This is a genomic window from Acinetobacter amyesii (assembly GCF_002018365.1).
GTDB lineage: Bacteria > Pseudomonadota > Gammaproteobacteria > Pseudomonadales > Moraxellaceae > Acinetobacter > Acinetobacter amyesii.
Genome location: NZ_MVKX01000008.1, coordinates 1 through 193,975 on the forward strand (window position 1 = coordinate 1; position 193,975 = coordinate 193,975).

The following is a 193,975-nucleotide window of genomic DNA, read 5'->3' on the forward strand; positions in this document are numbered from 1 at the left end:
CCCCGCCATTAGCGGGGCATAAACAGGAGGAGGTGTTTGCAAGAAGAGATCAGGCGCCTGATAAAGATTCGTCCAAACAAATTTTGGCGTATATTCAAAGCTCTGATGTGCAATAAAAAGAATCGCTTGTTGATTTTGTACAATCAAATGCGTCATAGACGGCAAATGGTCTTGATGATCTTCACCGAGTTGCAGATCGCTAGCAATATTTTTGACTGGTTTGCTACTAGATTCAGATGCTTGATGCAACGAATGCTGTGGATTGGTTTCACTGCTGACGCATAAGGTATTTTGATGATGACCAAAATGATAGCTTTGAACAACTTGAGTTTGCTCTTCATGCACACAGAAAGCGGCTGCCACGTTCCAAAGGCTTTGGAACATGAACAATCCAACTAAGACTGTTATCCATGTCGCAGAACGCATATTGCATCAATCAAGAAAATTTTAACGATTATAAAGCTTGAAGTCGGTCGAAGGTCAAGTGAATCTTTGAATTTGTCTTAAAAATGGATTGCCATAGAGATATAACGTAACGCATTCGCTTTAATCCCCTGACACGGCACATGCTAAAGACAATCCATTGGTTCATGATTACGATTTTTATCGGTGAAACCTCTTTTAATTTAGTTCTGAATCATTCTTCAACTTAGCTTTTCTTGTCACAACTAAGCCGCAGAGAACTACCAATGTCGTGACACCTAAAGATAATGAAGTCTCATAACTGTAGGCTGGAGATAAAAACATATAGATCAGCACACTTAAGATCACCAGAATGACTGCCCATGTCAGCCATGGAAATAGCCACATTTTAAACGCAACCTCAGTTCCATTTTTTTCGATTTGTGTTCTCAATTTAAGCTGTGAAAATGCAATCACTAAATAAACCAATAAGGCAATTGAACCTGTTGTAGACAGTAAAAATCCAAATACTTGGCCTGGAAATAAATAATTGACTGCACAGCAAATTAAGCCCACTACAGACGATGCAAATACAGCAATTGCAGGGACACCAGAGGCATTAATAGATGTGACCCATTGAGGTGCTTCTTTACGTGTCCCCAATGAAAATAGCATCCTTGATGAACTATAAAGTGCGGCATTCATACAACTTGCAACTGCAATAAAGACTACACTATCAATAATCAATTTTGATTGAGGGACATTTAAACTGACCAAGACATATTGGAAGGTGCCTAATTGTTGTAATTGTGGTGAACGCCAATCGACCAGTGCAACCGTTATAAAAATTGAAACCACAAAAAATAAGATGACCCGATACAACACTAAATTGGTTGCACGTTTAATTTTTTGTTCAGGATCTTTTGATTCTGCTGCAGCGATCGATAGTATTTCTACACCAAAGAATGAAAATGCTGAAATCAATATTGCTGAAAGTACGCCACCCAGGCCATTTGGCATAAATCCATCATTTTTGAACAGATTTTCTACACCACTCACATCAGGTGCTAACGGCCAAAATCCAAATATTGCGGTGAGTCCAATGGCGATAAAAATCACAATTGCCAAGACTTTTATCAGAGAAAACCAAAATTCAAACTCACCAAAACTTCGAGTACTAAAAAAGTTGGCTAAACTGAGAAGCACAATGAAGAATGTTGCAAATACAGCACTGGATATTGATGGAAACCATGCATGCAAAATTTCTGCACCGGCAATTGCTTCAATAGGAATCACCAAAACCCAAAACCACCAATATAACCATCCGATGGTAAAGCCAGCCCATGGTCCAATGGCTTTTCTTGCATAGGTTGAAAATGAGCCGGTGTCAGGTTGAGCGACTGCCATCTCCCCCAACATTCGCATGACTAAAAAAACCAATATACTGGTAATAATATAAGCAAGAACGGCGGCAGGACCTGCTTTTGCGATAGCAGCAGATGATCCAACAAACAGTCCAGCACCAATTACACCGCCGATACTGATCATCGTGATATGCCGATTAGATAGCCCTGCACCCAGTTTTGCAGTTGAATTATGTGTGGCTAAGCTATCATCATGCATCGATTAGATTCCCTATCTGCACGGTCAGTCGTACAAATCATTATTTCCAAGATCATTAGGAATAAAAAAGGGAAAACGCTGTGTTCTCCCTTGTTTTGTAACAATTTAATCTAGAAAATGAGTTTTTCATAGTTCTAATCAAAACTTTAAGATGCTGCTTAATGCCATTTTTTCATCTAATTCACTGTTATTACTTATATAATTTATATTTATTTAAAAACTTATTTGACCATTTTCTAGATGCAAAATATGGGCTTTTAAATAATCTAACTCATCGCCATGATGCGTGACATATATCATCGGCAGTGTAGATTGTTCTTTAACAGTGTTTAAAAATGGCAATATTTGATCTTTCAGCCTGCGGTCTAGCCCGGTCAGAGGTTCATCTAACAGCAGCAAATCAGGCTGTGACAGCAATGCCCGGCCTATGGAAACGCGCTGCGCCTCGCCTCCGGAAAGTTCATGTGCCCGCCGTTTGAGCAGCGGCTTCAGCTCAAGCAGATTAGTCACTTGCTCAAATTGAAATTTCACATTTTCCTGAGCGCCTAGGTTCTCTGCATATTGCAGATTTTGCTGCACATTCATATGTGGGAAAAGCCATGCTTTTTGAAAAATCAGCGCAATACGGCGTTTATGCATCGGCACATTAATCTTCTGCGCTATGTTGAACACTTCACGCTGATTCAGCGATATATAACCTTGCTGCGGCTGCAGCAGACCGGCCAAACTTTTCAGCAGCGTAGATTTCCCACTACCTGATGGCCCCATAATGCCCAGCAGCTGTTCTTGCATCTGCAGCCGAGCCTGCAATTGAAAATCGGTGTATTGAAACTGAAAATCACACTGAAGCATGGCCGGCTCCGAGTTTTCGCTGATAGCGCTGTAAAATATAATAATTGGCAATCAATGCGCCAAAAGCCGCCAGCAGTGAAAGAATCACTAAACGCATTGCGGATTCTTCGCCATTGGGCTGCTGTATCAGCGAATAGATAGCAATTGGAATGGTTCGGGTTTCATCAGGAATATTACCCACAAAGGTAATGGTTGCGCCAAATTCGCCTAGACTGCGGCTAAACCCTAAAATGCTCCCGATTAAAATCCCCGGTAACGCCAGCGGCAGACTGATTGAGGCAAATACCCGTAATGGATGCGCGCCCAGTGAGCCTGCAACCTGCTCCAGCTGCTGATTAATCATTTGAAAAGACAAACGGATCGGCTGCACAATCAGCGGAAATGACACAATCATCGATGCTAAAACGGCGCCTTTCCAATTAAAGGCCAGCTGAATGCCCCATTCATTGAGCAGCTTGCCGATCCAGCCATTTGAACCAAACAGCACCAATAACAGATAACCCAAAACCACCGGCGGCAGCACCATCGGCATTTGTAACAGCGCTTCGACTAAAAATTTCAAATGAAACTCATAGCGCGCCAGCACCCAAGCCAGCCCAATAGCAAATGGCAAGCAAAATACAGTGGCGCAAACGGCAACTTTAGCCGACAGATACAATGCGCTCCACTCTTCAGGGCTGAGCATGCTTTAGCCTTTCACACCAAAGCCATAATGCTTAAACAGCATTTTACTTTGCGTATGGTCTTTAAGATAACGGTAAAACTTCACGGCCTCGGGTTTAACGGTGCCTTGCTGTGTTAAAGCCAATGGGTAAATGATCGGTTGATGAGTATGATTTGGAAAAATCCCGGCTATTTTAACTTTAGAACTGATCAGCGCATCGGTACGGTAAACAATCCCCGCTTGGCACTCACCGCGTTCGACAAAAGCCAGTGCTGAACGTACATCATCTGTCCCGACAATCCTTCCATTCAAACTTGATAGCCAGCCCAGCTTGGTTAGGCTTTGTTTTGCATATTTTCCAGCAGGTACAGATTCCATTTGCCCTGTACATAAGTGACCTTGAAATGCCTTGGCAAAATTAAACTGCGGCACGGCCTTAAATTGCATATTCACCGCTTTAGGCGTAATCAGTACCAAATCATTGCTCAGCATATTGAACACTTGCTTTGCAGGTATTTTCTGTTTTTGCACCAAATAATTCATCCAGTCCACATCTGCTGAAAAATACAAATCACTTGGCGCACCGGCTTCAATCTGCTTGGCTAAAGCAGATGACGCGCCAAATACCGGTACAATTTTGATGTCTGGATTCTGTGCCTGATATTGCTGGGCAATGGCTGTCAGCGCATTGTTTAAGCTGGCTGCAGCATAAATTTTTACCGTTTCCGCCTGTGATGCGCCAGCAATGAAGCTTAGTCCTGCTGCTAAGATGTATTTGAAATGCATAGCAAACTCCTAATCCTGAATAAATAAGCCTTGAAGGACTTGTCCTGCTTGCACTGGTCGCCCTGCAGGAATCCGAACAATGCAATTGGCTTGCATTAAATTGCTTAGCATATGTGACTGCTGTTTAGATAGGCTGGTTAGTTGAAGTTTGCCTTGCTTATCAAACTGAGCCGACATTCTTAAAAACCGCTCACGTGCATCTGCTTTTAAATCATGTGTAATGACTGCGCTGAACCAGTCCAGCGGAGGTGTTTGACCTTGTAAAGCTTTCAATAATGTATCTGTATAAATTTGCATGCCGACATAAACAGCAGCGGGATTGCCTGGCAGTCCGAGTAAATAACAGGAGGTGCTGTCTGGACGTCGATATTGTGCAAACAGCATCGGTTTGCCGGGTTTTTGCTTCACTTTCCAGAAAATTTGCTGAAAACCGATGTCCAAGGCTGCCGGCCGAACAAAATCATAATCACCGACAGATACGCCGCCCGTGGTTAAAATTAAATCAAAGCTATCTTTTAAACAGTTGAATAAATCTAAAACCGCCTGTTTTTCATCTGCAATATGAATCACTTCAACTTGGACGTGCTGCGACTGAAACCATGCTGAAATCAGCGGCGCATTGGCATCAAAAATTTTACCTGCACGGTAATCTTCTATATTTTGCGCAACTTCATCCCCTGTAATTACGACCGCAATTTTCGGATAGGCAAAAACTTCGCAGTGTGAAATACCAGCCATACTGAGCGCTGCAATTGATCCAACCGTCAGCTTTTGACCACGCACTGCTAAAGATTGTCCAACTGAAATTTCCTCACCTGCATCTCGAATATCTGCATGCGGGTTTAAAGCTGCCGTCAGTTCAATCTGCTGTCTATCCGCCTTTACAATTTCTTGCCGCGCCACAGTTGCTGTGCCTTCAGGAATCGGCGCGCCGGTAAATATGCGGACAGCTTGGCCTGCTTTTAAGCTTATTTCAGCCCTTTGCCCTGCGCGGATTTCTCCAATGAGCTCAAATTGCGCGCCGGCTTTAATTTCACCCGCTGTGCAAATGGCATAGCCATCCACTGCGCTTTGCGCAAATAAAGGCAGCTGAATTGGTGAATGCACATCTGCTGCCAAATAACGGCCTAAAACCTGCTGAAGCGCCAAAGTTTCATACGCTAAACTTTGCGTATGTGTCTGAATCAGCGCAAGCGCTTCATCCACTGAAATCAGTCCTGCCTCGGCCCCGCAGCCTGTATGCAATACGGCTTGGTTCATTGATAGCCTCCTGCATGCGGAATATTTTTCTGCACATCAAAGAGATGCACCAAGGCAGGTAAAATGGCAACCAGTGATTCTTTTGCGCCTTGTCTGCTGCCCGGCAGTGTAATTACTAAACTCTCATCAATATAGCCGGCAACACCGCGGCTGAGGGCTGCATAAGGCGTACGTTTCTGCCCATAACTGCGGGATGCTTCCATTAGCCCAGGAATTTCCCGTTTTAACAGCGGCTGAATGGTTTCAACGGTTAAATCTTTAGGGCCAAGACCTGTACCGCCGACAGTCAAAATCAGCGGATATTGCGCCTTATGCTGTTCAACAAGAGCCAAAAGCTGTTCAGGACTGTCTGGTATCACTTGATAGCTGATGTTGCTGAAGTTTGCTTCTTCTAAAATTTCGAGGACATTTTGCCCCGCAGTATCTAGTTTTTTACCGGCAGCAACTGTATCTGAAAGCACAATAATCGAAGCCGATAAGCTTTCTTTTAATACACGGGTAAAATGTGATTTACCGCCTTTTTTCTTTTGCAGTTTCACCTGATCTAGGCATAAATCTTCAGGCTCACAGTGCGGTTTCAGCATGTCATACAGCGTTAAACCGGCAAGACTGACCGCAGTTAATGCTTCCATTTCCACACCCGTTGGGCCAATAGTTTCAACCACTGCACTGATTTCGACATGCGCCTCAAATAGTTCATATTCGACATCTGCACGGTAGATCGGCAGCGGATGACACAGCGGAATGAGTTCATCTGTACGTTTTGCGCCTAATATGCCTGCAATCCGCGCGGTTTTCAGCGCATCGCCTTTTTCCGTATTGCCGTTACGCAGCAGTTCAATGCAATGTGGCGGCGCATGCAGTATTCCAGTCGCAATGGCTGTACGGTAACTTTCTGCTTTCATGCCCACATTTTTCATTGCTTTGTCCTTATCTTATTCATTTGCATTTGCAGTATTAAATTTGGGGTTTTATAGGTGCCATTGGTAAATATTGGCGTTCAAATGCATGGTCTGATGGCTGTTTTGATGTGCATGTTCACATGACTCGCTATGAACATGAGCATGCTGCGCTGCATGACTTGTCGCCTTGGGCACATGATCTTTACGAATACAGCAGCCTTCTACATATTGGCTGCTGCCGTCCATATAAAACTCTTCTTTCCACACCGGAACTTCATGCTTAACCCGCTCAACCGCTTCTTCGCAGGCAGCAAAAGCCTCACGTCGGTGCGGCGCATAGGCCATGGCGATAATGGCGGTATCACCGACCTGCAGCGCGCCAATACGGTGTACAACCCGTACATATGACACGCCGTATTTGGCTTGAATTTCCTGTTCAATTTGCCGGATCATTTTTTCCGCCACAGGCGCATAAGCTGTATATTTCAAAGCTTTTACCGCTTTGCCTTCATGGTGATTACGCACAGCGCCTATAAATACGCCGATACCGCCGCATTCAGGAAATGCCTCAATGCTGTCAAAATTGGCTTGGCTGAATACCGTATCTTGTATGCGTGAAATATGCTTGAGCTCCATATTCATCCTCCCGCCACAGGTGACAGCAGCACAACGGTACTATCCTGAATCAATGCGGTTTGTCTTGGTACAATGTCTTCTCCAATGGCGCAGGCGCAGCGTTGAAGCATGCTGAACGACTCCGGAAATTGATCTGTAACCTGCTGCAAAACCTCGGCAATCGACTGCTGTACGAAGCAAGTCAGGCTCAAATTCGCTGGCAGCAGGCGTTCAATGGCGCCAAAAGATTCTATTTTGATGGTGATCTGACTCATCATTAGCCTCCAATCATATGCATGCTGATTTTTCTAGATGGACTGGATTGAGCTGTTATGGCATGAAAGCCTTGCTCCTTCTGCCAAATATAACTGCCTAATTTTTGCTGCAAAGCCATTGCATCGTGCGGCATTAACTCTGTTGTTTTACTGCTTTTCAGCTGCTGAATCTCATGGCTGAGATTTAAACCTTTTCGGGCAAACAGGCAGTTAAAAAACTCGCCTTGCGCATTCAGTCTTAGACGGTCGCAGCTGCCGCAAAAAGAATTGCTGATGGTTGAAATAATGCCTATAGGCAAGCCGTTGATTAAGTATGATCTGGCTGGTGACGCACCTTGACCGTGCAGTGTTTGCACTTCAAAAACAGTCTTTAGTTTATCCAGTATGTTTTGTTCGGTAACGACCGCAGCTTTAGACCAGTTTTGATCGCCATCCAGCGGCATAAACTCGATAAACCGCAGTTCGAAACCTTTTTGCAGCGCCCATTTTGTTAGTGGAATGATTTGCTGTTCATTCAAGCCTTTGATTAACACGGAATTGATTTTGATTTCAAAGCCCGCTTGCTGAGCTGCTTCAATCCCGTCTAATACAGGCTGTAATTGTTTTTGTGTCAGCTGGAAAAATTGCGCTTCATCCAAACTGTCTAAGCTGATATTTATGCCGTCTAGTCCGGCTTGTTTTAGGGCGTGTGCATATTGCTTCAGGTAATGCGCATTGGTGGTCATGGAAATACGTTTAAGCCCCAGCTTTCTCAGCTGTTGCAGCTGTTGAATAAAATGCACAACACCTTGACGCATAAGAGGTTCGCCGCCCGTGATCCGGATCTGATCAATTCCGCGCAGCACCATAAATTCACAAAAATTGTAAAGTGATTCAAAACTAAGAAGATTATGTTTTTTCATCCATTCAGGATGTTCAGGCATGCAATAGACACATTTAAAATTACAGCGGTCTGTCACTGAAATGCGCAACTTGCGTTTTTCACGGCCAAACTGATCCTTAAAAATGGTCACTGGCTGTAATTGTGTCATGCTGTTCATGTTTATCTTCCATGACGCTGTCATTTGCCCTGTCTTAGCTCAGTACAAATTTTGCGCCCTCTTTTCTTGCATTAAAAATTGCAATAAGTGTTCCAACTTTGCGCTTTTTTTGAATAATTTTTAAGATGATTTGCTTTTAATATTTTAACCAATAATATCAATTATTTATACGCATTTAAGTAAGAGTGTTAAACACAAATTGACGTTAAGATGCTTATCTATAGGATATAAGCAGGCAGCTTTATTGCTGAATAACGCGGTTGAAGTCTTTAAATGGGACATCATGTCTCGTCATGGGCTCAAAACTGCACTTGAACATCATCCATTCACATAAAAGCGCATAGCAAATTAAAACTTTTAGAGGAAATTCAGCTGACGGTGCTGCTGTAGCTCATCTAGAGAGTTAATGCTGTGAAAAAAGAGTGCATGGTTCTGAAAACGTGCGACTTGCATGTGCATTTCGGCAAAACAGCCTTTTAAACTGCGCTGTTTTTGATCAAGATGCACCTGCAGCATTGTGAGACTGCTTCGTTTCAGCAAACAAAATGGATACAGCGCTTTGCCATTAATTTCCACTACAGCTACTTCACACAAGGGATCCCGCTGCATGGCCTGATGCAATCTCGAAAGCACTTTCTTCGGGATATAGGTCACATCGCACGGGACAAACAAAACATAATCAGACTCAACATGTGACCACGCGCTTTTCATCCCCATCAATGGCCCTAAAAATCCGGCTTCATCATCTTGATAAAAGCGGATCGAGGGAATGAGCCGTTTATAAATCGAATGATCGCGATGGCTGTTGATCCAGACATTTTCAGCCCGTGATTTCAACTGCTGATGGATCTTAATCAGCTGAATTTCATTATCAAATTTTTGCAGCACTTTATTCATGCCGTTCATTCTGCGGGCCTGACCGCCCGCCAAAATAACCAAGTCTGTTTCTGGATAGCCTATTGATTTGGTGATTTTCTTCATCATTCTGCGTACTCCGTCTGACAGGCTTTAATTAAGCCTCGAATTTCTGATAAGCACGAACCGCAATTGCCGCCAGCCTTTAAACATGCAGTAACTTGTTTTTCATGGGTAATATTCTTTTCTTTAATGGTTTCGATAATGGTATTTTTACCGACTTTAAAGCAGCTGCACACCAGCGGACCTGCACTGTTGGTCATGTTCATCGGCTGACCTGCCAGCAGCGCTTTGCGGTGCATTGCGCTTAGTCGTTCACGCTTAAACATGCCAGCAATCCAATCACGGTCTGGCAGCATAGAGCGTTGCGCAATATATAGACTGGCAATTAAATGCCCATCTTGCAGCACCACGGTATGACTCAAATCGGCAGTTTGATCTTCCAAATTCAGCCATTCAAAGCTTTCATCGGTAAATGGCAGTAATGTTTTCAGCTGCTGAACCGTGTTTCTAAATTTTTTACGATCTGCCAACTCAAAACGTGTCGCTTTCGCTGTTTTAATTTTGGTCCACCACACCGTGTTTTGAATGGTGTTTTGCACCATTTGCTCAAAGCCGTCACGTACATACAGTACACCTTGCCACTGTGTATAAAACGGCTGTACAAATACAGGTGTATGTTTAAATTCAGGCTCACCAGATAGTGCATCGACCACAGGATTCACCACTTTGCCAATACGCGCATCCGATGCGACTTGGTCATTCCAATGAATTGGCGCAAAAATTTGACCGCGTCGAATTTTACTGCTGACCTGTGCACGTAAAATACATAAGCCCCAGTTAGATTTCACCTCAACCAGTTCACCATCTTTAACACCAAACTTCAGTGCATCTTGCGGGTGTATTTCACAAAATGGTTCGGCGATATGTGTACTCAAGTTTGCAGATAAACCCGTACGGCTCATGGTGTGCCATTGATCACGGATACGGCCAGTATTTAAAACCAGCGGATATTCGCCGCAAATTTTGTTCAAAGGGTCAATAGCGGTTGTTGCTACAAACTTAGCTTTGGCATCGGCATGGCTGAATTGGCCTGCTGCAAACAAACGGCTGACTGCATCAGCGCTCTGATCTAACTGCCAAACTGGCCATTGCACGGGCTTTAATTCAGCATAATCTTGTGCAGATAACTTACTTAAACCCTGCAAGTTAAAGTAGCGAAAAGACTCAGTGGTATCGCGTTGATCTAAAGACGCATTTTGATAAGCAGATAATTTTGCATGTTCAATAAATATGTCATAGCTGCTGCTGTAGTCAAAACCGCTATAACCCATCTTTTTCGCAACTTGTGCAATAGACCACCAGTCCGCTTTGGCTTCACCCGGTGCATCTAAAAATGCAGTTTGACGAGAAATACGGCGCTCTGAATTGGTAACGGTTCCGTCTTTTTCACCCCAGCCTAGAGCAGGTAAAAGCACATCTGCATATATTGCTGTGTCAGTGTCCTTGCAAATATCAGACACGACCACGAACTCGCATTGCTCTAGAGCACGTTTGACTTGATCTGCATCTGGCAAACTCACAACAGGATTGGTAGCCATAATCCAAATGGCTTTTATTTTGCTACTTTCAACCGCCTGAAACAGATCAACCGCTTTTAATCCCGCTTTATTGGCAATAAATGGACTTTGCCAAAACTCTTGCAAAAGTGTCTGATGCGCAGTGTTATCGACATCTAAGTGCGCAGCCAGCATATTGGCTAAGCCGCCAACCTCGCGGCCGCCCATTGCATTGGGCTGACCTGTCATAGAAAATGGCGCTGCGCCTAATTTTCCGATTTTGCCAGTCAGCAGATGGCAGTTAATAATACTGTTGGCTTTGTCCACACCGCGCGAAGACTGATTCACCCCCATCGAAAATAGCGTCATGACTTTGTCAGTTTGCGAAAATTTTTCAAAAAACAGCTGTAATTTTTCTAAAGAAATACCTGTACGCTCAGCAACTGCAGTCATAGAGGCTTCTGTTTCACTTTGCTCCAGCGCTTGCGCCAAACCTTGAGTATGTTTGGCAATAAAATCTACATCACTATGATTATTTTGTACTAAATACTGCAGCAGGCCGTTGAACAGTGCGACATCTTGCCCCGGTAAAATAGGCAAATGCAAATCTGCAGCCTCACAAGTACTGGTAAAGCGCGGATCAATGACCACCACGAACAAATTACGTTCTTCTTTGGCTTTCATAATACGCTGATACAGTACAGGATGGCACCAAGCAGTATTAGAACCCACCAAAACAACCATGTCCGTGTGTTCAAAGTCTTCATAGCTAGCTGGTACAAGGTCTTCACCAAATGCACGCTTATGTGCCGCTACAGCCGATGACATGCAAAGCCGTGAATTGGTGTCAATATTTGCCGTACCTAAATAGCCTTTGACAAATTTGTTAACGGCATAGTAATCCTCCGTCAGCAATTGGCCCGACACATAAAAAGCGATGCTTTCACGACCATACTTATCTATGCATTGCTGAAATTTTTCGGCAATCAGTGCTGTTGCCGTGTTCCAATCTATAGCCTGACGAGTATGGAATGGCGATGTTTGACGCCCAAGCATCGGCTGTAAAACCCGTGTTTCTAATCCAATCGTATCGGCTAAGTTGCTGCCTTTAATGCACAGCTTGCCATAGTTTGAAGGATGGTTCACATCGCCAGTCACACTGACTTTTTGCCCTAAAGCAGTCTGTTCAACTGTTGCGCTCACGCCGCAGCCGACACCGCAATATGGACAAGTGGTTTGCGTTGTTTTAATTTTATTTTCTGTGGAGCTATGCAGTTCCACGATCGGGATGCTATTCACTTCTGCTGGCTCCTTTTCCATACTTTTTTAAACACTTAACACGCTCAAATCGGTGTCTTTTCATTCATGTTTATATTTAAAGATTAACCTTCGGTTCGACCTACTTTTCTTTTGGGAAAAGTAGGCAAAACCATTGTCATCCGCTGAACTCGTCCACTGCCGTCTTTTATCAGATGTATTGCAAATACATGACTATTCATATGCAATCCTGCCTCAGACAACAGCGGATGACGTTAACGCGTATCCAATGACAATTTAAATCTTGTATCTTTTTTATCAGGGCGATTCCGTTACCCTGCTTTCTTTAATGCAAAATCCTTACCAAACAGCAATTTGTTTCGGATACTTGAAATTGGCGTTTGATCTGAAATCAATTCGGCATACCATGCACCGTCTTCAGTATCGCCAAACAGCACAGCGCCAATCACTCTATCTTTTTGAATAATAATGCGTTTATAGATTTGGCGTTTTTCATCATTCAAAATAATGTCTTCAAAATCATCCAACGGTTCAAAGTTACCTGCAGAAAAAACATCACATCCGCTGACTTTTAACTGCGTCGGAACCGTAGGCGCTTTAAAGGTTAAGCTGCCATGTTCGGCCAAATGCGATGCACAAATGAATGCCTGTCCCCAAAGCGGTTCAACTAATCCAAAGGTTTGGCTGCGGTGTTCTATGCATTCACCTACCGCATAAATACTCGGATCAAAGGTTTGCATGGTGTCATTCACCATGACACCGCGGCCGCAGCGCAGTCCTGCACTTTGCGCAAGTGCAATATTCGGACGAATACCCACCGCAAAAACCACAAGTTCTGCATCTAAAACAGTACCGTCCTGCAAACGCAGCTGCTTGACATGGCCATTTTCACCCATCAACTCTTGGGTATTGGCTGCAGTCATGATTTTTATGCCTTTTTGTTCAATAGCAGATTTCAGCATCAGGCTGGCTTTTTCATCCAACTGGCGGTCCATAATACGGTCCATCAAATGCAGCACGGTAACATTCATGCCACGCTGTTTCAGACCATACGCAGCCTCTAGGCCAAGTAAACCGCCGCCAATCACCACGGCATTTTGCTTAGATTTACAGTAATCCAGCATGCGGTTAACATCGTAAATATCACGGAAGCTTAGAACACCATTCAAGTCAGTTCCCGGTATTGGCGGAATAAACGGTTTAGAACCTGTCGCTAAAATCAGACGGTCATAATCGATGACTAAACCTTTTTCTGTATATACCTGCTTACGCGGACGGTCTATGCGTACCGCCGCATCACCTGCAACAAAACGTATGTTTTTACCTTCATACCATGCATGCGGATGCAGCATAATATCTTCAATCGTCTTATCACCGGATAGTACTGGCGAAAGCATAATACGGTTGTAGTTCCCCCATGGCTCTTCACCAATGACCGTAATTTCATAACGATCAGGTGCCATGTCCAGCAGATCTTCTAAGCAGCGCATACCAGCTAAACCATTACCAACCAAAACCAATTTCATCAGCTGGGACGATGGCGCGTTATTGGTAATATAGGTTTTTTGAGCAGTTGGGCTGATCAGCACACGGCCATTTTCAATTTTGCTTGGAAAAACCAAGAGTTTTTGGTCTTTGTCTTCTAAGCAGCGTCCAGTAGCAAGGCTGAAATGCTGTTTATAAATCGGTGATGCCACAACACGCTCACCCTGCAAGTCACCAAGAATACCGCGGGACATGACATAGGCTTGGCTAAACGGGTCTTGATTGCTTAGTGCATAAACCCGCTTTTCTTCACCGACACGGAATATCGCAATTTGCTGATTTTCAATCAGTGCGCCCACACCCGTATTTGGCGTAATATCATCTAATGCACAAATATCAAGCCAATCTAAATCATTCATTTCTTTTAAAATTGTCATCTATATGTTCCTCTTATCATTCTTTAGCTTTATTAGATCTCTTACTGCGGTTCTTTTTATCCATAAATTCATTACAGACCCAAGTTCCCTCTCCTCTTAGGAGAGGGTTAGGGAGAGGTATTTGTTAAAATCCCTCATCCTAGCCTTTTAGCTGAGCCATATATGGCGCAAGAAAAGCAACTTATACTTTGAAAATAATGGAAATTTTAATTTTAACTTTCGCAAGATCTCTATTGCTGTTATTAAGCTTCAACCACTGGAATGCGTGTCGAATCGCGTTCAGCTTCTGATTTTGGTCTGATTTGACCGCGTACAGATGCAAACTGAATATGCGGATCATTTTGCTGTTCTGCTTTTGCATTCACGAAAGTGACAAAGCGTTTACGTACTTCAGGATCTTCTACAGCGGTACGCCATTCATCTTGATACGTACCGACTACATGGCTCATACGGCGTTCAAGTTCAGCCGCGACGCCAAGTGAGTCATTCACAACGACATCTTTCAGGTAATCTAAACCGCCTTCCATGTTGTCACGCCATACAGAAGTACGCTGCAAACGGTCAGCTGTTTGAATGTAGAACATAAAGAAACGGTCAATGTATTTGATCAAAGTTTGCGTATCTAAGTCTGATGCTAAAAGCTCTGCGTGACGCGGCTTCATACCGCCGTTACCGCATACATAAAGGTTCCAGCCTTTTTCTGTCGCAATCACGCCAACATCTTTACTTTGCGCTTCGGCACATTCTCGGGTACAGCCCGACACTGCCATTTTCAATTTGTGCGGTGAGCGAAGGCCCTTGTAACGGTTCTCTAAAAAAATCGCCAAGCCGACTGAATCATCCACGCCATAACGGCACCAAGTACTGCCGACACAAGATTTCACCGTACGCAGTGATTTGCCGTAGGCATGGCCAGACTCAAAACCGGCAGCAATCAATTTTTCCCAGATTTCCGGCAATTGATGCACTTGCGCGCCAAACATATCGACACGCTGACCGCCTGTCAGTTTGGTATATAGACCATATTCTTTGGCAATTTGACCCACGGCAATTAATCCATCCGGAGTAACTTCACCGCCAGCCATACGAGGTACTACTGAATATGAACCATCTTTTTGAATATTGCCGAGGTAGTAGTCATTACTGTCTTGCAAGCCCGCATGGCTTGGTTTAAGTACAAAGTCATTCCAGCATGAAGCTAGGATATTGGCTGCCGTCGGTTTACAGATATCACAGCCTAAACCATGACCATGCTGCTGAATCAGGTCATCAAAGGTTTTGATTTCGTTCACACGTACCAAGTGATAGAGCTCTTGGCGTGAATAAGCGAAGTGTTCACATAAATGGTTATTTACCGTTACACCTTGACGCTGAAGCTCAGATTTGAGTACTTGAGTGACTAATGGCGCACAGCCGCCGCACGCTGTTGCTGCTTTGGTGCATTTTTTCAATGCGCCTAAAGAGGTCGAACCATCTGCAATGGCTGAGCAAAGGTCTGCTTTAGAGACGTTGTTACATGAACAAATCGTTGCACTGTCTGGCAGCAGATCGACACCGCTACCGCCCGATTTACCAGCAGTTTGTGCATAGCCCGGCATGATTAAGCTTTCAGGGCTTTCTTGAACTTCTAAGCCATTCAGCATCATTTGCAGCAGGTCATTGTATTCTTTAGCACAGCCCACCAATACCGCGCCAAGCAGCTTCGTTTTTTCTGCATTCACGACAATTTTTTTATAGACCTGAGCCGCTTCATCTGCATAAAAATAGCTTAAGGAATTTGGCGTCATTGCATGCGCATCGCCTACAGATGCAACATCAACACCCATCAGTTTCAGCTTTGTGCTCATATCTGCACCAGCGAAAAGCGTGCAGTTTTGTTCCATCACATGCTTTGCTGCAATACGCGCCATGTCATAGCCTGGCGCAACCAGGCCATAAATTTTATTTTGCCAAAGCGCACATTCCCCAATGGCATAAATGTCAGGGTTTGACGTTTGGCAATAGTCATTAATCGCAATGCCGCCGCGCTCACCAATGGCTAAACCGCTTTGGCGCGCTAATTCATCGCGCGGGCGGATACCTGCAGAGAATAAGATGATGTCGGTTTCCAGTTCAGAACCATCACCAAACTTCATCACGTGCTTCGCATTTGCACCATCTTCAATGCAAGATGTTGCTTTTTGCGTATGGACTTTAACACCTAGATTTTCAATTTTAGAACGTAAAACTTTACCGCCTAGATCATCAATCTGAACTGCCATTAAGCGCGGTGCAAATTCGACAACATGGGTTTCTAAGTTTAAATCACGCAGCGCTTTTGCTGCTTCTAAACCCAATAAACCGCCGCCGATCACCACACCCGTTTTAGCATTCAGGCTTGCAGCACGGATGGCATCCAAGTCTTCAATGGTGCGGTACACAAAGCAATTTTCACGTTCATTGCCTGGAATGGGCGGCACAAAAGCGTATGAACCTGTTGCGAGCACCAGCTTGTCAAAAGAAAGAATATCACCGTGATTCGTCGTGACCGTTTTATTGCGCTGATCAATTTCAACTGCTTTGGTGCTCAGGCGTAAATCAATACCGTATGCATCAGCAAAGTCACTGCGGCACAGGGTTAAGTCTTTAGCCGATTTACCGCTGAAATATTCAGTTAAATGCACACGGTCATAAGCTAAGCGCGGCTCTTCAGCCAAAATGGTTAATTCAACCTCGTCACCTGCGTGTTCCAGTACAGATTCGATAAACTTGTGGCCTACCATGCCATGACCAATCATGATGATTTTCATATTCTTTCTCCGCAATATTTTTTTGTTTGCCTCTAAAGCGCTATGTTCTGTTTAGAGGCAACTTTCAGTATTAGTTTTGAGCTTCAGCTAAATTTCGTTCATTTACAGCTTGTTCAAATAGGCGCTGTTCTTTTTCTTTATGCTCTACAGAGAAGCGGATCATCAGTACACAGCTGGCTGCAATCACCACCAAACCGCCAAGCACCATCAGCGTGGTTTGAATATCCAGCATGCCTTTAAGCAAGAAGCCTGCAGCCACTGCACCGACGTTGCCGCCTGCGCCGATAATGCCTGCCACACCGCCTAAAGCATCACGGTCAATGAATGGCACCAAGGCATAAGTAGCACCGCAGGCCATGTGGGTGAAGAGCGCAAAGACTGTCATGGCAAGAATGGCGAAGATTGGCGTGCTCATTTGCGAGAACAGAATTAAAAACAGCCCTTCGAGCAGAATCATCGCAAACAGAACTTTGGTACGGCCATCCAAGCCTTTGGTGGTCGCGACTTTGTCTGAAACAATGCCGCCCAGCGCGCGGGCAAACAGTGCCAACAAACCAAAGATCCCTGCTGCCATGCCGGCTTCTTTTAATCCGAATTGGAAATTGTCGACGTAATACAGCGCAATAATGTTGTGAATAAAGATTTCAATGCCAAAGCATGCTGCGTAAGCGCCAAATAAAATCCATACGCGATAGTTACGCGCAGCGTGCATGAGAATGGCCACACCGCCTTTTTTATCTGAACCGACCGCAACGCCTTGTTCACGCAGTTCTTTAAAGTTGCCTTGCGGGCAGTCTTGGGTAAATTTCCAATACAGCGCGCCTACGATCAGCATCATCACTCCCGGTACAATCAGCGCTATGCGCCAGCCCATCGCTTGCTCTACACCAAACATAACGAGTGCGCCAAGCAGTAAAGGCATGAGGGCTTGAGTTGCACCGCCGCCTGCATTGCCCCAGCCTGCTGTTGCCGCATTGGCTGTACCGACCACATTAGGCGCAAACATAATGCTGGTATGGTATTGCGTGATGACAAAGCTTGCGCCGATCGCACCGATCAGCAAGCGGAAAAAAAGAAAAGATTCATAGCTATTGGCAGAGGCCACACCAAAGACTGGGATACTGCCGACAATTAATAATGCTGTATAGGTTTTACGCGGGCCGTACTTATCACATAAAGGGCCAACGATCAGACGGACTAAAATGGTGATCGCAACCGCAGCAATATTAATATTGGCGATTTGATCTTTCGTGAGGTGAAATTCGCCTGCAATCACTGGCATTAAGGGTGCACAGGCAAACCATGCAAAGAAGCAAACAAAGAATGCGAGCCAACTCATGTGGAAGGCCCGCATTGCTGATGAAGAAAAATTAAATAGACTTATTTTTGTGGCTTTTTTGGCATTTAAATTTGAAGACATAACCTTCTCCTGACTGAACTGAACGCATGAATTACTCGGTTATGTCGCTAACACATAACAGAGTCGATCAGAACGGACGTCGTTGGCCGTCTAACAAATTTTTAGAGTCTTCTTTGACTCAATATGTATTAAGCACGAGACGTGCCAAGTTTCTATTTTCGACTTCAATTTCATCTATACATTCAGGCTTAGAGCGCCGAACTGTCAGAAATTAAGCAAATTAAGATAAATATGTAGTCAATGTGCCTATAGAGATGCGGCTGAATGTTCAAGCATGGTTCAGCCCTGCACAAGATCAGTGCATGGTAATGGTTCAATTTAAAAATGTGCATATAACTATGCTCAAACATAGAAGCAGATTTAAATTTTGTATTGCCTTTAGATTTGGCATTTAATTTGCTTGGCAAGCTCAATACATATTTGTTTGGCTCTGTCTGAGCGTTTGCATGCCAAAACTAAAAATAGCCCTGATTGATGATGATCAAGAACGCGCTGAATTTATTCAAGCCTCGTTAATTCAGCATGACTTTGATGTGGTCGCCAGTTTCATGATTGATCATTTGAATATGTCATATCTGCAAAATATTCAGGCAGATGTGATTTTATTGGATATGGATCATCCGCATCGCGATGTCATTGAAAGCTGTGTCAGCCAATTTGACCTACCGACTGTTCTATTCACTAAAAATTCGAGTCTCGAAATTATCCGAAGCGCGATTGATGCAGGTGTGACGGCTTATATTGTCGATGGTATTGACCCTGCACGTTTGAATAGCATTTTAGAAATTTCGATTGAACAATATAAAAAGCATAAAAAACTGCTGAATGATTTGGCTGAAACCAAGTGCAAACTGGCAGATCGAAAAGATATTGAAAAAGCCAAAGTACTTTTAATACAAATGCATGGTTTAACCGAAGATCAAGCATTTAATTTGCTGAGAAAAAATGCCATGAGTCACCGTATGACAATGGGTGAAATGGCGCGCCGACTGCTTGATGCGCAAGCGCTGTTACAGTCTCAATTTAAGGAATAGACCATGCAAAAGCTTGAAAAAACTGATATTCAATTGGGCTATATTCCTTTACTGGACTGTGTTGCTTTGCTCTGGGCAGAACATCAAGGATATTTTGCTGAACAAGGGTTGAATGTCACACTGACTCAAGAACCGTCTTGGGCAAGTTTACGCGACCGTCTGGCTTTTGGCTTTTTAGATGCGGCGCACTGTTTATCGGCCATGCTGCCAGCATCTGTGACGGGCAAAGACCATCTCGGCATTCCCTTACAAACCTCTCTTACACTCAGTACTAATTGTGCTTATATTAGTTTGAGTCAAAAGCTGTGCTATGAATTAAATATCCATGCATTAGATCTACCAAAAAATTCAGCAGAGAAAATTGCATCGGCGATAAAACAGAATCAAACGATTCAGTTGGCGCATGTTTTTCAGCATTCGATTCATCATTATATTTTAAGAGAATGGCTGGCACTTGCCGACACGGAACTCGCTCAAACGCAGACCTTTTCAACTCTTCCACCGCCTTATATGGTGGAAGCTATATCAACGCAACGAATTGATGGATTCTGTGTCGGAGAGCCGTGGAATACGCAAGCTGAAATACAAGGCTATAGTCGTATTATCGTCAATAGCCAAGATATTATTGATCATATTCCTGATAAGGTTTTGGCTTTTACCCATGATTGGGCAGAAAAACATCCCAATACCTTAAAGGCAATCAATTTTGCCATCCAAAAAGCCCAAAACGATCTGCTTCAACAAACCCATTTTTCTGAAATATTTTCTTTGTTAAAGCAATATCACATCATCCGTTTTGATTGTTCTGAGCAGATTCACGTCGAGGCTTTTCATCGGATCAAAAGCATCATTCAAAATTTTGGCAAGAACCAAGCACCACATACGTCAGATTTTGAATGGATGATTCAAAAAATGCAGCAATATGATCAATTAAATATTGAAGATGAAAAGGTTTTTGAAATAGCTCAGTCTTGTATTTATCAGGATGCTTTGGGCTGAAGTGATTGATATTCCATAAGACCCTATCATCTGAATAGTGGATCTTGTGTTACATCGACCATGAAACCTTGATTAGTTATGCATCTGCATCGATGGCGCGCAAATCGATATTTTCTTCAACGAAGACTTCACGAATGCAATCCAGTATCTTTGGAATGTAATTACTATGATCCATATTGCGCACCGACAAAGAAATTGGACTATAGGCTTCCAAATCTAATATTGGGATGTAGATCAAATTTTTCATGCCAATATCACTGGCACTTTCAGGAATCAGGGAAATGCCCTCTCCCGACGCCACTAAGCCCAAAGCCATATGAATTTCACGCACTTCGGTTAAATGTTTAGGTACAAGTCCTAATTCGGTAAATATCGATTGAATGAGAGTGGAAAAATTCGGTTTCGGTGTCGTTGGGTAAGCAAAAATTGATTCATCTAAAATTTGAGAAAGATAAATGCCTTTGTCTTTAAATTCAGCCAAATGATGGTTTTTATGAATAGCTAAACGTAGCGCTTCTTTTCTTAATAAAACACGTTTAATGGACGGATCGGTTAATCGAAGTCGTCCAAAACCAATATCAATTCGACCGGTTTTTAAGGCTTCAATCTGATCACGTGTGCCACATTCTATGAGTTCAACATGAATATCTGGGTTACGTTGTCGAAATAAATAGATAATTTGCGGCAATAATGCGTATAAAAGCGAACTGACATAACCAATGCGGACAGTTTTATCGACGGCATTAATTCGCTGTGCCATGGTTGTGGCCTGGGCGGTATGCGTCAATATTTGCACAGCATGCTCATAAAAGAACATACCGGCTTCTGTGGTTTTCACGGGTCTAGAACCACGCTCAAACAAGGTAATGCCCAGCTCTTCTTCAAGCTTTTGAATTTGGCGGCTCAAAGGCGGCTGAGCAATACATAATTTTTCTGCTGCCTTGGTAATACTTTGTTCTTCAACCACAGTGACAAAGTAACGTAAGTGCCTTAATTCCATTTATATACCTTTTAAGTATCTAAAAATACCAAAATCGCTCTAGTTAAAGATATTACATTAAATTAGGGTATATAAATAGTTGGATAGATAAGAAATACGCAAGATGTATAAGTCGATTGAAACCCTGCTCGTGGAAATCCCAACAATCCGTCCGCACAAGATGGCTGTTGCAACCATGCAAACGCAAACCCTTGTTTTGATTAAAATCACCACCGAAGATGGTTATATCGGTTGGGGTGAAGCGACAACGATTGGTGGTCTAGGCTATGGTGAAGAAAGCCCTGAAAGCATTCGTACCAATATTGAAACTTATTTTAGTCCTTTACTGAAAACTCTCACTGGTTTGAATGTTGCTCAAACCATGCAAGCCATTAAACGTAATATTAACGGCAACCGCTTTGCTAAATGTGCCATTCAAACGGCGCTACTCGATATTTTGGCGCAGCGTTTAAATCTGCCTTTAAGTGAAGTATTGGGCGGCCGTTTACGTGACAGCTTACCTGTTCTTTGGGTACTTGCGTCTGGCAATACGGAAAAAGACATTGCCGAAGCACAAAAAATGATTGCGACAAAACGACATAATATTTTCAAACTTAAAATCGGTTCACGTCCAGTTGAAGCTGATGTTGAGCATGTTTTAGCCATTAAAAAAGCATTAGGTTCAGACATTTCTATACGTGTGGATGTCAACCGTGCATGGTCTGAATTAGATGCCATTAAAGGCATTCAATTGTTACAAGATGGTGGTGTTGATCTGATTGAGCAGCCTTGTGCAATTGATAACATTGACGCGATGCGCCGTTTAACTCGTCGTTTTGATATAGCCATTATGGCAGATGAATCATTGATGGGTCCGCAAACGGCATATCAACTTGCGCGGCACAATTCTGCCTCTGTTTTTGCAGTCAAAGTTGCACAGTCTGGCGGTTTAATCGAAGGCTGTGAGGTTTCTAAAATCGCCAAACTTGCGGGTATCGATTTATATGGTGGGACCATGCTTGAAGGCCCTGTGGGCACTATTGCATCGGCACATGCATTTTCTACATTTGACAATTTAGCTTATGGCACAGAGCTTTTTGGTCCATTGCTGTTAACTGAAGAAATTTTAAAAACCCCACTTCAATATCAAGATTTCGAACTCAAGATTCCAACCACGGCAGGTTTAGGGATTGAAATTGATGAAAACAAAATTGATGACTTACGTCGCAAATAACATTTAGCTAGGAGTAAGAAATGCTTTTCCAAGTACGCATGGATGTCAATATTCCATTAGATATGCCAGTCGAAAAAGCCAATGAAATTAAAGCTGTAGAAAAGGCTTATTCACAAGATCTACAACGTCAAGGTAAATGGCGTCATATCTGGCGCATTACTGGTCAATATTCAAATATCAGTATTTTTGATGTTGAAAGTAATGAAGAGCTACACAACATTTTACAAGGGTTGCCCCTTTACCCGTATATGAATATTGAAGTTATGGCTTTAAATCGTCATCCCTCTTCTGTTCGTAGTGATGACAGCTGATGCGATTGGATTTCAATTGTGTAGCACATGATTGGAACCCATTTTCTGCATTTTTAAGTTTTTAAATATTTGAAATAGAAGATTATCTGCCTTGCATGACTAAAGTGGTTAGTCAGGTAAATAGTTTTATCGTTCTTGATGAAGGATCGTAGCATGATTGATAAAAGTACCGCTTCATTAACAGAAGCACTTTCTCAAATTAAGGATGGATCAACCATTATGATCGGCGGCTTCGGCACGGCTGGTCAGCCTGCTGAACTGATTGATGGCCTGATAGAACTTGGGATCAACGATCTAATCATCGTCAATAACAATGCAGGTAATGGTGACTATGGACTGGCTAAGTTACTCAAAGCCGGTGCTGTCCGTAAGATGATCTGTTCTTTCCCTCGCCAATCCGACTCTTGGGTGTTCGATGAATTATATCGTGCAGGAAAGATAGAACTTGAGCTTGTACCGCAAGGTAACTTGGCTTGCCGTATTCAAGCTGCAGGTATGGGTTTGGGTCCAATTTATACACCAACAGGTTTCGGTACATTGCTAGCAGAAGGTAAACCTACCCTCCATTATGAAGGCAAAGATTTTGTTCTCGAAAATCCAATTAAAGCCGATTTTGCTTTAATCAAAGCACATCAAGGCGACCGCTGGGGCAACTTGGTCTACAACAAATCAGCGCGTAATTTTGGCCCCATTATGGCCATGGCGGCAGATGTGACGATTGCTCAAGTCTCAGAAGTGGTTGAACTTGGTGCATTGGACCCAGAGCACATTATTACCCCTGGTATTTTTGTACAACATGTTGTGGCTGTTCAACCTGCACAGCTTGAGCAATCTGCATAAATCACGTGAGGAAAGAACCATGAGCTATACCAAATTAACCCGTGATCAAATTGCTGAACGTGTTGCACAAGATATTCCAGATGGTGCTTATGTCAATTTAGGCATTGGCTTACCCACTAAAATTTCAAATTATTTACCAACAGACAAAGATGTGTTTCTACATTCAGAAAATGGCCTTTTGGCTTTTGGTCCTCCTCCGGCTAAAGGTGAAGAAGACCCTGAATTAATTAATGCAGGAAAAGAGTTTGTCACTATGCAGACGGGTGGCTGCTTTTTTCACCATGGCGACTCTTTTGCCATGATGCGTGGCGGTCATTTAGATATTGCAGTACTAGGCGCTTTTCAGGTTGCCCAAAATGGTGACTTAGCAAATTGGCATACTGGTGCGCCTGATGCAATTCCAGCTGTAGGTGGTGCAATGGATTTGGCTGTTGGGGCGAAAAAAGTCTTTATTACTACAGACCATGTGACCAAAAAAGGTGAACCGAAAATTGTCGCTGAATTGTCATACCCTGCGACAGGCCTGCAATGTGTCGATCGTATTTACACAGATCTGTGCGTCATTGATGTGACGGTTGAAGGCATGAAAGTCATTGAAAAAGTTGAGGGCTTGAGCTTTGACGAATTACAGTCAATGACAGGTGCAAAGCTGATTGATGCGACAGCTTAAAGCAAAGAGTCCCTCCTTGATTAAAGGAGGGATTTAGGGAGGATTAATATTAAAAAATTAACTTCCTGTAAATCCCTCCCAACCTCCCATTAAAAGGGAGGAGCTGAGTTTTTAGGATTTATAAAATGAAAAATGCCTATATTATCGATGCAATCCGCACCCCTTTCGGTCGCTATGCTGGCGGTTTGGCAGCAGTGCGTACCGACGACCTCGGTGCCTTACCCATTAAGGCACTGATGCAGCGAAATCCAAGTATTGCTTGGGAGTCAGTTGATGACGTGATTTACGGCTGCGCGAACCAAGCCGGTGAAGATAACCGTAATGTTGCACGAATGTCGTCCCTACTTGCAGGTGTACCTTTTCAAGTTCCTGCTACAACTGTAAACCGACTTTGTGGTTCATCACTTGATGCCATTGCGATGGCAGCCCGTGCAATTAAGGCAAATGAAGCAGACTTAATTATTGCTGGCGGTGTTGAAAGTATGTCCCGTGCGCCCTTTGTGATGGGTAAATCGGAAAGTGCTTATGGACGCAGCCAAAAGATTGAAGACACCACCATGGGCTGGCGTTTTATCAATCCAATACTCAAGCAAATGTATGGCGTGGAAACCATGCCTCAAACCGCTGAAAATGTGGCAGAACAATTCAATATTAACCGTGCTGATCAAGATGCTTTTGCCTTAGAAAGTCAGCGCCGTACAGCTGCTGCACAAGCCAATGGTTTTTTTGAGAAAGAAATCATCCCTGTAGTCATTCCACAGCGTAAAGGCGACCTACTAATAGTCAATACAGATGAACATCCACGCGCATCGACGACAGCAGAAGGTTTGGCAAAACTCAAACCTGTGGTGAAAGCAGATGGGACGGTCACTGCGGGCAATGCTTCAGGAATCAATGATGGTGCAGCTGCTCTGCTGATTGCTTCAGATGATGCTATCAACAAATTTAAGTTAAAGCCACGGGCCAAAATTATTGCGGCAACGGTGGTGGGTGTTGAACCCAAAATCATGGGCTTTGGTCCTGCGCCTGCCATCAAAAAGCTGTTAGCTCAAACAGGTCTAAGCCTTGAACAAATGGATGTAATCGAGCTGAATGAAGCTTTTGCGGCTCAAGCCTTAGCGGTTACCCGTGAATTAGGTTTAGAAGATGGTGCTAAACATGTTAATCCAAACGGTGGTGCTATTGCTTTGGGTCATCCATTAGGTGCATCTGGAGCACGTTTAGTCACAACTGCATTAAATCAGCTTGAGGAAATTTCAGGTCAATATGCCCTCTGTTCGATGTGCATTGGTGTCGGTCAAGGCATAGCTTTGATTATTGAACGTGTTTAATCCTCAATAAAAGTCCACCTTATCAAAGGGGGGATTTAGGGGGATTTATAAAATTAAGGATTCAAAATATGCCTACATTCATATCCAATGATGCAACGATTAATTACGCAACTTTTGGTGACCACACACGACCAGCGATTGTCTTTTCTAATTCTTTAGGCACAAAGTTCAGCATGTGGCAGCCTCAGATAGAGGCACTACAGCAGGATTATTTTGTGATTTGTTATGATACACGTGGTCATGGTGCATCTTCTGCCCCTCAAGGGCCATATAGCCTTGATCAATTGGGTACAGATGTCATCCATTTATTGGATCATTTAAATATTCAACAAGCCACATTTTGTGGAATATCGATGGGTGGTTTAACAGGCCAGTGGCTTGCAATACATCATCCTGAACGCTTTAACCATGTCATTGTATGCAATACCGCTGCAAAAATTGGGCAAGAATCAGCTTGGAATGAACGTGCACAGTTAGTCCGTCAACAAGGTCTGAAACCAATTGCAGAAACGGCAGCATCACGATGGTTTACAGAACCCTTTATCCAAAGTAACACGGCAACTGTACAATCTTTGAGTAACGACCTCGGAGCTGGCAGCCCAGAAGGTTATGCAAGTTGTTGTGAAGCTTTGGCTAAAGCGGATTTACGCAATGAAATCTCGTCTATCCGCATACCGGTATTGATTATTGCAGGTCAACAAGACCCTGTAACTACAGTTGCAGATGGTCAATTCATGCAAGAACGCATTGCAAATAGCCAATTATTTGAAATTAATGCATCGCATATTTCAAACATTGAACAGCCTAATGCATTTAACCAAGCACTCATCTCTTTTATCAGTGCTTAAATCCTGCATGCTGTTCACAGTTTTTCGTTAAAATCGTTTTTTAAAATAAAGCCCAAATTGATTAGGGCTTTATGTTATATGTATTGAAAGTTTTAGGTCCTTTGCAACTCATTGACTGCTGCACCGCGTAAACTGAGCCAGTCAGAACGACGTTTAAATAATGCAGGTGCGGCAAAATTAATTTGGTCAATAAATTGTTGTAAGTCTGCATTAAGCAGTTGACCATTTTTGACCAAAACTTTTCCTGCAACCATCGTCATTACGACATCTTGGCCCTGAACAGCATGTACCAAGTTCGTATGTAAATTAAATAAACTGCCTTGGCTGATTAAAGGTGTCATGCGTGGTGTAGCGGTATTTACCACGATTAAATCTGCCTGCTTACCGACTTCAATTGAACCAATTTGCTGCTCAAGTCCCAAAGCACGCGCTCCATCACGAGTTGCCATTTGACAAACTGACCATGAATCTAAAGCGGCTGCATCTAGATTTGAAAACTTAGCCAATAACGAAGCTGTTTTCATTTCCTCAAATAAATCTAAATTGTTATTTTCCTTTTCACCATCTGTACCTAAACCCACTGCAACGCCTTGTTTGAGCATTTGAGTCACAGGTGCAGCGCCTGAGGCTAGTTTCATATTTGAAATCGGGTTATGTGCAACCCCAACGTCATAATGTTTAAGCAGCTGAATTTCGTCATCATCTAACCATACACAATGTGCCAGCAAGCATTTTGGCACATCGAGCATGCCTAATTTTTCAAGGGTTTGAACAGGCCGCATGCCGTAACGTTTCAGATTTTCCACGACATCAAATTTGCTTTCGTTACTATGGGTATGAAATCCAGTTTGATAGTCCTGACACATTTTTTGGATGCGACCTAAGGCCAGATCTTCTGCGTAGAATAAATGTTCTAGCCCCACCCAGACCTGAATACGACCTTCTGCTCGCATGTGCCATCGTTTAATGAGCGCTTCATTGCTATCTAGTGTTTCAAAATAATTATGGTCTGGATGTTCTGCGACATACGGAACCAATACAGCTCGGATCCCTAAGTCTTCGGCTGCTTCTGCGCTGCCATCCATATAGCGCCACATATCAACTATCGTAGTCGTCCCTGACAGTAGTGCTTCGGCATAGCATAAATAAGAAGCCAATTTTGCATCTTCGGGTAATAACACTCGGTGCATGGGATCAATAAATTGTTGTAACCAGTCCCAAACCGGTAAGCCTTCCGCGGTGCCGCGAAGTAAGCCCGAATGACAATGTGTATTGATTAAACCGGGCATCAACAAGCCATTGGGAAAATGCTCATGTATGGCATCTGGAAACTGCTTTAAAAGCTCTTCTCGCTTCCCAATTGCTTGAATCACTTGGCCTTTGACTAATACTGCCCCATCTTGAATATAGTCTAAGGACGAATTCATGGTTAATACATGGCCTGCACTCAGTAATTTCATTCTTTTGCTCCTTTAAAGATTGTGTTATTGGCCAAAATTAAGGGCTGAAGGTTTTCCCAAGTGAAGCTGGTAAATTCAGTTTTAGATGTTTTTTATTACGAGAAATCAGCACTAAAACCACAATTGTTGCCACATATGGAAGTGCAGAAAGCAATTCATTTGGCACATTTAAACCTAATGCTTGAGCATGGAACTGAAGGATCGTCACGCCACCAAATAGATAGGCTCCGAGCATTAAACGGGTCGGTTTCCATGTTGCAAAGACCACCAAGGCAATCGCAATCCAACCACGGCCTGCCACCATGTTCTCAATCCACATCGGGGTATAGACTGTCGATAAAAATGCGCCACCTACTCCAGCCATAGCACCACCAAAAAGAACCGCACAGTAGCGAATCGCTAAGACGTTATAGCCCATAGCATGCGCACTTTCTGGTGACTCGCCCACCGCTTTTAGTAACAGACCGAGGCGAGTTTTTGTGAGTACCCACCAAATAATCACAAACGCCAACATGGACAAATACACAACATAGTTATGCTGAAATAAAATAGGCCCTAAGACAGGTATTTCGCTTAAAAGCGGGATGTCTAAACCCTGTAAGCCGGGCAATGCCATGCTCACGTAGTTTTGTCCTATAAATGCTGAAATTCCGATACCGAAAATTGTGAGTGCTAAACCGCAAGCGGACTGGTTAGTACTTAAAGAGAGGGTAAAAAATGCAAAAATCAGTGCCATCAATGTGCCTGCAAGGCCACCGACCATTAAGGCACTTGCCACACTCGCATCGTACTGTGCAGCGAAGGCAAAGCCAGCGATAGCACCAACCAACATCATACCTTCTACACCGAGGTTTATGACTCCTGTCCGTTCTGCGACTAATTCACCAAGACCTGCAAAAATGAGTGGCGTTGCTGCGGCGATCGTGCCAGCTAAAATGGCTGTAATTTCAATGCTCATACATTTCTCCTCAATCTAAGCCGTAGTCGCTTGACGATCTGTCAGCGTTTTATTTTTTTTCGGTGCAAAACGATAGCGGTTTTCAATCAAGGCATCTGAAGCTAAAAGGAAAAATAACAATAAGCCTTGGAAGATACCTGTAATCGCAACCGGAAGTTGCAGCTGCATTTGTGCCATTTCCCCACCCAAATAAATCAGTGCCATCAATAAACCTGAAAGTACGATTCCAATTGGGTTTAAACGACCTAAATACGCCACAATAATGGCCGCATAACCATAGCCCGGAGAAATGTTTGGATTTAACTGTCCAATAGGCCCTGCAACTTCACAGATGCCAGCAATCCCCGCCATCAATCCAGATAAACCTAAACTGAGCCAAATGGCCTTTTTAGATGAAAACCCTGCATATTTCGCTGCCAATGGTGCTTGCCCACTAACTTCTAGTTTGTATGCAGTTAAACTTTTACGGATAAAAATCCAAAATATCACCACGGCAATGATCATGATGAAAATAGATGCATTGACTCGAGTCCCTTCCCAAATTAAGGGCAATGTCGCAGACTCACTGAACATGACCGATTGAGGAAAATTCATGCCATCAGGATCACGCCATGGTCCATTGACCAGATACAACAGAACGAATAAGGCCACATAATTCATCATGAGCGTGGTCAGGGTTTCTTCAGCATTAAAGTGCGTTTTGAGTAATGCAGGAATGAGTCCCCACAATGCGCCACCAATTGCTCCCATCAGCACCATGAGCGGCAATATCCACCAGCCCATTTGTTCGTGAAATAGAATCGCGATTCCGCCACCAAAAATAGCACCCATGGTCAGCTGACCTTCGGCCCCGATGTTGAATAATTTGGCACGAAAACCAATGGCTAAACCCAACGCAATTAAAATCAGGGGTGAAGCTTTAATCGCAAGTTCACTTAAGCTATAGATCGAGGTTAAAGGCTCGATAAAAAAGATGTACAGCGCATTGAGTGGATCAACACCTAAAGCTAAAAATAACAGACTGCCCACAACCAACATTGCCAAAAGCGCAATAATCGGAGACAGCCATTTCATCATTTGAGAGGGATGCTCTCTAGGTTCTAATAAATGCATGGATTTATCCTTTCATTGCTAGGCATGTGCTTGATTCAGAGAAATTTCTGTAGAGTTTGTAGTATTGGCAATACCCGACATCAACAGCCCGATTTGCTCGGCATTGGTATCCGTGGTTTTCATCGGTTTTGACAGTTGCCCTGCGGCAAGTACGCAAATTCTGTCGCTAATCTCAAACAGTTCTTCTAATTCTTCAGAGATCACCAATATTGCAACCCCTTGTCGTGATAGATCGATCAGGGTTTGTCGAATAAACATCGCTGCGCCTACATCAACGCCCCATGTTGGTTGCGATACAATCAGCACTTTGGGGTTTTGTAGAATTTCACGTCCGACAATGAATTTCTGTAAATTCCCGCCCGAAAGTGACCGAGCTTCAGCATCAGCACCTGAAGCTTTGACGCCGAACTTTTCAATACACTGCTCTGCAAAGGCGCGCATTTTTGTAAAATTGATTAGACCCCAATCGCTTAATTCTTTACGAAAAGCGGTTAATAAACCGTTTTGTGACAGCGTCATATTTGGAACAGCACCTCGTCCCAAACGCTCTTCTGGTACAAAGCCCAACCCTTGATCACGGCGCAGTCCTGCACTTTGCAGTGAAATATCGACACCTTGAAAAACAATGCTGCCTTTTGCGGAAACTTGCTCACCTGAAAGTAAAGACAGTAGTTCCGCTTGGCCATTGCCCGAAATACCTGCAATTCCTAAAATTTCACCGCCATACAAATCCAGTTGGATATGTTTAAGCGATACCCCAAATGGATCTTCCGATTCGTAATTCAAATCATCGACAGAGAAAAGCTGTTGTTTCTGACCTGAAAAATCCACATGTTGGTAGGTTGGCAAATCTCGACCAATCATTAAACGCGCTAAATCACTGGTTGATTGATCTTTTGGATAGACATGTCCTGTCACCAGACCGTTTCTTAAGATCGTCGCTTCATCACAAAGTTCTTTAATTTCATGTAATTTATGACTGATATATAAAATAGATACGCCCTGAGAAGCCAATAATTTCAAGGTTTTAAATAATTGCTTGACCGCCTGAGGTGTGAGTACCGATGTCGGCTCATCTAAAATGATTAAGGATGGATTTTGTAATAAACAGCGAATAATTTCGACGCGTTGACGCTCACCCACTGACAAAGAAAAGACTTCACGTCGTGGGTCTACACGTAATCCATATTGTTCAGACACGGCAACGATACGTTCATGCAATTGTTTTAAATCTACTTTTTCGTCGAGTCCCAACAGAATATTTTCAGCAACGGTTAAGGTTTCAAATAGTGAAAAATGTTGATAAACCATACCAATACCCAGCTTTCTTGCGGCTGATGGGCTATCAATATTGACCTCTTTGCCATTCCAAATGACTTGGCCTTCATCTGCACGTGTTGCGCCATAAATGATCTTCATCAGGGTACTTTTACCCGCACCGTTTTCTCCCAAAATGGCGTGGATTGCACCGGGCTGAACCGTTAAATGAATTTGATGATTGGCTTTGAGTGAGTTATAGCTCTTACAAATATTAATGAGCTCAAGACGAGGAATGACATTTTTATGCTCAGCTCGATCGAATGGGTTTGCAGGTTCTTGTTGAAATGCATTCATAACTTAAGCTCTCTTCAACGTAAATATATAGGACCAAAAGTGAGATGCACTTTTGGTCACAGCTTGAATGTTTCAAAATTATTTAGGTAAAACCCCTTCTACGCCTTTCACGTAATAATTCATTTTGTTGAGATCAGCATCAGTCATGTTTTTACCTTGAGCGAGCGCTAAACTGCCATCTTGTTTATATACAGGGCCTGCAAATGGATGTAATTTTCCAGTTTGAATTGCGGTTTGTACGCCTAAGGCTTTTTGCTTAACAGCAGGTGCTAAAAATGGTGCAAAGGCTTCAATTTTGACAGCGTTTTGTTTTACGCCATACCAGATTGCACTTGGTTTCCATGTTTTATTTGCGACTTGCTGCATGACTGGGGTATAGATTTTTTCCCAGTGCAACACTGAAGCCGCCAATTGAGCTTTAGGTCCAAACTTGCTCATATCTGAGTCCCAACCAAAGGCATATACGCCTTTTTGTTGTGCTGCTTGCACCACGGCTGGAGAATCCGTGTTTTGCATCAATACATCAGCTTTTTGAGAAATCAGCGCTAGAGCTGCATCACGTTCTTTGCCTGGGTTAAACCATGAATTGACCCAAATCACTTTGGTTTTAATTTTAGGATTGACGCTTTGTGCGCCACGGGTATAAGCATTGATATTGCGTATAACTTCTGGAATTGGAAATGAACCAACGACACCTAAGATGTTGCTTTTCGTTTGCTGTCCTGCGACAACGCCGAGCATGTATGCACCTTCATAAGTACGTACGTCATAAACCCCAAGATTTTTGCCTTGTTTATAACCTGTCGCATGCATAAAGACGGTATTTGGAAATTGTTTTGCCACTTTTTCCATTTGGTTCATATAACCAAAAGACGTCCCAAAAATAACTTTATTGCCCTGTTGCGCTAAATTTCGGATCACACGTTCGGCATCAGCGGTTTCAGGGACATTTTCAATATGTGTGGTTGTATATTTTCCAGCTAAGGCCTTTTGGGCTTTAATACGCCCCTGATCATGTGAATAGGTCCATCCATGATCACTGGTCGGGCCAATGTATACAAAGGCTGCTTTATCTGCGGCATGTAGCTGAGTCATCAAGCCTGCACCACAGAGACCTGCTGCGCTAAATATCAGTGCCATTTTTTTTAAACGGGTTACAAAGCTTTTCTGTTGCATCATTTCGTTCCACCTAAAACATTAAAAACTCGATCTAATTTATAAAAAACTAAAATTATTCTGCATAAATGCGATTTTCTATTTATAGTTAGCAAATATCGTTCCAATATTTATTTTAAAATAAAAATATATTTTAATTAAAATTACACGATTAAAATAAAGGTGAATTTATATATAAAATCGAATCCATGAATTTTATTTAAATGAATATTTTTTAATAACTAATCTTTTTTATATTGATCATAAAAAAAGCCCTATCGGGCTGAACCAAGGGCTATAAAAGGAAAGCAAGAAATTAGAATGAGAGATTAAGTGATTTTTTCCAGTACTGATTGTTCTTCTAGACTTAAGTCATAAGCTTGCTGATACATTTGTTCCATGTGTTCACCAGCCGTACAGGGTGCATAACGGTAAATTTCACCATCTTTCACCGTTCCTGGTAAGGCATTGATTGGCGTCATGTAATTCGGTCCATAAAAAAATGGAATCGAATACCGAGACTGACCTTTTGAAAATAAATTTCTAACACGATGGGGATTTGATTTGTACAGGTCATTACTCCAACGTGGGATCAGATCGCCTAAATTGACAATAAATGTATCTTTGATCGGTGGTGCTGCAACCCATGTCCCATCGGGTAAACAAACCTCCAGTCCGCCACATTCATCTTGCGCTAAAATCGTGATGGATCCCCAATCAGTATGCGCTCCAACGCCAAAGCTATATTCATCTGCACCGACAGGATGCGGTGGATAACAGAGCATTTTTAGGGTAATCATGGGGTCGATACAGCAATCATCAAAATAGCTTTCATCTAAAGACAAGGACAGTGCTAAGAGTTGCATAATGCGCTGTGCTAGGCCATTTAGCTGTGCAATATACTCCTGACAAAACTGTTCCATTTCAGGTACTTCAGCACTCGGCCATTGATTAATACCATAACCCTGATATTTGGCTAAAACATAGGGATGATCTGTAGGATAATTTTTAGCACAGTAGAAACCTTCCTTAATATCAGGCTTTGCGCTGTAGTCTGACTTTTGCGCTGCAAGCTGTTCAAAGCCCAGATGGCTATCATTCAAACTTTGATCATATTTAAGTTTGGTTCCCAATGGCAATGCAAAGATTTTAGCTGCCAATTCAAACTGACGTTGAATCAACGCAGATGATATTCCATGATTTTTTACATAGAAAAAACCTGAACTGGTTGCTGCCGCTCTTAACTTTTCTACTACATCCGAGATATTGGCTGAGGAAGGCTTCAATGCCTGCGCTAAATCAATTACGGGAATACTCATAATCACTCGACCTATGTAGAGCAAGTTGCCTCTCTTGCAACTTGCAATATTGTAAAATGTATTGTTTATCAAATTCTTATTTAGGTAGTGACCCATCTACACCTTTGACATAGTAGTTCATTTTAGACAAATCGATATCCGTCAATGTTTTGCCTTTTGCGACCAGTAGACTGCCATCTTGTTTATAAATCGGTCCTGTAAATGGATGTAATGCCCCAGTACGTAATGAATCACGAACTGCAATGGCTTTGGTTTTCATTGCAGCCGTCGTTTCTGGGCCAAAGTTTTCAATATTTACAGCACTTTGTTTTACGCCATATTTGATCGCCGAAGGCTTCCATGTATTTGCCGCGACTTGTTTCATCACAGGTTCATAGATTTTTTCCCAATGTAGCACTGCCGCTGCAAGGTGTGCTTTTGGTCCAAATTTACTCATATCTGAGTTCCAGCCAAATGCATACACCCCTTTTTGTTGTGCGGCTTGTACTACAGCAGGCGAATCGGTATTTTGCATCAACACATCTGCTTTTTGAGCGATTAATGCCAATGCTGCTTCACGTTCCTTACCCGGGTTAAACCAAGTATTGGCCCAAATTACTTTAGTTTTGACTTTCGGATTTACACTCTGCGCGCCCAAGGTATAAGCATTGATGTTTCGAACAACTTCAGGAATTGGAAATGACGCGACGACACCAATGGTATTGGTTTTGGTCTTTTGCCCCGCAACCACACCAAGCATATACGCCCCTTCATAAGTTCTAAGTTCGTACACACCTAAATTTTTTCCTTGTTTATAACCAGTTGCGTGCATAAAGACTGTTTTAGGAAATTGTTTCGCAACTTTTTCCATCGAGTTCATATAACCAAATGATGTACCGAAAATGACTTTGTTGCCTTGTTGTGCCAAGTTACGGATAACACGCTCTGCATCGGCAGTTTCAGGTACATTTTCGATATACGTTGTTTTATATTTTCCAGCTAAAGCTTTGTCTGCCTTGATACGCCCTTGTTCATGTGAATATGACCATCCATGGTCACTGGTTGGACCCAAATATACAAAAGCGGCCTTTTCCGCTGCATAAGATTGACTCAAACCCAGCATACCAACTGTTGAGAAGACTAAAATCGTTTTGACCAATGTTTTTAATTTAAAACTCATTCTATTTCCCCACAGTGTTTAAAATATATTTGATGCGATACAATTTAAAATGAAGGATATATTTTAAAATTTATTTTGGATGAAATTAAATCCAATCACATTTAAAATATTTTTTTGATTATAAATAGTATTATTTTTTAAAATAAATAATCACATATTTATAATGCAAAGGTCCTCATCACTTATCGATGTTCGCCATGCAATAAATAAGTTGCTTTAACTGTTTGGTCTATTGCTAAGTTTTTGAAGATTCTTTCTAAAAATTAGAACAGGAAAAACTATTATTAAGTAAATACATGTTTCTTATAATGAATTTATAGATATACATCCTAAATATTGCTGAAATCAGCTTTAAGTTGCATTTTTAAAAATTTCAGTGGTATGGAAATTGCTCAAAATCCATTATTTCTTTGATCTGGATTTTGTTATGACTATAGTATGGATAAAAAATCCGCTTGCGGTATTTACTGCCAATGATCAGGACGCTCGCGGTGGTGTGCTGATTTCTCAAGGAAAAATTATTGAGCTGGTTGGGCTAAATGCGCTGCCCCGTCAAGATTATGACGAAATATTTGATGCAAAAGATTTGGTCATGCTCCCAGGCCTGATCAATAGCCATCATCATTTTTACCAAACACTGACACGTGCGTGGGCACCCGTGGTCAATGCACCATTATTTCCATGGCTAAAAACTTTGTACCCCATTTGGGCCAAATTAAACCCAGAACAATTACACTTAGCGACTCAAGTGGCTTTAGCAGAATTATTGCTGTCGGGATGTACCTTTGCTGCGGATCATCATTATTTATTTCCAAATCAACTAAACCGTGCCATCGATGTACAAGTTAATGCAGCACAAGACCTAGGCATACGAGTGATGCTTACTCGTGGTTCCATGAGTTTAGGTGAAGATGCCGGTGGTCTCCCGCCACAGCATACAGTTCAGAACATGGACATCATCTTAAAAGACTCTGAACGTTTAGTATCGAAATATCATCAACGGCAGGAAGACGCCATGGTGAATATTGCCCTTGCGCCTTGCTCGCCTTTCTCAGTGACTCAAGACATCATGCGTGAAAGTGCCAAACTTGCAGTAGCACTGGATGTGCGTTTACACTCGCATTTGGCAGAAACCATAGATGAAGAAAATTTCTGCCTTCAAAACTTCGGCATGCGTACCGTCGATTATTTGGAAAGCGTGGGTTGTCTAAATGAGCGTACTTGGTTGGCACATGGCATTCATTTTAATGCCGATGAAATTCGACGTTTAGGACAAGCCAAAGTAGGCATTTGCCATTGCCCACATTCCAATATGCGCTTGGCTTCTGGTATCTGTCCAACACTCGATTTAACCCAAGCAGGAAGCAAAATTGGTTTAGGCGTAGATGGCTCAGCGTCGGGTGATGCATCAAACCTACTCCTTGAAGCGCGTCAAGCTATGTACTTACAGCGCTTAAAATATGGCGCAGAAAAAATCACACCTGAGCTTGCCTTGAGCTGGGCAACACATGGCTCTGCACAGCTGTTGGGGCGTGAGCAACACTTAGGTCAAATCGCTGAAGGCTTCCAAGCGGATTTTGCATTTTACCGTTTAGATGACATTCGTTTTTCAGGCTCGCATGATCCGATCGCGGCTTTGCTACTCTGTGGTGCAGATCGTGCTGAACATGTCATGGTCAAAGGCGATTGGGTCGTCAAAAATCAAAGCTTGGTTAATGTTGATATCGATGAACTTCAGGCCAAACACCGCGTAGCTGCAAAAGCCTTACTTGCGGCATGATCAAAAAGACCGAAGTATTGGAGTCCTTCGGTCTAAACTTTTAATTTTGGCGATACTTTTAATGCCCAAATATTAGTGCTTATTCAAAAAGCAAAAAATAATCATTAATCGGTACTTAAATTGTCAATAAAAGCCCCATCTCCGTTTGGGATGAGGAGCATGCTCTGTAAGATTGAGCATAAAACAACCTCTCCCTAACCCTCTCCTGAAAGGAGAGGGAATTTAAAACATGAATTTTAAAAGTTCAAAAATGATTTATGCACTAGGTCTATTCCAAAATTTAATTAGGGAATTTTAAGCTGCAGGATGACTGAGTTGATCAATAATACCTTGTGCGGCCAATTCATTTAATTCAGCTTCAGTTCTATATTGGGACAAAATTTCTGTCGTGTGCTGTCCTAACTGTGGTGGTGCGTGACGGTATTCCACTGGTGTATCAGATAATTTCATCGGTGATCCAATCACTTTAAAATCATGATTTAAAGCATGTGGAATATTCACCACCATTTGGCGGTGTTGAATTTGTGGTTCATTTAACGCGTCTTCTACAGAGTTGATTACACCGACTGGCACTTTTACCGCATGAATCGCATCGACCCAAACTTGAGCATCTTGAGTCAGAAAATATGCACTCAATAATGCAATTAATTCATCACGGTGCTTCACTCGATCTTGATTACGTAAATAGTTCGGCTGATCTAGCAGTTCGGTATAACCAATCGCAATACACAAATCTTTAAATTGCTTGTCATTACCACAGGCAATAATAAATTCCTTATCTTTGGCTTTAAAAGTTTGATACGGCACAATATTCGGGTGATTATTTCCCATACGCTTGGGTGCTTTACCCGAGGTCAAATAGTTCATGCCTTGATTGGCTAAAGCCGCCACCTGTACATCGAGTAATGACATATCGATATATTGACCGCGTCCAGTATGTTGCCGTGCCAACAATGCCGCCTGAATGGCAATCGTTGAGTATAATCCGGTCTGAATATCGACCACAGCGACCCCCACTTTTTGTGCGCCGCCACCGATTACATCATCAGATTCGCCAGTAATACTCATCAAGCCAGACATGCCTTGAATAATAAAGTCATAGCCTGGTTCTTCTGCACGTGGTCCATCCTGACCAAAACCTGTAATTGAGCAATATACGATATTTGGATTTAGCGCACTGAGCGATGCATAATCCAAACCATATTTGGCAAGTGAACCTGCTTTGTAGTTTTCAATCACGACATCTGCCGTTTGGGCAATTTCACGGACTAGGGCTTGCCCTTCTTCACTGGCAATATCAATGGCTACAGAATATTTATTGCGGTTCGCACATTGGTAATAGCCTGATTCTTTCGTCGCTTGACCTTGCTGATTAGGCATCCAAGGTGGTCCCCACATGCGGGTATCATCCCCGACTTTAGGACGCTCAATTTTGATTACCTCTGCACCTAAATCAGCCAATATTTGACCGCACCAAGGACCTGCCAAAACACGGCTTAAGTCCAATACACGAATTCCTTTTAATGCACCCATAGTTCACTCCAGATGTGCCATAGGATTTAGCTATGGCACAGATCTTTTTAATTATTTTACTGTTGCAGTTTTTGCAGCCGCTTTTTGCTCTGCATCAGCGACATGTGTATCTAAACTTGCCAGTTTTTCTTTTTCCGCATCTGAAGAAAGTGATGCTTGCTGTGGGTCATATTGACGTTCACGAATGAACAAGCCTGGAATTACACCTGCAATAAAGTACGCAGCACCCATTACAATAAAGGCCATGGTGAATGATCCGCCAGCGGCAATCATACCAATGGTTGCTGGTGCAATGGCTGCGCCTAAACGTCCCATATTGTAAGCACCGCCAATAGCCGTACCGCGTACATCCGTCGAGAAACTTTCTGCCATATAAGTTGCATTTACACCGTATGGAATACCGTATAAGAAACCGAAAGTTACGAGTAAATAGGCAATGTTGGTTGGTGTGTTATAGAAAATGATGATTGGTAAGAACGCTGCCGTGGCTACCGTACCAAACACAAAGGTAATACGACGTCCGAACTTGTCAGCGGCATAGCCGGCTAAAATTTTACCCAAAATCATGGCGGTATAAGCACCTACCATATAGCCTGTCATGGCTTTAAAATTCATGCTGAGTTCAGTTTCTAGATACGTTGGCATCCAGTTGTTGACACCGTAATAACCGAATTGTAGAAATGCAGCGGTCGACATCCAAAGGAAAAACATTTTGCGATGATTGGTGTGTCCAAAAATACGTTTATAAATACTTTCAGAAGGCGCATTTTGATTAACCGCAGCATGTTGCTGTACAGGCTCAAGTTTTAATTCACGGCGTTTTAGCTGCTCAATTTTTGCTTCCTGCCAAGATTTTGGTTCAGGAACAAAACGCATAAAGATCAGGGCAAATGCAGCTGGAATAATGGTGACATAAAATAGCATGCGCCAGCCGTGATCTGGAATAATGGCACCCGCCATCAGCGTTGCAACGATATACCCCACGGTTTGACCCGTTTGCAAAGTCCCAAGTACCGTTGTGCGGTATTTGGTTGGTACATATTCTGCCATCAGCGTATTACACGCCATATAAAGTGAGCCCAGACCAAATGCGCCAATAAAACGTAAAATTAAAAATTGTTCATAGCTTTGGGTAAAGCCTAAAATACAGGTCATGATTGAGAAAAATACTACCGACCAAGCAATAGTTTTCACACGACCGAATTTATCGCACGCCCATCCACCTGAAATACCTCCCAGCGCCATCCCTGCTAAAGAAGAGCTACCAAGCATTCCTGCTTGAAATGTACTTAAACCAAATTCAGCCTTTAAACTGGTCAGGCTGAATGACAGCAACATGATGTCTACACCATCAATCACCAAGGAAATAAAGGCAAAAATAAAGGCCATTTTCCAAGTGTTGCTGGTAATACGATGCATCGTGCCTACATTAGAAGGCAATTTGAGCGTTCCTGCTCCGTTTTGCATTTCGTTATTCATTTCCTTGCTCCTCATTTTCCCAAATGAGTCATCGGCATTCCTATGTCTGCACATTTGCCTTTATTATTCTTTTTATTTCATCACTGCTCAGGCTATTGCACAGAGTTACAAGAGTGTTTCACGATGAATCCTTTATTGATTAAGTTTATTTTTGCATAAAAAGTCTCTAAGGCACTCTATGTAGAGCACCTTATCGATATATAATTCAATTAGTTACCAAAAGCCGCGATGCCTGTTTGCGCACGACCTAAAATCAGTGCATGTACATCATGCGTTCCTTCATAAGTATTGACGACTTCGAGGTTGACCAAATGGCGGGCAACACCAAACTCATCAGAAATGCCGTTTCCGCCCATCATGTCACGAGCTACACGGGCAATATCTAAAGCCTTGCCACAGTTGTTACGTTTAATCAGTGATGTACCTTCTACAGCTGCAATACCTTCGTCTTTCATACGTCCAAAGCGAAGCGCAGCTTGTAAACCTAAGGCAATCTCAGTTTGCATATCCGCCAATTTCTTTTGTATTAACTGATTCGCCGCCAATGGTCGACCGAACTGTTTCCGGTCCATGGTGTATTGGTGCGCTGTGTGCCAGCAGAATTCAGCTGCGCCCATTGCGCCCCAAGCGATACCATAACGTGCACTGTTTAGACAGGTAAATGGACCTTTTAAACCACGTACTTCTGGAAAAGCGTTCTCTTCAGGGACAAAGACATTGTCCATGACAATTTCACCAGTAATCGAGGCACGTAAGCCAACTTTACCGTGAATCGCTGGTGCTGATAGCCCTTCCCAGCCTTTTTCCAAAATAAAACCACGAATGTCACCTACATTGCCTTCAGGCGATACTTCTTTCGCCCAAACCACAAAAACATCGGCAATTGGGCTGTTGGTAATCCACATTTTTGCGCCCGTTAGACGGTAACCACCATCCACTTTTTTGGCACGTGTAATCATGCTCCCAGGGTCAGAGCCATGATCAGGCTCTGTCAGGCCGAAACAGCCAATGTATTCACCCGTTGCCAGTTTTGGCAGGTATTTTTGTTTTTGCTCTTCCGAGCCAAATTCATTAATCGGCACCATCACCAAAGAACTTTGCACGCTGGCCATTGAACGATAGCCAGAATCAACATATTCAATTTCGCGTGCAACTAGTCCATAGCTAACATAGTTTAAACCTGCGCCGCCGTATTGCTCGGGAATGGTTGGGCCAAGTAAGCCCAGTTCACCCATTTCACGGAAAATTGAAGCGTCTGTTTTTTCATGACGAAATTGTTCGAGTACACGTGGTTGCAAACGCTCTTGGCAATAAGCATGTGCAGTATCACGGATCATGCGTTCTTCTTCTGTTAATTGCTGTTCCAAAAGAAATGGGTCTTGCCAGTTAAATCGTACTTTTGCTTTTTTTACATTGACCATTTGATTCATCGCATCCTCTGCTTTTTCAGGTTTTCGTTGTTTTATTTGATGCTATGTGTGAAAAGTGATTCATTCAAACGATTAATTTGCATGTAGATATGCGCTTTTCGCATACCTAAGCATAGCTCACAGCGTGTTAAGCACTTTAGCCACTGATTTGAACTGCGGTTTGCTTTATTTATAGACTATAGTGGTATATGAAAATCATTCTTATATGCCATTTTGTGATACCTATCGATAAAAAGGACTTTATCTATGCGGCGCAATATTCCGTCTTTGCAAAGCTTAATTTGCTTTGAATCTGCTGCGAAACACGCAAGTTATACGCATGCTTCTCAAGAGTTATTTATTACGCAAAGTGCCGTGTCGCGCCAAATTCAACAGCTTGAAGAATATTTAGGTGTCATGCTATTTAGCCGAACACGTCACGGTGTAGATCTCACAGAAGCAGGCAAGCAATATGCAAAAAGTATTAAACCATTTTTGCAAGGCATCGAAAAAAGCACCTCAGATATTATGACGCACAAAGGATTGGGCGGTACTTTAAAGCTGGGCGTTGTGCCAACCTTTGCCACACGTTGGCTGTTGCCAAAATTACATAAATTAAATGCGCAACATCCTGAAATTACCGTGCATTTGGAAACCAGTACTAAACCTTTTTTGTTTAATGAAAATGTCTTTGACGCGGCGATTTTTGCAGGAACTCAGCAGCAAATTGAGCATTGGCCGGGCATTCAAGCGCATTATTTAATGGATGAAGAAGTGGTTCCCGTTTGTTCCCCCCAATTAATAGAAAACAACTTCCCCCATGCGGAAATGACTGATGATCACAGTTTTAATTTAAGCGATGACGAGTTACTTCAATTGCCCTTATTACAGCAAACCACCCGTCCAAGTATTTGGCAAGAATGGTTTCAAGCCCATCAGCTTCAGCATCCAAAACCATTTGATGGTCAGCGACATGAACTATTTTCTATGCTTTCTGTGGCCGCCAGTCATGGCATGGGTATGGCACTCATTCCACAAATGCTGATTGAAGCAGAACTGAGAAAAAAAGAATTGGTCATTGCATCAAATAAAAAACTGCACGGTAGCCGAAAATATTATTTAGTCCATTCGAGCCAAGACAGTTCACCGCAAATACAAAAATTTGTCGATTGGGTGCTACAAGAATTGCATCAGCTAAGTTGAAGTAATCGCTATATTTTGAGTACAGTAAATTCGCTGAATTATTCGTTCAATACATGCAACCGTACGCAATGGACTTATCAATTAAAATATAAGGCTAAATATCTATGCAAAAAATTGTGGTGTTTTCAGGTGCCGGCATGAGCGCAGAAAGCGGCATCAATACCTTCCGTGACAGTGATGGTCTTTGGGAACAGCATCGTATTGAAGATGTTGCTACACCGGAAGCTTGGGCACGCGATCCTGCATTAGTTCAGCGATTTTATAATGAACGCCGTAAACATATTTTAGCCGCAGAGCCAAATGCAGCGCATAAATTAATTGCTGAACTCGATGATTTTTTTGATGTTCAAGTCATTACACAAAATATTGATGATCTACATGAACGTGCAGGCAGTCAAAATGTACTACATCTGCATGGCAATATTCGTTACGCAAAAAGCTCTGACCCTCAGGCCCAATATACGCAGGAATTGTTTCCCATTGAAGGTGCAGATTTAAACTTAGACACCGACAAATGCCCTGAAGGATATCCTTTACGGCCACATGTGGTCTGGTTTGGCGAAGCAGTTCCTGCATACGAAGATGCCATTGTAAGTGTACAAACGGCAGATATTTTTATTGTGATTGGCACGAGTCTGGCTGTCTATCCTGTGGCTGGATTGATTCACGAAATCCCAACAAACTGCCGTGCATTTTATATCGACCCGAAAGCAGACTATCAGCGTGTACCAGAGCAGTATCAATTGATTAAAGCTGGCGCGAGTGAAGGAATGAAAAAATTGTTTTTGCAATTGGTTGCGCCATAAAAGCACATTTTGGCATCAGTTTTGATCAAAAAAATGATATCGCCTGCTTCTGTTGCAGGCTTTTTGCTGTTTATAGCCTATATAACTTTACATAAGGCCAATAAATCACGCCATACACGCGTTTGGCATTCAAATTGCTTAACAGTATTACGTTTTATTAAAAAAGTAATATTGGGGCTTGGTCAGTATGGGTTATGTCGCAAGAGAGCTCAATCCAAAAAGTAAGCTTTTGCTTGGCTTAGGATCATTTTTAATTCCTGTGCTCATTTGGTGTGCAGTGAGTTATTTGCCATTTTTATGGCACCCGCAGGTACAAATTACGCAGTCTGGCAGTGTGCCGTATTTTCAGGTCGATAGCCGTGTCGACAAAGCGGTGTTTTATGCTGAAGCGCAATCTGCGGTCAATGCAGGTGCAGAACCACCGCAAGGTAAACTGGTCAATCCGATCTATCTACCTGCACCGCATGAAGTGGCAAAAGCGCTGGTTACAGCCTTTATTACCCCGCCTGCCCAACCTGATGCCCCATGGTTTCATCAAAGCTTATGGCACAGTATTAAAATTGTGTTCAGCGCTTTTTTTATTGCCTCTCTCATCGGTATTCCGCTCGGCATTCTTTGCGGTTTTTCTCAAAAAATATCACAACTGACCGAACCCTTTGTTGAGTTTTTCCGTTACTTGCCTGCACCTGCTTTTGGTGCCTTGGCCGTTGCGATTTTAGGCATTAATGATGCACCTAAAATTGCCATTATTGTGATTGGTACGCTGTTTCAGCAAATTCTAATTATTGCCAATACCACACGGATGGTTGACCGGGGCCTGATCGAAGCAGGTTTTACGCTGGGTACCAATAAATTGAAAAGCTTATTTCATGTGGTGATTCCAGCGGCACTGCCCGACATTTACCGTGACTTACGTGTATTGCTGGGTTGGGCTTGGACTTATCTAATCGTATCTGAACTGATTGGCACGACCTCTGGGATTACTTGGTTTATAACCCAACAAGCACGTTACCAAAACTTTGACAATGTCTATGCCGCGATCCTCATCATTGGTGTGATTGGTTTGGTGTGCGATGTGGTGCTGATGAAACTCGGTCAACGTCTATTTAAATGGAAAGCAGGAGCAAAATAATGAACAGCACAGAATTTAATGCCAGCACTTATTTCGATGCAATTTATGCACGCCCTGTCATTTTAGAAGCAAAAAAACTCACACAAAGTTTTAAGCACGGCAAAACTGAACGCACTATTTTAAATCAGTTGGACTTAAAGATTCATAAACGTGAATTTATCTGCGTGATTGGCCCATCGGGTTGCGGTAAATCGACCTTTAGCCGAATTGTGGCTGGGCTTGATCCTTACAGTAGCGGTGAATTGCTGGTCGATGGCCAAGCCATTGAAGGCCCAAGCCCTGAGCGTGGCATGGTGTTTCAAGGCTACACGCTTTTTCCATGGAAAACGGTCAAAGAAAATGTGATGTTCGGCCCTTTAATGAAAGGTGCCAGCAATGCTTCGGCTGAATCCAGCGCCCGCGAATGGATTGATATTATTGGTTTAGAAAAATACCAAGATCAGTACCCGCATCAGCTGTCTGGCGGGATGAAACAGCGCGTTGCTATTGCCCGCGCATTGGTCAATGAACCAAAAATATTATTGATGGATGAGCCGTTTGGCGCGCTTGACCCGCATACCCGTCAAAAAATGCAAAAACATTTAATGGATCTTTGGCAAAACATTGATATCACCATTATTTTTGTGACACACGATATGGATGAAGCCATTTTATTGGCGGATCGTATTGTAGCGCTCAAAGCCAATCCTGGTGAAATTAAAGAAATTATTGAGGTCGATTTACCCCGTCCTCGTAATCCTGAACTCATGCTGAGTCCTGAATTTAAACAACTGCGCGAACGGGTAGATTTCTTGGTGCATGCACAGGAAGACGAGCTCGACCCTGCGTTAGAGAACTTACCAAAAATTCCGCGTATGACCCAAGTCAGTACGCAAAAATAACTGGATTAATCCCTCTTCATCTTTAGGACGGCCTAAATGATGTACTACAGCGTTGGACGGCCAACATTATAGGAATTGAAGATGAATGAATCTTATGTTTTGCCACTTGTTGATATATCGAAAATGCAAAGCACGGAATTGTCAGAACGCTTAGAAGTAGCCTCTGCGTTGGATCAAGCCTGTAAAGATGTTGGTTTTCTATATTTAAAAGGTGATCAGTTCAATTTTGATTTTGCGACATCACTGATTCAGGTGGCAAAGCGCTATTTCCAACAAGATACTGCCAGTAAAATGCAACACTATATTGGGCTGTCGAAAAATCACAGTGGCTATGTGCCAATTGGTGAAGAACAGTTTGCAGGCAACAGCTATGACTTAAAAGAAGCCTATGACATCAATTATGATTACCACGGCGAAACGACGGCATTTCCCTTGCTGGGCCCTACGTTATGGCCAGATGATGCCACATTTAAAAGTACGGTCAGTGATTATTACCACCATTTACGCAGTATCAGCGAACAAATTTTTCAGGCCTTTGCTTTAGCATTGAATGTAGATGAGCATTTTTTTGATTGCAAAATTACCCATCCGACCAGCCAACTGCGTCTAATCCATTATCCCTATAACCCTGAAGTGAAAGATGCCGAAGGTATTGGCGCGCATACAGATTATGAGTGCTTTACACTGCTCTTACCGACTGCACCAGGTTTGCAGGTACTAAATAAACAAGGTGAATGGATGGATATTCCATTGATTGAAAATACCTTGGTGATGAATATTGGCGACATGATGGAAATTTTGTCGAATGGCAAATATTTGGCCACCAAACACCGTGTTAAAAAAGTCTCTGAAGAACGCTACTCTTTCCCCTTATTCTGCGCCTGCAATTACGACACGATCATTGAGCCAGTACATTCAACTGAAGCGCCTAAATATCAGCCCTTAATTGGTGGTGAACATTTATTTAATCAAACCGCGCAAACCTTTAGTTATCTCAAAAAACGTATCGCTTCAGGAGAGCTGAGTCTAAGAAATGCTGTGCCTTTGTCATCATTTGGTATGGATGAAAATACAGAAGTACAAGGAGCAAACGCATGAATCTATTTCAGGCTTTAGCACAGCTTCCAGCCAGCCAAGAGGTTTCAGGTCCTATTCCAGACTATTTATATGGTGCTTTTCGCCGTAAAAGCATTAGTTTTTCGAATGGATTAACGGATGAAAAAACCATTGTGTATTGGTTTCAGTCACGTAGTTTCACCATCGATCTACGTTTAAAATGCCAAGAAAATACGCCAGTGAATGAACGTCAAGGCTGGGTTGGCAACACTCTTTGGGATGCTGAACAGCAATTATTGTCTTGGGATGTTGAAGCACACTCAAATTATCAAAATCATGTGCAATGGCCAGAACCCGCCAAACTGCATGCGATTGGTAACTGCATTTTAGAATTTTCTCCAAGCAATGCGTATGTCGAAGACTGGCGTCAGCAAGTTCATGAAGGGCTATTTTTAGGCCTGCGGTTGATGTCAGCCCTCGATGTAGAAAGTCATCAACTATTACAGATAGATGGCGGTTTAATTATTTGTGATAAGCATGTGGCCTTTGCAATGAGTCGTTTACCCGTAGATCAGCAAACAATTGCCAGCATCAACATATCATCTGCACCAGCTGGGTATGAAACGTTGATTGAAAGCTTTGAAGTATCCATCGCTGTAGATGGTCTGCATAAGTACTATACAACGACTTCATCTCAGCAAGATCAAGCACTTAACTTTGATCATTTCGAAATTATTGATGAAACACATTTAATGCAAAACCTAATTATTAACGGTCAAGCAGTACAGCTGATGTTCGAGGTGGATATTTATGTTCCACATTATGCATTTCAGCATCGCACTGATACCACGACAGAAAGTGCAGATTGGTTGCGAAATGAAAAACAGCACCTCTTGCACCATGCCGTAGAATGCCTATAGGAAATCAATGTCGTTTATATATTTGCTCATTGCAATCATTGCCGAAGTGATTGCTACATCCGCCTTAAAAGCAAGCAATGGCTTTACTGAACTTGTGCCGATTATTTTTACCGTATTGGGCTATGCCATTGCGCTCTTCTTTTTAGGTCTGACCTTTAAATCGATTCCTATGGGATTGGCCTACGCCATGTGGTCCGCTGCAGGCATTGTGCTTATTTCATGTGTGGGCTGGATTGTGTTTAAACAAAATTTAGACCTGCCTGCCATGATTGGTTTGGGCTTTATTTTATTGGGCATTGTGATTATCAATGTTTTTTCTAAAAGCACAGAGCTTTGACTCAGCCTGTTATCAACAGCCTTACGCTTACAGCTCAATATTTCAAAATGATGCAATGGGTTTTAAAAACAGCACATTGCATCTATATCATCTTATCTCTGTACAAAATATCACTGATCACGCCATTTAACTCAGCCGATTTCTAAACAGCCAAGCCGCCAGCGGCAAAGTCAGTACAGCTAAAACTGCCATAGGGACAAAATTCCATTTCACTTGTGAAATCGTCGCGCCTTCCAAATACACGCGCTGAATCAGATCTAAGCCAAATCTTAAAGGATTGGCATTGGTCAACATTTCTAAAAGATGCGGCATGTTCTGTACAGGAGTCAGCAAACCCGACAGCAGCATCATGGGCATAATCAAGAAAAAGGTATATAGCATTGCCTGCTGCATATTTAAAGATACTGCAGATATCGACAGTCCAACGCCGACAACTGCAATATTGAAACACAATAAGCCAAAATACAGTAAAGCTAATGAACCGTTCATTGGGATCTGGAACCAAAACATGATGATTAATAGAATGATGGTCGACTGCATCAATCCAACAAAGATCGGCGGTAATGCCTTGCCAATCATAATGTGCAATGGCGTATACGGCGTAACCAAAAGCTGGTCAAATGTACCCTGTTCTCGCTCACGTGCCACGGATAAAGCAGACAGCAGTAAAGTTTGCATCATGCTTAAGGCAGCAATTAATGATGGCATTAAGCCCCAGCGCGACTCGGCATTGGGGTTATACCAAACACGTGTTTGAATATTGACGCTGGAAACAGCGCCAGTCCGCTCTTGATTGACTTGCGCCACCACACTGTTGATATATGAACCCGCCATACTGGCCGTTGAAGAGTTGCGTCCATCTAAAATAACCTGAATGGCTGAGCTTTGCCCTTGATTCAGCTTATCTTCAAAATCGCTAGGAATGGTGATAACAGCCAAAGCCTGCCGGTCATCAATGACTTGCTGAATCTGACTATTATTTTGCAAAGTCGCTGTACGTTTGAAGATGCCCGAACCATCCAAATGCTGCAGCAATTGCGCCGATGCCTGACCGTGACTTTGATCTAATACCGCATATTCCACATGATTGACATCGTAGCTGGCAGCATAGCCAAACAGTAAAGCCTGAATCAGTGCTGGCGCAAATAAAATGGTTCGATTGGCTGGATCACTGAAAATGGTTAAAAATTCTTTTTTAACCAGAACCATCAAGTAATTCAGCCATGCAAAAATAGATGTCATTTTGAATCACCTCAAGCGCTTTTTCAGTGAAATGCAGGATGCTGCTGTCAGAACTGCAATATAAATCATCAAAATACTGCATTCTTTAAACCAAAGCCGCCAGTCATCTCCGCCTAAAAACAGTGTTTTAATTAAAGTCATAAAATGTGTAGCCGGCAGTATTTGACTGATGATTTGCACAGCAAACGGAAGATTTCGGGTATCAAAGACAAAACCAGAAAGCATCATGGCAGGCATAAAACTGGCCAATAAAGCCATCTGACTGGCCTGAAACTGGCTTTGCGAAAAACCTGAAATGGTTAAACCCAGCAGTAAAGACACCAGTAAATATAGAAATGAAGCGCTAACGATGGACAGTAAAGAACCGCGGATGGGCACATCAAAAATCAGCGAGGCAGCCAAAAGGCACGCTGCAATATCAATAACACCAATAATGATATAGGGCGTGAGTTTGGCCAAGACCATTTCTAGAGGCCGAACTGGGGTAACAAATAATGCTTCCAACGTACCCCGCTCACGTTCACGCGCGATTAAAAGCCCTGTCAAAAATGCGCCAACTAAAGTCAAAATCAGTACAATTAAGCCTGGTACTAGAAACCAAGTACTATTTGCAGACTCATTAAACCAAATACGCTGTTCAACATTGATGGTTCCGACTGTACTGACAGCATTGCTGCGGTCTGCCTGAATAGCTTGCGCCGAGGCAAATGCGCCAGCAATATAACCCTGCAAAGCAGAAGCGATGCTGGTAGAGCGCCCATTGCTAATAATTTGGATATCTGCAGAGCCATTTTCACGCTGCGCAGCAAAATCTGACGGCACATTGACAATGGCATCAATCTCAGCGCGTCCCATGGCGTCTTGCGCATCATGAAAATTGTTGAAAGGCGTTACCGATAAATATTGACTGCCGTTTAAACCTGAAATCAGCTGATCACTTTGCGGCGTGCTGTTTTGTACCACAACGCCTACCCGGCCATTGCTTAAATCGAAAGATAAGCCATATCCAAACAGTAAAATCAAAATGATCGGCAAGATCAAACCAATTGCCAGACTGCTTTTATCACGCAGCAGCTGATTGCTTTCTTTACCAATTAAAGCTTTTAAACGGCGAAAAAAAGTATTAATACTCATGCCTAAGCCCTCCGCGCCTGCTCAACAATCGCAATAAAGGCGCTGTTCATATCATGCGCCTGCGCCAACCCAGCCTGCAATCGCACTTGCTTGGGTGTGCCTAAAGCCAATAGCTTTCCTGCATCTTGTATCGCAATTCGGTCGCAGTATTCCGCTTCTTCCATAAAGTGAGTGGTGATGATAATCGTGATGCCTTGATTGGCCAGCTCTCCAATGGTGTACCAAAATGACCGACGCGCTAGAGGATCAATCCCGCTGGTAGGTTCATCTAAAAAGACAATTTCAGGCTGATGAAGCAAAGCTGCCGCCATAGACAGCCGCTGTTTAAAACCGTTCGGTAAGTCGCCGCTTTTAGCATCAGGCTTCAGTTCAAACTGATGCAATGCATGATCTATTTGCTGTGTTAATTTTTTTCCGGACAAGCCATAGGCGCCGCCAAAAAACTTCAGGTTATCCATCACGGTCAGATTGCTGTATAAGGCAAATTTTTGCGACACATAACCAATCTTTTTTCGCGCTTCTGCTCGGGCATAACGCAAGTTCATGCCGGCAACTTCCAAAGTGCCGCTGCTGGCAGGCAAGAGTCCGCATAGCATTCGAAACGTAGTGGTTTTCCCGGCACCATTTGGCCCCAATAAACCAAAAATTTCTCCGCGCTGCACATCAAAAGACGTGCTGGCTACCGCGGTAAAATCGCCAAATTTACGCACTAAGTCTTTAACCCTAATGACGGGCGCTTGTTCTCTACCCAGCGTCATTGTTTCAGTTACTATGGTTTGCTCAGCTTGTATTGGCAGCTGATTTTTAGGACTGGCATCCGTTTCTGATAAGGAGGCGTTGCTTTGCTGCTGCGCCTGATGTAAAAAAAGCATAAATGCATCTTCAAGTTCAGGTTCGCGGGCTGTCACTTGTGTATACGCAGGCAGATATTCTGCTGGCAATTTTGGATGCTGTGCTGTGCTGATAAAACGCACCATGTCGCCCTTGGGCACAGCATCGGTAATATATTCAGGCAAATCTAAAAGGTGTGACTGTAAAATACGGGCTTTCATCCCATCGGGCGGCTGAGCCTGCCATGTCAGCCCGCGCACTTGTTCACTCAACTCATGCGGCTTGCCTTGTTTCAGCACTTGGCCTTCATACATGACATACACTTCGGCACAGCGTTCTGCTTCGTCCATATAGGCCGTACTGATCATCACACTCAGATTTTCTTCGGCAACCAGCTGCTGAATAATTTCCCATAGATCACGCCGTGATAACGGATCTACCCCAACACTGGGTTCATCCAGCAGCAATAATTCAGGCGAACGCACTAAAGTACAGGCTAAACCTAACTTTTGCTTCATGCCCCCTGATAATTTGCCCGCTGGACGCTGTGTAAATTGGCTTAAATCGGTAATCGCCAATAGCCGAGCAAAACGTTCTTTACGTACATCGGGCGGCACGCCATGCAAGTCGGCGTAGAGATTTAAATTTTCTTGAATACTGAGATCTTCATACAGCCCAAAGCGCTGAGGCATATAGCTGATGCGGTCTTGAATCTGCTGCGGGTGCTTGGCTACGTCAATGCCTAATACTTCCAGTGATCCTGCACTCGGTTTGTAGAGCCCAGCAATCAGACGCATTAACGTTGTTTTTCCTGCGCCGTCTGGGCCGACCAAAGCGGTTAATTGGCCAGATGGGATGGCGATATTCAAATCCTGAATGGCACAAATATCTGGGGTATTTTTGCCTGGTGCAGGAAAAACTTGGCGCAAATTCCTTGCAGTGACCACATGTGAAATAAATGCTTCATTCATGAGTTTTACTCTCCGCCTGCTCGACTGAATAAAGCGGTGTCAATGTACTGAAGCCGTCTGCGCAGAAGCACGCTGACTTTTGGCAATTTTGACAGTGACAGGCTGTCCCATTTTCAGCATATCTTTAGGGTCTTGCACATATACGCGCACCTCATAGACAAGGCTTGTGCGAATATCTTCTGTTTGCACAGTTTTTGGCGTAAATTCTGCAACCGAAGAGATATAACCAATTTTTCCTTGAATCGGCTGGTCTGGCTGCGCATCACGAATCACTTGCGCTGCAGCGCCCATATGTATTTCACTCAGGTCTTTTTCATTCGCATAGACGCGCACCCATTTCGGATCGCTCAGCGCCAGCGTGTACACAGGTTTCTGCGCAGTCGTCATATCGCCAGCTTCCTGCAGGCGCGCCCGTACAACTGCATTTACCGGTGCTGTTAATACGCTTTGCTGAATCTGGTAGTGAATTAAATCTAAATTTGCTTTAGAAACATCTACCTGTGCTTTAGCTGCTTCACGGTCTTCTTTTCGGGCGCCATTTTTCAGTAAGTTTAAATTGGCCGCTGCTTCTTTGACTGAAGCAGCAGCTGTAGCTTGGCCGCTTTTGGCTGAGTCCAGTTCTTGCCTGCTGATCGCTTGTCCTGCGGTATCTTGAAACAAAACCTGCATGCGTTTTAAATCTTTATCCGCTTTGTCCAATTGAGCCTGCGCTGAAACCAGCTGCGCTTCCGCTTGGCTAATCTGCTCAGGGCGCGTGCCAACATCTTGTTCAATGACGGCCTGCTCCTGCACTTTAAGCTGCGCTTCCGCCTGCTGCCGCTGAATATTCAGCGCGTCGGTATTCAATTGCGCCAGCACATCGCCTTTTTTGACATGGTCGCCTTCCTGCACATTCAGCTGCTGGATTCTGCCGCTTTGTTCAAAAGCCAAAGATACCTGACGGATATCAACATTGCCGTACAGGGTTAATTCATCAGAAGCTTCTTGATCTTTATTGATATACCAAACGGCTGCAGCAATGATGATCAGCGCTAAAACCGCTATGGCAACCAGCACACCCTTTTTCATAAGCCACCCGATCTGTCCGTCGTGATTATTAGTTTAAATTTAATTTAAACTAACATGAAAAATCTAAAAAAAGATATACTCCGGCTTATGAAATATCACTTAGTTTGCTGAAAATATGCATCGTTTAGGACGCAGTGACGGTGATGTCACCAAACAGAAAATTTTGCAAAGCGCTGCAGAGCTTATTGCTCAGCATGGTTTTGCCAAAACCAGCAATAAGGCCATCGCCCAAGCTGCCGAAGTTGATCTCGCCTCAATCAACTATCATTTTAAAGGCCGTGATGGCCTATATCATGCTGTCTTAGTCGAAGCGCATCGGCAATATGTAGATGAGCAGGATCTGATTCAGCTCGCTCAATCCAGTCTTAGCGCGGAAGATAAGCTGAGGGCATTTTTTGAAGCGCTGGTATCTAAATTATTATCGGGAAATACCTGCTACAGCCAAGTGCTGATACGTGAATTGCTCAGCTCTTCTGCGCATTTAAACCAATTTATTGAACAGGATGGAACACGTAAGTTTGTTTTGGTCAGACGAATTATCAGTGAAGCTTCGGGCTTGCCTATAGATCATCCGCAGCTTTTACCTTGTGTATTGAGTGTATTAGCGCCGTGTTTTATGCTGATTTTAGCCAGTTCAAATGCAGCCAGCCCTTTGCATGATGTATCGACAATGAATGCTCATGCCTTAGCCATGCATTTAAAGACTTTTTCTCTTGCGGGTTTAAAAGCCATTGCAGAACAAAACAGGCTGTAGTGCTCAGCTTATTTGCTATGACAACGGCTGCCAGCTGTAGATTCTGAGCTGTTTGAATAGTTTCAATATATATAGATCATTATTTTTTGAGATAAACACGTTTATTTGCGTACATATTAAATTTTTGTTTGCAATTTATTCTTAGAGTAATGCTGAAATGTCGCTTTTTTGTTTTTGTTGTGAGATAAAAAGCCCGCATGACGCGGGCTAAATATCACATTAAAATTTTATCAGTGCAATCCTTTATACAAGAAGAAGCATCCAACAATACATAACAGCACCGCAAAACATTTTTTCAGTACTGCTGGTGAAAGCGCATGCGCAGTTTTCGCGCCATATTTAGCCGTAAAGAAACTCATCACACTAATGCCCAAAAAGGCATAGATATGAATAAAGCCAATGGTATTTGGAATTTCAACTTGCTGTTGCATACCAAAAAACATAAAGCCTAATGCACCCGCAATGGCAATGGGTAAACCGCAAGCCGCAGACGTCCCGACCGCTTTTTGCATCACCACGCCATTTGCCGTTAAATACGGCACTGTAATACTGCCTCCGCCAATCCCGAAGATGGCCGATGCCACACCGATACCCGAACCTGCCGCAATTTGCTTAGCTGTAGATGGCAAAGTTTTGTTTGGATCGACTGGCTTTTTTGCTCCCATAAACATGGTATAAGCCACCCAAAGTAAAAACACACCGACAATCATTTGCAGATGCAAACCTGACAGCCAGCCTGCAATGCCCGCGCCTGCAAAACAGCCAATTGCCATTGGCGGAGCTAAATTTTTAAATACAGGCCAAATCACAGCGCCATTTTTATTGTGCGCCATCAATGAGCTGATCGATGTCACCACAATCGTAGCCAAAGACGTGCCGAGCGCCAAATGCATAATCACATCGGGGCTATAACCCATTTGGCTAAAAACAATATAGAGCAATGGCACAATGATAGTACCGCCGCCAACGCCAAACAGCCCTGCAGCAAAACCAGCAAATGCGCCAATAATTAAGAAAGTAATGAGTTCCACGAAATAGATACTTTTAAAAAGATGTATTGAAGAAGTCTGACTGGTTTAAGCCAACTCCACTTGACCCACAGCATGATAAGCACGGTTGAAATACACCAAACTTTCTTCCTGCTGACTTTGCTTAATTGCAACCACACGGCACATAAACACGCTGTGCGTACCCACTTCTTGAATCTGTTCAATCTGACAGTCAAAACTGACCAAAGCATCTTTTAATATTGGTGAACCTGTTTCTAATGCAGTCCAAGAGCCCAATTTAAACCGCTCTTCCGAATTAAATTTGCTTGAAGCAAAGGCATTGGAAATTTGCTCATGCTGTGCGCCCAAAACATTGACAGACAGAACTTTATTTTCAAGAAAATGCGCATGAGAACGAGATGATTGATTCATACAAACCAGCAAAGTTGGCGGTGTATCTGTCACACTGCATACTGCTGATGCTGTAAATCCATGCATGCCTGCTTCACCCTCAGTCGTAATCACGTTGACTGCAGTCGTCAATAAAGACATTGCATTTCTAAAATCAGTTGCTTCAATCATCTCTTCAATCTCAATGGTCTATATGGCTTATCTCTTTCTCATGTTTGGGCAATAGCAAATTTAATTTCCTTCTTGCCCTTACATGAAATTGAGTCAGCTCGAATTTATGCGGTCAATTCTTGGCGAATAATGGCAGCGCCTGCGCTTAGCGCATTTAGTTTGCCTTGCGCCACGTGGCGAGGTAAAGGCGCCATACCGCAGTTTGTTGAAGGATATAGCTTGTCGGCATCTACAAATTGCAATGCTTTGCGTAATGTATTTGCTACTTCTTCTGCTGTTTCAACCTGATTGGTTGCTACATCAATTGCGCCAACCATCACTTTTTTACCGCGGATGAGTTGAATCAAATCCATTGGTACACGAGAGTTTTGGCATTCAAGCGAGATAATATCGAGCTTCGATTGCTGAAGTTTTGGGAATGATTCTTCATATTGGCGCCATTCATTACCCAAAGTTTGTTTCCAATCGGTATTGGCTTTAATGCCATAACCATAGCAAATGTGAACAGCAGTTTCGCATTTCAAACCTTCAAGCGCGCGCTCTAAGGTCGCAATACCCCAGTCATTGACTTCATCAAAAAATACGTTAAACGCAGGCTCATCAAATTGAATGATATCTACGCCTGCCGCTTCAAGCTCTAAAGCTTCTTGGTTGAGGATTTTAGCAAATTCCCAAGCTAATTTTTCACGGCTTTTGTAGTGACCATCATACAAAGTATCAATCATCGTCATTGGGCCAGGCAAAGCCCATTTGATCGGCTGATTGGTTTGGCTGCGTAAGAATTTCGCATCATCCACAAACACTGCTTTCTTACGCGATACCTCACCTACAACTGAAGGTACACTTGCATCGTAACGATTACGAATACGCATCGTTTCACGCTTTTCGAAATCTACACCTTCAAGATGTTCAATAAACGTGGTTACAAAATGCTGACGGGTTTGTTCGCCATCGCTGACAATATCAATGCCTGCATGGATTTGTTCATGCAAAGATAATTTCAACGCATCACGTTTTGCATCTAATAATTCTTCGCCTTCAAGTTTCCATGCTGACCACAATTTTTCAGGTTCAGCCAGCCAAGATGGTTTAGGTAAGCTGCCAGCAGTTGAAGTTGGGAGTAAAATGGCCATATTCGATCTTCTATCTCTATTTTCTTTAAAACGGGTGGTTTACACCCGCGTTTTCATCTATTTACGTGATTTAAAATTAAGCTGCGTCTGCATTTTCAATGCTAAAATTAGCAGCCCACTCATTCAAAATGTCTTGATATGGCTGAATAAAATTCTCTTCCGTCCATTTGCCCTGTTTAACCGCCAACTGGCCACGTTCAACACGGTCGTACACAATACGGGTTAATGAGTAATCGCCAAAGCTTAAGCTTGGTTGATACACTAAACCTGCTGTCGCATTGGTATTGTAAATTTCAGGACGGTAGATTTTTTGGAAGCTTTCCATGGTGCTGATCGCGCTGATCAGTTCGAAATCTGTATAGTCGTTCAGCAAGTTATTTGCTGAATAGAATGCCAATGGCGCAGTCGCATTTTCAGGTTTGAAGTAACGAACACTTAAGCCCATTTTTGCAAAATAGTCATCGGTACGTGAATAGTCATCATTGGTGTATTCCACACCTAAGATCGGATGCACATTTGCAGTACGGTAATAGGTTTTTGTCGTTGAAACACTTAAGCAAATCACAGGTTGTTTTTTGAATTCAGCTTTGAATACGTCTGAATTGATTAAGTGTTGATATAGCTTGCCATGTAAATCACCAAAATCTTCAGGTTTTTCATTGAACTTGCAACCGAGTGCTGGCAATACTACGCTGAAGTCATAGTCACGTACATACGATGAAAAACTGTTGCCGATCATGCCTTCAATGCGTTCATTGGTCTTATGGTCGATGATGGTGCTTTTTAAAGTTTCAATAAACGGGAAAGTTTGACCATTGCCCTCTACATCGAGTTCAGCAGAAATAATGTCAATTTCTAGTGAATAACGATCCGCATTTGGGTTGTCACAGCTCGCCAAAGTGTTGAAGCGGTTATTAATCATTGCCAAGGTACGGCGCAAATTTTCTTCACGGTGCTCACCGCGCGCCAAGTTAGCAAAGTTCGTTGTTAGACGTGTATTGTCTGCTGGTTTATAGTTTTCATCAAAGCGGATACGTTTGATTGAACATGCAAATTTATTACTCATGGAGATTCACTACCCTAAAATTAAAATAATCAAAATTTCTGTATGGAGTAATTTATACGTGAATCTTAAGATGAATAAAAATGATTTAACCTCAACACAAAGTGAGTGAAATTCATGTTTGGTAATTTTATAGGATGAATATATTTCAACTTGGCTCGATGAGAGCATTTAAAAAATAATCTGGATATAAATAATTTTAAATTAAATATAAACAATACTTTATGATATTTTTTTAATAAGTATTTATATCTATATTCTACTGACTTTTTAGGATAAAATGAAAATCATCGATAAGTATGTCCGCTTTTAGAATATGATTATTTATCGTTCTAAGTGAATTAAACTCAGCTTAAACTGAGAAAAGATCAAATTATTAACTAGATTTTCATTTCTTATATTTAGGTCCAAGTACCCAAATTTATCATTTAGATACTTGCCCTATTTTTGTAAACTACTATGCAATCACTTTAAAAAATAAAAGATTTATGCGCGACAATCCCTGTCATTGCTCCATCACCTACGGATAAAGCAACTGAACCACCTGAACGTGTGACATCACCGCAAGCATAAATTCCTTTAACATTTGTTTCTTTTGCTGGCGAAGTTTTAATGGCCTCGCCATATTCATTGCAGTCTATCTCTAAACCTAACTGCTGAATCCAGTTCGATTGCAGACGAGTAACAGTAGAAACAAATAAGCCATCCAATTGAATTCGTTCACCATCTGCCATTACAACGTCACAATGACCTTCAATATGGTCAATTTTACGCGTTTCGATCTGAATTTGACGTTTAGAAAGCTTCGCTAATAACTCATCATCCAATTGATCTACAGCAATTGCATCATTTAAAAATAAAGTAGTATTTCCCCAATCTGGCAACATCAACGCCATGTGCAATGAGTGCATACCCGACACTAACATGCCAATTTCACCTAAGTTCAGTTCATAACCATCACAATATGGGCAGTGATAAATAGATTGCCCCCAACGTTCAGCCAAACCATTCACTTGAGGCAATTCGTCACGTACGCCAGTGGCAATAATCATTTTTTCAGCTTGAATGTGCTGATTACCTGCAACAATTAAATATTTTCCATCAAGCGCTTTTACATCAGTAACCGTTTCAGCAAGCCATGAAATCGTGGAATACTTTTCTAATTGTACTTTGGCTTCTGCTGCAATAGCACTAGGTGATCGGCCATCTTGCGTCAAAAAATTATGTGAATGTTCAGCAAAACGATTACGACGTTGCCCAGCATCAATAATTAAAATACGGCGGCGCGCACGTGCTAAAGGTAAAGCAGCAGAAAGTCCTGCATAACTACCACCAATAATCACAACTTCATAATTCATATTCATATTCATATTCATAATGCCTATATGTAACTTTAAAAGTTACTATATCATTTAACATGCTTATAAGAAACTTTTAATGTTACAATCTATCAATTGCCCTAATCACCTATTTCCTCATGCGTAAAGACAGTAAACTTTCAAGAATGCTACATGTTCTGTTGCACATGGCGCGTGAAAACAAGCCTTTTACTTCCGAGCAAATCGCTGAGATGCTGGAAACAAATCCAGTTGTAGTGCGTAGAACCATGTCGGGATTAAAAAAACATGGATTTGTTGATTCTGAGAAAGGCCCTGGTGGCGGCTGGAGTTTGATTAAACCTCTGCATGACATTTCGCTGTATGACATTTACCTTGCTGTTGGTGAACCTTCTATTTTTGCGATTGGCAATGAAAATATGCATCCAGATTGCTTAGTAGAACTAGTGGTCAATCGGGCACTTGATCATGCCTTTTTTGAAGCGCAAGAAGTGCTGATTAAAAACCTTAAAGCAACTCAATTAGACCAATTGGCACATGATTTTCAAATTGAATGGAATAAGCAAATGAACACGAAATAAAATAAATGCATCTTCATATCTGTTTCAATTTTAAGTCTCTGTACTGAATCAGTCTCAACTCAAAACTTAGAAAAAATCAGCATATTCAAAATTTGATATGTCCATAAATCGCTAAAATATAAAGTTTATATTTATAGCTTATGATTATGTCAAACAAACTTGAACGTCAGAAACTGACTCTCCCAACAGGTCATGACAAGCTTTTATTGCATTCTTGCTGTGCGCCCTGTTCTGGCGAAGTCATGGAAACTTTAATTGAATCTGGTATTGATTTTTCGATCTTTTTTTACAATCCTAATATTCATCCAGTTAAAGAATATGAAATCCGTAAAGAGGAAAATATCCGCTTTGCAGAAAAACACAACATTCCGTTTATCGACTGTGATTACGACACTGACAACTGGTTTGAACGTGCCAAAGGCATGGAAAATGAGCCTGAAAAAGGTATCCGCTGTACCATGTGTTTTGATATGCGCTTTGAACGTACAGCATTATATGCAGCAGAACATGGCTTTAGCCTGATCAGCAGTTCACTGGGAATTTCACGCTGGAAAAACATGCAGCAGATTAATGACTGCGGGCATCGTTCGGCTTCACATTATGACGGAATTACCTATTGGGACTATAACTGGCGTAAAAATGGTGGCGCTGTACGTATGCTGGAAATCAGTAAAAAAGAAGAATTTTATCAGCAGGAATACTGCGGCTGTGTCTATTCACTGCGCGATACCAACCGCTGGCGCATAAGCCAAGGCCGCGACCGAATCAAATTAGGGGTAAAGTTTTATTCCAATGCCATGGATGAAGAAGCTTAAGTTCTGCACTTTGCTATCTTTCATTGATATTAATTTAATATTGTTAAGCCCTGAAGTATTTACGCCATTCAGGGCCTTTTTAGTTATATTTCAACTTATTTTAGTTCTTCAACCAACGTTGGATAGATTGATCCATCGACATCCATTTCAGTTTTATAAATACCATTGGCAACATTAAATTTATTTACGTGGTAACTAGAGCCATAAATTGAGTCAAAACCTGTTCCTTTTTTAAAGACTTGTTTATTGGCAGCTAAATCCAGTAAATGTGTCCCTCCAATAAACTGTTCATATTGTGCAGGGTCAACACCAACTCGGGTTGACATGATTTTCACGGCATCGGCATGCGTTGCAGGGTCATTGATGTATTTAACCGTTTTATCCCAAACTTGAATGATTTTTTTCCATTCTTCTTTGTTGGCAGATAAATGCGTCATGTTGACGGTTAATGTGTCGTAAATCAGACCGGGTTTATCTTTCGATGTATAAATGATTTTTGATCCAGCAACAGCTTTCAGCGCTTGATTTGCGACCGGTTGCCACACGGCAATCGCTGCAATATCTGGACTCGCAAATACTTGTGGCAGCTCATTGGTCATAGTGTTGACCAACTTCACTTCAGAAGCTTGAATTTTTGCATCATCCAATGCTGTCGCCAAAAGTAAATGATCAACCAAGCCTTTTTCTGTCGCGACACTTTTACCTTTTAGATCGGCAAGGCTATTGATGCCATCTTTAGCAATGATGACATCATTTCCCGCAGAATAGTCCGTCGCCATAATCATGACGCCTTTCGTGCCGCCAGAACCCGTGACTAAGTTGTCACCATTGGTGACTAGAACGGCATCCAACTGATTTGCCGCAAATGCAGATAATGAAGCTGAATAATCAAACCATTTAAAGTCCACATTGACACCGGCTTCTTTCAACCAGCCTTTTTCAATAGCAACTTGCCATGCGACAAAACCAGGCCAGTCGCTATAGCCGATCGTAATGGCTTTTGTATTGACTGTGCCTTCTGCTTGCGCGTTTGGTTCAGGTGTTTTGGCTGTATTGTCACAACCACCTAGTAAGATAGCGGTCACAACGGAAGCAGATAAGCAGGCTTTTTTGATCATAGTGCGATTTCCCCGATGGCATTACAGTTAAATTTGGTATTGGTGTACAAAAACGATGGTGTTTTCGGATTGCTGACTGATTGAGCATTACACTTTCCACGATTTGGTCTATGGTCGGCTGCATTAGCATGTGGTTTATTTTGGTCTGTTACTTTGTCTTTAAACTGACCTTGTGATCGATATAATTGGCCCATTTTAAAACTCCTTAATTCTTTGCATTTTGCGGAATTGGCGGCATTACAGCGTCCATCAACTCCAAATGTCCTTTAATCACACCCTTAAGTGCTGAAAAATGCTGACTGATGACTTTGAGCTCTGAACTGACACCTTGCAGAATCATGACTTCTAAAATTTTGTGATCATCGAGTTGAATATGCAGCGAGCTCACCACTTGTTCTAAAAACTGCTGCTGTAAATCTAAAAGCTGAATACGTAGCGCCGTACTACTTGCGTCATAAAGTAAGGTAAATGTGCCGACCATCACTTCATTTCGTTGCTCCTGATCGGCAATCAGATGCTTATTGATCATGTCGACAATGGCCTGAGAACGGCTTTCATAATGCTGATCGACAATTTTTTGATCCAAAGCATCGACTGTTTTTTCAGGCACGGTAATACTGATACGCGCCAGCTTTTGTTTAGGCACTGTTTTTCCTTATTTTTTTTGATGAATATAGAAACCCGCGCGGGCGCTCAGTAGCTCAATGAAAAACTGCTTTAATTGATGCAGAAATGTTGCAGATTGATGGTGGTTCATATGCATCTCCTGTTTAAGTAATACAAAACATTTATTTCGTAATATCGATAGAAATGCAGAATCTGTGCCAAGTGAGGAATATGAAAATGGTCTATTATTTTGTTCTTTTAACTTTCTTTTAGATTTTATTGTTCATTATTTGTGCAATAAACGCACTCCTACCGCCCCATTTGCACTATTACTGCGATGTATTATTTGATGAAAGACTATTTCTTAAGGTCGTTGTTCTTAAACAAGAACATTGACCGACATGTAACAAACTCGAAGTTCAATTTATTTCATCAACATTGAACATCATTTATACTGATTGATCATTCTATTCATCACTCAACGCCTATGAAGTATTTCAGCTGCGCGGTATGTTCTAACCAAATCTTTTTTGCCAATTCACACTGTGTCAATTGTCAGACTGCGCTGGGTTATATTGCCTCTGAAAAGCAAATGGGCTGTTTTGAAAAGCACAGCACTACGCTGTGGCTTGCGTTAAATCCTGAAATAAAGGGAAAACGCTTTAAACCTTGTCATAATTATCAGCATCATCAGGTATGTAACTGGATGGTGCCTGCCGACAGTGAAGAAATTTACTGTGAGTCTTGCCTGCTCACTCACACCATTCCCAACTTAGATAACCCAGACCATATTGTGTACTGGGCACGATTGGAACATGCCAAACGGCGTTTTTTGTATTTAATGCAGCAACTGAATACCATGCCGCGTCCTAAACGCAGTCAAGATGACCGTTTTGGGCTGCGTTTTGATTTTCTCATGCCAACAGAAAATACACCTGTCATGACCGGTCATGCTAATGGCATTATTACCTTGAATGCCAGTGAAGCAGATGTGATTTACCGCGAAACAACGCGTATAAAAATGGGGGAAAACTACCGTACACTTCTTGGTCATTTTAGACATGAAAGTGGTCATTATTATTTTGATTTGATAAAACATTTACACCCTGAACTGATTGAGGAATTTCGGGAATTGTTTGGTGATGAACGACAAGATTATAGTGAAGCTTTGAAACGGCATTATAATGACGGTGCGCCGCAAAATTGGGCGGATTACTATGTCAGTTCCTATGCTAGTACGCATCCTTGGGAAGATTGGGCGGAAACATGGGCGCATTATTTGCACATGATGGACACCCTAGAAACAGCCTACTATGCAGGATTAGTGGTCAAAACCAATAAGTCGGATTTGAATAATTTAGAATTAAAAGAAAACCCGATTGGCGCTCAGGATTTTGACCTATTGCTGCAACACTGGATGACCTTGACCTTTAATTTAAATGCGTTGAACCGCAGCATGGGCTTAGATGATGCATATCCATTTACATTGTCGAATCCTGTATTGGATAAATTACGATTCATTCACCACAAACTGCTCAACATGACCTTAAAAAACCAGCAGCACAATTAGATTAAATTTAACACGTGACAGTGTTTGAATCTCAAATCAACTTTTCGGTATCACAATATTCGTACATTAGCTTAATTTGAAAAAATGTATACGTAGTAATTTTCTAAGATTAGGTGCTGTAATACCTGCCCTATTTTTACTATTTTATAAAGGTTAAAATAACAAAAAATAGATGCCTGTGACCTTTCCAATGATGCCTTTCACGCATTTACCCGCTCGTTTCATGTGTATCATCAGCCTGAGTTTGCTCAGTGGATGCCAATTGGTCAAATTACAAGAAAATCAACTCAGTGCGTCACTAAATAATAAAACAGACAGCATATTAACCCATCAAAAGCTCAGTACATTTAGCCATCAAATCCTGTTAATGGTGAATGAAAGCGACCAATCTTGTTTAAATGCGCTTGAAAGCTGTATTCACAAAATGCGTAATAATGAAACTTTAGATATTGCTCAAGTCTATGCAGCAGCAAGTGAGCTGTACATGGCACGTGCTTTAATAGCCGATCAAAATCCAAAATGCAAAAAAAGCTTAAAACAACACAGCGGAAAATTAGCTTCAAGCAAAATTAAAATGTGTATGGATCAGCAGCTTGCAGACTTTGATTTCAGTCTGCGCTACAGCTATGTCTATCTATTTAAATCCGCTCAAGCCCCTGAAGAACGCTTATTTGATTTGCGTCAGGGACAAGTCCGCACCTTTTATAATGTGGCTTTATCACGTTTAATCACCTCATCATTTACCCGTTTTGACTATCAGCAAATGCCTGAAAGTTTAATGCTGGGTTCATCGCTTTATCATTTTAATTATGAGCATTATCCTGAAATCAAAAGTGCGGACATTGATAAATTACTCTCGAGCTATAATTTTAATTTTTCAGGCTTAAAAACCATTAACCGTCAGGAAGGCATTGGTTCTGAATTTGTCTTAGTCAAAAAAGCCACGGATCTGTCTGCTGCGCAGTCTTTTATACTAGATCCTGAACAATATTATTCAAATCAACCCAACCCCAATATCCATACAGCACGGTATTTATCAGTTAGTGCGATCGCCGAGCCTGCCAAGACCAATAGCAGCATTAGTGAAATTTTGTCGCCGCAATCAAATTTTAAGGTTGAATTATTTAATCCCTATCAATTTAAAAAGGCAAAAATTGAATCTAAGTCCTACACGCTAACGGCCAATTATTCTGTGCCTTATGGACTTTGGTTAGCCGAAAATAAATTAGGACAATCTGGCTATTGGACACTTCTGAATAAGGAAGAACATTTGCGCATGCCACATGTGTTTATGTTAGAGCCGTATCAACCCAAGAAAAAGATTATTGTCATGGTTCACGGTTTAGCCAGCAGTCCTGAAACGTGGATCGGCCTGACCAATAACATTATGGGGGATCAAAAACTACGTGATCATTACCAAGTTTGGCAAGTGTTTTACTCAACCAATATGCCAATATTTGAGAGTCGTTTTCAAATCAATGCTTTACTCAAACAGGCATTTGCAACTGTTCAGTTCAATACGCCTTCGGCTCAAGATGCTGTCATTATCGGACATAGTATGGGCGGCATCATCAGTCGTTTATTGGTTAGTGATGCAGATATTTCCGCTCAAGCTATTCCACTCATGAACTATGAACAAAATACACAGTTACAACGTCATCCAATTATCCGCGATCGTTTTGTCTTTAAAGCATTGAAGCCAGTTAGTCGTGCAATTTTCATTGCCGCACCGCATCATGGTACTGACTATGCAGACCGCTGGTTTACCAATTTGGCGAAAAAAATCGTAGTATTGCCTTTAAGTTTTTTAAATGATGTCAATGTTGAACTCCCGAATGCAAAAAATTCAACTATGGGCCTGATTAAGTCTGGACCTGCAGATTTAAGTCAACAATCACGTTTTATGCTGCTGACTGCTGACATCATGCCAAATAAAGATATTCCTTATCATTCTATTATGGGAAATCAGACGCAAAGTACTGAACCGAGCAAAAAGTCGGATGGCATTGTTCCCTATACAAGTTCTCATTTAGATGGCGCGGTGTCTGAAAAGATATTCAATGGTGGACATTCCATCCATGAGTCTCCAGATGCAATTTTAGAATTGCGACGCATTTTGAGAGAGCATTTGGACAATGAAGCGTTGAATCAATAACGATAAAATTGCTTTATGTATTTATAAATTATCTTTTAAAAGCAGTATTTTATTGCTAAATTAGCTCCATATTTTGGGGGCTATATGACAGAAAAATTATATTATTGGGCTGAAAACTTAGAAAACTATAGCTCTGACAATGATGTTGAATTTGAAGAAGTAATAGAAATTAAACGACTTAATTTTTTCATTGGTAAAAATAATGCAGGAAAAAGTCGGTTTATTAGAAATCTTTTCTCAAGTACCTATCCATCGGGAATATATAAATATAAAAAACTGTTAAAAAATATCAATATTTTAAAAAATAAACTGCCACAGATTAATGAGATTCTAGGATACAGTACGACTAATTCAGAAATTAAATCTTTGTATAAAGATTTAATTAAAATGCTTTCTGAAACAAGAGTTGATCCATTAATTTACATTAACTCTGCTATAAAAGGACAACTTGAGAACAACCTTCATATTTACCAGTATCTCGAAAATTATAGTTTATTCGAACTAACTGATGATGATGTACAAAATATTTCAGGTTTTTTTGAAATAAAATTCTATATACCTATTCTACGTGGTATGCGTCCTGTCACAGAGCAACAAAATATACAGCCCTATATTGAACGTGCTCAAAAAGACTATTTTTCAGATAAAAATAAATTTGATTCTAAAAATATTATTACTGGAGAAACTCTTTACCATGAACTTCAAATTCATCTCTTTGGTAAGCCAGTACACCGCGAGCTCATAAAAAGTTATGAAGAAAAATTAAGCCAGTATTTTTTTGATAATGAACCTATCACTTTAATTCCATACATTGGTAAAGATGACAATGGTCATGACAATGATGTTGTTCATATTAAAATTGGAGAAGATGATCAATTTCCTATTCATAAACTTGGTGATGGTCTTCAGCAAGCAATCATTTTGACATACGAAGCATTCATTAAAAAAGATAGAACCCACGCATTCTTCATAGAAGAACCTGAATTGCACATGCATGCAGGTATGGTTCGTCAATTGATGAACTTTTATCTCAATGAAACACCTCATTATTATTTTTTTACTACTCACTCCAACCATTTACTAGATATGGCAGATGAATCAGACCAAGTCATGATTCAAAAGTTTGTAAAACAACCAAAAGAAAATAAGTCAGATGAATTTGATTTTAAAATTCATCGTTGTGACCGTGATCGGGATTTACTTGCTTCATTAGGTGTGCGTCCGTCTTCTGTCTATTTGGCTAACTGTACAATTTGGGTAGAGGGCATTACAGATCGGCTTTATATCACTAAATATATGGAAAAATATTTAGCTGAACTAGAGTCAGCTGATGTGGAGCTTTATAAAAAATACCGTAGATTTATGCCGAACTATCACTATACGTTTGTGGAATATGCTGGCAGTAATTTAGTACATTGGTCTTTTAGCGATGATTATGCTGACCAATTAGAAGATAAGGGATTAAGCGCTAAAGCTGTTGCAAGTGAAATGTTACTCATTGCTGATGGTGATATTCAAAGTAAGGCTGATCGTGTTCAAGTCTTAAAAAGTGAATTAAAGAAAGGCAATTATCTGATTTTAGAGTGTAAAGAAACAGAGAATACTCTACCTAAGGATTCCATTATTAGAGTCGCGACTCAAAGATTCAAGCGTATGAAATCTAAAACTAAAGATAGCTATGATATTTCTTTAACTAACAATATAACGAGTGAAAATTACTTTGATCACAAAGAATATGGTATTGGTAAACTCCTAGATATTAAATTAAAAAAACCTTCATCAAAAACCACACAATCTTTGTTTGCCGATGGTCAAGGTGTCGGTACTATTAAATACAAATTAGATTTTTGCCGTGAAATTATTAAAGATTTTGATGAAAATCCTGATTGGGAACTGACACCAAAAGCAAAGGATCTATGCATCCGAATTTTCAAACTTATTGAAAAGTGTAATTCAAATTAGAAAAAGACCGCCTAAGCGGTCTTTTTTAATTAAACATTAAATCCAATATGTTTACCTGTAGGTAATTCGACATCAATACGAAGTTTCCCACCCATTGCTTCTACATATTTTTTCATGGTTGATATTTTTAAATCATTACCACGGTTTTCGATTGCAGAAAGCGAAGGCTGTTTAATCCCTAAAGTTTCTGCTAATTCTTTTTGAGAAATTTCCAACTCTTCACGAATCATGTGAAGATGCTGTTCAAGCATCAGTTCTTCTGCCATTTGCTGAATACGAGCTTGGCTTTCAGCAGAGCGAGCTGCCAATAACTCTTGTAAACTTTTTGCCATGTTAGGAATCTCCTAAACTCTTTAAATGCAAAGTGTATTGCTCATCTGCAATTGCCAGCATTTCTGTATAAAAACGCTTTTTACCGCTTTTATCACCAATGTATAACACAATCGCTTGTCTTAACGGATCAAAAGCAAAGAAAGCTCGAATCGGTTTGCCACGGTGTTGCACACGAAGTTCTTTCATATTGGTATATTTAGAATCATATACAGTGTCCACCAAAGGTCGACCTAAGCTTGGTCCTTGTGATTGCAACACAACTAAAGCTGCCAAGACCTTTTCTTGTGTCGAATCGTCTTGCTGAGCAAGCCATTCATTAAATACATCTGTGGTCAATACTGTCCACATAGCACAACCAAAATATAGACTATAAGCTATATCATAATTTAATCGAGTAAACACTGCAAATAAAAAACCGCCCTCACGGACGGTCTTAAAATTGCCTCCTTTTTTAAAGGAGGGTTAGTGAGGATTTTTTATGCCACAGGCGACAACGTAAACAAAACTTGCCCTGTTTTCACTGTTTGCCCTTTTTCAATGGTAATTTCAGAAACCATCATCCGTTCAGGTGCAATAATCGGAATCTCAATTTTCATCGCTTCAATGACTGCAAGCGTTGCACCTTCTTCCACAATATCACCTGACTTGCATTCGATTTTCCAAATACTTCCCGGCATGTGCGATTCCACAGCACAACCACCTTCAGGTATTTGAACATCACTATCATCGGTCATCGCATCTAAACTTTCAGACACGTATTCTGCCAAGCCTGCTTCATGCCAGCGACGACGTTCTTCATCAAAATTGGCTTGTTGGATGGATTTAAATGCTGAGATTGATTCTGCATTTTCAGTGAGGAACTCGTTGTATTCTTTTAGGTTCAGTACACCTTCTTCTACACGCAGTTTTAAGCGACCTGCTTTGAAGTCCTCACGCATCTGCATCAGTTCAGCTTCTGAAACTTCATAAAACTTAATTTGGTCAAAGAAGCGTAATAACCACGGCATACCTTGCTCAAAGTCAGGGTTTTTACGGTAACGAGACCACATTTGCGTAGTACGACCCACAAACTGATAGCCTCCCGGACCTTCCATACCGTACACACACATATACGCACCGCCAATACCGACAGCATTTTCAGGTGTCCATGTCCGTGCAGGGTTGTATTTAGTCGTCACTAAACGCTGGCGAGGATCAAGTGGTGTTGCCACAGGTGCACCTAAATACACATCGCCCAACCCCATGACCAAATAACTCGCGTCATAAACCACATCTTTGACTGCTTGTTTATCTTTTAAACCATTAATACGACGGATAAACTCAATATTGTCAGGACACCATGGCGCATCTGGACGTACCGTTTGCATATAGCGCTCTGTCGCTAGCTGGGTTTGTGAATCCTCCCAAGCAAGTGGTAAATACACAGTCCGTGACGGTACTTGCATTTGGGTCACATCAGGCAGTTCAGCTTCAGCGACTTGTAGCAAACGTAATAAATCCAATTGATCAAGCTTGATCGAATCAAAATGGATTTGTAGCGAACGAATCCCCGGTGTGAGATCAATAATCCCTGTGATATTTTGCTTTTGAACCCATTGCATGAGTGCATGAATACGGAAACGTAAGTTCAGATCTAAAACTAACTCACCATATTCCACCAACATGTAGTTATTGCCCGCAGGACGATACACCACATCCGGTAAGCCATTCTGACCTTTTAAAGTATCAAGCACCGCATTTTTTAAGGTGGAAAGTTCAGGATAAAATGACTCATCAAATGCCACAGCCTGCGTATCACATGCTTCTAATTGCATATGATATTTTTCATTTAAAAGTTTCGCTTGATGATAACTCACAGGTATAAATCTGACTTTGTCTCCTGCTTTCAATTGACCGAGTTTCCAAAGCTCAGAATTAATCACCACGGCAGGACAAACAAAGCCTCCCAAACTTGGACCATCTGGACCTAGAATAATTGGCATATCGCCCGTGAAATCAATTGCACCAATCGCGTAAGCATTGTCATGAATATTTGATGGATGCAAACCGGCTTCACCACCATCCTCACGTGCCCATTCAGGTTTTGGACCAATCAAACGAATACCTGTACGGCTTGAGTTAAAGTGAATCTCAAAAGTATGGGCAAAGAAGGTATCAATGTCTTTTTTAGTGAAGAAGTCTGGTGCACCATGCGGGCCGTACATCACCGCAATTTCCCATTCATGACTAAACGTTGGCACTTGTTCAGGTGTAAGCGCTATCACTTCATCGCTTGTGAATGCCGTGATCGGCAACATATCTCCAATCAATAAATTACGCCCTGCATGACCGCCAAATTGACCTAAGGTAAAGGTCGCTTGTGAACCTAAATATTCAGGCACATTCAAACCGCCTTTAATCCCGATATAGGTGCGACAACCTGTGGCGATTTTTCCACATTTTAGAATCTGTCCTTTACGCACATTCACGGTTTGCCACATTGGCACAGCCACACCATCAAGCGTTGATGGCATATCACCACCCGCCAATACAATTTGGCTATCACAATGGAATTTTAAGCTTGGTCCTTGCAAAGTGCATTCAAGCCCTGCCGTGTTATATGCATTGCCTAACAATTGATTCGCAACATTAAGTGACAGCGGATCAATCGCACCTGAGGGCGGAACACCGACATCCCAATAGCCCAAACGACCTGTGACATCTTGCACAGAAGTTTGAATGCCTGATTGCAACACTTCAATTTTTTGGGTTTTCCATTCAAAAGTATTGAGGAAACGTGTGGTTTGCGTACCGGCTTTAAATACATCGCAGTCGATAATATTTTGTAGATATTCAAGATTGGTTTCGATGCCTGCAACCGATGTTTTCGCGAGTGTTGCGGTCATGGCTTGAATCGCTGACTCGCGGTCATCTGCCGTGACAATGATTTTGGCAATCATCGGGTCATAAAATGACGATACATTTGAACCCGTTTCAACCCAAGTTTCATTGCGTGCCTGCGGATCAAAATCAACGTATGTTAAAAGCCCTGCACTTGGTTGGAAGTTTTTAATTGGGTCTTCTGCATAGAGACGTACTTGAATCGAATGACCTTTAGACACAAGTTCCGCCGTTGGTGCAATCCAATCACCGCTGCCTAAGGTCACCATCCATTCCACAAGGTCTACACCAAACACTTGCTCCGTTACGCCATGTTCAACTTGCAGACGGGTATTCACTTCTAAGAAATAGAATTCCTGTGTGTCGGTATCCATGACAAATTCAACTGTGCCTGCCGAGCGGTAATTCACCGACTGCATCAACCCAATCGCAACTGATTGAATATAGGCACGTTGCTCATCATTGATATGTGGTGCTGGGGTTTCTTCCACCACTTTTTGGTTACGACGTTGTACCGAACAATCACGCTCACCAAGTGCTAAAACTAAGCCTTTCCCATCGCCAAAAATTTGCACTTCGATATGACGGGAATTCTGTACAAATTTCTCAAGGTACAAACCGGCATCTTTAAAGTTAGCTTGGGCAAGATATGACACTGTAGAATAAGCATCTTTCAGCTCTTCTTCATTCCACACCAAACGCATACCAATACCGCCACCGCCCGCGGTACTTTTCAGCATCACAGGATAACCAATACGATTTGCTTCAAGCAGTGCTTCAGCTTCATCAGCCAACAATTGACTGCCCGGAAGGAGAGGTACATTAGCTTGAATCGCAAGTTCACGCGCTGTATGTTTTAAGCCAAAGGATTTCATTTGCGCCGAATATGGCCCTAAAAATACTATGCCTTGCGCTTCACAGAGATCACAAAATTCCGCATTTTCAGACAAGAAACCATAGCCCGGATGTATCGCTTCAGCACCTGTTTGTTTCGCGACTTCTAACATTTTGTCGACATTTAAATAACTTTGGCTGGCAGGACTATCACCAATAAATACTGCTTCATCCGCTAAGGTCACATGTAGTGAGTCACGGTCTGCTTCGGAATAGACAGCAACCGATTGAATGCCTAATTTTTTGAGTGTACGAATCACACGGCAAGCAATTGCACCGCGGTTGGCAATGAGGACTTTATTAAACATGCTATTACTCCTCACCGTCACGGATGATCAATTGAATTTTTGTTGGGTTATAGGCATTACATGGATTATTCAGTTGCGGGCAATTGGAAATGAGGACGATTAAATCCATTTCGGCTTTAATTTCGACATATTTTCCCGGTGCAGAAATACCGTCATCAAATTTCAAATGACCCTCCGCAGTCACAGGCACATTCATAAAGAAATTAATGTTTGGGCCGATATGGCGTACATTTAAGCCATGTTTTTTCGCAATCGGATGCTGAGAAAGTGCAATCATGAAATTATTACGGCAACTGTGCATTGGGAATTTGTCATGTGCATAGCGAACGGTGTTGCTTTCACATGAACATGCACCGCCTAAAGTGTCGTGACGACCGCAGTTATCATCGTAAATCGTGGCAATTCTATTGCCAAAGTTGGTATAAAGGTCTGAACCTTTTTCTAAATAAATCTGTTGATTAATAGCCAAGGTATCCGTTGCGCTATAACGCTCTTCAGGGCTATTTGCAGAGATAAAAAGCGTATCCACAGCTTGATTACCTTCGAGGTCAACGATACGGAAATATTGCCCTTTTTTGACTTCGCACATCCAAGCTTCGCCAGCAGGACATACCTGATCTAATACTGTTTTTTCTAATGTATGAAATACAGACATTTTAATTCTCCCCAAAATTAAAGTGCGCTAAGTGCGTAGTAACGATTGTTGTTTTGGAACGCACGCTGATTTTGCGGGCAAGAATCACGGCAAACATCTGTATCACCAAGTGCTAAAGCTTTAAACAATGAAAGTTGAATCTCTGCAGGTGCATACACTGTGCTGTTATCCAAACCATGTGGTGCAGCGGATAAAAAGACCAAACAATCCATTTCAAAGCGCAGTTCAATCATTTGATCCATATTGTCTGTATCGATATAAGACAAATTGCCTGCATCATCAGGAGCAACTTTAGAGAATAAATTTAAGGTACTGCTGAGGTCGGTTGCAGATAAGCCAAATTTGGTCATTTCAAGCAGTAAGCTATCCTTACCACTGCGGTACATATCGTTACGGGCATCCTGGAAAGTTTTTGAACCAAATTGTTGTTCGATTTGTTGTGCTGTACTTGGCGCACAAAAAGCATCATTCCAAGCATGGTCATCTTTCACAATAGAAACCATAGCACGACCTAAATCTGATGCCAAAATATGACCCGTACTTAAATATGCCGTATGCTGCCCTTTAAGGCTGTCTGGCATGTTGTAGCGCTCAAGCTTATCTTCACTATTTACACAGTACAGCGCCACATTGGCATTTTGCCCTAGCGATTTAAGCTGTAATACTGCCCCACGCTGAATACGCGCTGACCAGTGGTGTCCACCCGGTAAAAGTTCAGTCCATAGTGCTTTATCGTCATGATAATGTGTTGTGCTCATTGCAGCCTCTGCCTAATTCTTAACTGTTTACCTCCCGGGCTTTTATCCCTCCGTGCAGCTTTGCTTTGAATTAAAACGAAGCCGTGAACTCTCGGTCGCGGTCATACATAGAAATGTATCGGAACCCTAGATCACTTTATGATGTAAGTAGAAAAGCAAAGGCTATGCCAATTTAGTATTACGGTTTTAAAAAATAGTAATACCAATCTTTTGACTGTATAGCGCTGCATGTAAATTCTTGGGCTAACACTTTTTTGCTCTATTATTGAACCTATGTGCATTTGAACGATGCATCATCCTTGTGCATTAACTGAATATTTTTGGGCTGTTTCTAAAAATTTATCTTTGAAAAAAGTAAAAGCCCAATATGGGCATTGGGCTTTTGCTGATTATTCAGGACTTTTTTATTGCATTAACTGACTGCTTTATAAAATGGTACCGAGCCATTCACAGTTGCACGATGCATAATGCGGTGCGCATCACCATAGTCAAACAGTGCTTTGTGCTGCGTGCAGCGGTTGTCCCAAATAGCGACATCACCTTCTTGCCATTTCCAGCGTAAGTGAAATTCTTCCTTCACAGCATGTTCAAACAAGAAAGTCAGCAACGCATCGCTCTCTTGTGCACTCAGTTCATTAATCTGCGTCGTAAAACCTTCATTCACAAACAACACTTCAGCACCAGTTTCAGGGTGTGTACGCACAACTGGATGCACTACTGGCGGGTTTTTACGGAAACTATTTTCAAGCCTTTCGCGGTCTGCTGCTGTTGCGCCAAAGCGCTCTAATGGAAAAGATTTACGAATATCATGTGTTGCTGTTAAACCGCGTAGTTGCTGTTTTAAATCTTCACTGAGCGCATTAAAAGCAGCTGTACCGCTGGCCCACAGCGTATCCCCACCAAATTCAGGGATTTTAATGGCTTGCAGCACACAGCCCAATGGCGGTGTCGGACTAAAAGTCACATCGGTATGCCAAAGGTCATTGTCTCTTAAATCTTGTCTATGGCTATCCAGTACAATCACTTCTGGCGCATCTTCCATCGCAGGGTAAATCGGATGAATATGCAAAGTACCAAATGTTTTTGCCAACGTCACTTGCGACTGTGCGCTAAGCGCCTGCTTTCTAAAAAAGATCACTTGATGCTGCAATAATGCCTGTTTTATTTCCTGCAGCAACGGTGTATCGGCATGGTTTAAATCGATACCTTCAATAACAGCGCCAATGTTTGGATTAATTTGCTTTGCTTGCAATGACATAATTAAATCTTCTTCAATCTCTAAATCTGTTTACAGCTGTTGGCCATACCAAGGCGCCAACTGCTTTTGCAGCCAACGTAAAAATAGCTCAAAACTTACCGCGACAATCGCGATCACAATAATTCCAAGAATCACAGTATCTGTAATTAAGAACTGAGCAGCTGACTGCACCATAAAACCAATCCCACGATCAGCAGCAACCAGCTCTGCAGCCACCAGTGTTGACCAGCCCACGCCCAAGCCAATACGCACACCCGTTAATATGTGCGGCAAAGCTGTAGGTAAAATCACATATTGCAAAACCTGCAAGCGCGTTGCGCCTAAAGATAATGCTGCGCGTTCACGGTTTCTTTGATGGCTGATCACACCATGTGCACTGCTGATAATAATTGGCGCCAAAATTGAAAAGAAAATCAGCAGCACTTTGGTGGTTTCACCAATACCAAACCAGATCACCAATAGCGGTAAATACGCAAGCGGTGGAATGGGACGGAGTAGCTCCACTAGTGGATCAAATACAGCACGTACCCATTTGTTGAGTCCCATCCATAGACCGAGCGGCACACCAATCACAATGGCAGCAATGAGTGCGCTAAACACACGGCCAATACTTTCAGCCAAATGCTGCCAAAGCGTGGCTTTCATAAAACCTTGCTGGCTGACTTCAATAAACTTCTGCCATACCGCTGCTGGGCTTGGTAAAAACAGGTCAGGAATAATTTTCAAAGTGGTTACGACAAACCAAAGCACCAGCAAGCTCAGCACGCTACCGATGCTCACAATAAGTGGCAAATTTTTTCTAAATATAGAAATAGAGGAACTTCTGTTTAATGTTGCTGTTTCTACACGATTTCCGCTTAGATGAGCCTTATTTAATTTTTGAATTTGCGTATTCATATTAAGACTCCACCGCATGTAATTTTTGCGCTTTTAAGCGTTCAAACAACATTTCACGCAACTGAATAAACTGCGGATCAGATTTAATCGCACGTATAGATTCGCCTTTACGGTAGCGCTCAGCAAAATCTAGCTTAAGCGTTTCAACAACCGTCCCTGGGCGTGCTGTCATCAGTACCAATTGATTGCTTAACAAAAGCGCCTCTTCAATATCATGAGTAATTAAAAAGAAACCTTTTTTCTCTTTAATCCATAAATTCAGCACAAACTCCTGCATGCTTTCTCGGGTAAATGCATCGAGTGCAGCAAAGGGTTCATCCAGCAAAATAAACGGTGCATGACTAATCAAGGCACGTGCAATACCGACTCGCTGTTTCATACCGCCTGAAAGTTCCCAGATATTGGCATTTGCTACATGCGACAGCCCGACGGTGTTTAAAATTGATGCAACTTGTGACTTAATCTCTGTACTTTTTAAGCCTTTTAATTTCAAGGAAAATGCCACGTTATCTGACACGTTAAGCCACGGCAGCAAAGCATGTTCTTGAAAGACCACTGCACGTCTTGCATCTGGGCCAGTTAGAACTTCATCATCAATTTTGACTTGGCCTGCGCTCACCTGCTGAAAACCCGCCAAAATATTTAAAAGCGTCGTTTTGCCGCAGCCAGACTCGCCAAGTACAACTGTTAAAGTCGATTCAGGCACGTCCAAATTGATATTTTTTAGTACAGCCACCTCTTTTTCTGGATAGGTCAGGCTAATATTTTCCGCTTTTAAGATACTCATTTTCACATCCTTAAGGCTGAACAAATAAGGCCGTTACATTGCCCTTATAATCGGCTTTGACTTTATCTACTTTGCCTTGGGCTTTTAAAAAGGTCGCTGTATCTAAAATATTCTTGGCAAAATCTGTGCTGAAGCTTTGCGCTTGCTGCTGCTGGTTCAAATAAATATTACCTGACAATAACAACGGAATATCTTTCGCTTCAGAACCAGTTAACTGCGCTATGCTATTGATATAAGCAGTATTCGCTTCAAATGCTTTCGGATCTTGATTGTATTCATCTATTTTCCTTAAAGATGTTTGAACGAAGGACTTTAAAAACTCTGGATTTTGCTCTGCAAAGTCTTTACGAACCACCCAAACATCAAAGGTTGGCGCACCCCATTCTGCAACTTGCTTAGAATCGGTCAGAACTTTACCTGTGGCACTCGCCTTGCTTAAAGCAGGTTCCCATACATAAGTCGCGTCTATATCGCCACGTTCCCACGCCGCAGAAATTTCAGGTGGGCGCAAATTAATAATTTTGACCTCAGCCTCAGATAAATTCCAATGCTTCAATGCAGAAAGTAGGCTGTAATGTGCTGTAGAAACAAAAGGCACAGCAATGGTTTTACCCTTTAAGTCTTCAGGTTTTTGAATGCCTGATTTATTGCTCACCACTAAGGCTTCTGAAGCACCCAGTTTTGCTGCGATAAAAAACACTTCAATAGGTAAATCACGGCTGGCAGCAGCAGCTAAAGGACTGGTACCAATATTGCCAATACTGACATCACCTGATGCCAAAGCATTTACAACGTCTGCGCCCGTATCAAATTTTTTCCATTCTATGGGCTGTTGGCTGTCTTTTTCATAATCGCCATTGGCCTGCGCCACTTTGCTCGGATCAACGCCTGTTTGATAGGCAATAACTACCGCTTTCTGATCTTTTTGCGCAATTGCAGCCGTTGAAGTGTCAGGAGTAGATTTTTTAGCTTGGAAATATACGAAAGCAGCGATCGCCACAATGACGATCGCCGTAATAATTAAAGATTTTGATTTTCCGCTCATATTTTTTTCATAAAAAGTGATAACTAATTCACATACTAATCAGTCAGCTTTATGATGAAAAATAAGTTAATTGACAATATTTATCACAAAATTGCATTTATCGATTAGTGGAATACTTATGCTTTTATTCACTAAACGTCTAGCAATCAATTTTCTGCATGAGATCTTTTAATGGTATTTTTTTACTTCACTAAGATTTCATGGAACATATGACGTAGCCATTGATGGCTAGTTTTATGATGGCAAGACATATGCCAATATTGCTTCACGCCATAGGTTGGAAATGCAATCGGTGCATCAAATATTTTTAAGTTACCGCGTGAAAGTAATACTTCACTCAAGTAGTACGGCACAGTAGCAATCGCATCAGTGTCTTGCACGACTAAGCCTACACCTAAATAACTAGGTAACCGCATTAAAATATCACGTTTTAAATCAAGGTTAAGCAGCTCATTTTCAATATGGTAGTGCCCCATCCCTGCATCAATATCAATATGCGACTCTGATAAATATTGCTCAGTTGTAATGGTGTCACCCGTTAATCGTGGATGGTCCTTGGCTGCAATCACCACATAATATTGCTCAAACAGTTTTTGCTGATAAAAGCCGCTTTCTAAATGCGGTAAAAACCCCAATGCTAAATCGATTTCACCATTCGCCATTTGATAACTGGTTTCAGTGGTAATGGGACGTACATTTAGACGTATTTGTGGTGCATGTTTTTTTAGATATTGGCTGATTTTAGGCAATAAAACCAAATGCGAAACATCGGTCATAGCCAAAGTAAATTGTTGATCTGAAATGGCTTGATCAAAATTAATCGTAAAATTATTAATGGCTTCGACTTTACTCAAGGCTTCACTGACTAAAGGAAATAATTGACGCGATAACTCCGTAGGCACCATTTCATTGCCGATACGTAAAAATAAGGGGTCGTTATAATGCTGTCGTATTTTATTTAAAATATTACTGACTGTAGGCTGACTCATCTGCAAGTGTTCAGCAGCTTGTGACACATTTTTGTACTTATAAACATGAAAAAAAATGCTAAGAAGTTTACAGTCCAATTCAAACACGAAAGATTTAGTCCCTAATTAAATATTGCAAGTTATGCTGTGCATCATCTGCTGTATTATACAAAAAGCCAATAACGAAATATTACTTTTATTGCAAATGAAACGCCAGTTTAGCCTGCTCAGTTGCATTCAGCTTTTCAACGCTCCAATCCATCCGCATAATAGACACAGCTCGAATTTGGATATCAACATGCTTCAAGGAAAAAAACTGGTTTGTTTTGATTTAGATGGCACACTTATTGACTCTGTTGGCGTGTGGAATCAGGTCGATGCAGATTTGATTCAACAGTTGACTGGACAAACCATCCAATTGGATTTCATTCAACGTGAACGTGACATTCAGCTGCAATTATTTAAAAACACCGCAGACCCTTACTTAATGTACTGTAACTATCTAAAAGATACTTATAAAATTGAACAACACACGGCAGATCAAATCAAACAGCAACGATATGCCATTTCACAGCATTTTTTAGAACATATCATCTTGCTTAAACCACATGCAGCGTTATTTGTTCAACAGCTCATTCAGCAAGGCATTCAAGTGGCAATTACCACCACGACCAGCCTGCAAAATATTTATCGATATCAAAAAAATATCAATATTTATCCAAAGCTGCATTTTGAAAATAGCTTTGATCTGATCCTGACCCGTGAAAATGTCAAAAATATTAAGCCGCATCCTGAAGTCTATTTACAGGCGATTCAACATTTTGCCGTTCAACCTGAAGAATGTTTAATTTTTGAAGATTCGCTCATTGGTGTAGAAGCTGCAAATGCAGCAGGCATTGAAGTGGTTGCGGTGTATGACGCATATTCAGAGCACGAAATTGAGCAAATCAAAAATAAAGCGGATTACTTTATCCATGATTTCTCTTCGGTTTTGAACTGAGTTAAAGCAAATATACATTCGCTTTAAAGTTAAAAAAGCAGCCCAATTTAGCGGCTGCTTTTGATATTTTTGCATCAATAGATAATTGATCTATTTTACTTTTTTATAAATGGATCCAGACCCGACTAAATTTCCAGTTTTTTCGTCAATCGCAAATTCAACAGCACCTGTCCCAGAGTTTACAGCGAGTAAACCAGATTCAGCGACAGATGCAGGTACAGGATTTTTCTTTTCAGATTTACCACTTTGTTTATCTTTTAAAGTATTGGTAATGAAATAGTTTTCACCATTTTTACTAATAATCAGCGCATTTTCAAGTTGCGGATCTACAGCGGTATTTTGCCATGTTCCTGCATAATCGGGCGCTGGACTTTGTTTACATGCCGTGAGGAGAACTGCGAGCAACATCGCAGAAAAAAATTGAATCTTTTTCAAAATACTGACCTTCTTTGTCAATGAATTTTGCATTATAGAAAGCCTTGAACAGAACTTAAGTCCGTTCGTGTTGTGCAAAAGTTGCAAACCAAGTGCTGCTGTTTTTCTTTTGTCATGTTTTGAAACATTTGTAGTATTTCATAAAAAATAAGCCCACTTGATCGTGAGCTTATTTAAAAAATTTCAATCTTTAAATTTATACGATTTGACGCATTGAACCGGTTTCTTCAAAAGTGGCATGCCAAGACAATGCTTCTTTTAAAATGTGCGGTGTCTGACCACCACGCTCACAAGCACGTTCAAAGTAGCTCAACAATGCTGCGCGATAATCTGGATGTGCACAGATTTCAATGACTTTACGTGCACGCTCACGTGGTGAAAGACCACGTAAATCTGCCAAGCCCTGCTCTGTAACCACGATGTCAACGTCGTGGTCAGTATGGTCGGTATGACTCACCATTGGCACCACAGATGAAATCGCACCGCCTTTTGCAATCGACTTGGTTACGAAAATGGCAATGTGCGCATGACGAGTAAAGTCTCCTGAGCCGCCGATACCATTCATCATTTTAGTACCCGTCACATGGGTCGAATTTACATTTCCGTAAATATCAAACTCAAGCGCCGTATTAATCGCGATAATACCTAAACGTCGAATGATTTCAGGATTATTGGATAGCTCTTGTGGACGTAACACAATTTTGTCTTTGTACTGATCAAAATTGTTCATCACGTGCTGTGCACAAGGCTCAGATAACGTCATTGAACAGCCCGAAGCAAAATTCATTTTTCCAGAATCAATCAGCTGGAAGGTACAGTCTTGTAATACTTCTGAATACATTTCCAAATCATGGAAATTAGAATGCTCAAAACCTGCAAATACAGCATTAGCAATCGACCCCACACCTGACTGTAGCGGGCCTAAATTTTCAGGCAAACGCCCTGCTGCCACTTCACCTTCAAAGAAATCAATCAAGTGCTGAGCAATCGCTAAGGTTTCAGCATCAGGTTCATCCATTTTAAACTGGGTATCTGGCAGATCATTCAGCACAATAGCTGAAATCTTATCGGGGCTGACATTGATCCCAATCGTACCAATACGCTCACCAACCTGAGTCAGTGGAATTGGCCCACGGTTTGGTCGCGCTTTCGGCACATAAATATCATGTACACCTTCAAGCACTGGGTTAATCGTATTATCAATTTCAATAATCACATGATCTGCCATTTCAATGAAATTGGCTGAGTTACCACATGAACCTGTCGGAATAATTTGACCATCTTCGGTAATTGCAGTCGCTGCAATAACTGCCACGTTAATGCGCGGTAAATTATGATGACGAATATTGTCGGCCATTTCAGACAAGTGTTGGTCAATATACATGACCTCGCCAGCGTTAATGGCTTTGCGTAAACCAGGATCTGCCTGATACGGATAACGACGTTCTATCGCATGCGCCGCATTGAGGCGACCATCGATACTATTTCCTAAACTAGCACCCGTTGCCAAAGTGATACGAAGAGGATGTGAAACTGCATGATCTGCAAGCGCCAAAGGAACCGTCTTTGCCTCACCTGCACCACCAAAACCACTTAAACCAACCACTGAACCATCTTGAATTAACTCAATCGCTTTTTCAGCAGACATTACTTTGTCGCGAAGGGAGAGTAAGCGAATGCGATCTAAACCATTCATAATTAAATCTCAAAAAATAAATATCTCAAAATAAACATCTTTTTTCGCCATCCCAGCGAACTGAGATAGCGTTTGTTATTGCTTATCTAAAAACGTACTTATCTAAAAGCTTACTTATATAAATTGAGGCAAATTAAATCAGTTCAACCGCAATTGCAGTTGCTTCACCGCCACCAATACACAGTGCTGCGACACCTTTTTTACCGCCAGTGCGTTTTAAGGCATGAATCAGCGTCACAATAATACGTGAACCTGATGAACCCAGTGGGTGACCAAGTGAGCAAGCACCACCATGAATGTTCACTTTTGCTCCATCTAAGTTAAATCCATCAATCGCCAGCATTGTAACCATGGCAAATGCTTCATTGACTTCCCACAGGTCAACCTCTTGTGCATCCCAACCGGCTTGTGCAAGCACTTTCTCAATAGCACCGACTGGAGCAATCGTGAACTCTGACGGATGCTGTGAATTTGTGGCATAAGCAACGACTTTTGCCAGTGGTGTTAAACCACGTGCTTGAGCCGTTTCTTCTGATGTAACCACCAAAGCTGAAGCACCGTCAGAAATTGAGCTGGCATTGGCAGCTGTGATCGTGCCGTCTTTTTTGAATGCAGGTCGTAGTGTTGGGATTTTTTCAGGCTTAGCACTTAAAGGCTGTTCATCTGTGTCAACAACGACGTCACCTTTACGGCTTTTAACAGTAACTGGCACGATTTCATTTTTAAAGAAACCACCTTGAATTGCGGCAACGGCTTTATTAAGTGAGTTGATGGCAAAAGCATCTTGCTGTTCACGGGTATAGCCTTTTTTATCTGCCATATCTTGTGCAAGGATGCCCATCGACAAACCTGTCTCAGCATCTTCTAAGCCTTCTTGGAACATGTGATCAGTGGTTTTACCATGACCCATACGATAGCCTGAACGCGCTTTTTCAAGTAAATATGGCGCATTTGACATCGACTCCATACCACCGGCAACAACAATATTGGCAGAACCAGCTTTAATCGCATCAGCTGCTTGCATCACCGCCTTCATGCCTGAACCACAGATTTTATTAATCGTGGTGGCACCCGTTGTATCTGGTAAGCCTGCTTGACGCATCGCTTGGCGTGCAGGACCTTGTTTAAGACCTGCTGGTAATACACAGCCAAAAATAACTTCGTCAATATCTGTAGGTTCTAAACCTGCACGTGCAACAACAGCTTGAATCGCTGCAGCACCTAAGTCTGGGGCTGTACAAGATGAAAGTGAACCCTGAAAACCACCCATCGCTGTACGTACGCCATCTACAATTACAATCATTTCTTATTTCATCCTGTTTTAAATCTTTTAACCCCAAGGAACCATGACTGGTTCCTCAGATTTTCCATCTTAATGTTTTTTACAGTGGTTTCGATGAAACCTTAAGATTGAGCGGTGAAGTATTCTTCAGATAGCTGCATGATAAGTTCAGAACCTGCTTTAATGCGTTGAGCACGAGCAGCAAGGTCAGGTAGAACTTTCTCAACATAGAAATCTGCGAGTACCAGTTTGTTTTGGAAGAAGCTCTCTGGTTTTGCAGCCGCAGCTTTGCTAATACGCGCAAACATATAAACAAAGCTGAGTAAACCAACAGCGTGCAGGTAATCGACTGCCACCGAACTGCTAAAGTCTGGGGTGGTCTTAGATTGTTCAACAATGAATTGCGTTAATGCTTCGACTTCGTCAGAAACTTGCAATGCTGCAGATTTAACTTTTGAATCAGCCATGGTTGCAGCAAAATCACGAATTTCAGTAATGTATTCTGCAATAAATGCACCATTACATTTCGTAGTTTTGCGTCCTATTAAATCAATCGCTTGTACGCCATTTGTGCCTTCGTAAATCTGCGAAATACGTAAGTCACGAATACATTGCTCCATACCCCATTCACGGATATAACCATGACCACCAAAGCACATTTGCGCTTCTAAAGTTGCTTGTAGGGCTGTATCTGTTAGGTAGGCTTTGGCAATAGGTGTCAATAAAGCCACGCGGTCATTGGCTTTTTTCACGGCAGCTTCGTCAGTTGAATATTTTGTAATATCCAGTTGCTGACCAACATACACAGCAAATGCACGCGATGCTTCATTGTTTGCACGTACATTCAACAACATACGACGTACATCACCATGTACCAAAATAGAGTCTGCTGGTTTTTCAGGAGATTTCACACCTGTCGCAGAACGACCTTGTAGACGATCAGTCGCATACTGTGCAGCATTTTGGTAGGCAAATTCTGCGGCGCCAATCCCTTGGATACCCATCGATAAACGTTCATAGTTCATCATGACAAACATCGCCGCAAGACCTTCGTTTTCTTTACCAACGATATAACCTTTGGCACCATCGAAGTTCATTACACACGTTGCCGAGCCTTTAATACCCATCTTGTGTTCGATTGAACCCGCTGATACGGCATTACGCTCACCGACTGAGCCATCGGCATTGACATGGAATTTTGGAACGATAAACAATGAAATACCACGTGAACCCGCAGGTGCATTTGGCGTTTTTGCTAACACAAGATGGATGATGTTTTCACACAGATCATGTTCACCACTGGTGATGAAAATTTTCGTGCCTGTAATGTTAAATGAACCATCTTCATTCGGCTCTGCTTTGGTTTTAATGATCCCCAAATCAGTCCCTGAATGTGGTTCAGTTAAACACATAGTGCCTGACCATTCACCCGTATAAAATTTTGGAAGATAGGTTTCTTTTTGCTCTTGCGAAGCACGGTCATTAATCGCCATACCTGCACCCACAGTCAGTAGTGGATACAACATAAATGATGGATTGGTACTCCAAATCATTTCGTCAGCAAGTACTGTCAACATTTTCGGCATGTTCTGGCCGCCCCATTCTTCAGAAGCGCCTAAACCAACCCAACCACCTTCAGAGAATTGTTTAAAAGCATCTTTAAACCCTGTAGGCGTAGTAACAACACCATTACTAAACTGCGCACCACCTTCTTCATCGGCTGTACGGTTCAAGTCTAGAATAACGTTTTTAGAAAACTTAGCCATTTCTTCTAAAATGGCATTTGCAGTCGCCATATCAATATGAGCTAAGTTTTCATTTGACTGCCAGAACTCATCTGCATTGAATACATCATTTAAGATGAAGTCCATGTCCTTTAACGGCGCATTGTAAATTGGCATTGTACTTTCCTTTTCTACAGGCTTTGTCAGCGTCTTTGACAAAGTACTTTTTTAAAGTTGCACGCTCCCGCACAAAATCATCAAATCAATTTTGTGTGGATTTTTTAAAGATCTGTTTTTTCAGATAGATATCTAAAATGAATATAGATAACGTGTTTTTACTGACAAGTGGAAAATAACCACTTGATAATTTGAGCAGCATTATTTTATTACACTTAAATAAATTTATTGGATTGACTAAATTTATAATTGGTAATTGATTAAAACCAAACATAATAGTACCCATAATCATGTTTAATTTAGGTTGTATTAATAACATAACAACCAAGACCGTTTTGTTAAATGCTGCTTTTGTTGTAAAAGCGAAAAGACAATAAATTAAAAAAAATAAAAATGGAATTTTATTTCAAAAAAATGACCTCAAGGGTTCAGTTTTATTGACATTAATTTTATGCTATGAATTCTATATGCTTTACGCACTCTACTAATGTGTTTATTTTTAAACCAATTTATGTAATATTTGAGACCATAGTGGAATGTAAGATTCACAAGATTTAGCTTAAGCTAGGCTTGTCCACCCTCAAGATGTTTATGGAACAGGTATCATGAGTTCAGTACGCCAACAAAATTTTATCCTTCGCAAGGAAAAAATTTTAGCCATGGCAGAAACCCTGCTATTAGATAATAATCAAGACATCACCTTAAGTGAGTTAGCTTGTGAACTAGATATTGCCAAAGGCACGATTTATAAACATTTTAAAAGCAAAAACCAATTATATTTAGAACTGATTATTTTAAATGAAAAACGATTATTAGAAATTTCAAAAAAATATAATCACGATATTAAAACTTATGTTTCACAATATATGCTTTATAATATGTTGAATTCTAATAGAACCATATTATTACATGTCATTGAAGAACGTCTAACCAATAATGAACGTAAATTAAAAGAGTTATTTGAAGAGCTCTATCGTGTTCGCGAAGAACGTATTATTGAAATTAAGGACATGACCAGTGATTATTTAAAATCACTTGAAAGCGCAATGTCGATTCGTGATTATTTATCCTATATTTGGACGGTCACTTATGGTGCGTCCCTACTCCTTAATTCGACACATTATCAAAAATCTATCGGTTCTCGTGAACGTTTAATCAAGCTATATATTAATCAGGCGCTGATGACGCCAGATAAAATTTCAGCCGTATAAAATGATTTATAAATAAAAAAAGCCGAACAATTGTTCGGTTTTTTTTATACATTAGACAATATCTAAGTTATGCAATCACAGGTGGGAAACCATCTTCGGTTAAAGCGCTAATCAATTGTTCTGCACTGGCACTAGATTCAACATCAACTAATTTAGTAGCTACATCAATAGTGACTGTTGCATTTTCGTCTAAGTCTTTAATCGTTGCTGTCACGCTACGGGCACAACCACCGCATGTCATATTATCAATACGAAATTTCATGATATTCATCCTTCTTTTCTAATAACAACACTATAAACCTTGCCACGATTGTAAGGTCAAGCAAGTTTAAATCTTCGATGTATGGCAGCACTCAGCCATGCCTGTTTCGATTTGATCTAAAATCGTACAATCGGCTTGATCATTACCGGCACAGCCATCGACAGACTGTTGCAAGATCTCAACCATGGCCTGTAAGTCTTCGATTTTTTGATTTAAGGTCTGGATATGTTTTAACGCCAATGCTTTAACTTCTACACTTTGCCGACTTTGATTTTTCCAAAGCCCAAGTAAATCTTTCATTTGTTCAGAAGAAAAACCTAAATCACGCGCATGTCTTAAGAAACTCAAGGTTTTAATATCGGTTTCTGAATAAATTCGATAACCTGCATCGGTGCGCTGTGCATTATTTAACAGCCCAATCGATTCATAATAACGGATCATTTTTGCAGAAATGCCCGAAGCTTTTGCTGCTTGTCCAATATTCATCTCAAGACTCCTGAAAAACTGGCCCTTTAAATGCTTTTAAACGTAAGGCATTCGACACAACAAACACCGATGAAAGTGCCATTGCACCTGCTGCGAACATAGGTGAAAGCAATATGCCAAAGAATGGATATAACACACCTGCAGCGACAGGAATCAATGCTGCATTGTAAATAAATGCCCAAAATAGGTTTTGGCGAATATTATTCATCGTCGCTGTGCTCAGTGCGATTGCTGTCGGCACCATTTGTAAATTACCCGACATAAGCACAACGTCCGCGGCCTCTATCGCCACATCTGTCCCTGTACCAATTGCCATGCCCACATCTGCTTGCGCAAGTGCAGGCGCATCATTAATACCATCGCCAACAAAACATACAACACCATGTTCTTTTTGCAATTGTTGTACAGATTGCACTTTTTGGTCTGGCATCACTTCAGCGATCACATGATCAATTTTCAACTGTCGTGCTATAGCAGAAGCAGTATGTCGGTTGTCGCCTGTAATCATGGCAACTTTCAGCCCTAAATCATGCAAAGCTTGAATGGCTGCGAAGGTTGTGGCTTTGATCGGGTCGGCAACAGCAACAATGGCAGCAAGCTGTTGATCAATCGATACATAGAGCGGGGTTTTCCCTTCATTGCCCATGCGCTCCGCCAGTGATGAAAAGATTTGTGTATCTAAACCAAGTTTATGCATCAAATGATCTGCACCGATATAAATGCTTTGTCCTTCAACAACCGCCTGAATCCCCGCACCAGTCACGGAATCAAACTGTTCAACCTCTAAAAGTTGCACTTGCATCTCTTTCGCAGCTTGTACGATGGCATAGGCAATCGGATGTTCAGATTTCTGCTCTACAGAGGCCAATAACCGAAATACGCGATCTTTATTAAATGCTTCAGTGACTTCAAAATCAGTCAGTTTCGGTTTACCTTCTGTCAATGTCCCAGTTTTATCAACTGCAACCACTTGTGTATTTTTGAGTTGTTGTAAAGCTTCACCTTTACGGAACAAAACTCCAAGTTCTGCACCTCGCCCTGTACCGACCATGATAGATGTAGGCGTTGCCAAACCCATTGCACATGGACATGCGATGATCAGTACTGCTACAGCATTGACTAAAGCATAGGTTAAACTCGGTTCAGGTCCTACAACATACCAAACTAAAAAGGTGATCAAGGCCAACGCCATCACCACCAGTACAAACCATAAAGTGACTTTATCCACCAAAGCTTGAATTGGTAATTTTGAACCCTGAGCCTGTTCGACCATATGGATAATTTGTGCCAAAACAGAATCTTGACCCACCGCAGTGGCTTGTATTTTCAATGCCCCATTTTGGTTAATCGTTCCACCGACAACTTGATCACCGGCTTTTTTCTCGACAGGAATCGGCTCTCCACTGATCATGGATTCATCAATATAACTGTTCCCAGACACTACAGCACCATCGACTGGGCAACGTTCACCAGGCCGTATTTCAATCAGCATGCCTGTTTCAACGTCACTAATCGGTAAATCTATAAAGGTACCAGATTGCTCTACACGTGCAGTTTTGGGTTGCATGCCGATTAAGTATTGAATAGCTTGCGATGTTTTACCTTTGGCTTTCGCCTCCATAAAACGCCCCAACAGTATTAACGCCACAATCACTGCAGCTGCTTCAAAGTACACATGAACGGTACCTTGTGGTAATAATTGCGGAGTAAACGTTGCAACACAAGAAAAACTATAAGCAGATAAAGTCCCGACTGCGACCAAAGAATTCATATCCGGGGCAAGTCGCGCAAGTGCAGGTATACCGTGCTGGTAAAAGCGTCTTCCGGGTAGAATTAAGACCAAAGTGGTTAATATAAACTGAATATACCAACTATTTTGTGTCCCTAAATTATGCGCAATAAAATGATGAAACGCTGGAATCATGTGTGATCCCATCTCCAAGATAAAAACAGGAACAGCAAGTACTAGTGCGATGATTAAATCACGCTTGAGTAACCGAGCTTCATCGGCTTTTTTTTCTGCCATTGTGGGTTGTTGCTGCGTAGCAACGGTCGCACTATATCCCGCTTTTTTAACTGCCGCGATCAATTCTTGTGTTTTTGAAGCGGGAGCCTGAACAAAGGCTTTTTCACTGGCTAAATTTACCGTTGCTTTATTGACACCTTCTACAGCGTTTAAGGCTTTTTCAACCCGTGCTACACATGAAGCACAGGTCATTCCATCAATATTTAATTCAATATTGGGCTGTGCAATATGAAAACCTGCTTTTTCTACGGACTTCGCCAATGCAGAATTTTCAACAGATGCCAATGCCGTAATCGTGGCTTTTTCAGTTGCCAAATTCACTTTTGCATCGATGACTTCTGGAACTATCTTTAATGCTTTTTCAACACGTGCAACACACGATGCGCAAGTCATCCCTTCAATTTCAAGTTCAAGCTGCTTCTGTGCAACGCCAAAGCCTGCCTTTTCAACAGCCTGAATTACAGCAGGATAATCCACACTTTTATCACTCTGAAAATGTGCTGTTTCAGTGGCTAAATTGACATGAGCCTCGGTGATGCCATCGACTTTTTTTAAGGCTTTTTCGACCCGTGCCACACAAGAAGCACAGGTCATCCCTTCAATAGCAAGTGTGCCGTCAAAAAGTTTGCGTTCTGTCGAATCTGTCATGGCAATATCCCAATTATATGTGCTTGTTTTGGCTTATAGCTTAAACTTTACCATAATGGGAAGGTCAAGTTTTTCTGGCTCACAGCAAGGCTTTTCTTTACGATATAAAAAATTGCGAATATTCAAAAATATAATCAATAATATTGAATAATGATTATTCAATTAGTTTATTTTTCTGATATTAAAACTACACATTTCCTCATTATTCAGTAAGATAGAGATTCGTGACCACCAAACGAATTACTCTCTTTCGCATGTACAAACTGTCGAACATTTGCTTTAACTGCGCATATTTGTGTGCTTTTTTATTTTTAATTTTAAGTTGGAGTCTAGATCATATTGATGTTTGGCTCACCCAAGTGGTTATCCCTGCTGTCACGATATGCATACTCTTGGGCTTCCTGCTTAAATACATTGCTCGAAAGTTAGGACATGAACCACCTAAACGAAAAATAAAACAACAAAATCCCAAAAACGATGATCAAGACGCGGCTTAAGACAGGTATAAATAGCAAAATCATCAATAAAAAAGCCCATTCAAATGAACGGGCTTTTTTTCATGTCAGAATTATTAGTCAGCACTAATATCTTCAAATAAAACGGAAGAAAGGTAACGTTCGCCACCATCCGGTAAAATGACCACAATGGTTTTGCCTGCATTCTCAGGACGTGCAGCAAGTTTTGCCGCCGCAGCCATTGCAGCACCACTAGAGATACCCACTAAAATACCGTCATGAGTAGCCGTTTTACGCGCCCACTCAATTGCTTCAGCACTTTCAATACCGATCACTTCATCAACAAGTTCTAGATCCAAGTTACCCGGAATAAAGTTAGCGCCAATTCCCTGAATTTTGTGTGGCCCAGGAGTCAGTGTTTCGCCTTTTTTCGCTTGGGCAATAATCGGAGATTCAGCCGGTTCAACCGCAACAGAATAAAGTGACTGATTTTTCACTTTTTCAAAATAACTTGAAATGCCAGAAATCGTACCACCTGTACCCACACCCGATACTAAAATATCCACTTTACCACCGGTCGCTTCCCAAATTTCTGGGCCTGTGGTCAATTCATGAATTTTAGGGTTTGCAGGGTTTTCAAACTGTTGTGGTAAATAATACGTTTCCGGATGTTCGGCAACGAGGCGCTGTGCTTCTTCTACCGCACCTCTCATGCCTTTAGCAGGTTCAGTCAATACGAGATTTGCACCAAAAGACTTCAACACCTTACGGCGTTCGATACTCATACTCGCTGGCATGGTTAATGTAATTGCATAACCTTTCGCTGCTGCAACAAATGCCAAAGCAATTCCTGTATTACCACTCGTTGGTTCTACAATATGCATACCCGGTTTTAATAAACCTTTTTCTTCTGCATCAGCAATGAGAGCTGCACCCACACGACATTTCACTGAAAATGCTGGGTTACGGCTTTCAACTTTAGCCAAGACCGTTGCATCTGACTGAATCGCACGATTAATACGAACTAAAGGTGTATTACCAATCGCTTCAGCATTATTACTATATACCGCGATACCTAAATTACTCGTTGCTGGAAAAGCTGAATCTGTTGTCATGACTATTTATCCCTTGTGTATTTATTGAATACGATCTTTAGATCATACAATTATTTTCAAAGTGTGCATGATTTTTTAAGCTAATGTCTTATATTTATGTGCATTTTGTGAAAGCTTGCACTAAAATCAAGCAATAAATTTAACTGATTAACTAAATTTAAACTTATAAAAATTAATGATATTTGATTTCATAAAAAACCATAGAAATTGTCTTATTTATTCAATGTATTAAGCCGTGATATCCGTATACTTGAGCTGTTGTTAATCGTATGGACATATCCAATGAATACCGATCTGGAAATCACTACTATGCGTGATTCTGCCGAATTAGTCGTGGGCGTTTTAAAGTCGCTGGCAAATACGGATCGTCTACTAATTTTATGTCATCTAGCACAGCAAGAATTGAATGTGTCTCAGATTGAAGAAATCACTGATATTAAACAGCCAACCCTCTCACAACAACTGATGATGTTACGTAAAAGTGATGTTGTGACCACGCGTCGTGATGGTAAGCAAATTTATTATTCAATTAAAGATGCAAATTTAATTCAAGTTCTCAATACTCTTTACCAATTGTATTGCAACCAATCTTATAAATAACACTCGGTTATTTTAAAATTTCAAGCCAGACATGCTGTTCTTGCACCACTATAGATGAATTATCGCAATGGGCAGCAATTCAATACCTTAATCAATCCACCACACTTCTTCAAGATTTCAATATCTATATCTATTTCGAATATCCAAAGCTTTAAATCAGCTCATACTTTTCATTAATTCATTTAGAATGATGGTTTCTTAAATTTCCCGTAAATAAACAGTTATATTGCATGGTCAAAATTTATTGCACAAGACTTCTTAGCACTTTTTGTGCATAATATATATGAAATTGTGATTTAGATAAGTTTATGTCAGATTTAAAACCTCATATCTTACAGAAATTTCCTGCTTGGCAGTGGTTACAGCACTACAGCCCCGTGAAATTTAAATCTGATGTACTTGCTTCGCTGATCGTGATTGCCATGTTAGTCCCTCAAGGGATGGCGTATTCCATGCTGGCAGGTTTACCTCCAATCATGGGTTTATATGCCAGTATTTTACCGATGATTGTCTACGCCCTCATTGGTGGAAGCTCAACCTTATCGATTGGCCCTGTGGCAATCATTTCGATGATGACTTTCGCCACGCTCAATCCGCTATTTGAAGTCGGTTCGCCTGTTTATATTGAAGCAGCTACACTTTTGGCCTTAATGGTCGGGCTAATTTCTCTACTTTTGGGTGTACTACGTTTCGGTTTTTTAATTCAGTTGATCAGTCATCCTGTCATTAAAAGCTTTATTATTGCCTCGGCTCTGCTCATTGCACTGGGTCAGTTTAAGTTTCTCGTCGATGTCCCGCTAAAAGCCAATAACATCCCTGAGTTTGTTTTAAGTTTGTGGGAATACCTGAGTTTGACTCACATTGCTTCACTCATCTTTGGTGTGCTGGCCATACTGTTTTTAATCTATGTGCCGAAAATATTGGCCACTCAATCGATTCAATCCAGATTTGGCTCTACAGCCTTTCTAAGTAAAGCACTGCCACTGATACTCGTGGTGATCTCGATTGCATCAGTGATGTTATTTGACCTGCAAAATGTCGGCATTAAAACCGTCGGTGAAATTCCTTCAGGTTTTCCACCCTTAAGCTTTCCACATTGGAACTGGGAACTGGTACAAACCTTATTACCCGGTGCAACAATGATTGCCATGATCAGTTTTGTTGAGTCACTGTCTATTGCCCAAGCTACTGCCTTACAACAACGAAGCCAACTCAACAGTAACCAAGAGTTGATCGCTCTAGGTTTAGCCAATCTAAGCGCTGGGGTTAGTTCTGCCTTTCCTGTGACAGGTAGTTTATCGCGTACAGTGGTTAATGCAGATGCTGGTGCAAAAACACCGATGGCTGGCGTGTTGTCGTCCTTGCTGATTATCATTGTCAGTCTCTACTTCACTGGTTTTTTCCAAGACTTACCTTTAGTGATCTTGGCGGCCACGATTATTGTTTCTATTTGGAAATTAGTCGACTTTAAACCTTTTGTGGATACATGGCGCTATTCAAAAGCTGATGGTATTGCGATGTGGGTGACCTTTTTCGGTGTGGTGTGTATCGACATTTCTACGGGTCTCATTATTGGTATTATTTCTACCTTTATTCTGTTGTTATGGCGCATTAGTCGTCCACATATTGCGGTCATCGGCTTGGTTGAGGGCACACAGCATTTCCGTAATGTACAGCGTCATCATGTCTATACGGCACCACATATACTCTCGCTCCGTATAGATGAAAATATCTCGTTTTTAAATGCCAATACGCTTAAAGGTTTCCTGATCAATGAAGTCAGTGAAAATATTGACCTAGAGCATGTTGTTATCAATTGCTCAAGCGTGAGTTCAATTGACCTCAGTGCCTTGGAAATGTTGGAAGATTTAAATGCTGAATTATCAAAATTAGATATTCGACTGCATTTTTCCGAGGTCAAAGGTCCTGTCATGGACAAATTGCAGCACTCAAAATTACTCACGCATTTGAGTGGTCAGATTTTTCTCACCCACTATCAAGCCATTACAGAGCTTGCGACAGCCAGTTCTGAGTACCAAATTTAAAGGTGTATTAGCTCACTGTTTAATCAAAGCTAAATTGATAAACAGTGAGTTTTGAAGGGTTTACATTTTAATACACAAAAATAGATTATAAAAAACAAAGGTTTATTTTTAAATTAAATTATTTTTTAAGCATTCCACATTTTCGTATAAAATACAGGGCTAATTTTCATCATTTTGTCATTGTAATTCTGACAAGGCTCTCCTATGTTTTCAGCATTTACACGCTTGAGTTTAGTAACCCGAATTATTATCGCCATTATTTTAGGTGTATTGGTTGCTGTTGTTGCTCCGGGCGTTGCACCCTATTTAAGTTTGCTTGGTGATTTATTCATTAAGGCATTGAAATCCGTAGCACCGATACTGGTCTTTGTACTTGTGCTGTCATCCATTGCAAATTTCAAAGTGGGTAGCAGTAATGCATACATTAAACCAATTATGTTGATGTACGCTTTGGGTATGTTCTTGGCAGCGCTTAGTGCCGTGATTGTCAGTATCGTATTCCCAAGTACATTAATTTTGGATGTTGCTGCAGAAAATCTTGTTCCGCCAGGCAGTCTTGCTGAAATCTTGAAAAACTTATTATTAAGTTTTGTCGCAAACCCTGTTACAGCTATTTCAGAAGCAAATTTCATTGGTATTTTGGCTTGGGCTGTTGCCTTGGGTATTGCATTTCGCCATGCATCAGATACCACCAAAGTTTTCTTATCCGATGCTGCTGATGCGGTGAATAAAGTGATCCGTCTAGTGATTAACTTTGCTCCTGTTGGTATCTTTGGCTTGGTTGCTGTTACATTTGCCGACTCAGGTTTAAAAACACTGATCAGCTATGCACACTTACTTGCAGTCTTAATCGGTACCATGTTCTTTGTTGCCTTGGTCATCAATCCACTAATGGTGGCATTTATGACCCGCTCAAATCCGTTCCCATTGGTTTTCCAATGTTTACGTGAAAGTGGTATCACTGCATTCTTTACGCGTAGTTCTGCTGCAAACATTCCTGTAAACCTTGACCTTGCGAAGCGTCTTGGTGTCCCAGAATCGACTGCAAGTGTTGCAATTCCACTTGGTGCTGCAATTAACATGGCAGGCGCATCAGTGACAATTACTGTGCTTACCTTAGCGACAGTGAATACTTTAGGTATTTCAGTTGATTTCACCACAATGTTGATTTTATCAGTCGTTGCTACCGTTTCTGCATGTGGTGCTTCTGGTGTTGCTGGTGGTTCGTTATTGCTTATTCCAGTGGCTTGTGGCCTGTTTGGTATTTCAAGCGATATCGCGATGCAAGTTGTTGCCATTGGTATGGTTATTAGCGTACTTCAAGATTCAACTGAAACCGCTTTAAACTCTTCGACTGATGTATTATTTACAGCTGCAGTAGACCGTGGTTTAAGATAATATCCTGATATTGGATACTTTTTAAGGCGAGGCCATGCCTTTTCAGACTTTACCGCTGTGGATACAACTGGGTGCTTTTTTCCTCGCAGTGAATGCAGGAATGATTAATGTACTTGGACTGGTGACCATCTTGCACCAGTCGGTATCTCACATGACGGGTAATGTCAGTATGTTAGCCATGGCCTTCATTGCATGGCAGCCGGCTACGATTATTTATTTGATTTTAGTCTTGCTCTGTTATGTGATTGGCTCATTTTATAGTGGGCTTATTCTTGGAAATAGTCACTTTAGCTTAACGCGACGTTATGGCGTCCCCTTAAGCTTGGTGGCTTTTTTTATTGTCCTGTGTTGGCTGCTATTGCCCTATTTTCCACGTTATGCTTTGCTTTGGGCATGTGTGGCGATGGGTGTACAAAATGCAATGGTCAGCCACTATAAAGGCACCATTATTCGTACCACACACCTCTCTGGTGTTTTGACGGACTTAGGTTTGGCTTTGGGTTATAAAGCTCGTGGACTTCCAGTTGAGTCTAAACGTGTGGTCTTACATTTATTAATTTTAGCGGGATTTATCGTCGGTGGCATACTTGCCAGTTGGCTTTATCCTTATTTAAAATTAAACGCATTCCTGATTCCTGCCGCACTCAGTTTAGTCATGAGCGCAGTTTATTGGATCATCTATTTTCATTATCGACATATACACGATTAGTTGGAACGTACTATGGTTAAAAATGCATTACAGGCGCAACTGCTTAAAGCAGGTCTGGTCGATAATAAAAAGGCAAAAAAATTGTCAAAACAAGCCGTACATGAAAAACGTACTGGTGAAAGTAAAGATGCTGAAATCAAGGCGAAAATTGAGCAAGATCAGCAGCAGAAAATGGCCAAAGATCATGCTTTAGAGCAAGATCGTAAAGCCGTTTTGCAAGAAAAAGAATTAAAAGCTGCCATCATGCAAATGATTAATCAGCATAAAATTCGTGATACCGATGGCGAATCGACCTATCAATTTATTGATGATGCGAAGATCAAAAAGCTTTATATCAATCAGCAAATTTATAATGCTCTGGTTGCTGGCAGTCTTGTTATTGCACGTGAAAATAGCAACTATGCTTTTTTACCAAAAGAATTAGCCGACCGTATTAATACGAAAATGGAAGGCTTTATTATTGTGAATAACTCTGAAGTGAATGAGCAAACCACGGATGAAGAAGATCCGTATGCAGCTTATGTGATTCCTGATGATTTAATGTGGTAAGCACTTCAAATCGCCAATGAAGCTCCCAATTTGGGGGCTTTTTTTAGCTCAACGTTCATCCATTTCAGTCCATGAAATTAGTCATACCTTCAAAAAATCATTCCTCAGCACCTACTAAGTAACATTATGGACTATACATGTCGTAACTCCGTAAAGTTTTCGAGTATAAAATTGCTTATATAATCATCACAATTACAATAGTTTGATCAGTAACCCTTTCATTTACATCAATAAGAGTAGAATGATTTTGGAAAAATTTCAGTTTATTAAAAATATTCAAGATTGGTCAGATCAATACCCTTGGTTAGAAATGCTGACTTCGCTCAGTCTTATTATTATTTTTGCCATTATTGCAAATTTTATCGCCAAGCAAATTGTGGTGCGTGGTATTCGTAAGCTCGTATCTAAAATGGCCTTTAGCCACAGTCAAATTTTGTCAGAACATAGTGTGATTAAACGCTTTGCCAACATTGTTCCAGCAATTGTAATCTTAAATGGCATAACCACCGTCCCGCATTTATCTGTGAAGTTTATCTCAATCGTGCAAATGGCTTGTCAGGCCTTTATCTTCCTGACCATTGCTTTGGCAATTTCTGAATTACTGAATATTTTTAATCTGATTTATCAACGTAATCCAAAGTCTAGAAACAAACCAATTAAAGGTTATTTGCAACTGGTTAAATTGATCATCTTTTTGGTTTGCGGCCTAATGATTTTAGGTACTTTCTTAAAAAAAGATGTATTTACATTACTCGCAGGTTTCGGTGCTATGGCGGCCGTGCTCATGTTGGTTTTTCAGAACACCATTTTGTCGCTGGTCGCTTCGGTACAAATTTCTTCTTATGACATGGTGCGAATTGGTGACTGGATTGAGATGCCTTCGCTGAATGCGGATGGCGATGTCATTGATATGTCATTACATACCATTACTGTGCAGAACTTTGATAAGACCTTTACCACGATTCCAACCAATAAACTGGTGACTGACACCTTTAAAAACTGGCGTGGTATGGCACAGTCTGGCGTGCGCCGCATCAAACGCTCGCTTTATATCGATCAAAGCTCTATTCATTTCATGACTCAGGATGAGCAAAACAAACTCAAAGAATTTTTATTATTAGATCAATATCTTGATCATAAGCATGAGGAGCTTGCCCAGTTTAATCAGCAACTTTCCAATCAGTCGCAATATAATCAGCGCCGTTTAACCAATCTTGGGACCTTTCGTGCCTATGTAGAATTCTACTTACAACAGCATTCAGGCATTGCCCAACACCAAACGATTTTGGTGCGTCAGTTACAACCCACGAGTGAAGGCATTCCTTTAGAAATTTATGCTTTTAGTAAAACCATTGCATGGAAAGATTATGAAGCGATTCAATCGGATATCTTTGATCATCTGATCGCAATCACACCTGAGTTTGGACTTAAAATTTATCAAGCCCCTTCTAGTGCCGATTTTAAAGCCCTCGTTCAACCAAATGCCGATAAAATCTAAGACCTAAACGTTCGTCTCCCTCATATTTATTCGAAGAAGGAATTCTGTAAGTTAAAGAAATCACAATAGCTTTTGAATATATTGGGGAGCGTTGTCTTTAAAAGCTATTTGACTTTCGCTAGGGCTTTTTGATCATGCATTGAACGAATGAGAGCGAATATTTCCTTAAAATATAATTCATCCGAAACAGCTAAAAATTATTAAAAAAACCAGAACAAATACTATACAAATGTAGACATTTTTAGATACTATTTGTTAACAGTTGCATAAAAACGCTTCTAAAATAGGAACTTGATCATGGAAGGCCCCAATCAACCTTCTCGGAAATCAGTTAAAAACGAATCACAATTACTCATAGAATCGATGAATCGCACTTCTGCCAAACATACACTCATACAGGCAGAAGCATGTGACTTAGAGAATCGTGTCCGTATTGAGCGTGCTTTATCCGACCCGATTGCACGTATCCCGGCACAGTTTAAAAATGCTTATTACAAATTTTTGTACTACAACCAGAAAGACTATTTAAAGCAGGTCAACTATTTCGCTCAATTGGCATTTTTAATCTATTTTTGGGCAGATCGCTATGTGCTGCCAGACGTAGAAATGCTTTCAGGTGTGATTCGTATCATTGCCATTATTGGTGCATTTAGCCTGAACTATGTTCTGTTTAAATATATCAAACAGATTAAATTGCTCGATTTGATTTTGCCACTCGCCACTTGCCTTTCAGCGATTCTCTGGTTTGAGATATTACTTCAGTCGAAAAATGAACTGGTTCATAGCTATCAATATGCCGCCATTATTTTGATTGTATTGGGTAATTTAAGTATTCATGTGCATTTTCGCCCGTCGATCATGACCTCAGCCATGATCTCGGCAGCAATACTTTTTGGCGCATGGCGCATTAATGATTTTGGTGATTTTACAATATTTTTATTGGTGTACATTCCTGTGCTGCTGTTCAGTATGTATATCTGCTGGAACTCAACGCTGAACTCTCGTAAAACGTTTCTAAGAGCGCTGCTAGATGACTGGAACTTTCATACCCTGCGCAAAATTGCCCATACGGATGAATTAACCCAGTTAAGTAATCGTCGCCAATTTGTACATGCCGCCAATAAAAAAATCCAAGAAACCCCGATGACGGTCTGCACCAGTCTATTGATTTTTGATGTCGATCATTTTAAAGCGATTAATGATCAATATGGACATGATGTCGGCGACCAAGTGCTATGCCAAATTGCTGAAATTGCGCGTAAAGAAATGCGATTTTACGATATGTTGGCGCGTTTCGGTGGTGAAGAATTTATTGTACTTTTACCTTTTACCGTCCCAGAAGATGCATTAAAAATTGCTGAACGGTTAAGACATAAAATGGAACAACATCAGTTTCATATGGATGGTCAATTGGTGAAATTTTCGATCTCCATTGGTGTTTCCAAAATTGACCCTGACCACGCCAAACTCGATCAGTTAATTAAACAGGCCGATATTGCTCTATATGAAGCAAAACGCCAAGGTCGTAATCGGGTTGTACATTTTAATTTTATGAACTTTTGCAGCCAAGCTTTTTAAGTAAATAAACAAATCAAAATGGAGAAAAACCAGCGAATCCATTACACTCAGCTCTGAAGAAAGAAAGATTAATTACAGTAAAATTCTCAGGTTATCTGCATGCTTAAATGGTTTGAAAATTTAGTTGACGCTTATCCTGAACAGGACTTGAATAAACCATTGCCGACAAAATTTTTCCCCTTTGTATGGCAAGCTGCAACAGGTGTAAAAAAATACCTATTGTTATTGGTACTCTGTACAGCAGGTGTAGCGAGTTTTGAAGCACTGCTTTATGCCAAAATTGGCGAATTAGTCAATTGGATCAGTAAGTCTCAACCTGAAACCTTTTTACAGCAGCACCAGACCAATCTGACCATTTTAAGCTTTATTTTATTGGCAAATATCTTCTTTTCTTGCCTTCAAACCATTATTAAACATCAGATTTTATATAGTACCTTTCCAATGCGCCTACGTTGGAGATTTCATAACTTATTACTGAAACAAAGTTTAGATTTCTTCCACAACGACTTTGCTGGTCGTTTATCTGCCAAAGTCATGCAAACTTCACTGGCTATACGTGAGTTTTGGATTATTCTTGGTGACATGTTGGCCTATGTCTTCATTTACCTGATTTCGATCACTGTCATTTTAGGTGCTATATCGCCACTGTTGATTATTCCTTTATTACTTTGGCTGGCTTTATTTATTGGTTCTGCATGCTATTTCATCCCAAAATTGAGCAAAATTTCAAAAGAACAAGCCAATGCACGCGCAGTAATGACTGGTCGTGTCACCGATGCTTACACTAATATTCAAACGGTAAAATTATTTGCCCATGCGGGCCGCGAAAGCCAATATGCCAAAGCCTCAATGAAAGAATTTATGGTGACGGTGTATAAGCAAATGCGACTTGCTGCAAAATACAACATCGCGACGAATTTGCTGATCATTGTTTTATATGGTGGCGTACTTGGAACAGCCGTTTGGCTCTGGATGGATGGTCAAGCTGAGCTTGGGGTCATTGCAGCAGCGACCGCCATGATTTTAAAACTCAGTAGTATTTCCGAGTTTATGATGTGGCAAACGTCTGCCCTTTTTGAAAATGTCGGGACTATTCAAGATGGGATGAAAACCATGGGCCGCCCCATTCATATTCAAGACAAAGCTGATGCAACCGACTTAAAGGTACCGCAAGGCGAAATTAAATTTGAGGACGTCAGTTTTGCTTATAATGATAAAAATGTCATCGATCAATTTAATTTAACCATTCGACCAGGTGAAAAAATCGGTATAGTCGGGCGTTCGGGTGCCGGAAAATCGACATTAATTCAACTTTTACTTCACTTTTACGATATCAACCATGGTCGTATTTCGATTGATGGCCAAAATATAGAAGATATTACTCAAGATAGCTTAAGAAAAAATATTGCATTGGTGACCCAAGACACCTCGTTATTGCATCGTACGGTCGAAGAAAATATTAAATATGGTCGCCCGAATGCAACCGATGAAGAAATGTATGATGCAGTGCGTAAAGCGAAAGCTGATGAATTCATTCCTCAATTGATCGATTTACGTGGTCAACGTGGCTATGACGCATTTGTCGGTGAACGTGGTGTTAAATTATCTGGCGGTCAGCGTCAACGTATTGCGATTGCTCGAGTATTTTTAAAAGACGCACCGATTTTAATTTTAGATGAAGCCACAAGTGCGCTCGATTCAGAAGTAGAAGCCGCGATTCAATCGAGTTTAGATGATTTGATGAAAGGCAAAACTGTGATTGCCATTGCGCATCGACTTTCAACCATTGCACAAATGGATCGCTTGATTGTCTTGGATCAAGGCCGTATTGCTGAGCAAGGTACCCACGAAGAGCTTGTTGCTTTGAATGGTATTTATGCACACTTGTGGCAGCGTCAAACCGGTGGATTTTTAATAGAACAACATAAAGTAGAATCAAAGGAAGATGAAAATGCTGTATCTGGAAGACCTTAAAGTTGGTGATCACTTTAGCAGTCGTGAATATGAAATGACTGTTGAAGAAATCAAGCAATTTGCCAACGCTTATGATCCTCAGGAATTTCATACAGATGAAGTCAAAGCCCAACAGCACCCGATCTTTCAAGGGCTTGCGGCAAGTGGTTGGCATACTGCTGCTGTAACGATGCGCTTATGGACTGAATGTTTCCCTGTGGCTTATGGCTTAATTGGCTCTGAATCAAGTCTGCGTTGGCCGCGCCCAACACGTCCGGGGGATAAAATTCGTGTAGAAGTTGAAATATCTGCAATTACTCCGTCGAAAAGTAAGACAGACCGCGGCATTGTGACCTATGTTACGCAAGCGCTTAATCAGCACAATGACGTTCTGTATATGTCTACGACCAAAATTGTGGTCTTTTCCAAAGATTTTAAACCGAATTAATCCTTAATGGCCTACTTTACAATGCTTAGGTAGGCCGCTATAAATAGTTGAGCCTAGTCAGTTTGTCCAACAATTTTTGTGGGATACAACACAGAATCATGCCAATATAACCTTGAACAGAAGAAAAACCCGCATTGCAACGGAACGCTATGAAAACAATTAATTCCCGTCAGGATCAGGGTATTCCCGGAGTGTATGGATTGCTCCTTTTAGATGTGGTCTCTCGATGGGGCTACACTGCAGAAACATTATTTAGTCCCTTCGGATTAAACAGCGAACAATTGGCTGAACCAGATTTCCGTATTCCAACACCAATCGCCAATCAATTGGTAGAGCACGCACTACGATTAACTGGTGAGCCAACTTTAGGTTTTCATTTAGGCAACCAAATGCGCATCTCTATTCATGGTTTTATTGGTTATGCCATCATGACGGCGAAGGACATAACCGATGCCTTAGTCTTGGCAAACCGTTTTATTCAGTTACGCATGCCCTTTTTACAGCTTTTTTTCTCGACATTTGGAACCAAAGCGACTGTTCAACTACAAACCGACGTTACGATTGAGCCTTTACGTACTGAGATTTCAATTGCCTTAATTTTTGGCATGATCAGCATGGGCAAAGCAATTACCGGTGTGGATTATTCTGCTGGTGAAATTGATTTTGATTTCCCTCAACCTGAAGGTTTTGAGCGGTTTATTGCAAAATATCCACGCCACCAATTTAGATTTGATCAGCCACATCTCTTACTTAGTTTTGATAAGCAATATTTAACCAATAAATTGGTCCATGCAGACCCGATTGCCAGTCAAATCGCGATTAATCAATGTGAAGCTGAACTCTCCGCTTTGGGCGAACGCCACCGTATTGCCATGCGCGTTCGTGACATTTTAACCAACTCCGAACAGCACTATTTAAGTATTGAGAGCGTTGCTGAACGGCTACACATGTCCGATCGAACTTTAAAACGCCAGCTTGCTGCCGAAGGGACTTCATTTTCAACATTGGTTGACGAAGTTCGCTACCGTCATGCTACTTCGCTCCTGTCACGAACTGATTTTACCTTAGAGCAAATTGCTGATGAATTGGGCTATAGCGATGTCGCCAATTTTAGCCGTGCTTTTAAGCGTTGGAGTGGTCGTAGCCCAAGCAATTGGCGTAAAGATCCGTACTTATAAGTCTTTTGTTTTACCTAAAAAGCATGTATAACTCATGCCAAAAATGAATTTAATGGATTTAAGGAGTTATCAATGAATCATCCTTCAGATTTAAAGTACGCAAGTACACATGAATGGGTGCGAATTGAAGGTAACCTTGTTGTTACAGGCATTTCTGATCATGCACAAGACGCATTGGGTGATTTAGTTTATGTTGAAGCACCAGATGTTGGTCAACATATCACTGCTGGCGAACAAGCGGGTGTGGTTGAGTCGGTAAAAACCGCTTCTGATATTCATGCTCCGGTTTCTGGTGTAGTCGTTGAAGTCAATCCAGATCTTGAAGATGATCCTGATTTTGTAAACGATGCGCCTTATAGCAAAGGCTGGATTTATAAAATTAAACCAGACAATATGGCTGATGTAGATAATTTATTGACCAACGAACAATACGAAGCTGGTCTGTAAATATTTCTAATATCTAAAAAAATCAGCCCTCAGGCTGATTTTTTTATTTAAATTTGATAGCTAAATTGGCTTATATACCATTTGCATGAATATACAGCTTATATTTCTTCCGAAGCTTCGGTACTTTCAGGTTCTTCTTTCTTTTCTTCAACCATACTAAAAGATTGTGCTGCCGCTGAAGTACCATTTGCACGTGAACTTTTCAGTTTAATTTGCAAACGTAATTCATTGGTTGAATCGGCATTTCTTAAGGCCTCTTCATAAGAAATTGCGCCGTCATTATATAAATCAAATAAAGCTTGGTCGAAAGTTTGCATCCCAAGTTCACGAGATTTTGCCATGATTGCTTTTAGTTCATGAAACTCACCTTTCAAAATCAAATCTGAAATAAGCGGAGTATTTAACATGATTTCAACGGCTGCACGGCGTCCTTTACCATCTTCAGTCCGGATTAATCGTTGCGAAACAATCGCTTTCATATTGCTCGATAAATCCATAAGCAATTGATTTCTTCGCTCTTCTGGGAAGAAGTTAATGATCCGATCTAGAGTCTGATTGGCGTTATTTGAATGTAGCGTGCCTAAACATAAATGTCCTGTTTCAGCAAAGGCAATTGCATGTTCCATAGTCTCAGTGTCACGAATTTCACCGATTAAAATCACATCTGGCGCTTGTCGTAGTGTATTTTTTAAGGCGTTATGCCACGAATGACTGTCTACACCGACTTCACGATGCGTAATCATTGATTTTTTATGCTTATGCACATATTCCACTGGGTCTTCAACAGTGATGATATGCCCTGCGCTGTTTTCATTTCGATAATCAATCAGCGCCGCTAAAGAGGTTGATTTTCCTGAACCTGTACCTCCAACCACTAAAACTAAACCACGTTTTTCCATAATCACGTGCTTAAGCGAAGCCGGTAATTTAAGCTTTTCAAAATTTGGAATTTCTGCCGTAATGGTACGAATGACCATACCCACATGTAACTGTTGCTGAAATACATTGACACGAAAACGCGAAACGTTTGGCACACTAATCGCAAAGTTACATTCTAATTCTGTTTCAAACTCTTTGCGCTGCTTCTCATTCATCAAACTATAGGCGAAAAGCTTTGTTTTCTCAGCATCAAGTTCTTGCTGCCCAAAGGGTTTCATCATGCCTTGATGTTTAATACTTGGTGGAAAATCTGCCGTAATAAATAGATCAGATCCACCATATTCAACCACTTTGGTTAACATGTGGAACATAAAACGGCGTGCTTCTTCCAACAATTCAGCAGTGTACATCAACTTCCCCAATATAAAATTTCAAACACCCACGTACAGATTGTCATTATTTCTGGCGCTGTCTTGGGCTTAGACATTATTGTGCATAAAAATTTTGATTCACTCAAACATAAAATACTGAATTATCAGTATATATTTTAGGAAATATGCCATTTTTCAATTTTTATATCGAAGTATAACAATAAAGTAAATTTCAAAATAAAAGCCTTAGAACAATCAATGTTCTAAGGCTTTGAGCTAAATCAATTCAGACTGAGTATGCTCTGGATTGTTAAGCACTACGTTTGATTTGTGCTGCACGAAGTTCATTCGTAACCTGTTGAATCAAATCAATGGTTTTGTCCCAACCTAAGCATCCATCTGTTACAGATTGACCATAAGTCATGTCACAACTAATTTTTTGATTACCATCCACTAAATGACTTTCCAACATCACACCACACACTTGGGTATGCTCACGCTCCGCTACAATTGTGCGTAATACTTCAGGTTGCTTCATTGGGTCTTTATGGCTATTGCCATGACTACAATCGATGACTAAAGCCGGTAAATCGCCTTTTACTTTACTGCGAATTTTGTCTATTTCAGCCAAACTATAATTTGGACCTGTATTGGAACCACGTAAAATCAAATGTGCTTGCGGGTTGCCAACGGATTCTAAAATACACGGTAAGCCGGCTTGGCTCATACCTAAGAACTGGTGTGGATGCGAAGCAGATTGAATGGCATCTAGTGCAATTTGGATTGAACCATCTGTTCCGTTTTTGAAACCGATGCTGTATGGCATATGACTTGAGATTTCACGATGAATTTGTGATTCGCTGGTACGCGCACCGATTGCACCCCACGCCAATAGGTCATCAAAATAACCTGTCGCCATTGGGCTTAAAATTTCAGAGGCAATTGGCAAACCCATTTCAATAATTTGTAAGTACAGCTCACGTGATTTTTCTAAGCCCAACTGCATATTAGATGATCCATCTAAACTTGGGTCATACATATAGCCTTTCCAGCCCACTGTAGTACGTGGTTTCTCAATATATGCGCGCATCACAAGAAAAATTTGATCTGAAACCTGTGCCTGTAATTGTTTTAATTTTTCAGCATATTCCAAAGCAGCAATTGGATCATGGATTGAACATGGACCTGTAATAATCATTAGACGCGGGTCTTGGCCCGTCAAAATATTTTGAATCGTTGCACGATGTGCAGCAATTTGTTCTGCAGCATGAACTGATAAAGGTAATTGTTGTTTCAGTTGATGTGGCAAGCTCAAAAGCGTTTCTTTTGGCTGTGTAGATATCTGAATTTCTGAATTTTGAGTTTGTTGTAAAGCTGTATTTAGCGCATTCATTGGTTCTATTCCTTTGGACTGTACGTATAAACAGTCCGATCTTTTATCTGAGCGTTATGGGACTTTGGGACTTCAAGGCTTTAGACATAGACTGACTAAAGTAAAACCAATAACCGTTGCTAAAATATGAATTATTTACTGTAAACATGAGATTTCTCCAAAAATATTATAAAAATCAAGACATAAAAAAACCTGATCAGGGTTGCCGATCAGGTATAAACTTGGTGGGCAACCTTTTTCATGCCCGAACGCGTTCAGGCAATTATCTAAACTGCCAGAAGTAATAATATGCGTTTGAGATTAAAGGTTGCTTTAACATCTTGATTTCATCAAAAAGTATCTGTCTGAAAATTAAAATACGCTGTATTCATCGGTTTGACAATAGTTTTTTGCTATTTTGTTGTATTAAATAACTCTGCTGTAAATAATTGTGACCTATTTTTAAAATTTGATGTATTGATTAATAAATAAACATTTATTAGACTGCACAACATTAGGCTGTCTTAAGATTTTTTCCATTTATTTTTAATTCGAGTATTTGCCAATGAAGTAAGCCCTGTTTTTTCATCATCAAATCCATTTTTTTGATGTGCAAACACATGGCTAATGACTTCGACTGCATTTTCTCAAATATTGTCTTTTTTATAGAATAAAATTAGTTATTTGTATTGCGCATCTTTGCTATCGCAAGGTGCATCTATGACTCAAACAGCTTGTACAATTTCCAAACTAAGCTTGGAATTTCCTTCTAAAACACTTTTTAAAAACCTGAAATTTAACCTCAATCAACAACAGCTTTCGGCATGTATTGGTCGCAATGGTTTAGGAAAGTCCTGCCTCCTTAAAATCTTACATGAGCAAAATCTGAAAGATCTCCCCTATGAAGGGGAAATTTCATGGAATGTACCACATGCCTATTTATCACAATTTTCTCGACTAGAAGCTGACACGATTGCTTCTGCACTCGGTGTTGAAGACTTATATGACGCATTTCAACGTATCGAAATAGGCAGCGCAAGTTTTGAAGACTTTGAGCTAACTGAAAACCAGTGGCACCGTCCTGTACTATGGCAGCAACAACTTAAGCAGGCGTCACTTCCGACAGATTTAAATTTCCCTGTCGCTCAGCTGAGTGAGGGGCAAAAAACCAAATTGGCATTGTGTGCATTATTTTTAAAAACCGACCACTATTTACTTTTGGATGAACCTAGTAACCATTTAGATGCATCTTCACGTATATGGCTCATCAATCGTTTAAAAAACCATCCTGCGGGTGCATTCGTCGTCAGTCATGATCGAGAATTGCTGCAACATGTAGAGCATATCTATGCTTTAAATGAGTTTGGACTCAGTCATGTTACTGGTAACTATGAAGACTACGTTCAACAAAATGATCTGCAAAATAAAGCCTTACAGCGTAATATTTTACAGCATCAGCGTGAGTTAAAACAACTCAAATCACAGCAACACGAAACACTGATGAAAGCGCAAAAACGAGAACAACAAGGTTATGCACTACGCAAGTCAGGCTCCCAAGCCAAAGTATTACTCGATTTTAAAAAAGAACAAGCTGGTCAAAGCCTCGCGACAGTTCAAACGCAACAGCAGAAGCAATTGGAAGAAAAGAAATCTCAACTGATTCAGTCACAGCAACAACTTGAGCATGTCAAAGAGCAGCAATTCGTTTTTCAACATCACGCTGAAAAAACTGGAGAAATCTTAAGAGTTAAACATTTTCATCACAAAACATCTCAGCACCAGCCATTCGACTTGGCCTTACAGGCAGGAGAAAAAATTCATTTAAAAGGAAAAAATGGTATTGGTAAATCTACATTTCTAAAGTATCTGAGTCAGACCACATCACAGTCTAGCCATGAATTATTTTTGTCTGTACATACCCTATATTTAGACCAAAACTTGAGTGATTTATCACCTGAATTGAGTGTTTTGGACAATCTAGCAAAGTTTAATCGTGAGGTTTCCTCAACGGAATGGCGTAATCAACTCGGTCAACTTAGAATCCGTGGTCAAAAAGCGGAACTACCATTTCACTGTTTAAGTGGTGGTGAACGTTTAAAAGTGACGTTGTTGGGCTTAAATTATTTAACACCGAATATTGAGCTTTTATTGTTAGATGAACCTGAAAACCACTTAGATATTGAGTCTAGAGCGTTATTGGCTCAAGCCATCCGGCATTATACAGGTGCGGTGATCCTCGTTTCACATGATGCTTATTTTGTAGAATCTTGTGGCATTCAGAGTAGCGTGCAATTAGTTGAATAGCTCTTATTTTTTAGAAAGATCTAAAAAAAGCCAAAGTAGATGAACGCTACTTTGGCTTTTTTACAGCTTTAAAAATCATCCATTGGAAGCATTAAGGACAATATTGCTTAACAATACTGTGTTTTAACGCCCGATTTTCTTCATGATTTTTTGTTTAACGCGCTGCTGAAGTGATGCTGAGCGTTCCTTGAGCTCGGCACGCCAGTCATTCGGCACTGAGCATTTCGCGAGGCGAACCCAAACGCTGGCAAACTGTTTGATAAAACTGGCTTCGTTATAGTGAATACCATATTCCTCACAAAGTGCTTTAATTTTAGGTGCAGCTTCTGCATAGCGGTTCGCAGGCATATCAGGGAATAAATGGTGTTCAATTTGGTGACTTAAATTACCACTGAGTATATGCAACCATTGTGTTCCACTAAAATTACTTGAGCCACGAATTTGACGAAGATACCACTCTGCTCGAGTTTCATTTTCGGTATTGTCCATCTCAAAGTTTTCCGCATCTTCAGTAAAATGGCCATTAAAGATGACAGCGGAAGCCCATAAGCTACGAATCACATTGGCTACTGCATTTCCTGCAAATACAGGAATCACATTGGGACCTGCAATAAGCGGGAAAAATACATAATCTTTAATCACTTGGCGCTTAATTTTCTGACGCACATCGGCTGCTTCATGCCATACATCTTTCCAAGTTTTGGTTTTATACGCAATAACATCTTCTAAATGTAAACGTTGAATGCCGACATACCACTCAAAGAAAACCATGAGTTGGGCAGCCAGTGGAATATTAAAAAGGAAACGTGGCTCCCACTTTTGCGATTCACTCACACGGATTAAGCCATAGCCAACATCATGGTCCATACCGACAATATTGGTATAGGTGTGATGCACATAGTTATGGGTATATTTCCAGTCTTGGCCCGTGGCAATGGTATCCCAATCATAATTAGCACCATTTAAGCTTGGGTCATTTAACCAATCAAACTGACCATGCATCACATTATGACCGAGTTCCATGTTCTCTACGATTTTAGAAATACCTAATAAACCAGTACCCATTAACCAAACTGGTGGAATCCAACCTGCAAACATCAACATGCCACGAGAAGCAATCTCGCTATAACGGACAAAATTGCGAATTTTATAAATATACGCTGCATCTTTTTCACCTACGTTCTGCATAATTTCACGTCGTATTTGCTCGACTTTTTCACCAAATTCAGCAGTTTGTTCGGGTGATAAATAACGTGACTTACTATTCGGACGAATATATATCGATTGATTCATGATGATGCCCCTGATTTGTTTTTATGCGGCTTGGGTTAGAGTTGAATACGTACAGGTGAAATTGCCTGAGAAACACATAATTTGATTTGTGTGTTATTCGCATGATCAATTTCGCCAGTGAGTAAGTTTTTCACTGAACCCTGTAATTTCGTACACGAACAGGTATTACAAATACCCATCCGACAGCCATGCGCAGGTTTTAAACCAGCTTTTTCAGCACTTTCCAGTAAATTTCCCTCTGCCAAAAAATCTTGCTGGGCTAAACTAAAAGTGACAGGTTGAGCAGGCACCGAATCATCTGCAATCATTTGAAAATATTCAGTATTTAAATACTCTGAAAGCTTGAACTCACTATACAGTTGTTCAATGCTTTGCATCATTGGCGCTGCACCACATGCATAGCAATCTCGCTGTTTAAAATCAGGAACCATATGGTTTAGCACCTCTGGTGAGATATGCAATTTGGTTTTCAGCGTATTAATCGCATGTAAGTGTGCATGGTTAGATTGCTTCGCTAGTTGAATCAATTCATCCAAGTAAGCATCATCTCGATTGAAGTAAATCAGGTCAACCGGACGTCCAAGCTGAATTGCTTGTTTAAACAAAGCCATGATTGAGGTAATGCCACTACCAGAAGCAAGCAGTAAAATTGGTCGATCCGAATTTAGCTTTAGGCCAAACTCACCTTGCGGTTGCGATAATTCAACAACCTCACCTGTTTTTAATTGCGTCAGGCAGTTGGACACTTTGCCTTGTTGTTTGACGGCAATCACCACATGACCAGATGTATTAATTTCGACGACGCTATAGCTACGTTGATGCCGTACACCATCTTTGACAACTGTCACCAGAACACATTGGCCTGGTCGATAATTTACTGCTTTAAAGTTGCGATTGGCTAAAAAACTCAGTTCATAAAATCCGATCCCCACACAACGTGATTTGACCAATTGCGCTTTAACACGTTTGTAGGCCCAAATTGCATCAAATTTTTCTGCAATAAAATCAATAAAATCTTCCCGAATCCACTCAGGCTTGTAACTTGTAGTTGTCATTTTTTGCCTCGGATAATGCATTAATATACATTTGTTTTTAAATTATGCTTACCTTATGTTTAGTGCTAATTTCCCACCATGTGAATTCGGGACAAAATCTATCATTTGGCATTTTTTATCATTTTATGTCTAACAATCTGTCACTTTTTGCAAATCCTAATTTGAAGTTTTGATTTGTTATAACGACACAAATAAAAAAACTAGGCCAAAGCCTAGTTTTTAAAACAATGAAAATTAACGCATTAATATTTAAATGATTAGTCGTTTAATCAAAAATATTTAAATCAATGTTTAATCTTCAAAATGTACAACAGAGCGAATTGATTTACCTTCATGCATTAAATCAAAAGCTTCATTGATTTTATCCAGCCCCATAGTATGGGTCACGAATGGTTCAAGTTTGATCTCACCTGACATGGCTTCTTCTACCATACCCGGTAATTGTGAACGACCTTTAACACCACCAAAAGCAGTACCTTTCCAAGTACGACCTGTAACCAATTGGAATGGGCGGGTTGAAATTTCTTGACCTGCACCTGCCACACCAATAATCACAGATTGCCCCCAACCACGGTGAGCACATTCCAAGGCAGAGCGCATCACATTGGTATTGCCAATACATTCAAATGAATGGTCGACGCCCCAGCCGGTCATTTCTACAATCACTTCTTGAACTGGACGATCATAATCTTTTGGATTAACAAAATCCGTCGCGCCAAATTCTTCAGCCAGTTTGAATTTGTCAGGATTGGTATCTACCGCAATGATACGACCTGCTTTGGCTTTTTTAGCACCTTGTACCACAGCCAAACCTATTCCACCTAAACCAAAGACTGCAACTGAGTCACCTTCCTGAACTTTAGCGGTATTTTTAACTGCACCAAGGCCTGTTGTTACGCCGCAACCCAACAAACACACATGCTCATGGTTCGCTTCAGGGTTAATTTTTGCCAAAGAAACTTCTGCAACCACTGTATATTCTGAGAATGTTGAACAGCCCATATAGTGATAAATCAGTTGACCATTATACGAAAAACGTGTTGTGCCATCTGGCATTAAACCTTTGCCTTGTGTTGCTCGTACAGATACACAAAGATTCGTTTTACCCGATTTACAGAATAAACATTCACCACATTCTGCAGTATAAAGTGGAATAACATGATCACCCGGTTGAACTGAGGTCACACCTTCACCGACTTCAACCACAACACCTGCACCTTCATGCCCTAAAATTGCTGGAAATACGCCTTCAGGATCATCACCTGACAATGTAAATGCATCTGTATGACACACACCTGTATGGCTAATTTTGACTAAAACCTCACCTGCTTTAGGTGGTGCCACATCAATTTCAACAATTTCTAAAGGCTGACCCGGTCCAAAAGCAACGGCTGCACGTGATTTCATGTCTAAAAACATCCTGTATGGCTTATATTAACAGATGAGTTACAGTAACCTCTTTTTAAGCCTAGATACAACCTTAAAACATGATGTTATGATGAATTTTTCAAGGAATGATTAATGCTATTCGAATGATACAATTACGTGAAATAAGTTGTACTGTCGGTTTAACTGTTTCGATCAGCCTATTAACTGGATGCAGCTTACCTAGCAATCAGTCAAAAAAAGATGTCCCTATACAATCGCATGCAGAAAAATGGATTACGTCTGCTACAGATTTAGAAAAATTAAAACAAAAACAAACGGCTTATTTAGCCTTAGATGATGCCTTTTTAAGTATTGCTTCTCGTCTACATTTGATTCGAAATGCAAAATACACCATCGATTTACAATATTACATTTGGGAAAATGATGCTATTGGGCATCTGATGTTTCAAGAATTACTGCATGCCGCTGACCGTGGGGTAAAAGTAAGGCTATTAATTGATGATCAAAACGGGACGAAACTCGATCCGACCTTACAATCCCTTTCAGCTCATCCCAATATTTCAATCAAACTGTTTAATCCCTATAAATTTAGAAAATTACGTGTCATTGATTATGCATTTCGCTTAAAGCACATTAACCATCGTATGCATAATAAATTAATTATTGCTGATGGTTTTATGGGCGTAACTGGTGGTCGTAACATCAGTAATGAATATTTTGATGCCAGTGAAAGTTTTCAATTTACAGATTTGGACATCCTTTTCTATGGCGAAGCCATTCAACAAGCCAATCAGGTATTTTTGAACTTTTGGAATGATGATTTAAGTTATTCTGTTCAGCAATGGATTGGTGCAGGTACAAAAGAAGAATTAAGTCAATTAAGACAAACATACCAAGAAAATTCTGCAACGTTGACTAAAGATCAGCAGCGTATTAACTATGCCCAGCAACAACTGGCGGCACAGCTTAAACTTAGACCGGTAAACTGGGCCGAAGCACATTTTATTGCGGATAGTCCGAATAAAATACGTGGTGAAGCCAAAGAGCAAGAATTGATTTATAACCAATTTTCTACTTTGATGGGACAGCCCAAGGAACGCATGGAATTGGTTTCAGCTTATTTTGTTCCCACGCAACAAGGAACTGACTTTCTGACGGGTCTTGCAGGTAAAAATGTAGAAGTCCGTGTCTTAACCAATTCATTTTTAGCCAATGACGTCGCTGTCGTTCATGCGTTTTATCAAAAATATCGCAAAGACTTACTCGAAAATGGCGTGAAATTATATGAATTTAAACCCTATATAGAACGCTCTAAACGCACATGGTATGAAGTCATGACTGGAAATATCATCCCTGCGAAAGGCAAAAATGCCTCTAGTTTGCATGCTAAATTTTTCGATATTGACGGTATGGTGTTTATTGGATCATTTAACTTTGATCCACGTTCCGCAAATTTAAATTCGGAAGTTGGTCTAGTCGTTAAATCTGATCGATTACAAAACGATATTTCGGCGGCTTTAAACCAATACTTACCGCAAATTGCATATGAATTAAAATTGGATAAAAACGGCGAAATCATTTGGTTAGAGCATCAAAAAAATGGAACAATCAAAACTTATACCCATGAACCCGAAACAACTCGATTCCAAAGATTTAGCATAAAAGCAGTGTCATACCTCCCCATTGAATGGATGATGTAATGACAATGTACTGCTAATTATTTGGATTTTTCTCATCAATACGATCTAATTGGAACGATTTAAGCATTTTCAAACAACTAGGTGATGTTCTTGGTCAGTCTCGATATTGTTAGTGCTGGCTTTTGAAAATAACCAAACCATTGACTTCACCAAGACATTCCACTTGGCCATAATTGGCTGCTTTCAGCGCATCTAAATGCTCCTCAACAGACATATACAACTCATGATTTTGCTGTGCATGTGGTGCATATAGATGATCACACACAAAATACACGCCTTGTGTATTTAACAACGTTTTTACAGTCCGATGAAACTCTGCTGCATACGCCTTATGCCTCAACTCATGTAAAGCTTGATGAATAATAATCACGTCAAAGGCGCTGTTCTGATTGAAGTGAAGAGCTTTTTCCCAAGCAGATTGTTTGAAATCCCCTGTTATAAAATTGCATTTTAAGCGTTGTTCTGCACTTAATTTTTCTTTTGCCAAGTCATGCATAGCTTCGGAGAAATCAAATGCGGTGTAATCTATATTTGGACAATGATTGATTAAAAAATCAGCCAAATAACCTGGACCTGAACCCAGTTCAAGTACACGGGCATTCGGGTTGAAAGCAAAAATAGAGTCAACATACATTTGAAAGATGTCATAACGCGACGGACGTTTAAGATTGACTTCAGCGGCCCATTGTTTAGCTTCGATTGGATCTTTTAAGTCTATGGGGCTGGGCACATCGTTTATGTGTATATTATTTTCGCAATTCATTTTTCTTAGACTTAATTTAGATAGATTGAATGCTATTTATACATAAAATATCTCAATAAAAGCAAAGGTTTTACTCACACTTGATGATGCTTTAACATCCACCGCTTATTTTGTTTTATCTCCCCCTAAAGTTTTCTAATGCAATTTTTTGATTTAAGCCGCCAATTTAATTTAAGTGATATTTTAACGCCTTTTACAACGCTCTCTGACCTTGGTCATCAAGAATGGTTTTTGTCGAAAGTTCGAGTTGAGCATGACTGCTTATCTGACAATGAAATGATTGAAGGTCAAGCTGTGCTTAAATCTAATCACAATATCCAAATTGAGTTGGAATGGTTAATTCAAGATACAGGTCATGAATTACAGCTTTTATTTAAAGGCATTGAAACTGCTGCTAGCGAAGAAACATTGGTGATCGTGAAAGGCGCGCAAATTGTAGATGATGCAAACAAAAAAGTTTCGTCTCAGACTCTGAGTTTATGGATCGATGGTACTTTACTGCCTATGCTGCCTCATATTCGCAAAGAAATTAAAGCGCGTTTAAACCTTTGGGATTATGTTGAATATGATGGCTAAGGAATTGGTGTTTATCCATTATTAAGATGCCACCTTTTAATCATTGAATGTTTGCCTGTTTAAATGAGACATATATTTCAAGGTATCTCACAATAACGTAAACTTCCCTAAAGTAAGCCTATATCTTTAAATAAGCTTTGATAGGCCTCAGCTTTTTTTCCCAGTGCCAATGGATAAGCTCTAGATGATGACGGCATACGGTATAAAGTCAAATCTCTGCCTGCAAATTCGGTACGAACAGCATGCCCAATGTGTGGTTTTTCGGTGTTTTCAGGCATAGAAAGCATTAATGTATCAGTCGCTTTGTCTCCCGTCGTCATAATACTGTGACAATTCGGCATTTTTTGAAGTAGCTTCGCAATATCGGTTGGCTGATGGATCTGTAAAAACTTGTCTGATGCATTGCCTTTCAAACGAATCACTTGATAGGCTGTATCAAAAATGCCTATACCTGTTTCATTTAAAAAATCTCGAATGAGCTGTTCTTTAAAAGTTTTGCTCTCTAGATTGAGAAAATGATTTTTATCCTGAAAAAAACATAGGCCAAAGATTTTCCACATGTCATTTTGAAAATTTGGATAATAAAAATCCATTTTCCAGCGTATTTTAGGTGGCGGAAAACTCCCTAGCATCAAGAGTTTCCCATTTGATGGCAAAAATGGCGCTAAAGGATGCGTTTCTATTTGCGGTTTCGCGTCGGAAATATCTTTGCTCATGTAGATTTAACTTCGCCCAGTGGTTGAATCATAAAATGTCTATGAAAATTGTTCAGTGATGTGTTTTGCTATTTTTTCAGCCCATAACTGATAAATTTCTTTACTCGGGTGAAAGCCATCTTGTGCCATTTGTAAATTTTTCTCACGATACTCGTGTAAATCGTATTCAATTAATCGCATATTCGCTTGAGTATTAACATAAATTTTTAACAGCGCATTCATCTGCTGTGAATACTGTCCAAACAGCCATGACAATGGAAATGGTAAAGCTGGAAACTCATCCATCGGTGGCACACCTGAAATGATCAATAGCTTTGGATGAAACTTTTCCTCGACAGCTTGATATAAGCGCTGCTGGAGCTTCAACCACTGGTCTGGTTGTTTTAATGCTGTGACATCATTGACACCAACAGAACTGATCACGACATCAAAGTTCTGCTTTGCGACATTACCCAAAGCATTGATGATTTGCTGGCTGTTATGCCCCGTTGTGGCTTCAAGGCAATAGTGAACTTGATAATCAGGCGATAAAATTTTAAGTAATTGTCCCAATAACGCATCCGACTGATGCTCGACGCCGACTCCTGCTGCCGCTGAGTCACCTAGTATTAATAGCGATAATGGTCGATTACCCTGACCACTCGTTCCACAACGTTCTCCAACCGGTTCTGCTAAACGTGGAGTATTTTTTTTCACACGGTAACCTTGGATCAGTAATGCAGGTAATAGCAGCAGTGTTGATACTTTGAGTAGCATAATATTCAGCAATGATTGAGAACTTGTCGTCTTTATTATTTTAAATGGTTTATAAAACAAAGCATTGTCTCTATTGTTATTTTTCTACATTTTCTTTTGTTAAAAGCGGCATATTGCTAGTTTTTTATATTAATAATGATTATCATTTATTAGTTTTCATCCTACCTATTTTATTATTTCAATGAAAAAACTTTCCCCACTTTTTTTAGCTTGCTCTATTAGCTTTGCTGTTTCTTCTGCTTTTGCCCAAACTCAAAATTCACCCACTTTAACCGATACAACAGAAAAAAAACATTTCCCCTATGCTGCTGCATGTGAAGATGTCAAAGCGCAAAGCCAAATATTATTAAACCTACAATATCAGTTAGATCATAATCCAAAACAACATGCTCAAATTCTTGAAGATTTTTGGAAGCGTGTAGAGCTTATGGGTACACCAATCATTGAAAACTATGATGAACAACATAGCCGCATAGTTTTCTTATGGAAAGGTGCGCAGCATAATGTTCGTCTGATTGGTGGCCCAAGTAATGACCATGAATGGTTGACGCGCCTACCGAATACCGATATTTGGTTTAAAGAATCGATTATTGATCATCGTTACATTGGAAGTTATAGCTTTGCTGTCGACTTACCGAATTTAGAAGGTTATCTGTCAAATTATTGTCCGCATCTGAATCCAAAACTTAAAGAATCAAGAATGCAGCGTCGTGCTGTGATACAGGTACAACGAATTGATCCTTTCAATAAAAACACTTATCTCGCAAGTGATGACACATCAGGCTTACGTAATGAAAATTTTGTGGCACTCAAAGATGCCCCGCCTTTTATTGATCCAAAACAATATCCAAATGTGAAACAGCCCCAATTACAAGAGTTTGTTCTAGATAGCAAAATTTTGAATAACTCACGTAAAATCCAAATTTACCAATCTAAAGCTAAGAAAAATCAAAGCTATATCACTGCAATATTTTTTGATGGTCAGCAATATAACGAATTGCTGAATGTCCCAAAGGCATTAGACATTTTAGTTGAGCAAGGTCAATTACCGCCAATTCAAGCCATATTTGTGTCTCCACCGAACGATCAGGAACGACCTAAAGAATTAACACCAAATGTAAAATTTTCAGCATTTTTTAGTGATGAACTGATGCCTTGGATTCAAAAAAATGCACCTGCAAAAGTCTATTCGAAAAAAACGGTATTGCTCGGGTCAAGCCTTGGTGGTTTAAGTTCAGCTTATTTAGCCTTAGAAAATCCAAATCTAATTAGTCATGTCGTACCTTTATCTGGATCATTTTGGTGGCAAAATGCAGCGACAGACCTCCCAAATGGCATGAGTAAAATCATTCGTGATAAAACCTCACAACCTAAACAGCATTGGTTTATTACCGCCAATAGTTATGAAAGCTCACGAAATAATAATGAACTGAGTATTTTAGAGACTTCGCCTATTGTTGCAGCCGACTTAAAAAATACAGGTCATGATGTGCATTACCAATCGTATATAGGCGGTCATTCCTACGCGGTATGGCAAGTTGCCTTACAAGATGCGCTCAAACATTTTTTTGCACACAAGTAATTTATAAAAGTTTTGCTCATAAAAAAGCCCTCAATTGAGGGCTTTTTTTGAAGTTGGTATTAATTTAATTCCAGCGGTTTATGCGTTTAAAGGTTCCAAAATCATTGAAACGTACACCAACCTCACGCATGACTTGGTGTGCAGTTTTTGCAGTTAGGTGACGAATATAAAACGGCTCTTTGACCACAAAATGGTGGATGGCATGGGTCGAACCGAAATTAAAGCAAAATACTTGCATTGGGAACAACCACCAAGGATTTAACACCTGAGTTTGTTTAATGACATCACGTGGGTCAATATCACCATAATAATGCATATTTGAGCTGATAAATTGTAAGCAGAAAGAGCGTATAAAGTTCGGAATAATCCAAACCACAGCTAGAAAATTAATCGTTGGAATTAACTTCACTAAATTGACTGACCAACTAATACTTTGTCCTAACATTGGAGCAATACCATTCACCACATGATAAATGACAAATACATACCAAATGCCGTAATAAACAAAACTCAAAGGAAAAAATCCAGTCAGTTGAGAGAACAATGCAGTTTTACGTTCTTTTTCAGGTTGTTTTTCAATGAATTTCCCAATCATTTTAAACATTTGAAATGGGCGCAAATACACCGTCATCAATTGATCGCTCATGACCAATATACGACGTAATCCCCACGGCATGCCATTACTGATGCCCCGTTCTTCCAAGTCGTATTCGGAACCTGAATACTTATGATGATTGAGGTGTAAACGACGACGTGCCCAAGGACTAATAGTATTGGGACGTGCTAACCAAACCAAGGCCAACATGAGATGATGAGCCCACGGCGTCTTTTTAAAATACATATAATGAATCAGGTCATGTTCTAATTCATGTGTCAGTGAAGCAAACATCGCCACCAAAATCACACAAGCCCATGTCGGTAAAATGCCAGCAGCAAATGCCCAAGCTGAACCCAACATTCCCAGTAGCGCAAAAATAAGGATGGCTGCGCCTATAAAGTTTTGATGTTTTAAAATGGGATATTGCTGACGTAAGTCTTCACCAGCTTTCGTTACGACAGTTCTGACTTTGTTAATTCGCTGTTGATCTGTCATATCGGAAGACATAGACATAGTACAAACCTAAAAATTAATGAACAGTTGTACATTAAAGCAAATTAAAAAAAAGGAAATCGCTATTTTGAGAACAAATCATCGTCTGTTCAAATATTCAACATTTTATTTATTTTCAATATCTTATTTATAAATAATCTGAGTAATTACTCCAATATTTCTTTGCAAAGTCGGCTGCTTTTAATGCCTTTTCATCACAGGTTTTCTGTATTCATTTTAACATTCAGAAGGTTGTGAATATCATTTGAGAATAAAAAAGCCCCAATATTGGAGCTTTATTATTACATAAAGGTTTAACCCAATTTATTCACGATCTTCAACGGCAATACTTTCATCGCAAGACCTAGAGGCAACCACGGCCATTGTGGTACATAGGCTTTAACCGGTGCTTTCTCAATGGCTTTTGCTAAAAGATGTGAACCAGTTTTTTCATCGACTTCAAATGGTAGTTTTTTCGCACCTTCATTGATCTCTGTACGAATATAACCAGGGAAAATAGTCGTCACTTTAATTGGGGTATCAATCAGCTCTGCACGAATACCTTCAGCTAGAGCAGCAACACCTGCTTTACTTGCACCATAAGCCGTTAAATGTTTAGGCATACCGCGCATAGCACTCATTGAAGAAATCACCACCAAATGCCCTGCATTTTGGCTACGGAAAATTTCAACCGCAGCTTCACATTGCGCTAATGCAGAGATAAAGTTAGTTTCAACTGTGGCACGGTTAATTTCAAAATTGCCTTTACCAATACGACGACCTTCACCGACACCTGCGTTGACAATAACACGGTCAATACTGCCAAAATCTGCTTTAAAGGCACGGAACACTTCAAACACTTGATCGTAATTTGTGACATCGAGGGTTTTCGCAATCACTTTGATGCCATATTGGCTTTCCAATTCCTGTTTTAGCGTTTCTAGACGCTCTAAACGACGTGCGCAAATGGCCAAGTTGTAGCCTTTTTGGGCAAACTCGCGTGCCATTCCTGCACCAATCCCTGAGCTTGCACCTGTAATTAAAATTGTTTTAGCCATGATAATTCCTTTGTTTATCTTAGATCCAAGTCAATAAATTTGGATCAACTGCTTTTATAAAATGGTGTTCATTTAAACTGAGTAATTGCGGTTCATTTCCAACTAAACGCAGTGTTGTCATACTGGTATTGGCAATGGCCCAATTGAGTGCAAATGTTTTTTCAGGACTCAGCCCTAAAATTTTACCGACTGCAACAGAGATCACACCACCTGAACTAAACACAACGGCATAGCGTGGTTTGGTTTCAGCCAGTTGATTGCATAATTTTTCTAGCGCTGTTTCGACTCGATTTTTAAAATGTGGCCAAGATTCATCGTATTCATGATGAAATTCTCCACCTGTCCAACGCTCTATGGCACCTTCAAAAATTTTGGATAAATAAGCACGCGGGTTTTCATGCTTAGATACATCTTCTTTTAATAAATGCGGCTGGTTAAATCGAGGTTCATATTGAGCAAAAACTTGCTGATGATTAAATTCATTCCACGCGTTATTTGTGTCAACTTGTGCTTCTGGAAAGCATTCAGCCAATGCAAGATTGGCTGTTTGTTGATGACGTTGCATGGAGCCCGCAACCACATAAGGACTTTCTTTTAAAATACGGTCGAAATACTGTCCCAACACTTTAGCCTGTAGCTCCCCGTTGGGAGAAAGCTTGTCATAGCTTTCTGCACCAAAAGAAGCCTGACCGTGCCGAATTAAATATATCGTGGTCATTTCCCTAAAATATCCTTCATTTTTTCAATATATTTTTGTGCCACATCATTGGCTTCAAGTTTTTGCAAACCGATGAGTTTTAAGGCACGAATATGTAAAGCATGGATCACAATCCAAAAATCTTTAAATGCCGGATTATTGGTTTGTTTATGGTAAAAGCGATAATAAATTTGCTGTGCGATCACAGCCAAACGGAAAATGCCGAACACTTCATAAAAGGTCCAATTATCCGTTTGAAGACCAGTTTTTTCTAAGTAATATTCAACGACTTCTTTACGGCTAAACATGCCTTTCAAGTTAGTCGGCTGACGGCGTGTCGCTTTAAAAATTGCGTTATCGCCACTTTCAACCCAATACGCCAAAGCCGAACCTAAGTCCATCAATGGATCACCCAGTGTTGCCATTTCCCAATCCAATACACCGATCACTTGGGTTGGGTCATTTGGATCTAAAATCACGTTGTCAAAACGCCAGTCGTTATGAATCACACAGGTTTTAGAGTCAGCAGGAATATTGTCTTTGAGCCAATTACGGACATATTTAAAAGAAGGAACATTTAAGGTTTTGGCTTTTTCATAGCGTGCGTCCCAACCTTCCACTTGACGACGACAGTACCCGTCGCCCTTGCCTATTTTTTCTAAAGCTGTGCCTTCATAAGGCACTTGATGCAGTTCAATTAACTTATCGATGACGTTGGTACACAACGCTCGAACTTGAGTTTCATCAAAATTGATTTCTTTGGGTAAGTTTGCACGTGGAATGATGCCTTCTACCCGTTTCATTACATAGAAATCACAGCCAATAATTGATTCGTCCTGACATAGCGCCACCATTTCAGGGAGTACAGGATAAAATTCAGATAATGCTTTCTGTACGTTAAATTCACGTGCCATATCATGTGCAGACTTGGCTTTGGTACCTTTCGGTGGACGACGTAAGATTAAATCAGCATTGTCGTATTTTAAGCGATAAGTCCAATTTGATGCGCCACCTGAATATTGAGTGACTTCAACAGGCCCTTCTATTTCAACGCCATGTTCAATCAACCAATTGCCTACGGCACGTACATCCAGTTCTTCACCCTCACGAACTGAACCGCCTACATCGATCACTGACATGCTTTTCTTCCTAAATTTGAATCTATCATGATGATAAAAATATAATTTTCTATAGTTTTATAGCATGGACAACTCGGGGTTGCCATGCCAAATATGTGACTACAACTTGTTTATTTTTTACGGCGGCTGCTGTAACCGCGCTTTGCCAATTCTAATTTAGCAATCATACCTTTATGCACTTCATCAGGGCCATCAGCTAGACGCAGTGAACGTGCTTGCGCAAAGAAACCTGTGAGCGGTGTATCTCGAGAAACCCCAGCACCACCGTGGATTTGAATCGCCATATCAACGACTTTTTCTAAGACACTCGGCGCGACCACTTTAATTGCAGAAATCTCGGTTAATGCAGCCATATTCCCTAGAGTATCCATTTTATATGCTGCATAAAGGGTCAGCAAACGTGCTTGATCAATCGCAACACGCGCTTCTGCAACACGCTCTAAATTGCCACCGAGTTTTAAAATTTCTTTACCAAAAGCTGTACGGCTCATACCGCGGTCAATCATCAGTTCTAGCGATTTTTCGGCAGCACCAATACAACGCATACAATGATGAATACGGCCTGGGCCTAAACGACCTTGTGCAATTTCAAAACCTTGACCTGCGCCTCCAATGAAGTTTGCAACAGGAACACGAACATTTGTGAAGCTAATTTCACCATGTCCATGTGGCGCATCATAGTCGCCAAACACAGGTAACATACGTTCGATTTTGACTCCAGCAGTTTCAACAGGTACTAAAACCATAGAATGCTGATGATGACGGTCTTTGCTTTCATCTGGTGTATGCGCCATAAAAATAATGATTTTGGCATTTGGATCACCTAAACCAGAAGACCACCATTTACGTCCATTCAACACAATTTCGTCGCCTTCAACGACAGCCGTAGCTTCCATATTGGTGGCATCACTTGAAGCAACAGCAGGTTCTGTCATACAAAACACCGAACGGATTTTGCCGTCTAGTAATGGTGTTAACCACTGCTGCTTTTGTTGTTCCGTGCCATAGCGCCAAATCACTTCCATATTGCCGCTGTCTGGTGCATTGCAATTGAATACCGTGGGTGCAAGTAAGCTACGGCCTGAAAGTTCTGCGATGTGTGCATATTCTTGTACAGATAAGCCTTGCCCAAGTTCAGGACATGGTAAAAACATATTCCATAAGCCTGCAGCTTTGGCTTTATCCTTTAAAACCTCTAACTGTGCCGGCCATTGCCATTTAGTCCAATCACCACCTTGGTTCAACTCATGAACTTCTGCCCAAAACTCAGTTTCTACAGGTTCAATTTCATCTTTAATAAATTTTTTTGTTCTTTCAATATAATCTTGTGCACGTGCTGAAAGTTCAAACATGACAACATCCTTTAAATATTCTGATCTTTACGCTTTACAACACCATAACCTGAAATCTAATATGAACAAAATGATTTAATTCAATAGATGAACATGAATAGTATTCATAAAAATACCGTCATCGATATGGGTGTTTTCCACCGTATGGATATCAATTTATATCCACTGTATATCGCAATTTATGAGCAAAAAAGCATTTCAAAAGCTGCACAAATTTTGTGTATTACTCAGTCTGCAGCGAGTCATGCGCTTCAACGTTTAAGACAACATTTACAAGATGACTTATTTGTACGTGCTGGGGCAAAAATGCTCCCAACACCATTTGCTGAACAGATCTATCCTGTAATTAAAAATGCGCTTATTGCAATTCAAAGCATTTCTATCCAAAAACAACAATTTACGCCGTCGATGGTGCAGAGCTTAAAAATTGCGGTACATGATGAAATTGAGCCGATCATTTTTCCCAAGTTAGTTGCACATTTTCAACAGCAGCAGTTTCAGATCCAATTTTCCAGTATTAAATTAGATCGTAAAACCATTGTGGCTGATCTAGCTGCACAGCAAATCGATTTTGCGATTGACCTTGAGCAAAACTTTGGTGAGAAAATAAATTTTCAAACCTTGGTTGAAGACCAATTCGTGGTTTGTAGTCAACATCCCAAGATGGATGAATCTATTTATCTTTCTGCTCCTCATATTGGGGTTTCTTCCCGACGTGCAGGTGTATTAGTTGAGGATATATATTTAAAGCGTAAAAAACACTCCAGAGAGATTTTTTTACGCTGCCAGCATTACTCTACTGCGCTACAAATTTTGGCACAGCAACCCAAGGCGATATTGACGATTCCACAAAATATTTTGACGCATTTACAGGTTGCTCCCGAACTGAATATTTTTGATGTACCTGTAGACTTGCCGAAAATTAAACTTGGGATGTATTGGCATAATGATTTGGAATTAAATTCACGGCATGTTTTTTTGCGAAGCGAAATTTCTAAAATTTTTGCTTAGGCTATTTTTATGATGATATATCAATTTGCTTAGGCTATTTACATGGGTTTATATTGAATTTTGCGTGATGAAACTTGCTGTATATTTATAGATCAAATGCTGATTATTTAAGGTATTTTTAACTGACCGTCGGTTTATTCGACAGCCATAAATCATGAGTTCTTATAAAATCTAAACTCCTGTTTTTATGCGATATGACCTCGTTCATATCATAGTGTATGCTTTCAAATCTCTCCGCGAATTGGCTCATGGCTTTAGGTGCTGTACTGTGCCTGATCACAGTCTATGTTCTTTATAAAGTCACCATTTTCTTAAAGGATTTTTTTCAACCCTTTAAGAAAGGAAAATCTTACCTCTGCCGTGTATCTGATATTAGTGATGGCGATACCCTCACCTGCTATCGGATGAATCTAAGACGTTCTAAAACCAAACTTCGCTTTGCTTATGTGGATGCACCAGAATCGACACAAGCCTACGGTAAAGAGTCCGCTCGACTGATCAAATCTATGGTATATAAGAAATTTGTTCGCGTAAAAATCACTGATGTAGACCGTTATGGCCGCTGCGTTGGGGTTATTTATCGCTATCGTAAATGCATGAATGAAGAAATGGTAAAACGTGGTGCTGCGTGGGTATACGAAGAATACATCCGTGACCAAAAGCATTTGAACTATATGATGAATTTACAAAGCAAAGCACGTAAGCAAAAGAAAGGTTTGTGGAAAGCCAGTCGTCCAATGCGCCCTAAAGAGTATCGTAAATTACATAAATAACAGACCACATTACAGCATCGCTAAGGAATATTTGATGACTTAGCCATGTCTAATATTTGACCTTTTTTTACTTCGCTATACAATAATGCTGCCCTTTTGGGTATAGAAAATAAATTAGATAATTAAAATTGGAATAATAATGACTGAACTTACTTCAAGCGAATTGAATCCGTTTCAACAAGATCAAAATATTCAGCCCCAAATTCAAAAAGCCGATCATCCTCTGTCTCCTGAGGGACGTTTTGGCCGCCTGTCCTATTTAGCGTGGTTATTTATCATTAGCATGATTTATACCTGTCTATTGGGCATCAGCGTCGCGCTGGGTCTTTTTGCATTTTTCAATTCAGCAGAACGTAGTATTGAAGCACTTTTTAATTCATTCTTAGGACTCAGTGCGATCGCTCTGATTGTCGTTTCTATCGTTGCAATGTTTGTCGCAATGATCTGCATTACGATTCGTCGTTTACATGATCTAAATAAAAGCGGTTGGCTCTGCTTAATTTTTCTCATCCCTCTGGTCGGTACCATCTTTAGCATTTATGTGATGGCTGCAAAAGGTACTGAAGGTGAAAATAAATATGGTATTAAGCGTCCAACGGAACAAACAGAGAAAGTTATTGGGTCATTGTATCTAATCCTGATGATTGTTTATTTGTTGGTCATGATCCCATTGATGTTCAATATGCAAAGTATGATGAGCAATTTAGAACAAGCCCAATTACAAGAACAAGCAATGATGTCTGAAGGTGAACCTGAAGAATTAACAGATGAACAACTTGCGGCTTATTTAGAGCAAGCTGAATCAGAAAGTGAAGAACTTGCTTATGCAGATGGTGAAAGTGTAGGAATTTCAGAAAATGCAGACAGCTCAGCGGAAGATGCAGCAATTGCAGCTGCAGAAGCTTCTGTAGAATAAACACGTATTGTTTAAGGTATCAATTCAACGATATGCATTGAACGATAAGCTTTAAATGAAATGTTATGCAAGAAAACCTGTGTGCGCACAGGTTTTTTTATACCTGTTTTTTATGCTTTGAGTTGTTCACTTGAATTCAAAATAAATTAGGCGTAAAGTTGCGATAATTTAGTTACCCTAGTTAACTATCATGAATTCCACATTAGGTTTCCGCTCTTCACTTCTACGCTGTGCGCGTCTAATGAGTGATGAAATCAACACGATTTTATTGCCCTATCAATTGAACTATTCACTTTGGCAAGTCATGTTTGTCATCCGTGAAAAAACCGCTTGTACATCTATTGAAATGGCGGAATATTTAAACGTATCCAAGCCATCCATCACTAAGCGTGTCAAAATTCTTGCGCAGATGGATATTTTGAGTCATGTACAAACTGACGATAAACGTCAAAAGAAAATGATGCTCAGCGAGACTGGACGTGAGTTATTTCAGCAATGTGCAAAAGACATAGATGCCTTTGAGCAGCGCTTGATCGCGCCATTAGCTAGCCAAGATATCCAACACTCTATTCATATTTTACACCGTGTCATGCAAGAACTTGAACAAAACACTGTAGGTGATGATCATGCAAGATAAAGCACCACTTTGGACTCGAAATTTTATTTTAGTCAGCGCCATTAACTTCCAATTGGTTTTAACCTTTTATCTCTTGGTTGTGGTGATCGTGGGCTATGCGGTGGCTGAATTTGGTGCGACAACTGCTCAAGCCGGTCTAGTTTCAGGCTTGTTCATTGTCGGCACATTGGTCGGGCGTTTATTGGTGGGTAAGTTCTTAGAACGTTTTGGTCGAAAAACAACACTGATCGTTGGTTTAATTGGCTTTTTAGTCTTTTCTGGTTTTTACTTCATTCAGTTTGGCGTCGGCATGTTGCTTTTCATACGCTTTATGCATGGCTTTATGATGGGTATTGCATCAACAGTGCTGGGTACCTTAATTGCCCAAATCTTACCAGCGACACGTCGCGGTGAAGGCATTGGCTACTACAGCATGAGTAGTACGTTAGGTACGGCTATTGGGCCATTTCTTGCCATTTGGATGATGTTACATATTGGTTATCATGCGATTTTTATTGTTTCAACAATTATCGCATTGAGCTGCCTATTGGTTGCCTTGCTGATTCAAGTGCCCGATTTACCCAAAATCAATAAACCCCTCGATACTGTTGAAGCCGTCAAAAAACCAAGTTGGATTGCTCAATTTGTAGAGCCTAAAGCATTACCGATATCATTCATCATGCTTTTCGCTTCAATCTGCTATTCAGGTGTTTTATCTTTCATTAACTTCTATGCCAAAGAAATCGATTTGGTTGAAACAGCCTCGTTTTTCTTTTTGATGTATGCCATTGCGATTTTAATTTCTCGCCCATTTACAGGCCCGTTGATGGACCGTAAAGGTGAAAATATTGTGATCTACCCTGCTTTTGTGATTATGGGCGTGGCATTGGTATTGCTCAGCATCACACAGAGTTCATGGATGCTTTTACTTTGTGCAGGCCTACTTGGACTCGGTTATGGCAATATTCAGTCGGTCTGCCAAACAGTTGCGGTAAAAAGTGCGCCACTTGAACGTATGGGTTTTGCCACTTCGACTTTCTTTATCTTTTTGGATGCCGGCTTAGGCTTTGGACCATACTTTATCGGTAAATTGCTCGACCATATTGGCTACTCACAATTGTATTTGTATAGCGCATTTGCTGCCTTTGCATGTATTGGTGCCTACTACATTTTACATGGTCGTTATACCGTTCGAACTGCTTAAACTGTATCTAAACATCAAATCGTCGGCTGAAACGTCGACGATATTCTAAGGGGCTCAGCCCCGTTTTTTTTTGAAATAACCGTCGAAATGAGCTTGGGTCACTATAGCCGACATCTCGCATAATCAGATCTAAAGCGTGTCCCGTTTCTTCTAAACGCTTTCGTGCAGCTTCAATCCGTATTGATTGTAAGTATTGATTGGGAGGAATATCCAAAGCCGTTTTAAAATGTCGAATCAATGTCCTTGTTGTCACATTAAACTGCGCCGCAAGTTCATCTAAGACAATATTTTCATGATAATGTTGTTCCAACCAATCTTGAACTTTTTGCACCAAACCATCCTGATGCGGTTTAGATATTTTCAATAATGAATAGGACAACTGACTATCACGACGATAATCCAATACAAATGATTTTGCCGTGTGGATTGCCGTTTCAAAACCATAAAAACGTTCTATTAGGTGCAGTCCCAAATCAAACCATGCTAAGCCGCCTCCAGCACAGTAAATATTTTGATCATGGCTAATGAGCTGATCTGCATTCAGTTTGACCAAAGGATAGCGTTCACGAAACATTTGCTGAAAGCCCCAATGTGTCGTTGCCTGTTTACCATCTAAAAGCCCTGCTTCTGCCAGAAAAAAATTACCCGTACAATTTCCTGCGATCAGTCCGCTCTGCAATTGCCGAGTTTTTAATAACTCGATCAGTGCTGAATTTTGCGCTAAAACATCTAAGATCAGCGCGCCTATCGTTGGGACAATGATGATATCTGCATCTGTTATTTCATAAAATGCTAGATCGGCATAAAGCTTGATGCCATTGATACATTGCACAGCTTGACCATGTTGTGAGGCAATTTTGACCTGAAATAGCCGCTGCACATTTTGTTTTTGAATCCGGTTCCAACTGACTCCCGCCATTGCAAAGAGATCAACAACTCCAGTAATCGCAGAAGCCAAAGCACCATCAAATGCTAAAATTATGATTTTCTTCATTTAAAGTTCAAATTATCAAAATGTCATTTTTGACTTATTAAGTGTCATTATTGACAATTTTATATCCAAAAATCAACTGCTAGTCTTGATGCATAAAATTCAACCCGATTAGAGATTGAGCAATGGCGCAGTTAATCAATGACAAAGATTTAAATTTTTTGCTATTTGACGTGTTTAAAGCGCAAGACTTAACGCATTACCCACGTTTTTACGAGCATGATGCTGAAACCTTCAAAAGCATCCTAGAAACTGCACAAGGTATTGCTCAAGACTTTTTTGCACCCCATAACGCAACAGCCGATCAAAACGAACCTACGTTTGATGGTCAACAGGTTAAAACCATTTCAGAAGTCAAAACGGCATGGAAACAATTTGCAGATGCCGGCCTGCTTTGTGCGCAGCATGATTATGATGCAGGCGGTATGCAACTTCCGACTTTGATCAATATGGCTGCTAATGCCTATTTCATGTCGGCAAATCCATCGTCAGTGGCTTATTCATTTCTAACCGCTGCAGCTGCAAATGTAATTCAAGCTTTCGGTACGACTGAACAAAAAGATAGGTTTGTACCGCATATGTTCAGTGGTCGCTTTGCTGGAACGATGGCCATGACTGAACCGGATGTGGGTTCATCTTTAGGTGATTTGACCACAAAAGCCATACCACAAGCCGATGGAACCTACCTCATCAAAGGCCAAAAGATGTTTATTTCAGGGGGTGACCAAGACATCACTGAAAATATCGTGCATTTGGTCCTTGCTCGGATACAAGATGCACCTCAGGGCGTGAAAGGTATATCGCTGTTTATTGTTCCGAAGTTTAAAACCCTAAGCGATGGTTCACTTGCAGGCGCCAATGACGTTCAACTGGCTGGCTTATTACATAAAATGGGCTACCGAGGTACTACATCGACAGTACTGAGCTTTGGTGAAAAAGACCAATGTACTGGCTATCTGATTGGTGAAGCAGGTGCTGGACTTAAATATATGTTTAAGATGATGAATGAAGCACGAGTCGGTGTCGGCTTAGGTGCAGCCATGATTGGATACCGTGGCTATTTAGAGTCACTCGAATATGCCAAGAATCGTCCACAAGGCCGCTTAGTATCAGATAAAAATCCTGCCGCTAAACCTGTCAATATCATTCAACATACAGATGTTAAACGGATGCTTTTGGCGCAAAAATCTTATGTGGAAGGCGCACTTGCGTTATGTTTATTTGCTGCACGATTAATTGATGAACATCAAGCCGCTAACAATGAAGACAGCGCGCTGTTATTAGATTTAATTATCCCTGTCGTCAAATCATTCCCTTCTGCCTATGGGCCAAAAGCCAATGATTTAGCCATCCAAGTTTTAGGTGGCGCTGGCTATACCCGTGAATATCCGCTTGAACAATGTTATCGCGACAACCGCTTAAATCCGATCCATGAAGGTACATTTGGGATTCAATCTTTGGATTTGTTGGGTCGTAAGCTTTGGCAGCACAACAGCAAAGGTTTAATGCTGTTATTACAACGTATGCAAAATACGATTGATCAAGCTCAACATCCAAAAACTCAAGCGCTTGCAGCGATTTTTTCAGCACATTTAAACACGGTGAAGAAAACCACACAAAGTTTGGGACAAGTCCTCGCCCAAGGTCGTGTCGATCAGGCACTGGGAAATTCTGCGTTGTATCTAGACATGATGGGCAAAGTCATCATTTCATGGCTATGGCTTGAAATGGCCAATCAAGCCCTTGTGAAATTTGAACATTCAGATTTAGCTGAAGATCAACAATTCTTAGCAGGTAAATTACAAGCCACGCAATATTTTATCCGCTGGGAATTACCTGAAATAGAGCACCAAGCCAAGTTATTGCTAGAACTTGATGATACTTGCCTCAACATGCAAGAAAGTTGGTTCTAGCCACCCGTTTAGCTCAGTCCTCAATGGGCTAATCTGGACAAGGTTTTCACGGATGAAAATCTTGTCCAACCCTATCTATTTCAATAAAAACTACAATAAAAAAGGAACTTAGTTTTCGTTCCTTTTTTATCGAAATTGTGTGTTATACGCTGCAATTATTGAAAGACTTTAAAACGAGCGGCATCATCCATATAGCCTTTTTCTTTCGCTTCACCTTCCACTGAACCAAAAACCAATTGAGCACGTAGTTTCCAATGCCCAGGAATGTCCCATTCAGCATGCACTTGTTCATCCACAATTGGGTTGTAATGCTGTAATGATGCGCCTAAACCTTCGGTGTGCAATGCGGTCCAAGTCGCAAATTGGGCAATGGCAGTTGAATGTTCAGCCCAAATCGGAAAGTTTTCTGCATAAGAAGGAAACTGTGCTTGTAGGCCACTGACCACATCTAAATCTTCAAAGAACAGAACTGTACCTAAACCTGCTGCAAAACTTGCCATTTTAGCCGTCGTCTTCACAGCACTTTCTTCATCTTTTGCATAAGATTTTAATTTGTCAGCGACTAAGCCCCAAAATTTTTCGCTTTCACCATTAAATAAAATAACAGCACGAGAAGATTGTGAGTTAAATGAAGACGGGCTTTGTTTAATCGCGGTTTGGATCAAATCAGTTAAATATTCTGTGCTTTGGCTTACATTGTCCCCAATAGCATAAATAGTGCGACGTTTGCTTATCAGGTCAATAAACTGATTTGACATATAAAATGGTCCTATAAAATAAAATGTGCAGATGAGTTAAATACGTTTGGAATGATAAAAATCGCTACTTTTCCAAATATTGGAATGCTTCACTTGCTTGATGGGTCACTATGAAACAGTCACTTGCCGAAGTAAATCTGAAGTTCTGCTGTACATATAAAAAATCCTCCTAAGCGGAGGATTTTTCGACTAAAACTCTATGAAGTTTAGAATTTTGCTTCTAGTACATTCGCTGACACTTGGTTTTTCCAAAGCTCACGTAAAGTCGGTAGATAGAATTTTTCACCTAGCTCAACCAATTCTGCATCAATCAAACCATGAACTTCATGCATGAATAGATAATCCAGTTCAACAGTTTGTAGTTTTGACTGTGCTTTTTTATATTCTTTACGCTTTTGCTGTGCTTTTTTTACCAAGTTATCTGCATAAGCACGGTCTTTATATTGTGCAATAGCATTCAAACGTAGTTCGATTACGCCCCAACAACTGAGTAGCAATTTAAATTTTTCAAAATCTGCCGTTGTTGATTCCCAGCTCATTTCTTCTAGATTTTCATTTTCAGGCAAAACTGGTAGCAAAAGCTCCATAACGCTTGGAAAAATCTTTTTAAAATTCAAAACAAATTTAACAGGATGCTCGCCTGGATAGTCTTTAAATTGAACGTTCTTTTGGACATCTGTCAAATAGATGGTGAGCATTGGGGGGAAATCCTTAAATAAAACACTGTCTTGCAAATATTTATTCAAACAAATGTCAAATAGCAACGAAAACAGAAAAAGAAAGGCATTTTAACAAGTGTGCCAATGAATTCAAAGCCCAATCCTATGAATTACTCGCTTCATACTCCGGCCTTGCTGCATTTTGTTCGTTGCCCTATTTTTAATAAACCGTCCTGTTTATATACATGCATTTCAAGATGACTATGATTCAAAAAAATATGTGTTAGCCAGTATTTAGCGATAAAAAAGAATTAAAAAGTTATCCAATAAAAAGAGAGGCTGAGTATGAGTCAGCCTCTCTTTTTATTTTCAAACACTCTAATTGAATGATCTCAAAACTATTTATTTGGTATTGGGTGAAACCATTTGCTCAGGACGAACCACTTCATCAAATTGCTCTGCAGTGACTAAACCGAGTTCTACCGCAACTTGTTTTAGAGTTTTGCCTTCTTTATATGCAGTTTTAGCAACTTTTGCAGCATTTTCATAACCAATTACTGGGTTGAGTGCCGTAACTAACATTAATGAATCATGTAAGAAATGATCGATTTTTTCACGGTTTGGCTCAATGCCTACTGCACAGTGGTCATTGAAGCTATTACATGCATCACCGAGGAGTTGAATAGATTGCAATAAGTTAAAGGCAATAACCGGCATAAACACGTTTAATTCAAAGTTACCCGATGCCCCCGCAACATTAATGGTTGTGTCATTCCCAAGTACTTGAGCAACCACCATCGTCATAGCTTCACTTTGAGTTGGATTGACCTTACCTGGCATGATGCTTGAGCCTGGCTCATTTTCTGGAATGCGTAGCTCACCAAAACCACAACGTGGACCACTGGCTAACCAGCGCACATCATTGGCGATTTTATTTAAACTTGCAGCAAGTGTTTTTAACGCACCCGAAGCAAATACAGCAGCATCACGTCCTGCAAGTGCTTCAAATTTATTTGGCGCAGTTACAAACGGCAGACCCGTTTGTTTCGCAAGTTCTGCTGCTGCTTTTACAGCATATTCAGGATGTACATTCAGACCTGTACCGACCGCTGTACCACCTAGTGGTAATTCATACAGTCCTTCTAAAGCTTGATTTAAACGCTTCAAACCATGATCGAGCTGTGAAACATAGCCGCTAAACTCTTGGCCTAATGTTAAAGGCGTTGCATCCTGTAAATGTGTACGGCCAATTTTAACAATATCTTTAAAATCGTTAGATTTAGCTTCTAAGGTATTACGCAGTTTTGTTACTGCAGGAATTAAAAGCTCATTGATTTGTAGGCTTGCAGCCACATGGATTGCAGTTGGGAAAGAATCGTTGGTCGATTGAGCACGATTGACATGATCATTGGGATGCACAGGCTTTTGTGAACCCAATGGATTACCCAGTTTTTGATTGGCAATATTGGCAATTACCTCATTACAGTTCATGTTACTTTGCGTACCTGAACCAGTTTGCCAAACTACCAGTGGAAATTGTGCATCCCACTGCCCTGAGATCACTTCTTCGGCTGCATTGACGATATAACCAGAAAGTTCTTGAGGGATTTGACCCAATGCTGCGTTAGTAATCGCTGCTGATTTTTTGACGAGACCCATTGCACGAATCATCGGACGTGGTAAACGTTCACCACCAATTTTAAAGTTTTGCAAACTACGCTGTGTTTGTGCACCCCACATCGCATCGCTAGGTACTTCAACATCGCCCATTGTGTCATGTTCAATACGTGTTTGCATAAATGACCTCATATCCTTATCTATAAACTTGAACGTCTGTGCAGAATCAAACTCTGCTGATAAATACAGTTTAGGTAACTTGCCTAGCTTTGTAAATAATAACCATTATCAATTATAAGTGGTTTATTTGATAATCTTTATCGTGATTTTATAAAGAAAATCATGCACGATGATTAAATTTACCGAAAACAAGACGAGTTAATTACCTCTTAATGTTTGTTGATAGAAACGCCATTCATCTTCTAGCATTTTCTTTAAATCTTGTTCAGGCTGCCAATCAAAAGTACTTTTCGCCTTCTGTGTGCTTGCCCCAAGCTGGTCATATTCATGGCTTGGGTAAAAAGTAGATTCGACCGTCTTAATCTCCGCCTGTGTCACTTCTGAAAGCGTATCCAACAGTTGCTGTATCGAAACCAACTCACCTGAAATATTAAAGGCCTCGCAAGTAAATTGTTGCTGCGACAACCATTGCAAACATTGCCACACCGCCTTACAGCAGTCGAGTACATGCAAGAAACTCCGTTCCACAGTACCATCTTCAGTTTTAGCTTGTTTGCGAAGTTCGATAAAGTCTCGTTGTAAAGCCCCGACTTGCATCGCAAGCGGCACGATATTTTTCGGCAATGGCGCGACAAATTCGCCTAATATGGCATGCTCGAAAGCACCTGCGACGTTTCCTAAACGCAAAATCGCAATTTTCCACTCATTATCGGTACGTGCCGTATCCCGTATAATTTCTTCCACCATTTGTTGAGATTTCACATAGGGATTTGGATAGGTAAAATTGATTTCTGTGTCTTCTGTTAAGTCTGCCGAAGACTGACCATATACCGCCAAACTTGATAAATGGATCAGTGTTCGTACACCTGTTCGCTGCATGGCACGCAGCAAACTCATGATACAGCTGACATTATCATTATAATATTCAAGTGGTTTGAGGACGGATTCTTCCAATGACTTAAAGCCTGCCGTATGAATGACAACATCGACGGTATATTGTTCAAATACTTTATTGAGAGCGGGAGTATTGCGAATATCGAGTTTAACAAAAGGCACATACATGCCTGAAATAAATTCTAATCGTTCAAGTGTTTGTAAATTTGCATTGGATAAATTATCCACAATAATGACTTCTTGACCTTGAGCCATTAAACTCAAGGCTATATGTGAGCCTATAAAGCCTAAACCACCAGTCACTAAAATCATTGTTTAGATACTCCTTATAGTTATCAAGCTTTTACAACTCTTTGGCATCATCTTGGTGTCGTCACCAACTTATCTACAGATCTAAATTTTGAAACTTCGCCTCAGCATTTTTTATGAGCCGAACAATCTGCAAGAGCATTCTAGTTTTATCTTACTGCTTTAGAATTTTGACTGTGTTGCAGTTATGGATATTAACTGTATTTGATTTACGACAAATGACCTAGCTAGCGATCAATTTTGAAGACATCACAAGTTTTCGTGGTAATTGAGCGAACAACTTTTAGAAGAAGATATTTAAAAATAATCACACTAGAAAGCATATTTCACAGCAAAAAAAGTATTAGAAGTAATCTACTCTAATGAGCAAATGGAATTGAGCAGTCTGACTATTTTTTGAGGTAGAGAATCTAGATGTGAACGCCAGATGAATCATTAGAATTATTCATCTGGCAAGATATTGGCAATGTAACTGCAACAACTGTAACCGTTTGAAATCGCAAAATCTAAGGAACTTAATTAATTTAGCGGATATAGCCTTTTTTGATCATGGCTGAAAATAGAAATTCGTAAATTTTTAAGATCAATCTCACCAAATGAGCCCCATATTTTCGCCATAAAGACAGTCCGACAAAATTAAGCAAAACCGCAATAATCAACGCGCCTGCCATATCCATTGGATAATGTACACCTAAATAAACTCTCGACCATGCCACAAGAAAAGCGAATGCGAGAAATACATAGCCGACAGCTTTTTGCTTTGAAAATAAATAAGAAAATGCAATCGTGCTAAAAAATAGCATGTGATCACTCGGGAAGGATCCATTCGGTGAATGTTCTATAAACGTGCGTCCAACGTCCAAGACAAAAGGCCTTGGATAGTAAAAGAAACTTGAAATCACTTGGCTGATTAGAAATGCGACGATAGTAAACACAGTGGCTTTAACGATTTGCTTTTTTGTATCAAAACTTCCTTTAAACCAAGCCAAAAACATCAAGAGAATCACGATATAAAATAGATCATTGGCAATAAATATGGCAAAAGAAATAGTGAAATCTAAAGCATTGTCCGAAGCATTGATTGAATTAAATAAACTTAAATTAAATTTCTCTATATTCATGAGATGGTTTAAAAAATGAAAAGATCATAGCATTCTACAAAATCAAAAATTGCGTTTTATTCATATAAAGATTTTTCAGTATGTAACTGGCCAGTTTATTTATGAAAAGTGATGGCTTGAGGCTGAATCCCAAATAAATCAAAAGTTATATTTGAAGAAAAATTGGCAATGACTTCGCTGCCTAAATAAGCAAAACTTTGCAAATATTCAGATCATTGAGTAAATCATTGTATACTAGCTTTTTCTTCTGAACTCAGAACAAACTGTCGATTTAGACCGTTTATTCATTTAGTGAATTTCGATGAGTACTCTATTACTAATTACCTCCTCACCCACTTCGATATTGGCTTGGCATGCTTTGGGTCTTGCCCAAGCGCTGAAGCAGAAAGGCGAAAACTTTCGGGTTTTTTTCTATCAAGATGGTGTAAATGTCGCAAATGCCCTGCAATGGGTGCCAGATGATCAACGCAAACTCAGTAGTGAATGGCAAAAACTCGGCATTCGTTTACCTGTTTGCGTAAGTGCAGCTCTCGCACGTGGGATCACAGATCAGGAAAATGCACAGCGTCACAATATTCAGCAACATAATCTAGCTGAGCAATTTGAACTTGTAGGCCTAGGCGAACTTGCCGATGCCGTACAAGCTGCCGACCGTTTATTGCAATTCTAAGTATTTTGATTGCCGCGCATTTGTAGTATTGAAAAGGAAAATTACGTGAAATCTGTACTGGTTGTTTTAACCCATGCAAATCTTGCAAGCTTACAAGTACATGAAAGTCTTTCTGCGACCATGGTTCTTGCAACCTTCGGTTGTGACGTTAAAGTGTTGCTCAAAGATGCTGCGCTAAGCTTACTTCAAGCCGAACAAGAGTTTAGTCAGCTCAAGCATGCATTTAAACTCGCATCCAACATGGTTGATAGCTTTGAGTTTTATGATCTCACCCCGATTTATATTGAACAAAAAAATTCACAGCACCCATTTGTGATCAACAGTGAGCAAGAGCTTGAGTTTATTCAATTCAATACCGAATTAATTCAACAATTTGATCATGTGTTGTATTGGTAAAAGAGGAATGATGATGTCAAATTCTACGCTGTATTTAGTCCAAGCCAGCTATGCCAATACCCTACAGCACATCCAGCAGTTAGCCAGTTTAATCAACCCTGAAGATGCGATCATCTTGATGGGTGAAGCAGTCTTACATATTGCAGATGAACAAATTCAGCAATTTGGCACATGTTATGTACTTGAAAATGATGCTGAAATTTTAGGTAAAAGTATGAATTATAGTCATATGAAAGTGATCGACTATGCCGCTTTTGCTGATCTATGTCTGAGATTTAAACGATGTATTTCACTCAAATAATTTGAGTAAAAGCGACCCATTTCTACAATCTTCTCTTTTGGAACGAATATGAATCTTGAATTAGACCAAGATGGCCATTTGGTGGATTACACTATTTGGAATGAAACTGTTGCCCAAGAACTGGCTAAGAGTTTAGAACTTGAGTTAAGCCCTTGGCATTTTGAAGTTTTACAAGCTGTTCGACAGTTTTATCAACAGTTTGGTCACTCGCCGGCAACTCGCCCACTCATTAAATTTTTAATGAAAACGGTGAGCGCTGATATTAATAATGCGGTGTTACAAGACAAATTTAACACGGGTTTGGTCGCTCGACATTTAAGTCGTTTAGCGGGAATCCCTAAGCCTGCAAATTGTTTGTAATTTTAAAGCAATCTAAATACAGCTTAGGCTATTTTAGCAAGATGGATGCAAATCAGCATTTTAAATAAAGCCATCAAACAGCTTAAGCAGGTTTTAATTGATTTAGAGCGATGTAATAGGCTTGGGTAAATATCGGTTTGACCTGTTTGGCTTGGATCGGTTCGGCACAACATGAGCACACTAAAACCGGTTTAAATTTTTGCCCACATGCCTGATGGACATATTCAACTGGTGATCCCAAGCCCTGATCCATATATTGATCGGCCCAATGGGTCATAGCTAGAAGGATGGGATACAAGTCTAAGCCTTTTTGCGTCAGTCGATATTCAAAACGTTCCTGACGTTCGACATACGCAACTTTGGTTAAAATACCCTCTTCAACCAAACGCTTTAATCGGTCGGATAACACATGACGCGTCACACCGAGATTTTGTTGAAAGTCATCAAAACGTCGAATGCCCATAAACGCATTACGGATAATCAACATGGTCCAACGGTCCCCTAGCACTGAAAGCGCACGAGCGATTGAACACGGTTGTTGACCTATATCATCCCATTTCATTTTATGAACCATCAAAAATAACGACCAACACCCAATTTAATTCATGCCTGTTGATTTTGCAAAATCCTTTTCAATAATCTTTGAGGTACAAATCGTAAAATCCACCTTCATTTCCAATCATTTATTTCATCGGTTTGATCTGTGAATGAACTAAAAATGTATTTTATCTTTATTGTCCTCAATTATTTCTAGCCATGCACGCGTTGCGGGACTCATGGCAACAGTGGTATTCCAGGCCATACTGAGCTTCCAGTCTAGGTTTGGATTTTCTAATTCAGCCATATGGTATTTTGCCGCATCAAGTTGTTCACAATAAATTTTAGGCAGAAGTGCAATCCCGACATTTGAATCCACCATTTTTGCGATGAAGTCCCACTGGCTACTTTTACACACCACATTGGGCTCAAATCCGACGTAATTTGCCGCCTGTATAATGATGTCATTGAGCGTAAAGGTATCGTCATACAATAAAAAAGATTCTTCTTTTAATTCAATCAACGAAACGGTTTTTCGCTTACGCCACTGTGAGTTTTTTTTGGATAATAAACACAAAGGTGACTCCATCACTGGAATACCGCTCAACACCGGTTTCAAGTGACCCAAAATAATCCCCACATCGACCTGTTTTTTTAAAATGGCACTTTCAATACCCGTCGCCCCAACCTCAAAAAAGCTCAGTTCAATATTGGGGTATTTTTTATGAAACAACGCGATTAACTGACTAAACAGCACCGATGCCAATGGCGGTAAACCTAGGGTCAATTTACCATGTTTTAAGGCACGAACTTGGGTGACAGTATCAAGCATCCGTTGTTGTTCATTCAATATCACCAAAGCATGCTGATAAATCTGCTCTCCCATATAGGTGAGCTGCGCTTCCCTTTTACGCCCTGCTTCACCTTTATGAAATAAAGGCACGCCGATCTCATCTTCTAACTGACGAATTAATTTACTAATTGTCGGCTGAGTGACAAAAAGCGCTTCTGCTGCATGACTAAAACTCTGTTTTTGTACGATGGTCACAAAGACTTTTAGGCTTTTAATGTCCATTATTATTCCATTCAAGCATAATTAATAATTAATTATTCATAATTATACAGATTATGCACTTTTAAAATAGCGTCATCTCCTATTCTGCTGTTGTCTCATGGATACGTTTCCACAATCTACTTCCAAATTTACCCAGTTTCTTAAGACTTTAGCGCAGCTAAGTTTATTGATATTGATCTGGTGGATCGGCTCTTGCATTCAATCATGGTTTAACTTGCCGATCTCTGCTGGCGTGATTGGTTTATTGCTCCTATTAGCTGCATTGTTGAGTGGTTTATTTAAAATGCAATGGGTCAAACAAGGCTCAGATTTTATTTTGGCTGAACTGGTTTTATTCTTTATCCCCTGTGTGGTTGGGTTAATTAAATATCAAAATTTATTACTTAGCTCTGGCTGGCAGTTAATTTTAGCCGTGGTACTGGGTACCATCTGTGTCATGGTGTTTACAGCATTTACGGTTTATTGGGGCTTTAAACTCGAGGCAAGACTTAAAGCGAAACACCAAACTGCGTCAGATCATAATGTCAACACAGCAGGTAAAACCTTATGAACGATTTTGGGTTGAACAGCATCTCTGTATTGTTTTTCGTCCTAACCCTTGTCGGTTATATTTTGGCGAAAAAGCTGCATCGTAAGTTACCGTATATGGTTCTTTCCCCTGCACTATTCGTCCCATTTGTGCTGATTATACTCATGCTTTGCTTTCATATTTCATATGACACTTATATGCAAGAAAGCCAATGGATTGTATGGATGCTCGGCCCTGCCACTGTGGCCTTTGCTATCCCCATCTATGAATATCGACAAATTATCCGTCAGCATGCACTGAGCATTAGTTTAGGCATCGTGATTGGTATGTTAGCAGGGATTATCAGTGCTTTTTATTTGGCACAGTTGTTTCAGTTTGACCAAGAAACGTCTTATAGCTTAATGGCACGTTCCATTTCTACCCCCTTTGCCATGGAACTTACCTCGAATATTGGGGGTTCAGTAGAATTGGTGATTCTATTTACCATGATTACTGGGATTGCTGGCGTGGCTTTGGCTGACCTAGTTTTGGCTGGGCTTAAATTGCATTCACGCTTTGCACAAGGTGCGGCTCTTGGCAATGCAGCACATGGATTTGGTACAAGTAAAGCATTATCACGTCATAAAGAAGAAGGTGTTGCAGCCTGCTTGAGCATGGTACTGGCTGGGGTCTTTATGGTATTGCTTGGGCCATCACTTATTCATTTGGTCATTTATCTATTAGGATAAAATAAAAAGCCCAGTGCAATAGCTGGGCTTTTTAAATGATGATTTAAACTGTTTCATCTGTAAAACTATGCAGCTAAATAATGTATTGCTATGACAAACGCTAAAAGACTCGTCACTTCTGTGATTTCAATCGCTGCACCAATTGTATCTCCAGTCACACCACCTATACGCTGAATAAATTTCCATCGCAAATACAGTAAAGTACAAATAAACGCGAATATACTCACCACTCCAAGCCAGCTAAAATACAAACATGCACTTAGGCAGAGTATAAAGACCAGGTATGCCGACTTTCGTGGAATAGTTGCTGCTATCGATGAGCCTAAGCCTTTTTCACGGACATACTGAGTTGTTAAAAACAAAAATAAAGGGGCTAAACGACCCAAGACTGGAAATACAATTAATGCCAAATACATTTGCTGTTGTAGCAAAACATAAAGTGCCGACCATTTGAGTAAGCAAATCACGAGGAGGCTCAACACACCAATCGGCCCACATGCAGGGTCTTTCATGATTTTAAGTGTACGCTCGGCATCACCAAAGCCACCGACCCACGCATCTGCCGTATCAGCTAAACCATCTAGATGTAATCCACCTGTGAGCCAAATCCAAACTACCAGCAAAATACTACTGAGTAAGATGATCGGCAGACTATGCAATATAAAGGCAAGCAAGGCAAGAATGCCACCGATCAACAATCCCACCATAGGATAAAACAACAAAGATTGTCCATTTTGCTGTTTCGATGGCATCGCTTTGAGTTGAATCGGGAAAGTCGTGAGAAACTGTAGAGCAATCCAAAAAGGTGTCATTCACTTTGCTCCAAAAGACGAATATTTGCACGATTTTGCACAATGAATGAATTTAATTGTCCCAATTCAGCCGTCATTTTTAGTAAATCATCTAAATGACTTTTCTGTGCCATACATTTTAATAATTTAATCACACCACCATGGGAAACCAATAAAACGCGGTGCCAATGATGCTGTTGAGCCTGCAAGACTAGCTCATCTAGACCGCTTAATATCCGTTGTTGAAATTGCTGAAGACTTTCTGCATTCGGTGGCGTAAATGTGCTGGGACTTTGCCAAAACTGTGCGAGTAACTCTGGGGTGTTTTCATAGATATGCTTGGTTGATACCGCTTCCCAGTCGCCAAAATGCATTTCTTGAAACATCGCATTTTCAAACATTGGACATTTAAGTTGTTGAGACAAATCTAAAGCAAATAAACGGCAGCGCTGTAAGTCAGAAGTGATGATGACATCCCAGCTCGCTAAACCGTGTGTATGTATCACGTTCAATACATCATCTATGGTCTGCTGCATCTGCTGCCAACCTTTTTGCGTCAAAGCATCATCTGTAGAACCACGTAAGGTATGGCTTAGTTCAGTCTCACCATGACGCAATATATCTAAACGGAAATGTTCCATTTAAACTTTTTCACCAATCACAGCAGCTTGCGCGAAAGTTGCCATATTGTTATGTAAACGACATGCCAAACGAATTAAACCCAATGCTGCACCGGCACCGCTGCCTTCACCTAAACGTAAATTCAACTTTAAGAGTGGTTTAGCTTCAAGGGCTTGAAGTAAAAGTTGGTGCCCATATTCAGCCGATTGATGACCAAAGAGCATCCATTCACGTACAGCAGGATTTAAACGAACAGCGACCAAGGCAGAAACCGTACTAATAAATCCATCCACCACCATTGCCAAACCCAATTGCGCACAGCGAATGTATGCTCCAACCATCGCGGCAATTTCCAAACCACCTACAGCACATAGAGCTTTAAAGACATCTTGGCCGACATAGTCCTGATGTAAAGCTAAAGCTTGATCAATCACTTGTTTCTTATGTGCCAATTGTTCCGCGCGAATGCCAGTACCGACACCTGTCAGTTTTTCGGCCGGCTCATTAAATAAAAAACATGCGACAGCAGAAGCCGAACAGGTATTGCCAATGCCCATTTCCCCTGCGACATAAATAGACGCACCTGCAGCGATAGCATCTTCAACACTTTTACGGCCGAGATTCATCGCTTCAATACATTGTGATTCGGTCAGCGCAACAGTTTTAGTAAAATTTGCCGTACCTGCTGCAATACAGTAGCGCTCAACCCCTGCATATTCATAGGCTTCACCCACCGAACCACAGTCAATCACTTGTAGTTTGGCTTGATACTCACGTGCAATCACACTAATACATGCTCCACCTGTCGTAAAGTTTTGTAGCATTTGGCGTGTGACGGCTTGTGGGTAGGCTGAAATATTTTCTTCCATCACACCATGATCACCGGCAAAAATGGTGATCCATGGAAAATCGATATTAGGCTGATCAGTGTTTTGTAATGATGCAAGTTGCACCGCAACATTTTCAAGTTCTGAAAGCGAGCCCGTAGGTTTGGTTAGCTGTAACTGGTGATTTGCCGCCTGTTGCTTTGCTTCGATACTCGGATTTTGACAGGGTTCTTGCCACCAGTTCATGCTTTATCTCCTTTTAAGATCATTGGAAAACCTGCAACACAAAACACCACATGGTCCGCAATTTGACCCATTTGTTGATGTAAGCGCCCAGATTCATCGACGAATTTTCGACTGATTTGCCCCATGGGTACAACGCCTAGTCCAGTTTCGTTACTGACTAAAATAATGTCTGATTTTAATGTCGGTAGCACCGCAAGTAATTTTTGGCATTGATGCTGTTGAAAGTCTGCTTGTTCATGCATCAATAAATTACTCATCCACAGCGTTAAACAATCGATAAGAATGGTTTGATGAGCTTGGTCTATTTCAACTAAGCGATCGGCTAAATACAAAGGCTCTTCAATCAGCCCCCAATGTTCAGGACGGTCCGCTTGATGATGCTGAATTCGCTCCTGCATTTCCTCATCATAGGCTTGTGCAGTAGCCACATAGATGACGGATTGAGCACTTTCTATGGCTTTTTGTTCTGCAAGTCGGCTCTTCCCTGAACGTGCCCCACCCAAAATGAAATGAATCATGACTGTGCCATCTCTATATTTAGTCTGAACTGATGTTGATAAAAAGGACTCAACGCCCCTTGTAATACTTGAGCCTGATAATGACCAAAAGTCAGCTGCTCGCTTTCAAAATCAAAGCTGTGCTGTTCAATTTGTTGGATTCTTTCAAAAATATCATCGCTATTCCATGCCTGTTTATACAAGCCCAATGTGATATGCGGACAATATTCGATTGGTGCAATTTCATTCGAACTTAAATTCAAAGCTTGACGTAGATGGTCTAACTTACGATCTACATCCACAATTTCAATAAACAGCGCGCTTTGAAAGCTATTGATCTGACCTGTACGTAACCGAATATTAGATAGCGATAACTGTCGAAGTTGTTGTTGGTGCAGTGCCAATTCATCTGCTGAGAAATTATCATTCCATCGTTGTTCAGAATGATCGATTAATTGGGTTTTATTCAGCTCTTGAAAAAAACCACAAATAAACACGGTGATATGAAATTGGCGCGTATTCGGCGTGTATAAAAGATCTGAAAACTGCGCTCGAAGTGCTGTGAGATATGCCAATAATTCAGGATCCTGTATTTCTAGATACCACAAAGCATAGTGCTGACGACCTTGATGCCAATCGGGATAATCCTGATTGAGCGTCGGTACGACTTGCGTTGAAGGTTTTAAAAACACAGATAAATCACTTTAAATTCAATCTGCTTTATTAAAGCATGAATCAAAACAGACTTTGCCCAATTTTGATTTAGTAATATTCATTTAAAGCTGAAATTCATTCATCTAAGAGCTTTCTTCAATAAAAAAATGCCGAGTTTTACTCAGCATTTGTGATTCAATATATATTGCATGCAGTTAAGCATTATATTTTAGGCAAATTTCGCTGCACCTTTCTGATCTTGCATTTCAGTATGGTTGACCCGTGGATCGTTTAACTGTTCAGCAAACTGCTGCAATTGCGTCATTACATTGGCCTCAATCTGTTCGATCCGTTGCAGTTGTTCAAGCTCGTTGGTCTTTTTCAGTTCTGAAAATTGCAACTGGATAAAGTTGATAACCTGATCCATCGAACATTGATTTACACTCACGGCATACATCAAACCATAGACAATACCTTGCTGTAGGTGCATTGTCTCCAGTCCATATTTTAAGTTGGTTGCCAACGAGCCCAACACTCGTTCATTAAATGCAAGTTTACGTAAAGGATCTCGTGCCACACGCGCACATGGGTCTTTGTACGCATGTTCACAGGAGTTTATAAAGCTCTCTGCCAGCCGTGTTAAATCAAAAGCACGCTTTGGTAAGCGTCGTGCTAAACCAGCCTGCACCTCGTCAATGAGTTCATGCATGAATTGATCAACGCGATTATCTGCAAGTGCCACACCTATGGTTTGATGATTTAACAGTGCAGATTGCCAAGCCAACATGGCATGCACGCCATTCCATAAGCGATTTTTGATTAACTGGATATCTTCAATATGATCGACCAAAATCATTTGACGCATTTTTTCTAACAAAGGACTGTTATTTTCTACATAGATCGGCATGTCAGATTCTGCATTAAATAAAATTAAATCCATGCTTTGCAATATATGACTTGGGTGAAAATTGCGTCGCATATCCTCAACATATAAAGTGGCTTGGCGTTCCTGATCAGGATTTAATTTCGTCGCATCTTCTAAGTCTAATTGAGCATCTGCTTCGACTTCATCCAGTTGAAATTGTTTAAAAATATTATATTTTATACGGAGCTGACGATATAAATTTTGGTCACTCAACTTAGATACCATGCGGTTGACCACGGTATCGCAAAAATAGTGTTGTTGCATGATTTTCTCAGCAACGACCGCTCCGGCAAGCTCAGTTAAAGCCTGTTTTAAATGTGACATTAATAATTGTTTTGCCCCGACTTTATTCAAAATGATGAGCATCGTTAGGGGTTCGATGGCCTTTTCATCATGTGCAATATGTCGTGCATACAGGCCTTGTGCAATGGTTTTGGCCTCTTCCGCAATCGCTTTTTCAGGCAAACAGATGGCAACCAAACTCGACTCTGTGTACATCTCTTGCATCTGCTGAATATTTTCAGCATCAATCACTGCCATGTTTTCAATGCGTTCGTCATAAGACAATTGACCATAACGAATACTATAGGTACCAAATGCATTGACCGCAGAACGATATAAAGGGTTACGTGTCGATGCATAAATTTTTTTCGGGCGAGTATAACCATCCCAATGCGACAAAATTTGTGCTAAATAACCACCACCAATTGCTCCAAAACCATGAATACCGACAGTGAGCTGATTAAGGGTTTGTGGAAAAGCCTCTTGCACATGCGGCATCTCTAAATGCGCGGTGAACGGGTCAAGTTCCGTCAAGCAGTCATACATACATTCATAATAATATTTGGCTTTGGACAGCATGTTTTCATTGGGCGATTTAATATCTTTAAACAGTACAGTAATACCGCCAGCGTCAAAGGCTGAAGTCACACCATTTTCCGAGTCTTCAAACATCAAACAATCAGCAGGACTTAAATTCAGCTTTGCGGCAGCACGTATAAATATTTCCGGATGCGGTTTACCATTTTCAACTTCATCACCACAGACTAAGACATCAAAGAACTTATACACATTGGCATTGATGAGATACTCTTCTGCGATTGCGCGGCGACTCGATGTTGCTACGGCCATTCGTAGTCCTGACTTGCGTAAGCGTTCTAAAACTTGAACCAAGCCTTTTTTGATCGGTACACCAAACTGACGAACATGCTCCAGCTCTAATTCATCTGCACGTTTGCGAATATCTGCGTATGGAATATTTTCATCATATTCGGCTTGGGCCAATCTATGCGCGCTTTGTGCACTTAGCCCCAAACAATTCATCAGATAAGATTCTGAAAACTCAACACCGGTCAATTCAAGAGATGCCTGTTTCAATGTTTGAAACCGTAAACGTTCAGTATCAAACATTGTTCCATCCATATCAAAAATGGCGCCCAGAACCAAATCATTATTAAATTTAAGCATTTAACCTCCGTTATTTTTTTATGTGAAAAGAATAACGGAGAAAACTATTGATTCAGTACTTTGAGAATTAATGAAACAATTGTGGTTATTTTCTAATCAACAGGCTTGCTTTAAACATCTATTTTGTAAGCTTAACCACTGATCAAGTAACATCATGTAATCAAAACCCACTGTTCTTAGGACGGTAGGGTCTATAGAAGTAAGTATGCGCCTCATGCATATTTCACTCAGTCACTCGCTTCACGGTTTGAGTTTTGGTTTGAAATAAAAAGAATACGATCAGACCGAGCATCACTAAAAATAAAAAATAATACGGAAATTCTTTGTGCCATTGATATAAACCCGTACTAATCAGTGGCCCGACAACAAAGCTCAAGGCCTGAGTGGCTGTGCACCAGCTTGCCACCTTGGTCTGTAACGCACTGGGTGCCGTTTGCGCTGCACCGGTAGTAAATGCAGGGATTAAACACGCAACCGAGATACCATATAACAGGTACGTGGCTTGAAATATCCGTAATTCAGTGGTGAAAACCGAAATTAGCAAGGCTGCAGCCATGCTAAACAGCCCAACCCACAGTAAGCGATATACGGACCAATTTAAATATTTAGAAATCAGGGTTTGCATAACTACCAAAGCGATACCCACGACGAGAGAACACTCTGCAAAATGCACTGCGCCTTCTGCAGCAGTCATATTAAAGCGGTCTTGAATATAAAACCCGGCCGTTAAATTCACGGTCACGATGGCAAGATAGAGACTGAATCCCAACATTAACCATGGATAGCATTGCTGAATGCTCAAATCCATAGATGCTGCCTCATGCTTTTCTGTCACTGGCTTTTCAACGCTATGCTGTTCTGTATGTCGGTCAAAGCTGAGCACCAAGACCACAGAAATCAACGCTAAAATAATGATTGCAGCCCACAGCGGCGTCATGATTCCACCAAAACCCAGTAGCAAGGTTGTTAGAAATGGCCCTATGATCACGCCTGCACTATTTAATGCACCGAATTTTGACATCGCTTGTGAACGCTGCTGCTCATTGCTAAAACGGGTCATCACATAAGTTTGCAAGGCAATCTGTGGCATCGCCATAAATACCCCAGTCGCTGCACGTGAAAGCATTAGTAAACTAAACAACAGCAACATCCCTATATGAACAGTAAGGCCATACATCAACACGGCTGTAAATAACCCCCATGTCACAGCCATGCCCACAAAACCGATACTCAAGAGTTGATAAATCGAAAATTTGGATTGATTCTTTGAAATGTAAATCGCACCGATGGCCATCAGCAGCGCACCGACGGAAACCATTGCTCCGCCTTGTAATTCAGAAAGCTTTAACTCACGAACCAATGGTGCCAACAGCGGCAATATCATCGAGAAACTTGCACCATTGGCAAGACTGGCAGCAATAAACAGTTTGTTATTTCGATCCATTATTTTTGTTATCCATTTTTAATGGTACGTTATAAACAATAGAGGTGACTTAAGCCACCTCTATTTTGTAAGTCACGATACCGTGCTTTAAACACGATTTAGGATTTAAATCAGTATTTCACGGTATAACTTAAACCGTAGGTACGACCTTGAGCAGCTAGGCTAGAAATTGGGCCATAGACAGTTTCAACCGACTGGCTGTATACCGATTTATAATCCGTATTCCATACGTTGTAGACACCAAAGCCCACATTACCCGGTCCTACTTTTGCATTGGCAATTACGTCCATCGTTGCAAAGCCTTTAATTGCCGCTGCTGGAGCAGATCCATATTTCACAGCGTCTTTTTGGGCTTTGTCTGTACCGCCAATCGCTAAAGCTTGTACACGGAGGCTCATGTCATTATCAAATTGCCATTCTGAAAATGCTGTACCTTTTAAAGGTGCTACACGAATGGCATCCAATTCTTGCCAGTCACCTTGGGTATTTTTAAATTGGCCCGTGGTATATGCAACTGTGCCGCCAACCGTCCAATTTGGTTGAACTTCATAACTGGCATTGGCTTCGACACCATAGATACGCTCATCGGTATCAATAACATCAATGGTGTAATTAGGCGCACCAAATTTCAGGCTTTTATCTGAGTCATTATAAAAAGCTGTCAAGCCTGCATTTAAACCACCGGCATTTTGTACACGCCAACCGAGTTCATAGTTATTGACTTTAATCGGGTCAATGGTTTGGCTATTAATCACAGAATTTGCTGGCACATCACGCAGCATACGTTGCACATCGGGCAAGTTTGAACCTTGTGAGAAATTGGCAAACACTTGCTGTGCATCTGTTAAGTGATACACCGCGCCAACATTAAACAGCGTTGCATCATGTTTTACTTTGCCGCCATTCAGTGTTTTCGCCACATAACCTGGGGTTAAATCTGCGGTAATGGCTTCCATATAAGGCACAGATGAATCAACATCGCTTTCTACACGTTCATGGCGAATGCCGGCTTGTAAGCCTAGTCGGTCGGTTAATTCATATTGCGCTTGGGCAAATACGCCAAGTTTTTCTGTTTCAACATCAGGGCCAAAAGCATAGTAGTTAAACGGCTGATAACTCAGACCATTACTTTGAATAAACGTTGCGCTGTCATACATTTGGATATTTTGTTGATCTTTTTCATTTTCATAGTCCACACCGTAGGTTAAACCCAGTTCACGACCATTTAAGTTAAGATCTTTTTGTAGAGCAACACGCGCGCCTAAAACATCGATATCGGTTTCTGACTGATACACCAAGAAGAGTTCAGGTGCCATTTGACGTGCAGATGGGAACCACCGTGCTTTTTCATTTCGATAATATGTTTCAGCGTTTAGACGATGGCCTAAAATATCTTGATTTTCATATTGTGCATTGATGCTGTAGCGTTCAGTTTGTGGTTGTTCAGCAAGTTGTAAGCCTTTTACCGCATTTAATGACAACGGCAGCTTTCCACCCACGGGCTGTGAGCGCAGCGCATTTAAATTTGGACCATAGTCAGGGCCATAGTCACTATCTTGCTCATCATTATAATATTGCGCGCCAAAACTCAGCGTTTGACCATCGGCAATTTTCCAACTGACACGACCATTTAAATCTAAAGTGTCGGTATCTTGACGGTCTGTTTGTGCAATTTCAGGCCCAATACGGTTGCCATGACTATCTTGTATTTCACCACGTTTGGTATAGCTTGCACCTAAAGTTCCGCGTAAATTGCCTTGATTAAAGTTCATGGTTTGCGCAGCTTCATAAGCCAGCGCATCAGACTTAAAGTTATTACCAGAAGTGACACCGACTTTCGTTTCAAAACTCAGCGGCTCAGATCCACCACGTTTGGTGATGATATTGATAATACCGCCTGTTGCACCTGAACCATAAATACTACTTGCACCAGAGACCACTTCAATTCGTTCAATCATCGACGGGCTAATACTCGCCAGTTGTCGAGATCCATCACGATATCCCGTTTGCGGCACACCATCGATCATGTATTGCACCACACGTCCACGCATGGTCATCCCATAGTTAGACGTTGTACCACTTGATGGAGTCAGTGAGGGCACCAATAAACCGACAATATCGGCTGTGCTTTTACCTGCATTGGCTTGTTTTTCAATTTCTTCTTTAGGAATGCTGTACACCGTACCCGCAATATCGGCAATGCTTTTCGCAGAACGAGTTGCCGTCACAACAATCGGTGCCATTTTAGTAGCTTCTGCAGTTTGTGTTTCAACTGCAGTATTTTTTGCAGTGTCTGTCGTGACGTCTTGTGCATAAAGCTGAGTGCAAATTGCAAGGCTGAGACAAGTCAGTTGCATCGGTAGAGCTAAACGTTTCATATTCTTTTCCATTTCTTAGAGTTCCGATTGAGTCGGAAGTGTTTGAGTTTTTAAATTTTGTGTTTTTAAAACAATGCGCTGACTAATTAAGACGCTGATTACTGAGCCGATTGCCAGTACTAGATAAAAATGTCCATAGCCTAATGATTTTGCGAGAAAGCCTGAAAATGCACCGCCAATGAAGTAAACGAGCAATTCAAAGCACACTAATATGGTGAAATCGGTACCCGCCTGTTCTTTAGAACTGGTCTGCATGAAATAGGCATAGAGTGATGTCATGGCGATATAACGAATGGCTAGCATCAACACGACAAATACACCTAAAAGCAGATGCCATTGATTCAACCACCCCAATACAACGGCTGCCCCAATCACGGCATATAGCAATGTACGCAACCATCCTGCCCAGACCAACAATTGCGTCGCTTTGATTTTTTTCAGCAATACAGCTGCACTAACAGCTGCAATCAGACCGACACCGGCACCGACCACAGACATCAACACCCCGATCTGAGACAGTGACCATTTTTGGTCGATCAACATTGGATTGAGCATCGCCATAGCGGGTGCTTCCACCACGCGATAACAAACAATGAGCAGCAAGGCCCAACGAATCTCAGGTCGTTTAAACGCTTGTCGTAGGCTTGGCTTGGCTTTAGCAATTTGAGTTTCTGGCTCTTCTTGAATAAAAAACACAGCAAACATGGTTAAAAATGTCAGCAGCGCTAATGTTGTGAGCGCTGACTGCCAACCCCAATATTGGTAAATCCATAAAGTCGCAGCGCCACCAAGCATGCTCCCGCCGGCCACCCCAATACTTTGTGCCATACTGCCCAGACGGTAATTGCCTTCGGTAAATTTCTCTACGGTATAACCATCAATCGCAATATCTTGCGTTGCCGCAAACGTTGAAATCCATAAGCCAACGATGACAAATAAAGTCAGCCCATAAGAAAACTGCGTAAAGGCTAAAACCAGTACCCCCAGTACCAATGCGATTTGCGTAAACAACAGCCATGTTTTACGTTTACCAAGTTTTTTGACATAGAGCTGATCGATCCAAGGCGCCCAAAAAAACTTGAATGCCCATGGAATGTAAAGCAGCGATAACATGCCGATCCAGCGCAAATCTACCCCTTGATGTCGTAAAATGGCAGGCAAAGCCACATTGTAAAAATACAAAGGCAATGCATGTGCTAAGTACAAAATGATCACGACGCTCAAACTCAGGACTGAAATTTGAGATGGTGAAATTGCATGATTTAATTTTCTTGAGTGTTGTTGCATATCCACCTCTGCACTGCCCATTGCAGCGCATCAGACTGTTCTAATGAAACGTAATAAGGCACACGCCACGCTGCATGCAGCGCGGGTGTATTTAAACGTTTGAAGTCATCTGGATCTTGCGCAATACGCACCAGACCCAAACAATATTGAAAAAAGAGATGTTTAAACTTCTTGTACCAAACGGCCTGTATTTGCCGATATTCTTCAGGAAAAGTCGTTCCCTCAGCCGTTTGCATAACCAAAACAAAGGGCTGACTTTTTAGAAAAAAGCGCTCAACTTGAGTCAACCATTGTTCAAACTCTTCCACTGAAACATGCGCTGAAAAGCGCATGTCCAGTATGTGCATGTGGGTGCAGCGATAACTCATGACACCGCCTTAGCTAGTTGCTGATGCTGAAATGCCTTGGAGTCTTTTAAGTAATGACCGAATTTTGCATAAAAAGTTTCTCTGAAGCAGTAATACAACATGGCAGTCTTTTCAGGCATTGGGATTAGGCGCTGCGCTTCATAGCACATGTCTTCAACCACAACGGCATAAGGCTTCACACTATGATCAGGTTCTCCCACAATCTTGGCTGATGCGGCATTTTCAAAGATATAAAAGCTCAATAAACGCATGACAGGACGTAAATAGCCTTTACCAAAAACGGACTTTTCACCAAATAACAAATGCCAACCTAGATCAAGCTCATCACCGTCGTAATACAAACCTAAACGATCCCGTTTTCCTTCGTAGATCTCTGTGTAGCCCACATCTTCACCATTGACTCCTACAATCAAAATTCGGTGATGATCATCTGCCAGCATTTTTTCGTAATACACTTTTAGTTCAGTTTCTGACTTATTGAGCTGCCATTGTGGAATCACATGCGGTTCATGCATCCATTTATGAACCAAAGCCATATCATCTGGATATTTCATTTGTCGTAAGTAGTATTGCGTCTCATTCTCATGGTATTCATAAAAATCAGGTAGTTGTCGTGATAACGTTGTCATGATGTCGTCCTTTAAATTTGTTTAATCTTTTCTGTTCTTAGCTCAAAAATCTGCTTATGACGCAATACGGTTAGTTGTCGTTTTCTGTTCTACGGCATGCTGTTGTTCTGCCCAGTGATTTAACGTGCTTGGACTCACAGGATTTGCAATTGGATCTAAAAATACAGGTACTGGTCGTTCTGCTTCGTCGTTATAACTGGTGGTAAACAGTCGAACGCGATTCAGACAAATTTTCTCGAAACCTGGACGGAACATACTGAATTTTTCAATACGATCTGCCCATTCAGGATGTGCTTGATGAAATTCGTCGATCACGCTGGAGATGGTTTGCCAAAACTCAAGTTCTGTATGCTTTGGATAATCTTCAAGGAAGACATTACAGATATAGCGGTAATGCACCATGAATAAACCTGTAAAGATAAAGTGACTAAGTTCTTCAGCAGGATGGCGCAGTAAAATTTGCCCTTCAGGTGGTAAATTTTCGAGTTCAGGAAAATCTTCATCAACTAAATTGACATCATCAATAAAGTCCTTCAGCACCATTTTTTTCGGTAAGCCATTTTCATGGATCAACATGGTGTTTTCACCGTGCGGAGAAAAAGCTAATCCATATTTGTATAAGCAAATTAGTAGCGGTGTTACACAAACTTCGGCAAATCGTTTCAGCCATTGCAAAGGCGTCAAACCTGAAGCCTGAATCAACACGGATAAAATAGACTGACCATTTAGATCTCGATGCAACAATGCTGCTTGGGAAAGCGCTAACTGATGTTCACCAATACATGGCTCTACACTTTCGCGCCATAGGCAACCAAACAATTCTTTAAACTGGTAAGGCGCACCATCTATCTGATCAAAACATGGCTGTTGCAAAGTAAGACTTGCGACTTCACCCAAAAACTCCACCTGAGTTTTTTGCAGGTCTACATCATGATGTCGAATGTCCTTCAGCCAAGCGGTCACCGCAGGTGCAGCCAAATTTCGTTTTGAAGGCAAACCTCGATAGACCGCCGTATTAAAGATACTGACGGGTAACTTCACATAATGCCGTTCAGGATGACTGGTATTGCATAAGGTACGAATTGATTGCATTGGGACATAGTCATCTTGTCCAATGTCCAATTCTACAATGCGCTGATCAACGATTTCATTGGCATAGGTCGGGATTAACCACTGATGCCATTGCCATGCATGTACAGGAATAAAGTAATATTCAGCAGCATCTAAGGCTTTGTCCGCTAATTGCTGTTGAAAATCGTGTAATTGCGCTGAGTTCAACTCATGGCGATATAAACTTTGCGCATCCCAAGCCTCGGTCGAACGAAACTCAGCTAAATCACGATGAACAGCTAACCATAAGACTTTGACCGTTGGAGAAATCTCTGGTGCGGAGCTTAAATAATCATCATAGCCAAAGCCCATACGGCCTTTACTCATTATGAGCCAAGGGTGTCCACGCAACATGCCTTCAATTTGATAGTGTGGCGCTGACAAGACAGCCTGGCTCAGCAATCGCTGTTCATCAAATACATGTGCTTCTGCTAACCAAGTATTGTTCATTTCTTTAATCAAATAAGCCTTAGTAAAAGGTTTCACTTCAGCTTGATTTGAAAAAGCACGAATAAATTCATGTAGATTCCATGCGGGCTGTGCTGTCGAATCACTTAACTCGCGAACACTCCCTTCAACAATACGCCAATGCCCAAGTAGAAACTGAGTCGCTTTAAATTGATACGTTTTGTCATCCAGATTGAGTTGCCATGTGTTATTTTCCACTGGCTGAATCTGAATAATTTCTTCATATAAAAATTCAGCAATCGCCATTTCAATCAGTCTTTGCCCTGCACGGCGCCACTGCGTTTGATTTATCTGTAATTTTGCAAATGTCATTATAATTTCTCGAGTTTAACCGTATTCTGTTCTTGCTTATTCGGCATGGTCGTATTGCGGTTCATTGCATAGTTGGCAATGGTTTTTTTTACGGAAAATGGTCTTTGGATATTGGTTAGTGTTGATTTCTTCACAATGCCCATACTGTGCATTTCAGCATTTTCAATGGGTGAAAAATGTTGGAAACTTTGCGCTTGATCACCTAAATCGTATAAGTTAAAACCCAATAATTGATTGGCAATGACTGCTGCGCGGTGAGCACCCAACCCTAAATCAGGAGTCCCGACACCGTGACTATGCATTTCCTGATTTTGAACAAAAATTTCACCGACAGCGTCATGCTGTAGTCGGTAGTCCTGACTGATTTTCCAGCGGCCGAATTCATCACATTGAATCAGTGGTTTTAGATATTTGAGATATTGCCACTCTGGACTGCGATATCCCGTTGAAGCCACAACAAAGTCTGCATCCAGATAGAACTGTTCTGATGTGACTTTGTGCTGAAACTGCAAACGGATGCCCGCACCATGCGGCTCGGCAGCAACCAAACCCACCTGAGCATGTAAATGCGTCTGTTGAATATTTTGACCAATGCTCCGGTGATATAGTTTTTGGTAAATATCACGGATGGTTTTTGCACTGATGCCCTTATATAACAAACCTTGTTGCTTCAATAGTTCGGCTTTATTTTCGGGGCTTAGGTGATAAAAATGAGCAGTATAATCTGGACTAAAATGCTCTAAACCAAGCGGTGCATATTCCATCGGGAAAAACCCATTAGAACGGGTCAGCCAATGCAATTTAAACTGCGCTGTTGTGGTCTGATCCTGCAAATATTGACGATCAAACAAATCCATAAAGACTTCTGCCGAAGACTGGCCTGATCCCAGTACAACCACATTACCTTTCAAATGATTTAACGCTGCATTGCAATAATTTGCAGAATGTAAGCAACGCTCTGGATATTGTTGTTGAATATCTTTTAGACACTGTGGTAAATGCGGAACATTCCCCGAACCAATGACCAAATTTCGGCATTGATAACGTCTAAAACGTCCATCTTGCTCAACCATGACCTCAAAGCCTTGCTCTTGGGCATAAATGGCTTTTACGGTTGATTGATATTGAATATGCTCTAGTTGGTCTGCAACCCACTGACAATAATGGTTATATTCACGCCTAGGAATCTGCGCTTGTTCTAAAAAATAAAATTTATATAAACGCTGCTGTGCCTTTAAATAGTTTAAAAAACTAAAAGGACTGGTTGGATCAACCATGGAAACAAGATCAGCCATGAACGGCACTTGCAACACGGTATTAGGCAATTGCATACCCGCATGCCAGTCGAACTGTGGTTTCTTTTCAAAAAATTGATACTGTAAATGATTTTGCTTATGTAGCAAACTCGCCAAACTGAGGTTAAATGGTCCTAAGCCTATCCCAATAAAATCAAGCATATTGCACATCCTTCTGTTCGACACATAAAGGATTTGGCAACTGTACATAAACCGATTGCTGATCGACTGGGGCAATCAATTCATCCAACTCATACAAGCGTGTCAACAGATTGCCCTTATACGGCAAGGTTGGCTGATACAGTAATGAATGAATCAATGAACTTTCTGGATAAGCCTGATGTAAGTCCAACAGTTCATTTTGCAATATCGATATCAACACCTGTTCTGTGACATATCCAGTTGCACCAATTGCATTGATGATTCCAAATAAAGTATTACCAAAGAAATAATAGCTAAAGCGCTCATCGACAAAGGCTTTGGAACCCACGGCATGCGCTTTTTCTTGCAACTCTGGAAACGCGGTTAAGACTTCACCTGCAACTTCTTCAATATAGTAAAAGCCTTGATTGTCACGCAGCCATAGATATTTAGGCATTCCATGTTCAAGCTCAAGTAAGACATTTTGCTGATGTGATTCAAAGGCCATTCCGTATTGGTGATACAAATACATCAATGGTTTTAGACTAATTGCCAAAAATTGTTTAAACCAATTGATCGCAATGGCGCTTTGATCAAGTTCAGGTTGTTGTTTTGCGATTTGTTCAAATAAGGCATTAAAACGGCTTTTCGGCTGTGCAGGATGATCTTGGCACAATGACGCAATACAGCTCACCTGCTGCTTTTCACTGAAAGGCTGATCACGGAAGATGCAAATAGTTTCATCGACTATTTCATCATCTATGCTCAATGCCATCCAAGCAGGATCATTCACCGCTTTGAGCGTTGGGCATTGTTGTAAAATACGCTCACCAAGACTTGAATGCCAAAGTCGATGGGTCATTTCACCACGGTGGCATTCTTTAGCAAGATTGACTCGGATTGAATTGGTGATCATTACGGAAAGTGATGGTTTCAACATCCACGGCGCTGCAAAACTTGCCATAGTGCGTACCGAAGTTGTTGGTGAAAATGCCCAACCTTTCTCGCCAAAATCAATAATTTTTAATTTGGTTTTTAAGTTTTTAAACCATACTTTTGACTGTAAATAACGTGCTTGCCAAGGATGCAAAGGCAATAACTTATAATGCGAATAAGCATTCAGTAGTGCTTGATCTGTTTCTGATAAATGCCATTGCAATTCGCTTTTCAATTGCGCTGATACAGCTTGATCTAAAGCTGAACCTTCTTGAATATATTCTGGAGCAACCAACCAATAATGCAGTTGGCTTAGACCTTTGGCTTCTGGCGAATACCTTTGCCAATCTTCATGCACAAAACCAACCCGACTTTTCGGTGCAGGATGCATGCTGTGCCCTAAAATTAAAGCTTGTTCTGATTCAATGAAACTTTGTTCCGCTTGGACCAAGGCCTCAAAATCATGTTCACGCAGTGTCAAAAATTGAGTAAGCGCTTCACGACTTTCGATCCAACGCTCTAATATTGATGAAGCATCCAATGTATGACCTGACTCTTGTACGAGCTGTTCAAGTAATAAACTCGCGATCGCGGTGATACTAAATGACTGTTTCTGTCCCTTGTTAAAGACGTGTGGGAGATCTGCAAGACGATGTCTACCAACAAGGCTGACATAAGATAGTGGTACAAATAACTGTGATTGAATGCAATCTAAAGGGATGCATAACAACGTCAAGCCTTGGCTAAACGTCAATTGTGATGAATTCTGTTGATACTTTTCCAGTAAAATACCTTTACCGGTTTCTTGTGAGTATGCATTGACAAGATGCTGCATCGCCAAGCGATTAGCAAGCTCTTTCATCTGACCATATCCTCTATTTTTAAGCTTTTCCAAGCTTTGTCATGTAATTATGTTTCTTTAACTGTGCAAGTAATGCTTAGTACGCTGGCCAGCGTGAAACCATGTTAATGATAATCATTATTGTTAATAATTGCATTTTTGTGAAGATTTGCTACAGGATTGCAAATTTGGTCTTATCTCTATGTATTTAAAAATTAATTTTTTTGATATGAACTTTTCTGTTTTTATTTATACAATTTTCTGAAATGGAACTAAATGATAATTTTCTCATTTAGCATAGAACAAATAAATCATGTTGATTATTTTTTAGCCGCATTATCACATTGTGCAACTTAAACTAAAAACCCATGTCTATTACATGGGTTTTTATATTCTGCTTCCAACCGAGCTTTTATTTAAAGCAAGGTACAAAATGTACAGTTAACTTTTAATCATTGAAGACTTTACTAACACCATACTGACCATACATCCTTATTGCCAATAAGCATGTATTTCATAACAAACACCTACTGCTTTCTGATCTATATCTTCTATTCAGACTGGCTATACAGCATGAGTGATGAATATGTACTCAAACGATTTGGTTGAAATCAATCAATTGATTTAACAACCCAATCCAAAAACTTGTGCTTATCAAAAAAGTCAGGCGCAGCATTCGCAAATACACTTTTTTCTCTGTTGTTAAAGATTCCTTTGTAATAAAAAGACCTATCTGCGGTAAATTTTGACTCATCCCCTTCATGCAATTCTCTAAAGAAGATCGATAACTGCATAAATCGACTTTTAGACGCTAAACCATGTTTTTCTAATACAAAATTATAGATTTGCTCAATAATCGCTTTCGAATTTGAATAAGGCATTTTGTTGTCTCTTTATTAGATCGCACTTTCAAACTACAGCTTTTAAATTAAAATACAACTATTTTAGTCGGATTTTAAATACCTATTTTTTATAGGTATTTTTTACGTTTAAATATAATTAAGCACTGTTAATGAATGAGCCTCTAACATGAAGTTTTACTAAATTTTGCTTCTGTAGTCACATATGTTTTACATTTTTCAAAGCTAAAACCGAAACAACAAAAGTGTAGTCTTAGCTAGAACTTCCAAATTATAAATAATCAGTTGAAGTGAAATGAGCCGTATTAGTATGTACAAAATACGTATTAACCAAGATTAAAATGTTAAAAGTTTTAGCTGAACAAGGAATTCACCTAGATGCATAACAAAATTTTAAAGTTTATAAGTTTTCTCATTTTTAGCAGTATTTTAACAACAGGATGTAAATCTTCACCGTCTCCTCAGCAAGAATTAGATGTACAGGCAAATTTTTTCCCGTCTATGTTGAGAATTGATGGAAATCTCTTTGCCCTTGCGAATCAAACACCTCCTAATGATTTAACTATGGAATTATTTAAATCAACACTACTCAAAGCAACTATGTTGAGAAAATACGAAGTTGAAGCCAAAAATAATTTTAGTTTAGAAAAAAATAGAAATCCAATTGAGCTGAATTCAATGTGTTTGATGACAAAATTTCTTCTAAATAAATCATATATTCAAAAAGCTAATCTCAATCCTGAATTTTATGAAGATATTTACGGCTGGATTACAACAAAGAATAGTTCTTGGGAAAACTTACTTAAAGAGACTAAACCCGGAGAGTTCGAATATTCATGTGTGATTTCTCCTTCAAATATCCCCAATTAAGATGCGACATCGAACCACAAAGCCGCTCAATGCTGCTTCTGTTATTTTATAAATTTTGAAGTGGAAGGTATTCCCTCTAAATTCACTTAAATTTAAGTAGGCAAAAACGCATTTAGACATCTATCACATCAGCAAATTTTGCACCCAAAACTTTTGCTAAATCTTCGGGTTTTAAACCAATATCCAAACCACGCTTACCGCCACTCACATAGATTTTAGCTAAGTTTTGCGCAGAAGTATCGATCACAGTTTTTAAGCCTTTTTTCTGTCCAACTGGACTAATACCACCAACCAAATAACCGGTTAAACGCTCTGCATCTTTTGGGTCAGCCATTTTGAGTTTTTTACAGCCAAATGCTGTAGCCACTTTTTTCAAATTCAGCTGAAACTCCACAGGCAATACGGCAACAAAGTAATTTTTATCGTCCGTAACCATCAATGTTTTAAAGACTTCTTCGACCGTTAAACCAAGTTTTTCCGCAGCTTCCAAACCAAAACTTTTTGCTTCTGGGTCATGATCATATTCATGAATTGTAAAGTCGATTTTATTAGATTTTAAGAGTTTACATGCAGGTGTCATTGCTTTTTCGTCATTCCATTCGGACAACTAGGAAAACTCGATTATAAGCCTATTCTAGAAAGACCTGCGAACACTTTTATATTTTTCATGAACATGACTTGTGCAATAAGTTTGAGTTGAATACATTTAAACAAAGCAAAAATTTCAAAAAAATATGACAACGCTGACTCAAGACCTCATCCAATTATTATCTGTAGTACCCAAAGATCAGGGCTACTTTTTAGCACAAAGTAAACCTCTGTTTGGTGACCATATTTTTGGTGGACAATTACTTGCTCAGAGCATAGTCAGTGCATCCTTTACCTGTACACTCCCACTCCACTCTTTACATGCCAACTTTATTTCTGCGGGTCTTGCAAATTATCCCGTATTATTTAAAGTCGAAAATTTACGTGATAGCCATAGTTTTTCCACTCGACAAGTGACCGCCATACAGCATGGCAAACCAATATATATGGTGATGTTGTCCTATATGAATAACGAAATGGGTATGCAGTATCAAATACCTGAACCAGATCTGATCCAACAGTTTCCACCAAGTAAGCTCAAAGAGGAGCAATTCTATAAAGCACAAATCCAATCATCTATTTCACCTGAATATCTATCCACATTTTTACAGCCTTTTCAGCTTATATCTAAACCAATTGAATACGTGCTGACAGATTTTCCACTGTCCGATAAAGCTTCTGTCTTAAATCAAAATCAATATGCAGAATATTTAAAACTCCATGATGCCTTGGATGCACAATTTGACCAACTTCATATACATCAAGCCATTGCAGCATATTATTCAGACTATAATTTATATTCAACGGCGCTCAAAACTCATGGTTTAAATTATCTGTCTCCTGAACTCATCGCAACCAGCCTTGATCATTCGATGTATTTTCATCATGCCTTTAGGGTAGATGATTGGGTTTTCTATGAAATGAATACCACCCGAACCTCCCAATCACGTGGGCTTACTCATGGGCAAATGTGGCAAAATGGAAAATTAGTTGCAAGTACTACACAAGAAAACTTAATGCGTTATACAGGCAAATCTTGAGCCCTGTGACAATCTTTAACATTCAAATTCTTGTTAAGTTAAGCATCCAGCGTATAAAATTCATGCAAATCATACCGCTATAACAATAATATGCCTTCGATCTACCAGCTTAAGCCTGCATTTCAAAACTTACTGCGACCTTTGGTTAAATCACTTCATCATCTTGGTATTACAGCAAATCAAGTAACACTACTGGCAATGTTCATTTCGCTAGCTGTAGCATTTTTTATTTATATCTATTTCTCTCACAACGGTATTGGCATTTTACTGTTGATTTTCCCCGTGTGGATGCTTATTCGAATGGGCTTCAATGCCATAGATGGCATGCTGGCACGTGAGTTCAACCAACAATCCAAACTCGGTGCTTTTTATAATGAATTATGTGATGTGATTTCCGACTCAGCACTCTATTTTAGTTTAATTTGTTTTGCTTTTATTCAAGCCGAACTGCTAATTTTGACCTGTTTTCTCGCCATACTTGCTGAATATACAGGTGTGATGGCGCCATTACTGGGTCAAGAACGTCGTTACGATGGTCCAATGGGAAAAAGTGACCGTGCTTTTGTATTTAGCATCATCTGTATCGTGATCGTGACTTCTTCTATATTTAACTTCGGTTTAAATACACTGTCTCTTATCTGTAATTGTATTTTGATTATTATCATCTTTTTATTATTTATCACGATTTATAACCGCATTAAAAATAGCATTATCAACCCACAATAAATTTCATTTTTGATCGTCAGTCGATTCATTATTTTGAGAACAACACAATGTATAACAATACTCAGCATACCTTTACGAGCCATGATGGAACATCCTTGTTTTATCAACACTGGGAAAATAGCAATTTAAAAAACAACCGCAAGAAAAAAGCAGTGATTTTATTTCATCGTGGCCATGAACATTCGGGACGAATGGCGCATTTGGTCAATGAATTGAATTTGCCTGATTTTGATTTTTTCGCTTGGGATGCGCGAGGACACGGTAATACACCCGGTGAACGTGGTGATGCTCCTAGTTTTTCCGCATGCGTTCAAGACATTCAATATTTTGTTCAGCATATTGAACAGACTTACCAAATCCGATCAGAAAATATAGCAATTGTAGCTCAAAGCGTTGGCGCTGTTTTAGCCGCGACATGGGTGCATGATTATGCCCCTAAAATCCGTGCTTTATGCCTTGCCTCGCCTGCATTTGACATCAAACTCTATGTGCCTTTTGCAAAACCAGGCTTAACACTCCTCAACAAATTCGCTGGCAACTTTTTTATTAATAGTTATGTCAAAGCCAAAATGTTGACGCACGATACTGCACGTGCGCAGAGTTATGACACTGACCCGCAAATCGCTCGGGCCATATCAGTCCGGATGCTGCTGGGTCTATATGCAGCGTCAGATCGAATCGTTAAAGATGCACAAAATATTTTTGTTCCTACTCAAGTCTTATGTTCAGGATCTGACTTCGTGGTGCATCAAAAACCACAATTGGCGTTTTATCAAAAACTCCCACATCCAATGAAGGAATTTCACGTCTTAGACGGTTTTTATCATGATACTTTGGGTGAAAAACATCGAAAAATCGCCACAGATAAAATCCATCGCTTTATTCAACAATGTTTTAAACAACCATATTCCGCACCTAAACTTTTAGATGCCGATAAAATTGGCCCAAGCTGTGCAGTTGCTGAAACTTTAAGTTCAACGCTTCCAAAACATTCTTTAAAACATGCATTTTGGAGCTTAACCAAACAAAATCTTAAAATTGGTAGTCTCTTTTCCAAGGGTTTAAAAATTGGTGAAGTGACAGGATATGACTCTGGCAGCACCTTAGATTTTGTCTATCGTGATCAATCAGAAAGCCAAAATGCTCTCGGTAAAATCATCGATCGACAATATTTAAATGCGATCGGTTGGCGTGGTATTCGCGTTAGAAAACAAAATATTGAAGCATTATTAACGAAATATGTCTCTAAATTAAATGATGCTCAACACGCAGTACGGATTATGGATATTGCAGCAGGCCATGGCCGATATATTTTAGATGCCGTACAAAAACTGCCTGAGCAGCCTGAATCCATCCTGCTCAGAGACTATAGCTCGATCAATGTACAAGCGGGTCAAGCAATGATTGAGCAAAGAGGTTTTAGCCAGATTGCCAAATTTGTAGAAGCGGATGCATTTGATACCACTTCTTTAGCCAGTGTTGAACCTAAACCCACTCTAGCCGTGGTCTCAGGTTTATACGAATTATTTAGTGATAATGATTTACTTAGACAGTCCTTATCCGGCTTAAGCCAGGCCATTGAGAAAGATGGTTATCTCATCTACACAGGTCAAATTTGGCATCCGCAACAAGAGTTTATCGCCCGTGCTCTGACCTCACATCGCCAAGGAGATGCATGGGTCATGCGTTTACGCTCACAAGCAGAAATGGATGCCCTGGTTGAGCAAGCAGGATTCAAGAAAATCGATCAAGTTATTGATGAGTTTGGTATTTTCACCGTTTCCGTTGCACAAAAAATTTAAGCTTGGACGGTCAATCTTATGCATAAACTGGATACGGAAACAGGAACTTGGAAATACGGCCTACTGTGTTTGGCATTTCTGGCACCTTTTTTCTTCTTAAGTTATGGTTTTGCCAATCAATACGCTGCTGGCTTAGCTTCTGTTCCTATTATCGTCTTTGAATGGGAAAAATATATTCCACTTTGGCCATGGAGTATTGTGCCTTATTGGTCGATTGATCTGTTCTATGGATTGTCTTTATTACTTTGTTGGAATAAGTTTGAATTAAAACAACATGTCCTGCGACTATTTTCGGCACAAATCCTTTCAATCAGCTGTTTTCTACTTTTTCCGCTACGCTTTAGCTTTGAACGCCCCGAACTCACAGGTTTTTTCGGGTTGTGGTTTGATGTCTTGATGGGTTTTGATAAACCCTTCAATCAAGCACCTTCCCTGCACATTGTACTACTGGTGATTCTTTGGGATTTTTACCGTCGGCATAGCAAAGGCAAACTAAAATATCTGGTAGATGGTTGGTCCTTTTTGATCGGTCTCTCGGTTCTAAGCACTTGGCAGCACCATTTTATAGATATCCCAACGGGTTTATTGGTCGGCGCCTTATGTTTATGGCTTTTCCCGATGGCTGGCTCTGCGCCATGGGTTCAAAATAAACAAAGTCGGCTAAGTTTAAAGCACATTAAAATCGGCATCCTTTATCTGTTTGCTGCCTTATTTTGTAGCGCAATCGCACATGCAAAAGGTTGGTGGCTTTGGCTGCTCTATCCTGCAAGCAGTCTGCTTTTAGTTTCGTTTGCATATTTATTCAATCGCCCCCATTTTTTTCAAAAACTCAGTCATGGTGATATGACCATTGCTGCAAAAATATTGTTTGCGCCTTACTTTGTATTTGCTTGGATCAATAGCCGAATCTGGACCTATCGCCATCCAGAAGATTCTAAAATCATCAAAATCAATCAGAGTTATATTTATTTAGGTCGCTATCCGTCCAAACAGGTCATGCAACAATATGATGCTTTACTCGATTGTTGCGCAGAATTACCCACTTATCCAAAGTGCTCCTATGCTCAAAACTTGAGTTTAGACCTGATTCCTTTACAGGCCAATCAGCTGCATAACGCTGTAGAGTCTTTAGAACTACTCTTGAAATCTAACAACAATGATGAAGCACAAAACATCTTGGTCTTCTGTGCTTTGGGATATTCACGAAGTAGTGCTGTAGTTGCCGCATTATTATTGAAACAACATCCTGAATATTCAGTCGAAGATGTTTTACGAATTATTCGCCATAACCGTCCTTGGGTTGTTCTTAAAGCACCGCAAATAAAACATTTAAATACATATCGTTTGAAACTTAAAGGACTTGCACCATGAATTTACAACTTGTGGTGCTGTCAAAGTTGTTGCAATCTACCACAGGGTTGCTCATCTCAGCTTATGTGGCAGCGATTCTCACGCTCTGGCTCATCATCCAGTTTGGCAATGTGATGCTATTCGATTTGCTATATGTATTAATTTGTCTAGTGTTGCTCGGAATACAACATTATTTAAGCTTGAGAATCAAATTTGATTCGGCACTTTTAGCCACTGTCGCTGAATGCAGCCAAACTCAAAGCCTAGAACAAACCACCAAAGAGTTGGACTTAAGTTTAATTAACCTAAAATTAATGCCTGCAAATAAATGTGGTCGTGCATGGGAGCTACGTGAATTAGGTTGTCTAGCTTTATTTAAATTGCAGATCGTAGTCCTTTGCTTGCAATACTTCGCTTTCATCTGCATATTTTTACTGTATAAATAATTCACAATAATTTGAAGCTATGCCAAATCCATTAGACACTTCAGGGAATGCTCACTCACCAATGAAAGGTAATTTTTTAAGCCGTTCAATTGCTCGCTATATTGCCTTTCTCACTCGTCGTGGTGCGCGGCTGCTCACGGGTGCGCGGAGTCTCTGGGTCGGGTGCAAACCGGTTATGAAACAGCGTATTTATTATGCAAATCATAATAGCCATATCGATTTTATTTTGCTTTGGTCATCACTGCCGACAGATCTCAGACGGAAGACACGTCCTGTAGCAGCATCGGATTATTGGTTAAAAGATGGCTTTCGACGTTTTCTCATTCAAGACACATTTACTGGCGTCACTATTCAGCGAAATCGAGAGCAAAATCAAGACCCCTTAGAACCGATCAAAACCGTATTAGCACAAGGTGACTCGATTATTTTCTTTCCTGAGGGTACTCGAAATTTAAATGATGACGTTGAATTATTAGAGTTTAAAAGCGGCTTATTTCATCTCAAAAATCAATTTCCTGATGTTGAAATCGTACCGGTATGGATCTCAAATTTAAAACGTGTCATGCCTAAAGGCGCGCTTATACCATTGCCATTATTATCTACCGTTATTTTTGGTAAGCCTTTAGAAGCCCATAATGAACACAGTAAAACTGAGTTTTTAAACTACGCTCAGGATGAATTACTCAAATTAAAAGCATTGGAGTATCAATAATGGAATTCACCAATGCGCAAATGACCTATGTATTGTTTGGTATCTTTGCGGTTATTTTGATTATTGCCTCAACCATTGGCTCCATCTTAAAATTTAAAGCGGGTTATGCACCTGCGCCAGTTATCGACAATTTAAATGCGCGGATCAATGCATGGTGGGTCATGTTGTTGGTACTTGGTGTAGCAATTTCATTAGGCAAAATCGCCTTTGTGATCCTGTTTGCGTTGATTTCACTCTTTGCTTTACGTGAATTTATTAGTTTACTGCCGACCCGTCGCGGTGATTATCTTCCTTTGCTGATCGCTTTTTATTTTGTCATCCCTTACCAGTATTACTTGGTGTATATCGACTGGTACGGGCTATATTCTATTTTTATTCCGCTGTATGTGTTTCTTCTTATCCCTATCGCTACACTCAAAGCCGAAGATACCACGCGTTTTTTGGAACGTAGCTCAAAAATTCAATGGGGTCTGATGATCAGCGTATTCTGTATTTCGCATGTGCCTGCGCTATTAAATCTTAAACTTCCCGGATTTGAAGGTGAAAAAATTTGGCTAGCGATCTGGCTGATCATGGTGGTACAAGCCTCCGATGTCTTGCAATATGTCTGTGGCAAGCTATTCGGAAAACACAAAGTCGCACCAATACTTTCACCATCTAAGACCGTTGAAGGTTTAATCGGAGGCATTGCTTTAGCCACTGCACTAGGTGTTGCTATGTCATGGCTTACACCCTTCAGCTATCTACAGGCTGCATGTATTGGCTTTATTGTTTGTATATTTGGTTTCTTTGGTGGTCTTGTCATGTCAGCCATTAAACGCGATCGTGGTGTAAAAGATTGGGGACAACTCATCCAAGGCCATGGTGGCATGCTCGACCGAATTGATTCAATCTGCTTTTCTGCACCGATTTTTTTCCACATTTTGCGCTATTGGTGGTCTTAAAAAGAGAATCCATTTAAAACAATCATTTTTAGATTTTGAAGTTTTAAAATTAAGCATAATAAAAAATCCCAAGCAAACAAGCTTGGGATTCTTCTCATTATGTTTTCGATTTAAACGTCTGAAACCGCAAACTTTTTAAAAATACTTGCACGACGTTTAGGATGAATATTGGCTTTAGTTAAATCACCTTGATAGTGATCATAGACACGTTTATCCATCATCTTAAACCAAATAGAGGGTACTAAAGCAGGAATTAGCATAGTGGCATAGCCGCTAGGCAACTCTGGCGCTTCATCAAAATGTCTTAAAGCCTGAAATGGACGAGTCGGATACGCATGATGGTCTGAATGTCGCTGTAATTGATACAAAAATAGATTGGTCACAATATTATTGTTATTCCAACTATGTTCAGGCATGGTTCGCGCATAACTTCCATCCGCTTTTTGCTCACGCTTCAGGCCATAATGTTCAATATAATTAATTATTTCAAAAAGGCTGATTCCATAAAAGGCCTGTGTAACTAAATACGGTGTCACGCCTTTACCAAACATTTTCAGCATCGATGCATGAAAACCTGCACTCATCGCCCAACCATGAAACAGTTCATTCTCCTTCGAAAAGAAACTTAAACCTTTACGTTTTAAACGTTGCTTTTCAATCTGCACCGCCGATTTAATTCCACCAAATACAGTGCGTGGCCAAAACTCATAAAAGGTTTCACCCATTTTTGAAGATGCAGGATCTTCAGGCGTTGCCGCACGTTTATGGTGCCCATAAGGATGTTCAATGCGGAAATGGCTATAACCTAAAGGTGCGAGCGTCGCATGTGCCCAGTAATGGTCTTTTTTATGAGGTCGATGGCAAAGTTCATGTGCTGTATTTACACCGACGCCATTGATGGCGCCCATCGAAATCCCAAGCAGAACTTGATCTAATAATGAAACATCTTTACGGGTAACCACATAGCCAGCAAAAGCATTCGCTGCCATTTGCAGTGGAATAAATAGTTTGACGATCCGATCATAATAGGGATCATTCACTAAAACTTTGATGTCATCATCTGTCGGGTTATTGGCATCATCACCGATCAGTGCATCCAGTGCAGGAATAATGACATGCAGTAGAAGCGGCCCGCCCATGGCAAATAGTTTTTTTGTCGGTTTTGGACCAAAATGATAACCCGCCAAGATCCCCATACCAATGACTGGTAAACCTGGACTCAATAGCCAACCATAACGTTTTTTATCTAAAACACTACCGATTTTGCTTTCTAACTGAGCGAGCTGCTGTTCATTTAATTTTACTGGTGCATTCATGCGCTAGACTTCCCTAATTACTTCTTCTGTGTTTATATTCGTAAAATATGGGCAACCAGAACAGTTTTAAGCGTCCAAAAAAACTATGCGATCGTCTTTGGCATTTAAGGATAAATGTTGACCTTTAAACACATATTGACCATCTATAAATACAAAATTAATATGAGTAAATATTTGAAATATGGATGCTTTAAGTAAAATTTTTGATGATATTCATCTCCACCGATCTGAATATATTTATTTGAGATCAAAGCATCCTTGGGCTTTTCATTTTCAAGATCACAATGCCATGGTTGCGTATGTGGTGATTCAAGGTCAATGTGTTGTGCATATAGATCAAGAGCAGGTTTTGCTTGAAGCTGGCGATCTTTGCCTTATTCCCTCAGGGCAAAACCACCACTGCAAATCTATACAATCTGATGTCTTGGTCGAGTCAATAAACATCACGCCACTGTTTCAAGAGCAACGAAATAAAACCATTGAATTAAATTCTGCTGAGTCTCATGAAGCAGAGGAATTATTTGTACTGGCGATCCGCGGGCATGTCGATAGCATTATGGCAAAGCCCTTAGTGAATGCCCTCCCCACGCTGTTGCATACACCACATATCATGAGCAGTACTGCACCAGAATGGTTGCAAATTGGCTTACATTTTCTGGCAGTTGAAGCGCATCAGATCCGTCCAGGCCGTGACAAAATTTTGGATCATTTGGTGAGTATTTTATTTATCGAATGTGTGCGTGATTATATTGCGGCCTTGTCAGATTCAAGCAGTTGGTTGCATGCCTTGAGTCATCCTGAATTATCCAACGCTTTGGCCGCGATTCATGAACAACCGCAGCATGCTTGGACCGTCGAAAGTTTGGCAGAACAATGTTGTATGTCGCGTTCTAAATTTGCCAGTTTATTTACTCAAATGCTCGGTGAATCACCACTCGCCTATTTGCAGCAACATCGTTTGCGACTGGCAACACAGCACTTACAAATGGGGCAACTGACTATTCAGCAAATTGCCCATCGTATCGGTTACTCATCTGAAACGGCATTTAGCCAAACTTTTAAAAAGTTTTATGATCTAACACCGAGCCAGTATCGACAGCAGCATCAACTCGCAAAAACTGAGTCACCTTAAAGGTTTAATCTAAAAGCTTTAAAATCGCTTCCACAGGGTTTTCACTGTTGCCTGAAAGCAGTTGTTTATGCATGGTGATGTGCTGCATCACTTGAATTTGCGATTTTTCAACATCCATCAAGCTTTCAATTTCTGCTGCTAATTTTTCAGGCGTTGCATCATGTTGGATGAGTTCCTGAATCACCTTTTTGCCCGCAATAATATTTGGCAATGAATAATACGGAATTTTGATCAGCAATTTCACCACATGGTAGGTCAGCCAATTTAACTTATAAAAGGTCACCATTGGACGGTGTAAAAGCATCGCTTCTAAAGTCGCTGTACCCGAAGCCAAAGCGACAATATTCGATGCGTTCATCACCTGACGGCCAATTTTAGATTCGGTATCGGTGTTTTCCATCAAGCGAACTTTGGCTTGTAATGCTTCAGGATACTGCTTGAGCAACAATTCGATTTGCTGTTTACGTGCATCATTGATTGCAGGAATCAGGAACACATAGTCTGGATGCTGCTCCGTCAAAATCTGTGCGGCAGACAGTACCAAAGGCCCTAAGCGCTCAATTTCCCCGCGACGGCTGCCCGGAAGTAATGCAATGTGTATTTGATGCTCATCTAAGCCTAACTCGTGTTTAGCCGCAACGAGTGGATTATCTAAAGGCAACTGACTTGCCAATGGGTGTCCGACAAAAGCAGCCGGAACTTGCCATTTTTGGAAAAACGCTTTTTCAAATGGAAATAAGCAAAGGACTAAATCAATACTTGCTTTAATGCCATGTACACGCCCTTGACGCCACGCCCACACTGAAGGGCTGACATATTGCACTGTTTTAATTGGTAGCTGCTTTTGCTTCAAGCTCTTGGATAAACGCAAATTAAAATCCGGCGCATCAATCCCAACAAAAACATCGACAGGGTTTTCAGTCCATTTTTCAACCAGACCATCACGTACAGCAAAGAGTTTTTTAATATCTTTTAAGACTTCAACAATCCCCATCACCGATAAAATATCCATCGGATAATAGCTGTTAAAGCCTTCTGCAATCATTTGCGGACCACCGATGCCTTCAAATTCCGCATCGATCCCTTGCTCTCGAAAACTGCGGATAAGCTTGGCGCCTAATGTATCCCCGGATACTTCCCCAACTACGATGCCAATTTTCAGTTTCCGATTTTGCAAAAGTCTGTCCTTTTAACTCAATGTTCTTTAGCTATAGATTCTATACGAGTCCTTCGCAAAGTTAATAGATTTCCTGAAAAAAGCTGCACGGTTTTAATTCACCATTTTAGGAATATTCATCACTGCTACTTAGCTGCTGATTAAAATTTTTCCGCCAATGGTTCGGATTTGTGCCGTATTTATTCTTAAATAATTTACGAAATAGCACTGCTGTATTAAAACCTGCGCTTTCCGCAATTTTATCAATCGAATAATCTGTCACTTCAAGCAATTCAGCCGCATATCGCAGTCTTTCATTATTTAACCAAGTGACAATAGGCAGCCCTGTTGCATGTTTAAAATGTCTGGTCAGTGTCCTTCTACTCATATTGGAATAAACGGCAAGTTCTTCAATAGTGTGCGGTTTCGACAGGTTATGCCGTAAATAATCGAGTAAACGATTGATCTCCGTATCGTAAGTCATTGTAGAAATCGGCTGTTCAATAAATTGCGCCTGTCCGCCCTCACGATGGGTTGGAATTACCATCAATCTCGATATTTTATTGGCAATTTTTGCCCCGTAGATTTCCCCGACTATGTATAAACAACAATCTAAAGCAGCCCCCGTACCTGCGGAAGTAATGATGCCTGCATCTTCAATATATAAAGCATCTTTATCTAAGTTCACACATGGAAATTTTTGCTTAAAATCGGCACTGCCAGCCCAATGTGTCGTGACCTGTTTGTGGTCAAGTAACCCAGCATACGCCAATGGATATGCGCCATAGCAAAGGCCTACAATCTTAATTCCTTTTTCATGTACCTTTTGTAAGGCTGTCATCAGCTCATGATCTGGCTTTTGATGGATATCATCCCAGCCCGGAATAATTACAAGGTCGGCATCAAGCATCTGCTCTAAGCCGCCATCAGCCTGAATCATGACCGTCTTTTCAGTACGGATGGGCATTCCATCAACCGAAAACGTCGTTACTTCAAATAATTTCTGTCCCTCTATTTCAATATTGAATATGGTTTGCGGGACTGAAAAATGAAACAGCGGAATATTTGGATATATAAACAACGCAATTTTAGGTATAGACATCACGTGGCTATTCATAAATAAAGCCATTATACCATTTGGCCTAATAGTTTCTATTTATGTCTTTAAGGACAATATGTTTAAAGCACTTATTTCCAAATAATAAAGTCATCTTTGTTATACGAATGCTTTTTATGAAAACATTTTTAGGCTATACGGTTTTAGCGACTGCTTTGATTATCGGCTCTGCTTCGGCATCGGCAAATCTAGACCAAGTCCGAGATATTTCTAAAATCACTCAAGTTCAAGAAATACGCAATGCGACGGTCAAAATCAGCTATGCAGACACGACCTTTTTAATAGACCCGATGTTTGCACCCAAAGGGTTCTATGAAGGGTTTCCAAATACACATCGGAGTTATTTACGCAATCCATTGGTGGATTTACCGCTCAAAGCCGAAACCATTTTAGCGAATGTCGATGCCGTGATCATTACCCATACTCATCTCGACCACTGGGATGATGCTGCGCAAGCGGCGATCCCTAAAACGCTGCCGATCTATGTCCAAAACAGTCAAGATCAAAAGACCATCCAATCCCAAGGCTTTAAAGATGTACGCGTATTAACGCAAACCACATTTGAAGGCGTGAAGTTAACCAAAACTGGTGGACAACACGGTACAGATGCAATGTATCGTGTCCCAGAACTGAAAAAAGGCTTGGGTGAAGCCATGGGGATCATTTTTGAAGCCGCAGGACATGAAACCATTTATTTAGCGGGTGACACGATTTGGCGCCCTGAAGTGGATCAAGCTATTCAAACATTCCAACCTGATGTGATTATTTTAAATACAGGCAATGCCTTAGTCGATGGATTTAAAGAGTCGATTATTATGGGTAAAGAAGACACCTTACGCGCTGTGCAACAGGTACCCAAGGCTAAAATTGTCGCAGTGCATATGGATGCCATTAACCACATGTCGTTAACACGTGAGCAATTGGCAGCCTATGTAAAAGCTCAAAATATTCAGGATAAAGTGTTGATTCCTTTAGATGGCGAAACCTTATCTTTTTAAGGCGTATGAGTCTTTTTAAGGTGTATCAGCCTTAGCAGCAGTGGACTTTATTTTCACTGTTGAATATATCGATAAATATCAAATCGAAAGCTAGGATGATAAAACTTAGTGTGTTTTGAGTGATTGGTAATCCACTTCAGATATTCAACGCCTTATATTCAAAATATATGATTTCACTGCAGCATAATCTCCATTTGAACTATCAACCAGTTGAGAAAGCCGTAATCAATAACTTAGCTAATATAAAATTCATTTATTTCAAAATTAAGATCATTCTTTATCTATTTTTTTCACAAGCAAATCACTAATCGAGACAACGACTTATATCAATTAGTCATAAGATATGCACGTTTTTTGATATTTGGCATTCAGCGATGGTCGGTCCTTTAGAGTTCATTCTGGCAGGTGTAATTGTAGGTTTCTGCGTAGGTATTACCGGTGTTGGCGGTGGTTCACTAATGACCCCGATCCTGATCAGCCTGTATAAAATTGAACCCCATATTGCGATTGGTACAGACCTGCTGTATGCCGCTATTTCAAAATTTTGTGGTTCTTTAGTTCATGCACGTAAAATGAATATCGTATGGACCATTGTTATTTGGCTTGCAGTCGGCAGTATCCCTGCGTCTTTTGCGACCCATTGGGTCCTTGAAAACTATCTGAGCCAATCGACACATTACAAAACCGTATTAACCATGTTTTTGGGTTTTATGCTGACGATTACTGGGATCTCAATTATTTTCCGTGGTCATATCGAAAAATTCTTTAATAAATTTCGAAAAACTGATCAGTTGGATGATATGAGTGCGGATCTGGAGCGTATCAATTTCCAAGCTAAAAATAAGCGTGCATATATCATCATCATGGGGATTATTTTAGGCGTATTCGTTACTCTATCGTCTGTTGGTGCAGGTGCCTTCGGTATTATGGCTTTGGTGCTTATGTTCCCGAACTTACCGATGATTCGTATTATTGGTTCTGACGTTGTTCATGCCGTGCTGCTTACACTGGTTGCTGGCTTGGGTCATATGAGCTCAGGCAATGTTGATTTTCATCTATTGGGTTGGTTATTGGTGGGTTCTATTCCCGCGATTGTGGTCGGAACTTTAATCAGCTCCCGTTTACCTGAAAAAGTCATTCGTAAAGTCTTAGGCATTACCTTGTTTGTTTTAGGCATGAATTTCATCATTAATCCAGTAAAATCAAAACCTGTCGAAAAACTAACAACTGCAATGTTGATCGCACCGACGGTGAATAGTCAGCAGGTTTAAATTAACTGCCCGATTCATCACTTTTTTTTCAGAGACTTATTGATCTTTTTTATAACATTTGAATGCTATATTCATGTTATATTCGGCTCACGAAACAACCTTTTGTATAATCAAACCAGTGACGGCAATGAATACTTTACAGTCAAATTCTATTACCCAAAACGACATTGATGACGTGAATGTAAAAAGCATTCAGCCTCTTGTTACTCCTGCAGAACTAAAAAAAGAGCTACCTCTGACTGAAACTGCCTATCAAACAGTCCTTAAGGGCCGTGAAACTGTACGTAATATTTTAGATGGAAATGACAAACGTCTTTTTGTTGTCATTGGTCCATGTTCAATTCATGACACAGTCGCTGCACATGATTATGCTGACCGTTTAAAAGTTTTAAGTGACAAAATCCAAGATACGATTTATGTCGTGATGCGTGTGTATTTTGAAAAACCACGTACCACTGTGGGTTGGAAAGGTCTAATTAATGACCCAGACATGAACGATTCTTTCAACATCGAAAAAGGCTTACGTATTGGCCGTAAACTTTTACTTGAATTGAATGAAAAAGGTTTGCCTTGTGCAACTGAAGCACTCGATCCAAACTCACCACAGTACTACCAAGATCTTATCTCTTGGTCAGCGATTGGTGCGCGCACCACTGAAAGCCAAACACATCGTGAAATGTCTTCTGGCCTTTCTTCACCTGTGGGCTTTAAAAATGGTACAGATGGCGGTTTAACCGTTGCGACCAATGCCATGCAATCTGTTAAACATGGTCATAGCTTCTTGGGCTTAAGTGACCAAGGTCAAGTTTCTGTTATTCGTACCAGTGGTAACCCTTATGCACACGTTGTTCTTCGTGGCGGTAACGGTAAACCAAACTACGACGCAGGTTCAGTTGCAGATGCAGAGGCGGCATTAGCCAAAGCAAAAGTTAGTGGCAAAATCATGATTGATACCAGTCATGCAAACTCAAACAAAGACCCGTACCTACAACCCCTTGTTCTCAAAAATATTACTGAACAAATCCTTGACGGAAACAAGTCAATCGTGGGTATTATGGTAGAAAGTCACTTAAAAGGTGGTCGTCAGGATATTCCTGCCAACCTATGTGACCTCGAATATGGTAAATCAGTGACTGATGGCTGTATCGATTGGGATACGACTGAAAAAGTCTTGTTAGAGATGCATGAAGCACTTAAAGACGTGTTACCGACACGCTAAGTGAATGAAAAACGCCATCTTCAAGATGGCGTTTTACTTTGAAGGATTATTTGTCAGATGAATGAAATCGAAAATGCGTTAAGTCACATTGAAAACTTCCAATATATACATGAACACTTATTAACGTCCGGACAACCATCTCCTTCTGAGCTTCAAACGATTAAAGAATATGGTGTTTCAACAGTTATCAATTTAGCCTTGACCGATGCATCCAATCATATCGAGCATGAAGACCGCATTTGCCTAGATCTAGGCCTAAACTACATCCAAGTTCCAATCTCTTGGGATACCCCTTCAGATGATCAATGCCTTTTAGTACTCGATATGATTGACCATTTGGTTCAAGGTCAAACGGTTTGGCTACACTGTGCGAAAAACTTCCGTGTCAGCAGTTTGATGTATTTATATCGTCAATACTATATGGATGTTGATATGCCAAAGGCTCAAGATTTGATGCATCAAATTTGGGAACCCAATGAAACTTGGACAGGTTTAATCCATGCGGTTGCCTTACAACTCCAAGGCCGTAAAGCAACTCAAGATTTACAACATGCGCTGATCCATCCAGATCATTTTGCGTGAGAAATCAGTACAGTTGCAGTAGAAAGAATACCTTCTTGGCGACCGGTAAACCCTAATTTTTCGGTGGTGGTCGCTTTGATGCTAATTTGCGTGACTTCAACATCCATAACATCTGCGATGCTTTGACGCATTTCTAAATTATGTTTTGCTAGTTTAGGGCGCTCACAAGCCACGGTAATATCAGCATTATTAAGTACATATCCACGATCTAAAATCAGTTGGTAGACGTGTCTTAAAAGTACTCGACTATCGGCACCTTTAAATTTTGGATCTGTATCTGGAAAATGCTGACCAATATCTCCAAGTGCCAAAGCACCTAACAATGCATCACAAAGCGCGTGCAATACCACATCACCATCTGAATGTGCTTTGAGTCCATGTGTATGTGGAATTTGAACACCAGCAAGCGTTACAAAGTCACCTTCTTCAAATGCATGCACATCCATGCCCTGACCGATACGAATTTGAGCTATCATGCTTGAGTTCCTTGATAAAATAATGATTGAAATCTTGTATTCACGCTTTCTATTTCGCTATAGTGTGGGCAAGCGCAACATAGTGAAAGTATAAGCGATCATGCTGTTGAAAACTGAAATAAATATCATCAAAAAATTCGGACTGGTTCTGCTAATAGGTTCTAGCCTAGCGACGTTTACGCATGCAGAAAAGATTGACTGTGATCAGGCCAATACTCAGGCAAAAAAAAATTACTGTTCTGACGGTTTTGAAGAACAGCGTGAAAAGCTAGATGGGCTATTTTTAACAGCGCAGTTGATTACCGATGCTCCTGTACGCTTACTGATAGATACGCAAAAATTATGGTATAGCCGAGTTCAGCAATGCAAAAACTTGGAGTGTTTCAAACAACAGTTTGAACTTCGCCACGAAGATTTGAATATCTACACCTCGATGAACCAAAGTTTAACGCAGCATTATCTTAAATTTGAAAATGGTCATTTTGCGACATCACCTGTACATTTAAAGGTGCATCAACTGGGCAAAGACAGCATCAAAATAGAAGGCATTGCCTATCGTAATCCGAACAATCGAGTTGAAACACAAACCATTCCATTTTTAGCTTACACAACACCCGAACAAAAAAATCAAATCACCGATAATGAACACGACTGCAAATATCAGTTCAATTACAGTAAAGCCTTACTCTCAGTAAAAACTGAACAAAAAGGCTGTGAACGTTTTGCAGGGATTTATCGTTTATATGATTAAGATCAAATTCGAATGACTTAGAAACATCAAAAAAGCCTCAACGTTGAGGCTTTTTTGATGTCTACAATTTTTTGATGTCTACAATATGTCAGTTAAATCGGATGTGTTTGCTGCACTTGCTGGCTAATCATTGCAGCTGTTGCCGCAGATAAAGTCCATCCAAGGTGACCATGCCCTGTATTATAAAATATATGATCACGCTTACCTGCATGCACTACAGGCATCATATTGGGCATCATTGGTCGTAAACCCGCCCATGGCACCACATGTTCTGTAGAGAGATTAAAGTTACGATTTGACCAATCAATTAAGGGTTGAATGCGATCTGCGCGAATATCTCGGTTATAGCCATTAAACTCTGCCGTGCCTGCAACACGGAGTCGATTTGCACCTAAACGTGAAGTCACAATTTTAGCACTTTCATCCAACAGACTTACCCAAGGCGCATTGGCCTGACTTTGTTCATCATTTAAATTAATAGTGATTGAATATCCTTTGACTGGATAGACATTTACCCTGTCACCGAGTTTATGCGCAAGTTCATAACTACCTACGCCACCACAGACCACCACAGCATCTGCCTCAAGTGTGGTATCGGCATCAGGATGTTCCATATTTTCATCACTGGCTTTTAACTGTACATTGACACCTTTTGCATGGTGTTCAAAGTCAGTCACCTCAAAGCCCCACATATATTTCACATCAAAGCGTTCTGTTGCTTTGGCAAGCTGCGTCGTAAATTTATGGATGTCGCCCGTGGCATCCCCCGGACAATAAAAGCCACCATAGTATTCACCTGTCAGACTAGGCTCAATATCACGGATTTCAGCTAATGTCACAGGATGACGCTCTAAGCCACCCTCACAGAGCATATTATTAACTTGAGTCGCCACCTCATAATCATGTTGATTATGAAAGAAATGTAAAATGCCGCGTTTTTCTAAATCAAACTGTAAGTTTTCATGCTCAGCTATTTCAAATAAACGCTGACGTGCCATCAATGCGAGACGTACAGTCTCGTGAGTATTTTCACGATAATCTTTAATATGTCCCATAAACTCAAAGAGCCATGAATATTTGTGTAGATTAAAACTTGGATTTAATAATAATGGCGCGGTTTTTTGTGACATCCATTTGATGCCTTTCACCACCGTTGCTTTTTGGTTCCAGACCTCTGCATTACACGCTGATAATTGACCACCATTGGCAAACGACGTTTCCATCGCAGGATAAAGATGTTTATCAACCACAGTGACACGATAACCGAGTAATCCGAGTTCGTAAGCTGTCGTTACCCCAGTAATACCTGCACCAATCACAACAATATGACACATATAGGCTCCTTGGAAATTATATTTCCTATGCTCGCCCCATCTGTCATTGGTACCTGAGAGCTTTGGTTCCTTGCGAAGCAATGTGAACCTTCCCCTTCGGTGAGTAGGTCTAGCCTACTTCTCTCCAGATTTTTTATATGATTACAGTCCTTTTGCCTGAGAGTTTCCTGGGGGAACTTGCTCCTTCGGCGAGCACAATCTGTGCTTCTCTCCTGCAATCATCCATTCATTTTTATTCGGCATTCATCTTGGTATTGCCTAAGTTAGATATGAGCAATATTTGTACCAAATCTCAAGTCCTATTTGGGTCAATATTGTTAAATATTATTTTTATATAAATTTAAGTTGTTAGGCTATAAATATAAAATCATTTTTTCTACACCTAAATACTTCATCTTTAAAATAAAGGTTTAAAATATTAAATGAAATTTATACCTAGAAAGATCGAAGTTTTATGCCGGATTCAACACTTTTCTCTCGCTTTGCATCTGTGATCAAAACACATTCTATTGAAGAATTAACCCAAAGTGATTTACTCCTTCTTAAGACTCTAGGAACTATTCAAAGTTTTTATGCACCATTTGAGGCCATAAATCATGATGCAAAAGTGGTCATCGTCGGCATCTGCCCAGGCCAACAACAGTGGCGTAATGCATTAATTGCAGCGAAGGACGGCTTAGAGCAGCAATTATCTGAGGGAAACATTCTTAAACTTGCCAAGAATAGTGGTGCTTTTAGCGGTCCTATTCGTAAAAATTTAACTCAACTGCTAGATCATATTGGATTACACAATCAATTAGGCATACAGACCTCTGCTGAGCTATTTAGCACTCATCAAGATATGGTGCAAATGTGTTCAGTTTTACAGCAATGCATTTTGATCAATGGAAAAAATTATGCAGGTTCAACGCCCGCAATGTTGAAAAATGAATTATTAAAAAAACATATTGATGATTATTTTATTCCTATGGTTCAACAGCTTCCTAATGCAATTTACATCCCGCTAGGCAAAGGTGTAGATGAGGTTTTAAATTATGTAAGCAGCTTAGGCTATTTAAATGATCAACAGATTTTAGCTGGACTTCCCCATCCATCAGGTGCAAATGCTGAACGTATCAAATATTTTTTAGGTGAAAAACCACGTGACCAATTATCTCGACAAACCAATTCCGAGCAGATTGATAGCGCAAAATCACAGATCCTGCTTAAATTATCTAAACTTCTATGAAGTGTACTCAATATAACGTAAAAATATTTTTTATTTGAATATCCATAACTTATATTAAAGCAGTGCTCAAACAAAACTAGAAAAGTGTGATGTATTTTACTTTTTTGTTTTTCTGTGTGAATATGCGCCAAAATAAATATTGCTCATAAAAATAACGCTAACATGGAAATACACATGAAAAATTATTTAGTTCTTGGATTTACACTCCTACTACTCACGGGTTGTATTACCGTACCTAAAAATAAACCTGAAACAAGAACCTTGAAGCTAAATGGTGTGAATACCGTTGAAAACAGCAAAGTGATCCAACGAACCATTACTCGAGGTCAGTTACTATGTGAAGCTGGGCAAAAATGTCCTGAACTTGCAATTGATTGGCAAAAAAACAAAGGTGAGTATGCACTTTCACTGCATTCTTATGATCAACAGCAGCTTGATATGAATGAAATATCTTTTGTGATTGACGGCAAAGTATTGTCTTATCCTGCAATAGGTCAAACAAATTATCGTCGCTTAGATAATTCAAATGTGATTGATTCTTCTAATACCGTGATGATTCCAGATGCTGTACTTAAACAATTCCGTGACGCAAAAAATATTGCTGTGATTATGAATACCAACCAAGGTGAAATCGCACACTATATGTTAAAAAACCAAAAATCTTCAGATGCCTATCGACTATTTTTACGTGCTTATTCTTAAGCTCAAATAGTCTAAAATAAAAATCCCAAAAGTTAGTGTATGTTTTCTTTTGGGATTTTTTATTCATTTCGCTTTATTAATTGATCAAATACATCATATGATCTTTATTTTATTCGTTTAATTAATTGTTTAATTGTAAGTTCACAAATCGGTTGACCTACTTCTAGATGAAGAGGATAGGCTTGATTTTCATCTGTTAGCTTATAGCCACGTCGTTGATAATATTTTATTAATTCTAAACGCTGATCAATCACATACATTACAAATTCTTCAACATTGGGTTCAATCAACATCGCTTGCTGTTCTGCAAATTGCAATAATTTTTTTCCTAAGCCCTGAGTTTGCTCATCTGGATGAATTGCAAAATGACCAATTTCACAGCTCATCCCCTGTATTTGAATACCAATACACCCCATGATCTGTGTATTTTCCGATTCCATCACATATAGATGAAAATCTTTTTTTTGTAAAAGTTGGCTGAGTTGAGACACATTTATTCGATTTCCTCGAACGATATGATGTTCCGTGGTCCAACTCTTGGGATGATTCTCCCGATAGGCTATATTCATTAAGCTTTCGAGCTGCTGAATATCACTAAGTAAAGCATGTCTTATATTCATATTTTTTAGCTATTTATTTTCATGGGTCTATTTTACTGAAATAAAAAAACCAGATAATTGTCTGGTTTTTTATGCAATTTGCTCATCAGTGTAGCTCGCTAGCGCTATTCACCAACCGCGTTCGAAACAAAGCAGCGCTTTGTTTCCTCACTTGGGTTCAATTGGAGCAAATGGAGCGACAACATCCGCATTTTGTGCACGGTTACGCATGAAGTGATCCATGAGCACAATTGCCAACATCGCCTCTGCAATTGGTGTCGCACGAACACCGACACAAGGATCATGGCGACCTTTGGTCAACACATCTGTATCTTCACGATTAATCGTAATGGTTTTACCCGGCGTAGTAATGGAAGCTGTTGGTTTCAAGGCAATCGCAACACGAATGTCTTGACCACTCGAAATACCGCCCAAAATGCCGCCAGCATGGTTTGCCAAGAAACCATCCGTAGTTAACTCATCACGTGTTTCATGACCAAACTGCTCAGCAACACCAAAGCCATCACCAATTTCCACACCTTTTACAGCGTTGATGGACATCATAGCATGTGCAATATCTGCATCTAAACGATCAAATACAGGCTCGCCCCAACCAACTGGTACTTGTGTCGCAATAATTTCCAGTTTGGCGCCACAGCTCGTTCCTTGTTCACGAAGTGACGTTACGAGAGCTTCAAAACGTGGGACGGCATCTGCATCACCACAGAAAAATGGGTTATTCGGAACTTCATTCCAGTCCAATTTCTCTGCTTTTTCGGTACCAATTTGGGTTACATGACCACGAATTTCGATGCCAAATTTCTCAAACAAGTATTTTTTAGCAATAGCACCCGCAGCAACACGCATCGCAGTTTCACGAGCACTCGAGCGACCACCACCACGATAATCACGAAAACCATACTTATGTGTATACGTATAGTCTGCATGACCCGGACGGAAGGTTTGCGCGATGTTGCCATAATCTTTTGATTTTTGATCTGTGTTACGGATCAATAGACCAATTGATGTACCGGTTGTTTTGCCTTCAAATACGCCCGAAATAATTTCAACTTCATCAGGTTCTTTACGCTGAGTTGCAAACTTAGATGTGCCCGGCTTACGACGATCCAGATCCTTTTGCAAATCGGCTTCAGTCAGTTCAATACCCGGTGGAACCCCATCCACAATGGCCATCAGACCAACGCCATGAGATTCACCACAAGTCGTTACACGGAAGAGTTGCCCTATACTATTACCTGCCATGTCAAACGACTCCTTATGCTTGAACAGATTGAATGAATAAATCTCGGTATTCGCGGCATTGAGCAGCAGTCAATGCAAAGATACCTGTACCGCCTTTTTGGAACTGTAACCAATAAAAATCAACGGTATTGAAGTTTTGGCGCATTGCCCATTCTGAGTTACCCACCTCAATCACAATTAAGCCATCTTCCGTCAGGTAATCTGCAGCTTGTGCCAACATTTTACGCACAAGATCCAAACCATCTTGACCCGCAGCAAGCGCCATTTCAGGTTCATGGTGGAATTCTTCTGGTAAATCTGCCATGTCTTCAGCATCCACATATGGTGGATTTGACACGATTAAATCATATTGATTTTCTGCTGGAATTTTGGCGAATAAATCAGACTCAAGTAAAGCCACTTGATATTGTTTATTGTGGTGTTCACAGTTAATTTGTGCTACTTCAAGTGCATCTTTAGACAAATCTGTTGCATCAACTTCAGCATCTGGGAATGCATAAGCTAAAGCAATCGCGATACAACCTGAACCCGTACACATATCTAAAATGCGCTGAGGAGTTTTTGGATTGGCATTTTCAGGTAGATTATTAACCGCAGTACCCATTTCGCCATTTTCACCTAAGCAATATGGCGCAAAGCGGTTTTCAATCAATTCTGCAATTGGAGAACGTGGAATCAGAACACGTTCATCGACATAAAATGGCTTACCAAAGAAATATGACAAGTTAAGTAAATAAGACGTTGGAACTTTTTCATTAATACGACGTTCTAACAATGCTAAAAATTCTGCAACTTCACTTGGCAATAATTTCGCATCTAAGATTTCCGCATCTGCATTCCAATCTAGAGATAACGTTTGTAAAACCAATGCTGAGCTTTCAGCAAAATAGTCTTCTGTACCTTGTCCTAAGTGGGCATCATATTGACGTAAAGCTGTTACCCCAAAGCGGATATAATCACGAATTGTTGATAGGTTTTCAGCTGCTTCCTGTAAATGTTCAGGGCTAATAGTCGGTCGATCCACTTAAGGCGTCTCCAGTTCATAATTTTTTAAACGCCCTATGATACCTTGTTTTGATGCTATTTATAATAAAAATACGGCATTATTCACCGCTTAAAAGCATTTCATAACCCGCACATATAGGTCAGATACATTCGCTGAAATGAAATTTGTACTTTAGGCTTTTCTTCAGCATGCTATAAAACCTAATAGATAAAAATTATGAATAAAAACCAATTCAAGCTCAAATGTTTAGCAATTTGTACTTGATCATAAGCTTTAATTTTATAAAATTATCCCCATACAAACAGTTAAATTTTAAATGCGGAGCTCCAATGAGCTATAAGCACAATAACCTCATGGCTATGCGTCAGAGCTATTGGGAAGACACTCAGTCTTTAAATGTGCAAACTGAAAAGGCATTTTTTCAGCAACTACTGATCGAACATCAAGTTTTCCCTGATGCGAGTCTAGAAAACGCACGTACCCTATTTTTTAGCTTACCGAGCATTATTATTGTCAAAGGTTATGCTGCCGGATTTAAAGACGAATCTGTCCAACATCTTATTCATCAACATATTGAAGAACATAAAGCCGCATTGATGCAAAACGATACGGTAAAAATCAAATATCGTTTATAGTTTTCTTTCCAATGTACCTGTCTACGCGGCATCTTGCTTAAGTTTGCAAATGCTTACTGCATATTCAGTAAGTTGAACTATTTTAATACGTTAAGAAACGTTAAAATTAGCTACAATGTATTTTTCTGCGAATTGCTGATTAAAGGATTTAATTTACATGTCAGATCAGAACGATAAGCTCAAACACTTGAAAACGTCTTCTATGGATCGACGCTTATCTATCGCAAAGGCATCGCTACTTGCGGGAACTCGTTGGGCAGCATCAAACGCCACTTCTATTTTTTCGAGTGAGGAAGAAAAAGAGAAAAAGCGTAAAAAAGCCATGAAAGATCAGGCTGAATATCTCGTCGCAGAAATTGGTAAATTAAAAGGTTCGATTGTAAAAATCGGGCAAATGATGGCATTGTATGGTGAACATTTTCTGCCTGAAGAAATCACCCAAGCCCTCAACACCTTGAACAATCAAACAGTTGCATTGGCATGGCCAGCCATCAAAGTCCAATTACAAAATCAACTTGGCTCAAAGCTTGATGATCTCGTGATTGATCATGAGCCACTTGGCACAGCATCTTTGGCACAGGTTCACCGTGCAAAACGCAAATCTGATGGTTTAGAACTGGTTCTAAAAATCCAGTATCCAGGTGTGGCAGATGCCATCGATTCGGATATGAATCTATTCAAAAACATGCTCAAACTGACACGAATGGTGCCCCAAACCCGTGAATTTGATCAGTGGTTTGATGAAGTTCGTGAAATGATGCATCGTGAAGTAAATTATAAAATTGAAGCAGACACCACTCGCCGTTTTGCTGCACGCTTAAAAGAAGATCCACGCTATATCGTCCCGCAAATCATTGAAGGTTATTCAACACCTCAAGTGCTGTGTATGACCTTTGAACGTGGTGTGCCGATTAACAGCCCTGTAATGCTGTCACTTCCTCAAGAGCGTCGCAATGCCTTAGGTGAAGCATCACTTGAAATTGCTGTACGCGAAATTTTTGAATGGGGTGAAATGCAAACCGACCCTAACTTCGGAAACTATTTGGTCCGTTTAGGCAATGGTGCGGATGTCCCTGATAAAATTGTCCTCCTCGACTTTGGTGCGATTCGTCAGTTCGATGATCATCTATTAGGCGTTGCGCGTAATTTGATTACCGCGGGTTATCAGCATAGCTCTGAGCAAATGGTCAAAGCGATGACAGGTTATGAGTTCTTTGATGGTATTCCACAAAGTATTAAACCCGATATGGCAAAAGTCTTTCTTTTAGCGACAGAGGCATTTAGTAGCACTGAAAATAACCCAGACATCCCTGCTGGTGTTATGGACGAACAACAACGCTATGACTGGAAAAAAAGCCAATTACATAGCCGTGTGATGCAACAAGCTTCAAAATCGATGGCATCTCGTTACTTCTCAGTTCCACCGAAAGAGTTTATGTTTATTAGCCGTAAATTTATCGGTGCATATACCTTTATGACCGTCATTGAAGCAAAAACCAATGTTCGTCGTATGATTCAAAAATATCAATAATCATTCAATGCACACCTCAAGACTTGGCTGACTCAAATGTCAGCCAAGTCAATTTTAAAATAACAATCTGTTTAAGCCTTTTTACTTTTCTATTCTTAATTAATCATTTAGCTATCAAATCCCACCTAATCTCGCCGTTTATCTTTGACAATCATGCATGTCATTTATGACATGGTTTTTCTATCTTTGGCATGTCAGCATTAAATAAGAACAACGCAAATGGAAAACAACAATGACCAATATGGTAAACAAGGCACAAGGATTTGGACTCTCACTTTTAACAAAAATTGCCGGAAGTGATGTACTCGATCAGTTTAAACTGCGCAAATTTGTTGAAAAATCTTTGTATCAAAGCTCAAAAGCTGGTTTTAAAACCCTGAGCCAAACGCAAAAAGTATTTCAGACCAACAAAGATGTACATAAGCAACGTTTGCCTAATCAACAAAAATCATTATTTGATTTAAACCTGACTGAAGAACAACAAATGACTGCTGATGCGATGCAGCAATTTGCCACAGAAGTCTTGTATCCACTTGCTCATCAAGCCGATCAAGAGGAAAGATTTCCTGAAGCGTTATGGCAACATATCCAAGATCTAGGTCTAAATTATTATGCCTTACCTGAAGATTTGGGTGGCGTCGCGGCAGAAAAAAATATCATTAGCAATATCTTAATTGCTGAACAATTGGCTGAAGGTGACTTTAGTTTAACAGCAGGTTTACTGTCGACATTTAGCTGCATCAACGCCATCACCCAATGGGGTTCCGAATCTGTTCAAGCAACCTACTTAGCAGCATTTGCAGATGATTCAGCCCTTCGTGCAAGCTTTGCGGTACAAGAGGCCACGGCGGCATTTAATCCTTATCAACTTAAAACTCAGGCGTTTGCAGATGGCCAGCAATATAAAATCAGTGGGGAGAAAACCTTAGTCCTTTTAGGTGAACAAGTAGATGTGCTGTTGGTAAGTGCCATGCTGAATGGGCAGCCTGAAGTTTTTATTGTGCAACGTGACCAGAGCATTAGCGCAAAAAAAACACCTGCTATGGGTTTAAAAGCAACTGAAACGGTAACTTTAAAATTTGATCAGACCCCTGCCCAACGCTTAGGCGATCAAGATTTCAACTACACTTCATTTATCGATCTTGGCAATTTAATGTGGTGTGCCATGGCTGTTGGTACCGCAACTGCAGTCAAAAAATATTGCATTCAATATGCCAACGAGCGTACAGCTTTTGGGGAGCCAATTTCACATCGTCAAAGTGTGGCATTTATGATTGCCGATATGGCAATCGAAATTGATGCCATGCATATGCTCATCCTCAATGCAGCAAGTCTAGCCGAAGCCGGCAAACCATTTCATCGTGAAGCCTATTTAGCCCGCGTACTATGTGCTGAAAAATCGATGAAAATTGGGACCGATGGCGTGCAAATATTAGGTGGTCATGGCTTTACCAAAGAACATCCCGTAGAACGTTGGTATCGAGACTTACGTGCCACAGCGATTCTTCAATCTGGCTTACATGCTTAATTCAGCAAAATAAAAACAAGGAAATGTCCATGAACTTACAAAATCCGAAAAAATTTAAATTGCTGATCGACCAAGCCCATGAAGTCGCTTTAAATGTTCTACGTCCTATTTCACGTAAATATGACAAAGCCGAACATGCCTATCCTAAAGAATTAGACATGTTGTCTTCCCTCGTCGACGGTATGAATGATGGCGGTGATGGCATGAATGCAGGTGCTGCCGTCAATAAACGTGGCGACACAGACACGGGTAATAAAAACGGTGTCAATATGTCGACAGCCCTCAGTATCATCGAGATGTGCTATGGAGATACCGGCCTGTTGCTCAGTATGCCTCGCCAAGGGCTTGGCAACTCGGCTATTGCAGCAGTAGCCAATGATGAACAACTAGAACGCTTAAAAGGAACTTGGGCCGCTATGGCCATTACAGAACCAAATTGCGGCTCTGATTCAGCAGCTATTCGAACAACAGCGACGAAAGATGGCGATGAATACATCCTCAATGGTGAAAAAATCTTTGTCACCTCGGGCGAACGTGCTGATTCAGTAGTTGTTTGGGCAACACTAGATAAAAATTTAGGTCGTGCAGCGATTAAATCCTTTGTTGTTGAAAAAGGTACGCCGGGCATGACTGTAGAACGCCTAGAACATAAATTGGGTATTAAAGCCTCTGATACGGCTGCCATTAGCTTTGTAGATTGTCGTGTCCCTGCTGCAAACTTATTAGGTAATGCTGAAATTGATGTAGCAAAAGGTTTTGCTGGAGTTATGGAAACTTTTGATAATACCCGCCCGCTCGTTGCTGCGATGGCTGTAGGCTGTGCAAAGGCATCTTTAGAACGAATTAAAGAAATCTTTAAAGATGAATTAGATGAGCAGTATTCAACACCCATCTTACAAAGTTCGAATATTGCTGCACAAATCTACCGAATGGAAGCAGACTGGGAAGCAGCACGTCTACTCATGCTCAAAGCTGCATGGATGGCCGATAACAAAAAACCAAACTCACGTGAAGCATCCATCGCTAAAGCAAAAGCAGGCCGTGTAGGTAATGAAATCACATTAAAATGTGTAGAACTCGCAGCGGCTGTCGGTTATAACGAAGATGAATTATTGGAAAAATGGGCACGTGATTCAAAAATCCTCGATATATTTGAAGGCACACAACAAATTCAACAATTAATCGTTGCACGTCGTGAACTGGGTAAAAGTTCGAGCGAATTAAAGTAATTTTTTGCTTGAGTAATTTTAAACTTAGAGATGGATTTTTATATAGGATCAGTCTATAAACAATCCATCTTTTTGTTTTTCGATGATTATGTTTCAGATCCGACCACTTCAACTTGAAGACAATGCAAGCATTGCCAATGTCATTCGCACAGTTTCCAAAGAATTTGGATTAGCACCTGAATCAGGATTTGCCGTTGCAGATCCAATTTTAGATGATTTATATCACGTCTATGCGCAAGCAAATGCACAATATTGGGTTATTGAAAATCAACACGGTACAATTTTAGGTGGTGGCGGCCTTTCTCCTTTAGTTGGAGACTCAAGCATTTTAGAAATCCAAAAAATGTATTTTATGCCTGAATTACGTGGTCATGGCTTAGCCAAAGATATTTTAGAACTTTGTTTTCAATTCGCCAAAGATCATAATTTTAAAGCGTGTTATTTAGAAACTACACATACACTTGGGCAAGCGGTAAAACTCTATGAAAAAGTAGGATTTCAACACTTACAAGCTCCCAAAGGCAATACAGGTCATAGCCAAGCATGCGAAATTTGGATGCTTAAAACACTTTAAATTATACTTAGATTCCATTCATACCTCTGAAAAAAGTTATAGCTTTTTCAAATAGGGATATTTAATGAGTGGATATTCTAGTTTTTTAAAACTAAAGTTCTCGGGATTTGAATGCCCCACAATCTTAAGTAAGAATGTAAAGAGAGAAATACTGACTTAAGTAACGCTATCTGTTTTTCTCTCTTCACTTAAAAAATCATGTAATTTGAGTACATTTCCATCAATTCTTACAATTTCACTGTACAGAGCATCTTAAGCAAATATTGACCTCTAAGTCTCCAGTTCATAATATCGCTTTAGAAATTACACTTAGCCATGATTATTTTAAAGTGAATATAAATGCAGAATGTACTGAATAAAACTCGCCTTTCAACTCGTCTTTCGTCGCTCCTAAGCGCTCACAGCTTAAAGTTTTCAACTGTTATTATATCTGTAACCCTGATTTCTGGATGTTCATCACTTGGTGGTGGCTCTGTAGAGAAACGTGCCGTTAAACTTTCATCAGGGATACAAAAGGCCTATTCAGTCAATCCTGAAACTGCAAACCGAGTGTCGCCCTACATTGTACAAACTGCCGATCAATACAACTTAGATCCTTTACTACTGGCTGCCGTAATTCGCCAAGAATCAACTTTCCGCCCTTATGTCAGTTCTCCTGCAGGTGCAGTCGGTTTAACTCAAGTGATGCCACGTTATTGGCAAGCAACATGCCCTGGGGATTTATATGACGAATTAACCAATATTAATTGTGGGTCATTTATTTTAACTAAATATAAAAATGCCGCTGGTAGTATGCCAAAAGCTTTAGCCTACTATAATGTCGGACCTACTGCTTATAACACCAATCGAAAAATGAAAAAACAAGGCAAACGTTATGCAAAACAAGTGAAGCAACATCAAAATAATTTAAAAAGTGCATTATAAAAGTAAAGTTCAATCCTATGACCTAGGATTGAACTTTCAATATATATCACAAATACTTGAATTTAATAGACTTAAGTCACAAATATAGCTCTAGAAATAATATTATATAATGTATTTTAATGAGCAATAAATAAACAAACAGCACAGATATTTAATACTTATTTCGTCTTATGTAATCGTTTTTATATATTAAATTAATGGAATAATACATTAAATCTATTAATAAAAAAACTCTTATAAAACAACAACCTTAATTGAATTTCATATACAACAATTCTATAAAAAGTTTAAATATTCTACACAATCCTACAACTATTAGCAGCCAAGAATCGTTTAAAGACCATTTTTACTTTATTTATTATTAACAATAATCAACCAGCTGATTTTTTTTAGCATTGTTTATTCATTATTTTTAGCTAATATCTTATACGTCAGTAAAACTATATTACTGATTAACATATAATTTATTGGGGTTAATAATGGCCAAATTATCTTTAAACGGTTTAACAGACATTGACGGTTTTATTGCTGCAGCTTTGGTTGACAGCGAAAGTGGCCTTGCTATGGCGACACAAGGCAATAACGACATCGACTTAGAATTAGCTGCTGCTGGTAATACTGAAGTTGTACGCTCAAAGCGTAAGGTTGCCAAAGCATTGAATTTAAATGACTCAATTGAAGACATTCTAATTACTCTAGGTAAACAATATCACTTAATCCGTCCACTCGACTCAAATGAAGCATTATTTCTTTACCTCGTTTTAGACCGTAGCAAATCAAACCTAGCTATGGCTCGCCATGAACTTAAACATTTCGAAAAAGAATTAGATTTTTCTTAATTTAAAGTTGGGTTATTTCACCTGAAATAACCCAGTTTTTTCTGGACAATTTCATGAATAGCACATTATATATTTCTGTCTTTGGCTTAAATCTAAATGTTATCAATGACATTAAATCTATTATTTCAAATAAGCTATCTGAAACTTTTACTATTCATTGGACAAACATTGCAGATTCGAAACTCCAAGTCCTATTAATCAATGATGACTTTATCGACCTGCCTAATATAAATAAAATAAGGCACGAAGCTTTAATCATACTTAAACTTAAAAAAAATGAATTGAAAGCAAATCAAATCGAACACGATACCCTGTTTTTACCCCTAACAAATGCCAATCATTTTGAGCATTGGTTAGAGCATTTAGTTACGTTAAGATTCCGTGATATTAATCCTGTAAATGTGTCCAAACCTATTGTTGTGCAAGACATAAAACCTAAATTAAATGCACCCCAGATCTCACAGGCTTTTAAAGATTTAAATAAACATCAACGTCAATTATTGCTTTTAAATCAAAAACCAATCGCACTCATTGACAACTTAAGCAATGAGTTTTGGATAGAACAAAATATACAAATCACACAAAATTCTGAAATCACACTCATTCCAGCAGATACCAATACAGTAGTCACTTTTAAATATGGGCTGGAATCAATAAATTTACAGCATGGATTATGGCAATTTGTTTGGGATTACGTAGATGATACTCCCCCCAATTACATAAGCCACTATAAACTTTTGCATTGGCCACAGCCTATACATTGTGCTGAGCGACAATCACTATTGAAAATATCCGCTTTTTTTATGGAAGGTAGTTCTACTCAATATATCGCTGAAAAAATACATTTGAGCCAAAACGTTATCAATCGCTATTTATTTGCATGCCACATAGCTGAAATCATAGAAGAGATACCAGCCATGGCGACTGTATATCATAGCCAAAAAACAGCTCAAGAATCTTCAAATCCACTACAGAGTTTTTTCCGTAGTCTTCGAAAAAAATTAGGAATCTAAAATTTCATTATGATTTTACAGCAATACAAGATCGTATTTGCCGGAACGATGGGTGCCGGAAAAACCACAGCTATTCAAAGTATTTCTGATATTCCTGTACTGAGTACAGAAGCGCTGAATACTGATCAAAATGCACATCAAAAAATGTTGACTACAGTTGGGATCGATTATGGTGAGCTTACTCTAGCCGATGGTACAAAACTTGGTTTATATGGTACACCGGGCCAAGAAAGATTTAACTTTATATGGAATACCATTTGCAGCGGTGCGATTGGTACAATTATTTTGATTGATCATACACATGACCATCCAATTCAGCAGCTGAATGATTATTTAAATTATTTTTCTGAAAATAATGAAAACATCATCATCGCGATTACGCATTTAGACAGTACGCAGTATAAATCCACCAAACTTTATAAAGAATGGCAGGATTCACAACAGATACATCACCCCATTTTTTATATCGATGCTAGAAATAAAAAAGACATTCTTTTTATTCTAGAAGCACTTATTGCAAAAGCCGAAGTTCAACTTTCAATCTGATGAAGATATTATGAATACAGCAATTCGTACAACACGTTCAGCACCACTACAGCTTATTGAACAAGCACATAAACTCATGAAGGAGTTAATTTCTGATGTGTCCGGTGTTGAATATATGATGTTATGTTCAACTGATGGTTTTGAATTAAAATCTATAGAAAAGAAAAATATTGAAAATTCTGGAAAACTTGCAGCTGTAAGCAGTTCGATCTTAGCAATGGTTCAAGCTTTTACTAACGAAATTAATTTAGTCGGTTGTCAAACCATTACATTAGATGCTGAAAATGGTAAAGCATTACTCACAGCGATCTCTCACCCTCAACACCCTATGATATTAGTTGTCTTAACATCAAAAAATGTATTATTAGGGCAATTATTATATACTTTAAAAAGAGTGAGTAATGAACTAAGCGAATATCAACTGTCAAATACATTCGCCTAGTCCAATTCAATTTATTTCATCGATTCACGCATTTTATCTTCATCAAAATATTGTGCAAATGATGCAATACGTTTTTCAACAACTGGATTTTTCATCAGGTTCTCAGCTGCACGATTCCCCAATAGTTCAAATGCTTTACCCAAAGCATTTGTTCCTTCATTTTCTGTAACAGCTTTGATTTCAGCATTACAACGTTTAGTAAATAAATCTTGAAATAAATTTGCCATATTTTTATCAATTTTTTGCATCTCAGCTGACGTCACTTTACTATATTTAGAAATTTCTGGATGTGCTGAAAATGCCAAATAAATCCAAGCCGTTAAGTTCTGACTCTCTTCTGCTGAAATTTTATTTACCAAACATTCACTTAGTTTATCCTGATACACACCAGCTGTAGTATTGAAAGAAACAAATGCAAATAAAACTGTAGCTAATAATTTTTTTAAAAACATCTTAAATACCCTATATATTATTAAAGAGATAAACGATTTTATTATATTGATTTATTACACATTTTCATTAGCAAAAGATTTTAAAATGATATAAATGGATTTTTTAAGATGGTTTCAGATTTTATCAGCCTTATTAATTTCAAATATCTATCATCTTTCTGTTTTATCCTGCTGCTTTTCTTCTTATTTCCCTTTTTCTTTCCCTTTTCACCACACATAAAAAAACACCCCCTGAGATATCAGGGGGTGTTTCGAATAATGAGCTGGCGATGACTTACTCTCACATGGGTAACCCCACACTACCATCAGCGCTAAGAGGTTTCACTTCTGAGTTCGGGAAGGGATCAGGTGGTTCACTCTTGCTATTGTCGCCAGCACAACTGTTATGGATACTTGCTTAGTCTTACGTAT

General features: G+C 40.4%; 179 protein-coding genes, 1 rRNA gene, 1 pseudogene and 2 riboswitches. Of the genes and pseudogenes, 77 read left to right on the plus strand and 104 right to left on the minus strand.

The window, feature by feature from the left end:
- The 15 genes from B1202_RS12125 to B1202_RS12195 all read right to left on the minus strand — a co-directional run.
- On the minus strand, positions 1 to 426 hold a 426-nt coding region (locus B1202_RS12125), incomplete at its 3' end, for a cation efflux protein, CzcI-like (RefSeq protein WP_213033260.1).
- Between the two features lie 195 nt (positions 427 to 621).
- Positions 622 to 2,025: an amino acid permease gene (locus B1202_RS12130; protein ID WP_078190870.1), complete on the minus strand. Its 1,404-nt coding sequence runs from the start codon at positions 2,023 to 2,025 to the stop codon at positions 622 to 624.
- Between the two features lie 213 nt (positions 2,026 to 2,238).
- A complete protein-coding gene (locus tag B1202_RS12135) occupies positions 2,239 to 2,877 on the minus strand; it encodes an ATP-binding cassette domain-containing protein (protein WP_078190871.1) in 639 nt (212 codons plus the stop codon).
- Positions 2,864 to 3,562, minus strand: a complete 699-nt coding sequence (gene modB / locus B1202_RS12140; protein WP_078190872.1) for a molybdate ABC transporter permease subunit — start codon at positions 3,560 to 3,562, stop codon at positions 2,864 to 2,866. Before modB ends, B1202_RS12135 begins: the two co-directional genes overlap by 14 nt.
- A 3-nt stretch (positions 3,563 to 3,565) precedes the next feature.
- The gene (modA, locus tag B1202_RS12145; protein ID WP_078190873.1) at positions 3,566 to 4,327 is read right to left on the minus strand and encodes a molybdate ABC transporter substrate-binding protein; all 762 of its coding nucleotides are present in this window, start codon (positions 4,325 to 4,327) and stop codon (positions 3,566 to 3,568) included.
- A 9-nt stretch (positions 4,328 to 4,336) separates the two neighbouring features.
- Positions 4,337 to 5,587, minus strand: coding sequence for a molybdopterin molybdotransferase MoeA (locus B1202_RS12150; protein WP_078190874.1), 1,251 nt, complete (start codon positions 5,585 to 5,587; stop codon positions 4,337 to 4,339).
- A complete protein-coding gene (gene moaCB, locus B1202_RS12155) occupies positions 5,584 to 6,507 on the minus strand; it encodes a bifunctional molybdenum cofactor biosynthesis protein MoaC/MoaB (protein ID WP_078190875.1) in 924 nt (307 codons plus the stop codon). The genes B1202_RS12150 and moaCB overlap by 4 nt, the downstream gene beginning before the upstream one ends.
- A gap of 51 nt (positions 6,508 to 6,558) precedes the next feature.
- The gene (locus B1202_RS12160; protein ID WP_078191039.1) at positions 6,559 to 7,125 is read right to left on the minus strand and encodes a molybdenum cofactor biosynthesis protein MoaE; all 567 of its coding nucleotides are present in this window, start codon (positions 7,123 to 7,125) and stop codon (positions 6,559 to 6,561) included.
- Between the two features lie 2 nt (positions 7,126 to 7,127).
- Positions 7,128 to 7,379, minus strand: coding sequence for a MoaD/ThiS family protein (locus B1202_RS12165; protein ID WP_078190876.1), 252 nt, complete (start codon positions 7,377 to 7,379; stop codon positions 7,128 to 7,130).
- Between the two features lie 2 nt (positions 7,380 to 7,381).
- Entirely contained in the window at positions 7,382 to 8,419 is a 1,038-nt protein-coding gene (gene moaA / locus B1202_RS12170) for a GTP 3',8-cyclase MoaA (protein ID WP_078190877.1), read from the minus strand.
- A 357-nt stretch (positions 8,420 to 8,776) separates the two neighbouring features.
- On the minus strand, positions 8,777 to 9,400 hold the full coding sequence (gene mobA, locus B1202_RS12175) for an NTP transferase domain-containing protein (protein ID WP_143221613.1): 624 nt from the start codon (positions 9,398 to 9,400) through the stop codon (positions 8,777 to 8,779).
- Positions 9,400 to 12,192 (minus strand): nitrate reductase, encoded by a 2,793-nt coding sequence (locus B1202_RS12180; protein WP_078191040.1) that lies wholly within the window; start codon positions 12,190 to 12,192, stop codon positions 9,400 to 9,402. The genes mobA and B1202_RS12180 overlap by 1 nt, the downstream gene beginning before the upstream one ends.
- Positions 12,193 to 12,482: 290 nt before the next feature.
- On the minus strand, positions 12,483 to 14,093 hold the full coding sequence (gene nirD, locus B1202_RS12185; protein ID WP_078190879.1) for a nitrite reductase small subunit NirD: 1,611 nt from the start codon (positions 14,091 to 14,093) through the stop codon (positions 12,483 to 12,485).
- A gap of 242 nt (positions 14,094 to 14,335) precedes the next feature.
- Entirely contained in the window at positions 14,336 to 16,882 is a 2,547-nt protein-coding gene (gene nirB, locus B1202_RS12190) for a nitrite reductase large subunit NirB (RefSeq protein ID WP_078190880.1), read from the minus strand.
- Positions 16,883 to 16,952: 70 nt separating this feature from the next.
- Positions 16,953 to 18,302 carry an MFS transporter gene (locus tag B1202_RS12195; RefSeq protein ID WP_078190881.1) on the minus strand — a complete coding sequence of 450 codons (1,350 nt, stop codon included), beginning with the start codon at positions 18,300 to 18,302 and terminating at the stop codon, positions 16,953 to 16,955.
- A gap of 446 nt (positions 18,303 to 18,748) precedes the next feature.
- Here B1202_RS12195 and B1202_RS12200 point away from each other — a divergent pair, with 446 nt between their 5' ends.
- On the plus strand, positions 18,749 to 19,336 hold the full coding sequence (locus B1202_RS12200) for an ANTAR domain-containing response regulator (RefSeq protein WP_078190882.1): 588 nt from the start codon (positions 18,749 to 18,751) through the stop codon (positions 19,334 to 19,336).
- Between the two features lie 3 nt (positions 19,337 to 19,339).
- Positions 19,340 to 20,335 carry an ABC transporter substrate-binding protein gene (locus B1202_RS12205; protein ID WP_078190883.1) on the plus strand — a complete coding sequence of 332 codons (996 nt, stop codon included), beginning with the start codon at positions 19,340 to 19,342 and terminating at the stop codon, positions 20,333 to 20,335.
- A gap of 76 nt (positions 20,336 to 20,411) precedes the next feature.
- Here the strand turns inward: B1202_RS12205 and catM are convergent, their stop codons facing one another.
- Positions 20,412 to 21,335: a cis,cis-muconate-binding transcription regulator CatM gene (gene catM / locus B1202_RS12210; RefSeq protein WP_078190884.1), complete on the minus strand. Its 924-nt coding sequence runs from the start codon at positions 21,333 to 21,335 to the stop codon at positions 20,412 to 20,414.
- A gap of 103 nt (positions 21,336 to 21,438) precedes the next feature.
- Between catM and B1202_RS12215 the strand changes: the two genes are divergently transcribed.
- The 6 genes from B1202_RS12215 to pcaD all read left to right on the plus strand — a co-directional run bounded on the left by B1202_RS12215 (position 21,439) and on the right by pcaD (position 26,548).
- On the plus strand, positions 21,439 to 22,548 hold the full coding sequence (locus tag B1202_RS12215) for a muconate/chloromuconate family cycloisomerase (RefSeq protein ID WP_078190885.1): 1,110 nt from the start codon (positions 21,439 to 21,441) through the stop codon (positions 22,546 to 22,548).
- 20 nt (positions 22,549 to 22,568) lie between these two features.
- Positions 22,569 to 22,859, plus strand: a complete 291-nt coding sequence (catC, locus tag B1202_RS12220; protein ID WP_078190886.1) for a muconolactone Delta-isomerase — start codon at positions 22,569 to 22,571, stop codon at positions 22,857 to 22,859.
- A gap of 153 nt (positions 22,860 to 23,012) precedes the next feature.
- Positions 23,013 to 23,699, plus strand: a complete 687-nt coding sequence (locus B1202_RS12225; protein WP_078190887.1) for a 3-oxoacid CoA-transferase subunit A — start codon at positions 23,013 to 23,015, stop codon at positions 23,697 to 23,699.
- 19 nt (positions 23,700 to 23,718) lie between these two features.
- Positions 23,719 to 24,369, plus strand: coding sequence for a 3-oxoacid CoA-transferase subunit B (locus B1202_RS12230; protein ID WP_078190888.1), 651 nt, complete (start codon positions 23,719 to 23,721; stop codon positions 24,367 to 24,369).
- 125 nt (positions 24,370 to 24,494) lie between these two features.
- A complete protein-coding gene (gene pcaF / locus B1202_RS12235; RefSeq protein ID WP_078190889.1) occupies positions 24,495 to 25,700 on the plus strand; it encodes a 3-oxoadipyl-CoA thiolase in 1,206 nt (401 codons plus the stop codon).
- Between the two features lie 68 nt (positions 25,701 to 25,768).
- Positions 25,769 to 26,548, plus strand: a complete 780-nt coding sequence (gene pcaD / locus B1202_RS12240) for a 3-oxoadipate enol-lactonase (protein WP_078190890.1) — start codon at positions 25,769 to 25,771, stop codon at positions 26,546 to 26,548.
- A gap of 92 nt (positions 26,549 to 26,640) precedes the next feature.
- Here the strand turns inward: pcaD and B1202_RS12245 are convergent, their stop codons facing one another.
- From B1202_RS12245 to B1202_RS12275, 7 genes are all read right to left on the minus strand, one after another.
- Complete coding sequence (locus tag B1202_RS12245; RefSeq protein WP_078190891.1) at positions 26,641 to 28,008, minus strand: amidohydrolase family protein; 1,368 nt, start codon at positions 28,006 to 28,008, stop codon at positions 26,641 to 26,643.
- Positions 28,009 to 28,045: 37 nt separating this feature from the next.
- Entirely contained in the window at positions 28,046 to 28,966 is a 921-nt protein-coding gene (locus B1202_RS12250) for an ABC transporter permease (protein WP_078190892.1), read from the minus strand.
- Between the two features lie 15 nt (positions 28,967 to 28,981).
- Entirely contained in the window at positions 28,982 to 30,079 is a 1,098-nt protein-coding gene (locus B1202_RS12255; protein ID WP_078190893.1) for an ABC transporter permease, read from the minus strand.
- 18 nt (positions 30,080 to 30,097) lie between these two features.
- Complete coding sequence (locus B1202_RS12260; protein WP_078190894.1) at positions 30,098 to 31,693, minus strand: ABC transporter ATP-binding protein; 1,596 nt, start codon at positions 31,691 to 31,693, stop codon at positions 30,098 to 30,100.
- A 78-nt stretch (positions 31,694 to 31,771) separates the two neighbouring features.
- On the minus strand, positions 31,772 to 32,872 hold the full coding sequence (locus B1202_RS12265) for a BMP family ABC transporter substrate-binding protein (RefSeq protein WP_078190895.1): 1,101 nt from the start codon (positions 32,870 to 32,872) through the stop codon (positions 31,772 to 31,774).
- 305 nt (positions 32,873 to 33,177) lie between these two features.
- On the minus strand, positions 33,178 to 34,167 hold the full coding sequence (locus B1202_RS12270; RefSeq protein WP_078190896.1) for an isopenicillin N synthase family dioxygenase: 990 nt from the start codon (positions 34,165 to 34,167) through the stop codon (positions 33,178 to 33,180).
- 76 nt (positions 34,168 to 34,243) lie between these two features.
- Complete coding sequence (locus tag B1202_RS12275) at positions 34,244 to 35,269, minus strand: BMP family ABC transporter substrate-binding protein (protein ID WP_257224742.1); 1,026 nt, start codon at positions 35,267 to 35,269, stop codon at positions 34,244 to 34,246.
- A 484-nt stretch (positions 35,270 to 35,753) separates the two neighbouring features.
- Here B1202_RS12275 and B1202_RS12280 point away from each other — a divergent pair, with 484 nt between their 5' ends.
- The gene (locus B1202_RS12280; protein ID WP_078190898.1) at positions 35,754 to 37,106 is read left to right on the plus strand and encodes an 8-oxoguanine deaminase; all 1,353 of its coding nucleotides are present in this window, start codon (positions 35,754 to 35,756) and stop codon (positions 37,104 to 37,106) included.
- A gap of 294 nt (positions 37,107 to 37,400) precedes the next feature.
- Here the strand turns inward: B1202_RS12280 and B1202_RS12285 are convergent, their stop codons facing one another.
- The 3 genes from B1202_RS12285 to B1202_RS12295 all read right to left on the minus strand — a co-directional run bounded on the left by B1202_RS12285 (position 37,401) and on the right by B1202_RS12295 (position 41,548).
- Positions 37,401 to 38,639, minus strand: coding sequence for a CaiB/BaiF CoA transferase family protein (locus tag B1202_RS12285; RefSeq protein WP_078190899.1), 1,239 nt, complete (start codon positions 38,637 to 38,639; stop codon positions 37,401 to 37,403).
- Positions 38,640 to 38,690: 51 nt separating this feature from the next.
- Complete coding sequence (locus tag B1202_RS12290) at positions 38,691 to 40,118, minus strand: MFS transporter (protein WP_078190900.1); 1,428 nt, start codon at positions 40,116 to 40,118, stop codon at positions 38,691 to 38,693.
- Between the two features lie 209 nt (positions 40,119 to 40,327).
- Positions 40,328 to 41,548, minus strand: a complete 1,221-nt coding sequence (locus tag B1202_RS12295; RefSeq protein WP_078190901.1) for an acyl-CoA dehydrogenase — start codon at positions 41,546 to 41,548, stop codon at positions 40,328 to 40,330.
- Between the two features lie 246 nt (positions 41,549 to 41,794).
- Between B1202_RS12295 and B1202_RS12300 the strand changes: the two genes are divergently transcribed.
- The 7 genes from B1202_RS12300 (at position 41,795) to B1202_RS12330 (ending at position 47,862) form a co-directional block, all read left to right on the plus strand.
- Positions 41,795 to 42,730, plus strand: coding sequence for a LysR substrate-binding domain-containing protein (locus tag B1202_RS12300; protein ID WP_078190902.1), 936 nt, complete (start codon positions 41,795 to 41,797; stop codon positions 42,728 to 42,730).
- A 104-nt stretch (positions 42,731 to 42,834) separates the two neighbouring features.
- Positions 42,835 to 43,536, plus strand: coding sequence for an SIR2 family NAD-dependent protein deacylase (locus B1202_RS12305; protein WP_078190903.1), 702 nt, complete (start codon positions 42,835 to 42,837; stop codon positions 43,534 to 43,536).
- A gap of 187 nt (positions 43,537 to 43,723) precedes the next feature.
- A complete protein-coding gene (locus B1202_RS12310; protein ID WP_078190904.1) occupies positions 43,724 to 44,668 on the plus strand; it encodes an ABC transporter permease in 945 nt (314 codons plus the stop codon).
- Positions 44,668 to 45,549: an ABC transporter ATP-binding protein gene (locus tag B1202_RS12315; RefSeq protein WP_078190905.1), complete on the plus strand. Its 882-nt coding sequence runs from the start codon at positions 44,668 to 44,670 to the stop codon at positions 45,547 to 45,549. The genes B1202_RS12310 and B1202_RS12315 overlap by 1 nt, the downstream gene beginning before the upstream one ends.
- Positions 45,550 to 45,630: 81 nt before the next feature.
- Positions 45,631 to 46,647: an isopenicillin N synthase family dioxygenase gene (locus tag B1202_RS12320; protein WP_078190906.1), complete on the plus strand. Its 1,017-nt coding sequence runs from the start codon at positions 45,631 to 45,633 to the stop codon at positions 46,645 to 46,647.
- Positions 46,644 to 47,525 carry a hypothetical protein gene (locus tag B1202_RS12325; RefSeq protein WP_078190907.1) on the plus strand — a complete coding sequence of 294 codons (882 nt, stop codon included), beginning with the start codon at positions 46,644 to 46,646 and terminating at the stop codon, positions 47,523 to 47,525. Before B1202_RS12320 ends, B1202_RS12325 begins: the two co-directional genes overlap by 4 nt.
- 7 nt (positions 47,526 to 47,532) lie before the next feature.
- Positions 47,533 to 47,862, plus strand: a complete 330-nt coding sequence (locus B1202_RS12330) for a DMT family transporter (protein ID WP_078190908.1) — start codon at positions 47,533 to 47,535, stop codon at positions 47,860 to 47,862.
- A gap of 126 nt (positions 47,863 to 47,988) precedes the next feature.
- On the opposite strand, the gene B1202_RS12335 is transcribed toward B1202_RS12330, so the two are convergent.
- Genes B1202_RS12335 through B1202_RS12350 form a run of 4 tightly spaced genes read right to left on the minus strand, consistent with a single transcriptional unit; the run spans position 47,989 to position 53,108 of the window.
- Positions 47,989 to 49,104 (minus strand): ABC transporter permease, encoded by a 1,116-nt coding sequence (locus B1202_RS12335; protein WP_078190909.1) that lies wholly within the window; start codon positions 49,102 to 49,104, stop codon positions 47,989 to 47,991.
- A gap of 6 nt (positions 49,105 to 49,110) precedes the next feature.
- Positions 49,111 to 50,238: an ABC transporter permease gene (locus B1202_RS12340; protein WP_078190910.1), complete on the minus strand. Its 1,128-nt coding sequence runs from the start codon at positions 50,236 to 50,238 to the stop codon at positions 49,111 to 49,113.
- A gap of 2 nt (positions 50,239 to 50,240) precedes the next feature.
- Positions 50,241 to 52,040, minus strand: coding sequence for an ATP-binding cassette domain-containing protein (locus B1202_RS12345; protein WP_078190911.1), 1,800 nt, complete (start codon positions 52,038 to 52,040; stop codon positions 50,241 to 50,243).
- A gap of 39 nt (positions 52,041 to 52,079) precedes the next feature.
- A complete protein-coding gene (locus B1202_RS12350) occupies positions 52,080 to 53,108 on the minus strand; it encodes an HlyD family efflux transporter periplasmic adaptor subunit (protein ID WP_078190912.1) in 1,029 nt (342 codons plus the stop codon).
- A gap of 115 nt (positions 53,109 to 53,223) precedes the next feature.
- On the opposite strand from B1202_RS12350, the gene B1202_RS12355 reads away from it, so the two are divergent.
- Positions 53,224 to 53,862, plus strand: a complete 639-nt coding sequence (locus B1202_RS12355; protein WP_078190913.1) for a TetR/AcrR family transcriptional regulator — start codon at positions 53,224 to 53,226, stop codon at positions 53,860 to 53,862.
- 230 nt (positions 53,863 to 54,092) lie between these two features.
- Here the strand turns inward: B1202_RS12355 and B1202_RS12360 are convergent, their stop codons facing one another.
- The 5 genes from B1202_RS12360 to B1202_RS12380 all read right to left on the minus strand — a co-directional run bounded on the left by B1202_RS12360 (position 54,093) and on the right by B1202_RS12380 (position 58,987).
- Positions 54,093 to 54,893: a sulfite exporter TauE/SafE family protein gene (locus tag B1202_RS12360; protein WP_078190914.1), complete on the minus strand. Its 801-nt coding sequence runs from the start codon at positions 54,891 to 54,893 to the stop codon at positions 54,093 to 54,095.
- 45 nt (positions 54,894 to 54,938) lie between these two features.
- Positions 54,939 to 55,433, minus strand: a complete 495-nt coding sequence (locus B1202_RS12365) for a flavin reductase (protein ID WP_078190915.1) — start codon at positions 55,431 to 55,433, stop codon at positions 54,939 to 54,941.
- 104 nt (positions 55,434 to 55,537) lie between these two features.
- Entirely contained in the window at positions 55,538 to 56,566 is a 1,029-nt protein-coding gene (locus tag B1202_RS12370; protein ID WP_078190916.1) for a methionine synthase, read from the minus strand.
- Between the two features lie 76 nt (positions 56,567 to 56,642).
- Positions 56,643 to 57,632: a putative oxygenase MesX gene (locus B1202_RS12375; protein WP_078190917.1), complete on the minus strand. Its 990-nt coding sequence runs from the start codon at positions 57,630 to 57,632 to the stop codon at positions 56,643 to 56,645.
- Between the two features lie 467 nt (positions 57,633 to 58,099).
- Complete coding sequence (locus B1202_RS12380) at positions 58,100 to 58,987, minus strand: NAD(P)/FAD-dependent oxidoreductase (protein WP_117007383.1); 888 nt, start codon at positions 58,985 to 58,987, stop codon at positions 58,100 to 58,102.
- A 119-nt stretch (positions 58,988 to 59,106) separates the two neighbouring features.
- Between B1202_RS12380 and B1202_RS12385 the strand changes: the two genes are divergently transcribed.
- Positions 59,107 to 59,547, plus strand: a complete 441-nt coding sequence (locus B1202_RS12385) for an Rrf2 family transcriptional regulator (RefSeq protein WP_078190919.1) — start codon at positions 59,107 to 59,109, stop codon at positions 59,545 to 59,547.
- 146 nt (positions 59,548 to 59,693) lie between these two features.
- The gene (locus tag B1202_RS12390) at positions 59,694 to 60,362 is read left to right on the plus strand and encodes an epoxyqueuosine reductase QueH (protein ID WP_078190920.1); all 669 of its coding nucleotides are present in this window, start codon (positions 59,694 to 59,696) and stop codon (positions 60,360 to 60,362) included.
- A gap of 95 nt (positions 60,363 to 60,457) precedes the next feature.
- Here the strand turns inward: B1202_RS12390 and B1202_RS12395 are convergent, their stop codons facing one another.
- Genes B1202_RS12395 through B1202_RS12405 form a run of 3 tightly spaced genes read right to left on the minus strand, consistent with a single transcriptional unit; the run spans position 60,458 to position 62,126 of the window.
- Positions 60,458 to 61,480, minus strand: coding sequence for an ABC transporter substrate-binding protein (locus B1202_RS12395; RefSeq protein ID WP_078190921.1), 1,023 nt, complete (start codon positions 61,478 to 61,480; stop codon positions 60,458 to 60,460).
- Positions 61,477 to 61,674 (minus strand): hypothetical protein, encoded by a 198-nt coding sequence (locus B1202_RS12400; protein WP_078190922.1) that lies wholly within the window; start codon positions 61,672 to 61,674, stop codon positions 61,477 to 61,479. The genes B1202_RS12395 and B1202_RS12400 overlap by 4 nt, the downstream gene beginning before the upstream one ends.
- 11 nt (positions 61,675 to 61,685) lie before the next feature.
- A complete protein-coding gene (locus B1202_RS12405) occupies positions 61,686 to 62,126 on the minus strand; it encodes a CopG family ribbon-helix-helix protein (protein WP_078190923.1) in 441 nt (146 codons plus the stop codon).
- Positions 62,127 to 62,573: 447 nt separating this feature from the next.
- On the opposite strand from B1202_RS12405, the gene B1202_RS12410 reads away from it, so the two are divergent.
- The 3 genes from B1202_RS12410 (at position 62,574) to B1202_RS12420 (ending at position 67,773) form a co-directional block, all read left to right on the plus strand.
- A complete protein-coding gene (locus tag B1202_RS12410; RefSeq protein WP_078190924.1) occupies positions 62,574 to 63,656 on the plus strand; it encodes a zinc-binding metallopeptidase family protein in 1,083 nt (360 codons plus the stop codon).
- A 190-nt stretch (positions 63,657 to 63,846) separates the two neighbouring features.
- Positions 63,847 to 65,811, plus strand: a complete 1,965-nt coding sequence (locus B1202_RS12415) for a lipase family alpha/beta hydrolase (protein WP_078191041.1) — start codon at positions 63,847 to 63,849, stop codon at positions 65,809 to 65,811.
- An 84-nt stretch (positions 65,812 to 65,895) separates the two neighbouring features.
- A complete protein-coding gene (locus B1202_RS12420) occupies positions 65,896 to 67,773 on the plus strand; it encodes an AAA family ATPase (protein WP_078190925.1) in 1,878 nt (625 codons plus the stop codon).
- Positions 67,774 to 67,802: 29 nt separating this feature from the next.
- Here the strand turns inward: B1202_RS12420 and B1202_RS12425 are convergent, their stop codons facing one another.
- The 10 genes from B1202_RS12425 to B1202_RS12470 form a co-directional block, all read right to left on the minus strand.
- Complete coding sequence (locus B1202_RS12425; RefSeq protein WP_078190926.1) at positions 67,803 to 68,105, minus strand: helix-turn-helix domain-containing protein; 303 nt, start codon at positions 68,103 to 68,105, stop codon at positions 67,803 to 67,805.
- 1 nt (position 68,106) lies between these two features.
- A complete protein-coding gene (locus tag B1202_RS12430; protein WP_078190927.1) occupies positions 68,107 to 68,454 on the minus strand; it encodes a type II toxin-antitoxin system RelE/ParE family toxin in 348 nt (115 codons plus the stop codon).
- A 128-nt stretch (positions 68,455 to 68,582) separates the two neighbouring features.
- Positions 68,583 to 72,188 carry an urea carboxylase gene (uca, locus tag B1202_RS12435; RefSeq protein WP_078190928.1) on the minus strand — a complete coding sequence of 1,202 codons (3,606 nt, stop codon included), beginning with the start codon at positions 72,186 to 72,188 and terminating at the stop codon, positions 68,583 to 68,585.
- 4 nt (positions 72,189 to 72,192) lie between these two features.
- Positions 72,193 to 72,843, minus strand: a complete 651-nt coding sequence (locus B1202_RS12440; RefSeq protein WP_078190929.1) for an urea amidolyase associated protein UAAP2 — start codon at positions 72,841 to 72,843, stop codon at positions 72,193 to 72,195.
- 17 nt (positions 72,844 to 72,860) lie between these two features.
- Positions 72,861 to 73,601, minus strand: coding sequence for an urea amidolyase associated protein UAAP1 (locus B1202_RS12445; protein WP_078190930.1), 741 nt, complete (start codon positions 73,599 to 73,601; stop codon positions 72,861 to 72,863).
- A 29-nt stretch (positions 73,602 to 73,630) separates the two neighbouring features.
- Positions 73,631 to 73,742: riboswitch (guanidine-I (ykkC/yxkD leader) on the minus strand.
- Positions 73,743 to 74,013: 271 nt separating this feature from the next.
- Entirely contained in the window at positions 74,014 to 74,859 is an 846-nt protein-coding gene (gene tauD / locus B1202_RS12450; RefSeq protein WP_078190931.1) for a taurine dioxygenase, read from the minus strand.
- A 30-nt stretch (positions 74,860 to 74,889) separates the two neighbouring features.
- Positions 74,890 to 75,756 (minus strand): taurine ABC transporter permease TauC, encoded by an 867-nt coding sequence (gene tauC / locus B1202_RS12455; RefSeq protein ID WP_078190932.1) that lies wholly within the window; start codon positions 75,754 to 75,756, stop codon positions 74,890 to 74,892.
- A gap of 1 nt (position 75,757) precedes the next feature.
- Positions 75,758 to 76,543 carry a taurine ABC transporter ATP-binding protein gene (locus B1202_RS12460; RefSeq protein ID WP_078190933.1) on the minus strand — a complete coding sequence of 262 codons (786 nt, stop codon included), beginning with the start codon at positions 76,541 to 76,543 and terminating at the stop codon, positions 75,758 to 75,760.
- 10 nt (positions 76,544 to 76,553) lie between these two features.
- Positions 76,554 to 77,588 carry a taurine ABC transporter substrate-binding protein gene (tauA, locus tag B1202_RS12465; protein WP_078190934.1) on the minus strand — a complete coding sequence of 345 codons (1,035 nt, stop codon included), beginning with the start codon at positions 77,586 to 77,588 and terminating at the stop codon, positions 76,554 to 76,556.
- 182 nt (positions 77,589 to 77,770) lie between these two features.
- Positions 77,771 to 78,664, minus strand: a complete 894-nt coding sequence (locus B1202_RS12470) for a LysR substrate-binding domain-containing protein (RefSeq protein ID WP_078190935.1) — start codon at positions 78,662 to 78,664, stop codon at positions 77,771 to 77,773.
- 190 nt (positions 78,665 to 78,854) lie between these two features.
- On the opposite strand from B1202_RS12470, the gene B1202_RS12475 reads away from it, so the two are divergent.
- Complete coding sequence (locus B1202_RS12475) at positions 78,855 to 79,556, plus strand: HAD family hydrolase (RefSeq protein ID WP_078190936.1); 702 nt, start codon at positions 78,855 to 78,857, stop codon at positions 79,554 to 79,556.
- A 90-nt stretch (positions 79,557 to 79,646) separates the two neighbouring features.
- Here B1202_RS12475 and B1202_RS12480 read toward each other — a convergent pair whose 3' ends face one another.
- From B1202_RS12480 to B1202_RS12495, 4 genes are all read right to left on the minus strand, one after another.
- A complete protein-coding gene (locus tag B1202_RS12480; RefSeq protein WP_373685855.1) occupies positions 79,647 to 79,964 on the minus strand; it encodes a hypothetical protein in 318 nt (105 codons plus the stop codon).
- A 223-nt stretch (positions 79,965 to 80,187) separates the two neighbouring features.
- A complete protein-coding gene (locus tag B1202_RS12485) occupies positions 80,188 to 81,687 on the minus strand; it encodes a succinate CoA transferase (protein WP_171262652.1) in 1,500 nt (499 codons plus the stop codon).
- Positions 81,688 to 81,820: 133 nt separating this feature from the next.
- The gene (locus B1202_RS12490; protein ID WP_078190938.1) at positions 81,821 to 82,990 is read right to left on the minus strand and encodes a thiolase family protein; all 1,170 of its coding nucleotides are present in this window, start codon (positions 82,988 to 82,990) and stop codon (positions 81,821 to 81,823) included.
- A 101-nt stretch (positions 82,991 to 83,091) separates the two neighbouring features.
- Entirely contained in the window at positions 83,092 to 84,870 is a 1,779-nt protein-coding gene (locus B1202_RS12495; RefSeq protein WP_078190939.1) for an acyl-CoA dehydrogenase C-terminal domain-containing protein, read from the minus strand.
- Between the two features lie 605 nt (positions 84,871 to 85,475).
- Between B1202_RS12495 and B1202_RS12505 the strand changes: the two genes are divergently transcribed.
- Entirely contained in the window at positions 85,476 to 86,081 is a 606-nt protein-coding gene (locus B1202_RS12505) for a TetR/AcrR family transcriptional regulator (RefSeq protein ID WP_078190941.1), read from the plus strand.
- 67 nt (positions 86,082 to 86,148) lie between these two features.
- Here the strand turns inward: B1202_RS12505 and B1202_RS12510 are convergent, their stop codons facing one another.
- From B1202_RS12510 to cysK, 5 genes and pseudogenes are all read right to left on the minus strand, one after another.
- Complete coding sequence (locus B1202_RS12510; protein WP_078190942.1) at positions 86,149 to 86,343, minus strand: heavy-metal-associated domain-containing protein; 195 nt, start codon at positions 86,341 to 86,343, stop codon at positions 86,149 to 86,151.
- 66 nt (positions 86,344 to 86,409) lie between these two features.
- A complete protein-coding gene (gene cueR, locus B1202_RS12515; RefSeq protein WP_078190943.1) occupies positions 86,410 to 86,829 on the minus strand; it encodes a Cu(I)-responsive transcriptional regulator in 420 nt (139 codons plus the stop codon).
- A gap of 1 nt (position 86,830) precedes the next feature.
- Entirely contained in the window at positions 86,831 to 89,314 is a 2,484-nt protein-coding gene (locus tag B1202_RS12520; protein WP_416202530.1) for a heavy metal translocating P-type ATPase, read from the minus strand.
- Between the two features lie 27 nt (positions 89,315 to 89,341).
- Positions 89,342 to 89,503: pseudogene (locus B1202_RS16775) on the minus strand (cation transporter); the annotation flags it as partial.
- 571 nt (positions 89,504 to 90,074) lie between these two features.
- A complete protein-coding gene (gene cysK, locus B1202_RS12530) occupies positions 90,075 to 91,073 on the minus strand; it encodes a cysteine synthase A (protein WP_078190946.1) in 999 nt (332 codons plus the stop codon).
- 282 nt (positions 91,074 to 91,355) lie between these two features.
- Here cysK and B1202_RS12535 point away from each other — a divergent pair, with 282 nt between their 5' ends.
- The 11 genes from B1202_RS12535 (at position 91,356) to gcvH (ending at position 103,476) form a co-directional block, all read left to right on the plus strand.
- Positions 91,356 to 91,673, plus strand: a complete 318-nt coding sequence (locus B1202_RS12535; RefSeq protein WP_078190947.1) for an ArsR/SmtB family transcription factor — start codon at positions 91,356 to 91,358, stop codon at positions 91,671 to 91,673.
- Positions 91,674 to 91,981: 308 nt separating this feature from the next.
- The gene (locus B1202_RS12540; RefSeq protein WP_078190948.1) at positions 91,982 to 93,718 is read left to right on the plus strand and encodes a SulP family inorganic anion transporter; all 1,737 of its coding nucleotides are present in this window, start codon (positions 91,982 to 91,984) and stop codon (positions 93,716 to 93,718) included.
- A gap of 204 nt (positions 93,719 to 93,922) precedes the next feature.
- Positions 93,923 to 95,116 carry a serine/threonine transporter SstT gene (gene sstT / locus B1202_RS12545; protein WP_078190949.1) on the plus strand — a complete coding sequence of 398 codons (1,194 nt, stop codon included), beginning with the start codon at positions 93,923 to 93,925 and terminating at the stop codon, positions 95,114 to 95,116.
- Between the two features lie 34 nt (positions 95,117 to 95,150).
- Positions 95,151 to 95,825, plus strand: a complete 675-nt coding sequence (locus tag B1202_RS12550; RefSeq protein ID WP_078190950.1) for a YoaK family protein — start codon at positions 95,151 to 95,153, stop codon at positions 95,823 to 95,825.
- 12 nt (positions 95,826 to 95,837) lie between these two features.
- The gene (locus B1202_RS12555) at positions 95,838 to 96,374 is read left to right on the plus strand and encodes a DUF2058 domain-containing protein (RefSeq protein ID WP_078190951.1); all 537 of its coding nucleotides are present in this window, start codon (positions 95,838 to 95,840) and stop codon (positions 96,372 to 96,374) included.
- A gap of 247 nt (positions 96,375 to 96,621) precedes the next feature.
- Positions 96,622 to 97,872: a mechanosensitive ion channel family protein gene (locus B1202_RS12560; protein WP_078191043.1), complete on the plus strand. Its 1,251-nt coding sequence runs from the start codon at positions 96,622 to 96,624 to the stop codon at positions 97,870 to 97,872.
- A gap of 297 nt (positions 97,873 to 98,169) precedes the next feature.
- Positions 98,170 to 99,450 (plus strand): GGDEF domain-containing protein, encoded by a 1,281-nt coding sequence (locus B1202_RS12565; protein ID WP_228145166.1) that lies wholly within the window; start codon positions 98,170 to 98,172, stop codon positions 99,448 to 99,450.
- A gap of 99 nt (positions 99,451 to 99,549) precedes the next feature.
- Positions 99,550 to 101,424: an ABC transporter ATP-binding protein gene (locus tag B1202_RS12570; protein ID WP_078190952.1), complete on the plus strand. Its 1,875-nt coding sequence runs from the start codon at positions 99,550 to 99,552 to the stop codon at positions 101,422 to 101,424.
- Positions 101,402 to 101,851: a MaoC family dehydratase gene (locus B1202_RS12575; RefSeq protein ID WP_078190953.1), complete on the plus strand. Its 450-nt coding sequence runs from the start codon at positions 101,402 to 101,404 to the stop codon at positions 101,849 to 101,851. The genes B1202_RS12570 and B1202_RS12575 overlap by 23 nt, the downstream gene beginning before the upstream one ends.
- 149 nt (positions 101,852 to 102,000) lie before the next feature.
- On the plus strand, positions 102,001 to 103,029 hold the full coding sequence (locus B1202_RS12580) for an AraC family transcriptional regulator (RefSeq protein WP_078190954.1): 1,029 nt from the start codon (positions 102,001 to 102,003) through the stop codon (positions 103,027 to 103,029).
- Between the two features lie 72 nt (positions 103,030 to 103,101).
- Entirely contained in the window at positions 103,102 to 103,476 is a 375-nt protein-coding gene (gene gcvH / locus B1202_RS12585) for a glycine cleavage system protein GcvH (protein ID WP_078190955.1), read from the plus strand.
- Positions 103,477 to 103,574: 98 nt separating this feature from the next.
- Here the strand turns inward: gcvH and B1202_RS12590 are convergent, their stop codons facing one another.
- Positions 103,575 to 104,765, minus strand: a complete 1,191-nt coding sequence (locus tag B1202_RS12590; protein ID WP_078190956.1) for a PilT/PilU family type 4a pilus ATPase — start codon at positions 104,763 to 104,765, stop codon at positions 103,575 to 103,577.
- A gap of 271 nt (positions 104,766 to 105,036) precedes the next feature.
- Complete coding sequence (locus tag B1202_RS12595) at positions 105,037 to 106,119, minus strand: 3-deoxy-7-phosphoheptulonate synthase (RefSeq protein WP_078190957.1); 1,083 nt, start codon at positions 106,117 to 106,119, stop codon at positions 105,037 to 105,039.
- A gap of 699 nt (positions 106,120 to 106,818) precedes the next feature.
- Here B1202_RS12595 and B1202_RS12600 point away from each other — a divergent pair.
- On the plus strand, positions 106,819 to 108,402 hold the full coding sequence (locus B1202_RS12600; protein ID WP_078190958.1) for an ATP-binding cassette domain-containing protein: 1,584 nt from the start codon (positions 106,819 to 106,821) through the stop codon (positions 108,400 to 108,402).
- 123 nt (positions 108,403 to 108,525) lie between these two features.
- On the opposite strand, the gene B1202_RS12605 is transcribed toward B1202_RS12600, so the two are convergent.
- The 3 genes from B1202_RS12605 to B1202_RS12615 form a co-directional block, all read right to left on the minus strand.
- Entirely contained in the window at positions 108,526 to 109,695 is a 1,170-nt protein-coding gene (locus tag B1202_RS12605) for a fatty acid desaturase family protein (RefSeq protein ID WP_078190959.1), read from the minus strand.
- Between the two features lie 35 nt (positions 109,696 to 109,730).
- Positions 109,731 to 110,750, minus strand: a complete 1,020-nt coding sequence (locus tag B1202_RS12610; RefSeq protein WP_078190960.1) for a flavin reductase family protein — start codon at positions 110,748 to 110,750, stop codon at positions 109,731 to 109,733.
- 291 nt (positions 110,751 to 111,041) lie between these two features.
- Positions 111,042 to 112,157 (minus strand): S-(hydroxymethyl)glutathione dehydrogenase/class III alcohol dehydrogenase, encoded by a 1,116-nt coding sequence (locus B1202_RS12615; protein WP_078191045.1) that lies wholly within the window; start codon positions 112,155 to 112,157, stop codon positions 111,042 to 111,044.
- 125 nt (positions 112,158 to 112,282) lie between these two features.
- Between B1202_RS12615 and B1202_RS12620 the strand changes: the two genes are divergently transcribed.
- Positions 112,283 to 113,839 carry a phospholipase D family protein gene (locus B1202_RS12620; protein ID WP_078190961.1) on the plus strand — a complete coding sequence of 519 codons (1,557 nt, stop codon included), beginning with the start codon at positions 112,283 to 112,285 and terminating at the stop codon, positions 113,837 to 113,839.
- A gap of 109 nt (positions 113,840 to 113,948) precedes the next feature.
- On the opposite strand, the gene B1202_RS12625 is transcribed toward B1202_RS12620, so the two are convergent.
- Entirely contained in the window at positions 113,949 to 114,578 is a 630-nt protein-coding gene (locus tag B1202_RS12625) for a class I SAM-dependent methyltransferase (RefSeq protein WP_171262657.1), read from the minus strand.
- Between the two features lie 162 nt (positions 114,579 to 114,740).
- Here B1202_RS12625 and B1202_RS12630 point away from each other — a divergent pair, with 162 nt between their 5' ends.
- On the plus strand, positions 114,741 to 115,178 hold the full coding sequence (locus tag B1202_RS12630) for a hypothetical protein (protein ID WP_078190963.1): 438 nt from the start codon (positions 114,741 to 114,743) through the stop codon (positions 115,176 to 115,178).
- A 107-nt stretch (positions 115,179 to 115,285) separates the two neighbouring features.
- Here B1202_RS12630 and B1202_RS12635 read toward each other — a convergent pair whose 3' ends face one another.
- Together B1202_RS12635 and B1202_RS12640 are read right to left on the minus strand one after the other, a co-directional pair.
- Positions 115,286 to 115,894, minus strand: a complete 609-nt coding sequence (locus B1202_RS12635; RefSeq protein ID WP_078190964.1) for a uracil-DNA glycosylase family protein — start codon at positions 115,892 to 115,894, stop codon at positions 115,286 to 115,288.
- Positions 115,895 to 115,933: 39 nt separating this feature from the next.
- Positions 115,934 to 116,650 (minus strand): SGNH/GDSL hydrolase family protein, encoded by a 717-nt coding sequence (locus tag B1202_RS12640; protein ID WP_078190965.1) that lies wholly within the window; start codon positions 116,648 to 116,650, stop codon positions 115,934 to 115,936.
- 181 nt (positions 116,651 to 116,831) lie between these two features.
- On the opposite strand from B1202_RS12640, the gene B1202_RS12645 reads away from it, so the two are divergent.
- The gene (locus B1202_RS12645) at positions 116,832 to 118,232 is read left to right on the plus strand and encodes an alpha/beta hydrolase-fold protein (RefSeq protein WP_078190966.1); all 1,401 of its coding nucleotides are present in this window, start codon (positions 116,832 to 116,834) and stop codon (positions 118,230 to 118,232) included.
- Between the two features lie 64 nt (positions 118,233 to 118,296).
- On the opposite strand, the gene B1202_RS12650 is transcribed toward B1202_RS12645, so the two are convergent.
- The 5 genes from B1202_RS12650 to B1202_RS12670 form a co-directional block, all read right to left on the minus strand.
- Positions 118,297 to 119,343, minus strand: coding sequence for a fatty acid desaturase (locus B1202_RS12650; protein WP_078190967.1), 1,047 nt, complete (start codon positions 119,341 to 119,343; stop codon positions 118,297 to 118,299).
- A gap of 293 nt (positions 119,344 to 119,636) precedes the next feature.
- Entirely contained in the window at positions 119,637 to 120,380 is a 744-nt protein-coding gene (locus B1202_RS12655; protein WP_078190968.1) for an SDR family oxidoreductase, read from the minus strand.
- Between the two features lie 19 nt (positions 120,381 to 120,399).
- The gene (locus B1202_RS12660) at positions 120,400 to 121,098 is read right to left on the minus strand and encodes a histidine phosphatase family protein (protein WP_078190969.1); all 699 of its coding nucleotides are present in this window, start codon (positions 121,096 to 121,098) and stop codon (positions 120,400 to 120,402) included.
- Positions 121,095 to 122,216: a phosphotransferase family protein gene (locus B1202_RS12665; protein WP_078190970.1), complete on the minus strand. Its 1,122-nt coding sequence runs from the start codon at positions 122,214 to 122,216 to the stop codon at positions 121,095 to 121,097. The genes B1202_RS12660 and B1202_RS12665 overlap by 4 nt, the downstream gene beginning before the upstream one ends.
- A gap of 110 nt (positions 122,217 to 122,326) precedes the next feature.
- On the minus strand, positions 122,327 to 123,568 hold the full coding sequence (locus tag B1202_RS12670; RefSeq protein WP_078190971.1) for an acyl-CoA dehydrogenase family protein: 1,242 nt from the start codon (positions 123,566 to 123,568) through the stop codon (positions 122,327 to 122,329).
- Between the two features lie 93 nt (positions 123,569 to 123,661).
- Here B1202_RS12670 and B1202_RS12675 point away from each other — a divergent pair, with 93 nt between their 5' ends.
- The 5 genes from B1202_RS12675 (at position 123,662) to B1202_RS12695 (ending at position 128,088) form a co-directional block, all read left to right on the plus strand.
- Positions 123,662 to 124,579: a LysR family transcriptional regulator gene (locus B1202_RS12675; RefSeq protein WP_078190972.1), complete on the plus strand. Its 918-nt coding sequence runs from the start codon at positions 123,662 to 123,664 to the stop codon at positions 124,577 to 124,579.
- Between the two features lie 218 nt (positions 124,580 to 124,797).
- Positions 124,798 to 125,352, plus strand: a complete 555-nt coding sequence (locus B1202_RS12680; protein ID WP_078190973.1) for a thermonuclease family protein — start codon at positions 124,798 to 124,800, stop codon at positions 125,350 to 125,352.
- A gap of 139 nt (positions 125,353 to 125,491) precedes the next feature.
- Positions 125,492 to 126,268 (plus strand): DUF805 domain-containing protein, encoded by a 777-nt coding sequence (locus tag B1202_RS12685; RefSeq protein ID WP_078190974.1) that lies wholly within the window; start codon positions 125,492 to 125,494, stop codon positions 126,266 to 126,268.
- Positions 126,269 to 126,458: 190 nt separating this feature from the next.
- Positions 126,459 to 126,905: a MarR family winged helix-turn-helix transcriptional regulator gene (locus tag B1202_RS12690; RefSeq protein ID WP_078190975.1), complete on the plus strand. Its 447-nt coding sequence runs from the start codon at positions 126,459 to 126,461 to the stop codon at positions 126,903 to 126,905.
- Complete coding sequence (locus B1202_RS12695; protein ID WP_171262653.1) at positions 126,889 to 128,088, plus strand: MFS transporter; 1,200 nt, start codon at positions 126,889 to 126,891, stop codon at positions 128,086 to 128,088. Before B1202_RS12690 ends, B1202_RS12695 begins: the two co-directional genes overlap by 17 nt.
- Positions 128,089 to 128,095: 7 nt before the next feature.
- On the opposite strand, the gene B1202_RS12700 is transcribed toward B1202_RS12695, so the two are convergent.
- On the minus strand, positions 128,096 to 129,082 hold the full coding sequence (locus tag B1202_RS12700; protein ID WP_078190977.1) for a GlxA family transcriptional regulator: 987 nt from the start codon (positions 129,080 to 129,082) through the stop codon (positions 128,096 to 128,098).
- 122 nt (positions 129,083 to 129,204) lie between these two features.
- On the opposite strand from B1202_RS12700, the gene B1202_RS12705 reads away from it, so the two are divergent.
- Positions 129,205 to 130,992, plus strand: coding sequence for an acyl-CoA dehydrogenase (locus B1202_RS12705; protein ID WP_078190978.1), 1,788 nt, complete (start codon positions 129,205 to 129,207; stop codon positions 130,990 to 130,992).
- Positions 130,993 to 131,147: 155 nt separating this feature from the next.
- On the opposite strand, the gene B1202_RS12710 is transcribed toward B1202_RS12705, so the two are convergent.
- From B1202_RS12710 to B1202_RS12730, 5 genes are all read right to left on the minus strand, one after another.
- Positions 131,148 to 131,750, minus strand: coding sequence for a nitroreductase family protein (locus B1202_RS12710; RefSeq protein ID WP_078190979.1), 603 nt, complete (start codon positions 131,748 to 131,750; stop codon positions 131,148 to 131,150).
- A gap of 206 nt (positions 131,751 to 131,956) precedes the next feature.
- Positions 131,957 to 132,448: a hypothetical protein gene (locus B1202_RS12715; RefSeq protein WP_078190980.1), complete on the minus strand. Its 492-nt coding sequence runs from the start codon at positions 132,446 to 132,448 to the stop codon at positions 131,957 to 131,959.
- A 363-nt stretch (positions 132,449 to 132,811) separates the two neighbouring features.
- A complete protein-coding gene (fumC, locus tag B1202_RS12720) occupies positions 132,812 to 134,206 on the minus strand; it encodes a class II fumarate hydratase (protein WP_078190981.1) in 1,395 nt (464 codons plus the stop codon).
- Between the two features lie 198 nt (positions 134,207 to 134,404).
- On the minus strand, positions 134,405 to 135,412 hold the full coding sequence (locus B1202_RS12725) for an SDR family NAD(P)-dependent oxidoreductase (RefSeq protein ID WP_078190982.1): 1,008 nt from the start codon (positions 135,410 to 135,412) through the stop codon (positions 134,405 to 134,407).
- 521 nt (positions 135,413 to 135,933) lie between these two features.
- On the minus strand, positions 135,934 to 136,530 hold the full coding sequence (locus B1202_RS12730) for a phosphatase PAP2 family protein (protein WP_078190983.1): 597 nt from the start codon (positions 136,528 to 136,530) through the stop codon (positions 135,934 to 135,936).
- A gap of 301 nt (positions 136,531 to 136,831) precedes the next feature.
- On the opposite strand from B1202_RS12730, the gene tusD reads away from it, so the two are divergent.
- The 4 genes from tusD to B1202_RS12750 are packed head-to-tail and all read left to right on the plus strand — an operon-like array spanning position 136,832 to position 138,257.
- Positions 136,832 to 137,200 carry a sulfurtransferase complex subunit TusD gene (gene tusD, locus B1202_RS12735; RefSeq protein ID WP_078190984.1) on the plus strand — a complete coding sequence of 123 codons (369 nt, stop codon included), beginning with the start codon at positions 136,832 to 136,834 and terminating at the stop codon, positions 137,198 to 137,200.
- A gap of 45 nt (positions 137,201 to 137,245) precedes the next feature.
- Entirely contained in the window at positions 137,246 to 137,596 is a 351-nt protein-coding gene (locus B1202_RS12740) for a hypothetical protein (protein WP_078190985.1), read from the plus strand.
- Between the two features lie 13 nt (positions 137,597 to 137,609).
- The gene (locus B1202_RS12745) at positions 137,610 to 137,897 is read left to right on the plus strand and encodes a DsrH/TusB family sulfur metabolism protein (RefSeq protein ID WP_078190986.1); all 288 of its coding nucleotides are present in this window, start codon (positions 137,610 to 137,612) and stop codon (positions 137,895 to 137,897) included.
- A 48-nt stretch (positions 137,898 to 137,945) separates the two neighbouring features.
- Positions 137,946 to 138,257 (plus strand): TusE/DsrC/DsvC family sulfur relay protein, encoded by a 312-nt coding sequence (locus B1202_RS12750; RefSeq protein WP_078190987.1) that lies wholly within the window; start codon positions 137,946 to 137,948, stop codon positions 138,255 to 138,257.
- 82 nt (positions 138,258 to 138,339) lie between these two features.
- On the opposite strand, the gene B1202_RS12755 is transcribed toward B1202_RS12750, so the two are convergent.
- Both B1202_RS12755 and B1202_RS12760 read right to left on the minus strand, forming a co-directional pair.
- Complete coding sequence (locus tag B1202_RS12755; RefSeq protein ID WP_078191046.1) at positions 138,340 to 138,819, minus strand: winged helix-turn-helix transcriptional regulator; 480 nt, start codon at positions 138,817 to 138,819, stop codon at positions 138,340 to 138,342.
- Positions 138,820 to 138,969: 150 nt separating this feature from the next.
- Positions 138,970 to 139,869, minus strand: a complete 900-nt coding sequence (locus B1202_RS12760; protein ID WP_078190988.1) for a LysR family transcriptional regulator — start codon at positions 139,867 to 139,869, stop codon at positions 138,970 to 138,972.
- Between the two features lie 97 nt (positions 139,870 to 139,966).
- On the opposite strand from B1202_RS12760, the gene B1202_RS12765 reads away from it, so the two are divergent.
- Both B1202_RS12765 and B1202_RS12770 read left to right on the plus strand, forming a co-directional pair.
- Complete coding sequence (locus B1202_RS12765) at positions 139,967 to 140,419, plus strand: CidA/LrgA family protein (RefSeq protein WP_078190989.1); 453 nt, start codon at positions 139,967 to 139,969, stop codon at positions 140,417 to 140,419.
- Positions 140,416 to 141,126: an LrgB family protein gene (locus B1202_RS12770; protein WP_171262654.1), complete on the plus strand. Its 711-nt coding sequence runs from the start codon at positions 140,416 to 140,418 to the stop codon at positions 141,124 to 141,126. Before B1202_RS12765 ends, B1202_RS12770 begins: the two co-directional genes overlap by 4 nt.
- A gap of 65 nt (positions 141,127 to 141,191) precedes the next feature.
- On the opposite strand, the gene B1202_RS12775 is transcribed toward B1202_RS12770, so the two are convergent.
- The 15 genes from B1202_RS12775 to B1202_RS12845 form a co-directional block, all read right to left on the minus strand.
- Positions 141,192 to 141,938, minus strand: a complete 747-nt coding sequence (locus B1202_RS12775; RefSeq protein ID WP_078190990.1) for an adenosylcobinamide-GDP ribazoletransferase — start codon at positions 141,936 to 141,938, stop codon at positions 141,192 to 141,194.
- Entirely contained in the window at positions 141,935 to 142,558 is a 624-nt protein-coding gene (locus B1202_RS12780; protein WP_078190991.1) for a histidine phosphatase family protein, read from the minus strand. The genes B1202_RS12775 and B1202_RS12780 overlap by 4 nt, the downstream gene beginning before the upstream one ends.
- Positions 142,559 to 143,611: a nicotinate-nucleotide--dimethylbenzimidazole phosphoribosyltransferase gene (gene cobT / locus B1202_RS12785; protein ID WP_078190992.1), complete on the minus strand. Its 1,053-nt coding sequence runs from the start codon at positions 143,609 to 143,611 to the stop codon at positions 142,559 to 142,561.
- On the minus strand, positions 143,608 to 144,129 hold the full coding sequence (cobU, locus tag B1202_RS12790; protein WP_078190993.1) for a bifunctional adenosylcobinamide kinase/adenosylcobinamide-phosphate guanylyltransferase: 522 nt from the start codon (positions 144,127 to 144,129) through the stop codon (positions 143,608 to 143,610). The genes cobT and cobU overlap by 4 nt, the downstream gene beginning before the upstream one ends.
- Entirely contained in the window at positions 144,126 to 144,800 is a 675-nt protein-coding gene (locus tag B1202_RS12795) for a 2'-5' RNA ligase family protein (protein ID WP_078190994.1), read from the minus strand. The genes cobU and B1202_RS12795 overlap by 4 nt, the downstream gene beginning before the upstream one ends.
- A gap of 191 nt (positions 144,801 to 144,991) precedes the next feature.
- Entirely contained in the window at positions 144,992 to 147,154 is a 2,163-nt protein-coding gene (gene mtlD, locus B1202_RS12800; RefSeq protein ID WP_078190995.1) for a bifunctional mannitol-1-phosphate dehydrogenase/phosphatase, read from the minus strand.
- A gap of 223 nt (positions 147,155 to 147,377) precedes the next feature.
- A complete protein-coding gene (locus B1202_RS12805) occupies positions 147,378 to 148,598 on the minus strand; it encodes an MFS transporter (protein WP_078190996.1) in 1,221 nt (406 codons plus the stop codon).
- A 110-nt stretch (positions 148,599 to 148,708) separates the two neighbouring features.
- Positions 148,709 to 150,976, minus strand: coding sequence for a TonB-dependent receptor (locus B1202_RS12810; RefSeq protein WP_078190997.1), 2,268 nt, complete (start codon positions 150,974 to 150,976; stop codon positions 148,709 to 148,711).
- 15 nt (positions 150,977 to 150,991) lie between these two features.
- Positions 150,992 to 152,263 (minus strand): MFS transporter, encoded by a 1,272-nt coding sequence (locus B1202_RS12815; RefSeq protein ID WP_078190998.1) that lies wholly within the window; start codon positions 152,261 to 152,263, stop codon positions 150,992 to 150,994.
- Entirely contained in the window at positions 152,239 to 152,631 is a 393-nt protein-coding gene (locus B1202_RS12820) for a hypothetical protein (protein WP_078190999.1), read from the minus strand. The genes B1202_RS12815 and B1202_RS12820 overlap by 25 nt, the downstream gene beginning before the upstream one ends.
- Positions 152,628 to 153,260, minus strand: a complete 633-nt coding sequence (locus B1202_RS12825; RefSeq protein ID WP_078191000.1) for a GNAT family N-acetyltransferase — start codon at positions 153,258 to 153,260, stop codon at positions 152,628 to 152,630. Before B1202_RS12825 ends, B1202_RS12820 begins: the two co-directional genes overlap by 4 nt.
- 54 nt (positions 153,261 to 153,314) lie before the next feature.
- The gene (locus tag B1202_RS12830) at positions 153,315 to 155,150 is read right to left on the minus strand and encodes an IucA/IucC family protein (protein ID WP_078191001.1); all 1,836 of its coding nucleotides are present in this window, start codon (positions 155,148 to 155,150) and stop codon (positions 153,315 to 153,317) included.
- Positions 155,150 to 156,607: a lysine N(6)-hydroxylase/L-ornithine N(5)-oxygenase family protein gene (locus B1202_RS12835; RefSeq protein WP_078191002.1), complete on the minus strand. Its 1,458-nt coding sequence runs from the start codon at positions 156,605 to 156,607 to the stop codon at positions 155,150 to 155,152. Before B1202_RS12835 ends, B1202_RS12830 begins: the two co-directional genes overlap by 1 nt.
- Positions 156,600 to 158,384 carry an IucA/IucC family protein gene (locus B1202_RS12840; protein ID WP_078191003.1) on the minus strand — a complete coding sequence of 595 codons (1,785 nt, stop codon included), beginning with the start codon at positions 158,382 to 158,384 and terminating at the stop codon, positions 156,600 to 156,602. The genes B1202_RS12835 and B1202_RS12840 overlap by 8 nt, the downstream gene beginning before the upstream one ends.
- 590 nt (positions 158,385 to 158,974) lie before the next feature.
- The gene (locus B1202_RS12845) at positions 158,975 to 159,244 is read right to left on the minus strand and encodes a hypothetical protein (protein ID WP_078191004.1); all 270 of its coding nucleotides are present in this window, start codon (positions 159,242 to 159,244) and stop codon (positions 158,975 to 158,977) included.
- 357 nt (positions 159,245 to 159,601) lie between these two features.
- Between B1202_RS12845 and B1202_RS12850 the strand changes: the two genes are divergently transcribed.
- Positions 159,602 to 160,093: a hypothetical protein gene (locus B1202_RS12850; protein ID WP_078191005.1), complete on the plus strand. Its 492-nt coding sequence runs from the start codon at positions 159,602 to 159,604 to the stop codon at positions 160,091 to 160,093.
- Between the two features lie 112 nt (positions 160,094 to 160,205).
- Here the strand turns inward: B1202_RS12850 and ybaK are convergent, their stop codons facing one another.
- A complete protein-coding gene (ybaK, locus tag B1202_RS12855) occupies positions 160,206 to 160,673 on the minus strand; it encodes a Cys-tRNA(Pro) deacylase (protein WP_078191006.1) in 468 nt (155 codons plus the stop codon).
- Between the two features lie 154 nt (positions 160,674 to 160,827).
- On the opposite strand from ybaK, the gene B1202_RS12860 reads away from it, so the two are divergent.
- The 7 genes from B1202_RS12860 (at position 160,828) to B1202_RS12890 (ending at position 167,701) form a co-directional block, all read left to right on the plus strand.
- On the plus strand, positions 160,828 to 161,721 hold the full coding sequence (locus tag B1202_RS12860; RefSeq protein ID WP_078191007.1) for an acyl-CoA thioesterase: 894 nt from the start codon (positions 160,828 to 160,830) through the stop codon (positions 161,719 to 161,721).
- Positions 161,722 to 161,811: 90 nt separating this feature from the next.
- Positions 161,812 to 162,447 carry a CDP-alcohol phosphatidyltransferase family protein gene (locus B1202_RS12865; RefSeq protein WP_078191008.1) on the plus strand — a complete coding sequence of 212 codons (636 nt, stop codon included), beginning with the start codon at positions 161,812 to 161,814 and terminating at the stop codon, positions 162,445 to 162,447.
- A 47-nt stretch (positions 162,448 to 162,494) separates the two neighbouring features.
- A complete protein-coding gene (locus B1202_RS12870; protein ID WP_078191009.1) occupies positions 162,495 to 164,249 on the plus strand; it encodes a bifunctional alpha/beta hydrolase/class I SAM-dependent methyltransferase in 1,755 nt (584 codons plus the stop codon).
- Positions 164,250 to 164,267: 18 nt separating this feature from the next.
- Positions 164,268 to 165,620, plus strand: a complete 1,353-nt coding sequence (locus B1202_RS12875) for a phosphatase PAP2/dual specificity phosphatase family protein (RefSeq protein WP_078191010.1) — start codon at positions 164,268 to 164,270, stop codon at positions 165,618 to 165,620.
- On the plus strand, positions 165,617 to 166,045 hold the full coding sequence (locus B1202_RS12880; protein WP_078191011.1) for a hypothetical protein: 429 nt from the start codon (positions 165,617 to 165,619) through the stop codon (positions 166,043 to 166,045). The genes B1202_RS12875 and B1202_RS12880 overlap by 4 nt, the downstream gene beginning before the upstream one ends.
- Positions 166,046 to 166,106: 61 nt before the next feature.
- The gene (locus B1202_RS12885) at positions 166,107 to 166,757 is read left to right on the plus strand and encodes a lysophospholipid acyltransferase family protein (RefSeq protein WP_078191048.1); all 651 of its coding nucleotides are present in this window, start codon (positions 166,107 to 166,109) and stop codon (positions 166,755 to 166,757) included.
- Entirely contained in the window at positions 166,757 to 167,701 is a 945-nt protein-coding gene (locus B1202_RS12890) for a phosphatidate cytidylyltransferase (protein ID WP_078191012.1), read from the plus strand. Before B1202_RS12885 ends, B1202_RS12890 begins: the two co-directional genes overlap by 1 nt.
- A gap of 110 nt (positions 167,702 to 167,811) precedes the next feature.
- Here the strand turns inward: B1202_RS12890 and B1202_RS12895 are convergent, their stop codons facing one another.
- Positions 167,812 to 169,017 carry an alkane 1-monooxygenase gene (locus tag B1202_RS12895; RefSeq protein ID WP_078191013.1) on the minus strand — a complete coding sequence of 402 codons (1,206 nt, stop codon included), beginning with the start codon at positions 169,015 to 169,017 and terminating at the stop codon, positions 167,812 to 167,814.
- A 181-nt stretch (positions 169,018 to 169,198) separates the two neighbouring features.
- Between B1202_RS12895 and B1202_RS12900 the strand changes: the two genes are divergently transcribed.
- Entirely contained in the window at positions 169,199 to 170,149 is a 951-nt protein-coding gene (locus B1202_RS12900; RefSeq protein ID WP_078191014.1) for an AraC family transcriptional regulator, read from the plus strand.
- A gap of 4 nt (positions 170,150 to 170,153) precedes the next feature.
- Here B1202_RS12900 and lpxB read toward each other — a convergent pair whose 3' ends face one another.
- Complete coding sequence (gene lpxB / locus B1202_RS12905; protein ID WP_078191015.1) at positions 170,154 to 171,326, minus strand: lipid-A-disaccharide synthase; 1,173 nt, start codon at positions 171,324 to 171,326, stop codon at positions 170,154 to 170,156.
- A 106-nt stretch (positions 171,327 to 171,432) separates the two neighbouring features.
- On the minus strand, positions 171,433 to 172,407 hold the full coding sequence (locus B1202_RS12910) for a GlxA family transcriptional regulator (protein WP_078191016.1): 975 nt from the start codon (positions 172,405 to 172,407) through the stop codon (positions 171,433 to 171,435).
- A gap of 131 nt (positions 172,408 to 172,538) precedes the next feature.
- Between B1202_RS12910 and B1202_RS12915 the strand changes: the two genes are divergently transcribed.
- The 4 genes from B1202_RS12915 (at position 172,539) to B1202_RS12930 (ending at position 176,492) form a co-directional block, all read left to right on the plus strand.
- Positions 172,539 to 173,420, plus strand: coding sequence for an MBL fold metallo-hydrolase (locus tag B1202_RS12915; protein WP_078191017.1), 882 nt, complete (start codon positions 172,539 to 172,541; stop codon positions 173,418 to 173,420).
- Between the two features lie 374 nt (positions 173,421 to 173,794).
- Positions 173,795 to 174,691, plus strand: a complete 897-nt coding sequence (locus B1202_RS12920) for a sulfite exporter TauE/SafE family protein (RefSeq protein ID WP_078191018.1) — start codon at positions 173,795 to 173,797, stop codon at positions 174,689 to 174,691.
- Between the two features lie 127 nt (positions 174,692 to 174,818).
- On the plus strand, positions 174,819 to 175,910 hold the full coding sequence (locus tag B1202_RS12925) for a 3-deoxy-7-phosphoheptulonate synthase (protein ID WP_143221612.1): 1,092 nt from the start codon (positions 174,819 to 174,821) through the stop codon (positions 175,908 to 175,910).
- Positions 175,911 to 175,967: 57 nt separating this feature from the next.
- Positions 175,968 to 176,492, plus strand: a complete 525-nt coding sequence (locus B1202_RS12930; RefSeq protein WP_078191020.1) for a protein tyrosine phosphatase family protein — start codon at positions 175,968 to 175,970, stop codon at positions 176,490 to 176,492.
- On the opposite strand, the gene ispF is transcribed toward B1202_RS12930, so the two are convergent.
- Positions 176,480 to 176,968, minus strand: a complete 489-nt coding sequence (ispF, locus tag B1202_RS12935; RefSeq protein ID WP_078191021.1) for a 2-C-methyl-D-erythritol 2,4-cyclodiphosphate synthase — start codon at positions 176,966 to 176,968, stop codon at positions 176,480 to 176,482. The two genes, B1202_RS12930 and ispF, sit on opposite strands and share 13 nt — an antisense overlap.
- Before the next feature lie 100 nt (positions 176,969 to 177,068).
- Between ispF and B1202_RS12940 the strand changes: the two genes are divergently transcribed.
- The gene (locus B1202_RS12940; protein WP_078191022.1) at positions 177,069 to 177,719 is read left to right on the plus strand and encodes a hypothetical protein; all 651 of its coding nucleotides are present in this window, start codon (positions 177,069 to 177,071) and stop codon (positions 177,717 to 177,719) included.
- Between the two features lie 92 nt (positions 177,720 to 177,811).
- Here B1202_RS12940 and B1202_RS12945 read toward each other — a convergent pair whose 3' ends face one another.
- Positions 177,812 to 179,053 carry a D-amino acid dehydrogenase gene (locus tag B1202_RS12945; RefSeq protein WP_078191023.1) on the minus strand — a complete coding sequence of 414 codons (1,242 nt, stop codon included), beginning with the start codon at positions 179,051 to 179,053 and terminating at the stop codon, positions 177,812 to 177,814.
- A 134-nt stretch (positions 179,054 to 179,187) separates the two neighbouring features.
- Positions 179,188 to 179,278, minus strand: a riboswitch (glycine riboswitch).
- Positions 179,279 to 179,507: 229 nt separating this feature from the next.
- Here B1202_RS12945 and B1202_RS16630 point away from each other — a divergent pair.
- Positions 179,508 to 180,281 carry a hypothetical protein gene (locus tag B1202_RS16630; protein ID WP_078191024.1) on the plus strand — a complete coding sequence of 258 codons (774 nt, stop codon included), beginning with the start codon at positions 179,508 to 179,510 and terminating at the stop codon, positions 180,279 to 180,281.
- A 174-nt stretch (positions 180,282 to 180,455) separates the two neighbouring features.
- Entirely contained in the window at positions 180,456 to 180,983 is a 528-nt protein-coding gene (locus tag B1202_RS12955) for a hypothetical protein (RefSeq protein ID WP_078191025.1), read from the plus strand.
- A 104-nt stretch (positions 180,984 to 181,087) separates the two neighbouring features.
- Here the strand turns inward: B1202_RS12955 and B1202_RS12960 are convergent, their stop codons facing one another.
- The 3 genes from B1202_RS12960 to prmB all read right to left on the minus strand — a co-directional run bounded on the left by B1202_RS12960 (position 181,088) and on the right by prmB (position 183,869).
- Positions 181,088 to 181,603 carry a GNAT family N-acetyltransferase gene (locus B1202_RS12960; RefSeq protein ID WP_078191026.1) on the minus strand — a complete coding sequence of 172 codons (516 nt, stop codon included), beginning with the start codon at positions 181,601 to 181,603 and terminating at the stop codon, positions 181,088 to 181,090.
- 147 nt (positions 181,604 to 181,750) lie between these two features.
- Positions 181,751 to 182,845 carry a chorismate synthase gene (gene aroC / locus B1202_RS12965; RefSeq protein ID WP_078191027.1) on the minus strand — a complete coding sequence of 365 codons (1,095 nt, stop codon included), beginning with the start codon at positions 182,843 to 182,845 and terminating at the stop codon, positions 181,751 to 181,753.
- 13 nt (positions 182,846 to 182,858) lie between these two features.
- Positions 182,859 to 183,869 carry a 50S ribosomal protein L3 N(5)-glutamine methyltransferase gene (gene prmB / locus B1202_RS12970; RefSeq protein ID WP_078191028.1) on the minus strand — a complete coding sequence of 337 codons (1,011 nt, stop codon included), beginning with the start codon at positions 183,867 to 183,869 and terminating at the stop codon, positions 182,859 to 182,861.
- Positions 183,870 to 184,180: 311 nt separating this feature from the next.
- On the opposite strand from prmB, the gene B1202_RS12975 reads away from it, so the two are divergent.
- The 10 genes from B1202_RS12975 (at position 184,181) to B1202_RS13020 (ending at position 193,112) form a co-directional block, all read left to right on the plus strand.
- Positions 184,181 to 184,486, plus strand: coding sequence for a hypothetical protein (locus B1202_RS12975; protein WP_078191029.1), 306 nt, complete (start codon positions 184,181 to 184,183; stop codon positions 184,484 to 184,486).
- A gap of 157 nt (positions 184,487 to 184,643) precedes the next feature.
- Entirely contained in the window at positions 184,644 to 186,017 is a 1,374-nt protein-coding gene (locus B1202_RS12980) for an ABC1 kinase family protein (RefSeq protein WP_078191030.1), read from the plus strand.
- A gap of 241 nt (positions 186,018 to 186,258) precedes the next feature.
- Positions 186,259 to 187,545, plus strand: coding sequence for an acyl-CoA dehydrogenase family protein (locus B1202_RS12985; protein ID WP_171262658.1), 1,287 nt, complete (start codon positions 186,259 to 186,261; stop codon positions 187,543 to 187,545).
- A gap of 29 nt (positions 187,546 to 187,574) precedes the next feature.
- Complete coding sequence (locus B1202_RS12990) at positions 187,575 to 188,774, plus strand: acyl-CoA dehydrogenase family protein (RefSeq protein WP_078191032.1); 1,200 nt, start codon at positions 187,575 to 187,577, stop codon at positions 188,772 to 188,774.
- Between the two features lie 88 nt (positions 188,775 to 188,862).
- Positions 188,863 to 189,348, plus strand: a complete 486-nt coding sequence (locus tag B1202_RS12995) for a GNAT family N-acetyltransferase (RefSeq protein WP_078191049.1) — start codon at positions 188,863 to 188,865, stop codon at positions 189,346 to 189,348.
- A 339-nt stretch (positions 189,349 to 189,687) separates the two neighbouring features.
- Positions 189,688 to 190,272, plus strand: a complete 585-nt coding sequence (locus B1202_RS13000; RefSeq protein WP_078191033.1) for a lytic transglycosylase domain-containing protein — start codon at positions 189,688 to 189,690, stop codon at positions 190,270 to 190,272.
- A 479-nt stretch (positions 190,273 to 190,751) separates the two neighbouring features.
- Positions 190,752 to 191,111 (plus strand): roadblock/LC7 domain-containing protein, encoded by a 360-nt coding sequence (locus B1202_RS13005; protein WP_078191034.1) that lies wholly within the window; start codon positions 190,752 to 190,754, stop codon positions 191,109 to 191,111.
- 53 nt (positions 191,112 to 191,164) lie between these two features.
- Complete coding sequence (locus tag B1202_RS13010; RefSeq protein WP_078191035.1) at positions 191,165 to 192,124, plus strand: hypothetical protein; 960 nt, start codon at positions 191,165 to 191,167, stop codon at positions 192,122 to 192,124.
- 9 nt (positions 192,125 to 192,133) lie between these two features.
- Complete coding sequence (locus B1202_RS13015; protein WP_078191036.1) at positions 192,134 to 192,670, plus strand: GTP-binding protein; 537 nt, start codon at positions 192,134 to 192,136, stop codon at positions 192,668 to 192,670.
- 10 nt (positions 192,671 to 192,680) lie between these two features.
- Positions 192,681 to 193,112, plus strand: coding sequence for a roadblock/LC7 domain-containing protein (locus B1202_RS13020; RefSeq protein ID WP_078191037.1), 432 nt, complete (start codon positions 192,681 to 192,683; stop codon positions 193,110 to 193,112).
- An 11-nt stretch (positions 193,113 to 193,123) separates the two neighbouring features.
- Here the strand turns inward: B1202_RS13020 and B1202_RS13025 are convergent, their stop codons facing one another.
- Entirely contained in the window at positions 193,124 to 193,564 is a 441-nt protein-coding gene (locus B1202_RS13025) for a hypothetical protein (RefSeq protein ID WP_078191038.1), read from the minus strand.
- 261 nt (positions 193,565 to 193,825) lie between these two features.
- Positions 193,826 to 193,940 (minus strand): 5S ribosomal RNA (gene rrf, locus B1202_RS13030).
- Positions 193,941 to 193,975: the final 35 nt, after the last annotated feature.

What these genes read in the sequence shown, in the direction of transcription:
- B1202_RS12130 (WP_078190870.1), bottom strand. Translation starts at nt 2,025, where the DNA reads ATGCATGATGATAGCTTAGCCACACATAATTCAACTGCAAAACTGGGT.
- B1202_RS12135 (WP_078190871.1), bottom strand. Translation starts at nt 2,877, where the DNA reads ATGCTTCAGTGTGATTTTCAGTTTCAATACACCGATTTTCAATTGCAG.
- modB (WP_078190872.1), bottom strand. Translation starts at nt 3,562, where the DNA reads ATGCTCAGCCCTGAAGAGTGGAGCGCATTGTATCTGTCGGCTAAAGTT.
- modA (WP_078190873.1), bottom strand. Translation starts at nt 4,327, where the DNA reads ATGCATTTCAAATACATCTTAGCAGCAGGACTAAGCTTCATTGCTGGC.
- B1202_RS12150 (WP_078190874.1), bottom strand. Translation starts at nt 5,587, where the DNA reads ATGAACCAAGCCGTATTGCATACAGGCTGCGGGGCCGAGGCAGGACTG.
- moaCB (WP_078190875.1), bottom strand. Translation starts at nt 6,507, where the DNA reads ATGAAAAATGTGGGCATGAAAGCAGAAAGTTACCGTACAGCCATTGCG.
- B1202_RS12160 (WP_078191039.1), bottom strand. Translation starts at nt 7,125, where the DNA reads ATGGAGCTCAAGCATATTTCACGCATACAAGATACGGTATTCAGCCAA.
- B1202_RS12165 (WP_078190876.1), bottom strand. Translation starts at nt 7,379, where the DNA reads ATGAGTCAGATCACCATCAAAATAGAATCTTTTGGCGCCATTGAACGC.
- moaA (WP_078190877.1), bottom strand. Translation starts at nt 8,419, where the DNA reads ATGAACAGCATGACACAATTACAGCCAGTGACCATTTTTAAGGATCAG.
- mobA (WP_143221613.1), bottom strand. Translation starts at nt 9,400, where the DNA reads ATGAAGAAAATCACCAAATCAATAGGCTATCCAGAAACAGACTTGGTT.
- nirD (WP_078190879.1), bottom strand. Translation starts at nt 14,093, where the DNA reads ATGACAATTTTAAAAGAAATGAATGATTTAGATTGGCTTGATATTTGT.
- nirB (WP_078190880.1), bottom strand. Translation starts at nt 16,882, where the DNA reads ATGAAAATCATCATGATTGGTCATGGCATGGTAGGCCACAAGTTTATC.
- B1202_RS12195 (WP_078190881.1), bottom strand. Translation starts at nt 18,302, where the DNA reads ATGTCTTCAAATTTAAATGCCAAAAAAGCCACAAAAATAAGTCTATTT.
- B1202_RS12200 (WP_078190882.1), top strand. Translation starts at nt 18,749, where the DNA reads ATGCCAAAACTAAAAATAGCCCTGATTGATGATGATCAAGAACGCGCT.
- B1202_RS12205 (WP_078190883.1), top strand. Translation starts at nt 19,340, where the DNA reads ATGCAAAAGCTTGAAAAAACTGATATTCAATTGGGCTATATTCCTTTA.
- catM (WP_078190884.1), bottom strand. Translation starts at nt 21,335, where the DNA reads ATGGAATTAAGGCACTTACGTTACTTTGTCACTGTGGTTGAAGAACAA.
- B1202_RS12215 (WP_078190885.1), top strand. Translation starts at nt 21,439, where the DNA reads ATGTATAAGTCGATTGAAACCCTGCTCGTGGAAATCCCAACAATCCGT.
- catC (WP_078190886.1), top strand. Translation starts at nt 22,569, where the DNA reads ATGCTTTTCCAAGTACGCATGGATGTCAATATTCCATTAGATATGCCA.
- B1202_RS12225 (WP_078190887.1), top strand. Translation starts at nt 23,013, where the DNA reads ATGATTGATAAAAGTACCGCTTCATTAACAGAAGCACTTTCTCAAATT.
- B1202_RS12230 (WP_078190888.1), top strand. Translation starts at nt 23,719, where the DNA reads ATGAGCTATACCAAATTAACCCGTGATCAAATTGCTGAACGTGTTGCA.
- pcaF (WP_078190889.1), top strand. Translation starts at nt 24,495, where the DNA reads ATGAAAAATGCCTATATTATCGATGCAATCCGCACCCCTTTCGGTCGC.
- pcaD (WP_078190890.1), top strand. Translation starts at nt 25,769, where the DNA reads ATGCCTACATTCATATCCAATGATGCAACGATTAATTACGCAACTTTT.
- B1202_RS12245 (WP_078190891.1), bottom strand. Translation starts at nt 28,008, where the DNA reads ATGAAATTACTGAGTGCAGGCCATGTATTAACCATGAATTCGTCCTTA.
- B1202_RS12250 (WP_078190892.1), bottom strand. Translation starts at nt 28,966, where the DNA reads ATGAGCATTGAAATTACAGCCATTTTAGCTGGCACGATCGCCGCAGCA.
- B1202_RS12255 (WP_078190893.1), bottom strand. Translation starts at nt 30,079, where the DNA reads ATGCATTTATTAGAACCTAGAGAGCATCCCTCTCAAATGATGAAATGG.
- B1202_RS12260 (WP_078190894.1), bottom strand. Translation starts at nt 31,693, where the DNA reads ATGAATGCATTTCAACAAGAACCTGCAAACCCATTCGATCGAGCTGAG.
- B1202_RS12265 (WP_078190895.1), bottom strand. Translation starts at nt 32,872, where the DNA reads ATGATGCAACAGAAAAGCTTTGTAACCCGTTTAAAAAAAATGGCACTG.
- B1202_RS12270 (WP_078190896.1), bottom strand. Translation starts at nt 34,167, where the DNA reads ATGAGTATTCCCGTAATTGATTTAGCGCAGGCATTGAAGCCTTCCTCA.
- B1202_RS12275 (WP_257224742.1), bottom strand. Translation starts at nt 35,269, where the DNA reads ATGCTGGGTTTGAGTCAATCTTATGCAGCGGAAAAGGCCGCTTTTGTA.
- B1202_RS12280 (WP_078190898.1), top strand. Translation starts at nt 35,754, where the DNA reads ATGACTATAGTATGGATAAAAAATCCGCTTGCGGTATTTACTGCCAAT.
- B1202_RS12285 (WP_078190899.1), bottom strand. Translation starts at nt 38,639, where the DNA reads ATGGGTGCATTAAAAGGAATTCGTGTATTGGACTTAAGCCGTGTTTTG.
- B1202_RS12290 (WP_078190900.1), bottom strand. Translation starts at nt 40,118, where the DNA reads ATGAATAACGAAATGCAAAACGGAGCAGGAACGCTCAAATTGCCTTCT.
- B1202_RS12295 (WP_078190901.1), bottom strand. Translation starts at nt 41,548, where the DNA reads ATGAATCAAATGGTCAATGTAAAAAAAGCAAAAGTACGATTTAACTGG.
- B1202_RS12300 (WP_078190902.1), top strand. Translation starts at nt 41,795, where the DNA reads ATGCGGCGCAATATTCCGTCTTTGCAAAGCTTAATTTGCTTTGAATCT.
- B1202_RS12305 (WP_078190903.1), top strand. Translation starts at nt 42,835, where the DNA reads ATGCAAAAAATTGTGGTGTTTTCAGGTGCCGGCATGAGCGCAGAAAGC.
- B1202_RS12310 (WP_078190904.1), top strand. Translation starts at nt 43,724, where the DNA reads ATGGGTTATGTCGCAAGAGAGCTCAATCCAAAAAGTAAGCTTTTGCTT.
- B1202_RS12315 (WP_078190905.1), top strand. Translation starts at nt 44,668, where the DNA reads ATGAACAGCACAGAATTTAATGCCAGCACTTATTTCGATGCAATTTAT.
- B1202_RS12320 (WP_078190906.1), top strand. Translation starts at nt 45,631, where the DNA reads ATGAATGAATCTTATGTTTTGCCACTTGTTGATATATCGAAAATGCAA.
- B1202_RS12325 (WP_078190907.1), top strand. Translation starts at nt 46,644, where the DNA reads ATGAATCTATTTCAGGCTTTAGCACAGCTTCCAGCCAGCCAAGAGGTT.
- B1202_RS12330 (WP_078190908.1), top strand. Translation starts at nt 47,533, where the DNA reads ATGTCGTTTATATATTTGCTCATTGCAATCATTGCCGAAGTGATTGCT.
- B1202_RS12335 (WP_078190909.1), bottom strand. Translation starts at nt 49,104, where the DNA reads ATGACATCTATTTTTGCATGGCTGAATTACTTGATGGTTCTGGTTAAA.
- B1202_RS12340 (WP_078190910.1), bottom strand. Translation starts at nt 50,238, where the DNA reads ATGAGTATTAATACTTTTTTTCGCCGTTTAAAAGCTTTAATTGGTAAA.
- B1202_RS12345 (WP_078190911.1), bottom strand. Translation starts at nt 52,040, where the DNA reads ATGAATGAAGCATTTATTTCACATGTGGTCACTGCAAGGAATTTGCGC.
- B1202_RS12350 (WP_078190912.1), bottom strand. Translation starts at nt 53,108, where the DNA reads ATGAAAAAGGGTGTGCTGGTTGCCATAGCGGTTTTAGCGCTGATCATC.
- B1202_RS12355 (WP_078190913.1), top strand. Translation starts at nt 53,224, where the DNA reads ATGCATCGTTTAGGACGCAGTGACGGTGATGTCACCAAACAGAAAATT.
- B1202_RS12365 (WP_078190915.1), bottom strand. Translation starts at nt 55,433, where the DNA reads ATGATTGAAGCAACTGATTTTAGAAATGCAATGTCTTTATTGACGACT.
- B1202_RS12370 (WP_078190916.1), bottom strand. Translation starts at nt 56,566, where the DNA reads ATGGCCATTTTACTCCCAACTTCAACTGCTGGCAGCTTACCTAAACCA.
- B1202_RS12375 (WP_078190917.1), bottom strand. Translation starts at nt 57,632, where the DNA reads ATGAGTAATAAATTTGCATGTTCAATCAAACGTATCCGCTTTGATGAA.
- B1202_RS12380 (WP_117007383.1), bottom strand. Translation starts at nt 58,987, where the DNA reads ATGAATTATGAAGTTGTGATTATTGGTGGTAGTTATGCAGGACTTTCT.
- B1202_RS12385 (WP_078190919.1), top strand. Translation starts at nt 59,107, where the DNA reads ATGCGTAAAGACAGTAAACTTTCAAGAATGCTACATGTTCTGTTGCAC.
- B1202_RS12390 (WP_078190920.1), top strand. Translation starts at nt 59,694, where the DNA reads ATGTCAAACAAACTTGAACGTCAGAAACTGACTCTCCCAACAGGTCAT.
- B1202_RS12395 (WP_078190921.1), bottom strand. Translation starts at nt 61,480, where the DNA reads ATGATCAAAAAAGCCTGCTTATCTGCTTCCGTTGTGACCGCTATCTTA.
- B1202_RS12400 (WP_078190922.1), bottom strand. Translation starts at nt 61,674, where the DNA reads ATGGGCCAATTATATCGATCACAAGGTCAGTTTAAAGACAAAGTAACA.
- B1202_RS12410 (WP_078190924.1), top strand. Translation starts at nt 62,574, where the DNA reads ATGAAGTATTTCAGCTGCGCGGTATGTTCTAACCAAATCTTTTTTGCC.
- B1202_RS12415 (WP_078191041.1), top strand. Translation starts at nt 63,847, where the DNA reads ATGATGCCTTTCACGCATTTACCCGCTCGTTTCATGTGTATCATCAGC.
- B1202_RS12420 (WP_078190925.1), top strand. Translation starts at nt 65,896, where the DNA reads ATGACAGAAAAATTATATTATTGGGCTGAAAACTTAGAAAACTATAGC.
- B1202_RS12425 (WP_078190926.1), bottom strand. Translation starts at nt 68,105, where the DNA reads ATGGCAAAAAGTTTACAAGAGTTATTGGCAGCTCGCTCTGCTGAAAGC.
- B1202_RS12430 (WP_078190927.1), bottom strand. Translation starts at nt 68,454, where the DNA reads ATGTGGACAGTATTGACCACAGATGTATTTAATGAATGGCTTGCTCAG.
- uca (WP_078190928.1), bottom strand. Translation starts at nt 72,188, where the DNA reads ATGTTTAATAAAGTCCTCATTGCCAACCGCGGTGCAATTGCTTGCCGT.
- B1202_RS12440 (WP_078190929.1), bottom strand. Translation starts at nt 72,843, where the DNA reads ATGTCTGTATTTCATACATTAGAAAAAACAGTATTAGATCAGGTATGT.
- B1202_RS12445 (WP_078190930.1), bottom strand. Translation starts at nt 73,601, where the DNA reads ATGAGCACAACACATTATCATGACGATAAAGCACTATGGACTGAACTT.
- tauD (WP_078190931.1), bottom strand. Translation starts at nt 74,859, where the DNA reads ATGTCATTGCAAGCAAAGCAAATTAATCCAAACATTGGCGCTGTTATT.
- tauC (WP_078190932.1), bottom strand. Translation starts at nt 75,756, where the DNA reads ATGAATACGCAAATTCAAAAATTAAATAAGGCTCATCTAAGCGGAAAT.
- B1202_RS12460 (WP_078190933.1), bottom strand. Translation starts at nt 76,543, where the DNA reads ATGAGTATCTTAAAAGCGGAAAATATTAGCCTGACCTATCCAGAAAAA.
- tauA (WP_078190934.1), bottom strand. Translation starts at nt 77,588, where the DNA reads ATGAGCGGAAAATCAAAATCTTTAATTATTACGGCGATCGTCATTGTG.
- B1202_RS12475 (WP_078190936.1), top strand. Translation starts at nt 78,855, where the DNA reads ATGCTTCAAGGAAAAAAACTGGTTTGTTTTGATTTAGATGGCACACTT.
- B1202_RS12480 (WP_373685855.1), bottom strand. Translation starts at nt 79,964, where the DNA reads ATGTTGCTCGCAGTTCTCCTCACGGCATGTAAACAAAGTCCAGCGCCC.
- B1202_RS12485 (WP_171262652.1), bottom strand. Translation starts at nt 81,687, where the DNA reads ATGAATGGTTTAGATCGCATTCGCTTACTCTCCCTTCGCGACAAAGTA.
- B1202_RS12490 (WP_078190938.1), bottom strand. Translation starts at nt 82,990, where the DNA reads ATGATTGTAATTGTAGATGGCGTACGTACAGCGATGGGTGGTTTTCAG.
- B1202_RS12495 (WP_078190939.1), bottom strand. Translation starts at nt 84,870, where the DNA reads ATGCCAATTTACAATGCGCCGTTAAAGGACATGGACTTCATCTTAAAT.
- B1202_RS12505 (WP_078190941.1), top strand. Translation starts at nt 85,476, where the DNA reads ATGAGTTCAGTACGCCAACAAAATTTTATCCTTCGCAAGGAAAAAATT.
- B1202_RS12510 (WP_078190942.1), bottom strand. Translation starts at nt 86,343, where the DNA reads ATGAAATTTCGTATTGATAATATGACATGCGGTGGTTGTGCCCGTAGC.
- cueR (WP_078190943.1), bottom strand. Translation starts at nt 86,829, where the DNA reads ATGAATATTGGACAAGCAGCAAAAGCTTCGGGCATTTCTGCAAAAATG.
- cysK (WP_078190946.1), bottom strand. Translation starts at nt 91,073, where the DNA reads ATGACAACAGATTCAGCTTTTCCAGCAACGAGTAATTTAGGTATCGCG.
- B1202_RS12535 (WP_078190947.1), top strand. Translation starts at nt 91,356, where the DNA reads ATGAATACCGATCTGGAAATCACTACTATGCGTGATTCTGCCGAATTA.
- B1202_RS12540 (WP_078190948.1), top strand. Translation starts at nt 91,982, where the DNA reads ATGTCAGATTTAAAACCTCATATCTTACAGAAATTTCCTGCTTGGCAG.
- sstT (WP_078190949.1), top strand. Translation starts at nt 93,923, where the DNA reads ATGTTTTCAGCATTTACACGCTTGAGTTTAGTAACCCGAATTATTATC.
- B1202_RS12550 (WP_078190950.1), top strand. Translation starts at nt 95,151, where the DNA reads ATGCCTTTTCAGACTTTACCGCTGTGGATACAACTGGGTGCTTTTTTC.
- B1202_RS12555 (WP_078190951.1), top strand. Translation starts at nt 95,838, where the DNA reads ATGGTTAAAAATGCATTACAGGCGCAACTGCTTAAAGCAGGTCTGGTC.
- B1202_RS12565 (WP_228145166.1), top strand. Translation starts at nt 98,170, where the DNA reads ATGGAAGGCCCCAATCAACCTTCTCGGAAATCAGTTAAAAACGAATCA.
- B1202_RS12570 (WP_078190952.1), top strand. Translation starts at nt 99,550, where the DNA reads ATGCTTAAATGGTTTGAAAATTTAGTTGACGCTTATCCTGAACAGGAC.
- B1202_RS12575 (WP_078190953.1), top strand. Translation starts at nt 101,402, where the DNA reads ATGCTGTATCTGGAAGACCTTAAAGTTGGTGATCACTTTAGCAGTCGT.
- B1202_RS12580 (WP_078190954.1), top strand. Translation starts at nt 102,001, where the DNA reads ATGAAAACAATTAATTCCCGTCAGGATCAGGGTATTCCCGGAGTGTAT.
- gcvH (WP_078190955.1), top strand. Translation starts at nt 103,102, where the DNA reads ATGAATCATCCTTCAGATTTAAAGTACGCAAGTACACATGAATGGGTG.
- B1202_RS12590 (WP_078190956.1), bottom strand. Translation starts at nt 104,765, where the DNA reads ATGTACACTGCTGAATTGTTGGAAGAAGCACGCCGTTTTATGTTCCAC.
- B1202_RS12595 (WP_078190957.1), bottom strand. Translation starts at nt 106,119, where the DNA reads ATGAATGCGCTAAATACAGCTTTACAACAAACTCAAAATTCAGAAATT.
- B1202_RS12600 (WP_078190958.1), top strand. Translation starts at nt 106,819, where the DNA reads ATGACTCAAACAGCTTGTACAATTTCCAAACTAAGCTTGGAATTTCCT.
- B1202_RS12605 (WP_078190959.1), bottom strand. Translation starts at nt 109,695, where the DNA reads ATGAATCAATCGATATATATTCGTCCGAATAGTAAGTCACGTTATTTA.
- B1202_RS12610 (WP_078190960.1), bottom strand. Translation starts at nt 110,750, where the DNA reads ATGACAACTACAAGTTACAAGCCTGAGTGGATTCGGGAAGATTTTATT.
- B1202_RS12615 (WP_078191045.1), bottom strand. Translation starts at nt 112,157, where the DNA reads ATGAAATCACGTGCAGCCGTTGCTTTTGGACCGGGTCAGCCTTTAGAA.
- B1202_RS12620 (WP_078190961.1), top strand. Translation starts at nt 112,283, where the DNA reads ATGATACAATTACGTGAAATAAGTTGTACTGTCGGTTTAACTGTTTCG.
- B1202_RS12630 (WP_078190963.1), top strand. Translation starts at nt 114,741, where the DNA reads ATGCAATTTTTTGATTTAAGCCGCCAATTTAATTTAAGTGATATTTTA.
- B1202_RS12635 (WP_078190964.1), bottom strand. Translation starts at nt 115,894, where the DNA reads ATGAGCAAAGATATTTCCGACGCGAAACCGCAAATAGAAACGCATCCT.
- B1202_RS12640 (WP_078190965.1), bottom strand. Translation starts at nt 116,650, where the DNA reads ATGCTACTCAAAGTATCAACACTGCTGCTATTACCTGCATTACTGATC.
- B1202_RS12645 (WP_078190966.1), top strand. Translation starts at nt 116,832, where the DNA reads ATGAAAAAACTTTCCCCACTTTTTTTAGCTTGCTCTATTAGCTTTGCT.
- B1202_RS12650 (WP_078190967.1), bottom strand. Translation starts at nt 119,343, where the DNA reads ATGTCTATGTCTTCCGATATGACAGATCAACAGCGAATTAACAAAGTC.
- B1202_RS12655 (WP_078190968.1), bottom strand. Translation starts at nt 120,380, where the DNA reads ATGGCTAAAACAATTTTAATTACAGGTGCAAGCTCAGGGATTGGTGCA.
- B1202_RS12660 (WP_078190969.1), bottom strand. Translation starts at nt 121,098, where the DNA reads ATGACCACGATATATTTAATTCGGCACGGTCAGGCTTCTTTTGGTGCA.
- B1202_RS12665 (WP_078190970.1), bottom strand. Translation starts at nt 122,216, where the DNA reads ATGTCAGTGATCGATGTAGGCGGTTCAGTTCGTGAGGGTGAAGAACTG.
- B1202_RS12670 (WP_078190971.1), bottom strand. Translation starts at nt 123,568, where the DNA reads ATGTTTGAACTTTCAGCACGTGCACAAGATTATATTGAAAGAACAAAA.
- B1202_RS12675 (WP_078190972.1), top strand. Translation starts at nt 123,662, where the DNA reads ATGAATAGTATTCATAAAAATACCGTCATCGATATGGGTGTTTTCCAC.
- B1202_RS12680 (WP_078190973.1), top strand. Translation starts at nt 124,798, where the DNA reads ATGCTTTCAAATCTCTCCGCGAATTGGCTCATGGCTTTAGGTGCTGTA.
- B1202_RS12685 (WP_078190974.1), top strand. Translation starts at nt 125,492, where the DNA reads ATGACTGAACTTACTTCAAGCGAATTGAATCCGTTTCAACAAGATCAA.
- B1202_RS12690 (WP_078190975.1), top strand. Translation starts at nt 126,459, where the DNA reads ATGAATTCCACATTAGGTTTCCGCTCTTCACTTCTACGCTGTGCGCGT.
- B1202_RS12695 (WP_171262653.1), top strand. Translation starts at nt 126,889, where the DNA reads ATGATCATGCAAGATAAAGCACCACTTTGGACTCGAAATTTTATTTTA.
- B1202_RS12700 (WP_078190977.1), bottom strand. Translation starts at nt 129,082, where the DNA reads ATGAAGAAAATCATAATTTTAGCATTTGATGGTGCTTTGGCTTCTGCG.
- B1202_RS12705 (WP_078190978.1), top strand. Translation starts at nt 129,205, where the DNA reads ATGGCGCAGTTAATCAATGACAAAGATTTAAATTTTTTGCTATTTGAC.
- B1202_RS12710 (WP_078190979.1), bottom strand. Translation starts at nt 131,750, where the DNA reads ATGTCAAATCAGTTTATTGACCTGATAAGCAAACGTCGCACTATTTAT.
- B1202_RS12715 (WP_078190980.1), bottom strand. Translation starts at nt 132,448, where the DNA reads ATGCTCACCATCTATTTGACAGATGTCCAAAAGAACGTTCAATTTAAA.
- fumC (WP_078190981.1), bottom strand. Translation starts at nt 134,206, where the DNA reads ATGCAAACACGTATTGAACATGACACAATGGGCGATGTTGAAGTACCT.
- B1202_RS12725 (WP_078190982.1), bottom strand. Translation starts at nt 135,412, where the DNA reads ATGATTTTAGTGACTGGTGGTTTAGGCTTTATAGGCTCACATATAGCC.
- B1202_RS12730 (WP_078190983.1), bottom strand. Translation starts at nt 136,530, where the DNA reads ATGAATATAGAGAAATTTAATTTAAGTTTATTTAATTCAATCAATGCT.
- tusD (WP_078190984.1), top strand. Translation starts at nt 136,832, where the DNA reads ATGAGTACTCTATTACTAATTACCTCCTCACCCACTTCGATATTGGCT.
- B1202_RS12745 (WP_078190986.1), top strand. Translation starts at nt 137,610, where the DNA reads ATGTCAAATTCTACGCTGTATTTAGTCCAAGCCAGCTATGCCAATACC.
- B1202_RS12750 (WP_078190987.1), top strand. Translation starts at nt 137,946, where the DNA reads ATGAATCTTGAATTAGACCAAGATGGCCATTTGGTGGATTACACTATT.
- B1202_RS12755 (WP_078191046.1), bottom strand. Translation starts at nt 138,819, where the DNA reads ATGAAATGGGATGATATAGGTCAACAACCGTGTTCAATCGCTCGTGCG.
- B1202_RS12760 (WP_078190988.1), bottom strand. Translation starts at nt 139,869, where the DNA reads ATGGACATTAAAAGCCTAAAAGTCTTTGTGACCATCGTACAAAAACAG.
- B1202_RS12765 (WP_078190989.1), top strand. Translation starts at nt 139,967, where the DNA reads ATGGATACGTTTCCACAATCTACTTCCAAATTTACCCAGTTTCTTAAG.
- B1202_RS12770 (WP_171262654.1), top strand. Translation starts at nt 140,416, where the DNA reads ATGAACGATTTTGGGTTGAACAGCATCTCTGTATTGTTTTTCGTCCTA.
- B1202_RS12775 (WP_078190990.1), bottom strand. Translation starts at nt 141,938, where the DNA reads ATGACACCTTTTTGGATTGCTCTACAGTTTCTCACGACTTTCCCGATT.
- B1202_RS12780 (WP_078190991.1), bottom strand. Translation starts at nt 142,558, where the DNA reads ATGGAACATTTCCGTTTAGATATATTGCGTCATGGTGAGACTGAACTA.
- cobT (WP_078190992.1), bottom strand. Translation starts at nt 143,611, where the DNA reads ATGAACTGGTGGCAAGAACCCTGTCAAAATCCGAGTATCGAAGCAAAG.
- cobU (WP_078190993.1), bottom strand. Translation starts at nt 144,129, where the DNA reads ATGATTCATTTCATTTTGGGTGGGGCACGTTCAGGGAAGAGCCGACTT.
- mtlD (WP_078190995.1), bottom strand. Translation starts at nt 147,154, where the DNA reads ATGCTTAAATTTAATAATGATTTGGTTCTGGGCGCCATTTTTGATATG.
- B1202_RS12805 (WP_078190996.1), bottom strand. Translation starts at nt 148,598, where the DNA reads ATGGATCGAAATAACAAACTGTTTATTGCTGCCAGTCTTGCCAATGGT.
- B1202_RS12810 (WP_078190997.1), bottom strand. Translation starts at nt 150,976, where the DNA reads ATGAAACGTTTAGCTCTACCGATGCAACTGACTTGTCTCAGCCTTGCA.
- B1202_RS12815 (WP_078190998.1), bottom strand. Translation starts at nt 152,263, where the DNA reads ATGCAACAACACTCAAGAAAATTAAATCATGCAATTTCACCATCTCAA.
- B1202_RS12820 (WP_078190999.1), bottom strand. Translation starts at nt 152,631, where the DNA reads ATGAGTTATCGCTGCACCCACATGCACATACTGGACATGCGCTTTTCA.
- B1202_RS12825 (WP_078191000.1), bottom strand. Translation starts at nt 153,260, where the DNA reads ATGACAACGTTATCACGACAACTACCTGATTTTTATGAATACCATGAG.
- B1202_RS12830 (WP_078191001.1), bottom strand. Translation starts at nt 155,150, where the DNA reads ATGACATTTGCAAAATTACAGATAAATCAAACGCAGTGGCGCCGTGCA.
- B1202_RS12835 (WP_078191002.1), bottom strand. Translation starts at nt 156,607, where the DNA reads ATGCTTGATTTTATTGGGATAGGCTTAGGACCATTTAACCTCAGTTTG.
- B1202_RS12840 (WP_078191003.1), bottom strand. Translation starts at nt 158,384, where the DNA reads ATGAAAGAGCTTGCTAATCGCTTGGCGATGCAGCATCTTGTCAATGCA.
- B1202_RS12845 (WP_078191004.1), bottom strand. Translation starts at nt 159,244, where the DNA reads ATGCCTTATTCAAATTCGAAAGCGATTATTGAGCAAATCTATAATTTT.
- B1202_RS12850 (WP_078191005.1), top strand. Translation starts at nt 159,602, where the DNA reads ATGCATAACAAAATTTTAAAGTTTATAAGTTTTCTCATTTTTAGCAGT.
- ybaK (WP_078191006.1), bottom strand. Translation starts at nt 160,673, where the DNA reads ATGACACCTGCATGTAAACTCTTAAAATCTAATAAAATCGACTTTACA.
- B1202_RS12860 (WP_078191007.1), top strand. Translation starts at nt 160,828, where the DNA reads ATGACAACGCTGACTCAAGACCTCATCCAATTATTATCTGTAGTACCC.
- B1202_RS12865 (WP_078191008.1), top strand. Translation starts at nt 161,812, where the DNA reads ATGCCTTCGATCTACCAGCTTAAGCCTGCATTTCAAAACTTACTGCGA.
- B1202_RS12870 (WP_078191009.1), top strand. Translation starts at nt 162,495, where the DNA reads ATGTATAACAATACTCAGCATACCTTTACGAGCCATGATGGAACATCC.
- B1202_RS12875 (WP_078191010.1), top strand. Translation starts at nt 164,268, where the DNA reads ATGCATAAACTGGATACGGAAACAGGAACTTGGAAATACGGCCTACTG.
- B1202_RS12880 (WP_078191011.1), top strand. Translation starts at nt 165,617, where the DNA reads ATGAATTTACAACTTGTGGTGCTGTCAAAGTTGTTGCAATCTACCACA.
- B1202_RS12885 (WP_078191048.1), top strand. Translation starts at nt 166,107, where the DNA reads ATGAAAGGTAATTTTTTAAGCCGTTCAATTGCTCGCTATATTGCCTTT.
- B1202_RS12890 (WP_078191012.1), top strand. Translation starts at nt 166,757, where the DNA reads ATGGAATTCACCAATGCGCAAATGACCTATGTATTGTTTGGTATCTTT.
- B1202_RS12895 (WP_078191013.1), bottom strand. Translation starts at nt 169,017, where the DNA reads ATGAATGCACCAGTAAAATTAAATGAACAGCAGCTCGCTCAGTTAGAA.
- B1202_RS12900 (WP_078191014.1), top strand. Translation starts at nt 169,199, where the DNA reads ATGGATGCTTTAAGTAAAATTTTTGATGATATTCATCTCCACCGATCT.
- B1202_RS12910 (WP_078191016.1), bottom strand. Translation starts at nt 172,407, where the DNA reads ATGTCTATACCTAAAATTGCGTTGTTTATATATCCAAATATTCCGCTG.
- B1202_RS12915 (WP_078191017.1), top strand. Translation starts at nt 172,539, where the DNA reads ATGAAAACATTTTTAGGCTATACGGTTTTAGCGACTGCTTTGATTATC.
- B1202_RS12920 (WP_078191018.1), top strand. Translation starts at nt 173,795, where the DNA reads ATGGTCGGTCCTTTAGAGTTCATTCTGGCAGGTGTAATTGTAGGTTTC.
- B1202_RS12925 (WP_143221612.1), top strand. Translation starts at nt 174,819, where the DNA reads ATGAATACTTTACAGTCAAATTCTATTACCCAAAACGACATTGATGAC.
- B1202_RS12930 (WP_078191020.1), top strand. Translation starts at nt 175,968, where the DNA reads ATGAATGAAATCGAAAATGCGTTAAGTCACATTGAAAACTTCCAATAT.
- ispF (WP_078191021.1), bottom strand. Translation starts at nt 176,968, where the DNA reads ATGATAGCTCAAATTCGTATCGGTCAGGGCATGGATGTGCATGCATTT.
- B1202_RS12940 (WP_078191022.1), top strand. Translation starts at nt 177,069, where the DNA reads ATGCTGTTGAAAACTGAAATAAATATCATCAAAAAATTCGGACTGGTT.
- B1202_RS12945 (WP_078191023.1), bottom strand. Translation starts at nt 179,053, where the DNA reads ATGTGTCATATTGTTGTGATTGGTGCAGGTATTACTGGGGTAACGACA.
- B1202_RS16630 (WP_078191024.1), top strand. Translation starts at nt 179,508, where the DNA reads ATGCCGGATTCAACACTTTTCTCTCGCTTTGCATCTGTGATCAAAACA.
- B1202_RS12955 (WP_078191025.1), top strand. Translation starts at nt 180,456, where the DNA reads ATGAAAAATTATTTAGTTCTTGGATTTACACTCCTACTACTCACGGGT.
- B1202_RS12960 (WP_078191026.1), bottom strand. Translation starts at nt 181,603, where the DNA reads ATGAATATAAGACATGCTTTACTTAGTGATATTCAGCAGCTCGAAAGC.
- aroC (WP_078191027.1), bottom strand. Translation starts at nt 182,845, where the DNA reads ATGGCAGGTAATAGTATAGGGCAACTCTTCCGTGTAACGACTTGTGGT.
- B1202_RS12975 (WP_078191029.1), top strand. Translation starts at nt 184,181, where the DNA reads ATGAGCTATAAGCACAATAACCTCATGGCTATGCGTCAGAGCTATTGG.
- B1202_RS12980 (WP_078191030.1), top strand. Translation starts at nt 184,644, where the DNA reads ATGTCAGATCAGAACGATAAGCTCAAACACTTGAAAACGTCTTCTATG.
- B1202_RS12985 (WP_171262658.1), top strand. Translation starts at nt 186,259, where the DNA reads ATGGTAAACAAGGCACAAGGATTTGGACTCTCACTTTTAACAAAAATT.
- B1202_RS12990 (WP_078191032.1), top strand. Translation starts at nt 187,575, where the DNA reads ATGAACTTACAAAATCCGAAAAAATTTAAATTGCTGATCGACCAAGCC.
- B1202_RS12995 (WP_078191049.1), top strand. Translation starts at nt 188,863, where the DNA reads ATGTTTCAGATCCGACCACTTCAACTTGAAGACAATGCAAGCATTGCC.
- B1202_RS13000 (WP_078191033.1), top strand. Translation starts at nt 189,688, where the DNA reads ATGCAGAATGTACTGAATAAAACTCGCCTTTCAACTCGTCTTTCGTCG.
- B1202_RS13005 (WP_078191034.1), top strand. Translation starts at nt 190,752, where the DNA reads ATGGCCAAATTATCTTTAAACGGTTTAACAGACATTGACGGTTTTATT.
- B1202_RS13010 (WP_078191035.1), top strand. Translation starts at nt 191,165, where the DNA reads ATGAATAGCACATTATATATTTCTGTCTTTGGCTTAAATCTAAATGTT.
- B1202_RS13015 (WP_078191036.1), top strand. Translation starts at nt 192,134, where the DNA reads ATGATTTTACAGCAATACAAGATCGTATTTGCCGGAACGATGGGTGCC.
- B1202_RS13020 (WP_078191037.1), top strand. Translation starts at nt 192,681, where the DNA reads ATGAATACAGCAATTCGTACAACACGTTCAGCACCACTACAGCTTATT.
- B1202_RS13025 (WP_078191038.1), bottom strand. Translation starts at nt 193,564, where the DNA reads ATGTTTTTAAAAAAATTATTAGCTACAGTTTTATTTGCATTTGTTTCT.